Annotated in this window: 206 protein-coding genes and 10 pseudogenes (2 of these 216 cut by a window edge); 138 read left to right on the plus strand and 78 right to left on the minus strand. The window is 51.8% G+C overall.

What is annotated here, in order from left to right; genetic code table 11:
• The 5 genes from ALFI_RS02485 to ALFI_RS02505 form a co-directional block, all read left to right on the plus strand.
• A protein-coding gene (locus tag ALFI_RS02485) for an ABC transporter permease (protein WP_014774651.1) crosses the window boundary here: on the plus strand, positions 1-573 show its 3' end. 684 nt of this gene lie to the left of the window's left edge; the window shows 573 of its 1,257 coding nt (coding positions 685-1,257); the start codon falls outside the window, past its left edge; the stop codon is at positions 571-573.
• A 6-nt stretch (positions 574-579) separates the two neighbouring features.
• A complete protein-coding gene (locus tag ALFI_RS02490) occupies positions 580-1,839 on the plus strand; it encodes an ABC transporter permease (RefSeq protein ID WP_009597828.1) in 1,260 nt (419 codons plus the stop codon).
• Positions 1,840-1,864: 25 nt separating this feature from the next.
• Positions 1,865-2,974: an efflux RND transporter periplasmic adaptor subunit gene (locus tag ALFI_RS02495; protein ID WP_014774652.1), complete on the plus strand. Its 1,110-nt coding sequence runs from the start codon at positions 1,865-1,867 to the stop codon at positions 2,972-2,974.
• A gap of 6 nt (positions 2,975-2,980) precedes the next feature.
• Entirely contained in the window at positions 2,981-4,366 is a 1,386-nt protein-coding gene (locus tag ALFI_RS02500; protein ID WP_009597809.1) for a TolC family protein, read from the plus strand.
• A 385-nt stretch (positions 4,367-4,751) separates the two neighbouring features.
• Positions 4,752-6,413 (plus strand): putative transporter, encoded by a 1,662-nt coding sequence (locus ALFI_RS02505; protein ID WP_014774653.1) that lies wholly within the window; start codon positions 4,752-4,754, stop codon positions 6,411-6,413.
• Between the two features lie 31 nt (positions 6,414-6,444).
• Here ALFI_RS02505 and ALFI_RS02510 read toward each other — a convergent pair whose 3' ends face one another.
• From ALFI_RS02510 to ALFI_RS02545, 7 genes are all read right to left on the minus strand, one after another.
• Positions 6,445-7,875, minus strand: coding sequence for a mechanosensitive ion channel domain-containing protein (locus ALFI_RS02510; RefSeq protein WP_014774654.1), 1,431 nt, complete (start codon positions 7,873-7,875; stop codon positions 6,445-6,447).
• A gap of 265 nt (positions 7,876-8,140) precedes the next feature.
• On the minus strand, positions 8,141-8,641 hold the full coding sequence (locus ALFI_RS02520; RefSeq protein WP_014774655.1) for an NUDIX hydrolase: 501 nt from the start codon (positions 8,639-8,641) through the stop codon (positions 8,141-8,143).
• Positions 8,628-9,785, minus strand: coding sequence for an MFS transporter AraJ (araJ, locus tag ALFI_RS02525; RefSeq protein WP_009597892.1), 1,158 nt, complete (start codon positions 9,783-9,785; stop codon positions 8,628-8,630). The genes ALFI_RS02520 and araJ overlap by 14 nt, the downstream gene beginning before the upstream one ends.
• A gap of 228 nt (positions 9,786-10,013) precedes the next feature.
• Positions 10,014-12,524, minus strand: coding sequence for an OstA-like protein (locus ALFI_RS02530; protein ID WP_014774656.1), 2,511 nt, complete (start codon positions 12,522-12,524; stop codon positions 10,014-10,016).
• 4 nt (positions 12,525-12,528) lie between these two features.
• Positions 12,529-13,935: a peptidylprolyl isomerase gene (locus ALFI_RS02535; RefSeq protein WP_009597835.1), complete on the minus strand. Its 1,407-nt coding sequence runs from the start codon at positions 13,933-13,935 to the stop codon at positions 12,529-12,531.
• Between the two features lie 4 nt (positions 13,936-13,939).
• The gene (locus ALFI_RS02540; protein ID WP_014774658.1) at positions 13,940-14,818 is read right to left on the minus strand and encodes a hypothetical protein; all 879 of its coding nucleotides are present in this window, start codon (positions 14,816-14,818) and stop codon (positions 13,940-13,942) included.
• A 59-nt stretch (positions 14,819-14,877) separates the two neighbouring features.
• The gene (locus ALFI_RS02545) at positions 14,878-15,792 is read right to left on the minus strand and encodes a CPBP family intramembrane glutamic endopeptidase (protein WP_081488068.1); all 915 of its coding nucleotides are present in this window, start codon (positions 15,790-15,792) and stop codon (positions 14,878-14,880) included.
• 113 nt (positions 15,793-15,905) lie between these two features.
• Here ALFI_RS02545 and ALFI_RS02550 point away from each other — a divergent pair, with 113 nt between their 5' ends.
• The 6 genes from ALFI_RS02550 to ALFI_RS02575 all read left to right on the plus strand — a co-directional run bounded on the left by ALFI_RS02550 (position 15,906) and on the right by ALFI_RS02575 (position 22,903).
• Positions 15,906-16,676 carry a ParA family protein gene (locus ALFI_RS02550; RefSeq protein ID WP_014774660.1) on the plus strand — a complete coding sequence of 257 codons (771 nt, stop codon included), beginning with the start codon at positions 15,906-15,908 and terminating at the stop codon, positions 16,674-16,676.
• Between the two features lie 12 nt (positions 16,677-16,688).
• Positions 16,689-17,564 (plus strand): ParB/RepB/Spo0J family partition protein, encoded by an 876-nt coding sequence (locus ALFI_RS02555; protein WP_009597738.1) that lies wholly within the window; start codon positions 16,689-16,691, stop codon positions 17,562-17,564.
• Between the two features lie 3 nt (positions 17,565-17,567).
• Positions 17,568-18,728: a DUF5683 domain-containing protein gene (locus ALFI_RS02560; protein ID WP_009597816.1), complete on the plus strand. Its 1,161-nt coding sequence runs from the start codon at positions 17,568-17,570 to the stop codon at positions 18,726-18,728.
• A gap of 3 nt (positions 18,729-18,731) precedes the next feature.
• Entirely contained in the window at positions 18,732-20,114 is a 1,383-nt protein-coding gene (locus ALFI_RS02565) for a lytic transglycosylase domain-containing protein (protein ID WP_009597751.1), read from the plus strand.
• A gap of 1 nt (position 20,115) precedes the next feature.
• On the plus strand, positions 20,116-21,546 hold the full coding sequence (mnmE, locus tag ALFI_RS02570) for a tRNA uridine-5-carboxymethylaminomethyl(34) synthesis GTPase MnmE (protein WP_009597764.1): 1,431 nt from the start codon (positions 20,116-20,118) through the stop codon (positions 21,544-21,546).
• A gap of 217 nt (positions 21,547-21,763) precedes the next feature.
• The gene (locus tag ALFI_RS02575) at positions 21,764-22,903 is read left to right on the plus strand and encodes a site-specific integrase (RefSeq protein ID WP_004328754.1); all 1,140 of its coding nucleotides are present in this window, start codon (positions 21,764-21,766) and stop codon (positions 22,901-22,903) included.
• A 31-nt stretch (positions 22,904-22,934) separates the two neighbouring features.
• Here the strand turns inward: ALFI_RS02575 and ALFI_RS02580 are convergent, their stop codons facing one another.
• From ALFI_RS02580 to ALFI_RS02590, 3 genes are read right to left on the minus strand one after another with little or no spacing between them, the layout of a single operon-like run.
• Positions 22,935-23,162, minus strand: coding sequence for a hypothetical protein (locus ALFI_RS02580; protein WP_244264998.1), 228 nt, complete (start codon positions 23,160-23,162; stop codon positions 22,935-22,937).
• A gap of 38 nt (positions 23,163-23,200) precedes the next feature.
• Positions 23,201-24,031 (minus strand): DNA damage-inducible protein D, encoded by an 831-nt coding sequence (dinD, locus tag ALFI_RS02585; RefSeq protein WP_004328752.1) that lies wholly within the window; start codon positions 24,029-24,031, stop codon positions 23,201-23,203.
• Between the two features lie 11 nt (positions 24,032-24,042).
• A complete protein-coding gene (locus ALFI_RS02590; protein ID WP_004328751.1) occupies positions 24,043-24,384 on the minus strand; it encodes a hypothetical protein in 342 nt (113 codons plus the stop codon).
• A gap of 218 nt (positions 24,385-24,602) precedes the next feature.
• On the opposite strand from ALFI_RS02590, the gene ALFI_RS02595 reads away from it, so the two are divergent.
• From ALFI_RS02595 to ALFI_RS02705, 23 genes are all read left to right on the plus strand, one after another.
• Positions 24,603-24,848 (plus strand): hypothetical protein, encoded by a 246-nt coding sequence (locus ALFI_RS02595; protein ID WP_004328749.1) that lies wholly within the window; start codon positions 24,603-24,605, stop codon positions 24,846-24,848.
• A complete protein-coding gene (locus ALFI_RS02600) occupies positions 24,845-25,093 on the plus strand; it encodes a hypothetical protein (RefSeq protein WP_004328748.1) in 249 nt (82 codons plus the stop codon). The genes ALFI_RS02595 and ALFI_RS02600 overlap by 4 nt, the downstream gene beginning before the upstream one ends.
• Positions 25,084-25,356 (plus strand): helix-turn-helix domain-containing protein, encoded by a 273-nt coding sequence (locus ALFI_RS02605; protein WP_004328747.1) that lies wholly within the window; start codon positions 25,084-25,086, stop codon positions 25,354-25,356. The genes ALFI_RS02600 and ALFI_RS02605 overlap by 10 nt, the downstream gene beginning before the upstream one ends.
• 7 nt (positions 25,357-25,363) lie before the next feature.
• Positions 25,364-25,603: a helix-turn-helix domain-containing protein gene (locus tag ALFI_RS02610; protein ID WP_004328746.1), complete on the plus strand. Its 240-nt coding sequence runs from the start codon at positions 25,364-25,366 to the stop codon at positions 25,601-25,603.
• Between the two features lie 18 nt (positions 25,604-25,621).
• The gene (locus ALFI_RS02615; protein ID WP_004328745.1) at positions 25,622-27,607 is read left to right on the plus strand and encodes an AAA family ATPase; all 1,986 of its coding nucleotides are present in this window, start codon (positions 25,622-25,624) and stop codon (positions 27,605-27,607) included.
• Between the two features lie 29 nt (positions 27,608-27,636).
• On the plus strand, positions 27,637-27,921 hold the full coding sequence (locus ALFI_RS02620) for a hypothetical protein (RefSeq protein ID WP_004328744.1): 285 nt from the start codon (positions 27,637-27,639) through the stop codon (positions 27,919-27,921).
• Positions 27,922-27,929: 8 nt separating this feature from the next.
• Entirely contained in the window at positions 27,930-28,871 is a 942-nt protein-coding gene (locus ALFI_RS02625; protein ID WP_276324466.1) for a recombinase RecT, read from the plus strand.
• A gap of 17 nt (positions 28,872-28,888) precedes the next feature.
• Positions 28,889-29,626 carry an MBL fold metallo-hydrolase gene (locus ALFI_RS02630; protein WP_004328741.1) on the plus strand — a complete coding sequence of 246 codons (738 nt, stop codon included), beginning with the start codon at positions 28,889-28,891 and terminating at the stop codon, positions 29,624-29,626.
• 390 nt (positions 29,627-30,016) lie between these two features.
• Positions 30,017-30,739 carry an SWIB-MDM2 domain-containing protein gene (locus ALFI_RS16155; protein ID WP_014774663.1) on the plus strand — a complete coding sequence of 241 codons (723 nt, stop codon included), beginning with the start codon at positions 30,017-30,019 and terminating at the stop codon, positions 30,737-30,739.
• A gap of 43 nt (positions 30,740-30,782) precedes the next feature.
• Positions 30,783-31,130, plus strand: a complete 348-nt coding sequence (locus tag ALFI_RS02640; RefSeq protein ID WP_004328673.1) for a hypothetical protein — start codon at positions 30,783-30,785, stop codon at positions 31,128-31,130.
• A 281-nt stretch (positions 31,131-31,411) separates the two neighbouring features.
• Entirely contained in the window at positions 31,412-32,449 is a 1,038-nt protein-coding gene (locus ALFI_RS02645) for an RNA-directed DNA polymerase (protein WP_014774664.1), read from the plus strand.
• A complete protein-coding gene (locus ALFI_RS02650; RefSeq protein WP_004328671.1) occupies positions 32,415-32,831 on the plus strand; it encodes a hypothetical protein in 417 nt (138 codons plus the stop codon). Before ALFI_RS02645 ends, ALFI_RS02650 begins: the two co-directional genes overlap by 35 nt.
• 9 nt (positions 32,832-32,840) lie before the next feature.
• Positions 32,841-35,807 (plus strand): hypothetical protein, encoded by a 2,967-nt coding sequence (locus tag ALFI_RS02655; RefSeq protein WP_004328670.1) that lies wholly within the window; start codon positions 32,841-32,843, stop codon positions 35,805-35,807.
• Between the two features lie 68 nt (positions 35,808-35,875).
• A complete protein-coding gene (locus ALFI_RS02660) occupies positions 35,876-36,550 on the plus strand; it encodes a hypothetical protein (protein WP_004328669.1) in 675 nt (224 codons plus the stop codon).
• A gap of 12 nt (positions 36,551-36,562) precedes the next feature.
• The gene (locus ALFI_RS02665; RefSeq protein ID WP_004328668.1) at positions 36,563-36,835 is read left to right on the plus strand and encodes a YfiM family lipoprotein; all 273 of its coding nucleotides are present in this window, start codon (positions 36,563-36,565) and stop codon (positions 36,833-36,835) included.
• Complete coding sequence (locus tag ALFI_RS02670) at positions 36,832-37,290, plus strand: DUF5675 family protein (RefSeq protein ID WP_014774665.1); 459 nt, start codon at positions 36,832-36,834, stop codon at positions 37,288-37,290. Before ALFI_RS02665 ends, ALFI_RS02670 begins: the two co-directional genes overlap by 4 nt.
• On the plus strand, positions 37,287-37,775 hold the full coding sequence (locus ALFI_RS02675) for a hypothetical protein (RefSeq protein WP_004328666.1): 489 nt from the start codon (positions 37,287-37,289) through the stop codon (positions 37,773-37,775). Before ALFI_RS02670 ends, ALFI_RS02675 begins: the two co-directional genes overlap by 4 nt.
• Positions 37,776-38,065: 290 nt before the next feature.
• Positions 38,066-38,923, plus strand: coding sequence for a restriction endonuclease (locus ALFI_RS02680; RefSeq protein ID WP_004328665.1), 858 nt, complete (start codon positions 38,066-38,068; stop codon positions 38,921-38,923).
• 13 nt (positions 38,924-38,936) lie between these two features.
• Entirely contained in the window at positions 38,937-39,434 is a 498-nt protein-coding gene (locus tag ALFI_RS02685) for a hypothetical protein (protein ID WP_004328664.1), read from the plus strand.
• A 504-nt stretch (positions 39,435-39,938) separates the two neighbouring features.
• Positions 39,939-40,817 carry a helix-turn-helix domain-containing protein gene (locus tag ALFI_RS02690; RefSeq protein WP_014774666.1) on the plus strand — a complete coding sequence of 293 codons (879 nt, stop codon included), beginning with the start codon at positions 39,939-39,941 and terminating at the stop codon, positions 40,815-40,817.
• 117 nt (positions 40,818-40,934) lie between these two features.
• Positions 40,935-42,050 carry a tyrosine-type recombinase/integrase gene (locus ALFI_RS02695; protein ID WP_014774667.1) on the plus strand — a complete coding sequence of 372 codons (1,116 nt, stop codon included), beginning with the start codon at positions 40,935-40,937 and terminating at the stop codon, positions 42,048-42,050.
• 652 nt (positions 42,051-42,702) lie between these two features.
• On the plus strand, positions 42,703-43,938 hold the full coding sequence (locus ALFI_RS02700; protein ID WP_008653387.1) for a site-specific integrase: 1,236 nt from the start codon (positions 42,703-42,705) through the stop codon (positions 43,936-43,938).
• A 12-nt stretch (positions 43,939-43,950) separates the two neighbouring features.
• Positions 43,951-44,313, plus strand: coding sequence for a hypothetical protein (locus ALFI_RS02705; protein WP_008653382.1), 363 nt, complete (start codon positions 43,951-43,953; stop codon positions 44,311-44,313).
• 82 nt (positions 44,314-44,395) lie between these two features.
• Here the strand turns inward: ALFI_RS02705 and ALFI_RS02710 are convergent, their stop codons facing one another.
• Together ALFI_RS02710 and ALFI_RS02715 are read right to left on the minus strand one after the other, a co-directional pair.
• Entirely contained in the window at positions 44,396-44,701 is a 306-nt protein-coding gene (locus ALFI_RS02710) for a helix-turn-helix domain-containing protein (protein WP_008653380.1), read from the minus strand.
• Between the two features lie 30 nt (positions 44,702-44,731).
• A complete protein-coding gene (locus ALFI_RS02715; protein ID WP_458773653.1) occupies positions 44,732-45,031 on the minus strand; it encodes a helix-turn-helix domain-containing protein in 300 nt (99 codons plus the stop codon).
• A gap of 201 nt (positions 45,032-45,232) precedes the next feature.
• Between ALFI_RS02715 and ALFI_RS02720 the strand changes: the two genes are divergently transcribed.
• The 8 genes and pseudogenes from ALFI_RS02720 to ALFI_RS02755 all read left to right on the plus strand — a co-directional run.
• Positions 45,233-45,592 carry a helix-turn-helix domain-containing protein gene (locus tag ALFI_RS02720; protein ID WP_014774668.1) on the plus strand — a complete coding sequence of 120 codons (360 nt, stop codon included), beginning with the start codon at positions 45,233-45,235 and terminating at the stop codon, positions 45,590-45,592.
• A 3-nt stretch (positions 45,593-45,595) separates the two neighbouring features.
• Positions 45,596-45,946, plus strand: a complete 351-nt coding sequence (locus ALFI_RS02725) for a helix-turn-helix domain-containing protein (protein WP_014774669.1) — start codon at positions 45,596-45,598, stop codon at positions 45,944-45,946.
• A 20-nt stretch (positions 45,947-45,966) separates the two neighbouring features.
• Positions 45,967-47,568: a DUF3945 domain-containing protein gene (locus tag ALFI_RS02730; protein WP_014774670.1), complete on the plus strand. Its 1,602-nt coding sequence runs from the start codon at positions 45,967-45,969 to the stop codon at positions 47,566-47,568.
• Positions 47,569-47,630: 62 nt separating this feature from the next.
• Positions 47,631-49,721 (plus strand): type IA DNA topoisomerase, encoded by a 2,091-nt coding sequence (locus tag ALFI_RS02735; RefSeq protein ID WP_008141550.1) that lies wholly within the window; start codon positions 47,631-47,633, stop codon positions 49,719-49,721.
• A 167-nt stretch (positions 49,722-49,888) separates the two neighbouring features.
• Positions 49,889-50,341 carry a DUF1896 domain-containing protein gene (locus ALFI_RS02740; RefSeq protein ID WP_008141546.1) on the plus strand — a complete coding sequence of 151 codons (453 nt, stop codon included), beginning with the start codon at positions 49,889-49,891 and terminating at the stop codon, positions 50,339-50,341.
• Positions 50,331-56,183 carry an N-6 DNA methylase gene (locus ALFI_RS02745; protein ID WP_014774671.1) on the plus strand — a complete coding sequence of 1,951 codons (5,853 nt, stop codon included), beginning with the start codon at positions 50,331-50,333 and terminating at the stop codon, positions 56,181-56,183. The genes ALFI_RS02740 and ALFI_RS02745 overlap by 11 nt, the downstream gene beginning before the upstream one ends.
• Positions 56,184-56,840: 657 nt before the next feature.
• Positions 56,841-58,766, plus strand: coding sequence for a tetracycline resistance ribosomal protection protein Tet(Q) (gene tet(Q), locus ALFI_RS02750; RefSeq protein ID WP_004291466.1), 1,926 nt, complete (start codon positions 56,841-56,843; stop codon positions 58,764-58,766).
• Positions 58,766-61,018 (plus strand): annotated as a pseudogene (locus ALFI_RS02755) (ATP-binding response regulator); the annotation flags it as partial. The gene tet(Q) and the pseudogene ALFI_RS02755, both read left to right, overlap by 1 nt.
• Here ALFI_RS02755 and ALFI_RS16345 read toward each other — a convergent pair.
• The 7 genes and pseudogenes from ALFI_RS16345 to ALFI_RS02785 form a co-directional block, all read right to left on the minus strand.
• Positions 61,009-61,233 (minus strand): annotated as a pseudogene (locus ALFI_RS16345) (DUF6956 domain-containing protein); the annotation flags it as partial. The pseudogenes ALFI_RS02755 and ALFI_RS16345 overlap by 10 nt on opposite strands.
• Complete coding sequence (locus ALFI_RS02760; RefSeq protein WP_008653296.1) at positions 61,173-61,403, minus strand: DUF3873 domain-containing protein; 231 nt, start codon at positions 61,401-61,403, stop codon at positions 61,173-61,175. The gene ALFI_RS02760 and the pseudogene ALFI_RS16345, both read right to left, overlap by 61 nt.
• A 20-nt stretch (positions 61,404-61,423) precedes the next feature.
• Complete coding sequence (locus tag ALFI_RS02765) at positions 61,424-61,681, minus strand: hypothetical protein (protein WP_008653294.1); 258 nt, start codon at positions 61,679-61,681, stop codon at positions 61,424-61,426.
• A gap of 24 nt (positions 61,682-61,705) precedes the next feature.
• The gene (locus ALFI_RS02770) at positions 61,706-62,989 is read right to left on the minus strand and encodes a PcfJ domain-containing protein (RefSeq protein WP_008653292.1); all 1,284 of its coding nucleotides are present in this window, start codon (positions 62,987-62,989) and stop codon (positions 61,706-61,708) included.
• The gene (locus ALFI_RS02775; protein ID WP_008653290.1) at positions 62,986-63,414 is read right to left on the minus strand and encodes a PcfK-like family protein; all 429 of its coding nucleotides are present in this window, start codon (positions 63,412-63,414) and stop codon (positions 62,986-62,988) included. The genes ALFI_RS02770 and ALFI_RS02775 overlap by 4 nt, the downstream gene beginning before the upstream one ends.
• A 16-nt stretch (positions 63,415-63,430) precedes the next feature.
• On the minus strand, positions 63,431-63,646 hold the full coding sequence (locus tag ALFI_RS02780; RefSeq protein WP_008653288.1) for a hypothetical protein: 216 nt from the start codon (positions 63,644-63,646) through the stop codon (positions 63,431-63,433).
• 7 nt (positions 63,647-63,653) lie between these two features.
• The gene (locus ALFI_RS02785; RefSeq protein ID WP_008653285.1) at positions 63,654-63,989 is read right to left on the minus strand and encodes a hypothetical protein; all 336 of its coding nucleotides are present in this window, start codon (positions 63,987-63,989) and stop codon (positions 63,654-63,656) included.
• Between the two features lie 1,008 nt (positions 63,990-64,997).
• Here ALFI_RS02785 and ALFI_RS02795 point away from each other — a divergent pair.
• From ALFI_RS02795 to ALFI_RS02820, 6 genes and pseudogenes are all read left to right on the plus strand, one after another.
• Positions 64,998-65,690, plus strand: a pseudogene (locus ALFI_RS02795) (hypothetical protein); the annotation flags it as partial.
• Between the two features lie 99 nt (positions 65,691-65,789).
• Entirely contained in the window at positions 65,790-66,164 is a 375-nt protein-coding gene (locus ALFI_RS02800; protein WP_014774676.1) for a helix-turn-helix domain-containing protein, read from the plus strand.
• 2 nt (positions 66,165-66,166) lie between these two features.
• A complete protein-coding gene (locus ALFI_RS02805; RefSeq protein WP_014774677.1) occupies positions 66,167-67,237 on the plus strand; it encodes an AAA family ATPase in 1,071 nt (356 codons plus the stop codon).
• A gap of 314 nt (positions 67,238-67,551) precedes the next feature.
• The gene (locus tag ALFI_RS02810; RefSeq protein ID WP_014774678.1) at positions 67,552-67,971 is read left to right on the plus strand and encodes a plasmid mobilization protein; all 420 of its coding nucleotides are present in this window, start codon (positions 67,552-67,554) and stop codon (positions 67,969-67,971) included.
• Positions 67,968-69,179: a relaxase/mobilization nuclease domain-containing protein gene (locus ALFI_RS02815; RefSeq protein WP_014774679.1), complete on the plus strand. Its 1,212-nt coding sequence runs from the start codon at positions 67,968-67,970 to the stop codon at positions 69,177-69,179. The genes ALFI_RS02810 and ALFI_RS02815 overlap by 4 nt, the downstream gene beginning before the upstream one ends.
• A gap of 4 nt (positions 69,180-69,183) precedes the next feature.
• The gene (locus tag ALFI_RS02820) at positions 69,184-69,711 is read left to right on the plus strand and encodes a hypothetical protein (protein WP_014774680.1); all 528 of its coding nucleotides are present in this window, start codon (positions 69,184-69,186) and stop codon (positions 69,709-69,711) included.
• A gap of 60 nt (positions 69,712-69,771) precedes the next feature.
• On the opposite strand, the gene ALFI_RS02825 is transcribed toward ALFI_RS02820, so the two are convergent.
• Both ALFI_RS02825 and ALFI_RS02830 read right to left on the minus strand, forming a co-directional pair.
• Positions 69,772-70,158, minus strand: coding sequence for a hypothetical protein (locus ALFI_RS02825; RefSeq protein ID WP_032531602.1), 387 nt, complete (start codon positions 70,156-70,158; stop codon positions 69,772-69,774).
• Positions 70,159-70,263: 105 nt separating this feature from the next.
• On the minus strand, positions 70,264-71,190 hold the full coding sequence (locus tag ALFI_RS02830) for a tyrosine-type recombinase/integrase (RefSeq protein ID WP_014774681.1): 927 nt from the start codon (positions 71,188-71,190) through the stop codon (positions 70,264-70,266).
• A 58-nt stretch (positions 71,191-71,248) separates the two neighbouring features.
• Here ALFI_RS02830 and ALFI_RS16360 point away from each other — a divergent pair, with 58 nt between their 5' ends.
• The gene (locus tag ALFI_RS16360; RefSeq protein WP_014774682.1) at positions 71,249-72,331 is read left to right on the plus strand and encodes a restriction endonuclease subunit S; all 1,083 of its coding nucleotides are present in this window, start codon (positions 71,249-71,251) and stop codon (positions 72,329-72,331) included.
• On the opposite strand, the gene ALFI_RS16365 is transcribed toward ALFI_RS16360, so the two are convergent.
• A complete protein-coding gene (locus ALFI_RS16365; RefSeq protein ID WP_225695358.1) occupies positions 72,324-72,896 on the minus strand; it encodes a restriction endonuclease subunit S in 573 nt (190 codons plus the stop codon). The genes ALFI_RS16360 and ALFI_RS16365 overlap by 8 nt on opposite strands.
• Positions 72,897-72,951: 55 nt before the next feature.
• On the opposite strand from ALFI_RS16365, the gene ALFI_RS02840 reads away from it, so the two are divergent.
• Positions 72,952-73,494: a restriction endonuclease subunit S gene (locus tag ALFI_RS02840; protein ID WP_014774684.1), complete on the plus strand. Its 543-nt coding sequence runs from the start codon at positions 72,952-72,954 to the stop codon at positions 73,492-73,494.
• Positions 73,495-73,593: 99 nt separating this feature from the next.
• On the opposite strand, the gene ALFI_RS02845 is transcribed toward ALFI_RS02840, so the two are convergent.
• The 10 genes from ALFI_RS02845 to ALFI_RS02890 form a co-directional block, all read right to left on the minus strand.
• Entirely contained in the window at positions 73,594-74,799 is a 1,206-nt protein-coding gene (locus tag ALFI_RS02845) for an IS256 family transposase (RefSeq protein WP_009316578.1), read from the minus strand.
• Between the two features lie 134 nt (positions 74,800-74,933).
• Positions 74,934-76,160: a restriction endonuclease subunit S gene (locus ALFI_RS17320; RefSeq protein ID WP_014774685.1), complete on the minus strand. Its 1,227-nt coding sequence runs from the start codon at positions 76,158-76,160 to the stop codon at positions 74,934-74,936.
• Between the two features lie 5 nt (positions 76,161-76,165).
• Positions 76,166-77,572 (minus strand): virulence RhuM family protein, encoded by a 1,407-nt coding sequence (locus tag ALFI_RS02855; RefSeq protein WP_014774686.1) that lies wholly within the window; start codon positions 77,570-77,572, stop codon positions 76,166-76,168.
• A gap of 7 nt (positions 77,573-77,579) precedes the next feature.
• Entirely contained in the window at positions 77,580-79,133 is a 1,554-nt protein-coding gene (locus ALFI_RS02860; protein WP_014774687.1) for a type I restriction-modification system subunit M, read from the minus strand.
• Between the two features lie 4 nt (positions 79,134-79,137).
• Positions 79,138-79,842 (minus strand): GIY-YIG nuclease family protein, encoded by a 705-nt coding sequence (locus ALFI_RS02865; protein ID WP_014774688.1) that lies wholly within the window; start codon positions 79,840-79,842, stop codon positions 79,138-79,140.
• A 13-nt stretch (positions 79,843-79,855) separates the two neighbouring features.
• Positions 79,856-82,684 (minus strand): type I restriction endonuclease subunit R, encoded by a 2,829-nt coding sequence (locus tag ALFI_RS02870; protein WP_014774689.1) that lies wholly within the window; start codon positions 82,682-82,684, stop codon positions 79,856-79,858.
• 23 nt (positions 82,685-82,707) lie between these two features.
• Positions 82,708-82,989, minus strand: coding sequence for a helix-turn-helix domain-containing protein (locus tag ALFI_RS02875; protein WP_080714326.1), 282 nt, complete (start codon positions 82,987-82,989; stop codon positions 82,708-82,710).
• 112 nt (positions 82,990-83,101) lie between these two features.
• The gene (locus ALFI_RS02880) at positions 83,102-84,163 is read right to left on the minus strand and encodes a DUF2971 domain-containing protein (protein WP_014774691.1); all 1,062 of its coding nucleotides are present in this window, start codon (positions 84,161-84,163) and stop codon (positions 83,102-83,104) included.
• Positions 84,164-84,189: 26 nt separating this feature from the next.
• Positions 84,190-85,563: an ATP-binding protein gene (locus ALFI_RS02885; protein ID WP_014774692.1), complete on the minus strand. Its 1,374-nt coding sequence runs from the start codon at positions 85,561-85,563 to the stop codon at positions 84,190-84,192.
• 119 nt (positions 85,564-85,682) lie between these two features.
• Complete coding sequence (locus tag ALFI_RS02890; protein ID WP_032581284.1) at positions 85,683-86,003, minus strand: helix-turn-helix domain-containing protein; 321 nt, start codon at positions 86,001-86,003, stop codon at positions 85,683-85,685.
• Positions 86,004-86,795: 792 nt separating this feature from the next.
• Here ALFI_RS02890 and ALFI_RS17230 point away from each other — a divergent pair.
• Together ALFI_RS17230 and ALFI_RS16380 are read left to right on the plus strand one after the other, a co-directional pair.
• Positions 86,796-90,626 carry a YecA family protein gene (locus ALFI_RS17230; protein WP_014774694.1) on the plus strand — a complete coding sequence of 1,277 codons (3,831 nt, stop codon included), beginning with the start codon at positions 86,796-86,798 and terminating at the stop codon, positions 90,624-90,626.
• 368 nt (positions 90,627-90,994) lie between these two features.
• Positions 90,995-91,720 carry a hypothetical protein gene (locus ALFI_RS16380; RefSeq protein ID WP_014774695.1) on the plus strand — a complete coding sequence of 242 codons (726 nt, stop codon included), beginning with the start codon at positions 90,995-90,997 and terminating at the stop codon, positions 91,718-91,720.
• 645 nt (positions 91,721-92,365) lie between these two features.
• Here ALFI_RS16380 and ALFI_RS02905 read toward each other — a convergent pair.
• Positions 92,366-92,806, minus strand: a complete 441-nt coding sequence (locus tag ALFI_RS02905; protein WP_014774696.1) for a DoxX family protein — start codon at positions 92,804-92,806, stop codon at positions 92,366-92,368.
• Between the two features lie 164 nt (positions 92,807-92,970).
• Here ALFI_RS02905 and ALFI_RS02910 point away from each other — a divergent pair, with 164 nt between their 5' ends.
• Together ALFI_RS02910 and ALFI_RS02915 are read left to right on the plus strand one after the other, a co-directional pair.
• Complete coding sequence (locus ALFI_RS02910) at positions 92,971-93,381, plus strand: secondary thiamine-phosphate synthase enzyme YjbQ (RefSeq protein WP_009597874.1); 411 nt, start codon at positions 92,971-92,973, stop codon at positions 93,379-93,381.
• Between the two features lie 84 nt (positions 93,382-93,465).
• The gene (locus tag ALFI_RS02915) at positions 93,466-93,726 is read left to right on the plus strand and encodes a DUF6582 domain-containing protein (RefSeq protein ID WP_009597790.1); all 261 of its coding nucleotides are present in this window, start codon (positions 93,466-93,468) and stop codon (positions 93,724-93,726) included.
• A 241-nt stretch (positions 93,727-93,967) separates the two neighbouring features.
• Here the strand turns inward: ALFI_RS02915 and ALFI_RS02920 are convergent, their stop codons facing one another.
• Positions 93,968-96,103 carry a GH92 family glycosyl hydrolase gene (locus ALFI_RS02920; protein WP_014774697.1) on the minus strand — a complete coding sequence of 712 codons (2,136 nt, stop codon included), beginning with the start codon at positions 96,101-96,103 and terminating at the stop codon, positions 93,968-93,970.
• A 125-nt stretch (positions 96,104-96,228) separates the two neighbouring features.
• On the opposite strand from ALFI_RS02920, the gene ALFI_RS02925 reads away from it, so the two are divergent.
• From ALFI_RS02925 to ALFI_RS02935, 3 genes are read left to right on the plus strand one after another with little or no spacing between them, the layout of a single operon-like run.
• The gene (locus ALFI_RS02925) at positions 96,229-96,687 is read left to right on the plus strand and encodes a YqaA family protein (RefSeq protein ID WP_009597736.1); all 459 of its coding nucleotides are present in this window, start codon (positions 96,229-96,231) and stop codon (positions 96,685-96,687) included.
• 11 nt (positions 96,688-96,698) lie between these two features.
• Positions 96,699-97,151 (plus strand): GNAT family N-acetyltransferase, encoded by a 453-nt coding sequence (locus tag ALFI_RS02930; RefSeq protein ID WP_014774698.1) that lies wholly within the window; start codon positions 96,699-96,701, stop codon positions 97,149-97,151.
• A gap of 6 nt (positions 97,152-97,157) precedes the next feature.
• The gene (locus tag ALFI_RS02935; protein WP_014774699.1) at positions 97,158-97,883 is read left to right on the plus strand and encodes a DUF5131 family protein; all 726 of its coding nucleotides are present in this window, start codon (positions 97,158-97,160) and stop codon (positions 97,881-97,883) included.
• 51 nt (positions 97,884-97,934) lie between these two features.
• Here ALFI_RS02935 and ALFI_RS02940 read toward each other — a convergent pair whose 3' ends face one another.
• The 9 genes from ALFI_RS02940 to ALFI_RS02975 form a co-directional block, all read right to left on the minus strand.
• A complete protein-coding gene (locus ALFI_RS02940; RefSeq protein WP_014774700.1) occupies positions 97,935-98,459 on the minus strand; it encodes a ferritin in 525 nt (174 codons plus the stop codon).
• A gap of 170 nt (positions 98,460-98,629) precedes the next feature.
• Entirely contained in the window at positions 98,630-99,472 is an 843-nt protein-coding gene (locus tag ALFI_RS02945) for a PepSY-like domain-containing protein (RefSeq protein ID WP_039940230.1), read from the minus strand.
• 25 nt (positions 99,473-99,497) lie between these two features.
• Positions 99,498-99,941 (minus strand): PepSY-like domain-containing protein, encoded by a 444-nt coding sequence (locus ALFI_RS02950; RefSeq protein ID WP_039940255.1) that lies wholly within the window; start codon positions 99,939-99,941, stop codon positions 99,498-99,500.
• Between the two features lie 110 nt (positions 99,942-100,051).
• Entirely contained in the window at positions 100,052-101,332 is a 1,281-nt protein-coding gene (locus tag ALFI_RS02955) for a sensor histidine kinase (protein ID WP_009597788.1), read from the minus strand.
• Positions 101,329-102,006, minus strand: coding sequence for a response regulator transcription factor (locus ALFI_RS02960; protein ID WP_009597895.1), 678 nt, complete (start codon positions 102,004-102,006; stop codon positions 101,329-101,331). Before ALFI_RS02960 ends, ALFI_RS02955 begins: the two co-directional genes overlap by 4 nt.
• 209 nt (positions 102,007-102,215) lie before the next feature.
• On the minus strand, positions 102,216-103,244 hold the full coding sequence (locus ALFI_RS02965; RefSeq protein WP_009597846.1) for a beta-ketoacyl-ACP synthase III: 1,029 nt from the start codon (positions 103,242-103,244) through the stop codon (positions 102,216-102,218).
• A gap of 25 nt (positions 103,245-103,269) precedes the next feature.
• Complete coding sequence (gene plsX / locus ALFI_RS02970) at positions 103,270-104,217, minus strand: phosphate acyltransferase PlsX (RefSeq protein ID WP_014774704.1); 948 nt, start codon at positions 104,215-104,217, stop codon at positions 103,270-103,272.
• A 151-nt stretch (positions 104,218-104,368) separates the two neighbouring features.
• The gene (rpmF, locus tag ALFI_RS16385; protein ID WP_014774705.1) at positions 104,369-104,554 is read right to left on the minus strand and encodes a 50S ribosomal protein L32; all 186 of its coding nucleotides are present in this window, start codon (positions 104,552-104,554) and stop codon (positions 104,369-104,371) included.
• Positions 104,555-104,611: 57 nt separating this feature from the next.
• Positions 104,612-105,196, minus strand: coding sequence for a YceD family protein (locus ALFI_RS02975; protein WP_014774706.1), 585 nt, complete (start codon positions 105,194-105,196; stop codon positions 104,612-104,614).
• A gap of 174 nt (positions 105,197-105,370) precedes the next feature.
• Here ALFI_RS02975 and ALFI_RS02980 point away from each other — a divergent pair, with 174 nt between their 5' ends.
• On the plus strand, positions 105,371-105,781 hold the full coding sequence (locus tag ALFI_RS02980; RefSeq protein WP_042493182.1) for a hypothetical protein: 411 nt from the start codon (positions 105,371-105,373) through the stop codon (positions 105,779-105,781).
• 66 nt (positions 105,782-105,847) lie between these two features.
• On the opposite strand, the gene gap is transcribed toward ALFI_RS02980, so the two are convergent.
• From gap to ALFI_RS03000, 4 genes are all read right to left on the minus strand, one after another.
• Positions 105,848-106,864, minus strand: coding sequence for a type I glyceraldehyde-3-phosphate dehydrogenase (gene gap / locus ALFI_RS02985; protein WP_009597885.1), 1,017 nt, complete (start codon positions 106,862-106,864; stop codon positions 105,848-105,850).
• A gap of 117 nt (positions 106,865-106,981) precedes the next feature.
• Positions 106,982-107,737, minus strand: a complete 756-nt coding sequence (locus ALFI_RS02990; protein WP_014774708.1) for an ABC transporter ATP-binding protein — start codon at positions 107,735-107,737, stop codon at positions 106,982-106,984.
• On the minus strand, positions 107,734-108,477 hold the full coding sequence (locus ALFI_RS02995) for an MlaE family ABC transporter permease (protein WP_014774709.1): 744 nt from the start codon (positions 108,475-108,477) through the stop codon (positions 107,734-107,736). The genes ALFI_RS02990 and ALFI_RS02995 overlap by 4 nt, the downstream gene beginning before the upstream one ends.
• A gap of 3 nt (positions 108,478-108,480) precedes the next feature.
• Positions 108,481-108,897, minus strand: a complete 417-nt coding sequence (locus tag ALFI_RS03000) for a DUF4834 family protein (RefSeq protein WP_014774710.1) — start codon at positions 108,895-108,897, stop codon at positions 108,481-108,483.
• A gap of 99 nt (positions 108,898-108,996) precedes the next feature.
• On the opposite strand from ALFI_RS03000, the gene purB reads away from it, so the two are divergent.
• From purB to ALFI_RS03055, 11 genes are all read left to right on the plus strand, one after another.
• Positions 108,997-110,343: an adenylosuccinate lyase gene (gene purB, locus ALFI_RS03005; RefSeq protein WP_014774711.1), complete on the plus strand. Its 1,347-nt coding sequence runs from the start codon at positions 108,997-108,999 to the stop codon at positions 110,341-110,343.
• A 409-nt stretch (positions 110,344-110,752) separates the two neighbouring features.
• On the plus strand, positions 110,753-112,666 hold the full coding sequence (locus ALFI_RS03010) for a hypothetical protein (RefSeq protein WP_014774712.1): 1,914 nt from the start codon (positions 110,753-110,755) through the stop codon (positions 112,664-112,666).
• 460 nt (positions 112,667-113,126) lie between these two features.
• Positions 113,127-114,593: an amino acid permease gene (locus ALFI_RS03015; RefSeq protein WP_014774713.1), complete on the plus strand. Its 1,467-nt coding sequence runs from the start codon at positions 113,127-113,129 to the stop codon at positions 114,591-114,593.
• A gap of 237 nt (positions 114,594-114,830) precedes the next feature.
• On the plus strand, positions 114,831-115,388 hold the full coding sequence (locus ALFI_RS03020) for an RNA polymerase sigma-70 factor (RefSeq protein WP_009597746.1): 558 nt from the start codon (positions 114,831-114,833) through the stop codon (positions 115,386-115,388).
• Positions 115,389-115,520: 132 nt separating this feature from the next.
• A complete protein-coding gene (locus ALFI_RS03025) occupies positions 115,521-116,522 on the plus strand; it encodes a FecR family protein (protein ID WP_014774714.1) in 1,002 nt (333 codons plus the stop codon).
• 151 nt (positions 116,523-116,673) lie between these two features.
• Positions 116,674-120,072 (plus strand): SusC/RagA family TonB-linked outer membrane protein, encoded by a 3,399-nt coding sequence (locus ALFI_RS03030; RefSeq protein ID WP_014774715.1) that lies wholly within the window; start codon positions 116,674-116,676, stop codon positions 120,070-120,072.
• An 18-nt stretch (positions 120,073-120,090) separates the two neighbouring features.
• Positions 120,091-121,587, plus strand: coding sequence for a RagB/SusD family nutrient uptake outer membrane protein (locus ALFI_RS03035; RefSeq protein ID WP_014774716.1), 1,497 nt, complete (start codon positions 120,091-120,093; stop codon positions 121,585-121,587).
• Positions 121,588-121,597: 10 nt separating this feature from the next.
• Entirely contained in the window at positions 121,598-124,036 is a 2,439-nt protein-coding gene (locus ALFI_RS03040; RefSeq protein ID WP_014774717.1) for a BACON domain-containing protein, read from the plus strand.
• Positions 124,037-124,055: 19 nt separating this feature from the next.
• Positions 124,056-126,371, plus strand: a complete 2,316-nt coding sequence (locus ALFI_RS03045) for a hypothetical protein (protein ID WP_014774718.1) — start codon at positions 124,056-124,058, stop codon at positions 126,369-126,371.
• 30 nt (positions 126,372-126,401) lie between these two features.
• Positions 126,402-127,310: an endonuclease/exonuclease/phosphatase family protein gene (locus ALFI_RS03050; RefSeq protein WP_009597866.1), complete on the plus strand. Its 909-nt coding sequence runs from the start codon at positions 126,402-126,404 to the stop codon at positions 127,308-127,310.
• 55 nt (positions 127,311-127,365) lie between these two features.
• Positions 127,366-128,214, plus strand: a complete 849-nt coding sequence (locus tag ALFI_RS03055) for an endonuclease/exonuclease/phosphatase family protein (RefSeq protein WP_014774719.1) — start codon at positions 127,366-127,368, stop codon at positions 128,212-128,214.
• Between the two features lie 295 nt (positions 128,215-128,509).
• Here ALFI_RS03055 and ALFI_RS03060 read toward each other — a convergent pair whose 3' ends face one another.
• Positions 128,510-130,903, minus strand: coding sequence for a TonB-dependent receptor (locus ALFI_RS03060; protein ID WP_014774720.1), 2,394 nt, complete (start codon positions 130,901-130,903; stop codon positions 128,510-128,512).
• Between the two features lie 133 nt (positions 130,904-131,036).
• Positions 131,037-131,408 (minus strand): hypothetical protein, encoded by a 372-nt coding sequence (locus tag ALFI_RS16835; protein ID WP_009599051.1) that lies wholly within the window; start codon positions 131,406-131,408, stop codon positions 131,037-131,039.
• A 63-nt stretch (positions 131,409-131,471) separates the two neighbouring features.
• Between ALFI_RS16835 and ALFI_RS03070 the strand changes: the two genes are divergently transcribed.
• Positions 131,472-131,744 carry a hypothetical protein gene (locus ALFI_RS03070; RefSeq protein WP_014774722.1) on the plus strand — a complete coding sequence of 91 codons (273 nt, stop codon included), beginning with the start codon at positions 131,472-131,474 and terminating at the stop codon, positions 131,742-131,744.
• A 116-nt stretch (positions 131,745-131,860) separates the two neighbouring features.
• Here ALFI_RS03070 and ALFI_RS03075 read toward each other — a convergent pair whose 3' ends face one another.
• The 3 genes from ALFI_RS03075 to ALFI_RS03085 are packed head-to-tail and all read right to left on the minus strand — an operon-like array spanning position 131,861 to position 137,316.
• Positions 131,861-133,183: a TolC family protein gene (locus ALFI_RS03075; RefSeq protein WP_014774723.1), complete on the minus strand. Its 1,323-nt coding sequence runs from the start codon at positions 133,181-133,183 to the stop codon at positions 131,861-131,863.
• Entirely contained in the window at positions 133,180-136,221 is a 3,042-nt protein-coding gene (locus ALFI_RS03080) for an efflux RND transporter permease subunit (protein ID WP_009599056.1), read from the minus strand. The genes ALFI_RS03075 and ALFI_RS03080 overlap by 4 nt, the downstream gene beginning before the upstream one ends.
• Before the next feature lie 12 nt (positions 136,222-136,233).
• Positions 136,234-137,316, minus strand: coding sequence for an efflux RND transporter periplasmic adaptor subunit (locus ALFI_RS03085; protein ID WP_009599037.1), 1,083 nt, complete (start codon positions 137,314-137,316; stop codon positions 136,234-136,236).
• Positions 137,317-137,853: 537 nt separating this feature from the next.
• On the opposite strand from ALFI_RS03085, the gene ALFI_RS03090 reads away from it, so the two are divergent.
• The 11 genes from ALFI_RS03090 (at position 137,854) to ALFI_RS03140 (ending at position 154,136) form a co-directional block, all read left to right on the plus strand.
• Positions 137,854-138,408 (plus strand): RNA polymerase sigma-70 factor, encoded by a 555-nt coding sequence (locus tag ALFI_RS03090; RefSeq protein WP_009599077.1) that lies wholly within the window; start codon positions 137,854-137,856, stop codon positions 138,406-138,408.
• Positions 138,409-138,549: 141 nt separating this feature from the next.
• Positions 138,550-139,533 carry a FecR family protein gene (locus ALFI_RS03095; RefSeq protein WP_009599036.1) on the plus strand — a complete coding sequence of 328 codons (984 nt, stop codon included), beginning with the start codon at positions 138,550-138,552 and terminating at the stop codon, positions 139,531-139,533.
• Positions 139,534-139,639: 106 nt separating this feature from the next.
• On the plus strand, positions 139,640-143,200 hold the full coding sequence (locus ALFI_RS03100) for a TonB-dependent receptor (RefSeq protein WP_009599080.1): 3,561 nt from the start codon (positions 139,640-139,642) through the stop codon (positions 143,198-143,200).
• A 13-nt stretch (positions 143,201-143,213) separates the two neighbouring features.
• The gene (locus tag ALFI_RS03105; protein ID WP_009599062.1) at positions 143,214-144,674 is read left to right on the plus strand and encodes a RagB/SusD family nutrient uptake outer membrane protein; all 1,461 of its coding nucleotides are present in this window, start codon (positions 143,214-143,216) and stop codon (positions 144,672-144,674) included.
• 12 nt (positions 144,675-144,686) lie between these two features.
• Positions 144,687-146,108: a glycerophosphodiester phosphodiesterase family protein gene (locus tag ALFI_RS03110; RefSeq protein ID WP_014774724.1), complete on the plus strand. Its 1,422-nt coding sequence runs from the start codon at positions 144,687-144,689 to the stop codon at positions 146,106-146,108.
• 28 nt (positions 146,109-146,136) lie between these two features.
• Positions 146,137-147,990: a PKD domain-containing protein gene (locus ALFI_RS03115; RefSeq protein WP_014774725.1), complete on the plus strand. Its 1,854-nt coding sequence runs from the start codon at positions 146,137-146,139 to the stop codon at positions 147,988-147,990.
• Positions 147,991-148,064: 74 nt separating this feature from the next.
• A complete protein-coding gene (locus tag ALFI_RS03120; RefSeq protein WP_042493188.1) occupies positions 148,065-150,086 on the plus strand; it encodes an endonuclease/exonuclease/phosphatase family protein in 2,022 nt (673 codons plus the stop codon).
• A gap of 51 nt (positions 150,087-150,137) precedes the next feature.
• The gene (locus tag ALFI_RS03125; RefSeq protein WP_014774727.1) at positions 150,138-151,052 is read left to right on the plus strand and encodes a glycerophosphodiester phosphodiesterase family protein; all 915 of its coding nucleotides are present in this window, start codon (positions 150,138-150,140) and stop codon (positions 151,050-151,052) included.
• A gap of 9 nt (positions 151,053-151,061) precedes the next feature.
• Entirely contained in the window at positions 151,062-151,946 is an 885-nt protein-coding gene (locus tag ALFI_RS03130) for an endonuclease/exonuclease/phosphatase family protein (protein WP_009599054.1), read from the plus strand.
• A 36-nt stretch (positions 151,947-151,982) separates the two neighbouring features.
• Positions 151,983-153,356, plus strand: coding sequence for an MFS transporter (locus ALFI_RS03135; RefSeq protein ID WP_014774728.1), 1,374 nt, complete (start codon positions 151,983-151,985; stop codon positions 153,354-153,356).
• A gap of 249 nt (positions 153,357-153,605) precedes the next feature.
• Complete coding sequence (locus tag ALFI_RS03140; RefSeq protein ID WP_014774729.1) at positions 153,606-154,136, plus strand: outer membrane beta-barrel protein; 531 nt, start codon at positions 153,606-153,608, stop codon at positions 154,134-154,136.
• 379 nt (positions 154,137-154,515) lie between these two features.
• Here the strand turns inward: ALFI_RS03140 and ALFI_RS17235 are convergent, their stop codons facing one another.
• The gene (locus ALFI_RS17235; RefSeq protein WP_193559105.1) at positions 154,516-154,920 is read right to left on the minus strand and encodes a helix-turn-helix domain-containing protein; all 405 of its coding nucleotides are present in this window, start codon (positions 154,918-154,920) and stop codon (positions 154,516-154,518) included.
• 107 nt (positions 154,921-155,027) lie between these two features.
• Here ALFI_RS17235 and ALFI_RS03150 point away from each other — a divergent pair, with 107 nt between their 5' ends.
• From ALFI_RS03150 to ALFI_RS03160, 3 genes are all read left to right on the plus strand, one after another.
• On the plus strand, positions 155,028-155,252 hold the full coding sequence (locus tag ALFI_RS03150; RefSeq protein ID WP_014774730.1) for a hypothetical protein: 225 nt from the start codon (positions 155,028-155,030) through the stop codon (positions 155,250-155,252).
• Between the two features lies 1 nt (position 155,253).
• On the plus strand, positions 155,254-155,622 hold the full coding sequence (locus ALFI_RS03155; RefSeq protein WP_022331882.1) for a MerR family transcriptional regulator: 369 nt from the start codon (positions 155,254-155,256) through the stop codon (positions 155,620-155,622).
• Between the two features lie 147 nt (positions 155,623-155,769).
• Positions 155,770-156,147, plus strand: a complete 378-nt coding sequence (locus tag ALFI_RS03160) for a hypothetical protein (protein ID WP_014774732.1) — start codon at positions 155,770-155,772, stop codon at positions 156,145-156,147.
• An 83-nt stretch (positions 156,148-156,230) separates the two neighbouring features.
• Here the strand turns inward: ALFI_RS03160 and ALFI_RS03165 are convergent.
• From ALFI_RS03165 to ALFI_RS03170, 3 genes and pseudogenes are all read right to left on the minus strand, one after another.
• Positions 156,231-156,764 (minus strand): annotated as a pseudogene (locus ALFI_RS03165) (IS3 family transposase); the annotation flags it as partial.
• Positions 156,688-157,008, minus strand: a complete 321-nt coding sequence (locus ALFI_RS17735; RefSeq protein ID WP_155835629.1) for an IS3 family transposase — start codon at positions 157,006-157,008, stop codon at positions 156,688-156,690. The gene ALFI_RS17735 and the pseudogene ALFI_RS03165, both read right to left, overlap by 77 nt.
• Positions 157,009-157,049: 41 nt before the next feature.
• Entirely contained in the window at positions 157,050-157,574 is a 525-nt protein-coding gene (locus tag ALFI_RS03170; protein ID WP_032558195.1) for a helix-turn-helix domain-containing protein, read from the minus strand.
• A 228-nt stretch (positions 157,575-157,802) separates the two neighbouring features.
• Between ALFI_RS03170 and ALFI_RS03175 the strand changes: the two genes are divergently transcribed.
• From ALFI_RS03175 to ALFI_RS16400, 17 genes and pseudogenes are all read left to right on the plus strand, one after another.
• Complete coding sequence (locus ALFI_RS03175; RefSeq protein WP_014774734.1) at positions 157,803-158,930, plus strand: replication initiation protein; 1,128 nt, start codon at positions 157,803-157,805, stop codon at positions 158,928-158,930.
• A 22-nt stretch (positions 158,931-158,952) separates the two neighbouring features.
• Positions 158,953-159,708: a ParA family protein gene (locus ALFI_RS03180; RefSeq protein ID WP_014774735.1), complete on the plus strand. Its 756-nt coding sequence runs from the start codon at positions 158,953-158,955 to the stop codon at positions 159,706-159,708.
• An 8-nt stretch (positions 159,709-159,716) separates the two neighbouring features.
• Positions 159,717-159,947 (plus strand): hypothetical protein, encoded by a 231-nt coding sequence (locus ALFI_RS03185; RefSeq protein ID WP_014774736.1) that lies wholly within the window; start codon positions 159,717-159,719, stop codon positions 159,945-159,947.
• Positions 159,948-159,949: 2 nt separating this feature from the next.
• Positions 159,950-160,222 (plus strand): hypothetical protein, encoded by a 273-nt coding sequence (locus ALFI_RS03190; protein WP_014774737.1) that lies wholly within the window; start codon positions 159,950-159,952, stop codon positions 160,220-160,222.
• The gene (locus tag ALFI_RS16395) at positions 160,219-160,977 is read left to right on the plus strand and encodes a M23 family metallopeptidase (protein WP_014774738.1); all 759 of its coding nucleotides are present in this window, start codon (positions 160,219-160,221) and stop codon (positions 160,975-160,977) included. Before ALFI_RS03190 ends, ALFI_RS16395 begins: the two co-directional genes overlap by 4 nt.
• Before the next feature lie 364 nt (positions 160,978-161,341).
• Entirely contained in the window at positions 161,342-161,884 is a 543-nt protein-coding gene (locus ALFI_RS03200) for a DUF3575 domain-containing protein (protein WP_014774739.1), read from the plus strand.
• Positions 161,885-161,896: 12 nt separating this feature from the next.
• On the plus strand, positions 161,897-162,190 hold the full coding sequence (locus tag ALFI_RS03205) for a zinc finger domain-containing protein (RefSeq protein ID WP_014774441.1): 294 nt from the start codon (positions 161,897-161,899) through the stop codon (positions 162,188-162,190).
• Complete coding sequence (locus tag ALFI_RS03210) at positions 162,187-163,980, plus strand: tetratricopeptide repeat protein (RefSeq protein ID WP_014774740.1); 1,794 nt, start codon at positions 162,187-162,189, stop codon at positions 163,978-163,980. Before ALFI_RS03205 ends, ALFI_RS03210 begins: the two co-directional genes overlap by 4 nt.
• Positions 163,970-164,341 (plus strand): hypothetical protein, encoded by a 372-nt coding sequence (locus ALFI_RS03215; RefSeq protein WP_014774741.1) that lies wholly within the window; start codon positions 163,970-163,972, stop codon positions 164,339-164,341. Before ALFI_RS03210 ends, ALFI_RS03215 begins: the two co-directional genes overlap by 11 nt.
• Position 164,342: 1 nt before the next feature.
• Positions 164,343-165,221 (plus strand): FimB/Mfa2 family fimbrial subunit, encoded by an 879-nt coding sequence (locus ALFI_RS03220; protein WP_014774742.1) that lies wholly within the window; start codon positions 164,343-164,345, stop codon positions 165,219-165,221.
• A gap of 62 nt (positions 165,222-165,283) precedes the next feature.
• Positions 165,284-166,339 (plus strand): DUF4906 domain-containing protein, encoded by a 1,056-nt coding sequence (locus ALFI_RS03225; protein WP_014774743.1) that lies wholly within the window; start codon positions 165,284-165,286, stop codon positions 166,337-166,339.
• A gap of 38 nt (positions 166,340-166,377) precedes the next feature.
• Positions 166,378-166,452: pseudogene (locus tag ALFI_RS03230) on the plus strand.
• Positions 166,453-166,576: 124 nt separating this feature from the next.
• Positions 166,577-167,803, plus strand: a complete 1,227-nt coding sequence (locus ALFI_RS03235; RefSeq protein ID WP_244264999.1) for a hypothetical protein — start codon at positions 166,577-166,579, stop codon at positions 167,801-167,803.
• Positions 167,804-167,837: 34 nt separating this feature from the next.
• Positions 167,838-168,554 carry a hypothetical protein gene (locus ALFI_RS03240; RefSeq protein WP_014774436.1) on the plus strand — a complete coding sequence of 239 codons (717 nt, stop codon included), beginning with the start codon at positions 167,838-167,840 and terminating at the stop codon, positions 168,552-168,554.
• Positions 168,555-168,561: 7 nt separating this feature from the next.
• A complete protein-coding gene (locus ALFI_RS03245) occupies positions 168,562-169,890 on the plus strand; it encodes a hypothetical protein (protein WP_014774745.1) in 1,329 nt (442 codons plus the stop codon).
• Between the two features lie 509 nt (positions 169,891-170,399).
• On the plus strand, positions 170,400-171,287 hold the full coding sequence (locus ALFI_RS03250; protein WP_237958792.1) for a DUF4906 domain-containing protein: 888 nt from the start codon (positions 170,400-170,402) through the stop codon (positions 171,285-171,287).
• Positions 171,230-171,634: pseudogene (locus ALFI_RS16400) on the plus strand (transposase); the annotation flags it as partial. The gene ALFI_RS03250 and the pseudogene ALFI_RS16400, both read left to right, overlap by 58 nt.
• Positions 171,635-171,833: 199 nt before the next feature.
• Here ALFI_RS16400 and ALFI_RS17115 read toward each other — a convergent pair.
• The 3 genes from ALFI_RS17115 to ALFI_RS03260 all read right to left on the minus strand — a co-directional run bounded on the left by ALFI_RS17115 (position 171,834) and on the right by ALFI_RS03260 (position 173,866).
• Entirely contained in the window at positions 171,834-171,992 is a 159-nt protein-coding gene (locus tag ALFI_RS17115; protein WP_009597155.1) for a hypothetical protein, read from the minus strand.
• The gene (locus ALFI_RS03255) at positions 171,979-172,557 is read right to left on the minus strand and encodes an ATPase (protein WP_042493909.1); all 579 of its coding nucleotides are present in this window, start codon (positions 172,555-172,557) and stop codon (positions 171,979-171,981) included. The genes ALFI_RS17115 and ALFI_RS03255 overlap by 14 nt, the downstream gene beginning before the upstream one ends.
• 157 nt (positions 172,558-172,714) lie before the next feature.
• Positions 172,715-173,866, minus strand: coding sequence for an AAA family ATPase (locus ALFI_RS03260; protein WP_014774748.1), 1,152 nt, complete (start codon positions 173,864-173,866; stop codon positions 172,715-172,717).
• Between the two features lie 445 nt (positions 173,867-174,311).
• Here ALFI_RS03260 and ALFI_RS03265 point away from each other — a divergent pair, with 445 nt between their 5' ends.
• From ALFI_RS03265 to ALFI_RS03320, 11 genes are all read left to right on the plus strand, one after another.
• A complete protein-coding gene (locus ALFI_RS03265) occupies positions 174,312-175,586 on the plus strand; it encodes a site-specific integrase (protein ID WP_014774749.1) in 1,275 nt (424 codons plus the stop codon).
• A gap of 692 nt (positions 175,587-176,278) precedes the next feature.
• A complete protein-coding gene (locus tag ALFI_RS03275) occupies positions 176,279-176,617 on the plus strand; it encodes a helix-turn-helix domain-containing protein (protein ID WP_009596689.1) in 339 nt (112 codons plus the stop codon).
• 2 nt (positions 176,618-176,619) lie between these two features.
• Positions 176,620-176,991, plus strand: coding sequence for a DUF6291 domain-containing protein (locus tag ALFI_RS03280; RefSeq protein WP_009596692.1), 372 nt, complete (start codon positions 176,620-176,622; stop codon positions 176,989-176,991).
• Between the two features lie 25 nt (positions 176,992-177,016).
• Positions 177,017-177,961 (plus strand): PriCT-2 domain-containing protein, encoded by a 945-nt coding sequence (locus ALFI_RS03285; protein ID WP_009596678.1) that lies wholly within the window; start codon positions 177,017-177,019, stop codon positions 177,959-177,961.
• Positions 177,962-178,427: 466 nt separating this feature from the next.
• Positions 178,428-178,721, plus strand: a complete 294-nt coding sequence (locus tag ALFI_RS03295; RefSeq protein WP_014774752.1) for a hypothetical protein — start codon at positions 178,428-178,430, stop codon at positions 178,719-178,721.
• Positions 178,722-178,733: 12 nt separating this feature from the next.
• Entirely contained in the window at positions 178,734-179,222 is a 489-nt protein-coding gene (locus ALFI_RS03300) for a hypothetical protein (RefSeq protein ID WP_014774753.1), read from the plus strand.
• Between the two features lie 37 nt (positions 179,223-179,259).
• On the plus strand, positions 179,260-179,595 hold the full coding sequence (locus ALFI_RS03305) for a hypothetical protein (RefSeq protein ID WP_014774754.1): 336 nt from the start codon (positions 179,260-179,262) through the stop codon (positions 179,593-179,595).
• 29 nt (positions 179,596-179,624) lie between these two features.
• Positions 179,625-180,212: a zinc ribbon domain-containing protein gene (locus ALFI_RS17665; RefSeq protein ID WP_014774755.1), complete on the plus strand. Its 588-nt coding sequence runs from the start codon at positions 179,625-179,627 to the stop codon at positions 180,210-180,212.
• 20 nt (positions 180,213-180,232) lie between these two features.
• Positions 180,233-180,514, plus strand: coding sequence for a hypothetical protein (locus ALFI_RS16840; RefSeq protein WP_147619860.1), 282 nt, complete (start codon positions 180,233-180,235; stop codon positions 180,512-180,514).
• A gap of 55 nt (positions 180,515-180,569) precedes the next feature.
• Positions 180,570-181,319: a hypothetical protein gene (locus ALFI_RS16160; protein WP_051087668.1), complete on the plus strand. Its 750-nt coding sequence runs from the start codon at positions 180,570-180,572 to the stop codon at positions 181,317-181,319.
• Positions 181,320-181,648: 329 nt separating this feature from the next.
• On the plus strand, positions 181,649-182,041 hold the full coding sequence (locus ALFI_RS03320; RefSeq protein WP_014774757.1) for a hypothetical protein: 393 nt from the start codon (positions 181,649-181,651) through the stop codon (positions 182,039-182,041).
• A gap of 557 nt (positions 182,042-182,598) precedes the next feature.
• On the opposite strand, the gene ALFI_RS03325 is transcribed toward ALFI_RS03320, so the two are convergent.
• On the minus strand, positions 182,599-183,489 hold the full coding sequence (locus ALFI_RS03325) for an IS3 family transposase (protein WP_014774758.1): 891 nt from the start codon (positions 183,487-183,489) through the stop codon (positions 182,599-182,601).
• The gene (locus tag ALFI_RS03330; RefSeq protein ID WP_014774759.1) at positions 183,486-183,989 is read right to left on the minus strand and encodes a hypothetical protein; all 504 of its coding nucleotides are present in this window, start codon (positions 183,987-183,989) and stop codon (positions 183,486-183,488) included. The genes ALFI_RS03325 and ALFI_RS03330 overlap by 4 nt, the downstream gene beginning before the upstream one ends.
• 244 nt (positions 183,990-184,233) lie before the next feature.
• Between ALFI_RS03330 and ALFI_RS03335 the strand changes: the two genes are divergently transcribed.
• The 21 genes and pseudogenes from ALFI_RS03335 to traN all read left to right on the plus strand — a co-directional run bounded on the left by ALFI_RS03335 (position 184,234) and on the right by traN (position 203,972).
• Positions 184,234-184,989 (plus strand): ParA family protein, encoded by a 756-nt coding sequence (locus ALFI_RS03335; protein ID WP_009596771.1) that lies wholly within the window; start codon positions 184,234-184,236, stop codon positions 184,987-184,989.
• Between the two features lie 2 nt (positions 184,990-184,991).
• Positions 184,992-185,462, plus strand: a complete 471-nt coding sequence (locus tag ALFI_RS03340; RefSeq protein ID WP_014774760.1) for a DUF3408 domain-containing protein — start codon at positions 184,992-184,994, stop codon at positions 185,460-185,462.
• Between the two features lie 23 nt (positions 185,463-185,485).
• Positions 185,486-186,082 carry a DUF3408 domain-containing protein gene (locus tag ALFI_RS03345; protein WP_014774761.1) on the plus strand — a complete coding sequence of 199 codons (597 nt, stop codon included), beginning with the start codon at positions 185,486-185,488 and terminating at the stop codon, positions 186,080-186,082.
• 12 nt (positions 186,083-186,094) lie between these two features.
• Complete coding sequence (locus ALFI_RS03350; protein WP_014774762.1) at positions 186,095-186,631, plus strand: hypothetical protein; 537 nt, start codon at positions 186,095-186,097, stop codon at positions 186,629-186,631.
• A 143-nt stretch (positions 186,632-186,774) separates the two neighbouring features.
• The gene (locus ALFI_RS03355; protein WP_014774763.1) at positions 186,775-187,071 is read left to right on the plus strand and encodes a DUF4134 domain-containing protein; all 297 of its coding nucleotides are present in this window, start codon (positions 186,775-186,777) and stop codon (positions 187,069-187,071) included.
• Positions 187,072-187,688: 617 nt separating this feature from the next.
• Positions 187,689-189,506, plus strand: coding sequence for a group II intron reverse transcriptase/maturase (gene ltrA / locus ALFI_RS03360; RefSeq protein ID WP_014774764.1), 1,818 nt, complete (start codon positions 187,689-187,691; stop codon positions 189,504-189,506).
• A gap of 2 nt (positions 189,507-189,508) precedes the next feature.
• A complete protein-coding gene (locus ALFI_RS03365) occupies positions 189,509-189,892 on the plus strand; it encodes a DUF4133 domain-containing protein (RefSeq protein WP_139022503.1) in 384 nt (127 codons plus the stop codon).
• A 4-nt stretch (positions 189,893-189,896) separates the two neighbouring features.
• Positions 189,897-190,823: pseudogene (locus ALFI_RS03370) on the plus strand (TraG family conjugative transposon ATPase); the annotation flags it as partial.
• A 601-nt stretch (positions 190,824-191,424) separates the two neighbouring features.
• Positions 191,425-193,086, plus strand: coding sequence for a group II intron reverse transcriptase/maturase (ltrA, locus tag ALFI_RS03375; protein ID WP_004319152.1), 1,662 nt, complete (start codon positions 191,425-191,427; stop codon positions 193,084-193,086).
• A 113-nt stretch (positions 193,087-193,199) separates the two neighbouring features.
• A pseudogene (locus ALFI_RS03380) lies at positions 193,200-194,363 on the plus strand (TraG family conjugative transposon ATPase); the annotation flags it as partial.
• Between the two features lie 555 nt (positions 194,364-194,918).
• The gene (locus ALFI_RS03385; protein WP_014774765.1) at positions 194,919-196,724 is read left to right on the plus strand and encodes a reverse transcriptase domain-containing protein; all 1,806 of its coding nucleotides are present in this window, start codon (positions 194,919-194,921) and stop codon (positions 196,722-196,724) included.
• A gap of 110 nt (positions 196,725-196,834) precedes the next feature.
• A pseudogene (locus ALFI_RS03390) lies at positions 196,835-197,275 on the plus strand (TraG/VirB4 family ATPase); the annotation flags it as partial.
• Between the two features lie 11 nt (positions 197,276-197,286).
• Positions 197,287-197,646, plus strand: coding sequence for a DUF3876 domain-containing protein (locus ALFI_RS03395; RefSeq protein ID WP_229111673.1), 360 nt, complete (start codon positions 197,287-197,289; stop codon positions 197,644-197,646).
• Positions 197,636-198,070 carry a hypothetical protein gene (locus tag ALFI_RS03400; RefSeq protein ID WP_009598935.1) on the plus strand — a complete coding sequence of 145 codons (435 nt, stop codon included), beginning with the start codon at positions 197,636-197,638 and terminating at the stop codon, positions 198,068-198,070. The genes ALFI_RS03395 and ALFI_RS03400 overlap by 11 nt, the downstream gene beginning before the upstream one ends.
• A 282-nt stretch (positions 198,071-198,352) precedes the next feature.
• Entirely contained in the window at positions 198,353-199,249 is an 897-nt protein-coding gene (locus ALFI_RS03405; protein WP_244265000.1) for a hypothetical protein, read from the plus strand.
• Positions 199,250-199,295: 46 nt separating this feature from the next.
• Complete coding sequence (locus ALFI_RS03410; protein WP_014774767.1) at positions 199,296-199,925, plus strand: DUF4141 domain-containing protein; 630 nt, start codon at positions 199,296-199,298, stop codon at positions 199,923-199,925.
• Between the two features lie 6 nt (positions 199,926-199,931).
• A complete protein-coding gene (gene traJ, locus ALFI_RS03415; protein ID WP_014774768.1) occupies positions 199,932-201,008 on the plus strand; it encodes a conjugative transposon protein TraJ in 1,077 nt (358 codons plus the stop codon).
• A 14-nt stretch (positions 201,009-201,022) separates the two neighbouring features.
• The gene (gene traK, locus ALFI_RS03420; protein WP_014774769.1) at positions 201,023-201,646 is read left to right on the plus strand and encodes a conjugative transposon protein TraK; all 624 of its coding nucleotides are present in this window, start codon (positions 201,023-201,025) and stop codon (positions 201,644-201,646) included.
• Positions 201,636-201,851: a hypothetical protein gene (locus ALFI_RS03425; protein WP_014774770.1), complete on the plus strand. Its 216-nt coding sequence runs from the start codon at positions 201,636-201,638 to the stop codon at positions 201,849-201,851. Before traK ends, ALFI_RS03425 begins: the two co-directional genes overlap by 11 nt.
• Before the next feature lie 5 nt (positions 201,852-201,856).
• On the plus strand, positions 201,857-203,065 hold the full coding sequence (traM, locus tag ALFI_RS03430; protein ID WP_014774771.1) for a conjugative transposon protein TraM: 1,209 nt from the start codon (positions 201,857-201,859) through the stop codon (positions 203,063-203,065).
• Position 203,066: 1 nt separating this feature from the next.
• Positions 203,067-203,972 carry a conjugative transposon protein TraN gene (traN, locus tag ALFI_RS03435; protein WP_014774772.1) on the plus strand — a complete coding sequence of 302 codons (906 nt, stop codon included), beginning with the start codon at positions 203,067-203,069 and terminating at the stop codon, positions 203,970-203,972.
• Positions 203,973-204,420: 448 nt separating this feature from the next.
• Here the strand turns inward: traN and ALFI_RS03440 are convergent, their stop codons facing one another.
• From ALFI_RS03440 to ALFI_RS03450, 3 genes are all read right to left on the minus strand, one after another.
• Entirely contained in the window at positions 204,421-206,331 is a 1,911-nt protein-coding gene (locus tag ALFI_RS03440) for an ATP-binding cassette domain-containing protein (RefSeq protein ID WP_014774773.1), read from the minus strand.
• Positions 206,328-209,216, minus strand: coding sequence for a DUF262 domain-containing protein (locus ALFI_RS03445; RefSeq protein WP_014774774.1), 2,889 nt, complete (start codon positions 209,214-209,216; stop codon positions 206,328-206,330). Before ALFI_RS03445 ends, ALFI_RS03440 begins: the two co-directional genes overlap by 4 nt.
• Positions 209,217-209,869: 653 nt before the next feature.
• Entirely contained in the window at positions 209,870-210,787 is a 918-nt protein-coding gene (locus ALFI_RS03450; RefSeq protein WP_014774775.1) for a hypothetical protein, read from the minus strand.
• A 392-nt stretch (positions 210,788-211,179) separates the two neighbouring features.
• Between ALFI_RS03450 and ALFI_RS03455 the strand changes: the two genes are divergently transcribed.
• Entirely contained in the window at positions 211,180-211,383 is a 204-nt protein-coding gene (locus ALFI_RS03455; protein WP_014774776.1) for a helix-turn-helix domain-containing protein, read from the plus strand.
• A 63-nt stretch (positions 211,384-211,446) separates the two neighbouring features.
• On the opposite strand, the gene ALFI_RS03460 is transcribed toward ALFI_RS03455, so the two are convergent.
• Positions 211,447-212,415, minus strand: coding sequence for an IS110 family RNA-guided transposase (locus ALFI_RS03460; protein WP_014774638.1), 969 nt, complete (start codon positions 212,413-212,415; stop codon positions 211,447-211,449).
• Between the two features lie 214 nt (positions 212,416-212,629).
• Here ALFI_RS03460 and ALFI_RS03465 point away from each other — a divergent pair, with 214 nt between their 5' ends.
• Genes ALFI_RS03465 through ALFI_RS03475 form a run of 3 tightly spaced genes read left to right on the plus strand, consistent with a single transcriptional unit; the run spans position 212,630 to position 219,293 of the window.
• Entirely contained in the window at positions 212,630-214,639 is a 2,010-nt protein-coding gene (locus tag ALFI_RS03465) for an HsdM family class I SAM-dependent methyltransferase (RefSeq protein WP_014774777.1), read from the plus strand.
• On the plus strand, positions 214,636-215,952 hold the full coding sequence (locus ALFI_RS16165; protein ID WP_014774778.1) for a restriction endonuclease subunit S: 1,317 nt from the start codon (positions 214,636-214,638) through the stop codon (positions 215,950-215,952). Before ALFI_RS03465 ends, ALFI_RS16165 begins: the two co-directional genes overlap by 4 nt.
• Before the next feature lie 14 nt (positions 215,953-215,966).
• Positions 215,967-219,293, plus strand: coding sequence for a DEAD/DEAH box helicase family protein (locus tag ALFI_RS03475; protein ID WP_014774779.1), 3,327 nt, complete (start codon positions 215,967-215,969; stop codon positions 219,291-219,293).
• Positions 219,294-219,386: 93 nt separating this feature from the next.
• Here the strand turns inward: ALFI_RS03475 and mobV are convergent, their stop codons facing one another.
• The 7 genes and pseudogenes from mobV to ALFI_RS03510 all read right to left on the minus strand — a co-directional run bounded on the left by mobV (position 219,387) and on the right by ALFI_RS03510 (position 226,811).
• Positions 219,387-220,934 carry a MobV family relaxase gene (gene mobV / locus ALFI_RS03480; RefSeq protein ID WP_014774780.1) on the minus strand — a complete coding sequence of 516 codons (1,548 nt, stop codon included), beginning with the start codon at positions 220,932-220,934 and terminating at the stop codon, positions 219,387-219,389.
• A gap of 150 nt (positions 220,935-221,084) precedes the next feature.
• A complete protein-coding gene (locus ALFI_RS03485) occupies positions 221,085-222,113 on the minus strand; it encodes a DUF6371 domain-containing protein (RefSeq protein ID WP_014774781.1) in 1,029 nt (342 codons plus the stop codon).
• Positions 222,106-223,605 (minus strand): YfjI family protein, encoded by a 1,500-nt coding sequence (locus ALFI_RS03490; RefSeq protein ID WP_014774782.1) that lies wholly within the window; start codon positions 223,603-223,605, stop codon positions 222,106-222,108. The genes ALFI_RS03485 and ALFI_RS03490 overlap by 8 nt, the downstream gene beginning before the upstream one ends.
• Positions 223,598-223,927, minus strand: coding sequence for a MerR family transcriptional regulator (locus tag ALFI_RS03495; RefSeq protein ID WP_014774783.1), 330 nt, complete (start codon positions 223,925-223,927; stop codon positions 223,598-223,600). Before ALFI_RS03495 ends, ALFI_RS03490 begins: the two co-directional genes overlap by 8 nt.
• 340 nt (positions 223,928-224,267) lie before the next feature.
• Positions 224,268-224,939: a hypothetical protein gene (locus ALFI_RS03500; RefSeq protein WP_014774784.1), complete on the minus strand. Its 672-nt coding sequence runs from the start codon at positions 224,937-224,939 to the stop codon at positions 224,268-224,270.
• Between the two features lie 57 nt (positions 224,940-224,996).
• Positions 224,997-226,357: pseudogene (locus ALFI_RS03505) on the minus strand (tyrosine-type recombinase/integrase).
• A 232-nt stretch (positions 226,358-226,589) separates the two neighbouring features.
• On the minus strand, positions 226,590-226,811 hold the full coding sequence (locus tag ALFI_RS03510; RefSeq protein ID WP_009597992.1) for a DUF2795 domain-containing protein: 222 nt from the start codon (positions 226,809-226,811) through the stop codon (positions 226,590-226,592).
• 434 nt (positions 226,812-227,245) lie between these two features.
• Here ALFI_RS03510 and fsa point away from each other — a divergent pair, with 434 nt between their 5' ends.
• On the plus strand, positions 227,246-227,902 hold the full coding sequence (gene fsa, locus ALFI_RS03515; RefSeq protein ID WP_014774785.1) for a fructose-6-phosphate aldolase: 657 nt from the start codon (positions 227,246-227,248) through the stop codon (positions 227,900-227,902).
• A gap of 67 nt (positions 227,903-227,969) precedes the next feature.
• Here fsa and ALFI_RS03520 read toward each other — a convergent pair whose 3' ends face one another.
• The 6 genes from ALFI_RS03520 to ALFI_RS03545 all read right to left on the minus strand — a co-directional run.
• Positions 227,970-228,248 (minus strand): HU family DNA-binding protein, encoded by a 279-nt coding sequence (locus ALFI_RS03520; protein WP_009596283.1) that lies wholly within the window; start codon positions 228,246-228,248, stop codon positions 227,970-227,972.
• 167 nt (positions 228,249-228,415) lie between these two features.
• Positions 228,416-229,123 carry a nucleotidyl transferase AbiEii/AbiGii toxin family protein gene (locus ALFI_RS03525; protein ID WP_009596285.1) on the minus strand — a complete coding sequence of 236 codons (708 nt, stop codon included), beginning with the start codon at positions 229,121-229,123 and terminating at the stop codon, positions 228,416-228,418.
• A complete protein-coding gene (locus ALFI_RS03530) occupies positions 229,078-229,404 on the minus strand; it encodes a DUF6922 domain-containing protein (protein WP_014774786.1) in 327 nt (108 codons plus the stop codon). Before ALFI_RS03530 ends, ALFI_RS03525 begins: the two co-directional genes overlap by 46 nt.
• A 320-nt stretch (positions 229,405-229,724) precedes the next feature.
• Complete coding sequence (locus ALFI_RS16410) at positions 229,725-230,015, minus strand: DUF4120 domain-containing protein (protein WP_009596277.1); 291 nt, start codon at positions 230,013-230,015, stop codon at positions 229,725-229,727.
• 18 nt (positions 230,016-230,033) lie between these two features.
• Entirely contained in the window at positions 230,034-230,393 is a 360-nt protein-coding gene (locus ALFI_RS03540; RefSeq protein WP_009596280.1) for a hypothetical protein, read from the minus strand.
• A 114-nt stretch (positions 230,394-230,507) separates the two neighbouring features.
• Positions 230,508-230,686, minus strand: partial view of a hypothetical protein gene (locus ALFI_RS03545; protein WP_009596284.1) — the final stretch only. The gene runs 187 nt beyond the window's last position; the window shows 179 of its 366 coding nt (coding positions 188-366); its start codon lies off the right edge, out of view; it ends in the stop codon at positions 230,508-230,510.

Below are 230,686 nucleotides of genomic sequence, written 5' to 3' on the forward strand. Positions count from 1 at the left end.
ACCGACGCGCAGATGGAGGCGTTCGAACAGCGCATCCGCAAACGGCTGGCCGCCGAACACCACTACGATCCCGAAGACCAGAGCGCCCTGTGGATACGCAACACGATGGAGCAGTACAAGAGCATGATGATCGTCTTCGGCGGCATCAACCTCTTCGTATGGATCATCGGTCTGGGCACCCTGCTGGCGGGCATCGTCGGCGTGAGCAACATCATGCTGGTGACCGTCACGGAGCGCACCTCCGAATTCGGCATCCGCAAGGCGCTGGGCGCCAAACCCGTGTCGATCATCCGCCTGATCCTGACCGAATCGGTGATGATAACGGCCATGTTCGGCTATATCGGCATGGTGCTGGGCGTTGCCGTCATGGAGGCGGTCAACTATGTCATCAACCAGACGCCGGCCCAGACCGGAAACTTCGGCGGCAGCATCTTCCTCAATCCGACGCTCGATCTGGGCGTGGCCGTCAGCGCCACGGTCGTACTGGTCATTGCGGGCCTGATCGCAGGATACGTCCCCGCCTACCGGGCCGCACAACTGAAAACGATCGACGCCCTGCGTTATAATAAATAAGGAGCCATGAGATTTTTCGATACGGACCGCTGGAACGAAATCTGGCAGACAATCAGCCGGAACCGCAAGCGCAGCATCATGACGGCGCTGGGCGTATTCTGGGGTATCTTCATGCTCATCGTACTGCTGGGAGCCGGCATGGGGCTGGGACGCCTGTTCCGCGCCCAGCTGGGCGGCATGTCCACCAACACGGTGCTGCTGCAAAGCAGCCGCACCTCGGTCCCCTACAAGGGCATGCCCACGGGACGCTGGTGGAGAATGGACAACGACGATCTGGAAGCCGTCAGCAAACTCGAAGAGGTGGAGTACACCTCAGGCGTCATCTGGGGCAACGAACTCCACTGCAGCTACAAAGAGCGCAAGGGCGACTATCAGATGATGGGATACACGCCCGACTACCAGAAGATCAACCCGCAGAAGATCATCGCAGGCCGTTACATCAACGAGGTAGACATGGTGCACAAGCGCAAGGTCTGCGTCATCGGCACGCAGGTGCAGAAAGACCTCTTTCCGGGCGAACCCGACCCGACGGGCAAAGTCATCAAGGTCGGAGGAAGCTACTTCACCATCATCGGCGTCATGCGCCGCGAATCGTCGGCCATGTCGTTCAGCGACGTCGAACGCACGGTTGTCGTCCCGATCTCGCTGGCGCAGCAGATGTTCGGCTACGGCCGCACGATACACCTGCTGGCGCTGGCCGGCTACAAGGACGTTCCGAGCAAACAGGTCGAGAAAGCGGCCCGCGAAGCCGTCTTCGCCCGGCACATGATCTCGCCGGACGACGAAAAGGCCGCTTGGACCATGTCCGCCGGAGAGATGTTCGACAAGGTGATGAGCCTGTTCTGGGGCATCGGCCTGCTGACGTGGATCGTGGGACTGGGCACGCTGCTGGCAGGTATCGTCGGCGTGAGCAACATCATGCTGGTGCTCGTGAAGGAGCGCACGCAGGAGATCGGCATCCGCCGCGCGCTGGGCGCCCCGCCTACGGCCATCATCTCGCAGATACTTTCCGAGAGCTTCATCCTCACCTTCATCGCCGGAATACTGGGGCTCACGGCCGCCGTCGGCGTGCTGTCGGTCGTGGATTCGGTCTACTATCAGGCGGTCACCGTGGCGCAGGAAGGATTCGAAGTGTCGTGGCAGATCTCCTTCGGGACGGGCATGCTGGCCCTCTTCATCCTGATCGCAGGCAGCCTGCTGGCGGGCGTCATCCCCGCATACCGGGCCTTGAGCATCAAGGCGGTGGATGCAATACGCGAAGAATAAACGATTAAACAAACAGATTACGGCTATGAAAAAATTTCTGAAAATCTTTCTGGGAGTGCTCTTTGCGGCGCTGCTTCTCGGAACGTTCTGGTTCCTGTGGCAGAAGACCCGCCCCGTAAAGGTCGTCTACACGATCGTGCAGCCCAAACTCGACACGCTCAAACAGTACGTGGTCGCCACGGGCAAGGTCGAGCCGCGCGACGAGGTGCTCATCAAGCCCCAGATTTCGGGCATCGTCTCCGACGTCTACAAGGAGGCCGGGCAGATGGTCCGCAAGGGCGAGGTGATCGCCACGGTGAAGGTCGTCCCCGAAATGGGTCAGCTGTCGAGCGCCGAATCGCGCGTCTCGGTGGCCGAAATATCGCTGGACCAGACCCGCCGCGAATTCGACCGCACGGAAGCCCTGCACAAGAAGGGCGTGGTGTCGGACGAGGAGTACGAGCAGGGCCGCACCGCGCTTCGGAAAGCGCAGGAGGAGCTGCAGAACGCCAAGGAGAACATGGAGATCGTCAAGAACGGCATCACCAGCCGTTACAAGGAGCTGAGCAACACCCAGATCCGTTCGACGATCGACGGCATGATCCTCGACGTCCCGGTCAAGGTCGGAAACTCGGTGATCCAGTCCAACACCTTCAACGACGGCACGACCATCGCCACGGTTGCCGACATGTCGAACATGCTCTTCCGGGGCAACGTCGACGAGACCGACGTGGGCAAGCTCCACGAGACGATGCCCGTCAAGCTGACCATCGGCGCCCTGCAGAACGTCGAGCTGGACGCCCTGCTGGAGTACGTTTCACCCAAAGCGACCGAAGACAACGGCGTCATCATGTTCGAAGTGAAGGCGGCCGTGAAGATTCCCGAAAACGTCTTCGTGCGCGCCGGATACAGCGCCAACGCCAGCATCGTGATCCAGAGCCGCGAAGGGGTGCTGACCCTGCCGGAAAGCACCGTCGAATTCGAGGGCGACAAAACCTACGTCTACCTGCTCACCAGCGCCGACGGGGCCGAGGAGCAGACCTTCGACAAGCACGAGGTCAAGATCGGGCTGTCGGACGGTATCAACATCGAACTGACCGAGGGCGTGACCGCCGAGAGCAAAGTCCGCGGCGCACGGGAAGAGAAGAAGAAATAACCACAAATGCATCGCAGCATGAAAACCAGCACCCTATTCGCCGCCCTCAGCGCGGCTGCCATGACGCTCTGTACGGCTGCCGCCGCGGCTCAGACGGTACAGGCCGCGCCGCAGGCCGCAACGCCGGCGCCCGGCACGCCGTGGTCGCTCGACGACTGCATCGGGTATGCCCTGCACAACAACGTCGGCGTACAGCAGCAGGCCCTGCAGGTGGAGCAGACCGACGTGAAACTGTCTACCTCCAAATACAGCCGGCTGCCCGACCTGAGCGCATCGGTGGGCTACAACGCCACCTTCGGGCGCGGCACCTCCGACGACAACATCCGCAAGACGGGAACCATCCAGAGCGGCTCGTTCGACGTCGGGGCCAGCATGCCCCTCTTCGACGGATTCCGCATCAACCGCGAAATCAAGGGCGGCAAGCTCGACCTCGCCGCCGCCATGCAGGATTTGGAACGCGCACGCGAAGACCTGTCAATCAACGTCATGACGCTGTACCTGCAGGTTCTCTACAACAAGGAGCTGACCCAGATCGCCGAACGCCAGCTCGAACTGAGCACCCAGCAGGCCGTCCGCAGCCGCGAGCTGGTCGCCGCGGGCAAACAGCCCGAATCGGCACGCTACGAAAGCGAAGCCCTGCAGGCCAACGACGAACTGAATCTGACGCAGGCCCGCAACGACCTGCGGCTGGCGCTGCTCAACCTGAGTCAGGCCCTCAACCGCGAGAGCGCGGCGGGATTCGACATCGTGGCGCCGCAATTCGACAGCGTGGCGCTCGCATCGCTGCACATGCTCGGCACGGCCGACGACGTCTATGCCTATGCGACGGAGAACCGCCCCCACATCAAGGCGGAACGCCTGCGGCTCGAAAGCGCCGAAAATGCCGTCCGGATCGCCAAATCCGCGCTCTACCCCTCGCTTTCGCTGCGCGGAGGCTACGGCACGGGCATCTACAGCACGCAGGAGGCCGCCTTCGGCACCCAGTTCCGCAAGAACAGCAGCGAGTTCGTCGGCGTGTCGATGAGCGTTCCGATCTTCAACCGCCGCGCCACGCACAACAGCATCCTCTCGGCCCGGATAGCCATGCGCAAACAACAGCTGGCCGTGACCGACGCCGAGCAATCGCTGCGCAAGGAGATCGAGCAGGCGTGGTACAACGCCGACGCCGCCTACGGGAAATACCGTTCGGCGGACGCCGCCCTCACCTCGGCACGGGTGGCCTTCGCCTACGAACAGCAGAAGGCCGACGCAGGCCGTTCGACGGTCTTCGACTTCAACGACGCCAAAACACGTATGGAAAAGGCCGAGTCGGAACTCGTGCAGGCGAAATACGAATTCGTATTCCGGTCGAAAATCCTCGACTTCTACCGCGGCCGGCCGCTCGAACTATGACAAACAGCCGTAAACAAGCTCGCACCGAATAAACAAATTAGGGCGGTCGAAATTCGACCGCCCTATTGCTGTCCGGAATACCAATCCCTCAAGTATTCCGACAGCTGCCGGGAGAGGCTTTCAGGCTCCTACCCGGCGCAGAAGCCCTTTTGCGTCACTAATACCCTCTTCGTCCCCTGTGCGAAGCAGGATGAAACAAAGATATGAAAATATTCCGAAGCTGTACACCCCGTGAGCGTTTTTGCCATAACTTACGGCTGAAATGATTCACACGAATGGACGAAAATGTTGCATACAGTCTCTTTCAGCCAACAAAACGTTCGGCAAAGAAATGGCTATCTGAAAAATTTGCCCTACTTTTGCAACTGAATTACAAACGGTAAAGATGGAGTGGCTAAAAAGTTTATTCGTCGAACATTCGGCGCTGCAGGCCGTCGTGGTGATCTCGCTCATCTCGACGATCGGCATCGGACTCGGTAAAATCCGCTTTTTCGGCATATCGCTGGGCGTGGCGTTCATCTTCTTCGCCGGCATTCTGGCCGGGCATTTCGGACTCACGATCGACCCGCAGATGCTGACCTATGCCGAAAGTTTCGGACTCGTCGTCTTCGTCTACGCCCTCGGTCTGCAGGTCGGCCCCGGTTTCTTCAACTCGCTGCGCGCCGACGGACTGCGCCTGTTGTCGCCGGCGGTCGCCGTAGTGCTGATCGGCACCGCGCTCGCCATAGGCATGAGCTTCACGCTGAACGTCTCCATGCCCGACGCGGCCGGCATCCTCTGCGGAGCCACGACCAACACCCCGGCGCTCGGCGCCGCGCAGCAGACGCTGCAGCAAATGGGCATCGACCCCAACGGCGCCGCCCTGAGCTGCGCCGTGACCTATCCGCTGGGCGTCGTAGGAGTCATTCTGGCCATCGTCTTCATCCGCAAGGTCTTCGTCCGGCCTTCGGACATGCCCGAACCGGACGCCGAGCACCGCAAGAACGTCTTCATCGCCAGCTACCACCTGACCAACCCCGCCGTCTTCGGCAAGAGCGTCCACGAGATCGCCTCGCAAAGCCACCACCACTTCGTCATTTCGCGCATCTGGCGCAACGGGCGGGTGTCGATCCCCACCTCGGACAAGACGCTGCAGAAGGACGACATCATCCTCGTCATCACCGCCCCGTCGGAAGCCGACGGCCTGCGGCTGATCTTCGGCGAGCAGGAACTGAAGGACTGGAACGCGGAAAACATAGACTGGAACGCCGTGGACAGCCAGCTGATCTCCCAGCGCATTCTGGTCACGCGGCCCGAAATCAACGGCAGGAAACTCTCCTCACTGCGCCTGCGCAACAACTACGGCATCAACATCAGCCGCGTCTACCGTTCGGGCGTGCAGCTGCTCGCAACGCCCGATCTGCGGCTCCAGATGGGCGACCGCCTGACGGTCGTCGGCGAAGCCGCGGCGATCCAGAACGTCGAGAAGATTCTCGGCAACGCCGTCAAGAACCTCGACGAACCCAACCTCGTGGCGGTCTTCGTCGGACTGATTCTGGGACTGGTGCTGGGGAGCATCCCCGTCAGCATTCCGGGCATCAGCCTGCCCGTAAAGCTGGGTCTGGCGGGCGGCCCGATCGTCATCGGCATCCTGATCGGCACGTTCGGTCCGCGTCTGCATATGATTACCTACACCACCTACAGCGCCAACCTGATGCTGCGCGCATTGGGGCTGTCGATGTATCTCGCCTGTCTGGGGCTGGAAGCCGGCGCGCACTTCTTCGAAACGGTCATGCGCCCCGAAGGGGCGTTGTGGCTCCTGCTGGGATTCCTGCTGACGTTCGTTCCCGTCGTATTGCTGGGCGTCTTCGCGCTGCGCGTCCTACGCATCGATTTCGGTTCGGTATCGGGCATGCTGTGCGGCAGCATGGCCAACCCGATGGCGCTGACTTACGCCAACGACACGATCGAAGGCGACAATCCGTCGGTCTCCTACGCCACGGTCTATCCCCTCTGCATGTTTTTGCGAGTGGTCATCATTCAGGTGATGCTGATGATTTTCCTGTAGATTGCGGCCCTGCGGCCTGCTCCGGGTTCGGCTACGGCGTCGGCTCCGGCTTCCGCCCCGACTCCGGCTCTTGCTTCGGCATCGGTTCCTGCGTAGGCATCGGTTCCGGTTTTTGCTTCGGCTTCGGTTCCAGCTTCGGTTCCGGCGCCCGGCCTTGCCCCCTTCTCTGCTCCATTTTCCGCCCCATTCCCGGCTCCGGCTTCAGATAACGCAGGGCCGCAATGTCGCTGCCCGACGGATTCTGGAATACCCGCAGGTCGAATTCGGGAATCACGGCCAGCACGTGGTCGAAAACATCGGACTGTATCCGCTCGTAATCCACCCATATCACCGTATCGGTAAAGAAGTAGAGTTCCATCGGAAGTCCCGTCTCGGTAGGCTGCAGCTGACGCACCATCAGCGTCATCCCTGCGTTCACGGGCACTTCGTTGCGCAGATAACGTTCGAGATAGGCCCGGAAGACGCCGAGATTGGTCTGATGCAGGCCGTTGATCCTGCGTTCGCCGGGTTTGATGCCGTGCGTGGCATTGTACTCCTCGACGCGGCGTTCGGTATCGTCGATATATTCGCGGATCAGGTCGATACTGCGGTATTTATTCAGCATCTCAGGCGTACAGAACCGCACGCTGGTCATGTCGATACTCACCGAGCGCTTCACGCGGCGGCCTCCCGACGCCTGCATGCCGCGCCAGTTCTGGAACGAATCGCTCACCAGCAGGTAGGGCGGCAGCGTAACGATCGTATTGTCGAAATTGCGGACTTTCACCGTCGTGAGCGACACCTCGATCACCGAGCCGTCGGCCCCGTATTTGGGAACCGAAATCCAGTCCCCCACCTTGAGCATGTCGTTGGCCGAAAGCTGGATGCCGGAGACGAATCCCAGAATGCTGTCGCGGAAAATCAGCATGATGATCGCCGCCGACGCTCCCAGACCGGCCAACAGACTGGCGGGCGACTTATCGATCAGGATCGAAACGATCAGTATGCCGCAGATCAGCGCCGCAATGCCCTGCCCGGTCTGCCTGAGCCCCTTGATCGGCTTGTTCTGCCATGCGGGACGCGCCGAAGCGATTTGGAAAACCGCAAAGAGCACGGCATTGATAAAGCGGAATACCGCCACAACGATATAGACCTCGACCAGCCGCGTCACTATCGTCCGGGCTTCGGACTGCTCTTCGAAAACCACCGGCAGAACGATCCCCAGCACGACGGCGCTGACGACGTTGCACAAACGGCTCAGCACATCGGGGTTGAACAGATCGTCGTCCCACGTGGCTTTGGTGCGCTTGACGATGCGCCGCATGCCGCGCACGAGGATCGTGCGGCACACGAAGTCGAAGAGCGCCACCGCCAGCAGTACCAGCGTAAAGGCCACCCAGCGGTCCCAGCCGCTGTCCTGCGCGGACGCGAGTCCCAGCCATTCGAGCAGGGCGTCGGCCCAATGTTTCAGGAGTGTCTGCATACGGCATTCCTATCAATTATCAGACCCGTTCGTGAAAAATGATTCCGAGGTCGTCGTTTTACAAAAAAAGATGTGCGATACGGCGGTGCCGCACCTATCCGGCATACGTTCCGCCGGCATCGGCCCGCCCCGGCGGCGCGGACACGGCGCGGATGCAACACGAATGCGGTACAATCGGGGCAAAACGCGGCACGAACCGGCCCCGCCACATTAAGCCGCTGCCTTACAGCCGCTTCCCCGTTTACAAAGATACGAAATAAAGCGGTTATTCAAAAATCAGTTTCACTTCACCTTCGAAATTCGGAGTGAACACCCCTTTGCCGAGGTTATCCAGCACCTCGGCCCGGCTCCAGAACCGCCCGCCGTCCAGTTCGTCGCTCGGCGCCACCGGCCCGTCGTACACCGCACGATGGACATAGACCAGTTCGCGCTCCCGCTCCGAGCGGAATACGTAGACCGCTACCCGTTCGGGCGTAAACTCGGTCACCCCCAGCTCCTCGCGCACCTCGCGCCGCAGAGCTTCATCCACCGTCTCGCCGTAATCGACATGGCCGCCCACGGCCGTATCCCAGCGTCCGGGCTGAATGTCTTTCCACTCCGGCCGCTTTTGCAGGTAAAGCTCGCCGCGGGAATTGAACAGATGCAGGTGCACCACCGGATGCAGCAGCATCGACCCGCCGTGGCATTCGCCGCGCGTAGCCGATCCCACGACAACGCCGGAGGGATCGACCACCGGAAAAAGTTCCGAACCGTTATCGCATCTCATGGCGGGGATATTTACGTATATAAATCACGACGGTCAGCAAACCGAGCAGGACGAATCCCATGCCCGCGAGAGCCGTATAACGATACCCCAGCCCGTGGTCGATCGGCAGGCCGCCGCAGTAGGCGCCCAGCGCATTGCCCAGATTGAATGCCACCTGCACCAAAGCCGCCCCCAGCATCTCGCCGCCGCGCGAATTCTCCAGAATAAGCAGCTGCTGGGGCGACGAAACACAGAACAGACATCCCGTGCAGAGCACCATCAGGGCGACGGAGAGGTAACGGACGTGCGCCCCGAAGTAAATCGCGAGGAGCGTCGCCGCGGCCGTGGCCAGCGTGAAACGCACGACCTTCTCAGGCGTAAAACGATCGGAAAAATGGCCTCCGATGATATTGCCCGCGAACATGCCGAACCCGGCGAGCATGATGATCAGCGTCAGGTCGTCCGCCGTGAATCCCGAAGCGTGAATCATCAGCGGGCTGACGTAACTGTACCAGCAGAAAATGCCGCCGTTGCCCAGCATCACCGACAACAGCACGAGCCACGGCGCGAGACTGCGCAGAAAACGGAACTGGCCTTTCAGCCCCGTATCGGGCAGCGGTTCCATGCGCGGCACCCACAACCGCACCAGCAGCAGCGCCACGACGCCCCACACGGCCACGATTCCGAACGTGGCGCGCCACGTCAGGACGTTGCTGATATAGGTTCCCAGCGGCACGCCGAACAGATTGGCGACGGTCATGCCGACGATCATGATCGACACGGCTTCCGTACGCTTCCCGGCGTCGGCGACCCGCTCGGCGACGATCGACCCCACACCGAAGAATGCGCCGTGGGGAAGTCCCGAAACGAAACGCAAGCCCAGCAGCGACCAGTAATCGGGAGCCAGCGAAGCGCAGAGATTACCCGCCGCGATCATCGCCGTAAGCGCCAGCAGTATCTGTTTCAGCGGACGTTTCCGGGCGACGAGCACCATAAGCGGCGCGCCGAAGCAGACGCCCAGCGCATAGGCGGAAATGAGGTGCCCCGCCTCCGGAATCGAGACGCCGAGACTGCGGGCGATATCGGGCAGAATGCCCATCATCACGAACTCCGACATTCCGAGCGCAAGCGTTCCGAACGCCAAGGCTATCAGACTCTTTTTCATAGAGGAACTACATTAACCGTAACCGGCTGCAAAAATAACACAAAAGGTGAAAAGTTATTCGCCTTTCACCTTTGCATTCTGTTGTTTTTATGGTCATCCCGGTCGGCCCGGCCAAACAATCGGGTCAAGCGGGCCGGTCAAACGCCCCGGCTGAACGATCGGGCCAAACAATCGGGCAGAACCGCAACCAACCGAACGATCCGGCAGAACCGAACCGGCTCCGCGCCGCTATTCCGCGGGCGCCTCCGTCTTGCGCGGCTGGCCCACTTCGTAGCCGAGGGAGTGCATCCACTCGACTGTCGCGGCATCGACCTGATCGTTGCGGTCGGTCCAGCGGCGCTGTTCGATCAGACGCTTCCTGTGCTCGTCGATGCGCTGCATGATGGGGAAATCGGGATGTTTCATCTCCGAACGCCGCTCGCGCTCCGAAGGACGTATCCGGCGGTCGAAGACCTCGGCCTGCGAAGGCCGCCGCGCCCCCTCCCACTTGAATCCCTTGAGACGGATATCCTGCGTCGGCGGAATCTTGTCCATCGGGTAGAAATTATAGACCGGATCGCCGCGGTAGGTGATCTGCACCACCTGCTTGTCTTCGATAAAGAACGATATTTCGCCGCTTTCGATGACGCCCATCATCGTGATCTCGACGGGTTCGCCGTCCTGCATGTAATAGATGGTCTGGGCATTGCCGTTCACATCGTTGCGGTAAATCTGGTTGTTGAAGAAGTAAGCCGTCATGGTCTTGCCCGCCACCTGATTGTAGTGCGTCGTATCGAGCTGGCTGACCATCATCGGACTGCCGATGAACTCGGCCCGCGTGAGCTGCTGGTTCTCGGTGAAAATGTCCATCACGTCGGAGGTGATCTGGTTGTTCTCGTTCCACAACACGGGATCGATGTAGAGGTGGATCGTCGAATCGGTACTGATCGCCGTCATCGAATCGCACACGGTCTGGAAATCCGAGCGGTAGATCTTCACGTTCCGGAACCCTTTCAGCAGACGGTATATGCTGTCGCGGGGCGCAGCCAGCGAGTCGATCGAATCGGCCGGAACCGCCATCGCCGCCGTGTCGGTCAGCAGCGAATCGACCAGCAGGTTCAGCAGCGAATCCTGCTCGGCCATGTTGAGCACGATCAGCGAATCAAGTTCGCGCAGGGCCGTCGAATCGATCTGAATCATCCGTCCTTTGCGCGTCGCACGCGCCTGACGGGCCTTGAGCTTCGATTCCGCCTTCAGGCGGCGCGCCGTGAGCCGGGCTTCCTCGCGCTCCTTCTGCTCCAGCAGCCGGGCCGTCATTTTCTCCTTGCGCCGGGCCGCTATCTCGTCCAGCTTCTTCTTTTTCTCCTTGGCGGCGGCCGCCTTTTCCTCGGCCTTGGCTCTCTTCGCCGCCTCTTTCAGCAACGCCTTGCGCTGGGCGACGGTCAGCGTATCCGCAGCATTGGCCAGCGAATCGGCAGGCGCCGCGCCGCCCAGAGAATCGGCGGGAGCGGGTCGGTCCGGCGCGTCGAGAGGCGACGGCGCGACATGCGGCGAATCCGCGTCTCCGCCGGCCGCCAATGAATCTGGTACGGAACCGGCGGTTGCCAACGAATCGGCGGCGTCTACGCCCTGCGGCCTGCGGCCGGAACGGGGACGCCCCAGCGAATCGGCCGGAACGTCGGCTCCTCCGGCAGCATGCGCCAGCGAATCGGCCCCCGGCAGCGCCAGCGAGTCGGCCGAACGGGCGAGCGAATCGGCAGCTGCAGCCTCCGCGGCCCGGCGTTCGGCGTTTTCGTTGATCGTAAACAGGAACATCGAATCGGCGCGCATGAAAAGCGAATCGCCCTGCGAGAGGTCGTAGCTCACGATCGACGGGCGGCGCGTGAGAAATGCGTTTCCAGGCTCCTTCCAGTATTCGCCGTAATCGCCGAAGGCGAGCACCTTGTGCTCGGTATCGTCGATCTGAATGTCGCGCCATAAAATTATATGGTCTTCGGCCCGGTAGAAATCGATGCTGTCGCTCCACATCTCCTGCTTGTCGGTCAGCACGTACCCGTTGCTGGTCACCTTGTAAAGCGAGTCGGCTTTGCGGTAAGCGCCGCGGTCGGCATACAGATAGTCGCCCTCCTTGTTCCAGATATTGGTGTGTTTAAAGAAAAAGGCGTTGTCGGTAGCCATGTTGTAGACCACCGAGTCGCCCTTCAGTTCGTATTCGTCGTTGCGCATTTCGACCCGGTCGACGCAGACCAGCTCCTTGCTGTTGGCGTAGTAGTAACCGCGCACCGACTCCAGCCGGCTGTCACGGTTGACAAGCACGCCGCCCCCGCCGAATTCGCCGACGTTCTCCTTCGTGTTGAAAAGGAACTCGTAGGTGTAGAGCGTGGCGTCCTCGTCGACCACCTTGACGATATCCGAAAATACGCGGGCTTCGTTCACCTCGCCGTTGTATTCGGCCCGGTCGCCGTAAATATAGGTCGTATTCTTGTTGATCAGGACATTGCCGAAGAATTCGATGCGCATGTCCGAATAGCGGACGGCGCTGTCACACGTAATGACGGCGCCGTTGTGCTGCGCGGCGAAGTTGCCCACCAGAAAGATCACCGAATCGCCCGGAGCCACGGGACCCATGTTGTCCGACTTGAGGTCGATGAGTTTCTTCTCGGCCGGCTGCTCCGCCTCAGGCGCCTGCATCCCGCCGCGGGCGAAAATCACACTGCCGGCGGCCAATGCGACGACCGCTATGGAAAGGAGCCTGCGCACGGTTTTACTTCACCCAATGTTTGTTCTCGAACGCTCCGTCGCGGAATTCGGGATCGATATAGACATACATGGCGTCGATCTTCTTCGACAACCAGTCCTTGAAGACCTTTTCCTGCTTGGCGTTGAGCGCCATCTCCTCCAGCCGGAGGTAGTCCTCGTTGAGCGACGCCACGTGCGTCGGAATGATCTCCACCAGCTTGACGACCTTGGCCAGCTGGTTGCCCATGATGTCCTCGGTCAGGAAAGCTTCCGACACCTCGCCGGGCTTCAGCCGCACCAGCGCGTTGTAATCGTTGAGCGCGTTGAAGTGGGCGAAATCCTCGCGCAGGAACTTCGTCACGGTCAGCTTGGCGTCGAAAGCGCTGAAACGCTCCAGAATGTCGTGGTTCGAGACGATACCGCCGTTCATCTTCGACGTCGCATCGTCGGAATAGAGCAGCGCGGCCTTCTCGAAGGTGATCGAATCCTTGCGGATCAGATTGGCGATGCTGTCCAGAAAATGCGTGCCCTCCGTAAGCTCGTCGATCGTATAGACCGGACGCAGCAGGATATGGCGGAAATGGTAGAGACTCCCCCGCTTGTCGAGCATCTGAATGATGTGGAATCCGAACTGCGATTCGACGACCTCCGAAATCTGTCCGGGCTTCATGTTTTCGAGCGCCGCGGCGAACGAAGAGTCGAGACTGGCGAGCGGCGCAGGGTCCATCTCGCCGCCGCGCATCATCGTTCCGGGGTCCTGCGAATACATGCGGGCCAGATTCTCGAACTTGGCCTTGCCCGTGATGACGCGTTCGCGCATGTCCAGCAGACGCTCGCGCGTACGCTGCTTGGCCTGCGTGATCGACTTGGGGAAACGGGTGATCTGCGCATAGACATACTGCTCGGCGATGGTCGGCAGGCTGTCCTTGTCGATCGACTTGTAGAAACGCTCGACCTCGCCCGGAATGACCGCGACCTTGCTCACGACCTCGTTCTGCATGGAGCTGGCGTAGGACTGCTCCTCGTAGCGCTGACGCATGTTCTCGCGGATGTTGAAAATGGCCATGTGGTGCTTGGCTTCGAGCCGGGGAATCGATCCCTCGGCCTCGATCATGTTCTGCACCTGCTCCTCGACGTGCGAAGCGATGTCGCCGGCATTGATCTTCACCGAGTCGATCTGCGCCTGATTGAAGAGCAGTTTCTGGGTCATCAGCGCTTCGAGCGCCTCGTTCATCGGATCGCGGTCGGAGGTGTACCCCTCCGCGCGGCGCTGCGCCGTGAGCTGGCGCGCGTGATCCGCCACCTCGGAATAGAGAATCGAGGAAGAACCCACGACGGCGACCACCTTGTCGAGCATCACCTGCTGTTTCTGGGCGAAGGCCCCCGCAGCGAGCACGGCGAGAGCCGCCGCCATTATACCTTTTTTCAACATTGCGTTATACTTTATCGTTTGTATTTTCAAAAATCTTCGCCTCCCCGTTCTCCACGGCGCGGTTGTACAGCTCCTCCTCGTGGCTGCGGATGATCTCGCCCTGCCGCTGGTTGAAGAGGATGCGGCGGATCGTACTCCGCAGGCGTTCGAGGGGAATAGGCTCGCCCTCGCGCCGCACGGCGTCGATCTGGAAATAATAGTACGAATGGCTGTCTCGCATCGCCTGCACGGCGTTCGACGACAGCACCGAATCGTAATTCTGCGACCTGAGGGTCGGCAGGAAACTCAGAAACTCCGGAAAATCGACCCACTGTTCCCGGAAATCGGTCACCGTGAAGTCGTTTTTCTCGCAGATATCCCGGAAATCCTGCTGCTGGGCGGCGGATTTGGCCCCCATCAGCTCCTTCAGCTTCCGGGCCTGACGATAGCCTTCGCCGAACTGCACGATCCGCCCCTTGACCAATGTACGGTCCAACCGGAAATCGGCCTTGTGCGCATTGTAATAGGCCGTAATCTCGTCGTCGGTGAACGTCGTGTCGATGCTCCGGTCCACATACAGCTGGTTCAGCTTGCGGATCAGCAGCGCCTGACGGTACTCCTCGACCATCTTGTCGATATCGTCGCCCGAAGCCGAAAACAGCGTCTCGGCCTCCTTGAGCTTGAGCTGCTTGCGCACCCACCGGTCCACGTATACCTTCATGAACGCCGCGCTGTCTTCGCCCGTGACTCCCTTGGGAACCACCGACTCCACATCGCGCAGCTGCAGCTGCTTGCCGCCGGCGCGCGCCAGCGTGGTATCGCTGGCGAAATAGCCCGGCATCTCCCGGCAGCCCGCCAGAAAAACCGAAGCCGCCACGACTGCTATTTTCGCTCGCAAATTCATAATCCGGAGGACAAAGATACAGTTTTTACTCGTAACTAACGCAGCCCCGGCCCAGATTATTACGCCGCCGCCCGATTTTTATCCTCGGCTTTCAGGCGCCGCAGCGCGAGGAGCATCATGTAACCCGAAACGGCGAAGACAGCCAGCGCACCGATATAAATCAGCACATAGAGCGTCCTGCTGCCGACCAAGTCGATCAGCATGGCGTTGCCGTGCCCGGTGACCAGCGCCAGATAGGCGATTCCGTTATTGACGGCATGGAGTATGATCGTAGACCAGAGCGAGTCGGTCCGCATGTAGACGAATCCGAGCACCAGACCGATGGCGAAGGCGTTCACCGCGACGGTCGGATGCACGTGCACGATGCCGAATACGGCCGATGAAACCAGCCATGCGGCCATCACGCCGTATTTTGCGCGCGTCGATTCGAGCAGCACGCCGCGGAAAATCACCTCTTCGAACAGCGGCGCCATCACCACGACCGTAACGATCGCCCACGCGCCGCGTCCGTAGGCGTTGGGCACTTCGGGCAGCAGGCTCAGCAGCGGTTCGAGCACCACCGACGTGGCGAGCATGAAAACCACGCCCCAGAGCAGCAGGACGGGATTCAGTCCGCGGGAGGAGAAATGCGCGATGATTTTCGGACCCCGGCGCCGGCTGCGGTAAAAGAGAAATCCCACGAGCGTAAGGGTCATGGCGACAAAATAGGATACGGCGTTGAAATGCCCTACGAGCACCTGTTCGGCGGTGCTCACCGTTTCGTCGGCGCTCGCCAGCAGCGCCTGATCGGGCCACTTGCAACCCACCAGCAGCGCCGTTACGGCGCCCACGACCTGCGCCAGCAGGAAAATGCCGAAAAAGACCAGATAATCGGCCAGTGCGGGAAATTTCCCCTGCAGTTTCCAGATTTTACCGACGGCCTCAGGAGCCGGCGCCGGCTCCTGCACGGGAGCCTCTGTTTTTTTTTCTGTCATATAGCGTGTAACTATCAATCCGTTCCGAGTTCAAAGATAAGCAATTTTCGGTTACGGTTATGGATTTCCATTTAAAATCATTAAATTTGCCCGATTATAAACCCGATCGAAACATGGCAAAGGTTATCGCATTAGCGAATCAGAAAGGCGGCGTGGGCAAGACCACGACGGCCATCAACTTGGCGGCCTCGCTGGCCCTGCTGGGCAAGAAGGTGCTGCTGCTCGACGCCGATCCGCAGGCCAACGCCACCTCCGGCTTGGGCTTCGACATCAATCTGGAGGGCGTCTACGAATGTATCGCAGGACTCAAAAAGCCCGAAGAGGTGCTCCTCCAAAGCCCCGACGTGAAGAATCTATGGGTGCTGCCCTCGTCGATCGATCTGGTGGCCGCCGACACCGAACTGCCGAAAATGGAGGATGCGCACCACGTGATGAAACGCATCGTAGACTCCGTCCGCGACCGCTTCGACTACATCTTCATCGACTGCTCCCCCTCGCTGGGCTATACGACCGTCAATATCCTCACGGCCGCCGACACGGTGCTTATTCCCGTGCAGTGCGAGTACCTCGCCCTCGAAGGGCTTTCGAAACTGCTCAACACCATCCGCAAGGTCAAAAGCGGCCTGAACCCCGCACTGGACATCGAGGGCTTCCTGCTGACGATGTATATGCGCAACAGGCTCAACAACCAAGTCGTGAACGAGGTGCGCGAACATTTCGGTCAGCTGGCCTACGACACAATAATTCAGCGCAATATCCGTTTGGGAGAAGCCCCCTCGCACGGAAAGCCCGTCATGCTGTACGATGCCGGGGCCGTGGGTTCGGAGAACTACCTCACCTTGGCGCGGGAGTTCCTCAAACGCAACCGTAAACGAAGCAAATAACAGAACGCAGCTATGAAACAACCGAAGGGATTAGGGCGCGGACTCGACGCCATATTCGGCACCGACGCCGTAGACGCCAAGCTCAAGCCGATGAGCCAGATGACCGAAATCGACATTGCGGAAATCATTCCCAACCCCACGCAGCCGCGTACGCAATTCGACGAAGAGGCCCTCGACGAGCTGGCCGACTCGATCCGCCAGCTGGGCATCATCCAGCCCATTACGGTCAAGAAATCGGGCGACGGCAAATATATCATCATCAGCGGCGAACGCCGCTGGCGGGCGGCGCAGCGCGCCGACCTGAAGAGCCTTCCGGCCTATGTCCGCGAGGTGGACGACGAAAACCTGCACGCCATGGCCCTCGTGGAGAATATCCAGCGGCAGGACCTCAACGCGATCGAAATCGCGCTGGGCATGCAGCGTCTGATCGAGGAGTGCAACCTCACGCAGGACGCGCTCTCCGAAAAGGTCGGCAAGAAACGTTCGACCGTCTCGAACTACATGCGTCTCTTGAAACTGCCCGACGAGGTGCAGCTGGCCCTCAAGGAGGGGCTGATTTCGATGGGACACGCCAAGGCCATCGCCGGCGCCCCGCAGGAGCTGCAGCTCCGCACGCTGAAGAAGATCCTCAAGAAGAGCCTTTCGGTCCGTCAGGCCGAGGAGCTGGTGCGCACGCTCACCGAGCAGCCCGCCGAAGCGGCACAAAACATGGAGGACGAAGAGTATCCCGAAAGCTATTCGCGGCTGGTGGAACAGCTCGAAAAGTTCTTCTCGCAGGAAATCAGCATCAAACGCTCGAAAAACGGCGGCGGACGGATCGTCATCGGCTTCGACGACGACAAGGACATCGAACAATTCATCGAACGGTTCTCCGGCCGCCTCAAATAAAATATGGTAAGAATCCGGTTCAGACACCTGCTGCCGATACTCGCGGCACTCACGTTGTGGCTTCCCGCCCAAGCGCAGCTCCACCGCGGGGCGCGCACCATCGTGCGCGGGGGCATGCTCGTGCAGCGGGATTCGCTCGCCTCGAAAACCGACTCGCTGGCCGACCTCTCGCTGGTCCGCGAACTGGATTCGCTGATGACGGGACTCTTCGCGGCCGACTCGGCCGCCGTCGCGGAGCTGCGCACCGACGACATAAGCAAAGCCGACTCGCTCTACCGGCTCAAAATGGCCGGCATAAAGATCGAATCGGACACCACCAAGCATAAACGCGGCTGGCTGATGAGCGATTCGATGTCGCTCTCGAAAGTGTGCTGGATCTCGACCGTACTGCCCGGTTACGGACAGATTTACAACAAACAATACTGGAAACTGCCCGTTCTCTACGGCACCTTGGGCGCGGGTCTGGCCCTCTATCTCCACGAAAACAAGACCTACAAGCCCCTCAAGCGCGAATACGAAGCCTACACGAACAAAAACCTCTCGCGCACGCCCGAACTGGACGCGCTGCAAAGCAGGATGATCCGCAGCAACACCCGCCGGCAGGTCTATCTGGGCCTTACGGTGGCCTCGTACATCTACTTCATCGGCGACGCCGCCGTGAACTACTCGACCAACGAGGTATCGGACGTCAAGAAAGCCACCACGCTGGCCTGCATCTTCCCCGGCGCGGGACAGATTTACAACAAAAGCTATTGGAAAGTCCCCTTCGTCGTGGGCGGTTTCGCCGCGATGATCTACTGTATCGACTGGAACAACCGCGGCTACCAGCGTTTCAAAAAGGCATACCGGCTGCTGAGCGACTACGAAAAGAATCCGGACGCCTACCCCGACGGCCCGACCGACGAATTCCACGGCCGCTACTCGGCGGACTTCATCCGCAACCTGCGCAACAACTACCGCCGCAACCGCGACCTCTGCATCATCATCTCGGCCGGACTGTACGTCCTTCAGATCGTGGACGCCCATGTGGACGCCCACCTGAAAGACTACGACGTCTCCGACGACCTGTCGATGAATCTCGAACCGCTGGTCGATTATACATACGTTCCCTCCGCCGGCGGCAACCGTGCGGTATTCGGGTTCAACCTGAGTTTCAAATTCTAACCGATGAGAATCCTCCTGACCATAGTGCTGCTGATGGCCGTCGCTGCGCCCGCATCGGGCCTCGACCGCAAACCCCGCAAGAAAGAGAAGAAAAAAGCCCGGACCGAAGCCGTCGCCGAACCCGCACCGGCCCCCGCTCCTCCGGCCGCAAAGCCCGCACACACCGAGCGCAAAACCGAACCTGCCGCGCCGGCACCCGCACCGCTCCCGGATAACGACATGACGCTGGGACTGACGGCCGCGCAGGCCGATTCGCTGGTCGCCGTATGGCGCGAAAGGCAGTGCTGCGACTCGTTCAGGGAGTTCTTCGACAACTATATTCTGGTGGACAGCACACAGACCGGCGCTGTTCCCGACTCGGTCTATACCCGGCGTCTGCGCGACCTCGCATCGCCCATCCAGCTCCCCTACAACAGCATCGTCCGGGGCTACATCAACCGTTACACCGACTCCCGCTACGGCACGATCAGCCGGATTCTGGGCATGTCGCAGTACTATTTCCCGCTGATCGAGGACGAGCTGCTCAAAGAGGGGCTTCCCATCGAGCTGCGGGCCCTGCCGATCATCGAATCGGCGCTCTCCGTCACGGCCGTATCGCCCATGGGCGCCGTAGGACTGTGGCAGTTCATGCCCTCGACGGGCAAAAGCTACGGACTTGAGGTCAATTCGCTGGTCGACGAACGCCGCGACCCGGTCCGTTCGACGCAGGCCGCCTGCCGTTACCTCAAAGACCTTTACGCCATCTACAAAGACTGGTCGCTGGCCATCGCCGCCTACAACTGCGGTCCGGGCAACGTCAATAAGGCGCTGGCCCGCGCAGGCGAGAAGAGCCGCACCTTCTGGGACATCTACGACTACCTGCCCCGCGAAACGCGCGGCTACGTCCCCGCCTTCATCGGTGCGTCGTATGCCTACGCCTACCACCGCCAGCACGGCATCGAACTCACCGAAGCCCCGATTCCGCTGGCCACCGACACCGTCCGCATCGACCGGATCATGCACCTCCAGCAGATCGCCTCGACAATCGACGTGCCGATCGAAACCCTGCGCCAGCTCAACCCGCAGTACAAACTCGACATCATCCCGGCCACGACCAAACCCTATACGCTGGTGCTTCCGCAGCGCAGCCTGACGCAGTACGTCGCCAACGAGCCTGCTATTCTGGCCAAAGACTCGCTGTACCTCAAGGAATACATCAACCCGGCGAACCTCGACAAAAAGCGTCAGGAACGTTCCGGAACAGTCTATACCGTCAAGAAGGGCGACACGCTGGGCGCCATCGCCCGCCGCTACCGGGTGACCACGGCGCAGCTCATGCGCTGGAACAACATCAAGAGCGCCCACAAACTCCGCATCGGACAACGGCTCCGCATCGAAGGAAGGTAAGATGATCTGCGACCACGATACCATTGCAGCTCCGGCCACCGCCGCAGGAGGGGCGCTCGCCGTCATCCGCGTAAGCGGCGGCAACGCGCTGACGATCTGCGACCGCATTTTCCGGGGAAGCGCGCCGCTGGCCGATGCCGGGGGCTATACGGTTCATTACGGCCATATCATGGCCGACGGGCGAACGCTCGACGACGTGCTGGTCACGGTATTCCGGGCGCCCCGTTCCTATACGGGCGAAGACGCCGCCGAAATCTCGTGCCACGGTTCGCAGTACATCGTCACCGAAACGCTGCGCCTGCTGACCGCCGCCGGCGCACGCATGGCCCAACCGGGCGAATTCACCATCCGGGCCTATCTTGCGGGCAAACTCGACCTCTCGCAGGCCGAAGCCGTGGCCGACATCATCGCCTCGTCCTCGCGGGCGTCGCACGCGCTCGCCGCCAACCAGATGCGCGGGGGTTATTCCGCAGCGTTCGACACCCTGCGCGAAAAACTGCTGCACCTCACCTCGCTGCTGGAACTCGAACTCGACTTCTCGGAAGAGGAGGTCGAATTCGCCGACCGCACCCAGCTGCGTGACACCATGCGGCAGATCAAGGAGCGGATCGACGCCCTGCGTAGCTCGTTTTCGCTCGGCAACGCCATCAAGGAGGGAGTCGCCGTAGCCATCGTCGGAGCGCCAAACGTCGGAAAAAGCACCTTGCTCAACCGCCTGCTCAACGAAGAACGGGCCATGGTCTCGGACATCGCCGGCACGACGCGCGACATCATCGAAGAGCGCGCCAACATCGACGGGATCGTTTTCCGGTTCCTCGACACGGCCGGCATCCGCAGCACGAACGACACCCTCGAACAAATGGGAATCGCCCGCACCATGTCAAGCATCGAACGGGCGCAGATCATCATCCGCCTGATCGACGCATCGCAGCCCGCCGTACCCGTATCCGGCGGAAGCCCTTCATCCGGACAAACGGGCCGGAAATCCGCCCCTGCGGTTCCGAGCGCCGATTCGGCCGCCGACACCCAAAGCCCGGACTTTCCGCTCCGTCCCGACCAAACGCTGCTGACGGTATACAACAAAATCGACAAAACACCCGGTCTCGCACTTCCCGAAGGCGCCGTCGGCATCTCGGCACGCAACGGCGACGGCATCGACGACCTGCGCCGGATCCTGCGCGACGCGGTCGATACGGAAGCGCTCTACCACGGCGGCACGGTCATCTCCAACAGCCGCCATTACGAAGCCCTGACGTCGGCGTCCGAAGCCCTGAGCGCCGCCCTCGACGGTCTGCGCGACAACCTTCCGACCGACCTGCTGAGCGAAGAGATCCGTCAGGTCATCCGCCATCTGAGCGGCGTCACCGGGCAGGACATCGTCCCGGAAGAGGTCCTCAAAACCATATTCTCGAAGTTCTGCATCGGAAAATAGGTCGTCATTTTTCCAATTAACCAAAACGCCATTTCGCCAGCACATCATCGGCATATAAACAGCAATAACAAAGCTATTTACAGTTTTATCTGCCAAACAAAATTTTCTCATCTCTTTGCTGTACGGATGCAAATAATTTGTTACTTTTGTGTTGCTATTCTGTTACTCGGCCAAAATGAGTAACAGAAGTAACAAAAATCATTCAACGCAAAAGGATATGGCGGAGATCAAAGAACCGATCCGGATCAGGCGCAAGAAGCTGACGAACGGGAACGTCAGCCTCTACCTCGACATCTACCTGAACGGAAAGCGGGAATACGAATTTCTGAAACTGTACCTCATTCCCGAAAAGACAAAAGCCGACAGGGAGGCGAACCGGCAAACCCTCCAACTCGCCAACTCGATCAAGGCACGGCGCATCGTCGAGGTGCAGAACGGCGAGCATGGCTTCAAGTCGGCATACGCCTCCGACACCCTCTTCTTCGACTACTACCGTGCGATGTGCGCCCGGCGGCTCGGAGCGGAGAGTACCGGAAATTGGGGGAATTGGAAATCATGCCTGAAACACCTCCAAAAATACGAGCCGAACGAGCGGATCAGGTTCTCGCAGATCACGCAGGAATGGGTGCAGGGATTTCGGGACTATTTAGAGAAAGATGCGTGCGCGTGGAGCTGCGACGAGCGGGATCGCATCAAGGATCATCCGCTGTCTCGCAATTCACGGGTCAGCTACTTCAATAAACTGCGGGCCTGCCTGAATCAAGCATACGAGGATCGCATCATACCTATCAACCCCATGAGGGGCGTCGAGGGTTTCAAGGCCGAAGAGGGAACACGCATGTACCTGACCATCGAAGAGGTGCAGCGGCTCGCTCAAACAGAATGCGAATATCCGGCCATCAAGCGGGCGTTCCTGTTCTCCTGCCTGACGGGACTGCGCCGCTCCGACGTGATCCGTCTGACATGGGGCGATGTGCATCAGCAGGGAGAGTTCACTCGGATTATCTTCAAACAGAAGAAGACCAGCGGACAGGAATATCTCGACATCCCGCCGCAGGCCGCCGAACTCATGGGCGAGCGCGGCAAGGACGCCGAGCATATCTTCCCCAACATCCACTCTCCGAGTTGCACCAACGAAACGATCAAAAGGTGGGTATTGCGGGCCGGAATCCATAAGGATATAACCTTCCATTGCGGCCGCCACACGTTCGCGGTGATGATGCTCGACCTCGGAACCGATATTTATACGGTCAGCAAGCTACTCGGACATCGGGAGCTATCGACCACGCAGATTTACGCAAAGGTGCTCGACAAGAACAAGCAGGCAGCGGTCGCCAAGATACCCGACATATTCTAACGAAGAAAGGCATCGGTTTCGATGCCTTTTTCTATTGCTGGAACATCATGCCCCGTCCGGTCAGGAGCCATGTCGCGGATATGCCGCAATCCCGAACCAGCGGAACGAGCCATCCGACCTCGAAATAGCCACGATTGCGGTCTTTACGCTGCGTATAGAAATGAGGCGGAGCTATCGAATTATCCCGGCAATATTCGGCGATACTCTTTATCAGCCGATTCTGTACGGCAATGTCGAACGCCGTGAAAAACCGCTCCATAATAGCCAACGTATTGTCGCTGTAAACCCGTCTGCGGCTCATTTCTTCTTCCCCTTGATTAGCGTCTTTTCCTCCGATTTAAGCCGTCGTTCGACTTTCTTCACATCTTCGCCCGCAGGGAGCTGTTCGGGGACGATACCCCGGCTCAAAAGCATATTGCGGACGGCGACGTTGTTATCGACATGCTCCTTTTCTATCGCCATCTGTCCGTGCAAATTCTTCTGCTCGGCATTTACAGAGGTCATTTCGGCGGCAAAATCTTTCGCTTTGATACCGATCGTCGGCAGAAAGTCGGCCAGCGGACGGGAATCGGGTGCACCGAGTTTGCGCTTTACCAATGCTGTATCAAGATGGAACAAAGCCCTATCCCCTTTCGACCGGATAATCGCAAAACCCCGGCTATCGACGCCGCGCTCATACAGGACGCCTGACAGTCGTTTTTCGGTTTCTGCCAGCTTCGCGCGAGCCTGCACCCGTTCGTAATCGAGGATTCTCTGCTGCACCAACTCCGCTCTACGGGTCTGCACAGCGAAATAGTTTTGTGCAAATGCGATCTGCGGCTTGCGGGGATCGCCGTTCTGCGCAATCAGGTAGCAGGCATAGCGGGTCAGCATATAATCATCAATCTCGCGCTGCGCACCTTTGGCAAGTTCGATCATTTTCCCGACGCGGGGAAAATGATCCTCGACATGCTCTCCTGCGTTTACACACGCATCCCGCGCCTTTTCGATTACATTGTAGAATTTTTCCCACTTCGAATAGCCGAGAAGCCCGCAAAGTTCTCGCGCACTCCAACATTCGATCCCCTCATACTCATTGGCGATAGATTCGAACTGCTCGAACAACTCCTTTATCTCTTCTGTTTTCATATATCCGACCTCTATTTATTATTCTTTTCTATAATCCCGATGAGCCGATCCATCTGCTCGTCCTTTTTTTCGAGCAGGGCGATGAATTTCTCCGACAGCGCATTGATCTGATTCGAATCACCCGATACCGCGATACCGTGATCCGTCGCTACCGTATTCCCGCTACCCTCATAGAAATAACAAACACTTTTGTTGGTAACACGGGCAATATCCTCGATCAACCCACTTTTGACATCCTCGGATTTCAGGGCACTATGCAGACGTTGATCCCCATTATGTCCGAGCATCCGCGCAACATCCGCAATTGTGATGCCCTCCGAGCGAAGTATGTCCTTTATCTTCTGTCCTGTCATATATGTTTGTATATCACAATGTTATTCTTATTCAAACGCAAATCCCAATCTATGCCAAATATTTTTCTTTGCAGAAAACAAAGAAATATGTTGGTTATCCAAACAAAAGTATTTATCTTTGCCCTTGCAATACGGGAAGATATTGACGCATCAATAAAATCCGTCGGGTGCAAATATATAAAAATAGTACCTAACAAGTGAATAATTATCGACGAAATATGAGCAGAACAGAGAAAAAATCATTTTTCGACCTCTATGCGGAGCAGAAAAAGAAGCCGACGCCCGCGCAGAATTTCATCGCCGAGATCGCTGCGCTCACGCATCGTTCCGAGAATACGGTCAAGATGTGGCTCTGCGGTCGGCAAGTCCCCGACGAGCTGACGCAGAGTATCATAGCCCGTCGCTACAACCTGAATATAAACGGCCTCTTCCCAAAATCGGAGGTGCAATCCAATGAAATATGAAAGCTCTGCTGAATTGGCGATACTACGTTCTGATGGTCGTCGGTATGATCGCCGTTATCGGGACATTCTCCGTCCCCATAGACGACCAACCGCTCGGAGCATGGCTGCTCGCCCTGATAATCCCGAAGATCATCGGATTCGGGGCTTGGTATCTCATCTTTCGGATGTGCGACTATTGGGACGCTCGCGGGCTGATTCCCGAAATGTCGAAAACGATGCAGGAGGAGGACGACACATGGGAGTAGAGGAAAGATTGGAACGTATCGAGCGGCTTCTACTTCTCGGTTCGAAAGAGGTGCTCAATACCTCGGAGATCGCCCTGTTGCTCGGCATATCCGAAAGCCGCGTGCGGCATTTGACGAGTGCAAAGAAGATTCCGCACTACAAGCAGGGCAACAAAATCTATTTCAGGAAAAAGGAGATCGAAGCATGGCAGCTTCAATCCCGCGTCCCGACCGACGATGAAATCCGCAGCAGGGGCACGACCTACGCCGTAACGCATAAATAGCAGAGATATGAACGACAACCCTAATATTCAGGAATCCGAAAGCCAATGCAAGCGCATACTCGCCTACTTGCTGAACGGCAGCCGGATCACGAGCCTCGAAGCATTGCGGCTCTTCGGGTGCATGAGGCTCGCATCGCGCATCAGCGACCTGCGGAAAAGCCATCCCGAAATCAAATTCAAAGCGACGAGGGTTGAGACGACGACGGGGAAAAGGGTCGCTCAATATTACATCGAGAGTATTCAGTAAACATTCAATTCAACGCAAATGAAAACGGTAATCATTAAAGAAATCAGGCTCCTCAATTTCAAGGGACTGCGTAATCTGACGGTCGAGTTCGACCCCGCGCTCACGGAGATTTACGGGCGCAACGGCATCGGCAAAACTTCGATCTTCGACGGGTTCACATGGCTCCTGTTCGGCAAGAACAGCGAGGACAGAAAACAGTTCGGCATCAAGACCTACGACGAGGCCGGAAACATCATCCCGAAACTCCCGCACGAGGTATCGGCCGTCCTGCTGGTCGATGGCGAGGTCGTAACCCTCTGCCGTCGGTTCAATGAAAAATGGACGAAGAAACGCGGCTCGGCGGTCGAGGAGTTCGTCGGACATGAAGAGGAACGCCTCTACAACAACGTACCCTGCTCGGTCAAGGAGTGGAACGAGAAGATCGCCGCCATCTGTCCCGAACAGGTATTCAAGTTCATCACCAATCCCCTCTACTTCACATCGCAGTCGGTAGATACGCAGCGGTCGATGCTCTTCCGTATGGCCGGAGGTATCACCGACGAGGAGATAGCCGCCGGAAATGCCGATTTTGCGGCCCTCCTTGCCTCGCTCACGGGTAAGACGATGGAGGAATACAAGAAAGAGATCGCCGCGAAAAAACGCCGTCTGAAAACCGAAATCGAGGCCATCCCCGAACGTATCGACGAACGCCGCCGCGATGTGCCGGAGGCGGAGGATTGGGCGGCCCTCGAAGAAGAACTCCGCCAAAAACAAGAGGCACTCGCAAAGGTCGAGGAACAGATTAACGACGCATCGAAAGCCTATGCCGCCGCGAATGAGGAACGGCTTGCAACGGTGCGCAAAATCAGCGACCTGAAAAACGAACGGCTGGCCCTCGAACTCAAAATCAAGGACGAAGTACAGGCCCTCTACCGTTCCGACAAGGCCAAGCAGCGGGCCGCTGCCGAGGATTTGGAGCGGGCGAAGCGCGACAAAGCCGCCGCCGAGCGCGACCTCGCCAATGCCCGCCGAGAGGTAGAGGTATGCACCGATCGCCGCGCCGAGCTTATCAAGCAATGGCAATCAATCAATGCCCGCAAGCTCGTATTCGATGAGAACGAGTTTATTTGCCCGACCTGCAAGCGCCGTTTCGAGATCGAGGAGATCGAGAGCCGCCAGCAGGAGATTACCGAGAACTTCAATCGCCGGAATGCCGCCGACCTCGAAGAGAACAATCGTCGCGGCAAGGAGAACAAACTCCGCATGGAGGAGGTGAATCAATATATCAGCGAAATCGAGGAAAAGATCGCCGAGCAGGTATCTATCATCTCCGAAATCGAAATGAGCGGCATCCTCACGGCAAAACTCATCGAACCCGACGCCACCCCGACCATCGCGGCCAACACCGAGTATATAGCACTCGGAGAACAGATCGCAGAACTCGAAAAGGAAGTTTCGCAGCCCATAGCCGCCACAGAGGATGATTTTTTACGCGAGGGACGCGATTCTCTTACCGTCGGAATCGACGCGCTCAAATCGCGGCTGATGAAGCGCGAACAGATCGAGAAGAATAACCAGCGCATCGCCGAACTCGAAAAGTCTCTCCGGATGCAGTCGGAAGAACTCGCGCAGTTGGAGGGTATCGAGTTCACGATGGCAGCTTTCTCGAAAGCCCGCACGGAGGCCATCGAAAGCAAGATCAACGGGCTGTTCGACTTCGTGAAGTTCCGCCTCTTCGAGACACAGATCAACGGAGGTGAAGTGGAAACGTGCGAAGCAATGGTGAACGGCGTGCCGTTCTCCGATGCCAATACCGCAGGGCAATTCAACGCGGGTATCGACATCATCAACGCGATATGCCGTTTCGAGGGCATTTCCGCCCCGATTTTCGCCGATGGTTCGGAAAGCGTCAATACCCTGCATCCGACACAATCGCAGGTTATCCGCCTGTTCGTATCGCTCGACGACAAGCTCGTCATCAAGCACAACGGAAATCCGGCTCAACCGAAGAGCCTTTTCGACTAATAATCATTCACTTAAAATTCAACGCAATTATGAAAACCGAAGAACAGAAAAGCGCATTTATCCTCCGCGTGGAGGAGATGGTAAAAGAGATCGAAACGCTGATGCAGGAGGGGGGGGGCAATGAGAGGTCTTGCATCCTCCTCGTAAACGAGAAGCCGCAAGACAGCGACATGACGGCCCAATGTATAGCGATCATGGGAAGCGGCAAAAGGCTAATCGAAAGCATGGCCGCATTCATCGAACGGCCCAACATGGCAGAAGTCGTGTCTCTCAGTGCAAAACTCGCCGCTCTTAAAAAACTCGCAGAAAATTAACATTCAAAATCAACCTTACAATGAATCAAGCAATCGCAAAGCAGGATCGCCCCGTCGATCTGCTCAAAGCAACAATCAATGCTCCGTCAATACAGGAGCAGTTCAAGAACGCCCTCGGCGAGCACAAGGATACGTTCGTCGCATCGCTCATCGACCTCTATACGGGCGACAAATCCTTGCAGACCTGCAAGCCCTCGGCAATCATCATCGAAGCACTCCGCGCGGCAACCCTCCGCCTACCTCTGAACAAGGCCCTCGGTTTCGCCTACATCGTGGTTTACAACAACTCGGTAAAAGTAACCAACGAGCAGACCGGACGCGAGGAATGGATCAAAGTTCCGACGCCGACGTTCATCCCCGGCTACAAGGGCTATATCCAGCTCGCCATGCGAACGGGGCAGTACCGGACGATCAATGCCGATGTAGTCTATGAGGGCGAAGTCCTCAAGGTGAACAAGCTCACGGGAGAGATCGCTTTCGACGGCGAAAAGACCTCCGACAAGATCATCGGCTACTTCTGCTATTTCGAGCTGCTCAACGGCTTTTCCAAGACGCTCTATGTAACCGTCGAGGATATGGCCGCCTACGCCAAGCGGTATTCTCCCTCCGTGAAGAAAGAAACGACCGTCGCGCAGCTCATCGCCAAAGCCAACGACGGCATCATCGGCAAGAAAGTCGGATGGGAGGGCAACTTCAACGACATGGCTCTGAAAACGGTGATTCGCCGCCTGCTGTCGAAATACGGCTATCTCTCCGTCGAGATGCAGAACGCGATGGCTCACGATGTCGAGGATGAGGCCATGTCGAACCGCAACGACACGCTCGATAATGCCGCAGCGCAGACGGTCGATCTCTCGGCAACGGAATACGAGGAGGTCGATACGGAAACGGGGGAAGTCAAGGAAACCGGATCGGAGCAGGCCGCACCCGCTCCTGCACCTGAATACTGATCTGACGGCACGAGAGTATGATCTTGAAATGTTTGGGGAGTTCATCACGGGGCAACTGCTACATCCTCGAAGCGGCCGATGAAACTTTGATCGTCGAGGCGGGAATACCGATGCGCGACATCAAAAAGGGTCTCGGCTGGCAGCTCGGCAAGGTGGTAGGATGCCTCGTATCTCACCGACACGAAGATCATGCAAGGTCGTTGAACGACTTTCTCACCTGCGGCATCCGCGTACTGGCTCTCGCCGATGTATTCGACGCCGCCAATCCGAGAAATCGCGTATTCTGCAAGATAATCGAACCGATGCACGGCTACAAAGTGGGAGGCTTCAAGGTCTTCGTACTGCCGGTCGTCCACGATGTGCCGTGCGTCGGGTTCGTCATCGAGCATCAGGAGATGGGACGCCTGCTTTTCATCACCGATACGATGATGCTGGAATACCGGCTGCCGAACCTGAATCACATCATGATCGAGGCGAACTACTCCGATGCAATCTTGCAGCGCAATATCGACAGTGGGCGGATGCCTCCCGCCATGCGGGGACGGCTGCTGGGTTCGCACATGGAATTGCAGACGACGAAAGAGATTTTGCGGACGACCGACCTATCGGCGGCAAATGAGGTGATTTTACTGCATCTCTCCGACGGCAACAGCAATGCCAAAGGATTCGCCGAAGAAGTTCGGCAAATCGCCGGAAAACCGGCATATATCGCCCGTGCAGGATTGGAGGTCAATCTCGATAAAATGCCCTACTGATATGCGACCCGTGCCGAACGATATAGTTTCAACGCTGATCCGCTACCTGCCGCAGATACTCGAAAACGTGCAGATAGACAGCGGAAATACGCGGCTCATCAATGCCGTAAGACTGACAAAAAGGATTATTCCACGATTAAAGAAAATTGAGAATGAAAAAAATACCAAACCCTAACGGAAACAAATTCGTCTTGCCAAAGGGATATACTGACCTCGGATGGCAACTCGATTTTAATGCTTCCGAACTAAAAAAATGTAGGGAAGCCGGGCATATCCGGCGGAAGTTCGATAATTCCAAATACCTGTATCGGTGTAACGATGTGGTATATATCTGCGATCAATGCAAGAATGTACACCATGTCGATATGAGTGATTAAAAAATCGAATGCAATGCTGATAGTAAAGCAGGACAAGACCCGCAAGGAGGAAGAGGGACAGATATTCGTCGAACTCACGATTTACCGTGATGTCAGGAATATCGCAGACTGCAACCGCCTCGGATATTGGTGCGACAAAGCGCATCTGTCGCACTTCATCATGGAATGCGCGAAATGTTTTACGCAAGACGAATTAAAAAACATACTGAAAATGAACGGAAACAATATTTACATCGAGAAAAACAACCTGCTCGATGCCTACAAGAAAGGCAATGCCGATAACAAGAAGATGCTCGAAAATCTCTTCGGCAAGGAGATGTTCCGCCCGAAAAACATCATGGAGCGCATCAAGACCTTTGATGACGCATTCAAGGAACTCGGCGAGCACCATCCGCTCGTAAAAGAATACCACAAACGGCATCTGTTCCTCGAAGACGATTCGGATATTAGCTCCGATCTCGTAGCCTACCTCAAACTCCGCATCATTACCGCCGCTCTCAACGAGGGTTGGACACCGCAGTTCACCGAGGACGAATACCGCTACTTCCCGTGGTTTTGGCTCTACACCAAGGAGGAGATCGCCAAGATGGACAAGGAGGAGCGCAAGAAAGTTGTCCTGTTCGGCGGTGCTGCGCATTACGGCTCGTCTGCCGGTTTTGCGTATGCGAATTCGTCTAACGCGCCCTCGGATACGGTTGCGTTTATCTGGTCTCGCCTTTGCTTTATCCCCGCATAACGCCACAGAAAACACGCTCGGCCAATAATTAAACGCTACGACAATGGAGAATAACCACAATCCGATGGAGGATGACGGCTCGCTGGATTTCCTGAAAATCCCCGCCGATGAAACCAACAAGCATTTCAACTGCCCCGAAACGACGCAGCAGAAGTTGATAAACCTCACCTTTTGGGTCTGCGACTACATCGAGGGAGTGAAAACGAAGTTCGGAGAGAATCGGACGCTCGTCAAGATCAAGATGAATCGGGACGATCACGACCGCGATGCACGCAAGTTCTTCACCAATTCGCGGGAAATCAAATATGTCCTCGCCAAGATTCGGGAAATGGACAAATTCCCGCGACGGGTAACGATGCGGGCATCGGGAACACGGTACTATTTGGAGTAATGGATGTATAAAGGTTGGTTGCTCTTGCGGTGTCCTGTTCAGCGGTAATGCGAATAACAGCTCGAATGCCGGTTTTGCGTATGCGAATTCGAATAACACGCCCTCGAATACGAATGCGAATATCAGGTCTCGCCAATGATTTTCAGAAAGGTAAAAACATAAATTTTGAGAGCAACGACCCTGCCTCTCGGCAAAAAATATCACCTCAAAAAGGAGTTAGTAGGCGGTTTCGGGCATCCCGAACTGCCGAACGCCCCGAATATGAAAAGCAAAGCGTCGAAATGAAGCGTATAGGAAACTTATACGAAAAGATCATATCGCTGGATAACCTCCGCCTCGCCGATGAAAAGGCAAGGCGCGGGAAACTCCGCTCGTATGGCGTCTTGCTTCACGACAAAAACCGTGAAGCGAATATCCTTGCCCTGCATGAAACGCTGAAAAATCATACATTCAAGAACTCCGAATACAGCACGTTCACGATCTATGAGCCGAAAGAGAGGATCATATTTCGATTGCCGTATTACCCCGACCGCATTCTGCACCATGCAATCATGAATATCCTCGAACCGATATGGGTTTCGGTCTTCACAAAAGACACATATAGCTGCATCAAGGGCCGCGGGATTCACGGAGCGATGCGGAATGTCAAGCGGGCCATCAAAGACCGGGAAAACGCCCGATATTGCCTCAAAATCGACATCCGGAAGTTCTACCCGTCGATAGACCACGACGTATTGAAAACCATCATCCGCCGCAAAATCAAATGCAAGGATACGCTCGCCCTGCTCGATACGATCATCGACAGCACCGACGGCGTGCCTATCGGCAACTATTTGAGCCAATACTTCGCAAACCTGATGCTCGCCTACTTCGATCATTGGATCAAGGAGGAGAAGCGGGTGCGGAACTATTTCAGATATGCCGACGACATGGTATTTCTCGCCTCCACGAAAGAGGAGCTGCACATCCTGCTGGCCGACATCAAGAAGTATCTCGCGGCCTTGAAATTGACACTGAAAGGCAATGAGCAGATATTTCCGATTGCCGAGAACCGGGCGGACAAGCACGGGCGCGGCCTCGATTTCGTCGGATTCGTATTCTACCACAACCAAACGCTCATGCGCAAATCCATCAAGCAGAATTTCTGCCGCATGGCCGCGCGTCTGAATAAGAAACTCAATATCAGCGCGAGAGACTACAAACAGAAGCTATGCAGTTGGTACGGATGGGCGAAAGTCTCCAATTCAAAACATTTGTTAAAAACCATCATTAAATCGCAATTCTATGACACGTTCGTATTACGATGCAAGGCCGTCTAAATTCGAGGCCGTAGGCAACGGAAGCTACATCTACCGTTGGGATATTCAGGAAGAGGCCGCACCGCAGCAGATCATGGCAGAGGGCGAAGATCAGCCCGCCGCCGAAAGTTCGCGCACGCAGTATTCCTGCTATGAGGTAATCGTATGGGCTTCCGTATCGAGCAACAAGATCACGGAGGCCGTCATCCGTGCAATGTGGGATGCCAACTACGAGCAGAAGCTCATCAACGAGTACAACGCCGCCAATCTCGGCGTATATGGCGGCTCCAAGTCGAGCGACGAGGCAAAGGCGAAGATCGCCTCGTACAAGGACTTTCTCGCAGCGAGAGCCGCGTTGAAAGCCCAAATCGACGCAGACTGCGCCGAGCTGAACATCGAATAAAATCAGATCATGCTGACCCTGCATTTCAACAACACGACATTGGACGTACAGGAGAGCGATAGCAGCTACCGCTATCGCTCCCTCATGTCCAAGCCGCAACTCGTCCTGAAATTCTCCCTATCGGAATTTGTCGAAATTCCCGTCGGGGCATGGTGCGAGTATCAAGGCGTGAAATACAAACTCGGATCGCCGGAAAACATCAAGAAGAACGGAACCCGCAATATCGAATACACTCTTACCCTCGGAACATTGGAGGACAACATGAGCCTGTATAAGATGCGTAATCCCGTCGATAAACGCCTCAAATGGTCGATGTGCGCCAAGCCCCACGAACTCGTCGAAGCTATCGTTTGGAATCTCAACCAGCGCGACGGAGCCGGAGTTTGGAAAGTCGGCGAATGCCTCGATGCGGCGGAGCAGACGGTCGAGTTCAACCACACCTACGTCGATGCTGCATTGCAGGATGTCGCAAACAAATTCGAGACCGAGTGGGAAATCAACGACTATACGATTTCATTGCATAAAGTCGAGTATTTCAAGGATGATCCCCTGCCGCTCGCATACGGCAAGGGTAACGGCTTCGAGCCGGGTGTCGGGCGCACCACGCAGAGCGATGAATTGCCGATCAAACGGCTCTATGTTCAGGGCGGAGATCGTAATATCGACCGCTCAAAATACGGCTCAGCGGAATTGTTGTTGCCGAAGTCGCAGACGCTCGTTTATGAGGGCCGCATCTATCAATCCGACGCAGAGGGATATTCCATCGAGCGCATCGACAAAGTTTCCGATGCAGTCAAGGAGGACAGCCTCGATTGCTCCGAGATATACCCCTCGCGCGTGGGAACAGTATCGGCGGTCGAGTGCATCGACGCAGGAAAGAATTTCTACGACATCATCGACAATTCCATCCCCGCAGAGCTGAATTTCAACGATTATGTCATCGAGGGCGAGACGGCGACGATCATCTTCCAAAAGGGGATGCTCGCGGGCGACGACAAGCAGTTCGAGTTCAAATACAATCACTCGGAACGCCGCTTTGAACTCGTGCCGCAGGAAATCGACGGGGTTACGATGCCGAACGAAACATTCAGTCCCGCCGTCGGCGACACCTACGCCATTTTCGGTATCATGCTGCCGGATTCCTATATCTGTAACAATACGGATAAGACTGGGGCATCATGGGATATGTTCCGCGAAGCGGCCCGCAAACTCTATGAGAACGAAGATCAGAAATTCACCTTTACCGGCACTCTGCAAGGGCTGTGGGCGAAAAAGAATTGGCTCCGTGTCGGCGGGCGGCTGAAAGTCGGCGGATATGTTCTGTTCACCGATGAGCAGTTCGCCCCCGACGGCATTCCGATCCGCATCACGGGTATCAAGGAATTTCTCACCTCGCCGTATGCTCCCGTCCTCGAAATCTCGAACTCGGTTTCAGGCAAGAGCGTATCGTCGCAACTTCGGGAGATCGGCCAAAACGAGGTGGCGACAGATAACAGCATCCGCAACGCCGTAAGCTATACCAAGCGTCGGTTCCGCGATGTCAAGGAAACGATGGCGATGTTGGAAGATTCGATGCTCGACAACTTCACGAACTCTATCAATCCGCTGACCGTGCAGACGATGATGATGCTCGTCGGGGATGAGAGCCTGCAATTCCGGTTCGTCGCCAGCAAGACCGACCTCACAGCGGTAGGCGACGGTATCACCTACGACAACACGGCGAAGCAGTTGCATATCCCGCACGGATTCATCCAGCACATGACGCTCGGCATCGGCACGATCTCGTCCTCTCATGCCGATTCGGAGTACAAGGTTTGGGAGATGAACGAATACCTTTCGCCGTACCTCGACAACGGAGCAAAGAAATATTATCTCTATGCCAAAGTCAGCCGCACGGACACCACCGTAAAGGGCGATTTTCTCCTATCTGACAGGGCGATCAAGATGACCGATGTCGCAGGGTATTATCATCTGCTGGTCGGCATTCTGAACAGCGAATACGACGGCGAACGAAGCTATGTTTCGCTCTACGGGTTCTCGGAGATTCTGCCCGGTCGGATTACGACGGATAAGATCGTATCGTCCGACGGCAAAACATATTTCGACCTGCTGCTGGGAGAAATCGGAGGCAATATCAAATTCATCGCCTCGGATGGAAGCCTGAAAGATGTTGCCGACCTCGAACGGACAGATTTGGATTATCTCAAAGAGGCTTTCAAAGATGCAACGACCGAAATAGACGGAGGTGTTGCCCTTTCGGGATTCGTGGGAGTGAGAGACGCATTGAAAAACGTAATAGCGGCTCTTTGCGGTTATAATCCGACCTCCGAGGATGACTACCCGTTGATATTCGCAGGAGCACAGCAAGGGAATGTAGAGTATTACGGATGGACAAGCAATAGCTATACCCATATCTACACCCAAAGCGCGACGCCGAGCAATGGGGATAATTGTTTCGACAATAAAGGCTCTGTCGTAGGAACTGTAACGAATATCGTAGGGGCGCAAATTTTCGCATTATCCACAACGGGCGAAACCTATCAACGCAATACCGGAATCGACTTTACCGCGAAAACGCCCTCTGCAATGGAGGGCAACCGAGCCAAGTTCCGAGTATATAAGGACGGACGATGCGTTTCCAATTACTTTGAAACGAGCGGGTCATACAAGACGATATACGTGCCGACATATTGTCCGCCATTGGTCTTTACAACCGTTTTGGAGGTTTCGGAAAATTGCTACATGGACTTGACCTCCGGAGCGCAATTCGGTGTTTTGATGGAGACGAATGACGACTATGACGGCTATAACTGCTCGCTGTATAATTCCAGCAGATACCCTTGCACGGTGGTTAAAGGGACGAAAAGCTCCTATACGCAAGTCGGGGCATTGTCCCCCGGCGAAATGATGGATTTTGTCAATATCAAAGGAGGATGGGTATTAAAGAATTTCACCAGATATTCAACGAAAGAGTAAAATTATTTTCGCCCATATAGTACCTATTAGGTATTATTCACTACTTTTGTCATAAATCTAAACCTATTATGGAACAGAAAATCGAAAAGGGAATCGGGTGGCTCGAAAAGCTGCTCAAAATGGAGGAAAAATACGGGTTCTTCCGCTTTCTGCGAGTGCTTTTGCTTTTACTCCTCACGGGGTTTGTCATCCTTACTATCACCAATCCGCACTATGTGCTGGATAAAGTCGAATCAATCCAAGCAGAGCAACATGATGAATCGGTAGCCAAGCGCATTCAGGTAGATGCGGATATTCGTCTGATGCTGCGCAAACTCTTATATGCGCTCGATGCCGACCGTACATGGCTCATAGAGCTGCATAATGGGAGCAAAAACCTATCATCAGGATTACCGTTCCTATACGGCGATATGCGAATCGAAGAGGTCGCTGACGGCATCAATAACGTCGATGATGAATATACTGATTTTCAGCTATCGAAATACCCTTTTATCGGGAAAGTCTTTGACGACGGATTTTATTGGGGAGCTATCGAAACGATCAAGGAGATCGACGAACGAATGTATTTCAAGTTCAAGTCGAATAACGTGAACGAGGTCGCCATTCTCGCCCTATATGCAGGAGAAAAGCCGCTCGGAGCAATCGGCATATCATTTTGCGGACAAAAACAGATGGACGCCTCCGCTGTCGGCAAGGCTATTCGCAAGTGCGGTATTCAGGTAGCAACCCTATTATCCAACTAACATCACAACATCATGGAAACTATCAAAAATATTCTGACCGCCATCTTGAAATGGCTGGGGAGTATTCCATCCGACAAACTCCTGCACCTCATTGCAGGTGCGGTAATCGCAGCCTTTTTCGCCCTTGTCATTCCCTATACGGCTGAAATATGCGTCTTATTCGCCGCCATCGCAGGGGTGGCAAAAGAGGCTTTCGACCAATACCGCTACAAAGGATGGGATTGGCTTGACTTGGCCTATACAATGGCCGGAGGTTTCATCATTCAAATTTTCGCGTGGCTATGAAACTACTTTTGAAACGCATCGCATTGAAGCCGACCTATACCATCGGCTGGCTCTACATCGACGGGCAAAAGGTCTGCGACACCATCGAAGATGCCGTGCGAGACCTGAACAAAAACGGGCGGTTCGACAATGGCGAAAAGAAAGTGTATGCCGCAACCGCTATCCCCTACGGGACATACGACATCACGCTGAAAGTCCAATCCCCGAAGTATAAGGATCGGGCGCAGTACAAATTCTGCGACGGCTACCTGCCTCGGCTGCTCAATGTGCCGGAGTTCGACGGCATCCTGATCCATATCGGCAATACCGCCGAGGATAGCGCGGGGTGCATATTGGTCGGCGAAAACAAGGAGGTCGGCAAGGTGCTGAACTCGACGGCGACATTCCGACGGGTCTATGACATGCTCAAAACGGCCTCCGACCGGGGCGAACCAATCCAAATCGAAATCGTATGAGAACGCTGATTTTGTGCCTTATCATCGGTTTGCTGTCGGCCTGCTGCCCGTGCAAACATCTGACGACCTCGACCGGGACGCGGGACAGCCTGCATGTCGAGATCAGGCATCGCACAATATGGATTCCCGACACGGTACGGGTGCAACTGCCGGCCGAGCGAACCGAGCAGACCGTCCGCCAAGATTCGAGCCACCTCGAAACCTCGGCAGCGGTATCGGACGCAAGGATCAACCCCGACGGGTCGCTATCCCACTCGCTCGAAAACAAGACGGACGATCGGGAAATACCGACGCAGCGGCCGATAGAATATCGGGACAGCATCGTTTATCGGGATCGGGAGGTCGAGGTTGAAAAGATCGTCGAGGTAGAGCGCAAATTGACATGGTGGCAACAGACGCAAATACGCGGTTTTTGGGTGACAATTATCATCATTCTCGTACTGCTCCGTAAAAAGATTTTTCCCTTGATTCGGAGGTTTATTTGAGGGCGCAAAGGCGAACAATACAGCCGATTATAATAATAGCTCCAAATTTCAGAAACTTTTTGTACCTTTGAAAAAGTTTTGATATTATAGCGTTTGCTATTGTTTTTAAGGTTTAGGAAATCGCCAATTTCACAACGGACTTAAAAAACAATGGTAAATGCCTGCGTTATGCGTGGGCATTTCCTTGTTAGTCCGTAGGTGTTTGGCGATACCTCTAAACCGACAGGAACGCCCACGCTTTTCTGTGTGCATATCCGGAAACAGCAGCGAATGTTTGATTTACGGATAGCATGAGCGAAAAGAAACCAACAAGGCAGGCGGAGATCGTATTTGCCGCCATGAAAGCAATCGAGGCCAACGGCGGCGAAATGAGGATTTCGGATATATACGAAACCCTCGCATCATCGTTCCCGCTGACCGATTATGAGAAAGAGGAAACCAAGAGCGGTGTCATCCGCTGGAAAGCGTATCTCAACTTCTATTCGATAGAGGTAGGCAAGGTCGGGTATCTCGTCAAAAAGAGCGGGATTTGGCATCTGACGGAAGAGGGTGCGAAAGCTCTTGCCGCCGGAGCCGGAGAGTTCTTCGCCGATTTTCACGGCAAGTTTTCCAAGATACAGAAAGAGCACGCGGTATCGGTCATCGAGGAGAATGCGGATCAGCCCGATGATTTGGATATGTTGCAAGGTCAGGCATCGAAAGGCATTCGGGAGTATATCATCAAAAAGAACCCCTACGAGTTTCAGGATTTGGTCGCCGCCCTGTTGCGGGCAATGGGTTACTACACGCCGTTCATCGCCCCGAAAGGCAAGGATGGCGGCGTCGATATTATCGCCTACCGAGACCCGCTCGGCACGACCGCCCCGCAGTTGAAAGTACAGGTCAAGCATTATCCGACCTCTGCAATCTCCGTCGATGTCGTCCGCAGTCTGCTGGGGGTTCTCGTGAAAGAGGGTGAGGTCGGCCTGCTGGTTACATCGGGGACATTCACCAGCGAATCCAAGAAAGAGGCCCGCAACGGGCATCGTTGCCTGCGTCTGATCGACATCGACGAGTTCATCGACCTATGGATTCGCTATTACGACCGCATGAGCGAGGAGGACAAAGCCCTGCTCCCGATTATTCCCGTTTATTTTCTGAAAGCATAAAACCATCATACTTATGAAAAAACTCTTATCTATTCTATTCCTATCCCTTTGCATCGCAGCTTGCTCCAAAGACGATACCCCAAAGCCGGAGATGAACGAAACCGTCAAACAGATTTGGCAGACTTTGAACGGCAGATATATCGGGTTCCATGAGGATAAGTTATCATCCGCCGGTTCCTATACGGAAACCATCGTCTTTCAGCCCTATTCCGAGCCGGAAGAGATCAAGCCGACGGTAATCCTTTTCCCGGATTTTACAGCATACGGAACCGCCGTCATAACCGACACCCGATTTGAAGAGATCAGCGGCTCATCGACCTGCTATTACTCAATCGACGTAAAATATGAGGGAGCAATCCCGACGATCTCATTCTTTGAATACGGAACGGACGGCGAAGTAGTAAACAGCGAAGATCAGCGCAACATCAAGGTCATCGACGCCTCCTCTTTCAAAATGTGGGATTATGGCTTGACCGAGGCCGAGAATGCGATAATCTACACCAAGCAATAGAAATCCAAATAATTCAATATCTTTGCGGTACTGATAGCCCCGTATCAGTTGCGTTGAATACCCCTCTCGACAGACCGATAGATCGGGCGTTGAGAGGGTTTTTCATTCGATTCTGTTACCCGTCTGTTACCCGGCCTCCGAAGTGGCGTTTATTGGTTACAAATAAGCCAATATATCATAGTGAGTTACAACCTATTTTAGAAAGAAGTAATAGATTTTGCATCGGCAAGTGATGGCTTGTAAACAGCCGTAACCAACTATAATTATTTAGAATAAAGTCGCTGTATATCAGCGACTTTTCTATTTTAACACTTTCCAGTCCGTATTTGGAAGTAACGGTTTTTATCCATATTTTTCTATCATATTTCTACCGCGACAGAAATTCACGGTTAGCCCGAATGTCACAGTGACGCATTAGTTGACGTGTGTTGACAGTGGTTTACATGTGTTGACAAAAATCGGGAGAAATAAGGCGAAATTACCACCAATGTAAACAAGGAAAATATGGAAGTAAGAAAGATTTGCCAATGGTGTGGAAAACCATTCATCGCTCAAAAGACAACGACTTGTTATTGTAGCCACCAATGTTCCAATCTTGGCTACAAGGAACGCATTCGGGAACGTAAGCGACAGTTGAAACGGTCGCAAGAATTATTGCAACCTCGGCAAGCCGCCGAGGGACAGGATTTCTTCTCTTTTGCCCAAGCAGCAAAGTTAATGGGCGTAACCAGACAGTACATATATAAATTGGTAAAGGAATCCAAACTTCGTGCTTCACGCATCAGTGGTAAGAAGTCGCTCATCCGCCGTGCTGACATTGAACTGATGATGAAAACCAAACCTTACGAGCGTGTCGTGCCCAAAGAGGACTTCAACATCTCCGAGTATTACACAGCCGAAGAGATTGCAGACAAATACAAAGTCAACGCTAAATGGGTGTGGACTTACACACGGCAACATAAAGTGCCGAAAGTGAGAATACGCCAGTTCAACTATTACAGCAAGAAACATATCGATGCCGCCTTTGCCAAATACGAGGTAGATTCCGACCTTACCGAATGGTACACACCAGAAGAAATTCAGGAGAAGTACGGCATGACACGTGTCGCCATCCGTTCACAAGTGTATAGGAACAACATTCCCTCCAAGAAGGAGCATGGGCAGATATTCTACTCCAAGCTCCACTTCGACCTCTCAAAGAGTTCCGAACAGGAGAGCAAGGCGGAATACTACACCGTCAAGGAGGCGATGGAGAAATTCAAACTCTCTCGTGATTCGGTTTACGGTATTTTGCAATTCCACCAGATCAACCGGGAGAAGAATGGAAGGTTCGTTCGGTTTCTGAAAGTGGAATTTGACCGGGTAATGGGTGTCCGCAAATAGTCTAATTTATGGCTATCCGTAAATTATTCAAAAATTAATCCCTGCTGTAGGTAATCTGCATGATTACATTATAGAGTTTCGCCGACGAATTAATAATAACCATAAAAATATAACATTATGCATGAATGCAAGACCGTGACATTAAGGACACGTCCGCTAAAAGGCAGGATGATGTCTTTCTATCTGGATTATTATCCGGGGTATCGAGACAAAGAGACAATGAAAGTTATCCGTCATGAATCGCTTGGTATTTATATCTATGCCAATCCGAGAAACAAACGTGAACAGAATTTCAACGAGGTAATGACCGAGAAAGCCGAAGCCATCCGTTGCCGCAGGTTCGAGTCGGTAGTCAATGAACGGTATGACTTCTTTGACAAGTACAAACTCAAGGCAGACTTTCTGGAGTATTATCGCAAGCAGCTCCGTAAGCATGACCAGAAATGGGAGTTTGTCTATCTGCATTTCAGTAACTTCGTACATGGTAAATGCACCTTTGAAGAGATTGACATCGACCTCTGTAACAAGTTTCGGGAATATCTGCTGAGTGCCAAGAAGCTAAGGCGTAACGGACGTATCACACGGAACTCCGCATCAGGATACTGGTCTACTTTCAGAGGTTTCCTGAAAATACTCTATCGTAATGGGATGATAAAGACCAATGTCAATGATTTCTTGGAAAAGATAGAGACAGAAGATGTAATGAAAGAGGCCCTGTCAGTTGAGGAATTGTACAAATTGGCTGAGACACCTTGCAAGAAACCTATTCTGAAAACGGCATCGCTGTTTTCCTGTATGACCAGCTTGCGCATCAGTGACATTCTCTCGCTATGTTGGGAAGACATCGTGGACTATTCTGCCGGTGGGAAATGCGTACACATCATTACGCAAAAGAACAAGGCGGAAGACATCATTCCCATCAGTGAAGAAGCTTTGGGATTGATTGGCTATAATTCTGAAAAGAAAGGTTTGGTATTCAAGGGGCTTATGCGCAGTTGGACGCAAATACCGATGAAAGAATGGATTCGTTCTGCCGGAATTACCAAGAACATAACATTTCACTCGTATCGTAGAACATTTGCGACGCTACAAGCAGCTGCCGGGACGGACATCCGCACCATACAGAGCATCATGGCACACAAGAGTATCACCACCACTCAAAGGTATATCAAAGTCGTGGATGCCAACAAACGTGAAGCCAGCAAGAAAATCACCCTGACACGGCAAGACTGACAGCTGCTTTGTCCTCGATTTCTGCAGTCAGAGTATGATTTTTCACCCAAAATCATACTCTAACCGTTATTTTTTACAAATATTGAGCGATTCGTCATCACTAATTATATATATATCTGGAATATAGCACATAACTTTGCCATATAACCATTTCAAATACTTGCAGCAGATGACAAATAATACTCAAATTCGGACCAAGAGGATAAGTTTTATTCTTGCATTATTGGTAATTGCCTATGTGGCAGTAGACACTTACCTATTCACTTATCACCAAATCAATACCACAACAATAACAACTCCAGTTATAATAGGCCTTGTGGTTACAAAGTTACTACAAAAAAGTGGAATACGGAAGAATGAAGTAATAGAATTGATTTACAGAGGTTTCATTTAAGCTGCCGATTCTCTCCAACGCCACCACAATCCTTGCAAAAGCCAAATCAAGACGTCGCTACGTTACTTGTTCGTAACCACACCATATAAGTGACGAAATGGGTAAGAATGGTAAAACAAGACATTGTGATATAGTGAGTTACTGACAACTCACGCAATAAATCCGGTTACGGAAAAAGATTGCGCCGTTCCTCCGTGTTTTGCGTACCGACGAAGGATTCTTCACCGACTAATTTTGAACCTAAAAAAATTAAGGACGATGAAGAGTACATTTTCAGTTATCTACTACCTCAAACGTCAGGTAGTGAAAAAGGACGGGACAGTACCCGTCATGGGACGTATCACGGTGGACGGAAGCCAAACACAGTTCAGCTGCAAACTGACCGTCGATCCCAAGCTGTGGGACACCAAAGGAGGACGTGTCACGGGCAGAAGCACGGCTGCACTCGAAACGAACCGTATGCTCGACAAGATGCGCGTACGCATCAACAAGCACTATCAGGAAATCATGGAGCGTGACAACTTCGTCACTGCGGAAAAGGTGAAAAACGCCTTTCTCGGACTGGAACACCGCTACCACACGCTGTTGCAGGTGTTCCGGCAACACAACGAGGACTATGCCAAGCAGGTGGAGGCAGGCATGAAAGCCAAAGGCACGTTTAACAAGTACAAGATCGTTTACAAGCACCTGCAAGAGTTTCTCACCATCCGCTACCATGTGAAGGACATTGCCCTGAAAGAGCTTACACCCGCTTTCATTTCCGATTTTGAAATGTTCCTGCGCACGGACAAACACTGCTGCACCAATACCGTGTGGCTGTATGTCTGCCCGCTTCGGACGATGGTGTTCATCGCCATCAACAATGAGTGGCTCACGCGCGACCCGTTCCGTGAGTATGAAATCAAGAAGGAGGAAACGACCCGCAGCTTTCTGACGAAAGATGAAATCCGCCTGCTGATGGAAGGCAAGCTGAAGAATGCGAAGCAAGAACTGTATCGTGATTTATACCTATTCTGCGCCTTCACGGGCTTGTCGTTCGCCGATATGCGCAACCTGACGGAAGAGAATATCCGCACCTACTTTGATGAACACGAGTGGATAAACATCAACCGCCAGAAGACGGGTGTGGTGTCCAACATCCGTATGCTCGACATAGCGAAGCGCATCATCGACAAATACCGTGGGCTGTGCGGGGACGGCAGGATATTCCCCGTACCCCACTATAACACGTGCCTTGCCGGAATCCGGACCGTCGCCAAGCGTTGCGGTATCACCAAGCATATTACATGGCATCAAAGCCGCCATACGGCCGCCACGACGGTGTTCCTCTCCAACGGCGTACCTATCGAAACGGTCAGTTCCATGCTGGGACACAAGAGCATAAAGACAACGCAGATATACGCGAAAATAACCAAAGAGAAGCTCAATCAAGACATGGAGAACCTTGCCGCGAGATTGAACCAAATCGAGGAATTTGCAGGTTGTACCATCTAAAACAGAGAAGCCATGAAACGTGACATAATCATCATTGAGGACAAGGCGGTCAGCGTAACCGGTAACGATGTATGGATGACCGCCGGAGAAATCGCCGGACTGTTCCACACAGGTGTCCCGGCAGTGAACGCCGCCATTAAAGCCATCCTCAAAGCGGACGTGTTGAGTGACTACGAGGTATGCCGCTACATTCAACTTGAAAACGGTCTGTATGCGGATGTTTACTCGCTTGAGATCATCATCCCCGTCGCTTTCAGATTGAACACCTACTGCACGCACGTGTTCCGCACGTGGCTGGTGTGTAAAGCTCTCTCGAAAGAAAAGCGACAGGCATACGTGATGTTCATACAGAACGGGAAAGCCGGGTATTGCTGAACACGCATACGTGCCAACAAAAAGGAAACGGACAGCCTAATTTGAGTTGTCCGTTTCCTTTTTGTTCGTTTTCATGCTTCCTTTATTCTATTGGCTTGCGGTAATTCGCCTCCAGCAGTTCACGCAATCCCGATTCGGGGTAAAGCACTTTTCCTCCTAAAAGGATGAAGGGCAACACCCTGTTGTTGCGGTATTCCTGCAAGGTACGGCGGCTCACACGGAGCAACTCCGCCACCTCCCTGTCCGTCAGGTAACGTTCCCCGTCCAGCGGCGGACGGTAGTTTTCCAAAAATGCGGAGAGCCATTTAGAGCCTTTGCGCATATTCTGCACCACGGTGGCAAGCGGCTCGTCCTCCAGTGTAAAAACATTGTTGTTCTCGTTCATCATGACTTTGGATTCAGTGGGTGAATAACAAGATTATCTGCCGCCGGGATAGAGCGTACCGATAAGCGGAATCAGCCTCTTGACTTCTTCCTGCTTGTAATAGAACCTGCGGTTTATCTGCGAGTAGCCGATAAGCCGTTTGTCGCGTAACGTCTGCAACGTGCGCGGGCTGATTCTCAACTGCCCGCAGACTTCCTCGCCCGTGAGCCATCTTTCCAGCCGCCCTCCGTCGTTCTTGCGCTTCAGGGCGGCAACCTTCTCCGAGAGGGCATTGAAGGACGCCAACATCATCTCGAAGGTCTTTTTCTCGATAGATACAATTTCCATATTCAAAACATTTCTGGTTTGCCGCAAAGGTAACGCCATCCTCATGAACGCATATCGTTTCCCACTGAAAGGCTGTATGTTGCGCCATCTGTCCGGGTTACGGAGCCATTTCCGATAAAAATCTTACGTGAGACACGTAGTGAGCTGTTAAAGCCCCTTTTGTTTATTGCCGAATTTTGCCGCAGAAACCAAAAGAAAGGACTGAATATGAAAGTAATAACGATGGAAAGTTCCGTCTTCACCGCATTGACGGAACAGATAGCCGAGATAGCGGCACACGTGCGTGCCGTTTCCGGCGAAAGAAAGGAAAAATCCGCAGACAGGTTGCTCACCACCCGTGAGGCGGCGCACCTGCTGAATGTGAGTACCCGCACCCTCCAGCGTATGCGCAGCGAGCATCGCATCGGCTATGTGGTGCTGCGCGGCAAGTGCCGCTACCGCCAGTCTGAAATCGACCGCCTGCTTGCGGACTGCACCGTCATGGAAGACGCGGCGACACCGACGGAAATGAAACGCAACCATACGCTGCGCACGGGAGGCGGCAAACCCAAAGGAAGGAGGACGTGACGTATGGAACTGCTTACCCGAAACAATTTCGAGAGCTGGATGCAGAAACTGGTTGAACGGCTCGACCGTCAGGACGAACTGCTGCTCTCCTTGCAACCGTCCGGCAAAACCCCAAACCCGATGGAACGTATCAGGATGTTCGACAACCAAGACCTCTGTATGCTGCTCCAGATCAGCAAGCGCACCCTACAACGCTACCGCAGCATCGGCGCGTTGCCGTATAAGACGCTCGGCAAAAAGACCTATTACAGCGAGGAGGACGTGCTGACGTTCCTTTCCGGACACGTAAAGGACTTCAAAAAAGAAGATATAGCCTTCTACAAGGCTCGTATCCATAATTTCTTTCAAAAATAACCCATTAAAACATTTTTCAAATGGCAAAGAAAAAAAGTGAAAAGGACGTGCTGATAGTCCGTGACGAGAAGACGGGCGAAATCAGCGTGGTAGCCGGGCTGGATGCCGACGGTTCCCCCAAGCGTACCCCCGCGAAAGCGGAGAACGCGCAGAGTTTCCTGCAATTCGACCGCCACGGCGATGTGCTGGACAACTTCTTCAAAAACTTCTTCCGGCAGTGCAAGGAACCCAGCCGCTTCGGTTTCTACCGTGTCGCGGCAGACCAAGCCGACAAACTGATGGAGGTGATGAAAGACCTGCTGAAAGACCCCGAAGCCAACAAGGAACTGCTTGCGCCCCACAAGGTGGACACTTCCGGCTACGAAAAGCAGGTGAAGGAAGAACAGACCGCCGAAAAGACGGAGCAGACGGAACAAAAGCAGGAAGAGCAGCCCAAAGAAAAACAAGAACAGGAAGAAATGGAAAAGAAGCAGGAACAGAATCAGGAAAGCCCGCAACAACAGGCACAGGGCAGACGGGGCTACCAGCCCATCGACGAGAGCAAAATCAACTGGCAGGAGTTGGAAGAGAAATGGGGCGTGAAACGTGACGACCTTGAAAAGTCCGGTGACCTTCAGAAGATGCTCAACTACGGCAAATCCGACTTGGTAAAGGTGTCGCCCAAGTTTGGCGGCGAGGCTTTTGAACTGGACGCCCGCCTTTCCTTTAAGAAAGACGGTGAAGGCAATGTCAGCCTCGTGCCGCACTTCATCCGCAAGGAGCAGAAACTCGACGAGTACAAGGAACACAAGTTTTCGGACGAAGACCGTAAGAACCTGCGCGAAACGGGCAATCTCGGCAGGGTCGTGGACATCGTGGACAAGGAAACGGGTGAAATCATCCCCTCGTTCATCAGCATAGACCGCAAGACAAATGAAATCACGGACATACCAGCAAACAAAGTGCGCATACCGGAGCGCATCGGAAAGACGGAAATCACCAAACAGGAACAGGATATGCTGCGTGCCGGGCTGCCCGTGCGCGACAAACTTATTGAGCGCAACGACGGCAGGAAATTCGTCACCACTCTTCAAGTGAATGTAGAGCAGCGAGGCGTGGAGTTCGTACCGGGAACCGGCAGGTCGCCGCGTACTGCCCAGACGCAGGAAGCCAAGAACAATCTCACACAAGGACAGGCTCAGGGCATGGAAAATTCCGCAGCCCCACAGAAAGAGCAACGCCGCAACACGTGGACGAACGCCGACGGCAGCATCCGCCCCATCAGCAAATGGAGCGGCATGAACTTCACCGACCAGCAGAAAGCCGATTATGCAGCGGGTAAGGCGATAAAGCTGGAGAACGTGACAGACAAACAGGGTTTCCATGCCACGATGTATATCAAGTTCAACCCGGAGAAGGGTCGTCCTTATCGCTACGACACCAATCCTGACAACGCACAGAAGGTAGCCCCCTCCAACGAAAGCCGCACACAGGTGGCGGTGAACAGCGAGGGCAAGACCAACGAGGCGACCAAGAACCTGAAAGAGCCGTTGCAGAAGGGACAGACCGCTCCGAAGGACGACAAACAGCAACAGCAGCAGGAGAAACCACAGAAGAAAAACAACAAGGGCATGAAGATGTAATCTCCCGTGTCCACCACTAAATCCAAAATAGAATCCAAAGTATCACTAAAAAGTAAGAAAACATGAAGACAATCATTGCAGAAAAGCCATCCGTGGCACGTGAAATCGCCCGCATCGTGGGCGCGACAAAAAGAGAGGAAGGATATTTCGAGGGAGGCGGCTATGCCGTGACATGGGCATTCGGACACCTCGTCCAGCTTGCCATGCCCGACGGCTACGGCATACGTGGTTTCGTCCGTGGTAACCTGCCCGTCATCCCCGGAACCTTCACGCTCATTCCCCGTCAGGAAAAGACAGAGAAAGGCTACAAGTCCGACAGCGGCGTGGTGTCGCAGATAAAAATCATCGCCCGTCTTTTCAAGGAAAGCGAGCAGATCATCGTGGCGACCGATGCCGGACGCGAAGGTGAGCTTATCTTCCGCTACCTCTACCACTATATCGGATGTACCACTCCTTTCGTGCGCCTTTGGATAAGCTCGCTTACCGACAAGGCTATCCGTGAGGGACTGCGCAACCTCGAAGCGGGCGACAAATACGACAACCTCTACCTTGCCGCCAAAGCACGGAGCGAATCCGACTGGCTTGTGGGCATCAACGGCACGCAGGCACTCTCCATCGCCGCTGGACACGGCACATATTCCGTCGGACGGGTACAGACACCTACGCTGGCGATGGTATGCGCACGTTACTGGGAGAACCGCCGTTTCACGGTAGAACCGTTCTGGCAGCTCCATATCGCCGCAGACGGAGGCAACGGTGATACCGTGAAATTCTCGTCCTCCGAGAAATGGAAAGAGAAAGAGCCTGCGACGGAATTATATAATAAAGTAAAGGAAGCAGGCACAGCCACCGTCACGAAAGCGGAGCGCAAGGAGAAGATAGAGGACACTCCGCTCCTGTACGACCTGACCACGCTCCAGAAGGAGGCCAACGCCAAACACGGCTTCACAGCGGAGCAGACACTCGAAATCGCGCAGAAGCTCTACGAGAAGAAACTTATCACCTATCCGAGAACCGGAAGCCGCTACATCCCCGAAGACGTGTTCGTGGAAATTCCCAAGTTGCTCGCCTTCATCGGCAACCTGCCCGAATGGAAAGACAAAGTCAATCCGAAGGCAGTGCCGACACGCCGCAGCGTGGACGGCGGCAAGGTAACAGACCACCATGCCCTACTCGTCACGGGCGAGAAACCGCTGTTCCTCTCCAAAGAAGATAATACCGTCTATCAGATGATTGCCGGACGCATGATTGAGGCTTTCTCTGAAAAATGCGTCAAAGACACCGCTACTGTTACGGCGGAGTGTGCCGGAGCGGAGTTCGTGGTGAAAGGCAGTGTTATCAGGCAAGTCGGGTGGCGTGCAGTCTATGGCGAGGAAGAGAAAGAGGAGACCATCATACCCGGCTGGCAGGAAGACGATAGGCTGGCACTGAAAGCCGCCTCCATCACGGAAGGTAAGACCAAGCCTAAGCCGCTGCATACCGAAGCCTCCCTGCTGTCCGCAATGGAAACGGCTGGCAAGGAGATAGAGGACGACGCGCTGCGTCAGGCATTGAAGGATTGCGGCATCGGCACGCCTGCCACCCGTGCAGCCATCATCGAAACGCTTTTCAAACGCGGTTACATGGAACGTTGCAAGAAGTCGCTTGTACCCACCGAAAAAGGGCTTGCCCTCTACTCGGTCGTGAAGACGATGCTCATCGCCGACGTCGCCATGACGGGTGAATGGGAGAAGGAACTGGCACGCATCGAGCGCGGGGAACTGCTCGCCGATACCTTCCGCAAGGAGATAGAGGCGTACACAAAGGAGATTACCTCCGAACTGCTCTCGTGCGACAAACTGTTCGCCCGCAGGGATTCCGGCTGCAAGTGTCCCAAGTGCGGGACGGGCAGTATGCAGTTCTACGGCAAGGTCGTCCGCTGCGACAACGCGGAGTGCGGGCTGCCCGTGTTCCGCCTGAAGGCAAACCGTACCCTCACCGATGACGAAATCAAAGACCTGCTCACCGACGGACACACGAAACTGCTCAAAGGTTTCAAGAGCAAGCAGGGCAAGAGTTTCGATGCCGTGGTTGCCTTTGACGGGGACTACAACACGACTTTCGTGTTCCCCGAAAGGAAAAGTAAGGCAACCTCTGCGAGAAGAAGAAAATAATGAGTAACTTTGCCACTGATTCAGAGTAATGAACTGTTCTTCGATACCGGATTACACTCATGCTTTGGATTTAGTGGTGGCACTCGGAGGGATACCGAGTGCCTTTTCTTTCTCCTTTCAGACAATTATCCCGGTCATGATTTACCAATCCACTAAATTCCAAAGTAATGAACAACAAGAAGAAAAACGAGGGGCAGACCGACTTTTCCTACTACGGTCTGTACCTGCTAGACTATCTCCGAACAAACAGATTTGAACAGGCGACCGACGAAGCCTTCATCCGTGAACGCGCCGACCGTGCCGCCGGAACGTATGAACGGGCAATGCTCGAAGGCTATCCCGCCGCAGGTGCGCAGGAATTGGCTATGCGCACGCTGACGGAGGGGCTTCGCTACTCCAAGTACGCCATCCTGCGCGAAGTCGTAGAGAACGAGTTTGCCGACGACGTGCCGGAAGCGGAGCGTGAATCCTTTACCCGAAAACTGCTGCCGCTTGTCGGAAACGTATTCTCCATTTATGACCTTTCGGATGACAATTTCGCCCTGTCGCCCGATTATGACCTGCTCTACACGGAGCTGACGGGGGCTGTCGTCCTTTATATAGAGGAATATGGCGTTTAACCGCAAACAAAGGTTGCGGGACAACATCGAGGCGATACGGACGGCATTCGTCCTTGACAGGGAACAACGCACCCCCACCGCACGCGAAAGGCTCTTGTTGGAGCGTTATTGCGGTTTCGGTGGACTGAAGTGCATACTGAACCCAGCAAAGGAACTGACGGATGCCGTCCATTGGGCGAAATCCGACCTCGAACTGTTTGCCCCTACCGTGGAACTGCACAAGTTACTACGGGAGAATACAAAAGACGATACGGAGTATAAGCGGTACATGGATGCTATGAAGCAATCCGTTCTGACCGCTTTCTATACTCCGCCGGAGATAACAGGCACTATTGCGGACGTGCTGCATGAACACGGCATACGCCCCGACCGGGTACTGGAACCATCGGCAGGCGTTGGCGCATTTGTGGATGCCGTATTAGAGAACAAGCCGGACGCGGACATCATGGCTTTTGAGAAAGACCTGATGACGGGCAAGATATTGAAACACCTGCATCCCGACCAGAAAGTAAGGATACAGGGGTACGAGAAAATTGAAAAGCCGTTCATGAACCATTTTGATCTGGCTATATCCAATATCCCCTTTGGTGATGTGGCGGTGTTCGACCCGGAATTTACCAACAGTCATGACATGGCAAGACGGTCGGCATCCAAGACGATACACAACTATTTCTTTCTGAAAAGCCTTGATGCGGTGCGTGAAGGCGGAATCGTGGCGTTCATTACCTCGCAGGGGGTGTTGGATGCCCCGACCAATGCGCCCATACGCGAGTATATGATGAACCACGCCAATCTGGTGGGTGTTGCCCGTCTGCCGAACAACCTCTTTACGGAAAATGCGGGTACGGAGGTGGGCAGTGATTTGATTATTCTGCAAAAGAACAGCGGAAAGAACGGGAAACTGTATTATAATGAGAAACTTTTTGTGCAAACAGAACAGACCCCTATCGGCACTTCCGTAAATGGGTATGTATGGAGCATCGGTTCGCTTTCCCACACGGATTTAACCAAAAGTACCGACCCTTACGGAAAGCCTGCCTATAAGCTCATGCACAGAGGCGATACCGTACAATTGGCGGAAGACTTACGGGAACATCTGAAAATAGAACTGCACCAACTCAACAGGGAACTCTACGAAAGACATAGCCTGCATCCGACGCAAACGGAAAGTACGGATAAAAGTATGAATGTGGAAGTACAGCCGTCTCCGAAAGTAGAAGCGGTGACTTCTACCGCTAATGTTTTTATCACAGAAGCGGAGAAACCGAAAGTTCAACCCATAGACGAGAAGCCGGAGATTGAGCCACGCCAGACGAATCATTCAAATGCCGTTCAGCTCACTCTGCTTGACCTTTGGGGTATGCCCATAGAAGAACCTGCCAAAAAGAAAAAGGCAACCAAAAAGGAAAACAAGGCAAAGCGTGCTATTCCTAAACCGAAACCGCCGATTATGGCAGTTCCTCCTGTTGAATCCGTCAAGCCTGCAACCGAAAGCAAGAAGGCAAAGCCGGAAAGTGCAGGGAAGCAAAGCGACCCTGAAGATATTTATGCCACTTTGGACTGGGACACCAATCCACCCATCAACGGCTTCTATGAAACGATGATGAGCCTGACACCGGAACGGCGCAAGGCTCTACGGCTTGAAGCGGAACGGCACAGACAGGAACAACTGAAAAAGTCGGGTATCAAGGACACGATGAATCCTGCCTTTGTGCCTTCGTCGGATAACAAACCGGAGCAAAAGGAAGCAGCAAAACAACCCGAAGCACAGCCGGAGGCAACTCCCGTTCCTATTACGGACAATAGCCCAAGTGAGAAAGCAACCGCTTCACTATTCCCGGAATTTGAAACGGAAAAGCCGAAGGAGGAAGCCCCCGACCTTACGCCGCGTCCCTATCACCGCACACCGGAAATGCACCTGCGTGAAGGGTCGCTGGTGGCTGACAGGTCACGCCGTACCGTCGGCTACCTGAAGGACATCACGCCTTACGGTGCGACATTCCAACCGCTTGATTTGAAAGGCTACCAGAAGGAAAAGGCGTTGCTGTATGTGTCGCTGCGTGACGCATACGAGCGACTATACCGCTATGAATCGAACAGTCACGAGGAAAATGTACCGTGGCGTGAGCATCTGAACACCTGCTATGACGAGTTCGTCATGCGATACGGCAACCTCAACGCCAAGCAGAATGTGAAACTGGTGATGATGGACGCAGGCGGGCGTGACATACTCTCGCTGGAACGGGCGGAGAACGGGAAGTTTGTCAAGGCGGACATCTTCGATCGTCCCGTTTCATTCTCGGTGGAGAGCCATGTCAACGTCGGCACTCCCGAAGAAGCCCTGTCCGCATCGCTCAACAAGTTCGGCACGGTCAATCTCGACTACATGAAGACGATAACCGACGGCACGGAAGAGGAATTGCTCACTGCCTTGCAAGGGCGCATCTACTACAATCCGCTCGTGACCGGTTACGAGATCAAAGACCGCTTCATCGCCGGGAACGTGATAGAGAAGGCGGAACGCATAGAGGCATGGATGGGTGAAAATCCCGAAAGCGGATGTATGCCGGAGGTGAAGCAGGCGTTGGATGCACTGAAAGACGCCGAACCGCCCCGCATCGCCTTTGAAGACCTTGATTTCAACTTCGGGGAACGCTGGATTCCTACGGGTGTCTATTCCGCCTACATGAGCCATTTCTACAGCACGGACGTGAAAATTGCTTACTCTCCGACTTTGGATGAGTTCTCGGTGGCTTGCAGTCACAAGAATTTCAAGATATGGGACGAGTTTTGCGTGAAGGGCTATTACCGCAGTTACGACGGCATGAGCCTTTTGAAACACGCCCTGCACAACACCTGCCCCGACATGATGAAGTCCATCGGCAAGGATGAGCATGGCAACGACATCAAGGTGCGCGACAGCGAGGGCATACAGCTTGCCAACGCCAAGATTGACGAGATACGAAACGGCTTCACCGAATGGCTCGAAGAGCAGTCGCCGCAGTTCAAGGAACGGCTGACGACGATGTATAACCGCAAGTTCAACTGTTTCGTGCGCCCGAAGTATGACGGCTCACACCAGACTTTCCCCGACCTCAACCTGAAGGGGCTGGCAAGCCGGGGCATCAAGAGCATCTATCCCTCACAAATGGATTGTGTCTGGATGCTGAAACAGAATGGCGGTGGAATTTGTGACCACGAGGTCGGAACCGGTAAAACGCTGATAATGTGTATCGCTGCGCATGAGATGAAGCGTCTGAACTTGGCGCACAAGCCGATGATTATCGGGCTGAAAGCCAATGTAGCGGAGATCGCAGCTACCTATCAGGCGGCATATCCCAACGCCCGTATTCTCTACGCTTCGGAAAAGGACTTCTCGACCGTCAACCGTGTGCGGTTCTTCAACAACATCCGAAACAATGACTATGATTGCGTCATCATGTCGCACGACCAGTTCGGCAAGATACCGCAGTCGCCGGAGTTGCAGCAGCGCATCCTGCAAGCAGAGCTTGACACGGTGGAGGAAAACCTCGAAGTGTTGCGGCAGCAGGGAAAGAACGTGTCGCGGGCGATGCTGAAAGGGCTGGAGAAGCGCAAGTTCAACCTTGTGGCGAAGCTGGAGAAGGTGGAACACGCCATCCAATCGCGCACTGACGATGTGGTGGACTTCAAGCAGATGGGCATCGACCACATCTTCATCGACGAGAGCCACCAGTTCAAGAACCTAACGTTCAACACGCGCCACGACCGTGTGGCGGGCTTGGGAAACTCGGAGGGAAGCCAGAAGGCTCTCAATATGCTTTTCGCCATCCGCACCATACAGGAGCGCACGGGCAGGGACTTGGGAGCCACCTTCCTCTCCGGCACGACCATCAGCAACTCGCTGACGGAGCTGTACCTCCTGTTCAAGTACCTGCGTCCGAAGGAGCTGGAGCGGCAGGACATCCGTTGTTTCGATGCGTGGGCGGCAATTTTTGCCAAGAAGACCACCGACTTCGAGTTCAACGTGACGAATAACGTGGTGCAGAAAGAGCGTTTCCGCTACTTCATCAAAGTGCCGGAACTTGCCGCCTTCTACAACGAGATAACGGACTACCGCACGGCGGAGGATGTGGGCGTGGACCGTCCGCACAAGAACGAGATACTGCACCACATACCGCCTACGCCTGACCAAGAGTATTTCATCAAGCAACTGATGGAATTTGCCAAGACAGGCGACGCCACCCTGCTGGGCAGGCTGCCGCTTTCGGAAACGGAGGAAAAAGCGAAGATGCTCATCGCCACGGACTATGCCCGCAAGATGGCTCTGGATATGCGCATGATAGACCCGCACTATGAAGACCACCCCGACAACAAGGCGAGCCACTGCGCCAAGATGATCGCGGAGTATTACCAAAAGTACGACGCGCAGAAAGGCACGCAGTTCGTCTTCTCGGACTTGGGTACTTACCAGCCGGGCGACGGGTGGAACGTCTATTCGGAAATCAAGCGCAAGCTGACGGAGGACTACGGCATACCGCCCGGCGAGGTGCGCTTCATTCAGGAGTGCAAGACCGACAAGGCGCGGAAGGCGGTGATAGATGCCATGAACGCCGGGACGGTGCGTGTGCTGTTCGGTTCCACCTCCATGCTCGGCACGGGCGTGAACGCTCAGAAACGGTGTGTGGCAATCCATCATCTCGATACACCGTGGCGACCGTCCGACCTGCAACAGCGTGACGGACGCGGAGTTAGAGCGGGTAACGAGATAGCCAAGCATTTTGCAGGTAATAACGTGGATGTAATAATCTATGCGGTGGAGAAGTCGCTGGACAGCTACAAGTTCAACCTCCTGCACTGCAAGCAGACTTTCATCAGCCAGCTCAAAAGCGGTGCGATGGGTGCGCGTACCATCGACGAGGGGGCTATGGACGAGAAGTCGGGCATGAACTTCTCGGAGTACATGGCGTTGCTCTCCGGCAACACCGACCTGCTGGACAAGGCGAAACTTGAAAAGCGCATCGCCTCGCTCGAAGGGGAACGCAAGTCGTTCAACAAGGGCAGGCGTGATTCGGAGTTCAAGCTGGAGTCAAAGACGGGCGAACTGCGTAACAATACGGCAATGGTGAATGCCATGACGGAGGACTGGAACCGCTTCCTGTCGGTGGTGCAGACCGACAAGGAGGGCAACCGCCTTAATATAATAAAGGTGGACGGAGTGGATTCCGCCGATGAGAAGGTCATCGGAAAGCGTTTGCAGGAGATAGCCAAGAATGCCACGACCGGAGGGTTGTACACGCAGGTCGGTGAACTTTACGGTTTTCCGATAAAGGTGGTGAGCGAAAGGATACTCAAAGAGGGATTGGAGTTCACCGACAACCGCTTCGTGGTCGAGGGGAACTACAAGTACACCTACAACAACGGGCATCTGGCGATGGCTGACCCGTTGGCCGCCGCCCGCAACTTCCTCAACGCGATGGAGAGGATACCCTCCATCATCGACCAGTACAAGGCGAAGAACGAGGTGCTGGAGATGGAGATACCGCAGTTACAGGAGATAGCGGGTAAGGTGTGGAAGAAGGAGGACGAGCTGAAGCAGTTGAAGTCCGAACTTGCCGCCCTTGACCGAAAAATTCAGCTGGAGCTTGCGCCACCCACGCCCGAAGTCGCAGAAAAGGAGAATGAAGGGCAACAGCTCAAGCCGGAAGCGGAAGATGTGAGGAACAGGCAGGCGCAATATCCCGAAAATGCACCGCCGCAGATACGCAGTCCGGCGGATAGTATCGTTGCCAACCATGTCATAATCGGGCGTCCGGGACTGTATGCCAAGGAGGAAACCCGGTCCAAAGGATTGAAAATATAACCTAAGGAATTTTATCTGAAGTATTAATAAGGGCTATCCCAAAAGGTCTAAAAGTAAATTTTATCCTTTCTGCAAGTATCTATAGGATGGCAACTGCATTTTTTTCTTTTTGGGCAGCCCTTATTAAAATTTATTCTTATTTTAGGTTATATACATTCATGTCCATTTATGTAAAAAATTCCTGCTGACCTTGTTTATGTCTTGTCAGTCACCATTTGCAAAACCATATTTGACCCTCAAAGAGGCTGAATTTGATAAGTAACTTGCTACATACTCATAATAAGGAGCTAAATAGAACACGAATGGGAAATACACAAATGCTAAACTAAAGAAGATATTGGCCAAAATAAACGCTATACCGAGAGAGAAACTTGATTTTTCAACTTCCTAAAACGGTGTTGTTCAAACATTTCTACTTATTTGTACTTGCCAGTTGAACCTACGCTTCCCTAATAAAATGTCTATGGTAAAAAGTTAAAAAATCCTCCCACTTTTGTTAGATATATTTTTTTGTGTAATTTTGTAATCGTTATGCGGCAGTAATAATATACATATTAATACGAGTTAGTAATCCTGTAGTTCTCATATGCTACGAGGAGGTATTAAAAGGTGCGTTTCGACAATGCATCTACTGTAGTATATTATTGCTTAATCCAAATGAATATTATAAATTTAGGAATTCTTGCTCACATTGATGCAGGAAAAACTTCCGTAACCGAGAATCTGCTGTTTGCCAGTGGAGCAACGGAAAAGTGCGGCCGTGTGGATAATGGTGACACCATAACGGACTCTATGGATATAGAGAAACGTAGAGGAATTACTGTCCGGGCTTCTACGACATCTATTATCTGGAATGGAGTGAAATGCAATATCATTGACACTCCGGGACACATGGATTTTATTGCGGAAGTGGAGCGGACATTCAAAATGCTTGATGGAGCAGTCCTCATCTTATCCGCAAAGGAAGGCATACAAGCGCAGACAAAGTTGCTGTTCAGTACTTTACAAAAGCTGCAAATCCCGACAATTATATTTATCAATAAGATTGACCGTGCCGGTGTGAATTTGGAGCGTTTGTATATGGATATAAAAACAAATCTGTCGCAAGATGTCCTGTTTATGCAAACTGTTGTCGATGGATCGGTTTATCCGGTTTGCTCCCAAACATATATAAAGGAAGAATACAAAGAATTTGTATGCAACCATGACGACGATATATTAGAACGATATTTGGCGGATAGCGAAATTTCACCGGCTGATTATTGGAATACGATAATCGCTCTTGTGGCAAAAGCCAAAGTCTATCCGGTGCTACATGGATCAGCAATGTTCAATATCGGTATCAATGAGTTGTTGGACGCCATTTCTTCTTTTATACTTCCTCCGGCATCAGTCTCAAACAGACTTTCAGCTTATCTCTATAAGATAGAGCATGACCCCAAAGGGCATAAAAGAAGTTTTCTTAAAATAATTGACGGAAGTCTGAGACTTCGAGACGTTGTAAGAATCAACGATTCGGAAAAATTCATCAAGATTAAAAATCTAAAGACTATTTATCAGGGCAGAGAGATAAATGTTGATGAAGTGGGTGCCAATGATATCGCGATTGTAGAAGATATAGAAGATTTTCGAATCGGAGATTATTTAGGTGCTAAACCTTGTTTGATTCAAGGATTATCTCATCAGCATCCCGCTCTCAAATCCTCCGTCCGGCCAAATAAGCCCGAAGAGAGAAGCAAGGTGATATCCGCTCTGAATACATTGTGGATTGAAGACCCGTCTTTGTCCTTTTCCATAAACTCATATAGTGATGAATTGGAAATCTCGTTATATGGTTTGACCCAAAAGGAAATCATACAGACATTGCTGGAAGAACGATTTTCCGTAAAGGTCCATTTTGATGAGATCAAGACTATCTACAAAGAACGACCTATAAAAAAGGTCAATAAGATTATTCAGATCGAAGTACCACCCAACCCTTACTGGGCCACAATAGGGCTGACTCTTGAACCCTTACCGTTAGGGGCAGGGTTGCAAATCGAAAGTGACATCTCCTATGGTTATCTGAACCATTCTTTTCAAAATGCCGTTTTTGAAGGGATTCGTATGTCTTGCCAATCTGGTTTACATGGATGGGAAGTGACAGATCTGAAAGTAACTTTTACTCAAGCCGAGTATTATAGCCCGGTAAGTACACCTGCTGATTTCAGACAGCTGACCCCTTATGTCTTCAGGCTGGCTTTGCAACAGTCAGGTGTGGACATTCTCGAACCGATGCTCTGTTTTGAGTTGCAGATACCCCAAGTAGCGAGTTCCAAAGCTATTACAGATTTGCAAAAACTGATGTCTGAGATTGAAGACATCAGTTGTAATAATGAGTGGTGTCATATTAAAGGGAAAGTTCCATTAAATACAAGTAAAGACTATGCCTCAGAAGTAAGTTCGTACACTAAGGGCTTAGGCATTTTTATGGTTAAGCCATGTGGGTATCAAATAACAAAAGACGGTTATTCTGATAATATCCGCATGAACGAAAAAGATAAACTTTTATTCATGTTCCAAAAATCAATGTCATTAAAATAATGGAGCGGTCAGGAAATTTCTATAAGGCAATACGGTTGGGATATATACTTATCTCCATTCTTATCGGATGTATGGCATATAATAGCCTCTATGAATGGCAGGAGATAGAAGCATTAGAACTTGGCAATAAAAAAATAGACGAGCTCCGAAAAGAAATAAACAATATCAATATTCAAATGATAAAATTTTCTCTATTGGGTGAAACAATACTGGAATGGAACGATAAAGATATCGAGCATTACCATGCACGGCGTATGGCAATGGACAGTATGCTCTGCCGTTTCAAGGCCACCTATCCAGCAGAGCGCATCGATAGTGTGCGCAGTCTTTTAGAGGATAAGGAACGACAGATGTTCCAGATAGTCCGGTTAATGGATGAACAACAATCTATTAACAAGAAGATAGCCAATCAAATTCCGGTTATTGTACAGAAAAGTGTGCAGGAACAGTCCAAAAAGCCAAAACGAAAAGGTTTCTTAGGCATATTCGGCAAAAAAAAGGAAGTAACTCCAGCAGTATCAACCACTATCCTTCATTCGGTCAATAGAAACGTAATCAGCGAACAGAAAGTGCAGGATCGCCAATTGTCGGAACAAGCCGACAGCCTTGCAGCTCGTAATGCAGAACTTAACAGACAACTGCAAGAATTGATTTGCCAAATAGAAGAAAAGGTACAAACCGAACTGCAAAGCCGGGAAAACGAAATAGTTGCCATGCGTGAAAAGTCATTTATGCAAGTAGGCGGTTTAATGGGATTCGTTCTTCTATTGTTGTTAATTTCCTACATCATCATACATCGTGATGCAAAAAGCATTAAACAATACAAGCACAAGACAACTGATTTGATAAGGCAACTGGAACAATCCGTACAACGGAACGAGGCACTGATAACGTCAAGGAAGAAGGCGGTACATACTATCACCCATGAACTGCGCACACCGCTGACAGCAATAACAGGCTATGCCGGACTGATACGGAAAGAACAGTGTGAGGATAAGTCCGGGCAGTATATCCAAAACATACTGCAATCCTCCGACCGTATGCGGGATATGCTTAACACTTTGCTTGACTTCTTCCGCCTGGACAACGGCAAGGAACAGCCCCGTCTGTCACCCTGCCGGATTTCAGCAATCACGCACACACTTGAAACGGAGTTCATGCCTGTTGCCGTGAACAAAGGGCTGTCCTTGTCCGTGAAGACTGGACACGATGCCATTGTATTGACCGACAAAGAGCGAATAATACAAATCGGGAATAACCTGCTGTCAAACGCTGTCAAGTTCACAGAAGAAGGCGGTGTTTCTTTGATTACTGAATATGATAATGGAGTTCTGACACTGGTCGTTGAAGATACAGGTACAGGCATGACAGAAGAGGAACAGAAACAAGCGTTCGGTGCGTTTGAACGTCTATCAAATGCCGCCGCAAAGGAGGGTTTCGGGCTTGGGCTTGCCATAATGCGTAATATTGTGTCGATGCTTGGCGGAACAATCCGTTTAGACAGCAAGAAAGGGAAAGGCAGTCGTTTCACAGTTGAAATTTCTATGCAGGAAGCTGAAGAACAGCTTGGATATACAAGCAATACACCTGTTTATCATAACAATAAATTCCATGATGTTGTCGCCATTGACAATGATGAGGTATTACTTCTGATGCTGAAAGAGATGTATTCCCAAGAAGGAATACACTGCGACACTTGCACCGATGCTGCGGCACTGATGGAAATGATACGCCAGAAAGAATACAGCCTGTTGCTGACAGACTTGAATATGCCCGATATAAACGGTTTCGAATTGCTGGAACTGTTGCGTTCGTCCAACGTGGGCAATTCACCAACAATCCCGGTGGTTGTGGCAACCGCTTCGGGCAGTTGTAACAAAGGGGAACTATTGGCAAAAGGCTTTGCCGGATGCCTGTTCAAACCGTTCTCCATATCGGAACTGATGGAGGTTTCCGACAGGTGTGCCATAAAAGCGACACCGGACGGGAAACCGGACTTTTCCGCCTTATTGTCCTATGGCAATGAAGCCGTCATGCTGGAAAAGTTGATAACTGAAACAGAAAAGGAAATGCAGGCGGTACGGGATGCAGCAAAAGAAAAAGACCTGCAAAAGCTGGATTCCCTGATCCACCACCTGCGCAGTTCGTGGGAGGTGCTCCGTGCCGACCAACCGCTGAATGTACTTTACGGATTGCTTCGTGGCGATGCTCTCCCGGATGGTGAAGCGTTAAGCCATGCCGTGACTGCCGTATGGCTGTCAATGGCGGTGAAACGGCTGCTTTCATAGCTGTCTATCCACCCCTTCAGGGTATCAACTCCCCACGCTTCCGCATCGTCAAAGATGCCGTCCAATGCCTTGATAGGCTCGCTGAATCTGACGATCAGTGTTTGGTAGCCTGCCACGTTCATCGCTTGCCCTCCTTTCCTTCCTTTGCCGTCAGCCACTTGTCCCGTGCGGTTCGGCACTCGTCCAACGTGGGTTTGACACAAGAGAACAACTCTCCGTCCGTGTGGCGGTAATCGTATTGCACAAGTGTTCGCCTGCGTCTGCCAATACCCATTTGAAATTTCTCGTATTTCTCCGTACCTGCTTCCGTGCAGGTACTTACTCCGTTGATTGTCATTCGTGTACTCATAATCGTTGTTTTTTAGATGGTTAGAAATGTACTGACAACACTCTGTTCTGCATCACCATATCGGGATTGCTTGTGTAGCGTTGGTGCAGGTAGAAATGGTGTGAGCCGAAGCCGTAAAGAAAGAACTTGTCAAGTTCGTGCTTCTCGGAAAAGTCTTTTACGCTTGCTCTTAACTGCTCCTCACTCTGACAAAGAGTGAGGAGGTTTATAAATTCAAGGAACATCGAGGGGATTTTATCGTCCCACAAACAAATCATACTTTCAATTCTTACTTCCATGCTGTTATGTATTATAAGTTGATATTATGCTGCGTTCATACGCTGACGGATAAGTCCGGCATTGTCCTCCACAAGTCGGATGATGCGGTCGTGGTACTCGGTATTGGAATTGCATACCCCTCTGCTCTGTACCACTTTCAGCGTTTTCAAACTGACTTCTATCGTTTCAATCCGTTTGCCTTCAATGGTGGCGGATAGGATGAGAGAGTTTGCCTTGTTGTGATAACCGCCCACGCAATGGTGCATCAGCCGTCCTTCCTCAATCATTTCCTCCACGCTTTCAATGACTTTGACAAGAATAAGGTTGTCGGAAAATACAAGCCCGAAGAACATTCCTTTGTCTTTCAGATAGTTCTTCTCGTCCTCAATCGCCTTTTGCCGTTGCTGTTCCGTCCGCTCACGCTCCCTTTGCAGGTTGCGCTTTGCCACCAACTTGTCGTGTTCCGCTTTGAGGTCGGCAGGGCAGACGTATTTCGGGCTGTTCGTGTCCTTGCCAAAATGACGCAGGAGGTCTATGGTGTCGCACCATACGGAGCCGTCTGAAATGGTGTAACCATTGCGGATGCAAATCTTGACGGATGCCCAATATTGCTCCATGTCAAAGGAACTGCGAATATAGTGGCTCAACATGGCGTATTGCCCTGCCTTCAAGAGTGTTTCGGCTTGGCTGTCGGAAAGGATAGCCGTGAAAAGGTCATACGGCAGTGTGTTGTGATAGTCCCCGTTGAAACCGTTGCGTTTCAGTTCGGGGATGAAACGCTGTCGGGGATAGGTACACACAGGTGCTATATCGTATGCGTGAAGTCCGTTGTTCTTGCGCACCTCCATGTCGCTGTATTCCGCCCATTGGTCGTAATACAACATTGACATACCACGAAGTCGGGCAACGGTGGTGGTTGTGCCTTTGGGCGAAATCCACCTCTGCACCACTTCATAAATGGAATACTCGGCTGCTTGCCCTGCCTTGTATCGGGACTTGACGAAGAAGAAGCGTATCACTTGATACTGCTTGCTGGTGGTGACAATGGAGAAGTATTCATTCTCGCTGAAAACGCTCTTTCGGGTGCGCAACGCTTCCAACTGCATACCGCAATGGGGGCAGATACATCCGCAAAGGGTGTCTGCAAGGTCGTGGTCGCTCTTCCACGAATGTCCGCACTCGGTACAGATGTTCGTGCCGTCCGCTCTCTTGATTGCGTAGTGCTTGAAGCAATGACGGAAAGCGTATGCCTTTTGCGTGGCGGTCAATCTCGGTAGTCGCTTGCTCAGATGTGCGACTTCCTGCTGTATGTGTGTTCTCGGTTTCATAAGCCTAAATCAAATAATGAGGGTTGTTGTATTTCTTGGATGGTCGCTTTGGTGGCGGTTCTCGGCTTGTTGCGGTTCTGCAACTTGCGGAGTTCCTCGTCTTGGTATTGTCGGATAGCGTTCTGACGTGCTTCCGCCTTTTCCTCTGCGGTGAGTTCCACCACATGGTTCACGGCTACTTGGCATTGGATAGGCTTGCCCACCTCTATCTCGTTCTCGTCATAGTAATGTACGGCTTGTCCGTATATCTCCCCGTCCGTGAAGCCGTTGCAACCGCTTTTCTGCACATAGTTCAGAATGTAGGTCACGCAATCGTCTATGTTCTTGGCAGGGTTACGGTATTTCTTGGCAAAGAGCGCATCTTCCGCTGCACGTTGCTCCAAATACATCTGTATCGTTCTCTTGAAATGGTCTGTCGTTTTCATATCGTTATCGGTAAGATTAAAGGGTGAATAACCAAAGGATGAAGCCGAAGAAGGCGATTGCGGAAAGGATAGCCACGATTATGCCTATCGCCACTCGGAACACTCCGTTTACTATCTCTCTGACGATGCCCCAAAGGATGCCGAACACCCAAAGGGCGGTGCGCATGATTAGGGCGCATATCGCAAGCCCTATGTATTGCGCCACTTGTCTGAAGTCTGCCGTTGCTGTCATATCCTCGCTATTTTTCAAGTTCTACAATGTTGTCTATCCTGCCGTATAGGTATCTGCGAAGTCCGGTCTTGTCCGTTGCCTTGTATTCCGTCCAACGTCCGTATTGGCACACGAGAAACGTGCGGAGTACATCGGAGAAGTCAAACCTCCAGCCTTGCAGGGGGACTGCGCTCTTGAAATAGGTGTTGCTATTCACCTTTTCGGTGAGCCAATCTTTTTCCTCTCGGTTCATCTGTCCTCCGTTGTTCAGTTTTTCACGAAGGATGTAAACCTTACTGCCTTTCAGTGCTTCCAATGTCGGCACTTCCCAAGCCACGAATTTTGTTGCCATTGTTGTTCCCATATCTGTTCTGTTTTTGATTTTTATTTTTTATGCGGATTCAAGAGCTGAGGGAGTTGAGTTTCAAACTATCTTATCTGCCTCTCGTTTATCCGACATTTTTTTTAATGCGTCTTTCTGTCGCATCGGTCGTTTTCGTTTCGGGTGCTTAAAAAGGTAGGGATTAGGGAATGCAAGGTTTTTTCGGGAAAAATACTACCCGCAGGGCTGGAGATTTTTCCCGAAAACAGGAGGCTTGACCTTGCTTTCCCGTCAAATCCCGGAGTTACCTTTGCGCCCAGAACGGAAATGACTGCCTGATGCGGCTTACTGAAAGGCGCGAAAATGGAGGTAAACGGAAGTAGAGGCAGATTATACAGGAAACTTCAAAAGAGAAATCCGTGAAAAAAGGAAGTCCCCAACAAAAAAAAGACATAGCCGGTAGCGTGAAACCGGGCAAACCACCTGCAAGGAAGTATGGTTTTATCTGTCCGGCCGGACGTGTCGGGGCGGGCAGATAAAATCATTCTTCCCGGTTTGCCTGCTGTGGGTGACGGCTTGTTCCATTTATGGGCAAGCGGTCATACACGGCTTTCCGCTTCCGGCTCAAAGGAACAGCGAAAAAGAAAAATTATCTGAAAAGCCGTAAAAACACCTCTTTGGCATAAGCACAAAAGAAATGGGCTTTGCCTCATCAGTCTAAACTGTTGCTTAGGCGTGAGGCAAAGCCCTTTTCTCCGCTTATGCAGTAGTCGGCACACGTTCGTTCAAAATCCTTTTGGGCGATGGTGTGCCGACGAATAAAGCCGCTTTTACGGAAAAATTTGTATGAGATAGAAAAAATCAGGGAGATTCATATCAAAATCTCCCGTTTTATTGTTACTTTTGCATATGAAGAGTTCTTTGAAGGTTACGCAACGCGCAGAGGAATAATGCAGCAGATAACTAACTAAATCGTAACCTATTACTATCATGAGCATCTAACCTACGCTCATTTCCAATAAATTACACTCTTTTCGTAACTTCGAAAGTACAATTATATTGTGCGGTCTCCTGCAACGATTTTTCTACACTTGGCTAACGAAGAATCCTATCAACTTCTCTTTGGGCGAGCTATTTACGCCTATTGTAGAATCAGAGAACGCCATAGAATCTATGGATGCTACTGAAATACTGCCCATCGAGCAACCGATGGGTTTGGCTGAACAGGAGTGTCCTCCGTCCCAACAGTCAAATCAAAATACTGTAAACTCTGATTGTCCGCAAGATTCTCATTTGAATAAATATGATTCCATATTAGTGGAACTCAAAAAGAAAGAGATTGAAAGGCAAGCGGAAATCATGGATGCGATTCGGGAATATGTAACCGTCAAGACTGCCCCCTATCTCTCCAAAGAGGATATTGCCACCCTCATTTCCAATATAGAGTATATGGCTTACGATCAACCTGAGTCATATAAACCGATTCGTTCCAATATAGACAATCCGCTGAGGTCGCCTGGACTTCGCCATTTGGCATGGAATGTCGGTGAACGCTTGGGAGTACCCTTGGCGAAAAGAGCCGTTTTTATCAAAGAATCATTTCCATACGAACTCGTAAACGCGACCCTTGAATATCTTAAACTTAATTTACGGGATAATGTTCCAAGCCAGATTCCCATTGATGTACCAGATAAAGGCGACTATCGCTTCCATTTAGATGTAGATAATGATGACTCGCAATAAAAAAAGTATGCAGACGAAATAATTAATCCGGTCTGTATTGTTCTGCAAGGTTTCATTGAGTTGGTTCGCAGCATGTTAAACGATTAAAATAGTCATAATATGGAAAAAGACCAACTGACATTCAACGACCTGCCGAATGTGGTAGGCGAACTATGCGACAGAATCGCAAGTATGGAAAACCTGCTTACGGAGAAACTTTCCAAGCAGTACGAAACCAAAGAGAACACGCACGTCCCCATGACCGTACAGGAGGCTTGCAACTATCTTAAAATGCCGTTGTCGACCTTTTATTACAAGGTCAAGAAAGACGATATTCCGGTTATAAAACAGGGAAAGCATCTCTACATCTATCGTGACGAACTGGATAGATGGCTGGAATCTTCCCGGAAGAATCCGGCTCCGCAAAGTTTCGAGGACGAGAATGAGTCTTTGCTCGCCTCCCATCGCCGTAAACCGAACCCTAAAAACTGGTAGCGATGGAAAAGACAGACACTATTATTCTTTCTCCTGAAGAATTGGCCGCTTACATGGCGGAGTCTACAATAAGCGTAACGAGTACATACGAACACTCCCCGGTGGTTCTGATGGTGGACGATACCATTATCGGAACATTGGGAAACTTCAGTGCTTCCATCGGAAAAGCCAAAAGCAAGAAAACTTTCAACGTTTCAGCCATTGTCGCATCGGCATTGAATAACAGCACCGTACTTCATTACCGGTCTACATTTCCCGAAAATAAGCGGAAAATTCTATACATAGACACAGAGCAGGGGCGGTATCATTGCCAACAGGTATTGAAACGCATATTACGTTTGGCCGACTTGCCGGAATACAAGAATCCGGATAATCTGATTATGCTGGCTCTGCGCAAGTTTTCCCCTAAACTACGTCTGGCGATAGTCGAACAGGCCATTGGCATAATACCGGATTTGGGATTGGTCATCATAGATGGCATTCGTGATTTCCTTTACGACATCAATTCCTCCAGCGAATCCACCGACATCATCTCCAAATTCATGCAGTGGACGGATGACAGGCAAATCCATATCCATACCGTCTTGCATCAGAACAAGAATGATGAACATGCCCGTGGTCACATCGGCACGGAACTAAACAATAAAGCGGAAACCATCATGCAGGTCGAAGTGGACAAAGAGGACAAAGCTGTAAGCGTGGTCGAAGCCGTCCATATCCGTGACCGTGAGTTTGAGCCTTTCGCCTTCCGCATAAACGAGGAAGCCATGCCCGAACCGGTAGAGTCCTATCTGCCCAAAGAGAAGAAGACCGGACGACCAACCAAAGGACCGTTCGATCCGGACAAGGAGATTCCAAAGAATGTACATCGTCCAGCATTGGATACCGTTTTTGCCAATGGCAACATCAGCAATTACGATGATTATATAGAACGCTTGAAAGAGGGTTACGGATTGCAGGGTATAAAACTCGGTTATAACAAGGCGGTAAAGGTCGCAACATTGCTCAGCGACGAACGAATGGTTATAAAAGAAGGGAAAGATTATGCCTTCAATCCAGAATACCATTATTGAGTTCAACTTTACTTTATTGTCGGGGCGTATACATAAGAATAAAGTAAAGTCGGCAGGAAGACATCATGTGAGATATTCATATTCTCCCCTCTTTTAGAGGCTCATTTCATTCTATGTTTCCTATCCGAGTGCCAGTTCACTATACGCATCCGATATGGCTTGCCGTGAAGCATCAACAGGTAACTGTTGCGAGATATGCCAAGGTATAACCTCACTGCGTTACGGTTGTACATTGGCGCTCTCGCCTGCTCAGTTCCCTCGCCGGTGCGGTACTCGCAAGCTCGCACCTATTCAACCATTATAAAACGATTCAAATGAAAGAAGATATTGAAAATACATCGGACTCCTCGAAAGAAACCAGAAGTGTCTTTATCGGAGCTAAAGTCACTCCTACTCAGAAGGAGCATATAAAATCACTGGCCGGGCAATGCAGCATGACCGTAAGTGACTACATATTATCACGTGCGTATAACTTCAAGCCCAAAGCAAGGCTTACGAAAGAAGAAGCTGCTCTGTTGCAGAATCTGGACGATTGTCGGTCAGACCTCATAAAATACACATCCGCCCTACACGGAATGTCCACAAAGCAGCGCATGGCAATGTTCAATCAGATTCCGTTCATGGTCGGCTGGCTCAAGGAACTTGGCAATGTGGCCGAAAATGTCTGCCAGTTCCTGAATGCAGTAAAAGAGAAGAATAAAATTCCGTCTAACCCAAAATCCGAAGAAGAATGATTGCGAAAGCCAAAGCCATATCGCACGGTATAAACGACATCCGTTACATTACCGGCGAATCACAGCACAAAAAACATCCGGAGAAGATTTATCGGGTATTGGACAACCTATTGCCCTCAGAACCGGACGCTATGGGGATATGGAACTCCATGCAATTGACCCTATCCCAGCATCGACCGATAAAGAACTCCGTTATCAGAATCGAGCTGAGTCCTTCGCCCGAACATACCCAGTTCTATGACATAGAGGACTGGCAAAAGCTCTGGCACGACTTTGCTGAGGAGTTCGACAAACAAGTGATTATCGGCAAGGACGGAAAAGTCCGTTCTTGCCAAACCAATTTGGCTAATAGCAAATACTCGGTTTGGCTGCATACGGAATCTAAAGGCGAAGTCCCCCATCTCCACGCTGCGATTTGCCGTTTGGATGAAAATGGCAATATCAACAATGACCACAACATTCATCTTCGAGCACAACGTGCAGCCGAGCGAGTGGCAAAGAAACGTGGCTGGACGACTGCAGCACAAATCCGAAATCTCAACATTCCACAAGTAAATCGGGACTGCATGGAGGTGCTGAAAGCAATGCCATTGTGGTCATGGGATGACTACAAGAATGCTCTTATACGGAAAGGTTATACCGTCCATGAAAGGGAGGACAAGAAAGGTCTTCTCCGTGGATATGCTCTCATGAATGGAAACACCAAATACAAGGCTTCAGAATTGGGAATCGGCAGGAACCTGATGGTCTCGAAACTTCCTGCAACATGGAAGAGACTGCACCATCAGCCAACTTCCGTCATTAGAAATAATACTTCCCAAACCGTTCAACAGGTAGCGACACATAAGGTTGCCCCTATTGACTATACCCAATATCTCACATATAGTCAGGATATGATTTCCTATGTCCTCAGTCATGAAGGCAAGGATTACAAATTCTATATCCCAGAAAAAGTACTTGACTGTTTCAATGACGAATTTGATTACAGGTTTATTGCCAACTGTCAGGAACTTACCGATATGGCTGTAGCTATATTTGTCGGACTGATAAATCCCCCCAATGTAACAACCGGTGGAGGTGGTGAAGGTTCGCAAAGCGAGCTTCCGTGGAGAGACAAGGACGAAGACGATTTGCAATGGGCTCGCAGATGCGCTCGTGCTGCCAGCCGTTCGTTAGGGAAGAAACCGAAAACAGGACTAAAACGCTAAGCCCATGAAAAAGAAATTTGATTTTTCCGCAGAAATGAGTGAAGTGGAATCCATAAAAACCACTCCCAAGAATGAATATCTGGAAGAAGAAAAACGACTACTCGATGTAAATGCCAAGGAACTTGCCAGCCTGAATGACAATGTATATAAGCTGAGAATAGAAGTTGAAAATCTGTCCGGCTCTATACGAAAGTGCAAACCTATCATTTCTGAAGAAATGCAAAAGTTGGCAATTGAATTTGGAGCAACACTTCTCTGCAATTTTCTTGGTCAGATTGAAAGCAAATGCAAGGAAGCCGAGCGGAGAATAAAAAAAGCCGACAATGCTATCCATATCCCGGCTACCGCATTCTACATTTTGATTATCATTGTAGTCGCTCTGTCTTCTTTTTTCGTGTGCATGATAGTGGCTAATGCAGAGATTTTGCATTCCGGATTGATTTGGAAAGCAGTTATCTGCTGTATTCTCATTGCCGTTTTAGGAATTGGTATAGCGTTAATAGTACAGAAGTTTTTAGATAGAGGTAAATAAACGAAAAGTCTCAATCGGATAGAGATTGCTACCAGTTGAGACTTTTATAATATGCCTATGTTATTGAAATTTTATTACAGGAACTACTTTTTCACCAAGTTTGGTCTCATAACGAAATGTTCCTATTTGCATAGCCTTTTTACCTTTAGGTACTTCAATTACCTGATCATCATAAAACAGATTCTGGCCATCTGTCACAATATAGACGACCGGCCCAGTAAAAAATGAAGTTGAATGCCCTTTCTCCTCACAATTGGCCAAAGCACCATCCCCAAGAACCTGAAAAACTTCAAATTTTGTTGCGGTAGTAAATACCGTCTGTTGCTCGGCAATCGTAATATCCGATTCGTTAGCATTTGAATTGGTAATACCTATAACAAAAAGTACTGCAATTGTTAATACACACCCAGTAACAATTCCCAAGAAGAATATCAAACCCTTTCTCATAAGTAATATTTTTAATAACATTCAAATATACAACATAATTCTGAATCACAAAACAATTGTGAGCGAAGAAATTACAGCATTAATTCCCTCGCTCTATACATAACTTTATTTACCCAGTGACTTGAAAACCTTGGTAATGCAACGCTTTTTCTGCTCCATATTGGGATGAACATATAAATCCAAAGTAGTTGAAATGTTGGAATGCCCTAATAATACGCTGACTGTTTTATAGTCACAACCGACTTCTATACAGCGAGTCGCGAAACTGTGACGGAGTCCATGATACTTCAGCTTGGGAATATCAAGTTTCTCCATAAGCCTTTTATAGTAGTTGCGATATGTGCGTGGCTCTGTCGGACGCTCATCATTAGTAAGAATGTAATAATCGTCATTAATTACTTTTTTCAAAGGCTTTAACATAGTAAGCAATTCTTTGTTTATCGGGATTTCACGGCAAGAGTTTTTTGTCTTTGGCGTGTTGATGACCAGCTCTGTATGTTTTCTCTCTCCTTCTATGATATAGATGCGTTCTATCGTCCGGTTAACGGTTAGAATCCCGTCATATACATTGATGTCGCTCCATTTCAAAGCACAGATCTCCCCTATACGCAGACCGGTACTAAGGCTGATATAGATACCAAGTCCCGGAAAGGAAAAGTGGCTCTGAATATAGTTCAGAATCTTTTTATGATTTGCCACGGACAAGACCTCCAACTTTTTACCAGCAACGTCTGTTGGGTACTTAATATCCCATTCGTAATAGTTCATCCATTCGTTTTTCACCCCGAATTTCATAACCATCTTTAGGACAATAAGAATGTCCTTAACAGATTTCACGCTCAATCCGCCTTCCAACTTTTCAAGCACAAAGCCTTGTACATCATTTTCATGAAGTTCGTTACTCTCACCAAACTTTGGCAAAATGTGATTTTCAAGAATCAACATGTAGGCTGCCAATGTCGATTGTTTCACATACGGTCGCTTGTTCTCTCGCCATGCGTCCGAAATTTCTCTAATTGTCTTCTGAATCATAATTTTGAATTTAATTGGTTCTAATAATTAGAGAAATATAATAGGTAATGTTCCCCATTTGAGATTTCCGGAGTTTAGTGGAGAGTGGAACAAGTACACCATAAATGATTTAGCAACAGTGGTTGGAGGTGGCACACCTGATACTACAGTGAAATCATATTGGGGTGGAGATATACAATGGTTTACTCCAAGTGAAATCGGTAAAAATAAATATGTAGACTTTAGCAAAAGAACTATTACAAGAGATGGTTTAGATAATTCAAGTGCAAAGCTATTACCATTACACACTATATTATTAAGTTCTCGTGCCACGGTAGGAGAATGTTCTATTGCATCAAATGAATGTACTACAAATCAAGGTTTTCAATCTCTTATTGCGAAACAATGTAATATTGATTTTCTATACTACTTGATTCAAACTAAGAAAAAAGATTTGATTAGAAATGCTTGTGGATCAACATTCTTAGAAATCTCAGCAAATGAAATTCGCAAGATTAAAGTTGCTGTTCCTGTACAAAACGAACAGGAACAAATTGCGAAGCTCTTATCTTTAATTGATGAGCGTATCGCTACCCAAAACAAAATCATTGAGAAACTTCAATCCTTAATCAAAGGACTTGCAGCACAACTTACACAGTCAGGAACTCCCAATATACGCTTGTGTGATTGCCTTGAATGCCATTCATCCACATTGCAAGAAAATTGCGTATCTGTGACTGGCTCATATCCTGTATATGGTGCAACTGGACTTATTGGCTATACCAACAACTATGCTTATAATGGCGAATCAATTTTAATAGTCAAAGATGGTTCCGGTGTTGGTTCTTTGTCGTATGTTAATGACCATTTTTCTGTAATTGGAACACTCAACTATCTAACAGCCAAAGAAAACTACTCAATTCTTTACCTGTATTATGCACTTATGGCGTTCAATTTCACTCCATATATAACAGGAATGGCTATCCCTCACATCTACTTCAAAGATTATGGGAAGGCAAAATTATTCTATCCATCCATTGAAAAGCGAATAAGGATTGCATCATTGCTACATAACATCGAGCAAAAGTTAGTTGTGGAACAAAACCTTGTTATATCACTAAGCGCACAAAAATCTTACCTGCTGCGTATGTTGTTTATATAAATATCATGTGCAATAGATATTGTTTCTGTAAATTCAAGAACCTTAAAAGTTCCTGTTCTATAGACAGTTTTTCCTCTATTGAGGATGTTAAGTTTGTTATATTCTTTTGTTGTGCCATAGATGGTAAAGGACATTTGATATGATTGATGTCCTTAAGATATGCAGTTTTCATTGTTCCCTCTGTAATAATTCTGCTTATTTCTTTTGAGAAGTAAGAAGAAGACATCAGCAAATACAAATACTCTACATTGATATTTGTGTTCGGAACAATGCCCAATATACCTTGCTTGGTACAAACTGGATATTCATTTATAGATATTGCACCTATGGTAGCACCATTGGAGTATATAACAGACTTTGATGGAATAAGCCATGCTGATGATTTTTGCATACCCAGTTCTGTTATAAAGTCTTTATTATTTGTCAGATATTTACAAGACAAGTCTTCAATCTTAATAAATGGAATTGTGCCTTCTGTATAATATTCAACTACCGATGTCGTCGGAGTGCCACCTTCACCAGCTTTAATATAGAAAGAAGAAAACGGATAAAGTTTTCCTTTCAAAAGAACTGTCATCAATTCGTCAACAAGTCCTTTGATTAAGGATTGAATAACGGAAATGTCTGCGATTAGTAAACAGGCATTTGCTCAAAAGCCTAATGGATGGAATAGATTAGACACTTTGTTCTCAAAAGGTAAGGCTGGCGGCACTCCAACTTCTACAAATAAAGAATACTATAATGGAGAAATACCATTCTTGAGTATTAACGATATAACAAAGCAAGGTAAGTATGTCCGATACACGGAAAATCATTTGAGCCGAAGTGGATTAGAGAACTCTTCGGCATGGGTGGTTCCAGAGTATAGTTTAATAATATCAATGTACGCATCGGTTGGCTTGGTAACTATAAATGAAGTACCTATTACTACAAGCCAGGCAATGTTTGCGATGCAGCTCAGAGACAAAGATTTATTGGATTATCTGTACTACTACTTGTCATATTTTAAGTATCGCCACATCCACAAATATCTTGAAACTGGTACACAAAGTAATATTAACGCTGATATTGTTCGCGGAATAATGATTCCAACTTATGGACATAGTCGCAATATGAAAATTGCGTCAACACTGCAAGGCATTGATGCGAAAATGGTAGTGTAAACTGAACTGTGTCACGGCTCTGTTTTTTATTCTTTCCCTCTTATTTGTGTGCAGATTTCACATCTGCATACAAATAAGAGGAGCCTTTCACAGGCAAAGTTACATAATCTTGAACCTATCACCAAATTTTATGGCAAGTTGCTGTGATATCAGTGCCCAATTAGACAGTGGCATAGTCCATTTCCCACTAATGTCTCGATAGGCAAGATACACAAGCTTTTCAAGTGCGGTGTCTGACGGGAACACACCTTTGTTCTTCGTTACTTTACGCACCTGACGATGATAGCCCTCAACCGTATTGGTTGTGTAGATAAGTTTGCGGATTGCAGGAGTATACTGAAAATATTCCGTAAGACGCTCCCAGTTGTCGCGCCAGGATTTGATTACTATGGGGTACATCTCACCCCATTTTTCATCAACCATGTCAAGCTGTGCTAATGCAGAATCCTTGCTTACAGCACCATATACGGTCTTGAGATCCTTCAGAAACTCTTTCTGATGCTTGCTTCCTACATACTTGATTGAGTTACGGATTTGGTGGACTACACATAGCTGAACGGAGGTTTCCGGGAATACACTTTGGATGGCATCAGGGAATCCCTTAAGACCGTCTACGCAACAAATCAGAATATCACGTACACCACGGTTCTGAAGGTCGGTCATAACATCAAGCCAGAAGTTAGCACCCTCACTCTCAGATATATACATACCAAGAAGATCCTTGTGACCAGACTTGTTTACACCTAGGACATTGTATATTGCACGAGTGACTGCACGACCCTTATCGTCTTTTACCTTGTAGTGAATGGCGTCAAGCCAGCAAATGGCATAGACGGGGTCAAGCATACGGGACTTCCAGGCTGTTATTTCGGGAATAACTCGGTCGGTTATAGCACTGATGGTTTCTGCTGAAAGGGTTGTGTTAAACTCACGCTCAAAGTACTTGCTTATATCACGAGTGCTTGTACCAAGAGCATACATGTTGATGATTTGATCTGCCATACCTTCAGCAAGAATTGTCTCACGTTTCTTAACTGTCTCCGGTTTAAAAGAACCGTCACGGTCACGAGGGGTTTCGACTATCACCTCTCCATACTTTGTCTGTACGGTCTTGCTCATCTTGCCGTTACGACGATTGCCAGAACTGCAGTCAACGCTATTAAGGTGAGCATCCATCTCACCTTCTAAGGCTGCGTTTAGGATACGTTCTAGCATAGGAGCCAAAGCTCCGTCTTTACCGAAGAGTGCTTCACCGCTACGCAGCTGCTGGGCTGCTTTCTTGTAGTCTATTTCCAAATTGGCCATATTATAAAAACTGTGTTAAACTATTATTATTATAGCCTGACACAGTTTATTTTACACTCTCGCGAAAATCGACAATGAGTTATCAGTTCTTAAACTATTCAATAGGCAAAAGAACTATCTTTTGTCCCAGATGTTTATATGAACATCTGGGTAAGGAGATATTGCTTCTGCATGGTTAACAAGGTTAGTCTTCGCAGCTCATTAATGATGCACTCATCGTATGAATGTAGTATTTTTGCAGCAAAAAGAATGTTATTGCCATTTGAGGAATACGGTAACACATAGTTTTCTACATCCCCTTTACCAATATTCATTTGGGCAGCACCTTGACCACAAGCTATCATACTATTCTCAAATCTTTGAGAAGATAGAATTTGATATAGGAACTCTTGATTTACATTTTTCGCAAGTTGTAACAAACCAACTCGTTGGTTGAGTAAATAGTTCCCATTCTTACAAAGAGAAACACGCCCAACATTACCCGTAAGAGATATTAAAATATCTCCTTCTTTTAATACTTGGTGGTCTTGTATATCGTTCGGCAAGTTGATTATGCAATTGCAATCTTCATCGTTTATATATCGCTCGCCAGGCACATTTGTTATTGTGAGGATTTTCCATTTGCCCAGTGCATTATACTTGCCACTCTGGAATGCGTAACCATTTTTCAATGTCGCAATATTCGACAAGCATATAGTAGTTTCTAACAAATCTTTTCGTGCGAACAAATATTTACTAATCGCAGACTTTAGTTTTTTCAAATCCTCAATGATTTTGTTTTGGGTTGCTATTCGTTCGTCAATGAGAGATAGAAATTCAGCTATTTTTCTCTGTTCCTCAATTGATGGAAAATATAATGATATTTTGGATAATCCTTCCTGCCCAATATTGAAATGTTGTGCTCCTGCTCCCATTCTGCAAGTTCTTTTGCGCGCTAATGGCGTAGCAAGCAAATACTTAAAGAACAAAGGATCATAATTGCCGATTTTACGACCACGAATAACAAAGCCTCCATAAATGGCGGTACGATTATCCATGTACACATTAGCTCGTCCAACATCCTCCAATGTTTCTGAGCTACGTTGGAATAGCAAATCTCCGTCTTTCACTCCGAAACATTCTATTTCTTTTTCAGTAGCATTGACCTTGCCACGAATATTGTCATAATTGATAACTCCTTCTGAAAGAATATCCATCACCGAAATGAATGGTAGTCCACTTCCAATACGTTTAGCGTCTGGATTAAGACCATTCTTGAACTCCAAATATTCAGAAAGCGTATGCTCTTCCCACTCTCCACTAAACTCCGGAAATCTCAAATGGGGAACATTGAGGACTTTATTTTCGTTATTATCTGCCATAATCATTATTCTTTATCGGGATTGATATCAAACGGCAACAATTTGTCACCATCATTAAACCGGTCGAAATCGGAGATAAACGAACGGTCTTGAATCACTTTATATTTTTCATACTCACCATACGCCTTCTCTCGTGCCTCTTCTTGAGAAACTTTACCGGCCGAATCTTGTGCTTGATAGTCCATTGTAGCAAGAAACTGTTCAAGACGCTGCTTCCAGTCTGCCATCGTTGTAATGATATGGCGTTGAGCACGCTGTTCTGCAAATTCAAGAAATGCGTTAGTTACGCCGTTGAGTTCTGAAACCTCTTTGTCAGACAAGTAGTTCTTTGCTACAATCGTATCAGATTTCTGTACTCTGCCATTGGGAGCTTTTTTCCAAGTAGTCAGTCCCATGTGCGGCATTTCCGAGTCGGCACGTTCATATACTATTTCGGCAGCAGTACGATGAGTTACAGCCAAGTGCATCATGTTTTGCACCATCTTGAAGAACAATTTGGTACAATCCGACTTCGGGTCGTAATCCGCACTGCATTCGGCATAGATGTCTGTTATCTTTTGGTAGTATCTGCGCTCTGAGGTACGTATCTCACGAATACGCTCCAGTAAATCGTCAAAATAATCTTTGCCAAAATGTTTTCCCTGCTTCAAACGTTCATCATCAAGCGCATATCCTTTAATAATAAACTCCTTCAATACAGATGTAGCCCAGATACGGAACTGGGTGGCTTGATAGCTATTGACACGATAACCTACCGCAATAATAGCATCCAAATTATAGAACAGAGGTGTACGTTCCACATCCCTTTTTCCCTCTGATTGAACTATCCCAATTTTTCGGATAGTTGCCTCTTTTGTAAGCTCGCCTGTTTCGTAAATCTGACCAAGATGATAGTTGACAGTCCGTACATCCACCCCGAACAAATCGGCCATACGCTTTTGTGACATCCAAAATGTTTCACTGTTGAATATCACTTCTATTCGTGCCTCGCCTTGCGCCGTTTTATACAGCAAAATGTTAGAACTCAACGAATTTTGCATCAATTCGTTTATCGAAATTGTTCGAGTAAAATAATCGCGAGCTTGTTGTACCAACACTTTTTTGACATTGGCATTTTCGGCAACAATCATACATGCCATACGAGACAGACGGAAGATATTGACCTTACGGAATGAACCGCTTCCAATCCTTACCATATCAACCGCTTGGTTGAAATGGTCGTCTACATTCATTCCTTTTTCACCTGCCACCTTGATAGCCTTGTCTATGACTCTTTGGAATTTCCAATAAGCCGAATAGCCCATAGCAGCGCACAGGTCGCGAGAACTCCAGTATTCGTTTCCGCCCTCATCCTGACGGCGTATATTGTCGAATGATGGACGCATTTCGGGGATGTTGTCTATCTCTGCCATAGTGTAATTATTCAACCAGTCCCAATTCTTTCAAATAGCCTTCTATCTCCTTATCCAGTTCGGCTCGCTTGGCTTCCAATTCCTTTATTTCAGCCATGACTGCTTTGATGTCAATAGGCTCTTCTTCCTCAAAAGTATCGACATAACGAGGAATATTCAGATTATAGTCATTTTCGGCAACCTCCTGTAACGTAGCGAGGTGACTGTACTTTTCAATTTCCTTGCGGTCACGGTAGGTTTCTACAATCTTCTGTATATGCTGAGGGCGGAGTTTGTTTTGGGTCTTGACCTTTTCAAACTCTTTGCTGGCATCAATGAACAAGATATTATCGTCTTCCTTACGGCATTTCTTCAATACGAGAATACAGGTCGGAATGCTTGTACCATAGAAAATATTGGCAGGCAGCCCGATAATGGCATCAATATAGTTTTTCTTCTCTATCAGGAAACGGCGTATAACGCCCTCTGCATTCCCTCGGAACAGAACTCCGTGCGGAGCAACGCAAGCCATCGTACCACCTTCATTGAGGTGATGAACCATATGCAGAATAAAAGCATAGTCGGCTGTTTTCTTAGGTGCAAGTCGTCCTGCTTTACTGAAACGGTCGTCGTTGTTGAATTTGTCGGCAGCACTCCATTCGGCAGAGAACGGAGGATTTGCAACCACTGCATCGAACTGCATATCATCGAATGCGTCCCATTCAAGCGTATCGCCATTCTCTATTTTGAAGCTGCTGAATCGGATACCGTGCAGCAACATATTCATTCGGGCAAGGTTGTAAGTAGTCGGATTTTTCTCCTGTCCATAGATATATGCCGCCTTACCGATACTTGCTGCACGGAGCAATAGTGAACCACTACCGCAAGTAGGGTCGTAAACATTACGCAAACGGTTATGCCCAAGAGTAACAATCTCCGCCAATATGCGGCTGACCTCTTGCGGAGTATAGAACTCACCGGCTTTCTTGCCTGCACCGGCAGCAAACTGACTGATCATATACTCATAAGCATCGCCCAAAATATCAATCTCCTGAGAGGCCTCCACTCCGAATTTTATATCATCAAGTGCAAGCAGAACATTGCTTATAAGCGTATTCTTGTCATCGGTTGTCTTTCCGAGCTTAGGGGAAGCAAGGTCAATATCCGAAAACAGACCACCAAAATCCTCTTCGCTGTCACGTCCGAGCGTACTATCCTCAATGCGTTTCAATGAGCGTTCCAGCATCGGAAGGATATTTTCTTTCCGCTTGATAGTTTCGATTACAGACGAAAACAAGAATTTCGGTTCAATGAAATAGCCTATATTTTCCAAGCATTGGTTCTTGACCTCTTCCTGCAATTCCGCAGCATCCGAATCGGTCATTTCCCATAATTCCTTGAATGTAACTTCATCATCCTCCAATGCACTGTTGGCGTATGTTTCTATCTTCTCCGACAGGTATTTATAGAAAATGAATCCCAAAGTAAAATACATAAAATCGCTTGCCGACATATTGCCGCGCAAACGGTTTGCGACCGCCCAAAGCTGGTCACGGAGTTTCTGTTGCAGTTCTTCACTCATATCCTTATTGCTCTATATTATTCTGTATTACATCACTTTCCGGCAATGGTATATTGCTTTCAATTATACTTCTCAGGTCATCCAGCACTTTCCCTTTATATGAGAAATATTTTGCCCCTTGATATGCACCTGATGTATTCCGTTTCTCTTCCGGCATAAACGTACCGACAAAAGGGGACAATTTATAAATACGACCTTGATATTCAACGGAATCATCGCTTGCCACCTTGACTTCTGTATTCGTAGGCATGAAGGTAACACATTCCCCTATTTTAATACCGACCATGCTGAATTTGAAACGCCCTCGCTTTACGGTTCGCTTCTGCACGACAGGCAATGAATCTTTTTCGTTATGGCAAACCGGTTTATTATCTACATAGACCGTAACAACCGCATCATCAATCATCTTGGCTATGTCATTGAATATATCCAAAGCTATTTGCGGCGGCACATTGAAAAACTCCCGATTCTGACGAATACGCAAATCCGTCAACCGATCAATAGTCTTGTGTACATGCTTTTCAACATCGTTATATTTGACCGTCTGAATGGTTGCATAAATCTCAAAAGGCAACGGAACAGCCGTGTTGTCAAGTTCCTTGGAACGTATATCTACAGGCCGCGCACTTTTACCGATTTTGACCCAATCCTCACGAAAACTTGGATTAGTCAAGATATACACATATCCGGGTTCATTTGTCTTTACCATATCAGTATTTCTTTTAATCCCAACTGAAAGTGCGTATGATATTACGCAATCTGTCTAAAATCCTCGTCAACGCCTTTCTCGTCTTTATCAATCCGAGATGCTTCTCTTTCAATGCCTTTTGTATGATTTCTGGCTGCTCTTTTTGCAGATAATCATATTCTTTAAGGAAATGATTCAATACTGATGACGATATTTTCTCTTCCTCAGCCAATGAGTTGACGGCATTTTCTCGTTCAACAGCAATATAGCGGTTCAACCGTTCTTCCAAATCGCTTGTACCGTCAGCCTTGCCTCGCTGCATCATGAAATTTTCCTTATCGTCATCCACATTCTTTTGAATGAAGCCATCAATAAGTTTTGCCTTGCTGCGCATTTCAGCATCCTTAATCATCGTGTCAATGATATTCTGGCGGCGTTCCGCGTAATCGGCACTATATGGGTCAAGTTCTGCAATGAGTTCAAGGATATATGCCACATTGATAATGTCGCTATGTAGGAGTTCAAGGCAGAAATCCACATCACCGAGGTCTCCGTCATCCGGAACATCTGTATCATCATCCGGTTTGGGTGACGGTGCTGGAACAACGAGTGCAAAAGTATCATGGATATCAAGATACTTACTTCTGAAATCCATAAATTGCTGTTCCGTCATGCCGAGATCATCAGACTCTTCATTATAATCCTCGTATATCTGTATTTCAGCATGTTTACGGATAATATCACGGAACGCCAAAACAAACTCTTTCTTAGCTTTTTCACTCTGCAAAAGGTCTATACAATTTGTGTCCGGATATTTCTTCAAAAAATTGGTAGCAAGCTCCTTGTATTCCTGTTTGACTTCTTCAAACGGAGGTCGCACTATTTCTTCCGGATTGTTACTGTTGCTGAACAATTTGATAGCGGTATCAACATTGCTTTTCAAATCACGGAAACACACAATCTTTCCGAAGCGTTTCTTTTCATTCAGCACACGGTTTGTCCGGCTGAATGCCTGCAACAAGCCGTGGTATTCCATATTCTTGTCTACATAAAGCGTATTGAGTTTCTTGCTGTCAAAACCGGTAAGGAACATTCCGACGACCAGACAAAGATCAAGCGGCCTCATATCAACTCGCTTCTTTTTCATACGCAGGTTGATGTCATCGTAATATGCACGGAAGTTCTCTGTCGTAAACGATGTCCCGAACATTTCATTGTAGTCATCCATGATGGCTTGCAGTTCATCAACCTCACCGGCACTGTCATTCAGATAAGAACCTGTACCCATTCCTGTCAGATCATCATCTTGACTTCCATTGGCTGCATAAGTAAAAACTGCACCTATACGAATCTTGGGATTCAGTTCCTTGAATATCTTGTAATAACGGATAAGCATCGGTACGGACTGTACAGCAAACAATGCATCGAACTCTCCGTCAAATGTTGACTTATTGAAATTATTAAGGATGAATTTAGCGATTTCCGTCATGCGATTAGTACTGCCGTTCTGCACTTCCTCACTGCCATGATAATACTCTACAAGGAAACCGAGAACATTTTCATCGGCAATGGCATCTTTAATCAGATAGCGATGCAGGCAGTTGCCGAATACCTCTTTGGTCGTATGCCCATCAACTGCATTTTCTGTAAAAATAGGAGTTCCGGTAAAACCGAATATCTGGGCATTATCGAAGAATTGCATAATCTTCTTATGACTCTCCCCGAAGTGACTGCGGTGGCACTCATCAAATATCATCACGATACGGGAGTGGCATATCGAATCTATCTTGCTGCTGTACCATATCTTACTTACGGCAGCATTGAGTTTCTGAATAGTGGTAATGATAATCTTGGAGTTACTATGCAGCCGTTTTACCAGTTCATCCGTATTGTCCGTACCGTCAACAGCTCCCGGTTCAAAGGCTTCATATTCCGACTGCGTTTGTGTGTCAAGGTCATGACGGTCAACAACGAACATTACCTTATCTACATCATCCAACTCCGAAACAAGCTGTGCTGTTTTGAATGAAGTCAAGGTTTTTCCTGCGCCTGTAGTATGCCAGATATAACCGTTATCGTTGGAGTTCTGTACCCGATCCAATATCTTTTCTACAGCATAAAACTGGTATGGGCGAAGTACCATCAAGCATTTATCCCCTTCATGCAATACGATATATTTTCCGATAATCTTACCGAGCGTACACTTTTCCAAGAAAAATACAGCAAACTTATCCAGTTCATTGAATGGCAGATTTGCCGCATCCGTCCAGTTGAACGTGAATTTATATCCACCATTGGGATTATTGGCGAAATAACGAGTATTTACGCCATTGGAGATAACAAATAGCTGAATATAGTCGAACAGCCCATGAAAGGATGTCTTATGATAGCGTTGTATCTGATTGTATGCCTGCTTGAGTTCTACACCCCGACGCTTCAATTCAATCTGAACCAGAGGGAGGCCATTGATAAGAATCGTCACATCATAGCGACACTTCTTTCGTCCCTCCACCGTAATCTGATTCGACACCTGAAACTCGTTCTGACACCATTGTGTACGATTAAGGAATTCCACCCAAATACGCTGCCCGTTCATCGTGTCAAGAGGATATAGGTCACGAAGTTTCTTAGCCTTTTCAAAGCGAGTACCACCTTCCAGATATATCAATATCTTCTCAAACTCTTCATCCGTAAATGAGTTACGACCAACTTCCGCCAGCTGTTTCTTGTTGTGAATTTCCAACTGCCGCTTGAAGTTGGCATAAAGATTATCTTCTTCGGTAATCTGGACATACTCGTAGTCCATTTGCCGAAGTGTGGCTATAAGTCCGGCTTCCAATGCCGCTTCGCTCTGTATTGACATATTCTTTCCCTACTATGGTGTTATTACTTATTTATTCCAGCTTGTAGTATTTTGATACCTAATGCATTTTCTATTTTGCACAAAGTTTCCAATGACAGATTCTCGCGACCTTTCAACACCTTGGATACATATTGCTGGGTGCAGTTCATTTTCTCAGCCAACGCTCGTTGTGTCATGCCAAGTTCCTCCATTCGGTTTGACATGGTTGCAGCTATAGCCTGCGAATGGCAAACCCAATCTTCGCTTTTGCATTCCACTGTTTCCTCTTTTACTTCCAGTGCGTTGTCTATCTTATCTTCTGCCATTGTATGCATCAAAAATACCTTTGCCTTATTTGGTAAGCAAAGGTACTATAAATAATTGAGATGACACAACTTTCAGGTTGTTAATCGGTTCTTTTTTGCGCTAAGAATATTCTTATTTAATTGCTGTTACTCTTAAATCATATCTACGGCTACCCGTGTCAAGATCGACATCATACTCTTTCAGTCCTTTTTCAACTGCAATCTGATGTAATTCTTGCTTATCCTTTTGTGATATATCTGGACCATAATATATTGCTTTCAAGCATCCAACATCCGGTATTGCAACATAATCATTCTCATCTTCTAAATTATAGTAAATCATTCTCCATTCATGTTCGTACTCGTATTCTTTTCTGTCTTTATAAAGATAAACTCGATACCAATATAATTGATTAACAGATATTATAGACGACAAAAAGCTTAACCAATTTTTATCTCCAATCTGCTTGAAATATTCGTAAGTATGAATATTTCCCTCATCTAATGTAACATCCGGTCTTAAATCTGTATAAATCACAGGAAAGAGATTAACACTCATTCCCAATGAATTATATTTAAAAATGCATCGTCTGAGATCATATTCTAATGCAAACCCCTTATATCCATCTGCATATCTATCCCACATATACTTAGACTGCACACTTTCTGTAAAACAGGCAATTTTTGCACTATTTCTTGGATTTCTAAAACGCGATTCTTGTTTTTTTATCGCAGCCCCTATATTATTGCAAAAATCAACATAATCATCTGTCAATATTTTATCTATAATTTGTTCATCCGTATATCCGCACTCTCTATAATAACATATTTTCGTTGCTTTTTCCGCCCTTATTTCAGGGGATTTCTGTGTTATATGCGACAATGTTATGCGCAACGCATCTTTCAATGCATTTTTTAGATCTTTGTGAATCTTATCTTGATCTATATATAAATACGAATCATATTTATCTGGAAACATTCCCGCATGGCATAATGAAATAGTTTTAGATTTAAATGATTCAATTGTATAGCCCTTATCGTCTATTCTACGATACCTAAAAAGTTTTTCCGGTATATTAGGAAGTACTAACTTATAAATATTACTCCATACGTCAGAAGTCGCAGTTTTATCTATATTGAAAGGGATATAAGATTGTTCTATAATCTCTTGGAATTGTTTTCTAAAATCCAACATCTGCAAATCACGAATTTGTTATTTCTTTATTTCATTAACTCGACAATATTTTCTGGCAACACGGCGTTTCTTATACCATCTTTCGGAGCATTCTTAAGGAACAGCATTGGAACGACGGTGTAGCACTTGGCAAACGGTAGCAGATTAGCTTTGCGGAGAAGTTCGGCAGTCAGTTGTTTGCCATTCTCTTGAGTAGTCCATTTGCATTCTCCGACCAACAAATACTTTTTGTCAAGCGATTCGGCCATAACATCAAACTCGACTTGTTCCGGCTTCTTATCCTCATTGAGCACAGAACCCCACCAGCGTTTTGCCTTGCCATAAACCACTCCATTGACAAGATTTCCTGTTACGGCATCCCGACATAATTTTTCCCATTGCATACTCACATACTCCGATAAATGAGCAGTCAAAGCCTGTTCTATTGGCAAACGACGACCAAGCTCGATGAACGAACGATTAGGTACGACAAACTGATAATAAAATGCCATAAACGGATCGGCTATCTTGTAAAGACTCTTTTTCGCATTCTTTTCATCAATCCCAAACGGAACATCTTTCTCCAAAAATCCGAGATCAATAAGTTTCTTCAATGGACGCGACAGGTTGGTTGCAGGCTCATTGCATCTTGCGGCAATCTCAGAAAGCCGATTTGCGCCAGTACCGATATAAGACATTATCGTCGAAGTCTTAACAATATCCTTTACATCGTCCTGAAACAATTTTATCGGTTCTTCGTAAAGAGTTCCATTTACAGAAAGGATATTGTGCCACAAAGCATCATTAAGTGAATTTTGGTTTTCCCTTAGTTCCCAATAACGCGGTACACCTCCCCAAACAGCATATTCTTCAATGGCATTCATCGCATCAAGGCTCAAAGCCTCTTGAATATATGGCAAACGTATCGGTGCAAGTTTCATGATCTCATCAGCACGACCATAGAGAGGTGCAGTAGAATCAAGAAACAATCCATACATCATATTTTGTGACGAACCGCAAAGCACAAGATTATACTTCAACAGCTTTTCATCAACCAGTTTTTGTAGCACAGACGGCAGTTCAGAAGATTGCTCTACAAGATACGGAAACTCATCCAAACATAAAGTAAAACGCTTGTCTGTTCGATAATTGACCGCACGAAACATAGATTCCCAATCCGGATATGTCAGTTTGTCGAAATCCGGGAACACTTGTGCTATTACTTTTGCAAGCAATACTCTCTGATGTTGCCCTTCAGAACGGTCAGCAAGGAAGTAAACATCCGTATCCGACAACACCCTTTTGATAAGCGTTGACTTACCCAACCGTCTGCGACCGTACATCACGACTAACGAGGACTTCTCTCTTGCAAGAGCATCCTTTAATCGTGCAGCTTCATCTATTCTATCAACGAATTTCATATATCTTATTTATTATGCAGCGCAAACATAATGCTTTTATTGCATAACACAAATTTTTGAGCCATATTTTTTTATTCCCAAAGAGCAAATTGCAACTTATGTATAGGAGAACATGTGCTCTATTCCTTTTTTGAAGCTCTTTTCCTTGTTTTCAAACTCAAATCTTGCAAAGCTTTTCCCAACTTGTCTTCTTTGGCCAGCCATAGAATATCATCGTCAAGCTGTAAAGCATACAGCACTCGCAAATAGATTCCGATTGCTACTGTCGGTGTGCCTTTTTCTATTCGGGACACAGTCAACGGAGAACAAGTGGCACGTTCTGCCACCTGAGCCACACTCAGATTCCTGCGCAAGCGAGCCAGTTTAATCTGCTCTCCCACAATTGACATCTTCTGCACCAATTTTCGGGGCAGCTTAGTCCCCATTGTATTCTTTGCCATATTCAACACATCATATAATATGTAAATTTATAACTTTTCATCTATTTAATGATGTATTACAGGTAAAAAATCACAAGATTAGAAGAAACGCTTGACCAAGTACAATATAACGGTTATACACTTTTTCAAGCGAATAAATCAGATTCGTTATACTTTTTCAAACGAATTCTATGTTTATAAAAGTTGCAGCAGCTTCCGACAACCATCTTGGGGAAAGTGTGTAAAACAAGATAATTTTGCTTTGGAGAAATATAAACGCTATTATATTGTTTATAAGCGCCAATATATCCACACAACAAACAATATGTTATTTGTTGCGTAAACACATACGATTCCTCCACACAACATATATTCAAGATTAGTTGGCTATTCAAATGAAAAACAACTTTACTTTATCCCCGTATTTATATATACGTGCATTAAAGTAAAGCTAACAGAGGGAGAAAAAGAAATGACTTCGCCAAAGCCGAACCGAACTATATCTGCCGACTTTTTTGGAGACTGCAAAATAATCACATAATTTGCCAAATCCCTTTGACCATTATGTCTCATTTTTGAGTCGAAAACAGTTCATTTTAGAAATTCCATCGTTTATCATTAAATGTTATCGACTAAAATCAGTACCTTTGTATAAGAAATCACTTAGAGTATAAATGTGGTAAGAATTTGATTATCACTCATTTCATCTCTAACCCATAATACATTCTTCGTCTCGCACTGTAAATGATTAATAGTTCTTGGCTGAGCTAAGTGATTAAAGTTTAGATAGATGTTACTAGTAGTTCAAATATAATGTCAAAGAAGATAGGTCGTAATGAGCCTTGCCCTTGTGGCAGCGGCAAGAAATATAAGCATTGTTGTATGCAAAAGGAACAGGCAATAGGAATATTGCCAGTAGCAAATCATGCTTTGTGGCCATCTTCTTGGCTTGATGTACCAAAAACGATAGCGTATTTAAGTAATCATGCAGTCCCTCCCATATTGGACTATTTGATAGCAATGCAACTTAATCCACAAAATCGAGGGAAGAATATCCGAATTGAGCACCTTTTGCAAATAGCAGTTGCGAATCTCGGAAAGAGTAGCCAGATTCCTGACATCAGTGAGTTCAAGAGTATAATTGACCAAGAGTTCTCATTTGATCTTATGGAAGACATGCCGATTAACATGTTTGCCGAACCTGTAGTGTTTTATGGAGGCAATTACACATTCTTTCCTGGCATCTCGACACATGCGACAGAAATTTTCCGTTCAATGACAGAAGCCATATTCAATAAAAGAAATATATTTACGGAAGCTTTCCGTAATGAAATTTATGATGGAGTACTCTTCATGCTTGAACTGAGCAAGCTTTTGTCAACCCAAGCAGGGATAAGTGGCTTAGTACGCGGAAATGAGACCCCTCGCGAGACGCTTAACGAACCAAAAACTAGCCAATCTTTTGTTATTAATTTGCCGACAATGACAGAACTCATTCATCGGAATAGGCTGAATCCAAATGTTTTGAAATCATTTTTGTTAGAAGTTAATGCTACTGATATACTAACCCAAGATGCAGAAAAGAATCCGTTGTTATACAGACCAATCGTTGAGTTTGACAATAACTTCTACTTTGCCGGAATTTCCAGTCAAGGCTGTGCCATTAACAACTTTATCTTAAAAACAGCTCTAAAACATCGTTGTCTTGAAGAACTAGTAAAACAGACCCATTATGGTGTCTGGATGCGCATCGGGCGTTCCTGTATAGAACAGCTGCGCTGGGTACAAAATTCAATGGATGAAATACTTGCTCCTGTTGAAGGCTATTACGAAGATGTATTCCGCATTGATGTCAACTGGCTTGCATACGTGTGCTATGCTCATGATTTAGCCCGTAATGTAGCCATAGATGGCAATGAGAGTTTCAACAATCGAGATCTCAGCCAACATTTACAAAAACGTATTGATACCATCAGAAATGATAAAAGGTCGAAAGATGACCATATCCTGACGCTTGTTCTGTATTCTACAATGGGGGAGACATACAGATTTGCCATGAAAAAGCAAAATGGAACTGACTATTTTCTTCAATTCTCTGCTTATGATTTCTTACAACTGATACAGACTGAGAAATGGGACAGCTTGAGTCTTGTTCGTTATGCTCGGTCCAAAGAGAACGTATCATCTCTCGAGACTCCTCTGAATCAATCTCTCGATGTATATGCTATATATAAGCATTATGGTGAAAGTTTCTATATGACAGACAACACACCATCAGACATGCTTTATATTGAGCCAAATGATGGATGTGATCTCATATTCAAAAGTAAAGATCAACTGTATTTCCACGGAACGCTGAAGAGATTAAATGGACAGTATGCTTATATACCAGTGATACGTGATCTCGACTATGCGGCAATTTTTAAGCCTGTCCATTCAGGTTTCAATGCCAAGAGTTGTGAATCTTATAGTATTCCTGTGTGGGTAAGTTGTTATCAAGAAGAAAAACAGGGAATAAATCCATCCTCTATTTCCGATACTGTAATAACAGCTGTTGCATACTGGATGGATACTTTACAACCAGCCATAGCCGATATGATCAGCCAACGCTATGAGCACTCCGTAGAAATAGAACTTGTCTTCAGTGAAAAGGTCTTGGCCGATAAAGGGATACACTATGATGACGACATAAAGCCTACGCAAGGAGGAAATCTTAACGTATCCAAGACAGAAGGCGGAGTTTCCGTTACATTTGATGATGATTATATCCATTCTTTTATGGGAGCTGGCAATGAGAGTGAGCGCAACATGATGCGTTGTATCATAAAAAAACTCCTGGAAATAGACGAAGAGACTGCATGCCAAATTATTGATACTCGCATCCCCTTTGGTCAAGCAAAGATGATTCTGATGATGGAGCAGTCACTCAACCCCCTGTCAATACCCTTGTGGCTTTATACTCCTATCTATATTCATGCCGCCACCAGCCAACTACTACAAGACAAATTCCCACAGTGGATGAAGGAGAAAGGTCATGATATAGCAGGTAAACTCAATACAAAAACTGAAAAAGAAGACTTCCTCCACAAAGGAGTAGATGTGCTCCTTAATGAACTTGATAAACGCCTATCATCATTTGATACATTGTGGTTGCTGCGTATGCTCATGCAGAATCACGAGACATTGGTTTATCAGCGAGAGCATAACAGAGTCTTACAACCCGCACAGATTCTTTGTTTTGGAGAAAATGAGTCAAAACGTAAAGAATTCTTCGATACAGAAAGACGACTTGCTGATGCTGGAATATCTACCCGTGCTATGATAGAATATATAGCTGCGACACAGTATCGTGGCGGTGGTGTTAAACCAGGCAATGATGATGTAGAAAGCCTGTTAGCTATCATGAACGAAGTGATATCCATTGGTGGTATATGTGACGCCATACATTTAGATGTAGCTAATCATACCATTGAGAAATTAGGCTCTGGACGTTATGGTATCTACGATGATGTTTTTTCCGACAATGTAGGAGAGTTTGCAGCAACGCGCACTATTGAGAGTGTAAATGGGCAAATCGAAGATTTCGAGAGTAAGATGGCCAGGATGGCAGTACGTCCAGATACAAAAGAAAAAAACAAGGATGCAGAACTCGAGGAGATAGATGTGGCATTCTTAGAGGATTGGGGAGTATCATATTCTAACATCTTGCAGTTCCTTTATGTTTGTTACATCATAGCTATGAAGCAGCAGAAGTCTGTTATTGAGATGGAAGAGTCTCAACTCATCAAAGCTATGCAGGAGCATTGTACAGAACTAACTGAAGATTTAGCAAAGAAATGTATCATTCGCCTTTCTTTGGATAAACGGGAAAACTACCTCACTCCGCCAGTAGGATTAGCGGGCAAGGATATCTTCCCTTGGTCATACAATAGGGAATTAAGTTATCTGCGTCGCCCAGTGATTCGTTATCAATATGATGATGGCACAGTTATGTGCATGTTTGGGTTCCGCTCCTGTATTCAAGCCGGCATTCAGCTATCTGACTTGCTTTATTCTGGTCGCTTACGTTATGTGGGAAGGAAGATAGAAACCTTGCTTGGAAAATTTGAGGCTATAAAAGGGGCTGCGTTCAATGACGAGGTACGCTCTTTTTTGGCAAAGATACCAATAATGCGAGTATGGGAACATGATGTCACTATCAAATCTGGAGGTTATTTTGCGGCAGATAAAGATTATGGCGATATTGATGTGATGGCTTATGATACATCACGTGATATACTCTACTTGATAGAATGTAAGAATACCAATCCAGCCAAGAATATTAAGGAAATGAAAACCGAGATGGATGAATATCTTGGTCGTGGTGATAATCCCGAGAGAGACAAGAAGAGAGCTCTTGTTCTTAAACATTTGCGTCGTCATCGCTGGGTAACGGAGCATATTAATGAAGTTGCGAAACACATTGGTGTAGCAGTTACACCCCGAGTAAAGTCAATGATGCTGACAGCTACAGTAATACCAACATCCTATCTCAAAAGAGAGAAAATACCAATGTCAATTCTGAATTACCCTGAATTAAAGATAAAGGGCGTGAATTTACTAGATTCGTGCAAAGAACCAGATTTAAGCGTACTTGATATATGAGACTTTTAGAGGTGCTGATGCATCACGCCTTCTAATTTTTACCTACTCCTAAAGGTAGTATGGAGCAATCGCTGACGGTTTATCATCTCTGCAATCTGTTCAGTTCGCATTCCCCTATTCTGGCTTGCCAAACAGTAGAGTATAGCCTCTTCAATCTTCATATTTTCAATAATTTAAAGTGTGCAAATTTTGCACAAGTTGTTACAAAAGTACGGAAAAATACGGCAACGGAGGCTCTCTGAAAAAGAATCATATCTGAAAACTTTCTCTTTTGACTGCAAAAGAATACGAAATCCCGACTAACAAGCCTGACAAAATTTCATATATGAACTTTTATACATATTTTCGTCCCCCAAAGAAACAAAATTATGGAAACATCAAAAACATACAATAGAACAATTAATTTATTAGATAAGTACACAAAGTTTATCAAGTCTATTGACACCGAGGATATTGGCAACAATCTTACACTAGATAAATTAATAGAACTAAAATCAATACTGTCCGATATTAATAACATAATGACATTAATATCGACTCGTTCTATTGCAACAAAGTTATCAGATATATTATCATTTAAAAATGAAGATAGAGAACGGATATTTAATGATATTGATAAACAAAAGCCAAACACAAATGGATTCGACATAAGAATTGACTCTCCTGTAAAAATATTAGTAGAAGTCAAATGCAATTCTCTAATCCGCAACAAAAAATTTGGTGCTGCACAAATCAATGCAATTCTTGAAGATGCTAGAAAATTACGGTTAGAATCATCTCGACATATAAAGGCAAGTAAAAGTATTCAAGACACAAAAGATTATATTAAGATAATTGCTATTGTCAATTTTGGCAATAGGTCTGACAAAGATTTAACGTCTCAACTACTGAGAGAAACCAAGTGTAAAGAATCCACTAATTCTGCAAGAAAAGAACGAATGAAAGTGAAAAAGTTTTTAAGACCATTATATTCACTATCGCAAATACATGAAATAACAGATCTAGAAAATGTTTATCTAACAATTTTACATATAAATGATTTAAAAAATGAGTTAGAGCGAATACGATGTGAGTACAGTTTATCACTCAAGTAAAAATACAACATAGCTTTACTTTATCCCTGTATTCATATATACGTGCATTAAAGTAAAGCTAACAGAGGGAGAAAAAGAGATGGCTGCGCCAGAACCAAGCCGAACCATAACTGCTGACTTTCTCTTTTGGCTGCAAAAGACACAGAAATCCTGCTCACAAAACAAACATGATTCGAGCCCTTGTCAAGCCACCAAAAGCCCATCCGAAAATCCGTAAAATTACCCTCTATTTTACAGCCACAATCGGCGAAATAATCACCGATATGCCTTATCTTTGCGAAACGGAGATTTAAGAGCAAAAGAGAGCCATTATTCTCTTTTCCCCTTCGTTTGAAGACAAACTAAGGTTAAAAACGTTAAATCTTCGATTTTCGGCGAAAAAACAAGTAAATTTTTGAGCAGTCTATCTTTTAAGCCGTAAATTATTGATAATCAATTAGCATAATATGCTGCATCGGCAAATAGCCAAAAACAAACCGGGACCGACATCCGATCAGAAGATGCCGGTCCCGCTGCTTTATCGAGCGGACAAGGAATTGGCCTGACGCGCCCTAGGCATTCTGCCTGCGAAAATGCGACACACGTCCATCGCCTCTTCCGGAAGAGAGGGTATCGGGGCGGAATCCGGATAAGGGTGCGGCGCGACTACCGCCGCGGCTTCGGAAGACGCCGAGCAATCAGCGTATCGGCCGCATAGAGACCGGGACCTGCGGCGTACATCAGCACGTAAACCGACAGATAGGCCAGCGCCAGTTCGCGCGCCGCGAACGGATCGCCGCCGTGTACGGCGAAGAAAGCCACGCACATCGTGAAAATCATCGGGATAAGAGCCAGCCGGTAGAACAACCCCGCGATAAACCCGACAGAACAGACGACTTCGCCGAAGATCGCCAGCGCGAGCGAAACACCGCTGCCGACACCCAGCGGATCGGGAAACGCGGCGGAAAGCGCATCGAAGTTCTGCCACTTGGCGATGCCGTGCGACATCAGCAGTCCTCCGAAAATAATGCGGGCCGCGAGCAGCAGCCACGAATTGCCGGCGGTATAGGGTTTGTCCGGAAACAGAAATCTCAGTATTGCATACATAATCTTGGAAATTTATGCTCTAATATCACAATAAATGCCGGAATTTCCAACACTCCGCCACACAATTTCGGACATCCGCATGCGATATGCCCCGGACCGCGCAACGGCAAAGGGAGCATGCTCCGATTTTTCGTATCTTTACCGCAGCAATTTACAACATCGCCATGATCCAGCAGACCGAATTCACACTACGCCCCCGCACCCGCGGGTTTCACCTCGTCACGGACGAAATCACGGCCAACCTGCCGCCGCTGCCCGACGCCGGGCTGGTGCATCTCTTCATCAAACACACCTCCGCAGGTCTTTCGATCAACGAAAACGCCGATCCCGACGTCCGCACGGACCTCTCGGCCATCTTCGACCGGCTGGTCCGCGAGCGCGAATCCTACTACGTCCACACGCTCGAAGGCGACGACGACATGCCGGCGCATGCCAAATCGACGCTCACGGGCGTCGAGCTGACGATACCCGTCACACAGGGCCGGCTCAACCTCGGCACATGGCAGGGCATCTACCTCTGCGAATTCCGCAACCGCGCTTCGGGCCGCCGCATCGTCGCCACCCTAATCGGATAGTCCGGCCGCAATTCAGAAGACAAGCGGACGCGCTGGCCGAAAAATTGCACCTTCCCGAAACGGATCACCAAACAAGGGAAAGCAATGACGACAGCGACAAAACACAAGACCGCGGACCGGCTCACCGCCGAAGAGCGGCACGAACTGCCCGACTCGGCATTCGGGATTCCCGAAACGCGCGAATTCCCGCTCGTGGACGCCGAGCACGTACGGGCCGCCGAAGCCTACTTCCGCTATGCGCCCGACAACAAAAAGGCGGCTCTGGCCCGGCGTATCCTCGCCAAGGCGGCCGCATACGGCGTAAACGTACAGAGTCAGGTCATCCGCAGCTGGGCCGAGGAGTAACGCCGCGCGGAACGCCGGAACGCGCGAAGGCCGGAGCACGAACGCCCCGGCCTTCGCTTTCCGCGACCGCCCCCGATCCGGATTCCGGTCCGCATACCCCGAACCGACGAACCGCATCGAGCGTTTCCGGCACAAAAAACGGCGGCGGAAACCGATTCCGCCGCCGCTGTCGTCCGGACAATCCCGGCCGGTTACTGAGCATGCCCGCGCGTCGTATTATCCGCAGGGCGTCCGCAACCGTCTATTTATCCGAGGTCGCAATCACCAGCTCGCCTTTGCCCAGCGCATCGTGGGACACGAACCAACCCCCGACCGGATTTCCGCCGCACGTGATGCCCGTAATGCGGCGGCCCGTTCCCTCGCGGCGGATCGACCAGCGGGAACCGTCACCCAGCGACACTGCGACCTTGTCGAACAACGGCACGGTGACGATATATTCGGGATCGGCCGGGGAATAGGTGTAAAGCCCGATTGCGTTGAAGACATACCACGACGACATCTCGCCGGCGTCGTCCATGCCCGACAACGCCAGTCCTTCGGGTCCCATGCCGTAGAATCGGTCCAGAATGTGGTCGAGCAGCTCCTGCGAACGCTCCTGACGGCCGATGAAGTAATACAGGTAGGGGAAACTGTGGTCGGGCTGATTGCCGTGGCAGTACTGCCCGATAAAACCCGAAAGGTTGTCCACCTCGTAGCCTTTCCACGGAATCGAGAAGAGCTTGTCCAACTGCGCTCCGAACGCCTCGCGACTGGGATAGAGACCGATCAGCCCCTCGGTGTCGTGCGGCGCGAAGAACGCCTGCTGCCAGGCGTTGGCTTCGCGGTACATATATTCGTAATAGGGATACTGGTCGTCGAAGGGCGTGATCCACGAGCCGTCGTCGAGCCGTCCGCGCATCAGGCCCGTCGAGGGATCGAAGAGGTTTTTGTAATTGGACGTGCGCTTCATCAGCATGTCGCGGTTCGCCCGGTCTCCCAGCGCATCGGCCAGCAGCGCCACGGCATAGTCGTCGTAGGCGTATTCGAGCGTTTTCGTAACCGCGGCTTTGCATACGGTCTGCGTCACGGGATTCTCGACATCCATTTCGGGGATATAGCCGCGGGCGACATACTCGTCGAGCCACGGGCGGCTCGGCCCCTGCACGGTGGCGTTGCGCAGGACCAGCTCGTAGGCGCGCCGCACGTCGAAACCGCGGATGCCGCGCAGGTACACTCCGGCCACGAACGCCGAAGCGTGGTCGCCGTGGAAGAAGGTCGGCATGAATCCGCCCTGTTTTTCACCCCGGTCGGTGTCCGAGCTGATGACGTCGGCCGCGACATCGGGAGCCAGCAGGCCGAGCAGAATCAGCTTGTTGCGGTAATCGTCCCAATACGAAGGCCCGGTGTAATAACGGAACCCGGTATTGACGACCTCGCCGTCCGCATCGGTAAACTCGCCGTTCACATCGCTGCGCAGCGCGGGCCAGAGGAACGAGCGGTAAAGGCATGAATAGAACAATCCTTTTTCGCGCTCCGTACCTCCTTCGACACGGATCCGCCCCAGCAGATCGTTCCATACAGCGGTCGCTTCGGAGCGCACGGCGGCGAAACTCCTGCCGAGCATCTCGGCTTCGAGATTCTTCCGGGCGTTCTCCTCGCTCACGAACGAGAACCCGATCCGCAGTTCGACCGGACCGTCGCCGTCGCCGAAGCGGACGATGCGGATTTCACGGTCTCCCTCCGCAACCGGCTCGATCCCGGTCACGGGACGGTCGGCCACGGCATAGAAATACATCTTCTCGCCCGTCTGCTGCCATCCGGCGAAGGCGTTGTCGCCCTCCTTACGGATATCCCATGCGCGAACATGTTCGTTCGAACGCTGCAGGTCGGCCAGCAGAGCCGCCTGCGCCCCGGCGGGATAGGTGTATTTATGGAACGCGCAGCGCAGCGTCGAGGTCAGCTCGGCATCGACGCCGTAGCGGTCGAGAAAAACCCGGTAGTAACCCGGAGCGGCCGATTCGCGCGCATGGCTGTAGGGCGAACAATAGTCTCCGGGAAGCGGCGTGCCCGTGACGGGCAGCAGCGGAATATGGCAGAGGTTCCAATGCCCCTTGTTGGTGTGGGTAAAGCCGTAAATCACGCTATCCTCATACTGGTAGCCCGCCCCGCTGTGGAATTTGGTGACGGGGCTGACCTGCACCATGGCGTTGGGAAGCGACGAGCCGGGGAAGACTTCGGCGCCCCACGTACGTTTGGTGGGCTTGAAGCCCAGATCGACGCTGTCCCAGAGCGTCGCGGTTCCCAGCAGGGGATTCACATAGTCGGTAAGGGGTTTCTGCTTCGGCGCGCACCCGGCGGCCAAGGCGAACAATACGATACAAAGTCCGGTTTTCAACATAAGCGGTGAGAATTCGTTTCAGACAAAATTAGCGCTTTTCATCCGGCACGTGCAACCCCTTTCGGGCAAAAAAACTATCTTTGTCCCGCAGGCGGACTACTCTTGCACAAAACCGGACACGACACATGGAGACACTCACGCAATTTCTGATCGACTGGGGCTACTGGGGCCTTTTCTTCTCGGCGCTGATCGCCGGAAGCGTCGTGCCGTTCAGCTCCGAGGCCGTGATGCTCGTACTGGTGCACATGGGGCTGGACCCCGTGCTGTGCGTCGTCTCCGCGGCATCGGGCAATACACTGGGCGGCATGAGCTGTTACTGGATCGGCACGCTCGGCAAGAGCGAATGGATCACGCGGCTGGGCGTAAAGGAGAAACAGCTGGACAAGGCCCGCCGGTTTCTCGCAGGGCGCGGGGCGATGATGGCCTTCTTCTCGTTCCTGCCCACCATCGGCGAAGCCATCGCCATCGTCCTCGGCCTGATGCGCAGCAACGTCTGGCTCACGGGCGGCTCGATGCTCGCCGGCAAGACACTGCGTTATATCGTCGTGCTGGCGACTTTCCAAGGCGCCGCATCGCTTCTCTAAATCCTCAACGCATGGAATTCGAAATCGTAAAAACCGACACTCCGGACCGCAGCCTGCTGTTGCTGGCCGACGAATCGGAAGAGTCCGTGGCCGACTACGCCGGCCGCGGCACGACCTATGCCGCATGCCGGAGCGGGCAAATCCTCGGCCAGTACGTATTGCTGCATACGCGGCCCTTCACGGCCGAAGTGGTCAACATCGCCGTCGCGCCCGAATACCAGCGCCGCGGCATCGCCACGGCGTTATTGCAGCATGCCGTACGAACGGCCCGCGATGCGGGGTTCCGACTGCTCGAAATCGGCACGGGAGACATCGGCGCGGGACAGATCGCCCTGTACGAACGGTGCGGTTTCGTCCGCTGCGGCATCGACGAAGACTACTTCCGGAAGCACTACCCCGCTCCGATTTTCGAAAACGGCGTAGAGTGCCGCCACATGGTGCGCCTGCGCATGGAGCTGAGATAACGGATCATGTCGGTCGGATGGAACCCGTGGCACGGATGCCGCAAGATCAGCGAAGGCTGCCGCCACTGCTACGTATACCGGCAGGACGAACGGCACGACAAGGACAGCAGCGAGGTGCGTAAAACCTCGGCGTTCAACCTGCCCGTGCGCCGGAGCCGCGACGGACGGTTCAAGGTTCCTGCCGGAGAGATGGTCTACACCTGCTTCACGTCGGATTTTCTGGTCGAAGAGGCCGACGCATGGCGCGCCGAGGCGTGGGAGATGATCCGCACGCGCAGCGACCTGCGCTTCTTCTTCATCACCAAACGCATAGACCGCCTGATGCAGGTCCTGCCGCCCGACTGGGGCGACGGCTACGAGAATCTGATCGTGGGCTGCACAGTCGAGAATCAGGCGGCGGCCGACCGCCGGCTTCCGCTGTTGCTGGAAGCGCCCCTGCGCCACAAGCTGATCGTCTGCGCACCGCTGCTCGGACCGCTCGACATCGCGCAATACCTCACCTCCGAGATCGAGGAGGTCTCCGCGGGCGGCGAATCGGGCAACGATGCCCGTCCGTGCGACTTCGACTGGGTGCTTTCGATCCGCCGGCAGTGTCTCGATGCGGACATTCCCTTCTGCTACCACCAGACGGGCGCACGGCTCGTCAAAGACGGCCGGCTGTACCGCATCCGCCGCCGGTTCCAGCACGCGCAGGCCCGCAAGGCGGGAATAGACTACAAGGTAAAACGATAGCCGCCCCGGTTTCCCGGAGCGGCTTGCTCAATACTACGGCATGTGATGCGGTCAGGCGTTGTTCGCGGCCAGCGGCGAAGCCTGCTGGTATACGCGCGCGGCCAGCTCCTTGTCGAGCGTATAAAGCCCGAACTTGTTGCCTTCGACGGCCTCGCATGCGGTGATCATGTCGCGGGCCGACTCCTCCTCCTCGACCTGCTCGTCCACGAACCATACGAGCATGTTGGCCGAAGCGAAATCCTTGTCTTCGGCGGCGATCGACGCAAGGTTGTTGATCATCGAAGTCACCACCTTCTCATGCTCCAGCGTATCCTTGAACATGTCCAGCGGCGAAGTCCACTCGGTGCGCACTTCGGCGATCGGCTTCAGCTCGACTTTGGCGTCGCGCGAATTGATGTAGTTCATCAGGATGCGGGCGTGGTCCTGCTCCTCCTGAAACTGTACGAAGAACCAGTTGGCGACACCCTTCAGCCCCTTGGCCTCGGCGTCCATCGACATCGAAAGATAGAGATAGGCCGACCAAAGCTCGGCATTGATCTGCTCGTTCAGAGCGTCATGTAATTTCTTGCTTAACATAGCTGTATTGTTTTAAGTTTGTGTTATTCTTTCCTGATACAAATATACAATAGTTTTCGCCGATTTGTACGGAAATCCCATCACATTATTTTATAACACAATAGTCCCCGGTTATAACAAAAAAGACGGAACCTTCGCCGTGAAGATTCCGTCCCTGCCGGGGTATGCCGTCAGAAAATCGTGCCGTCGGCCTGAATGCGCAGTTCCGCTTCGCGGTCCGACTGCGGGTCCTCCAGTTCGAAGAGATACCACTGGCGTTCAGGGCTGTCGTAATGGTCTATGTCGTCGATCTCCCAGCCCGCGTACTGCGATGTCTGAAACGCCTGCATCACCGCTGCGGGGACCTCGCTCCTGCGCACTTCGGTTTTGGTCCGGAGCCAAGCGTCGCCGGCGCCGAAATAAACCTCGCGCGGCGTACGGCCGTCGATAATTTCGACTTCGAGTCCGCCTTTTTCACGCTCCGCATCGACGATGCGGGCGCCCGGATATTTCCGTCCGATAAAATCCTTCACAGCCTGCGGAAGCTCCTGCGGAAGCATATCCCCGTGGTCGCGGTCACCGTCCGCATCGGGCACGGCGCGCAGCAACACGCCGTCTTCCGAATAGACAAGCTCATACTCAGCGTCGCGCTGCTCGACTTCGAGCACATAGACCGTCTCCAATCCTTCGCGCGTCAGCTTATCCGCGTCGTCCACATGCCATGCGGCGTACTCGCCGCTTTCGAAAGCGGTGCGCACCGCCTGCGGCAGCAGGGCGTAAGGTACGTCCTCTTCGGTCATGTACCATTTGCCCGCGGCGTCGAACCACGCCTGCATGTCGGTTCCGCCTTCACGGAATTCGGCGACCAGATAGCCCTGCTTCCCCGCCCATTCGACATGTCCCGCACCGGGGAACATCCGTCCGAACGTATCCTGCACTGCGGCCGGAACCTTCACCGAATCGTCGTCGTCATCGCAGCCCGTCATCGCACCCAGCGACGCGAGGGCCAGCATCAACACTGCGAACTTTTTCATAATACCTCGCATAAAGGGCTGTCCACTAATTGTCGATATCGATCAGACGGAACTTGAGGTCGAACTTCAGGTCGAGTCCGTTGTCCAGCTCCACCTCGTAATCGCGGCGGTCGCGGTCGATGGCGACGATCTTGTTTTTGGGGTAATTCTTGGTCACATAATCGCGGATCTGCTGCGGAACGATTGCCGCCGGCACCTCGCCGTATTTGCATTCGACGTCCTTCCACTCGCCGTTCTTGGCGAATTCGACTTTGGCGCCGTTTACGAATACGACCTTGTAATCCTTGTCGAAAAGCTCCTCGTCCACCTTCGAGAAGGAGACTTCGACGCCTGCGAAGTGGGTTTTGATAAACTCCTGCGACACGGCCGGAAGTTCGCCGACGGCGATCGGACGGTCGTTGCCTGCGAAGGCGGGAGCGGAAGTTGCGAGCAGGGCTGCGCCTGCGAGAATCATCATGAGCTTTTTCATAATCGTTTTGCTATTTTGGTTCAACATTGCTTATCGTTTACAATGCAAAGTTGCGACCTAAAGTTGAAACGAATTTGAAATAAACGCCCCGATACGCTTTTTTTTGATTTTTATTTCGGAAAATGCACCGTGAAACAGTGGCACCTATTTATATACGCATATTCGGTCCGCAAACCGTAAAGACGGCACACGGCATCGACGATCGAAAGGCCCAGCCCCGTCGAACCCTCCTTTTTGGCCCCCTGATAAAAGCGTTCGAAGATATGGTCCGCATCGAGCGCACCGCCCGCACCGCTGTTGCAGACGCTCAGACGATCCCCGGAAACGGTCACCGTCACTTCGCCGCCCGCATCTCCGTGGACATAGGCGTTTTTCAGCAGGTTCGTGACCAAACTGGCCCCCAGCGACGAATTCATGCGGGCCGCAAGCCGGCCCTCTTCGCGCAGGGAGAGGCGCATGCCCCGCCCGGCGTAAATCTCAGACATATCTTCGGCCGTACGCCTGACCAGCGCATTGAAATCGACCTGCTCCGTTTCGGGGAACTGGCCGTTCTCGATCTTCGACAGCAACAACAGCGAACGGTTGAGCCGCACCAGATAATCGAGCGTCCGCTGCACCTTCATAATCTCGCCCAACTGCTCCTCGCTCAACGCCGAGCCGTCGCCTACGAGCATCTCCAGCCGGTTGCGGCAAACCGCCAGCGGCGTCTGCATTTCGTGCGACGCATTGCCGATGAACTGCTTCTGGCGGTCGAACAGCACTTCGGCCCGCTCGGCATTGCGGATCGCCGCCTCGTTCAGCCGCCGGAATTCGGCGATCTTCGTATCGTTGGCCAGCGGAGCGTTCTTTCCGCCTACCCTGTAGCCGTCGAGCCACCTCAGCAGGGCATACAGGGGCCGCAGGGTGCGGTGGAGCACCAGTATGTTGATCAGCAGAATGGTCAGCAGCAGGAAAAGATACAGATAGACGATCCACCAGAGAATCGCCTCCTGCAAATCGTCCTTCTCGATGGTCGGCGTCATCACGGTAAGCTCCTTATAGCTTCCCTCCCGGTCGCGGAAGATCATCCGCAGCACGCGCGCCGGCTCCTCCTCGTCCTTCTCCGGAATGAAAATCTCCTCGTCGCTGTAAACCATATGGGGCCGTGCGGCGGCGTATTCAGCCGAGACGTCGTGCAGGAAATAGCCGTTGTTGCTGCCCGAAAACGCCGCAGGAAGCTCACGGCCCGCAAGATTGCGTTTCACAAGCACCTCGGCATAGTTTTCGAGCGAATCGTCGACTTCGTCGTTGATCTCGTCGATCATCGTGAAATAGAAAAGCACCGCCCACGCCGCCAGCAGCAGCGAGAGCGCCCAAGACATATGGAGCAGGATACGGTAAACGAGTTTCATGGCGTAACGAGTTTATAGCCGAAGCCGTAAACGGCGCGGATTTCGATGTCCGCTTGCGCGTCGTGCAGCCGGCGGCGCAGGTTTTTCATCTGGGCGTAGACGAAATCGAAATTGTCGGCTTGGTCGATGTGGTCGCCCCACACGGCTTCGGCCAGCGTCGTCTTGTCGATCATATGGTTCGGGCGGCTCATGAAATAATAGAGTATATCGTACTCCTTGCGCAGCAGTTCGACCTCCCGGCCCGCGATTTCCACCCGGCGGCTGTCGGGAAACAGCCGCACGTTTCCGGCATCGAGACTCTCCTGACCGCCGCGCTGGTGGCGGCGCACGACGCTCCGGATACGGGCGCTCAGTTCCGCGAGGTGGAAGGGTTTGGGCAGGTAGTCGTCGGCCCCCAGTTCGAGGCCCTCGATCTTGTCGTCGAGCGAGTCGCGGGCCGAAATGATGATGATTCCCGCCTGCCTGCGCTGCCGCTTCAGCTCTTCGAGCAGTTGCAGGCCGCTCCCGTCGGGCAGCATGATGTCCAGCAGGATGCAGTCGTAATCGTATCCGGCGATCTTGTCGAGCGCCGACGCATAATCGGCGGCCTGCTCGACCACATACTGTTCCCGGCGCAGGGTCTGCACCATGATCTCCCGCAGGGAGGGTTCGTCTTCGACAATCAGAATTTTCATAACCGCATTTTTTCCGGATGCAAAACTAATGCGCGAATCCGAAAAGAAACTGAAACCGCACATGTTCCGCGAAAGCCAAATATACGAAAATTCCCGGTTCCCCGAAACGCAAGGCGCCCCGGAATATGCAGAAAAGAGACGGAAACCATCACTGGTTTCCGTCTCTCTGTAGTCTATTTCTTCGGCGGGCATCCGCCCGCACCGGAAAACTATTTCTCCGAAGAATCGATCTGGCAGGCTTTCGAACCGTCGTAAGCCCACTTCACATAGATCGCGCCCCACGTATAACCGCCGCCGAAAGCCGACAGAATCAGGTTGTCGCCCTTGCGCAGCTCTTTCTCGTAATCGTAAAGACACGAAGGAATCGTCGCGGCGGTCGTGTTGCCGTTGCGGTCGATGTTGATCATGCACTTCTCATGTTCGAGTCCCATGCGGCGCGCCGTGGCGTCGATGATGCGCAGGTTGGCCTGATGGGGCACCAGATAACGCACATCCGCAGAGGTAAGTCCGTTGCGCTCCATGATCTCGACCGACACGTCGGCCATCTTCGAAACGGCGGCCTTGAACACGGCGTGTCCGTCCCACATGATCGTATGCCAATTGTTCTGCACGGTCTCGACCGAAGCCGGATAGCGCGAACCGCCCGCCTTCATGTAGAGCTGCAGCTCGCCCGAACCGTCCGAACGGAGAATCTCGTCCAGAACGCCGTATCCCTCTTCATTGGGTTCCAGCAGTACGGCGGCGGCGCCGTCGCCGAAGATCGGACAGGTGGAACGGTCGGTGTAGTCCACGATCGACGACATCTTGTCGGCGCCGACGACCACGACCTTCTTGCACGAACCCGACTCGATGAATTTCGCACCCGTCGTAAGGGCGAAAAGGAAGCCGCTGCACGCCGCCGAAACGTCGTATGCAAAGGCGTTCTTGCATCCCGCCTGATCGGCGATCAGGTTGCCCGTCGAGGGGAAAAACATATCGGGAGTCACCGTAGCGCAAATCACCAGATCGATCTCCATCGGGTCCACCCCCGCTTTGTCTAGAAGGTTGATGACCGCGCGGGCGCCCATGTAGGAGGAACCTACGCCCTCACCCTTGAGGATATGGCGCGTCTTGACGCCGATATGCGACATGATCCATTCGTCGGACGTATCGACCATGGTGCTCAACTCTTCATTCGTAAGGATGTAATCCGGCAGATACTCACCTACACCCGTTATCGCTGCTGTTATTTTACCCATTAACTTTCTCTCCTAAATTGTGTGATTAATTTTTGAAAGCATGCTGCAGTTTGACGGTAAGGTCCGCCTTGATGCACTGCTCCGTCGAAAGGATCATGCTTTTGATCGCGCGGGCCGACGAGATGCCGTGGCCGATGATTACGGGCGCATTGACGCCGAGCACGGGCGTACCGCCCACGTTTTCGTAATTCATCGCGTCCCAGAACGCATTGCCGCCGCCCAGCTTCTTGTTGATGCGGTAAAGCCCCTCGGCCATCTTCAGCACCGTATTGCCCACGAAACCGTCGCAGACGATCACGTCGGCGACTTGGCCCGTAAAGATGTACGAACCTTCGACATTGCCCACGAAATTGATGCGTCCGTCCTCCTTCAGCAGTTCGTAGGTCGCCTTGGTCTGGGCGTTGCCCTTGGTCTCCTCCTCGCCGATGTTGAGTACGGCGACGCGGGGTTTCCCGATTCCGAGCACGGCTTCGGCGTAGATCGAACCTATCAGTCCGTACTGCGCCAGCACTTCGGGCTTGCAGTCCACGTTCAGCCCCACGTCCAGCAGAAGCGCGGGACGCCCCGCAATCGTGGGAACGATGGACGAGATCGCGGGACGGATGACCCCTTCGATCGGTTTTACCGCATACATCGAGCCGACCATCATGGCGCCCGTACTGCCGGCGCTGGCAAAACCGTCGATGGCGCCTTTGGCCAGATAGCCGAAACCTACCGTAATGCTCGAATCGGCCTTGGCCTGAAAGGCCTTGGCGGGATGGTCTCCCATCTCGATGACCTCCGTGGTCGCAACGATGTCGAAGCGCTCCGCGGAGCAGCCCTCGGCTTCGAGTACGGCTTTGATTTTCGCTTCGTCGCCGAACAATACGATGCGGCTGTCCGGCCCGATCGCTTCAAGTGCCAATACGGCGCCCTGAACCGCCGCCTCAGGAGCGAAATCGCCGCCCATGGCATCTACACCAATCTTTAACATAATCGTGCGATTTGGTTTAACTTCATATCCCGCTCTGTACCCGTCGGCAGGCCCGCATCACGGACCGTCCGGCCGTACGCGGCGAAGACAGGGAGCTTCTGTAAACTAAAAAGAGAGCAGCCTCGCGGATGCACTCTTCTTGCCGTCTGATTTATTCAGCAGCTTTTTTCTCGATCGCCAGCTTTCCGCGATAGAAACCGCACTCAGGGCATACACGGTGGTACAGCGTGGCTGCGCCGCAGTTCGAGCAGGTAACTACCGTCGGAACGACAGCCTTGTAGTGGGTTCTTCTCTTATCGCGTCGCGTCGACGAGACTTTGTGTTTAGGATGTGCCATTTTACAATATAAATTATAAGTTTAACGTATTATCGATTCTCCTTATTGCCGCCGGCGCTATTTTTCCGGCGTTCGGTCCTCTTCCTGCGGCTCTTGGGCCTCCATCCGCTCCTTGAGCGCGGCCAGCTTGGCCCATTCGCCGCCGTCGTGCTCCTGCGCTCCGGCCCGCGCCTCGACGGCCGCGAGTTCCGAGTCGGATACGATGCGGAAGCGTTCGAGCATCTCCGGATTGCACTCCCCTTCGGGATGCACCCGCTGGTAAGGCAGCGACAGCACGATGCTCTCGTAAATGTACTGCTTCAGGTCGATTTCGTCTTCCATGGGCAGCAACCACATCACCTCGCCGTCGTATTCGTGCACCTCGTCGGAGAACTTCACCAGCAGCCGTCCCTGATAATGCACGGGAATCCGGCACTCTTCCAGACAGCGGTCGCACTCCACGACGACGCTTCCGTCCACCGTAACGTCGAGCGTAAGCATCGCTTCGCCGCGCTCCAAGGCGACCGTCACTTCGCATGCTCCGTCCTTGATCTCCGGACTTTCGAACTCCTCGAACAGCGAGCCGTCGACCTCGAAACGAAAGTCATGCAAACCGGGTTTCAGCCCTTTGTAAGCAATCGTATACCTTTTAGTTACCCCCATACGAGCGCATTTAGGGCACAAAGTTACGAAAAAATAAGACATTTGCAAAGAAATCGCTCAGTTTTAGCACCCCGCGCTCCAGACGCCCGTCCGGCAAACCGTCTGCGGCGGGGCGGAGCGATTTTCCCGGCACGAAATTCGCCGAAGAGCGAAAAATCGCTATATTTGCACCGTATGGCAGCAACTGAAGGATTCTCGATCGAAATATCAAGCCGTTACGACGGCTGGTGGCGTTACAACGCAGCGCTGATGTGCGGCTGCTTCGACGCCGGCGACGAACGCATCGGATTCGCCTCGGCCGAATCGCACGTCGCGGACGTCGGCGCGAACCTGACGGCAAAACCCGCGGACATGACGGGCGACCGCAGCCTGCGGCTCGAAACCGCTGCGTGCGACCACCTGCTGCTCTATATTTATATTGTACCCCACACGCTGCCCGCAGGCAACGACATCGCCGACACGCAGCCGTTCGAAATCACCCTCCGCATCGCATACGGCGGCAAAGTGCTCCGCAGCGAAAAACGCCTTATCAACCAGTGGTCGGGCGCATCGGTCGAGATGCGGGTGGATCGTCAGGACAAATAACAATAAACGACAAAAAAAGAGGGATCCGGTTTCCCGAATCCCTCCGCTTTATGCGTCGGCTTACGACTATTTGTTGTTGTAAGCGGCCATCTTTTGGATCAGCATGACTACCTTGTTCGAGTAGCCCCACTCGTTGTCGTACCAAGCCACGAGCTTCACGAAGTTCGGGTTCAGCGCGATACCGGCCTTAGCGTCGAAGATCGAAGTGTTGGCGTCGCCCGTGAAGTCGGTCGAAACCACGTCGTCCTCGGTGTACTCGATGATGCCTTTGAACTCGTTCTCCGAAGCCTTCTTCATGGCAGCCTTGATCTCGTCGTACGAAGCGCCCTTCTCCAGACGGCAGGTCAGGTCTACGACCGAAACGTCGAGCGTCGGAACGCGGAATGCCATACCGGTCAGTTTGCCGTTCAGGGCGGGGATCACCTTGCCTACGGCCTTTGCAGCGCCGGTCGACGAGGGGATGATGTTGCCGCCGGCAGCACGGCCGCCGCGCCAGTCTTTCATCGAGGGACCGTCTACGGTCTTCTGCGTTGCGGTGGTAGCGTGTACGGTGGTCATGAGACCCTCGACGATACCGAAGTTGTCGTTGATGACCTTAGCCAGCGGAGCGAGGCAGTTCGTGGTGCACGATGCGTTCGAAACGATCTGCTGACCTGCGTAAGTATCGGTGTTCACGCCGCATACGAACATCGGGGTGTCGTCCTTCGAGGGAGCCGACATAACGACGTATTTGGCACCGGCTGCGATGTGGGCCTCAGCCTTCTCCTTGGTGAGGAACAGACCGGTAGACTCGACGATGTACTCGGCGCCTACTTCGTTCCACTTCAGGTTTGCGGGATCCTTCTCGGCGGTTACGCGGATGACGTTGCCGTTGACGATGAGCTGGCCCTTCTCCACGTTGTAGTCGATCGTACCGTTGAAACGGCCGTGTACCGAGTCGTACTTGAGCATGTAAGCCATGTAGTCTACCGGAACGAGGTCGTTGATACCTACCACCTCAATGTCTGCATTGTTGCACGCAGCACGGAATACCAGACGGCCGATACGACCGAAACCGTTGATACCTACTTTGATCTTTGACATAATGTTATGATTTATTTGTTAATAAAAAATGCGTTATTTTTTCACTGCACAAAAGTACATACTTTATGTATATTACGCAAGTAAAAAATTAAATTTTTTTAGTAATCCGATTCCTGCCTACTTCGCCGCCCTCTTGGCCCGTTTGGCCATCGCCGAAGCGAAGACGAAGTCGTTGAGTTCGGGGTTGTCGGCGTGCAGGATATCGTCTTTGGTGCCCTCCCACCATTTGCGACCTTCGTGTATGTATACAATTTTCTCGCCGATTTCCATCACCGAGTTCATATCGTGCGTATTGATGATGGTGGTGATATTGTATTCGCACGTGATTTCGTGAATCAGGTTGTCGATGACGATCGAAGTCTGCGGGTCGAGTCCCGAATTGGGTTCGTCGCAGAAGAGGTAGCGCGGATTGAGCACGATGGCGCGGGCGATGGCCACGCGCTTGATCATGCCACCCGACAGTTCGGCCGGATAGAGGTGGTTGGCCTCTTCCAGCCGCACCCGCTGAAGGCAGAAACTCACACGCTCCATCTTCTCCTTCTCGCTCTGCGAGGTGAAGAGGTCCAGCGGCAGTTTGACGTTCTCCTCGACGGTCGAGGAGTCCAGCAGCGCCCCGCCCTGAAAGATCATGCCGATATCCTTGCGGATGGCGCGCCGCTGCTTGAAATCCAGCTGCGTGAAGTTGGTGTCGTCGTACCAGACGTCGCCCGAATCGGGTTCATGGAGTCCCACCAGCGTCTTCAGCAGCACGGTCTTGCCCGAACCGCTGCGGCCGATGATCAGGTTGGTCCGTCCGGTCTCGAATTCGATCGAAATATCGTCGAGCACCACGCGACCGTCGAACGATTTGGTGATATGTTCGGCGCGTATCATATGAGCAGGACTTGCGTCAGTATAAGGTTAAAGATCATGATCACTACGGAGCTGACCACCACGGCGCGCGTCGAGGCGGCGCCCACTTCGAGCGAATTGCCCTTGGCGTAATAGCCGTAGAAGGCCGAAATCGAGGTGATGATATAGGCGAAGACGGCGGTCTTGATCAGCGAATAGACGATCGAATAGGGCTTGAAATCCATCAGCAGGCCGTCGATGTAGTCGGCCGGGATCATGATGCCGGTCAGGTAGGCGATCGCCCAGCCGCCCATAATGCCGATCGCGATGCTCAGGATGGTCAGAAACGGGAAGAAAACCACCGCGGCGACGATCTTCGGCAGGATCAGGTACGACGCGGAGTTGACGCCCATGATCTCCAGCGCGTCGATCTGTTCGGTGATGCGCATGGTGCCGATCTCCGAGGCGATGCTCGACCCGACCTTGCCGGCCAGAATCAGCGCCACGACCGTCGATGAAAATTCGAGGATCATCGTCTCGCGCGTGGCGTAGCCCACCAGCGAGCGGGGGATGAAGGGCGAATCGAGGTTGATGCACATCTGCAGGGTGATGACCGCGCCGATGAATACCGAGATGATCGCGGTCAGGCCGATCGAGTCGATGCCCAGCGACTCCATTTCGTAAACGATGCGGCGGCGGTAGATGGCGGCCTTCTCCGGACGGGAAAAGACTTTCCCCATCAGGATGAAATAGCGGCCTATCAGCTCGAATATCTTCAGCATACGCTACTCTTGTTTCGGCTCTTTCGTCTCTTCGAACTCGACGTAGTCGCCGACGTCTTTCGACACCCGTTTTTCGGGCGCCCCGGAGGTTTTGCGCACCTTCACTTCGCCTTCGCGGCCCTTGCGGGACTCGCCGGCAAAGGGCGAGCCGAAACCCTGTCCGCCGAAATTGCGCGGATCGAAGCCTTCGCCGAACTGCTCCTCCATCTGGCGGCGGACCTTGTTCATCCGCCAGCGGAACACCAGTATCAGCGCCACGGCCAATATCAGAATACTCATAACGACATACAGAAAAAACAGTGCGACGCCCTTCAGCAGCGCCGGAGCGGCGATGGCGAGGATGAGAATGACCAAAACCGTCAGCGGATTGCGCTGCACGAATCCCACCAGAGCGTTTATGATTGCGGTCAGAAAATTCATTGCAATTTAAAGTTTACAACCTTACAAAGGTAGGGAAAAATATGCGGATTTCAATTAATTGTCGTAAATTTGGTGCCGGAAAACAAATCACAACACAATATGCTCAACAAACTTACAGCCATTTCGCCCGTAGACGGCCGCTACCGTAATACAACGGAAACGCTCGCCGATTATTTTTCGGAACAGGCCCTCATCCGCTACCGCATCCGCGTCGAAGTGGAATACTTCATCGCGCTCTGCGAGATTCCCCTGCCCCAGCTGGCCGGCATCGATCGTACCAAATTCGCCGCCCTGCGCGCCCTATACCTCGATTTCTCGCCCGCCGACGCCGAGCGCGTCAAGCAGATCGAGTCGGTCACCAACCACGACGTCAAAGCCATCGAGTACATCATCAAGGAAAAAATGGACACGCTCGGACTGGAAGCCTACAAGGAATTCGTTCACTTCGGGCTTACCTCGCAGGACATCAACAACACGGCCATTCCGCTCTCGCTGAAGGAGGCGATGGCGGGTTTCTACTACCCCGCCGTCGAAGAGGTGCGCGACAAACTGGCGGCTTTTGCCGACGAGTGGCATGACGTGCCGATGCTGGCGCGCACGCACGGCCAGCCCGCATCTCCCACGACGCTGGGCAAGGAGTTCATGGTTTTCGTCGAGCGCATCGAGAAGCAGCTGGCCATGCTGCACGACATCGCCGTTCCGGCCAAGTTCGGCGGCGCGACCGGCAACTTCAACGCACACCGTGCGGCCTATCCGCAGTACGACTGGGTGGCTTTCGCCAACAGGTTCGTCGGCGAGACGCTGGGGCTCTGCCGCTCGCAGTACACCACGCAGATCGAACATTACGACAACTTGGCCGCGATCTTCGACAACATGAAGCGCATCGACACCATCCTCATCGACCTCTGCCGCGACATGTGGACCTATATTTCGATGGAGTACTTCAAACAGCAGATCAAGGCCGGCGAGGTCGGATCGAGCGCCATGCCGCACAAAGTCAATCCGATCGACTTCGAGAACGCCGAGGGCAACTTCGGCATCGCCAACGCCCTTTTCGAACACCTCTCGTCGAAGCTCCCCGTCTCGCGCCTCCAGCGCGACCTCACCGACTCGACCGTGCTGCGCAACATCGGCGTTCCGGTGGCCCACGCCGCCATTGCGCTGCGATCGCTGATGAAGGGACTCAACAAGGTGATCCTCAACCGCGAAGCGCTCGACCGCGATCTGGAAAACAACTGGGCCGTGGTGGCCGAAGGCATCCAGACCATTCTGCGCCGCGAGGGCTACCCCAAGCCCTACGAGGCGCTCAAGGCCCTGACCCGCACCAACGCCCACATCACCCACGAGTCGATCGCCGCATTCATCGAGACGCTCGACGTGGCCGAAACGGTCAAGGAGGAGCTGCGCGCACTCGCCCCCTCGACCTACACGGGCGTATTCCGCTAAGACGGAAGGATACTCCATACGGCAGACAAGTCCCGGTCGTGGGGACCGGGACTTGTTTTTGGCACGGGCTTTGCGATTCAGACAATCAACTGCGGAACAGCAACCGCAGTGAGGTTTCTTCATTTATTTAAGTTTGGGTTAGTAGTTTTAGGAGGGCAATCCTCCGCAGGCAGCAGGCAATCGTGAGATTCCCTGCTGTTTTGTCATATATTGCGCCCGGTTCCGCTCCGACCCGTTCATTTTGCCGTTTTATCCGGCCCTGCGGCGACTTAAGCGGAAAAATATTTGGATTTATTTGCAGGAAACCTTACTTTTAGCCCGTCACTTGCCGCAGAACGGATCTTCCCGCAGGTCCCGACTGCACCCGAACAAAAACTGTTATTAATCACTAATCCCAAAAATCACATCTATGATTAAATCGATTCTTTCGTGGAGCACTGCGCTGCTGGTGCTATGCTCCGGTCTTCTGGCCTCGTGCGACGACAAAGACGAGGGGGGGGGAAATCCTCCTGCTCCGGCCGTCACGCTGGCTGTCGGTGACGCCGCCTCCAACACGCTGAAATTCACGCTCACCCTGAGCGACGCGGACAAATGCACCTATGTCTGCACCAAATCCTCCGAAGCCGTTCCCTCGGCCGAGAAAATTCTCGCCGACGGCAAATCCGTAACCGCATCGGGTCTCATCACGATCGGCGACCTCGAACCCAGCACCACTTACCGCCTTTCGGCAGTCGCCTCCAACGGCAAGGTCAACGGCAAGGTCGAAACCATCGAACACACCACCTCCGCCCCCGACGTACACCCGGCCGTCGTTCTGACGCCCGGCACGCCCACTTCGACGACCCTTTCGTTCACCGCGGCCCTGACCGACCCCGAAACGGCCGCATACGTCTGTCTCGAAAAGACCGAAGGGACGACCGTTCCCACGGCCGAAGAGATTCTCCGCGACGGCACCGCCATCGCCCAGACGGGTGAGCTCCTCGTCGAGAACCTGAAACCCGCCACCGTCTACCTCATCGCGGCGGCAGTCGCCAACACCGGCGTCTATTCGGAGGTCGAAACCCTCGAAATGGAGACCGTCGCCCGGACGCCCGTCGTCACGGTCATCGCAGGCACTCCGACCGAAACGACCCTCTCGTTCCATTTCAAACTGACCGATGCGGAGAAAGCCGCATACGTCTGCATCGAGGAAACCGACAACCCGACGATTCCTTCGGCCGAGGAGATTCTCCGCGACGGCACCGACCTGCCCGTATCGGCAGATGCAGCGGAGATCCGGGAGCTGAAACCCGGCACGACCTATATCGTCGCCGTCGCCGCGTCGAATAAAACAGTATACTCCGACGTCAAGACGGTCGAGATGACCACCGACCAAGCCGTCGAAGGCCCGATCGTGTTCGACCGGCAGGCTGCAGGCGGATACTATCCCACCGAGAGCAGCTACATCGGTGAATTCCTCTTGGTGCTCGCCGACGGCGAAACCACCGAATCCGGGGGCGTCTACGCCACCACCGGCGCAGGCCGTGCCATGAGCATCGACCTCTACCAGATGGCGGTAAGCAATCCCAATACGACGATCACCCTGCCGGCCCGCGACTACAGGTACGCCACCAACAAGGGCCTGACGACGTTCGACCCCGTGAAAACCTACTGTATGGTCAACGACGGCAAAGGCAATATCACCCGAACCGACTTCAAGGCAGGTACGATCTCCGTCAAGAAGGCCGGCTCGACCTATACGATCACCGCGACGCTGACCACGACCGACGACGAGGAGTTCACGACCAGCTACGAGGGTCCGCTGACGATCGAAAACAAGACCTCCACCGAAATCCCCGATCTCCCCACTCTCGACAAGGACGTAACGAATCTCTCCTTCATCCGCGCGCTGGGCAAATATTACAGCGATTCCGACACGGCAGACCAATGTATCGTAAATCTTTACGACGTCGAGCCGACAATCTCCTACGGTTCCGATTACCTCGGACAGGCAGGACATCTGGTATCGCTCGATCTCTCGACCGCCGTTTCGACGGAAATGCAGTTGCAGGAGGGAACCTACAACGTCTCCGCATCGGGCACGCCGGGTTCTTACGAAGCCGGCCGCCAAACGGAGTTCATGGATACGAAACTCCCCGTAGGCACCTACTGCGAAGAGCGTAACGACAATTTCCAGTCGTTCTACGGATTCGTCGCGTCCGGTACCGTAACGATCACCAAATCGGGCAGCGGTTACCGCTTCGTACTCGACTTCACCACCGACAAGGGGCACAAGGTCAGCGGCACCTACGAAGGCAACGTGGAGATGACCGACAAACGATGATGATAAGGCCCGGCATTCGGGCCATGCCGAAAACGGAAACGGGCAGGATGTCTTCGCGGGCATCCTGCCCCTCGTTTGTGCCCGTCCCGTTCGCAGGTCTGTCAGTTTGCAGCCCGGCCAATTCATGTCCCGGCCCGCAGGCGTCACACGACCCGCCCCCGCGAACCGCATAGGCGCCCTTCCGGCACGGCGGTCCGGCACGGGTTTTGCAATATACCCTGTCAACTGCGGCACAGCAACCGCAGTGAGGTTTCTTCATTTATTTAAGTTTGGGTTAGTAGTTTCAGGAGGGCAATCCTCCGGAAGGCAGCAGGCAATCGTGAGATTCCCTGCTGTTTTTGTGTGTTTTCGCCTGCAAAACGCCCGCACGAATCACGCACCCGTCCGAAACGACATTCCGCCCGTCTGGTTACGGCACGGAAACTGATTGGCCGTCAGGTGTAAACCACAATTCCACATTATGGCAAAAAACAGAAACATCACAACAACGCAGCTCGCGCTGATGACCGCGGCGGCTGTCATCAGTCTGCGCGGGCTTCCGATGATGGCGCAGGAGGAACTTACCATGTTCTTCTACATCTTCTTCGCCACCTTCCTGTTCCTGATCCCGGCGGCGCTGGTAGGCGCCGAGCTGGGCAGCGCCTTCGCCTCGAAAGGCGGCGGCGTCTACACATGGGTCAAAGAGGCCTTCAACAAACACATGGGCTTCACGGCCATCTTCCTGCAATGGATACAGAACGTCGTCTGGTATCCCACCGTACTCGGCTTCGCCGCGGCGTCGATCGCCTACATGATCGGCATGCCCGACCTCGCCCAGAACGGACTTTTCGTCGGGCTGTTTTCGATCGCCATGTACTGGTGCGCCACGCTTGTCACCCTGCGCGGCACCTCGGCCATATCGGGCATCACGAGCAAGGGATTCCTCATCGGCACGGTGTTACCCGGCATCGTCGTGATCGTCATGGCGGTCGTCTGGATGATCGGCGGCAACTCCGTCGCGCTGGAGCATATTCCGGACACCGTCAGTCAGGTCGTCAATATCGACGCCGCGCACCACGTCCATCCGCGGCTGTTCCCCCACATTACGGGCATGAGCGACATCGCCTTCCTCGCGGGCATCCTGCTGCTGTTCGCCGGCGTCGAGGTGCACGCCGTGCACGCCCCCGAACTCAAAAAGCCGCAGACGCAGTTTCCGCGCGCCATGTTTCTCGCGGCGCTCATCTCGTTCGGGCTTTTCACGCTGGGCGCGCTGGCCGTGGCGATCATCACGCCCTATGACCAGATCAACCTCCAGTCGGGACTGTTCACCACGTTCCAGATCGTCTTCGAACACTACCATGTGGGCTGGCTCACGAACGTCATGGGACTGCTCGTAGCGTTCGGCGCACTGGCCGGAGTCATGTCGTGGATTTCAGGCCCCAGCCGCGGCCTGCTATGGACGGCGCAGGAGGGCGTGCTGCCCTGCTTCCTGCAGAAGACCAACAAGAACGGCGTGCAGATCAACATTCTCATCATCCAAGGCTGCATCGTCACCCTGCTGTCGTCGCTCTATATCGTCATGAACGACGTGAGCGTGGCGTTCTTCCTGCTGAGCGCCCTGACCGTGGGTCTCTATCTGCTGATGTATATGATGATGTACGCCGCGGGCATCCGCCTGCGCTACACGCAGCCCGACCTGATACGCAGCTACCGCATACCGGGCGGCAATGCGGGCATGTGGCTGGTCGGCGGCATCGGATTCCTCGCGGTGCTCTTCTCGTTCATCGTCACCTTCTTCCCGCCCTCGCAGCTGCCCGTCGGCAGTCCCGCCATGTATACGTGGCTGGTAGTCGTCGGCACGGCGGTCTTCCTCTCCATCCCGTTCGTCATCAGTTTCGTCATGGACCGCAGGGCCGCCGGCGCCGCGAACAAGCCCTCCGGCCGATAACCGCAGCGGAACCGCCGGAACCGGCACGTCTGTCGAAAATCCACCTTACGCTTCTTCTCCCGTCCCGCCGAATATGCCGCGGACGGGAGAAGAAGCTATTTGCATGCCGCAGAAGGCGGTCGGACACCGTGCGGACCGCAACGAAGCCCCCGCAAAGGTAGTTTTTCACCGGCTCGGCACATTCTTCCGGAATATAATATTTTTTTATTCCGTTTTTTTTTAATTTTGTGTGAGACTATGACTCCGGAAAAAGAAAAAGAACTGCTGACCGCTCTGTCCAAAGGGAACCAATCCGCATTCGATTCCCTCTACCTGTTTTATGCTCCCAAGGTCAGGGAATTCGTGTTCCGGCTGCTTAAAAACCCCGGCGAAGCGGAAGACGTCACGCAAAACATCTTCCTGCGCGTCTGGGAGAAGCGCCGCGAACTGGGCGGCACACGCTCGCTGCGGAGCTACCTCTACACGATGGCCCGCAACGCCGTATTCGACATCTTTTCCCACTCGATCGTAGAAGACAAATACATGCAGGAGCATATCAACTCGGCCGCCGAGCGGCGCGACGCTCCGCTCAGCGAGAAAATCGAGACCGAGGAGCTGGCGCTGCTCATCGCCGTCGCCGTGGACCGCATGCCCGAACAGCGCCGCCGGGTTTTCAGCCTGAGCCGTTACGAAGAGCTTTCCAACAAGGAGATCGCCGAGCGGCTCAACCTCAGCGTCAAAACCGTCGAACGCCACATGACCGCCGCCCTGAGCCAGCTCCGCCGGCTGCTGACGCTCCTCGCCCTCTTCGTCTGAAAACGCGCCCCGAAAACGCCCGTCCGAAGGCGCCTTCCGAAAAAATACGAAAAAAATCGCTGCCGGGTGGGGGTTGCGCCCCGCCATGCCGTCTTATTTATAAAAGCATATCCCGGATAAAGACCGCATACGATGGAGAGACGACAAATAAGAGAGCTCATCGGCAGATTCCTGCACAACGACGTCCCCGGCGAACTCCAGACGCAATTCCGCCGCTGGATGCTCCAGCCCGGCGACGGCGACGAAAAAGAAGCCGCGCTGCGCGAGGAGTGGACCGCCGTCGTGGAAAGCCCTGCGGCGGCCGACCGCAGTGAAGAGCTGCAGCGGCTCCGTCACACCATCCGCATGCGTGAAGCGCAGCAGCGGCGCAGCCGCATTTTCCGCCGCATACGCTACGCCGCGGCCGCAGCCGCCGTGCTGCTGTTTGCCGTCGGCGAATATTACTACGTACGCTCGGCGTCGGCCGTTCCGGCCGAAATCCGCCTGCTGACGGCGCGCGGGAGCAAAGGCGAATTCCAGCTGCCCGACGGCACGAAGGTATGGCTCAACGCATCGAGCCGCCTGACCTATCCCGAAACATTCGACCGCAGGGAACGCCGCGTGACGCTCGAAGGCGAAGCCTATTTCGAAGTGGCGCGCAACACGTCGCACCCCTTCGTCGTCGATATGAACCGCATGGAGATCGAAGTGCTCGGCACCACGTTCGACGCCCGCTACGAGCGCACCAGCGGCATCGCCGAAACGACGCTCAACAGCGGCTCTATCTGCGTCCGCACGTCGCGCTCCCGGCAGGCCGTGCGGCTCCGGCCCGACGAACGGCTGGTCTTCAACGAGACCACCGGAAGCATGATCATCGAACAGGTGAACGCCTCGAACTACAACAGCTGGATACAGCCCACCCTGACCTTCTTCGACATGACGCTCGAAGACATCATCACCAACCTCGAACGCTGGTTCAACGTTCCGATCGGCACCGACGCCTCGGTGGACCGCACCATCTGTCTGTCGTTCCACGTACGCCACGAATCGCTCGAAGAGACCCTGCAGGTCATCTCGCTCATCACGGGACTGCAATACACGCTCGACGGCGAGTCGGCCACGTTCCACACCGCACGAACCACCAGATCAAGATAACCTGAAAAAACCGAAAAGCCTATGGGAATTCCTCCTCCGTGATCCACGAAAAAAAGCGGATGCTGCAACATCCGCTCCGACTTAAAACCCCGACGTGCTTCGTAATGTAACCGAATTACGAAATGACAGAACCTTAAATCGTTACAAAATTATGAAAAAATCCGGAAAATCCGGCGGAAAAGGGATTATTCCACTTCCGCCCGGAAGATTCTTTTTGCTGACGCTGTTATTCACGCTGCTGGCCGCAGCCAGCGTCCGGGCCCAGAACCCGCCCGTGAGCATCAACGCAAAGGCAATCACAATCAACGAATTATTCACCCGCATCGAGAAACAGGGCGTCTATACCTTCGCCTACAACAATGCCGACATCGACCTCAAGCGCGTCGTGACCGTGCACGCCAAGGAACGTCCCATCGAATCCATCGTCCGCGAATGCCTGCCCGAAGTCAACGTGCAGGTTTCCAACAACAAGGTGATCCTGACGGCCCGCCGCAGCGACCAGAGTTCGATGCCAATGCACAAGCTGACGGGCACCGTGACCGACGAAAACGGCGCGCCGGTGACGGGCGCCACGGTGATCGTCGTCGGCACGCAGCGCGGCACGACCACCTCGGCGACGGGCGCCTATACGCTGCAGGTCCGCAACGGCGAAATCCTCGAATTCCAGTATCTCGGCTATGAAAAGCAGGCCGTCTCGGTCGGCGGGCAGACCACGCTCGACGTCACGCTCCAGCCTTCGAAGGCGATGGCCGTGGACGAAGTGGTCGTCATCGGCTACGGAACGGTGAAGAAGGGCGACGCCACGGGTTCGGTGGCCAACATCAAAATCTCCGACGTAAAGGACCTCCCGGTGCTGTCCGTCGACCAAGCGCTGCAGGGCCGCGTCGCCGGCGCCGACATCATGTCCACCACGGGCGAACCGGGCGCCACGACTTCGATCCGCATCCGCGGTACGCGCTCGATTTCGGCCTCGAACGAGCCGCTGATCGTGGTGGACGGCGTGATGGACGCCGTCAGCGACCTCAACGACCTGAACATGGCCGACATCGAATCGGTCACGATCCTCAAGGACGCCTCCTCGACGGCGATCTACGGATCACGCGGCTCCAACGGCGTAATCATCGTGACCACCAAGGGGGGGGGTAACCAGACCAACACCAAACCTTCGATCACGCTCAAGGCCGACATCGGATTCTCGCAGCTGCCCCGCAAGCTCGACGTGATGAACGCCACGGAATTCGCACTCTACCGCAACGACTTCGCCTACTTCAGCACCCAGAGCGGCTACGAGGACATCGGCGAGGGCACGCCCCAGTCGAAATATCCCTTCAAAGACCCCTTCTCGCTGGGCAAAGGCACCGACTGGATCGACGAAATCACCCGCACGGCGCCCTACCAGAACTATTCGCTCTCGATTTCGGGCCGCTCGAAAAAGAGCAGCTACTACGCCTCGCTGGGTTACAACGATTCGCAGGGTATCATCGACAACAGCGGTCTGCAGCGCATCACGGGGCGTCTGAATCTCGACCACCAGCTGTTCAAATGGCTGAAGGTCGGCTACCGCGGCAGCTACACATGGCGCGACAACGCCCAGAACCTCGCCGAAATCGGCGGCACGGCCTACTACCGCGCAGCCATGTATCTTTCGCCCCACATCGACCCGCAGGAGAACTACAACCCGCTTTGGGGCAACGGCCAGCGTATCAATACGCCGCGTGCGACGATCGACCAGAACACCTACTCCATCGAGCGGACCTCGCTCAACCACACGGCCTATCTCGAAGTGGCGCTGGCCAAAGGCCTGAAGCTGCGCAGCCAGAACTCCTACTATTCGTTCCAGCGCCACACCTACCGCTACTATCCGGGATCGCTTCCCGCCAAGAACGAGGGTGAAGGCGGTCAGGCCTACCGCGCCGAATTCCACGAATTCAGCCTTTCGAGCGAAAACACCCTCAGCTACAAGCTCGAAACCAAAAGCGGCCACAACATCGACGCGCTGGCCGGTTTCACCGCCTACCGCTACAAGAGCGACAACTTCACGCTGAGCGGACAGGGCTACATGGACGACGACGTGCTGTGGAACAACATGAACGCCGTGACCGACAAGGAGACCTATTCGGCCGCCACGGGCCTGACCAAGCGGACGAAAATGTCGCTGCTGGCCCGCTTCAACTACAACTACAAACAGCGCTACTACCTCACCGTAACGGGGCGTTACGACGGTTCGTCGAACTTCGCCGCCAACAACAAGTGGGGCTTCTTCCCCTCGGTGGCCCTCAAATGGAACGCCGCCAAGGAGAATTTCCTGAAGGACGTACGCTGGATCGACGAGCTGTCGCTCCGCCTGAGCGCCGGACGCACGGGTAACGACGCCATCTCGGCCTACCGTTCGCTGGCGGCCATGTCCAGCACCACGAGCGGCTATCTGTTCGACGGCATGCAGCCGGGCGCCTACTACCGCAGCCGTCTGGCCAGCCCCAACCTGACGTGGGAGAAGACCGACCTCTACAACGCGGCGCTCGATCTGGCGTTCTTCAACAACCGCCTGATGATTACGGCCGAAGGCTATATCTCCAAGACGCGCGACCTGCTGCTCACGGTGCAGACCGCTTCGGCGACGGGCTACACCAGCCGTTACGCCAACATCGGCAAAACCTCGAACAAAGGCGTCGAGCTGAGCATCGAGAGCCGCAATATCGTCCGTCCCAAATTCTCGTGGACGACCAACCTCACCATCGCCCACAACAAACAGAACGTGGACGACATCGGCAGCGAGGATTTCGTCACGGCGCTCTCGTCGCCCGGCAACAACCCCTACATGATGTACGGTTACGTCAAAGGCTACCCGCTCAACGCGCTTTGGGGATTCAAGTACGGCGGCACGTGGAAGAGCGTCGAGGAGTTCGAGCGCAACAGCGTGACGAACACCTACGTTTCGGCGCTGGCGATCAACAGCGACGCCGCGTCGCGCAAGGCCTCGCTGGGCATGCCCCGCTACTACGACATCAACAACGACGGCTCGCTCAACAACGACGACCTCGTCTATCAGGGCAATGCCGACCCCGACCTGTACGGCGGTCTGCAGAACAACTTCCGCTTCGGCAGGCTCAACGTCGGCATCTACTTCACCTATTCGCTCGGCGGCAAGATCTACAACTACTCGGAGCTTTACATGGCCGGCAGTTCGATGTCGAACCAGTACCGCTACATGCTCGAAGCGTGGCATCCCGTGCGCAACCCGCAGTCGAACCTGCCGCGCGCCGGTGCGGTGGACGCGCACGTGCCGAGCGACCTGATGATCTACGACGCATCGTACATCCGCCTGAAAAACATCACGGTGGGTTACACGTTCGACCTGAGCAAGCGTTCGAAGTTCATCCGCGACATCACGCTGAACCTGAGCGCCGAAAACCTCCACATCTGGAAAAAGTACAACGGCTTCGACCCCGACGTCTCGACCGACAGCAGCGATTCGGCGCTGCGGCGCGTCGATCTGGGCGCATACCCCAAGCCGCGCACCATCGTGTTCAGCATCCAGCTGCGTTATTAACCGTAATCCGAGAACATTATGAAAACAAAATACATCTTGCTGATTCTCACGGCGTGGCTCACGGCGTCGTGCTCACTGCAGGAGGACACCGAAGGGTTCTCGACCCCCGGCGACTTCTATAAGACCAAGACCCAGTGTCAGTCGGCGGTGAACTCGTGTTATATACCCCTGAAAAATCTCTACACCTACAAAATGATGATCGCCACCGAAGGCGTCACCGACCTGATGTATATCGCATCGGGAACGCAGGACGCGCAGCTCGACATCTCGCCGTCGCAGCCCCGCTTCGGCGCCGACATGTGGACCTACGGCTACCGCGGCGTCATGTACTGCAACATGGCCGTGACGGGCATCGAGAATTCGACGATCGACGAAAAGGACCGCCACAGCCTCGTGGCCGAAGCCAAGGTGCTGCGCGCGTTCTACTACTACCTGCTGACGAGCTTCTTCGGCGACGTGCCCTTCTACACGGACGACGTCTCCGACCACGAAGTGCTCGACCGCGTGGCCAAACTGCCGCGCATGTCGGCCGAGGCGACCCGCACCGCGCTGATCGAGGACCTCGAATCGTGTCTGGGCGCACTGCCCCTCATCCGCACGAGCGAGGCTGCGGGCAACCGCGCCGGAGCCGCCATGGGCCACATGCTCATCGCCAAACTCGCCATGTGGAACAAGGATTACGACAAGGCGCTCGAAGCCATCGCCGTGCTGGAACAGATCTACGGCGACGACCTCTCGGTCTACCCGGTTTCGGACATTCCGTTCCGGATGAAGAACACGCCCGAATCGATCTTCGAGGTGCAGCACACCTATACCGCCGGCGGCCTGATCTACACCTCCAACGTCGCCAGCATATGCATGCCCTATCCGCGCAACAGCGACAACGTCTACTCGAACGTGGTGATCGAGGAGCTGGGCGACGCCGCCACGACATGGTCGCCGCTGCGCCCCAACAGCTTCTTCTACGGCAACCTCATGCCCGAAGGCGGCGAAGACCTGCGGCGCGACATGCAGATAATCACCGAGTGGAACGGCGTGAAGTTCACTTCGGGCGACGCGATCGTCACCCGGCCGTTCATGGGTCCCAAATTCTGGTGCCCCGACCTTCAGGCCGCCTACGACTCGAACAACTACAAGGTCTTCCGCTATGCCGACGCCGTGCTGATGGCCGCCGAATGCTACTGCGCCCTGCTCGACAAGGACAAGGCCATGGAGTACCTCAACAAGGTCAAACGCCGCGCGGGCATCGCCGAATACACGCGGTTCCGCACCTATCCGCTGCTGCTCAACGAGATCCAGAACGAACGCGGCCGCGAGCTGCTGGGCGAATTCCAGCGCAAGTTCGACATGGTGCGCTGGGGCATCTGGTACGAACGCACGGCGGCGCTTTCGGACTATGCGAAGGTCAAGACCTCGATCCAGCCCTGCCACGAATACTACCCCATCCCCGACACGGAGGTGATCTATTCGGGCGGCGCTTTGGACAACAACGAATACAAGAAGTACGGATTCTAAATCAACCGACATGAAACCGAAAAACAAAATATATCCCCTGCTGCGCATGCTGGCCGTCGCGCTGACCGCCGCACTGCTCGGTCCGGGCTGTCAGAAGGACTTCAAATGGAACGAGCCGCTGGCCGTCACCCAAAACGGACTCAACCTCACCTCCGCGGCCGGTTCGACGCGCGTCACGGTCTACTCCACGGGGCGCTGGAAAGCCGAAATGGCCGAAGGCGCATGGGGCGAAGTGAGCGAGGTGTCGGGCAACGGCATCGGCGACTTCCTCTTTACGTACGAAGCCAACAACGGCGTATCGCGCCGCGCGCGCATCCTCGTCAGCGGCGAGGGCGAAGAGCAGGAGATCGTCCTCACGCAGGCCGGCGCGGTCACCGAACCGACGCTGGCGCTCGCCGAAACCGAATTCGAGTTCGTGCGTCTGCCGCGCGAACGCGTCCAGATCGGCGTTACGACCAACATGACGCAGGCGCTCGAATGTATCCTCATCACGGCAACCGACGTCACCGACGCGGAGAATCCCGCCGAAGCCGGCTGGCTGAAGGAGATCCGGCTCGAAAAAGACGCCGAGGAGAACATCGTGCTGGTCTTCGGAATCGACCGCAACGACGGCAGCAGCGACCGCAAGGCGGCGATCCGGCTCGAAATCCCCGATGCCGACGGCAAGATCCTCGCCCAAGCCGAAGCCTCCGTCGTCCAGACCACCGACAATGCGACGGTCGTTTTCAAGGACGAAGAGACGACCGTATCCGTTCCGGGCGACCAGCACAACCGCAGCGCACTGCTGACGGCCAACTTCGACGTCGATCCGGCGCACTTCTCCTTCGACATCGCGTACGACCCCGCAGGCACGCAGTGGATCACGGACGTGACCTTCAGCGAATCGGCCGTATCGTTCATCGTTGCCGAGAACACGGGCGACCAGCCCCGTTCGGCCAGTCTGAAGATCACCTACAAGGACACCGACGTGGAGTGCAGCTCGACGCTCCGGCTGACGCAGGAGGTCAAGCAGCTCTCGATCGCCGACCTGCGCGCCATGATCCCCGGAGCGGAAGGCGAAGTGGAGCTGACGGGCGAGAAGATGCTCTCGGCCGTAGTCATCAGCGACGCCGGCAACTACAACATGGAGACCAACCCCAACCTGACGGACACCTCGATCGACTTCTCGGTCAACGAGAAGACCGCCTACATCGAGAGCCTCGACGGTCAGTACGGCCTGCGCATCGTCACCAAACTTCCGGCCGACAACATCCTGAAACGCTACAGCTCGGTACAGCTCTCGATCAATGGGCTGAAGCTGGTCAAGGAGTCGAACCCCGAACGCTATACGCTCACGGGTTTCACCAAAGAACATGTCCTCAACCAGAACGCCGGAACGGCCGCCGACCTCCCGAAGAAGGAGAAGCACATTTCGGAGCTTACCGATGCCGACATCTACACCTATGTGACGCTCAAGGAGTGCGAATTCATGCTCAACGGCGGCGCCTACATCAATGTTCACGACGGCTACTGCTACAAGACCGACCTCAACACGCAGGGCGTGCTTGATCCGCGCTTCGACTGCGCCGTCCGCGGCGTGATCGACAGCCGCGGCGAGAAGATCAACATGGTGCTCAACACGCAGGTGCGCTGGCGCCGCAAGGGCGACGGCGTTCCGGCCGGCTCCGGCCCCATAAGCGGCATCATCGTCCACACCAAACTGCCGCGCTACGGCGTGAAGGGCGACGTGGGCACCTACCAGATCCGCCCGGTCGAGGAGGCCGACATCGCCTTCTCGCGCGAAGAAAGCACCCGCAACTACTCGACGCTCGTACGCTGGGCATGGCCCGGCATGACCACCAACGCCGGCATCAAGCAGCACGCGGACGGCAGCATTGTTCCCTATCTGGGCGAAGGCCGCATGTTCTCGTCGGTGAGCAACAAACTCAACACGTCGGCATCGGTGGCAGGCGTCTCCTGCACGCTCGACTACAACAATCTGGTCTATGCCAAGGGCATCAGCGCTCCGGCCGTGCGTTACAACGGTATCTGGTGGAACTCGTCGCGCAACGAGGGCGAATGGGTGGCCTTCAACTTCTCGACCGAGGGCGTCAGCGGCTCGTGCATGAAGATGATCCTCTCGGCCGCACTGGGCAACCTGAGCGCCGCCACGATCGTCGCTCCGCTCTACTGGGACGTCTCCTACTCGCTCGACGGCAGCACCTTCACCCGGTTCGACACCGTACCCATCCGCACGCTCGTCTATTGGGCCGGCCCGCAGTGGTACGTTCCGGGGCTTTACGAAGTTGACTTCGACCTGCCGTCGGCCTGCTTCGGACAGAAGGACGTCACCATCCGGCTGCAGGCCGCCAGCAAGGTGTGCGGCAGCACCACGGGCGAGGACAACGGCACGACGACGAAGACCTACGTCTATTTCCGCTTCGGCGACGTTTCGGTCAAATATTTCTAACCACGTAAAAAACGCAATCATGAAATACGCAAAGAGATACATGGCAAAGATCGGCTCGGCGGGCATCCTGCTCACGGCGCTGGCCGCGACGGCCTGCATGGACCACGGCGACGATATTCCGCTGATCGAGCTGGGTGCGGTCGAGAATTCGTTCACCGTCAACGCCACGGCGGGCCACGTCGACATACAGGTCTACTCCAACCAGCCGGCCGTGCTGTCGTTCCTCGACGACGGGGCCTCGTGGGCCGACCTGAGCGACACGCGCCTGCCGCTCGACGGAAAATTCTACATCGACTACGCCGACAACACGGGCTTTCCGCGCATGACGCGCGTACTGATACAGAGCGCCGACGCAGTACGGTCCGACACGGTCGTACTGCGCCAGCGGGGCGCCCGTATCCCCGCAATGGCGTTCGAGGGCGGCACCTCGACCAACGTACCGGGCAGTTCGGGCGGCAAGGCGTCCGTACGGTTCGGCACCAACATCGCCCCCGACGAGCTGACCTTCACCACGCAGTACGACGCCGGGGAGGAACCAGCCGAAGAGTGGCTTTCGGAAATCGCGCTCCAACCCGCCGGGGAGGAGGAATACACGTTCAATTTCGACTACGCCGGCAACGACACGGACGAACTCCGCACGGCTACGGTCACCGTCTCCTACGTCAACGGCTGGGAAGAGACCGAACAGCTGACGCTCAACGTCATCCAGCGCACGAAGAACGACATGCTGGGACACGACATTTCGTTCGCCGAACTGCGCGAGAAAGCGCTCACGGTCTCGAAAGTCGATGAGTACTGGCTGCTGGAAGGCTACGTTGTCAGCGACCGGGATTCGAAGAACGCCGGCAACAACCCGATGCCGACCGACATGAGCGTCGATTACAGCGGATGCGAGAAGACCGTCTACCTCGAATCGCCCGACGGCCGTTACGGCTTCTGCGTCGAAACGGCCACTCCGGAGGACAACGCCTTCACCCGTTACGACAAGGTGAAAATCCTGCTCAAAGACGCCGAGCTGGTCTTCGAACCCGATCCGGACCGCTACATGATCAAAGGCATCCGCTCGTCGATGATCGTCGAGCGCGTGACGGGCAACGACGCCTCGGTGCTTCCGGTCAAGCAGAAATACATCTCGGAGCTGACCGACGAAGACATCTACACCTTCGTGACGCTCCGCGACTGCGAATTCGCCGTCCGCAAGGGCTCGCTCACCCCCGTGCACGAGGGCTACACGCTGGCCGACGCGCAGGGACGTCTCAACATGTACCCGCGGCTGATACGCGACAACAAGGGCAGCCTGATTCACCTGCTGACCAACACCACTTGCCCCTACCGCCGCAACGGCACCCGCCTGCCCTACGGTTCCGGCGAACTGGCGGGCGTGATCGTCCACGAGCGTTTCCCGCAGTACGAGTACGTCGATACGGCGGACGATCTGGCCAACGGCATCATCGGCTCCTACCAGATCCGCCACATGTCCTTCGCCGACATCCGCTTCGCCGAAGACCGCTCGCAGAGCTTCTCGGAGACGCTGACCGAATACAGTTACGTCAAGGGCAAGGCCGCGGCCGCCGACGGCTACGCCTACTGGTATCCGACGTGGGGCACCAACGGACGCTTCACGCAGACCGCCTCCAAGTCAGCATACCCCAACGGCGTCTACAATGCGGCCTGCTGGCACTACTTGGGCTGGTGCGGCACGGCGCGCGGCACGGCTCCGTTCCGCAGCCACATCGGCAACGACGGCTATTCGGGTTTCGGCGTCATCCTCGAAGACGGCACCAATTACGCCGTGAAAAGCACGGCAGTCAATACCGACGGCAAAGGCACCGACCAAGCCAACTGGCTGGCGTGGGTGACGACCTACTGGTGGAACGCTTCGACCGACCGGCCCTATGCGTGGGTCGTGGAGTTCTCGACCGCCGGGATTTCGTCCGACCGGGTATCGCTGATCATGAGCGTGCAGAGCGGCCGCGCGACACTCAACGCAGGTCCCTACTTCTGGAAAGTGCAGTGGTCCGCAACGGGCGATTACGAGAGCGACGAGGGGTGGTTCGACGTCGAAGCGGCGCAGACCGCGCCCGACGGCAGCGCCTACACCTTCACGCAGCCCGACTTCCCGGTATTCGCCACGCAGCGCAGCTGGCAGCTCCCGGCCTATAAACAGGTCGAAATCCCGCTGCCCGCCGAGATCATGGGCCGCGAAAAGGTCTGGCTCCGCATCCAGCCCGCCAGCCGGCTCTCGTCGGGACTCGGTTTCCTCGACGGCACGATCCCGATGGGCTACAACGCCGCCGGAGCGATGGACTACTTGGCCGTACGCTACAACAGATAACCCGAACTCCAAGATCTAAAAACCAAAACAATGAAACGATTCCTATTTTCGATAGCTCTGTTATTCACCGCTTTGGCCGGATGCTCCAACCACGAAGGCGAATCCACAGCCCCCAAAAGCGAACTCAACGTCATGAGCTACAACATCCGCTACGCCAATGCGAGCGACAAGGGCGACGCGGCGTGGGACGCCCGCAAGGAGGCTTCCGTCGCGATGATCCGCGACGTCAAGCCCGACGTGATCGGCATGCAGGAGCCTCGCTTCTCGCAGGCGCAGTATCTGATCGGCGAATTGACCGAGTACGAGCACTACTATCTGGCCCCCGATGACAAGGACTCGCAGCACCGCAATGCGGTCTGGTGGCGCAAAGACCGCTTCGAGATGCTCGCCCAAGGGTATTTCTTCCTCAACGAAAAGGACATCACCCAGCCGATCAAGGGCTGGGGGCACAACCAGTTCCGCACGGCGTTGTGGGTCAAACTGCGCGAGCGCAGCACCGGCAAGGAGTTTTTCTTCTTCAACACCCACCTCGCGCACCGCGCGTCGCCCGTCGAGGGCGGCGATATCGATCAGGTGGCGCGCACCGAGTCGGTGAAACTCATCGTCGAACAGATGAAGCAGATCGCGGGACGCTACGCTCCGATCTTCGTCACCGGCGACATGAACGCCTCCTACGCCGCGGGCGACGGCCGCCGCACCTGCCTCGACGGCTTCTTCGAATTCATGTGGTCGGCGCGCGAAACGGCGCCCGACGGCGAAGCCGACGACGTTTACAGCTACAACAACTTCGGCGAAGGCACTCCGCGCTTTACGTGGAACATCGACCACATCTTCTACCGCAAGGTGACGCCCGTCCGGTTCCGCACCATCAACAACGACGGCTACGGCGTTCCCTACATCTCGGACCACTTCCCGATTCTCTTCACGTCGGAATTCTGATGAACACTGCATGCGGGGCGGCTCCGGCCGTCCCGCACGCATAAAATCCCGCAACATGAAAAAACTGCTGTTTACGCTTCTGTTCTGCGCCGCGGCTGCCGCCGCAGCGGGCAGCGAACCCGCGGAGCTGAAACTGCTCTCCTACAACATCCGCTACATCGGCGCGCCGGGCGACGAAGGCGACTTCGCGTGGGACGCCCGCAAGGAGGCTTCGATCCGCATGATCCGCGACGTGCGGCCGGATGTCATCGGCTTTCAGGAACCCCGCCGCCAACAGGTCGCCTACCTCGTCGAACAGCTGCCCGAATACGGCCACATCGAAATGGGACGCGACTTCGGCGCCAAGGACGATCCCGGCGAGCATCTGATGATCATGTATCTCAGGGAGCGATACGAACTCCTCGACCACGGCCACTACTGGCTGAGCGAAACGCCGGACGAAGTGTCGCAGGGCTGGGACGGCCGCTGCCGCCGCGTGACGGTGTGGGCGCGCCTGCGCGACCGCGCCACGGGGCGCGAATTCTGCCTTTTCGATACGCACCTCGACCACATCGGCAAAACGGCCCGGCTCGAAGGCGCCCGGCTCAACGTCGAACGGATGCGAAGCATCGCCGGCAAACGCACGCCGCAGTTCATCGTCGGCGACATGAACGCCACGGCGGGCACGCCGGGCGGCGTATGTCTCGAACCCTATTTCAAATGGCTGAAATCGGCCTGCGAAGAGGCTCCCCTGACCGATCCCCGGCCGACCTATCACGGCTTCGGCAAGGCCAAACCGCTCCACATCGACCACATCTTCTACCGCTGCGCCGAACCGCTGCGCTACCAGCTGCTCGACAGCACGGGATACGGCGTGCAGTACCTCTCGGACCACTACCCGATCGTCTGCACGTTCCGCTTCTGACCGGGCGGCAGTGTATACACGACAAAAACCGCAGAAACCGTTTTGTCCGGTTTCTGCGGTTTTTCATTCCGGACAACGCCCGAAGAAAATTGGGCCGCTCCGTCCAATATCGCCGCGCGGCAAACACGCACGCGCTCCGGATAATCCGCCGCCCGCCGTTCCAGCCAACCCGCCGACCGACTAACCAACCAGCTAACCGACCGACCGGCCAACCGGCCAACCGGCCGCAATTCCGATCAAGGGCGGTCGAAGGCGGCCGAAACCGGTCGGCACGACGCCGTTCGCGCCCCGCCGCTTAAAATTCGACGGTGATTCCCAGCGTCGGGATCAGCGTCCCGCTCTCCTGCCTGATGTATTTCATGCGGTAACGCTGTTCGGCGGCGGGCGCTTCGGGATTCTCCACCACGCCCGTGGACATCAGCACGTCGGGCTGGCGCAGCTTGCTGCCCGTTACGTTCTGCAGGTCGATATAAAGCCCCAGCATGCAGTGCCGGAAATAGAAGGTCTTGTCGATGCGCAGGTCCAGCTGGGCGAAGGCGTCCAGCCGCCCGTCGTTATAGCGCGCATAGTCGTAATAAGGCCGCCCCTGCGCGTCCCATGCCTCGACCAGCGACGATTTTCCGACATCGTAAGGCGTATAGGGCGTTCCGCCCACGGCGCTCAGGCGCGCCCCGACGCTCCAGCTGCGCGGCAGGTCGTAGGTGCCGCTGAGGTTCACGACGAAACGGCTGTCCCACGCCGAAACGATATAGGGAGCCGCTGAATCGCGGCGGTATTCGCTGCGGAACAGCGTGACCGAACCCACGAGATTGACCTTGCCGGGAATCTGCCAGCGGGCCATCGCCTCGACGCCGTAGGAGCGTCCCTCGGCCGACGAGCGCAGCTCTTCGTTGCCCACCACGCCGTAATCGTTGCCCTTGCAGGAGAGCGGAATCCCGTCCGCGACCGAAAGCGGAATATCCCCGTACAATTTGTAAAAACCCTCGACCGACACGATCAGCCGGTCGCGCAGCCGCCATCCGACACCTGCGCTGAAAGCCCCGACGCGCATATAGTGCAGGGATTTGTTCACCCACGCATCCGCCTCCTTGAATCCGAGCGCCGTATAGGGCGGCAGCTGGTAATAAAGCCCCGCGCTTCCGCTCAGCGACCAGCCCCTGCCGAGCCGATAGCCGACCGAAGCCCGCGGCGAAAGCTGGTGCCAGAGCCGGGCCATGCGCGGCGAGTAGTCGTTCCCGTCGGCGCGCAGGCCGAGCGAAGCCGTGAAACGCTTGTCCTGCGAAGCGTAATCCGCCCCGGCGAAAAGCCCCCAGCCGACGATTCCCAGCCGGGTCCGGTAATCGGACAGCAGCGTCTCGTCGGTGAAAAGCCGCTGGAACGTGCGGTTCGTATAACTCGAATAACTCAGCTCCGCGCCTTCGCGCACCGTCCAGCGACCCAGATAGCTGCGGTTTTCAGCCCGCAGCGTGGTTTTCTGCTCCACGGAGCGCAGCCGCAGGGTGAGGTTCTCCTCCGAAGAGTCGTCGTTGTCGCGGTATTTGAGGTTGCGGTTGTTCAGGTAAGTGTGGCTCAGCGTGACGGTCTGCACGTGACGGCCCGCATAGTGCCGCCACGACGTGCCGACGGTAAAGGTCTCCTGCCGAATCCGGGGCAGGTAGCTCAGCAGGTATTCGGCATCCTCGCCCTCCTCGTCGAGGTTGAGTTTCATGTTGTCGAAGCCCGCCAGCCCCAGCACCGTCAGTTCGTCGCGCTCCGAAAAACGCGTCTTGACCTTGAACTGTCCGTCGATATAGTTGGGCAGGAACGGCAGGCCGATCATCTTGAAGAGCAATTGCAGGTAGGACTGCCGCAGCGAAAAGAGATAGGAGGTTTTCCCGCCGATATGTCCGCTGCCGCTCAGCCCGACTTCCGACGCTCCCAGCGTCGCCTTGAAGGTCTGCTTTTCGGGATTCCCGTCCCGCAGCCGGAAATCCAGCACGGAACTCAGCGCCCCGGAACGGTCGGCCGGGAAAGCCCCGGTATAGAAGCTGATCTCGCGGATCAGGTCGGCATTGACGATGCTCACCGGACCGCCCGTGGCTCCCTGCGTGGCGAAATGGTTGATATTAGGGATCTCGATGCCGTCCATGTAGAATTTGTTCTCCGAGGGACCTCCGCCGCGCACGATCAGGTCGTTGCGATAGCCCACGGGCGAGAACGACACGCCGGGATAGGAGCGCACGATGCGCGATACGTCGCGGTTGGCGCCGGGACTCTTTTCGATCTCCCGCAGGCCGATCACCTGCAATCCGACGGGACTTTCGGCCGTGGCCCGGAACGGCGAAGGCACAACGGTCACGGCTTCGAGCTGCGTGGCGTCCTCCTCCAGCTCGATCTCGATAAAGGGCGTGGCCGCCGACACGATGTATTCCGGCGTAACGACGCTTTTGTAGCCCACCGACGAAGCCGACAGGCGGTGAATGCCGGGCCGTACGCGCCGGAGCGTAAAGTGTCCGGCGGAGTCGGTCGAGACGCCCTGCTGCTCCTGCCCGACCGGCACGACCGCCGCATAGGCCACGGGGCGCCGCGTCAGACGGTCGATGACGCGGCCGTTTACGGGATAGCCGCTCTCCGGCGTTCCGGCCGCCGCCCGCGTGCAGGCAAGCAGGGCAGCGAAGGCACATATGATTCGTAATCCGAGAGACATCATATGGCAAAAGTACAAAAAAAGTACAAAACCGTTCCGGTTTTCCAGCGGCTTCGCCCGGCAAATTCCCCGGCCGGTCCGCGAAGACTCCGCGGACCGGTTCCGCACGGCGCTCGCTCCAATAAAAAAGCCGTTTTTACCAACCGGAGGTTTCGAACATTATTAATTCGATAAGCGAACAAACCGCAGCCAAGAAAAAAATCGGCGGTTTTCTTGGCCGCTCCGCAAAACGTATTATTATATTTATATATAATAATAAAACCGCCTGCAACTTTTTCCGCCGGAAAAACACCTTGAAAAATTTCACAAAAAGCTTGTATTTCAGCATATTATCTTTTACCTTTGCAAAACCATTACGACAGTGCCCGTCACTGCCGCGCCGTGCAGCCCCGTTCTTTTCGGAGGGTGTACCGGTTTTTCGACGCAACACCAGACAGACCACATTCCGAACCGGACAAACCGGTGAAATTGCAGCGCACGACACACGCTGTCCTCCGGTCGGTTCCATATATTTTCGGAGGTCTGTGGCCGAAAATGTCTCACCAGTCGATTTATATAAAAATAAAAAGTTATGAGAAAGCAACATTACACAGCCGAAATTCCAGTTTCCAATCCCTACAACATCGCCGCGTTCGAGGATCTGGTATCCAATATCCAAGCGGGATACAACGAAGAAAAACGACTGAAGAACGCGGCTTTCGAATTCATGATCGACCGGGGGATTTATCTGGAATTTCACGAATGGCTGCACGCTCCCGAACACAAGGAGCACGGCAGCGACGTCATGGGGCGCCTGCGCATGTACATGACGGGCAACAGGCTGACGAAAATTTTCAGCCGGTAACGACCGTAAGACCGGATTCCGATACGACGCAACCGAGGCTCCGGCTCACACAGGACGAAAAAACCACTCCCAGACAGGGAGTGGTTTTTTCAAATCGGAAGGACGACCGCTTCCGGTCACTGCAGATAGACCCCGATGTTTCCGCTGATCTGCTGCAGCGATATTTCGCAGAGCTTGGTATTGTACTGCGCCGTGAGGATGCGCTCCTCGGCGTCGAGCAGGCTCTTCTGCGCCTCGCGCATCTCGATGCCGGGCAGATCGCCCAGCAGGTAACGCTCCATGGCGATTTCGTAGTTCTCGCGGGCGGCGATCAGGTTCTCGGTTTCGAGCTGGATCACTTCGAGGTTGTTGCGGTAGGCCTGCCAGAAATTAGACAGATTCGCCATGAGCGACTGCTCCAGCTGCTGACGGGTCAATTCGGTGTTTTCGATCGTGATCCGGGCGTTGCGCTGCTCGCGGCGGCGGTTGCCGTCGAAGATCGTGAATCCCAGCTTCACCCCGGCGTTCAGCCCCAGCGTACCGCGCGACTGAGTGGCGCCGTTGCCGAACCGGTTGTAGGTATATCCGTACCCGGCGGTCAGGTTCAGATAAGGGTAGAAGCGCGAACGGATGCTTTTCAGGTCCAGTTCGGCCAGCGTGTTGTCGTGCCCGGCCAGCAGCAGCGAAGCGTTCGCAGCGCGCGTTTCAGCCTCCAGACGATCCCATTCGAGTGTGCTGTTCACCTCGATCAGCGAATCGCAGATCGAAAGCCTGCCGTTGAGATCGTCGTTGGCCAGCAGTTCGTTGATGCGGATGCGCGATGCGGTCACCAGCTCGTGCTGGGACATGTATTTCGAACTGTCGGCATTGAAATCCACACGCGCCTGCAACAGGTCGAGACGCGAGAAGCTGCCGATCTTGAACCGCTCTTCGGTAATTCGCAGCCGCTCGCGCGAGAGCTGCACCGCATAACGGAAATTGCTCAGACGCAGGGTCTGCTGCACATAATTGTAATACTCGGCCGTAAGCGTGGCGACAAAATCCTCGATCGTGATGCGGGTTCTGAGCGCCCCCATCTGCTGCAACTCCTGCAGCCGCTTGTAGTTGGTGCGGATGCGGAATCCGTCGAAAAGCGTCCAGTTCACCGCAACGCCGGCGTCGAAGGTCTGATCGTAAATGCCGTTTTCGATCACGGCGTCCCCCTCGCGCGGGGTCGTGCGCTCGTTGTCCAGCGCCCCGCTGTAGCCGGCCGTCAGATCGACGCTCGGCAGCATCCCGGCGTTGGCCGCCGTCGCGTCGTTGTCGCTAATGCGCTGCTCGTTGCGTATGATGCGGACGTCGTAATTCTGCTCCAGTCCGAGCTCCAGACACCGCTGCAGGGTCATCGGCTCGCCGCACTCCTGCGCCGCGGCCGCTCCGACAGCCCCCGCGGCCAGAACCGTTAAAATCAGTCGTTTCATTTCGCGTTCTTTTTCGTTTTTCGGATCCGGTCGGTCGATACGTAACTGTAAATCGCCGGCACGATATAAAGGGTCAGCAGCGTCGAAACCACCATGCCGCCCACCACGGCGACACCCATGGCGATACGTCCCTGCGCCCCCTCGCCCGAAGCCATCGTCAGCGGCAGCAGGCCCAGAATGGTCGAAGCGCTGGTCATCAGAATCGGGCGCAGGCGCTGCAGCGAAGCCTGCTCGATGGCCTCCCGCTTGTTCAGCCCCGCATCCTGCTTCTGGTTGGCGAATTCGACGATCAGGATACCGTTCTTGGCGACCAGACCGATCAGCATGATGATGCCGATCTGGCTGAATATGTTCATCGTCTGCCCGTTGGCCGCCATGAACACCAGCGCGCCGGCAATGGCCAGCGGCACGGTCAGCATGATGACCAGCGGGTCCTTGAAACTCTCGAACTGCGCCGCCAGAATCAGATATATCAGCACGATAGCCAGCAGGAAGGCGAATATCAGGCTCGAAGAACTCTCGCGGAACTCCTTCGAATCGCCGGCCAGCGCCGTACGGAAGTCGTCGCCGAGCGTCTGCTCGGCGATACGGTCCATTTCGTCAAGCCCCTGCCCGATGGTCTTCCCCTTCGCCAGTCCGGCCGAAACCGTAGCCGACAGAAAACGGTTGTAGTGATAGAGCTGGGGCGGCGCGACGTTCTCTTCGAGCGTGATGAGGTTGTCGAGCTGGATCATCTCGCCCTTGTCGCTGCGCACATAGATCGACTTCAGGTCGGCGGGCTTGTTGCGCTGCTGGCGGTTGATCTCGGCCAGTATCTCGTACTGCTTGCCGTTCATGTAGAAGTAGCCCAGACGCTGGCCGCTGAGTCCGTACTGGAGCGTCTGCGCGATATTGCGCGTGCTGACGCCCAGCAGGTTGGCCTTGTCGCGGTTGATCGCGATGCGGGCTTCGGGCTTGCTGAATTTCAGGTCCACGTCGGCCATCTGGAATACGGGGCTTTCGTAGACTTTCCGCATGAATTCCGGCAGCACCTCCTGCAGCCGTTCGATATTGGTCGCCTGCAGCACGTACTGCACCGGCATGCTGCCGCGCCGTCCGCCGAAGGTGCTCTGCTGCTGCACGAACGCGCGCGCCTTGGTCCTCGTGCGCACGGCGGCCGACACCTCCTCGGCGATCTCCATCTGCGTACGCTCGCGGGTCGCGATGTCCTTCAGGGCGATCTGCACGTTGCCGCGGCCGCTGGAGACGCGCGCCGTCACGGCACGGGCTTCGGGCACGAGCGAATCGACGAGCCGGTTGATGCCCTCGGTATAGTCGCGCAGGTATTCGTAGGTCGCGCCCTCCGATCCGCGGGTGTTGATCGTAATCTGCGAACGGTCCTCCAGCGGCGCCATCTCGGCCGGGATGCTCCCCCACAGCCACCCGATCAGGCCGATCATCAGCGCCACGAGCGGCAGGGCTATCCAGCGCCGCCGCAGGAACCCGGCCAGCGTGCGGCTGTAGAAATTATTGAGCCAGACGAAAAACGGCTCGGTCTTGTTGTAGAACCAGCTCTGCTTCTCCTGCCGCACGAGCAGTTTGGTAGCCAGCATCGGAGTGATGGTCAGCGCCGCGAAGGTCGAGATGACCACGGCGCCCGAAATCACCAGACTGAACTCGCGGAACAGACGCCCGGTCATGCCCTCCATGAAGACGATCGGGAAGAAGACCGCGATCAGCGTGATGGAGGTCGAAATGACCGCGAAGAAGATCTCCTTCGCCCCCTCGATACCCGCTTCCTTGGGCGACATGCCGCGCTCGATGCGGATGTAGATGTTCTCGGTCATCACGATGGCGTCGTCCACCACCAGTCCCACCGAGAGCACCACGGCCAGCATCGACAGCACGTTGATCGAGAATCCGGCCACATACATCAGGAAGAAGGTGCCGATCAGCGACACCGGAATCACGATACACGGGATCAGCGTCACGCGCCAGTTGCGCAGGAACAGGAAAATAATGATGATCACCAGCAGGAACGCCTCGTAGACGGTCTGTTTCACCTCGTCGATCGAAGCGCGTATGAAGCGCGTATTGTCGAATCCGTAATCGGTCACCACATCTTCCGGCAGGTCCTTTTTCATCGACTCCATGCGTCTGTAGACCTCGTCCGCGATCTCAATGTGGTTGGCTCCCGGCTGCGGCACCACCACGATGCCGACCATCGGAATGCCGTTCATCTTCATATAGCTGCGCGTATCCTGCGGTCCCAGCTCCGCGCGGCCCACGTCGCTCAGACGGATGATGCGGTCGGCGTCCTCGCGCACCACCAGATCGTTGAACTCCTGCGAGGTGTGCATCAGTCCCAGCGTGCGGATGGTCAGCTCGGTGGTGTTGCCCTCGATGCTTCCCGACGGCAGCTCGACGTTCTCCCGGTCGAGCGCGCTCTTGACGTCCGCCGGCGTGATGCCGTATCCGGCCATCTTGGCCGGATCGAGCCACAGTCGCATCGAATAACGCTTCTCGCCCCATATCTGCACGCCGCTCACGTCGCTGATCGTCTGCAACTGCTCCTTGACCGTCAGGTCGGCGATCTCGCTCAGCTCCAGCAGCGAACGCTTGTCGCTCTGAATAGTCACCATCAGGATCGGCGTAGCGTCGGCGTCGGCCTTGGTCACCGTCGGCGGGTCGCAGTCGCGGGGCAGGTAACGCTGCGCGCGCGACACCTTGTCGCGCACGTCGTTGGCAGCCGTTTCGAGGTCTACCGAAAGTTCGAATTCGACCGTGATGCGGCTCTGGCCCTGACTGCTGACGCTCGACATCGACCGGATGCCGGGAATGCCGTTGATATTCTGTTCGAGGGGTTCGGTGATCTGGTTCTCGATCACATCGGCGTTGGCGCCCGGATAGGAGCACGTCACCGAGATGATCGGATTGTCCACGCTCGGAAACTCCCGCACGCCCAGATAGCTGTATCCGATAAAGCCGAATAGCAGGATGATGATCGTCAGTACCGTGGACAATACGGGACGCCGGATGCTGAGTTCGGAAATATTCATACGGCGGCGGGATTATTCGACGACGTCGAGTTTGACGGGCAGATCGGTCCGCAGCTGCAGCGTGCCGGAGGTAATCAGCGTGTCGCCCACGTTCAGCCCCTCGATAATCTGAATGCTGGACTCGGTCCGCAGGCCGGTCTTCACCTCGACGGCCTGCGCCTTTCCGCCTTTGTAGAGATATACCTTGTCCACGCCCATCTCCGGCACGATGGCTTCGGTCGGCACGGCTATGGCGTCGGGAATGTCGTGCAGGCGGATTTTAACGGTCACGAAACGTCCCGGCAGCAGCGTTCCCCGCGTATTGGGATAGAGCGCCCGCACGGCCAGCGTGCGCGTGGCGATATCCACCTTCGATTCCTGCGCGTAGACCTCCGCCCGGAAGGTCTCGTTCCGGCCTTCGACCGTAAACGAAAGCGGCGTTCCCGGCCTGATCTGGCTGGCATAACGCTCCGGCACGAAGAGGTCGATCTTGAGCGGCGAAATCTTCGTCAGCTTGGCCACCACCACGCTGGGCGAGGCGTAGGCGCCCTCGCTGACGTTTCGCAGACCGATAATTCCGTCGAACGGCGCACGCAGCTCCGTCAGCGCGATATTGGCCTTGACGATGTCGATATCGGCGTTGAGCATCGCCAGCTCCGTACTGGCCTGCTCATAGGCCTCCTGACTGACGGCGTCCTTTTCGAGCAGCGCGCTCTGGCGGTAAACCCGGTCCTCGGCCAGCTTGAGCTGCGCTTCGTAGCGCGACAGCTGCGCCAGCAGCGGTTTGTCGTTGACCTTGGCCAGCAGTTCGCCCTTGCGGACGATCGACCCTTCCTTGAAATTGATCTCGACGATCTTGCCTGAAGTCTCGAACGAGAGGTCCACCTCTTCGTCCGGCAGCAGGTTGCCGACCATCGTAATGCCGTCGGCGAGGGACTGCGGACGCACGACGAGTCCGTTCACGTTCAGGACGCTCTTCTTCCGGGGCGCGCTCACCGCGGCCGGATCGGCGTCCGAAGCGGAGGAGCCGGGGCCGAAGTGTCTGTAAACGCCCAGCACGGCACAAAATACGACGAGGATAACGGCCGTAACGATCCATTTCTTTCTTTTATTCATTGCAGCAAGTAAGGTTTGATTTCGGAGTCAGGGCAAAGATACGAAAAAAGCGCATGCAACTGCTATTCCCGACCGGCCCGATTGCGCTCCCTGCGGATAAAATCCGCAGCTTCCGGCCATCCGGCAGACATCGCAGAGGGCCAAACGGCAAAAATCGGGGGTGAAACGCCGCCGGCATTCCGCAAAACCGGGCATGCGCGCAGCCGGAAGCCGTACCATTCCGGTGCGAAAAATCACGACGCTCCGGACGCCCGAAATAGGAAATACGCACCGCACCGCCGCCCTGCGGCAGCCGAAAGGCACAGAATTTGAACGACGAACCGCAAACAGAACACCGTGCCGCAAAGTTTTGCAAGAATCGAATCATTTCATTAGAAGCCAAGACTTTCCGGACACGGACGTCGGTCCCGGAAAACATCCGATATTAAAAATTTAACGTATCGCAATCCCGTTTCCTGAAAAATTTATGTACTTTAGCCCCTGTTTGCAATTTACACACCCGGATAACACCCGGATTTTCGACCACACGACGAAAGAATGGACAAGCAACCGGACGAATTGATCTTGCAGAGCCTCCGGCAGGGCAGTTACGATGCATTCGATGCGTTGTACATGCGTTACGCCCCGCATGTGGAGGCGTTTGCCTTCTGCATGCTGAAAAACCGGAGCGAAGCCGAGGATCTGGCGCACGATATCTTTCTGAAAATCTGGGAAACCCGCGAGTCGATCGGCCGCATCAAATCGTTCCGCAGCTATCTGTTCCGGATGACCAAGAACGCCGTTTTCGACATCTTCGAACACAAGAGCGTGCAAACCCGTTACGAACAGCGGCTCCTGCACGTCGAGGACCTTCTGACGGACGACATTTCGACGAAGGTCGCCACCGAGGACCTGCTGATGATTATCGACATGGCCGTGGAGCAGATGCCTGAGCAGCGGCAGCGGGTCTTCCGCCTGAGCCGCTACGAAGGGCTTTCCCATCAGCAAATCGCACAAAAACTGGGCGTAACCCCCAAAACCGTCGAGTATCACATCCGCACGGCGCTCGCCGAACTGAAAAAAATCATCGGCGTCATCGCCTTCTTCTTCTGATTCTTCCGCCTCACGCCTCCCGGCAGACAAAGACGACACGAAAATTGTTGTCTTTTTTTATTTGCAAAAAAATTCAGATCCCGACTAGGGACGCCCCTCTTTTTCCCGTCATACTATTACAAACGCACAGAAAGAACGGACATGATAAAAAAGATAATACACACGTTCCTGCACAATCCGATGCCGGAACAGGTACAGCAGCAGTTTCGGACATGGTGCCTGAACAAGGAGCGCGCGGGCGAAAAGACCGACGCCTTATGGAAGGAATGGGAGCGGCTCGACCCGGCGTCCGTCCTTCCGGCGGACGAAAAGGCCTACCGCCGCAAGCTCGACCGGCTGCACCGCGAAATGACGCCTCCGGCCGCCCCGAAACGGGGGCTGTTCAGCATCACCCGCCGCACGGCCGCCGCTGCGGCCGCAATCGTCCTGCTGGCGATGTCCGTCGAATTCTTCGTCGTGAAACGTCTCTCGGCCGACACCACGACATGGCTGGTGACCGCCGAAAACAGCAAAGGCCGCTTCACGCTGCCCGACGGCTCGGTGGTATGGCTCAACGCCGACTCCCGGCTGGCCTACTCCGACCGCTTCACGGCTTCGGGCAGCCGCGCGGTCCGGCTCGAAGGCGAAGCCTTCTTCGACGTGAAACGCGACACGCTGCGCCCCTTCGAGGTGGAGATGGGCAAACTCCGGGTCAAGGTTCTCGGCACGCGCTTCACGGCCAGCCATATGCCGGCGTTCAACACGGAGGAGGTGACGCTCCTTTCGGGCAAAGTCGAGGTGTCGGGCTACCGCGCCGACCAGTCGGTCGTCCTCACCCCGGACCAGAGCTGCTCCTACGACGCCGGTTCGGGCGCGGTCGCCGTGCGCAACGTCGCGGCCAGCAACTATTGCAGCTGGACGGGCAACTCGATCATCTTCGACAACATGACGCTGGCCGACATCGCCGTCAATCTGGAGCACTGGTACAACATCCGCTTCCGGATCGACGAACGCATCGACACCTCCATACGCATTTCGTTCACCCTGCGGCCCGAAACCCTCGAAGAGACGCTCAAGATCATCGAAACGCTGACGCACCTCCGCTGCCGCCAGATAGACAAACACTACGTAATAATACACAAATAACCAAGAAAACCGACCATGGAACGCAACACATGAACGCCGGGAGACCTCCCCGGATCTTCTTTCAAAGAAACTCAAGAAACTATCAATCAAAACTTAAAACTCAGTCATGAAAAAAGATGAACGCCTGAATTTTTCCGACCGGACACCCTCCGTGCGGAGACTTGTCGTGTCGCTTGTCCTGATGCTGCTGGCCGCCCTGCCGGCAGCGGCGCAGAACAAGAAAATCACCGTCGATCTGGACAACGTCCCGGTCCGGGAATTTATCAAAACCGTGGAATCGCAGAGCGGTTATACATTCGCGTATAACAACTCCGAAATCGACCTCACGCGCCGCGTGAGCGTCAAGGCGGCCGACGAAAACGTCGTAGACGTCGTCATCCGCGCGCTCAGCGCCCAGAACCTGACCGCCCGCATGGAGGGCAGCCGCATCGTCGTCAGCCGCAAACCGGCCGCCGCACGCGTACAGACGGCGCAACCCGTAAGGGGGGGGGTAGTGACCGGAACGGTCAAAACGATTTCGGGCGAGCCCGTCATCGGCGCCAGCGTAATCGTCTTGGAGACCAACCGGGGCAACGTCACCGGTCTTGAGGGCGACTTCTCGGTCGAGGCCACGCCGGGCCAGACGCTCTCCGTCTCCTTCCTCGGCTACAACACGCAGCAGATAAAGGTCGGCAGCCAGACGTCGTTCGACATCACGCTGACCGAGGACAGCAAGCAGATCTCCGAAGTGCTGGTCGTCGGCTACACTCCGATGCGCAAGAGCGACTTTACGGGATCGATCGCCAGCGTCAAAGCCAGCGAACTCTCCGCCACCACGCCCACCGTGGGCCAGTCGTTAGTCGGTAAGGTCGCCGGCGTCGAAGTCCACCAGACCAGCGGTGCGCCGGGCGACGGCGTAACCATCCGTGTGCGCGGCGTCAATTCGCTCTCGGCGAGCAGCGCGCCCCTTTACGTCATCGACGGCTATCCCGCTTCGGAGGACGTATTCATCAACCCCAACGACATCGAAAGCATCGACATCCTGAAGGACGCCGCTTCGGCCGCCATCTACGGTTCGCGCGGTGCGTCGGGCGTCGTGCTCATCACCACCAAGCGCGGCAAGGACGGCGAAGCCGCCAAAGTCAGCTACGACTTCTCGTACGGCATCCAGCAGCTCGACCACAAGGTGGACCTGCTGAACTCGACGCAGTTCCGCGACCTGCTGATCGACGCCCGCAACAACTCCTACCGCCTGCGCGCCACGGCCGCCGGCGTGTCGTGGAGTCCCTACGACGACAACACGATCCGCGCCGCCAAAGGCTTCTCGCTGGCCGAAGTGGGCATCCACCCGATGTTCTACGACTTCACGACCCGCACCCCCGTAACGCCGCAGTACGACACCGACTGGCAGGACGAACTCTTCTCCAACGCCGGCATCATGCGCCACAACGTATCGGTCATCGGCGGCACGAAGGCCATCAAGTACATGGCCAGCGTCGGTTACATGGATCAGGACGGTATCATCGCACCGTCGAACCACAACCGCATCAACGCCCGCATCAACCTCGACGCCCAGATCACCAAGCGCCTGACGGCGAGCATCAGCTACTCGATGTACGACGCCAAGAACACCGTCGTACAGGCCGAGGGCCGCATGATCAACGACGGCGTGATCCAGAGCGCGCTGATGTACCTGCCCAACCTGCCGGCCTACGAGGAAAACGGCGATTACGCCCGCAGCGCCATGATCCGCATGAAGACGGACTGGGGCATGAACTTCCCCGAAAACCCGCTGGCGATCGCCAACGAGCTGGACATCAACGAGAAGATGTCGCGCCACAACCTCAATCTCAATCTGGTTTACGAGTTTCTCCCCGACCTCAAGCTCTCGGCCCGGCTCGGCCAGCAGTGGTACAACTACCGCTATTTCTATTACCGCCCGATGAGCATCGGCCGCGATGCCGCCCCCGCCTACAGCGAGGAGCTGCGCTCGTCGAACATCGCCCGCACGACCTCGACCTACGACGTGGACCGTCTGGGCGAGTTCACGCTCAGCTATAAGAAGAAGATCGGCCGCCACCACATCGACGCGCTGGCCGGCTACACCCTCCAGAAGAAGACCTACGACCGTCTGGGCGTCGAAGCCACGGGCTTCGCCGACGACCGCATCCACGAGGTTACGGGCCACGGCTCGAACGCCTCGGACATTTCGCTCTACAGCACCCGCAAGGCCGCATGGGCCATGATGTCGTTCCTGACCCGCGTCAACTACTCGTTCGACGACCGCTACACGCTGACCGGCTCGTTCCGCGCCGACGGTTCCTCGCGTTTCGGCATCGACAGCCGCTGGGGTTACTTCCCCTCGGTATCGGCCGGCTGGACGCTCTCGAACGAACCCTTCCTCAAGGATGCGCTCAAGGACGTGGCTTCGATCCGTCTGCGCGCCAGCTGGGGTAAGAGCGGCAACAACGACATCGGCAACTACGCCAGCCTCGCCGGCATCTCGTCGGGCAGCTACGCCTTCGGCCAGACTCCCGTATCGACGACTTACGAAGGCTCCTTCACCGACGCCGCGCTGGGCTGGGAAACCACCCGCCAGACTAACGTCGGTATAGATCTGGGCTTCTTCAACGGCCGCCTGAACGTGATCGGCAACTGGTACAACTCCATTTCGACGGACATCCTCTACAAATACCCGATCTCCTCGATCTCAGGCGCGACCTCGACGACGACCAACATGAGCGGCGCCAAGATCCGCAACCGCGGTTTCGACGTCCAGCTCGACGCACGCCTCTTGACAGGCAAGGTAAACTGGAACTTCAGCACCAACATTTCGGTCAACCGCAACAAGGTCGTCAGCATGGGCGGTCTGGACGACATCATCTCCACCACCGAACGCTCCGTAGGCTCCCACATCACCAAAGAGGGCAAGCCCATCGGCTCGTTCTACGGCTATCAGGCCGTAGGCATCATGTCGAAGGCCGACTATGCCAACGCCCTGCTCGACCGCGACGTCTACATCAAGAACGGCAACAAATTCCCTGAAGGCTACCAGCTCAAGGGTCCGGCCGTGGCTTCGTACGCCCTCGACAACCTCTCCTACGGCAATGCCATCTGGAAGGACGCCAACGGCGACGGCGTCATCACCACCGACGACAAGACGATCATCGGCGACGCCTACCCCGACTTCACGGGCGGCTTCTCGACCAGCCTGTCGTGGAACGGACTCGATTTCAGCGCCAGCTTCGCCTATTCGTACGGCGGCGAGGTCATCAACTTCCAAGACTACTACCTCTACAACATGGAGGGATCGGGCAACCAGTATTCGATCGTCGCCGACCGCTACATCTCGGACGCACAGCCGGGCCGCAACAACGTGCCCATCGCGTCGCGCATCTCGACGACCAACACCTCGCTCAAACTCTCTTCGTATTACGTGGAGGACGCTTCGTTCTTCCGCTGCGCGAACATCACGCTCGGCTACACGCTGCCCAAACGCTGGACCAGCAAGCTGCACATCACCTCGTGCCGCGTCTACGTCAGCGGCGACAACCTCTTCACCATTACCCCCTACCGCGGTTACAACCCTGAGGTGTCGTATAAAAGCAGCAACATGATGCCGGGCTTCGACTGGGGATGCTACCCCCTCTCGCGCATCTATTCGGTCGGTTTAAACTTAACTTTCTAAATCTTGTACGAATATGAAGATCAAACATATGTTCATCCTGCTCGCCGCCTCGGTCTCGACGGCGTCCTGCGGATTCCTCGACGAATACGACCCCAACGCCACGACGGTCGGCAACTTCTACAAGTCCGAAGCCGACATCGTCACCTCGCTCAACGGCGTCTATGCGTCGCTCACGCAGAGCTACTACTACACGAACAACCACTACTTCACCGACGTCCGCTCGCATGACACGGCCGTGACGGACAGCGGCGCCAACAGCGGCATTCCCTACCAATTCTACAACTATACGCTTACCGAGGAGAACTCCTACGTATACAACCGCTACACGCAGCTCTTCAAGACCATTTCGCGGGCCAACACGCTGCTCGCGCATCTGGACGACGTGAGCTATTCCAACGGCGACGCGCGCAACACCTACGAAGCCGAAATCCGCTTCCTGCGCGCGCTGACCTATTTCCATCTGGTGACCGAGTGGGGCGACGTGCCCCTGATCCTGACCGAACTCAAGACCAAGGACGAGGTGCAGGCCAACAACTACCGCCGTCCGAAGAGCGAGGTCTACAAGGCGGTCTTCGCCGACCTCGACTACGTACTCGGCAGCCCGCTGGCCGACATGCAGCCCGCATCGGAGTGCGGCCGTGCAAGCAAGGCTGCCGCATGGACGCTCTACGGCAAGGCCAAACTGCAATACGCCTGCGACGAGGATTTCGCCTCCGAGAAGTCGGCGTCGCTCACTTCGGCCATCGAAAAGCTCACCGCCGCATGGAACCTGCGGTCGTTCGGCGAACTGTCCGACATCCCCTACAACGCGATCTGGGACCTCTCCACGCAGAAGTCCTGCGCCGAGAACATTTTCCAGATCAACTACATCCAGAACAACGCCGACCTCGGCTCCACTTGGAACTACCTCTTCGGTCCCAGCAAAACCGGCATCACCTCGAACAAGGTGGGCCTGATGCAAAACATGACCACCAAAAGCGTCTACGACGCCTTCGCCAAGGAGGACGTGCGCAAGAACTACCTGCGCGAGACGACCGTTGCGGGCGTGACCTACTACCACACCATGAAGTACGCCGATCTGGAGTGCGGTGCGAACGGCTACGGCGGCAACAACTGGATCGTCATGCGTTACGCCGACGTGGCGCTGATGCTGGCCGAAGCCTACTACTGGCAGGGCACGGAGCCGACGGCCAAGAGTTTCCTGAACATGGTCCGCAAACGCGCCGGACTGGGCGACTGGTCGGGCACCGACCTGCGTCAGGGCATCTACGACGAGCGCCGCAACGAGTTCATCCAAGAGGGACTCCGCTGGCAGGACCTGCTGCGCATGTACTCCAAGCAGGAGATGATCGAACATTTCAACGCGATCAACCCCAACTTCGGGCTGAAGGACCTGCTGCTTCCGATCCCCTACAACGAACGCATCCTCAACACCGAGGGACTTTACCAGAATCCGGGCTACGGCGTAAAATAAACCGACGACGTCATGCGATTCACAAACAGAATCATATTGATCCTCTGGGCGATCGCGTGCGGGCCGCTCGCTGCCTGCTCCGACGGCGGCACGGAGGCCCCCGGACCGGAAAACGGGACTCAGACCATCGTCTGGACGCCCGCAGTTCCGGTCAGGGACGCCGCAGTCGTCTTCTCGCTCGAAGGCAGTCCGGATAACGTCCGCAGCGTGCTGTGGATGTTCGGCGACGGCGCGACCGCGACTTCGGGCGCAGACGAATCGGCCGAACACACCTACCGGACGGCCGGCACCTACACGGTCAGGGCGACCGTCACCCGGCTGCATGGCCCGATGACCGAACTCTCGGCCACGGTCGCCGTCGCCGATACGGAGGCCGCGATCGTCGTCAGCAACGACCATCCGGCCCGGATGGAGCAGGTCGCCTTCGCGCTCAGCCGCATCCCCGGCGTGTCGAGCGTCGTCTGGAATTTCGGCGACGGCAGCGCGGCGCAGCGCGTGACCGACCCGACGCAGCGGGTGGAACACCGGTATGAAGCCGACGGACAGTACAGGGCCGGCGCCGCCATCTCCTACACGGACGGCACGACGCAGACCCTGACGCAGACCGTCACGGTCGAAGGAGCTTCCCTGAGCCGCTCGTGCCTGAATTTCGACACCGGCAAAATGTGGATCATGGCCCACCGCGGCAACTTCAACAACGGCTACGATCTGGCCCCCAACTCTATGGCGGCGTTCCGCAAGTGCGTCGAACTGGGATGCGTGGACTTCATCGAAACCGACGTCCAGATCACCAAGGACGGGCAGGTCATCTGTCTGCACGACAACTACCTCAAGCGGTTCACCGACTACAGCTCCTATGCCGGCGACGAAGGCTACGTCATCAACTTCACGCGCGAGGAGCTGCGGAAATTCCGGCTGAAAACCACCGACGGCAAGGTGACCGGCGAACAGATTCCGACGCTGGAGGAGGTCCTCACGGAGCTGCGCGGCAAGGTCTGGTTCAACCTCGACAAATGCGGCAGCGACGACGTGGACATCGCCAAGGTCTACGAGGTCGTCAAACGCTGCGGCTGTCTGGACCGGGTGCAGTTCTATGTCGGAACCAACAGCGACAGAGCCGCTTGGCTGGCCCGTCAGGAGCAGCCGGGAATCATCGCCCCGCACGCCAACAACGCCTCGGCGCTGGCCGCCATGTCGGCATTCGCCCCCGTCTACATGATCCAGACCTCGACGGGCTATGTCAACAGCGCATGGATTTCGTCGCTCAATGCCAAAGGGCTTTCGGTCTCGAACCTGCTCGACGACGAGGGCGCGGCCTTCCGCAACGGCAACACCGTCACGATGGACGGCTTCGTCGCCGCGGGCCTGCGCATGATCCAGTGCGACTACCCCGCCCTGATGGACGAATACCTGAGAGACAAAGGGAAACGCTAAACCTTAAAATTTCAAAAAATCAATTTCAATGAAAAGAATACTATCATATCTGAGTATCGTGTTGCTCTCCGCATCGGTCGCATGTTCGGACAGCAGCGAGATGGACAAGGCCTACAACTCGGTCATCACTCCCGGCTTCACGTTCGGCGAAGAGGAGATCATCGCGGGCATCACTCCGGTCACCTTCACCAATACGACCACGGCGGAAGGGACGACCGTTTCCGAATACTTCTGGCACTTCGGCTTCGCCGGAGAGGGCAACTGGTCCGAGGAGGCCGCTCCCGACCCGATCGTCTACAACCGTCCGGGCGACTACACGGTCACCCTCACGGCATGGGGCGCCGACGGCAACCGCGCCACGACGACCAGAACAATCACCGTCCTTGCGGACAACGTGCTGCCGACGGCCGACTTCAGCTACTCGCCCCAGATGATCAGCATCGGCACGACCGTGACCTTTACGGACAAATCGACCGATTCCGACGGCGAAATCGTGTCGCGCGAATGGCTCTTCCCCGACGGCACGACCTCGACGGACATCAACGCGACCTACACGTTCGAACAAATGGGCATGTTCAACGTCCAGCTGACCGTGACCGATGACCGCGGCGGCTCGAACAGCACCTCCAAGGCCATCAACGTCCGCGCAGGCGACGTCAACGCCTTCACGCTGCTCTGGTCCACTGCGGTAGCCTCCGCCGATGCGCTCTGCGCGGCGAGCGTCGTGGCCGCGAGCGACATGGGCTATATCTATTCGGTATCGGGCGACGGCAAAATGGTCGCGCTCAACACCGACGGCGCCAAGGTATGGGAATACGACGCCATGGCAAAAGACGGCGTATACCTCAAGAGCGAAATCTCCTATCCTTCGGTGGACACCGACGGCACGGTTTACTGGGTGGCGCACGGATACGGCGGCTCCTCGTCGGCATCGCTCGTCTATGCGTTCGACGGCGCGACGGGTTCGGTGCTCTGGAAGAACACGACGGCCTACGCCCCGGCGGCGCGCATCGCCTTCTCGACGCCCTGCATCAGTCCGAGCATGGTCATCGTCGGCAGCCGCGGCACCAACGGCGCGATCCGCGGATTCGAGAAGGGCACCGGCAAGAACACCGCTACGGCCACCCCGGCCAACGGCGGCGGCACCTCCGGCACGATCGCGCTCAAGAACGGCGTGGTGATCTTCACCAACACCGCCCAGTACGGCTACGGCATCATGGTTCCCGACGCATCGTTCGTCTGGTCGCCGGTTCCGACCTCCGACACGTTCGCTCCCAACAAGATTCTCTCGGCCGGCCGCTGCCAGCCCTGCGTCGATGCCGACAACTGCGTCTACCTTCCCGGCATCGCCGAAGGATCGGGCACTTGGAACCTCGCGAGCTTCGACTGCACGAACCTCACCGCATCGTCGAAGAAGACCCCGAAATGGAGCGTGAACCTGCCCGACGGATTCCAGCAGACGGGCGCATCGCTCAGCGCCGACGGCACGACGCTCTACATCGTCGCCGACAAGGCCACCCCCTCGGTGGTCTACGCGCTGAACACCTCGAACGGTTCGACCCGCTGGTCGTACACGCTCGACGCGGCAAGCAACAGCATCCCGGCCGTCGATAATCTCGGCCAGATCCACCTCTGCACCAAGACGGGCGATTACGTCGTGCTGAGCGCCGAGGGCGAACTCCGCTACAAGGAGCATCTGGCCGACTCGGTGGACGGCTCGCCGACGATCTCCGAATGGGGCTACTCCTACTTCCTCGGCAAGGACTCGGCGGCAGGTGCGCTCAAGGTTTACTCCGTAGCGCTGCCCGGCGTCACTTCGCCCGCAGCTTCGGCGTGGTCGCAGTACGGACAGAACGCACGTCACAGCAACTACCAGAAATAACCGAATGTAGAATTCCGGAGGGGCGGCGGTCCGCAGGGCCGCCCCGCCTTCCGGGAAATATAAGGAACCTGAACATGAAAAAAACAATAATTCTCGCGATGTTCGCGGCGCTCTGCACCCTGACAGCCGGATGCGCCGACGATTTCAAAACGGTACTCAACGACAAGTACTACGAGGACGACACGCCCTCCCGCGAACCCGACATCACCGAGCAGACGCTCACGCTCGGCAGCTACAACCTCTGGATTTCGAGCAAGGGCACGGGCGACTACCTGTGGACCAACCGCCGCACGGTGCTGGCGCAGTCGATCGTCAAAAACAAATGGGACATCTTCGGCTTCCAAGAGGCCAACGGAACGATCCAGAACGAGCTGCCGACGCTCGTCGGGCAGCAAGGCGGCAAATACGAATGGTGGTTCGTGGGCCGCGACTCGCAGGACGGCGTCAGCGGCGAAGCGCTGGGCATCGCCTACAACCCCGAACGTTTCGAGCTGACCGACAAGCACTTCTTCTGGATTTCGCCCACGCCCGACGAAATGAGCTACGGCTGGGACGAGCTGGGCTATCACCGCATCGCCGCCTGCGCCATGGTGACCGACAAACTGTATAACAAGCAGTTCTTTATGATGGTCACCCACGCCCCGCTGGGCGCCACGGCGCGCGCCGAGGGCGCCAAACTGCTGATCGAGCGCGAAAAGATGTATAACCCCGACGGCATCCCCTCGATTCTGGTCGGCGACATGAACGCCGCCATGGACGACGCCTCGTCGAAGACGCTCCGCACCCATTGGAACGACTCGTTCCTCACGGTGGAATCGGATTTCATCAGCGGTCCCGTCGGCACCTTCAACGGCCACAAAATCACAGCCGACCTCACGCAGGCCACGGCGCGCATCGACTACATCTACTCGCGCGGCGACGTGGAGCTAAAATCCTACAAGGTGGACAACACCGTTTACGGCAACATCTACCCTTCGGACCACTGCCCCCTGACGATTCAGTTCGACACCGACTACGAGAAACCCGCACCCGACGTGGTCGAGGGTTCCGGAACGGCCGCGGACCCGTGGCAGCTCAACTCCGTGAGCGACTGGAACACGGTCGCCGCGTCGATCAACCGGCAGGCCGAAGACGCCGTCTACACATCGGCGGCCTACTACCGTCTCACGGCCGACATCGACTTCGACAACAAGAACCTCACGCCGATCTCCTTCACGGCCGACAACACGATCTACTTCGAGGGCGAATTCGATGGTGCGGGACATAAGCTCCTCAATGTGAAGATCGTCGCTCCGGGCAAATCCTGCGGCGTATTCGGCGCCAACAAGGGCACGATCCGCGATCTGGCCGTCGAAGGTGCGCTTTCGACCGAATTCGAGATCGCGGGCGGCATCGTCGGCATAAACGCCGGCGTCATCGACGGGGCGACCTTCAAGGGCGACATCACGGGCGGCACCGGAGCCAAGACCATCGGCGGCATCGCGGGCCAGAACAAGGGTACGCTGGTCAACTGCGCCAACCTCGGCGGCACGATGAAGACCGACGCCCCGAAAGACCCCAACATGGGCGGCATCGTCGGCCAGATCGCCAAAGGCGACGACGGCTTGGGCCGCTATGTCATCAACTGCTACAGCCGGGTGGACCAACTCGAAGCGAAACACAACGACGTCGGCGGCATCGCCGGCATCGTCAGCGACGACAGCTTCGTCATCAACTGCTACTCGACCGTGGAAAAGATCACAGCCAACAGCTCCTACGCATCGGTGGTGGGTTACAGCAAGAAAGGCAACCTGCAGAACATCTACGGCAACTCGGCATGTCCGTCCAAGTCTGCGGCGAACTCCGCCGTCGGCAGCGACAAGGCGGCCGGAACGGTCTGGAAAAAGACGACCTTCGCCCTGCTCTCGCTCGACGAGATGAAGTCGGGCGCCGTCACCGTACCTTCGAGCGGCGAGTCGTGCGCAAACTTCGCCGCAGCGCTCAACGCCGGCGCAACGCTCTTCAACGACACCCCGGCGGCAACGCTGCCGGGCAAGCCCGACGTCGTCCTGCGCAAGTGGACGGCATCGGAGAGCTATCCCGTACTGGAAAAATAACTCTTCAGGAGAACCGGAACTTTCCGGTTCTCCCTTTTTAAACCGAACGAAATGAAACGTTACCTACTCATCCTCTGCGCAACAGCCGGTCTGTACGCCTGTTCGCAGCCGGCGGCCGAAACGACGGACAAAGCCCGGTTCGTCCGCGCGGAACTCCACAACCCCTCGTCACGGTACGTCGTGGTGGTCTCGCACCGCGGAGACTGGCGCAACTGGCCCGAAAACTCCATCCCAGCGATTGAATCGGTGATCGGCATGGGGGTAGACATCATGGAGCTGGACCTCAAGCTCACCAAGGACAGCGTGCTGGTCCTGTGCCACGACAAGACGATCGACCGCACGACCAACGGCCGCGGCCGCGTGTGCGACATCACCTACGACTCGATCCGGCGCTGCGTGCTGAAAACCGGCCACGGCGTGAAGACCTCGCTCAAAATGCCGACCCTGCGCGAAGCGCTCGCCGTCTGCAAGGACCGCATCGCGGTGAATATCGACCAAGGCTACGAATATTACGACCTCGCGCTCGCCATCACCGAGGAGCTGGGCGTCACGGATCAGGTGCTCATCAAAGGCAAACGTCCGGTGGAGACCGTCTCTGCAAAATTCGCGGAATACGGACACAACATGATGTACATGCCGATCATCGACATCCTCAAGCCGCAGGGCAGGGAGCTTTTCGAGGAATATGCCTCGAAGGGCGTCGTCCCGCTGGCTTACGAAGTGTGCTGGGACGACTATACGCCCCAAGTCGAAGCCTGCATGCGGCAGGTCGTCGCAGGCGGTTCGAAACTGTGGGTCAATTCGCTCTGGGACTCGCTCTGCGGCGGTCTGAGCGACGACAAGGCCTTCACAGAATCGCCGGACGAGGTGTACGGCCGCCTGCTGGACATGGGCGCTTCGATCATCCAGACCGACCGGCCCGAACTGCTGATCCGCTACCTCGAAGCGCAGGGACGGCGCAAATAACCGAGCGACATGAACAAATTACTGATCTGCATGGCCGTCGCATGCGTGACGGCCTTCAACGCCGCGGCGCAGAGTTTCTCGGCCGCGACCTACAACATCCGCCAGCTCAACGCCAAGGACACGGCCGAGGGCAACGGCTGGGAGCGGCGTCTCCCGGTGATCTCGTCGCTGATCCGGTTCCACGACTTCGACATCTTCGGGGCGCAGGAGGTCTTCCACAGCCAGCTGCAGGGCATGCTCGCGGCGCTGCCCGGCTACGATTACGTCGGCGTCGGACGCGACGACGGGGCCGCAGGCGGCGAATACTCCGCGATCTTCTACAAGCGCGGCCGCTTCCGACTGCTCGATTCGGGCCATTTCTGGCTCTCTGAAGACCCCTCGAAGCCCGGCAAGGGCTGGGACGCCAAATACGTCCGCATCTGCACATGGGGCCGGTTCTATGACAGACAGAGCCGTCAGCGGTTCTGGTTCTTCACGACCCACACCGACCACCGCGGCGAACAGGCTCAGGCCGAGAGCTGCCGCCTGATACTGGCGAAGATCGAAGAGTTGTGCCGCGGCGAGCGGGTCATCCTCACGGGCGACTTCAACGTGGGCGAAACGAGCCGGAGCTACGCGATCCTGCGCGACTCCGGCATCCTGTCCGACACCTACGACACGGCCGAAATCCGCTATGCCGAAACAGGCACCGAAAACTGGTTCGACCCCGACATCAAGACCTTCCGCCGCATCGACTACCTCTTCGTAACGCCGGGCTTCCGGGTGCTCCGCTACGGAATCCTGACCGACACCTACCGTTCGGAAAACCCGGACGGCGGGGAGCGGAAATTCCGGGCCCGGACTCCATCGGACCACTTCCCCGTGCAGGTCGAACTGGAATTCACGAAGCGGTAAGACTCCGATTAACCTGATAACGCAACCAACCTGCTTATGTCAATACTCTCATTTTTCAGAAAAAGCGCACCGGCGCCGCGTCTGCCGAAGGACGACGACGCCATGATGCGTCTCTACAAAAAACTCCGCTGGCAGAGCTTCATCGCCGGCACCGTCGGCTACAGTCTCTATTACGTCTGCCGCACGAGTCTCAACGTGGTGAAAAAGCCCATCCTCGAAAGCGGGGCGCTGGACGCCACGCAGCTGGGCGTCATCGGTTCGGCGCTGCTGTTCGCCTACGCCATCGGCAAATTCGTCAACGGATTCCTCTCCGACCACAGCAACATCAAACGCTTCATGGCCGCGGGTCTTGCGGTATCGGCGGTCGCCAACCTGCTGGTCGGCATCCTCGGCTTGGCCAACGGAGGCGGCATCGTCGGCAACATGGTGCTGTTCGTCGCCTTCGCCGTCATGTGGGGCGTCAACGGCTGGAGCCAGTCGATGGGCGCGCCCCCGGCCATCATCGCCCTCTCGCGGTGGTACCCGCTCAGCAAGCGGGGCACCTACTACGGATTCTTCAGCGCCAGCCACAACCTCGGCGAATTCCTGTCGTTCCTGTTCGTCGGCGCGGTCGTCGGCTTCTTCGGCTGGCAATGGGGATTCGTAGGCTCGTCGGTCGCCGGCGTGCTCGGCGTACTGACGATCGTACTGCTGATGCACGACACCCCCGAATCGAAAGGGCTGCCCCCGATCGAGGAGCTGACCGGCGAAGAGACTCCCGGCACGCCCCGCGACCACGGCAAAACTTCCGACCTGCAACGCTCCGTGATCCGCAATCCGCTGGTCTGGGTGCTGGCGCTCTCCAGCGCGTTCATGTATATCAGCCGCTATGCGATCAACGGCTGGGGCGTGCTTTTCCTGCAGGAGATCAAAGGCTATACGCTGGCCGCGGCCACGCAGGTCATTTCGGTCAATGCGCTCTGCGGCATCGTGGGCACGGTCTTTTCGGGCTGGCTCTCCGACGCCTTCTTCTACGGGCGGCGCAACGTGCTGGCCTTCGGCTTCGGCGTGCTGAACACCGTCGCGCTCTGCCTGTTCCTCTACTCCGGCGACGGGCTGGTCGTCAATATCCTCAGCATGATTCTGTTCGGCGTGGCGATCGGCGTGCTGATCTGTTTTCTGGGCGGCCTGATGGCCATCGACATCGTACCGCGCGAAGCGACGGGCGCAGCGCTGGGAATCGTCGGCATGGCGAGCTACGTCGGCGCCGGCCTGCAGGATATCGTCAGCGGCTGGCTCATCAACTCCGGCAAAACGGAGCTGGACGGCGTGACGAGCTACAATTTCGACGCGGCGATCGTCTTCTGGATCGCCGCGTCGGCCGTATCGTTCATTCTGGCGCTCTTCGTCGCCAAACGCTCGCACCGGTAAGCCGCACACAACTCATCCTCCGAATCAGGCTGCAAGAGATCCCTTGCAGCCTGATTTTTTACCCCGCGGTCCCCTTTTCCGCACTTTCGCCGGCATAGGCCGATCGTTCAATTTATAAATTCTATGCGTTGATTTTTAGAAACATCCGGTTCGTTGAATTTATTTGCACGTAAGAAATCCGCGCTGTTTCTTTGCTTTCGGAACAGAAAAACAGCTCCATTTTTCAGTCAAACTAAAAACGCAACAAAGATGAAGAAAATCATTATCGTACTGCTTGCAGCAGCTGCAAGCTTTACGGCGGCCGACAAAGCTTCGGCGCAGGAGAAAGGTTTGTGGATCGGCGGCAAGCTGGGCTACTGGCACGACAAGACGGAAGGCGTCAAAACCGATTCGTTCTCGATCGCTCCCGAAGCGGGCTACGATTTCAACAAGAGATGGTCGGTGGGCGTGGCGCTCGGTTACGAGTACCTGAAAGTAAAGGACGGCGGCAGCGCCAACGTCTTCACGGCGTCGCCCTATGCCCGTTACAAATATTATAACAAGGGGATTCTGTCGCTCTTCCTCGACGGCGGCGTAGGCTTCGCCTGCTGCGATCACGAGGGCTTTCAGGCCGGTATTACACCGGGACTGAGCGTGAAGATCAACGAGCACTTCAGCTTCCTGACGCAGGTCGGCTTCCTCGGCTACCGCAAGGACTACTTCAACGGCGGCAGCGGCGAGGCCTTCGGCCTGAAACTCTCCTCGTCCGATCTGAAATTCGGATTCTACTACAAATTCTAACCGACAACGAGGATATTCACGCCGCGCCGGTCCCGCTGGCGCGGCGTTTTTTTGACAACACAAATCCGCTGCACATACGCGCATGCCCATCGGACCTCGGCCGTCGGTTCACCGTGCAGTCTACCCGTTCCACGCAAACCTCATGGGAAGCCCCTCCGCCGAGGGCATGAAAAAAGACAGCCGCACTCCTGCAACTGTCTGATTTTCATTGGTGGGAACAAGCGGATTTGAACCGCAGACCTCCTGCTTGTAAGGCAAATTGCCTAAACCACCTAATCAATTAGCGGGCTTTATGTTAGCTAATGTATGTAACTTTTTTGCAAAACCGGTAATAAAAAATTAGTATAATATCAACAATTAAAAAAAACGCCACAAACACCTACATATCAGCTAATTGCGCGCCTATTGCGTGGGGGGGGGTGTTATTCAGACCTAATTTTCGCTCCAATTCTTCTACATGAATTTTTAACCGTTCATTTTCTCGAATCAGCTGTTCATCACGATGAAGAATCATCCCCACAGTAGTATCAGTTGCAACATTATCTACGACCTCTTTATCAACTTTCATTCTTCCCTTGCCCTGCATCAACCATTCAATCGACACGTCAGGGAATGTTGCAATAAATTTCGCCAATACATCTTCAGTAATACCCGTCTTTGATTCCAGTGTACCACGAGACACGCCTATTTTCGCATAAAATTCGCGTTTGCTAATATTAAGATTATCAGCAAATTGCAAAATTCTTTGTTTGATCGGCGAAATCTTTTGCTCTTTTTCTTGCATTTTGGCGAAATCTTTTGCAACTTTGCATTGTGATACATGCGTACTACATTCAAGTACCACAATAAACTGGGTAAAGATATAATAAAAACCACTGAAAGCCAAGCGAAATGGGCAAAAAAATATCATTCTGCGAAATACCAAGCACAGCTGGCTGGGAAAAATACCTGAAAAATCTGGAAGTTGATGCCTCCCTGAGTTTTCAAAACATTGACAATACTGCAGCCAACGCCCGCCAAGCGATCAAGAGATTTCTCAAAAAATGGCCCGGAAGAAAATTTTCAACTAAAACGTGTAAAGAAGATCATTCTTTCACGATAGTAAGGGTAAAATAGCATGGCACAGGAAACTATCAAACGACGTAAACGCAAACGCGGAAGCGAAATGTCCATGAAGGAACTCCAGCAGCTCGAATTCCTAAATGGCGTACAGGCTGCGCGATACTGTGGAATATCGCCCAGAACATTCTACTACTACCTCAAGCAAATCGACATACAGAAGTACACCCGCACAACCATGTCAAACGGGGAGAAAATACTCTACCGTCGAAATGAGCTGGATGAAAAATTGCGACCCAAATCTTTGATACAGACAGTTCAATTTATACATATTCAGGAGCAAAATCAATCTCTGACCGCAAAAAAGAGAAAAGCTCTTGGCCCTCAAGGTAACGCCGTGACGGTCTTACAGAGGGCAGCGAAGTAGATGGTCACAATTCGCGCATTGGTCGTAAGTACAGGTTCTCACGAGCGATGTATGACAAGGCCAACAAACAAAACGTCTACTTCGGACAGCAAGGGCGCATTGCAGAAAGTTATCTCAGCGCCCTTGCTTTATAAAAATTATTCAACTATGCCCGGAAATAAACCACTGACACGCGAAGAGTTCCGAGCCTACATGAAGGAGCGGGATCGCAAACTCAAAGCCTATGACACTGCCGAAAGGACAGTGAAGGTCATGTATAAAAGTCTGTGCCCGGCTTGCGAATACAACGCAACCCATGGTAAGAAAATCATCTATAATTGCCCAAATTGCAAAGTCAGATATTGGAATAATTGCAGTAAGAATCAGGTTAAGAACGGCGGGATATTATCCGCCCTTCAAAGCAAGTATGGAAATATCGAATGGGTCAAAGCCTACAACCCAGATGGCACGCTTTACTATGAGTGGAAACGCCACGAGCGTAGGTACGAGCAAGATATTGATGGAAGATGGGTTCCAAAAGATTAATAAAAAATATTGCGTTATGGCTGCTAAAACTTGCGTCACACAGAATGAAGTGCACCCCAAATATTGGACGGATTAGTATTTGTTTAGATGGCATGAGTTCGGTATTGTACCGGGCTCATGTTGTTTAAGTATTTCTTTATCCGCTTGTTATTGTAGTAGTCGATATATTCTTCCAATTCTTTTCGGAAATGGTCTATGGATGAGAATTTTTGCAAATATAATAATTCGGACTTCAATAATCCAAAGAAACTTTCCATAGCAGCGTTATCCAGACAGTTACCCTTGCGCGACATGCTCTGTGTAATACCTTTCTGTCTTAAACGGAGCTGATACTGCTTCATCTGATACTGCCAGCCCTGGTCGGAATGCAAGACAATACCCGGAGAATCCGGTATTCTGGCAAACGCATCGTCCAGCATCTTCATGATCTGCATAAAGTTAGGGCGTTCAGCTATTTTATAGCTAATAATCTCCCGGTTATATAAGTCCATAATCGGCGATAGATATAACTTTACGCCGCAAACCGAAAATTCCGTAAGGTCAGTAACCCACTTCTGATTCGGTTTTTCGGCTGCAAAGTCGCGTTGCAGAAGATTGGGCGCTATCCGTCCGATCTGTCCTTTTGTATGAACAGTATTTACGGAGCCTGACCTGACTTTTTATCCCGCAAATATTCATCAGCTTAAGTACGGTTTTGTGATTTATCGCATATCCGATCTTATTCATTTCAACGGTAATGCGCCGATAACCATAACGCCCCTTATGTTCGTGATATAACCTTATAATACTCTCTTTTTCGCGAGCATATTTATCGGGTTGTTTTGATTTTCTGAAGTGATAATAAAATGTGCTTCGCGCCATCCCTGCGGCTTTGAGCAATACTGAAAGCCGGCACTGCGGCCTTAGTCCTTCGATGGCTTGGGCTCTTTCCCGCTCTCGCGGACAATGCGCTCCTCGACTAAGGCCTGCAATTTTTTTAAGTAAGCATTCTCGGCACGAAGATACTCCAGTTCCTTAAGCAACTCTTCGTGCGGAGTCGTTTTGAGTTTGACTTTTTTAGTCTTCGATTTACTCATGGCCGGCCTCCTTCTTTGCGGTTTACGCCGCAGGCCTTCAGCACCTTGGTTTTGATAGAGCCGCTCCCATTGACGAATAACAAAAGGGCCCGGAATGCCGAAATGCACTGCTGTCTCCAGCAAAGATAGATGATTTTGGTGCATATGCTTCAAAACTGACAACTTAAATTCTGCACTGTAGCTACCGTGGCGCAGCTTAAGGCCGGCAAGGCCATGGCGCTCGAATAATGTTACCCACAAGTGAACTTGCGAGCGGCCACAGCCCAAGTGACATCCGGCTTCCCTAACCGAAAGTCCGCCTTCGAGTACCAGTTTTACGGCCTTTAAACGAATCTCATAATTATATTTCATAAAAAACACCCCAAAAGTGTCCAACTTTTGGGGTGCAGTACAGAACAAGGTCACAATAACCTTCAGCACCCCAGAGGAGATAGCAACTCTCAATCTTATCAAGGGAATAACTTTCTCCCGATCATACAAAAAGGCAATCATGCAGATGGTCGAGACATACGATGCGCTCTCGAAGGAGTGCTCTAACCTGAAAGCAGCGTCTCATAAATAACCGCTATTGACGAAGCCGTGAATCACAAGATAAAGACAGACATCGGGTATTGTGTGGTCAGCGACGATTGTGCGCTCGACGAAGAAGAACTGAAAACATTGGCTGCCGACATCAAAAAGCAACCGAAGCTCACACAACCGAATTTCTTTATCGACATGCGTTACGACTATAAATTCATCCAGTTGCAGGCATTGTTGAAAATCACGGAACTACTCCAACCGGTAATCCAAGGTAATATTAAGAACAAAACATCGGGAATCGCCAATATGGACTGCGTAAGCGTATACCAAGAACGAAACGAGGTGGAAATCGTACTTCCCCTCGCCTCTTTCGGCGTATTGCGACATTATTACGAAGAATTACGGGCCGCTTTGATTGCCATGCCTACTATCCAAGTCGATTACCCCAAATGGTCACATCAGTTCCGTAAAACACTACATGGCAAGGGGCCGCTCTGCACGTATGTAGCCATAAGTCGGGACGAGAAGAACAAACGCCGGGAATTGGTACATTTTTTCTTCCCGATCGAGGTAGCTGCATGCATGGTCACTCCCCAGTTCGGCTTTACAAGATTGCTTCAGCGCTCCCTCGAAAAATTCAAGAATATCTATACAACCAAAATCTATTTGCAGATTTGCAGATCGGCAGATGCAGGCAAATGGGTCGTAAGTTATTCTACCCTCCGGAAGATCTTATGTGTCGGCAATAAATTCCGGCGCTACTACGACTTTCGGAACCGCATTCTCAAAGAGGCCGAAAACGCACTCCGAGGGAACTCTAATCATTGGTTCGGTCTGGCTGAATGTTTCAAGAAAGGCGAGCAAGATCCTTACCTTTTGATCTTCAATATCTATTCGGCAAACAACCGACAAAACAGTTACGACGAATATAACCGACTCCGGGATAAGATGCTCTCGACAATGGTTGATTCCATGCATATTACGAGAGCTACGGCGCTGGCGCTTACGCGGAAAGTCAATATCCGCAATTACAATTACGTCTGGCGCAAGCATAACCTGCTAATAGCCAACATCGCCGGCAATGACGAAGTCCTCGACAAAAAGGCATACTATGTCAGCACCATGGAGCGCATCATCGAAACGGAGAAATACAGCAAACTCGCAGTACAACAAGATCTTTTTTAATAACCTTCAAAAACCGCTTACTATGAAAACGATCACGATCACAAATCTGAAAGGCGGGGTTGGCAAGACCACAACCGCGATCAACCTGGCGCACCGCCTCGCATCCGAGGACAAGCGAGTTCTCCTGCTCGACACGGATCACCAGGCCAACCTGTCCCGTTTCTTCAACGCCCAGTCCGAAAGAAACATCTACCAACTGTTCATCGGTAAGGCTGCTCCCCAACCCTACGCAATCTCCGACAACCTGCATATTATTTCTTCCGACATGGAAACCGCCACAATCAATTTCAGGTTGATAGGCCAAATGGCCTGGCACTCTGTTCTGAGAAATAAACTCGTGTCCAGTGGCTTTACAGCACTATACGACTACTGTATAATCGACTGCCCGCCGGCCCTCGATATGATAGTAACGAATGCACTGACGGCGGCAGATTACGTTTTGATTCCGCTTACATCCGGGCAGTTTGCGTACGATGGCCTCCGGAACATCATAGACCGCATCGACGAGATCAAGGAGAGCGCCAACCCACATATTGAAATTCTGGGAATTCTGCTGACGATGGTGTCCGAACGCACCAGAGCAGTAAAAACGGTGAAGGATATGCTCAAAAAGCATGGTCTGGACATCAAGACCTGCGAAGCTCGTATCCGTCAATGCGAGGCCTTCAAGCAGGCCGAACTCAAGCATATCTCAATATTCGATTACGACCCCAAATCCAACGGGGCCTGCGACATGGAGACATTTTTCCAAGAAATACGCCCGCGTATTGAAAAATAAAGAGCGATATGAAATCAGACAGCATTTTCAAGTCATTAGACGCTATTGCCACGGAAGGTATTTCCCGCAAAAAAAGAACGCTCTTTGCGAAAAAGGTCACGATCGACCTCGACGAGCAACACCTAATCATCCTGGACAAACGCCTGAAGATGGCCGGCTACCATGGATGTATGCGGGGCGTAATCTGGGAAGCCCTGGAACTCCTTGCAGATAAATACAACTTACAAAATAACGATTAACCATGACTGATAGCGAATATCTGAGCCAGAGAAAAGAACTGGAGAATCGTATTGCGCAGCTCGATGCCGCGCACCTCAATGACCGCGAATATATGGACGGCGATCATGTCCATATCGACATAGGCTGGAAAAGTGTACGCGGGGTGATTTGCGGCTGCTACATCGAAAAGGCTGACGGAAGTATACACTACTACTATCACCCGCTGAAAAAGGATGGTACTCCGGGGAAAGCTGTCAGATCGACATTTGTGGGTTGCAAACTTACGAAGCTATGAATATCGTGTATCTCTGCATAATCACCTTGTTCGCAGGGCTTACTCCCTCCGGACAAGCAAAAATCGACAAGTTGCTGAATATGGCTTCGAACTATCAACAGGTCGAAAAAACCATCATGCTCCTCATGCAGCCGAATAAGGTAATCACCCGGATACCTTGCATCTCGCCGTTGCAGGCCGAGGATCTTCGCCATATCCCGGTAAGTTCAGCATACGGCCAGCGGCTTCATCCGATCCTGAACGAATACAAACATCATTCAGGCGTAGACCTTCCGGGAATACTGGGCGAACGAGTATATGCTACGGCCGACGGCACAGTGGCGGAAGTCGGAGAAAATAAAGTAATCGGAAAATTCGTCAAGCTAACACATGCCTACGGATTCACGACGGTTTACGGACATTTAAGCCAAATTAAGGTCACTGACAATGGAACTGTCCATATCGGTCAGGTAATCGGGTTGGTCGGCAACACCGGCCGCAGCACCGGCCCGCACCTTCACTATGGAGTAAAGAAAAACGGCAAGGAACAGAATCCCCTGCCGTATTGCTATCTGTACCTACACTGGCTGAAAATGTTGAATTGTGAAGGGAAGAATTCCGCTACTTTAGATCACGCCTCTTCCGCTCGATCGTTGCCATCCGTTTCTTCACAGTGCGCCGACCTTTCTCCACGTAGTTCTTATACACGGCATCAGGAATCTCCACGATTTCGTCTTTGTGAGCTGCAATATATTCCTCAAGCAGCTTACTCATAATCTCACTATTCGAAACGGTTATGTTACCCTGACGAATAAAAGTATATTTCAACGTAAAAAATTTTCTGTGCTCTTCTTCCGAAACCGGGAAAGTCATTTGTATCATATTTCCAGCGTTTTGTGCAAAAGTAGAAAAAAATAACAGAAAAGTACCGGTTCTGCCCACATTATTATCATTCAAGATAATAAGTTGATTACACATCAAAATAAATAAATGCCAAAATTAGAATATATCACATTACATACTTGTATTTTATACATAATTTATGGTTATAACGTATTTTATTTATTTAACATATTATACATAAATATACGTTAATAAATTGATTTTCTATATATTTGTCGCATAAAACAGTTGATTATAATGAAACGTTTTCTACTCTTTTTCATCCTAATATCAGCATACTCAACGACATACGCCCAGTTCTCGTCCGTATCAACCAACATCGTCGGATGGGCTGCCGGGAACATAAACGCGGCCGTCGATCTGAACGTGAACTTGCACAATACGATCAACATTCCGGTATCAGCCAATCCGCTCAAGTTCGGGGATACCCAATGGAGCCATGTCGTCCTGCAACCGGGATGGCGACACTGGTTCGTCGAGCGATACATCGGACAGTTCGTCTCCCCCTCGCTGTTTTATGCCAACTACACCATAGGCTACGACAAACGCACCTTCAAAGGCAACGCCTACGGCATCGGCTGCTCATGGGGCTACTCGAAGCTCCTGAGTACGCGCTGGAACTTCATCGTCGAGATCGGGGCCGGTATCATCTATACCCCCTACACCGAGAAGCTGCGGCCGAAATATATCGGAGAGTTCGACGATGAGTACACCTACCATCACCGACGATTCCTGCTCGTCCCGATCAAATGCAACCTGTCATTTTCCTATTTGTTCTAATTCACAGATCCCATGACAACAACTTTTGAAAATTCCAAAGGATACAAAGTACTGCCATTGTCTGCCGACGAAATCAAGGTATGGCCACGTGCCAAGACCTGCGACCGCTGTGGCCGGAAAATCAGTTCAAACGGGTTCTACGTAGGAGCCGTCAATCTCATGTATTGTCCCGACTGCTATGAGGAGTGGCATGCCACGGCACCGGAGAAGCAGGAACTTCAATGTCCGCGGGAGAACTCGCATCTGGCAAAGGCAAACGAATATATCGCCGAAGGATTATCGGACATCAAATCAACTAAGAAATGAAACCGTATAGAACACTCGTTTACATAGTTCTGACCGTCCTGATGCTCTCTTGCGCCATGACGCACTCCTTGCAGCGCAGCACCCCGACGGCCGACATCCATCTGCCCAGCAATGGCCCCGTGGAGACACCCGAAGTAGAAGACGTTGAACGGGCTGTCACGCAAATGCGAAAAATCTCGATGAACGGCGGCCGTGACAGCGCCTATCTGGCCGAGGTCGAACGCGACTCCACGGGAGAAGTCACCATCAAAGGCGAGAACATTCAGACGGTCTACATCGTTGCCAAGTCGAAAACCGTAGCTGAACGCAACGGGGAGATTGCGATCGACTTCATCGTAGGCATACCCGCTGCTCTCCAGAGCAGCACGTGGGGGTTGTCGCTCACCCCGATCATAGAGAACAATGGGATGGAAGAGGCGCTGCAACCGCTCTCTATCCGGGGTGAGCTTTTTTCCGACATCCAGAAGCGCCAGTACTGGCAGATGAACAAGTACCTGAACCGCATGCTCGGCGACTCGACGGAGCTTACGTCCACCACCGGCCTGGCCGCGAAGTACTACGAAGCCTACAACCGCTACATCGCCGGCGGCCAGAAGCGCCGGGCCGACAAACTGGAGTCCACCTACAAACAAACGATCTCGTTCCCCTATTTATCCGATCCGCGGCTCGACTCCGTGCTGATCCGCAAAGGGGAGATCCGGTATTACTACACCCAGACCTACCGGCCGACGAAGGATACCAAGCGCCTGCACCTCTTTTTCCGCGGCCGCGTCGACGCCATCGACCGCAGCCGCTACGACCTCTCGAACAGCGACACGCTTACCTACACCGTGACATCCATGCTCTCGCTCCTGGACAACGAGCCGCGCTACATGCTCAAGATCATCGACAAGTACGTCGAGGTACGCGACCGCAACTACATCACCTTCCCGGTCGGCCGTGCCAATGTAATCGACACGATGGGCCAGAACCATGTGCAGCTTGACAAAATCGAGCGGCTGATGGACACGCTTATCAACCAGTACGAATTCTTCGTCGATTCTATCACCATTACCGCTTCATCCTCTCCCGACGGTTCGATGGCGACCAACAACCGTATTGCCGGCGAGCGTGCCCGCTCGATCAAGGAGCGCTTGGTGCGCAAGTTCGGCCACGAGGTCGATACGCTGATCCGAACCCGCTCCATCGGCGAGGACTGGACGCTGCTCAAGCGCCTGATCCGACACAACAGCGACGTGCCCAACTGGGAAAAGATTACGGACATGATCGACCGGAGCAGAAACCTCGACGTGACGGAGCAGCAGATCCGCCAGCAGTTCCCCGGAGACTACGCCTTCATGAAGGAGATCCTCTATCCCCAGTTGCGGGCCGTGGACTTCCGCTACAACCTCCGCCGCGTCGATATGGTCAAGGATACCGTCGTGCTGACCGTACTCGACACGACCTACATGCGCGGGGTGCAGCAACTCCGCGACCGGGATTATGTCGGGGCGCTGCGCACCCTGAACGACTACAAGTGCCAGAACCTTGCGATCGTGCTGCTCTCGCTGAGTTACGACGAGGCGGCTTTCGAGATTCTGGAGCAACTGCCGCCGGCCGAGAAGAACCCAAAAACCGATTACCTCTCGGCCATAGCACTATCGCGCATGAATCGACCGCGCGAAGGACTGGAGTATTACCTCAAGGCGATTCAGGCAGACCCGGTGCTGAAGTTCCGCGGCAACCTCGACCCCGAAATCCAGATACTCTATAAGCAGAACAACGTAAAATCTACGGCGTATGACAATTGAGTTAGGTGTATTCGACATCGTGCTTTATACGCTTCTGCTATGTACAGGCACCATATTATGCTACATGCTACCGCACTCGGTCTCCTTTCGTCGAAAAAGCTACGAGGCGATGGCTCTCGACCTTTTGGAGCAGGGAAAGATCAAGGACGCAGCAGACATCATGGATTGCCTGCATTGGTGGCATTTCACAAAAGAGACACACGCACTGGCCGCCTTGGTATACTACAAGGCCGGGCGGATCGACGAGGCAAAGGAACACTTGGCCATGATCTGTAAACCCCGAAATATGCTCTTCCTGTATTTGGCATCCAACGCGAAGCTCAAGACGCTATTCGACGAACTCAAGAAACACAACGAATAATATGAAATACCTCTGCTACATACTCACGGGGCTTTGGCTCGCAAGCCTTCTCCCCGGCTGCGAGATCCACGACGACATCGACGTCGATGTGAAGCGCAAGGCCATCGTATACCTGCGCTACAACTACAACGACGGGGAGCACGACACCATGGACGAGGTGCAGACCCTGCGCCTGTTCTTCTTCGACCTGAAGACCGGCAGGCAGTACCGCGACACGACGCTTACGCGGGACGAATTCCTGACCGATACCGGAGCCATGCAGACCTACATTTCCAATGGAGAATATGGGATTGTGACGCTTGCCAATGTAGGGCATGGCTCCTCGGTGTCGGCAGACAACATCCGGGACGCTGCGATCACCTTCCCGGGTACGGGTGCCGACCCGCTTTTCTTCAACCGCATCCAGACGCCGATCCAAAAGGGCGACTCGCTGCGCTTCGACATCGACCTGTTCAAGTCCGTTTACAAGGTCAACGTCCGTGTCGAAGGGATGCAGAACATCAACAACCCCGAAGATTTCTATTTCGGGCTGAACAACTACGCCGCTCTGAGTTTTGACAACAAGCCCTGCGGCGGCTTCAGAATGTATCGTCCCCAACTGGCCCGCGACCCGGCGGCCGGCACCATGTCGGGATCGTTTTACACGCCCTACTTTCCTTCGGACTCGCCAATCTCAATCGGCATCTATACCGATGATCCCGCCTCGATTTACGGGCATGAACTCTTTGTGGCCACGATACAACGCTACATGGAAATCGCCCCTAATCCGGGACACGACGTCGAGATAGACATCCGCATTCTCCTGAACAGAGCCAATGTGACGGTGATTATCTCCGACTGGGAAGGAACAGTCATTCAAGAAGAACATTTCGGAGCATAGGCTCGAAAATAACTTATTTTCTCACTTAATTTTTTAATCATCCCTCTATGAAAAAATTTTTTATGAAACTGACCGCAATCGCGGTAATGCCGATGCTGCTTGCAGCCTGCACGAAAGACGAAGTTAATCCTACACCGACCAACGGTGGAAAGGAAGGCGAAATCGAACTTATCCTGAAAAATGAAAGTGTAGCTGACGGAACCCGCGCCTTTGGCTCCGGCACTACCGAAAGTTGGGAGAAGTCGATCTCCTCCGCCGTACTTATCGTCTACAACACCTCGGGCACGCAAATCCTGCGCCGCGTACTGACCGCCGCCGAAGTGAACGGCTCGACCACGACGCCGATCAAGTTCGTACTTCCGGGCGTGAGCGCCGATGCCTCGTGTGATTTCTATGTCGTTATTAACCGTAACATAGCGGATAACATCACCACCAAGGCCAAGCTGCTCGAAGAGTTGGAAAGCGACATCGCCTCCTACAACGGCACCTACGCAAACGTCACGACAAAGGCCATGCGCTCCGGAGGATTCGCAATGACAGGAACCGTGACGGCAAAGATCGTATCCGGCACCACGGCCGTAACCGTGACCGTAAAGCGTGTCGTGGCAAAAGTCGAGATTCAGACCTCCATGACCGACTCGTTCCGTACCAAGTACGGCAACGGCTGCGTCGAGGTCAAGAAAATTACATTGAGCAGAGGAGCCGAGAAATCTTATCTGATTGACCAGACGGCGAGCAAATATGCAACCGTAAGTTCTTCCTTCACCTCGGCACAGGACGCCTACTGCGACAAGACCGGAGCGTCGAAAACGAACGCATACAAGTACAACAACCTTTTCTACATCAACGAGAAGGCCGCAGCCGCTACGGGATCGCGAATAAAAGTAGTCCTCGATGCTATCTATGATGCTGACGGCAACCTCTCGACTACGACCGACCAAGTACCGTTATCCTATGAAACCGAACTAACAGGCACCACCGACGGAAAGATGCTTCGCAACGGTTCATATAAACTCAATGTAAACCTCGACGGACTTACCGGTAAAGACATGACGCTGTCAATCGCCATAGCCAATTGGGAAGCACTTTCAACGCAGAACGTGAATGTAGGAAAGTAATCTATTTCATCATCCCCGCATTGTCGGGGATGATTCTGGCCACCGTAGCTCAATTGAAAGAGCACACCTCCCATCGGGAGCTGAGGTTGTGGGTTTGAGTCCCACCGGCGGCACTTTCACCAAATACATTGTGCCATGAAAATACGAATTATTCTATCCTTACTGCTTGTTATTACCATCGCATGCAGCAAAGACTCCACAGAACCGGAGACTCTCAGCCCGGAATCTACGATCAGCATGGCACTCGATTACCAGAGCCGAGAATACGAGTTAGGCGAAGTAATCGAGGCAACACTGACAATCACCGAAAAGAATCCGGCAGCAGACTATTTCCTGTTGAACACCTCCTGCAACGGAGGTAAGGCCGTGGCAACAGTAGACGGCCATGAACTGCAATGGCAAGCAGAACAGCAGATTCCCTACGAAATTGTCAATGACGAATTCTCCTCGAAAGTGCTGCACCTGAAGATAACGCCCCAAGCCGGGACAACAGCCAAACAGCCGTTCAACTTCGGGATCTATGCAATCTCGGACGGCGGGACAAAGGTCGAAAAAAGAATTTATGCAGTGAGTGTCAATACTGCGGAAATCATAACGAATGTCGAATGTATCACCCCGACAATCAATTTGGAACAGCAGTGCAAATTTATTTTAACAGCAACCAAAGAGAATTATGCCGGTGACTTTTTCGTACAACTGTCAACTGAAGGCAACGGATTTTTCATACTCGAAGACGGCAGTGCCGGAAATCGGTTCTACTGCCCTGCAGACTCCCATAATATGCTCTCATACCAGCCCCATGAAACCGGCTTACACAAAATCCACTGCATAGTAAAGGACGACATCAGTGTTTCCGAAGTGGACATCGAAGTCGAAGTCAAGGGGATTAACGGAAGCCTCACGAATCCCGAGCCCGGCGTATATATTTACTGCAATTCACTCTACTACCCAAGTTCGGCATGGCACCAAGAATGGAAAGAACAAGCTGAAGGTGTCGCAATCATCACGGAGGAATGCAGGTTTCTGATGGCCCCGGATCCCGTTATCGGAGATTGGGGCGGTGGTGAGTTCACGAGTGTTTCTGACCTCACGGTCATGCAGGACTGGAGAGAAGCCAAATTCGATTATAACGGCCGAAAAAACACAGAGGCATTACTCAATGCCAAAGACGTTATGCGGAAAATCGAGTTCACCGAAAAATGTTACAACTACAATAAAGATAATCCGGGCAAGTGGTACCAGCCTGCTGCGGGACAAATGTATCTGATCCGTCAAAATCTGGACGAAGTACAACGATGTCTGAGCTTGATAGGTGGCCGAAAACTAAAAGCCAACGAGCATTACATATCCTCCACTGCCGCAGATGGATTGCACCTTTGGGCAATCAGTCTCACACAATTCGAACGAATATATTTTTTCCTCTACGAACCCGACAACCGGACATATCCCGTCCGCGACTTGTAGACGGAAGAGCTGTGATAATTCAAACGACTACCCTATGAAACTTTTCAGAACGACACTCCTATACCTCTGGGCCATGGCAGCCTTCGGTTGCGGAAAATCCGAATATCGGATCACCGAGCCTCGGCCGACGCTCGAAGTGACGGCCTTGCAGGACGTCTACATCATCAACCAGCCGGCGTATCTCCAGCTCAAGGTCTCGCAGCAGGGGTACGACGGGGAATTTCAGCTCTCGGCCGTACTCAGCGAAGGGGCCTGCGAGCTCTCGATGCAGGGCAGCGACCTCCCGACCGACGGCACATGGGCGTCGATGTCCAACACTACGGAGATCCTGACGCTCACGCCGACGCTGGCCGGGCCGCTGCGCATATCCTTCGAGGTCAAAACCAAAGAGGGCGAGCAGTCCGGCCGCAGCTTCATAAACTTCAACGTTCAGAAGAGTCCCGCACTCGCACTGGAAGTCGAATACCCCGAAACGGCATCCGTCACCGAGCGGATCGAGCTGACGATGCTCCTCACAAAATCCGGATGGACAGGGGCGATCCCCGTAACCTACACGCAACTGGCAGGCAGCGGCACGCTCCAGTACGGAGCCGTGGCCGTCACCCCGGCCGAAGCGTTCTCCGTGCCGGCCAATAGCGAACAGCCGCTCTACTACACTGCCGCCGAGCGGGGCATGCACCGTCTCCAGTTCTCGGCAACGGACGGATATACCACCCAATTCAAGACTCTTGAGATCATCGTAACAAACTGACGACACCATGAGAACGACCTTATTTTACGCATTGGCGCTGTTCGTATCGGCCGGATGCTCCCCGTCGAAATACCGGATCGTCGAGCCGAAGCCGCAATTATCCCTGTCTACCGTCGCAACGGTCTGTGAACTGGGACAGGCCGTAAGCCTCTCGCTGGCCGTCTCTCAGGAAGGCGTAGATGGCAACTTCTCCCTCTCAGCGTTTATCCGCCAGGGGCAGGCCGCAATCACGCTCGACGGAAGCGACATGGACACATCGGGACAATGGGTGCAGCTCTCGGACAGGAATGCGCGCCTCGTGATTACACCGGCCCAAACGGGAGATCTGCTCGTAAGTTTTCAGGCCAAGTCACCTGATGGCGAAGTCAGCGAACAGCAAGACCTGAAGGTCACGGTAACAGCGCCATCAGAAATCGCGGCCGAAGCTGTCTGCGAAGCGAAGATCGTAAACCCCGCGGCCGATGCCCGGATTCCGGTGCAGCTCCACATTCAAGGTGTTCCGGGCGCAGACGGGAAATTCATCGTAACCCCGACCGTCAGTCTGGGCAAAGGCAAGATATTCCTGAACGGAAACGCCGTGAACGGCCAGGCTTGTCCCGTAGATGCCGACGTGACGTTCGAGTATGCACCCGAAGAGATCGGCGAGCAGATTCTCGAATTCGAGATCGCGGCAGGGAAGGCGTCGGCAAAAGCACGCGCATACATGGACGTCGTGAAAAACATCGTCGTGACAAGCGTCGTCGAGGGCTGCTTCACCATCGACGGGGCCGGGGAGCACAACGTTGAAGGCGAGACGGTGACGCTCGCCCTCGTAAACGAAGACCTCTTCAACTTCGAGGTCGAGGGCTGGTACGACCCATCCGGGCAGCTCCTGTCCGGCGAGGCGACCTATGCGCTCACACTCGCGCGCGACTGCATCACCGACATCCAGCTCAGGCTCAAGCCCCGGACTGTGACCATAACCCGGCAGGGAATTGCCCGGATAGAATTTCAATATCTCGTCATGGAAGGCGGACGTCCCGTACCGAAGGTAGCCTACGATTACCGCACGCAGTATTCGGCCGACTACAAGGCATCCGAGCCGGTGAAGTTCTACTACGAGGAGTACAGGCTCGACACATCGAAGATCCCGCCCGTAGGCCAGAAGTCCGCCGGGATGCCGACGATACCCAAAGGGGCGACGAAATCGACATTCCTCTGGCGCTGCGACGAAAAATTCTCCGTCTCGATACGCCCGGCCGACAACCCGGGCTTCAAGTTCAATTACAACGACAGATCCGTCGAGTCGCAAACGACGAAATACTACCTGCCCTCAGACATAACAATGACCAGATAACCTCAAATCGGCGTAGTTCAAAAAACAGAACGGCGCGTTCACTCCAGGACAGGGACGCAACTATGGGATTGTGCGGTACGGATGCGCAATGCGGGTGAAAGGCCCGCCGCCGATAATTTTTAAATTTCAGAACCATGAAACATATTGCAAAAATCATTCTCACAGTGCTCCTGCTGCCCGGGCTCTCAGGATGCGAGCAGCCTTCGACATCCGACCCCAAGGAAGGGAACGAGGTATCCGTCATGCTCGAAGTGCTGTCCGAGCAACTACACACTACCAGGGCGATTGCCGAAAGCGACATCGACGACGTGAACATCTTCATATACTCCGACACCGGAGGGCTGAAGCAGCACATATACGCCTCGGGAGCTTCGCACAAAATAGACATCGCACCGGGGCGATACAGCATATACGTAGCAGCGAACATACATCAGGATATGGGGGATTTATCCCTCACGAGGCTCCAGTCATATGCCATAACCGCCCCGACGGACGAAGGGACGCTGACAATGATCGGGTCGGACACCTTCACCATCGACGGATCGGGACAGGTATTGCCGATCTCCCTGAAGCGCCATGCCGCGAAGATCGCCTACAACATCGCGGTAGACCCGGCCGCCGGAGACATCGAGATCTCGTCCGTACAGTTATGCTCCATACCCGACAGGGAGTACCTGATAACGGATCTCACGGCACCGACAGAACCCGCATCCGGATTCCACGACTCCGAGATCCGCAAATTCCCCGACGGGAGCCAGCGCGCAAACGGGATATTCTATATGCTCACAAACCGTCAGGGCGACGTATCTTCCATAGCCTCGCAGGATCAGAAGAACCCCGACAAAGCTCCGAAGTACGCATCCTATCTCTGCATCCGCGGCCGAAGCGGAGAGAACAAGGTCGTGGACTTCGTAGTTTACCTTGGGAGCAACATGACCACGAATTTCGACGTGCTGCCCAACGAGGCGCACACCTACAACATCACGATCCTCAGCGACAGCGAAACAGACACCCGCATCACAAGCTACCTCTTCGAGTTTTACAGCTCATGGCCCCGGAGTCCCTATTGCATACCGGGTGACTACGGAGAATTCTCCGTGCGCAACGGAAACAGAAGCGACCACACCTTTACCGGGCAGCTCGAAGTGACGCAAGGCGACGCGGCGAGTTTCCGCTACGGCGACGGCGGAGCCTGGCACGAGGGAGCCCTGCACGACGTATACATCCCGGCAAAGAGCGACGCCAGGGGCGACATGGAATACACCCCCGCACTGATAAAAAAGGGCGTAAACCAGACGCTCGCATACAGGCTGACGATTACAGACGAGCAGGGGGGGGGAAGCAATACGGTTCGAAACTGGCCGATATCGCATCATCCGAGTTTGACAAGCAACTAAAAGCCCTGACATCTATCAGAGGGATCGGAATCACGCTCGCTACGGCACTGATCCTTACAACCGGAGGATTTACCTTCTTCGACAATGCAAAGCAACTGTCACGCTTCATCGGAATATGTCCCACCTATCAACAATCCGGAACATCCGTAAATATCAAAGGACATATAAACCGAAATGGCGATGAACACTTGCGATCCTTGCTCTATGTCGCCTCGTGGACTGCCTTGCGTTACAATGCGGCTTGTCGGGAATGCTATATCCGATTAAAGGCCAACGGAAAACCGTCCAAAGTCGCCCTGATCGCTGTGGCTAACAAACCCCTCAGAATTAAATTTTACTTTTTCTAATAAATTTAACAAACTATATTCCAGCGGATTTTACACATGTTCAAAGAGTTGCAACTTGCCATTATCGAGAGTTATTGCGATTTCGCGTGTTCCACCTGTGTTCCACGCGCCGTCCGCCTACCCAATCAAAATTGAAAAGTGAATCCCCGACATTTGCGGATGTCGGGGATTATTCATTCGGACAACCGACCCAAAATTTCTATTTCAGATCACGGGCCTTGATGCGCACGACCTTTCCGTCGCGCACGACGACCAGTTCTCCGTCCTCCTTCTTGGTCTTTTCAATCAGACGCTTTTGGGCAAGCAAAATGCCTGCATCGATTTTCTCCTGCATTTGCTTAATCTCAATCTCGCTCATAGCCTACGATCTTTTGATAAGATAACGGATCGACAATCTCTTTTATTTCATCCTTGACACCCCAAGCAACCTTGTGAATACCATCGGCAACACTATTATCATAGATTATCCAATAGTCACAAATCGGGGTATAGAGGGTCGTTAAATTCTTGATGCCGTTCGCATAACGCCGCCGAATCACATCCGACGGAATATTGTGCCCGCCCTCGCTTACTCGTGTTGCAACACGCTCGATAGCCTGTTCGGGTGTCGGCAACCAAAAGTATAGCAATGTCACAAAATAGCCTTTCGCCTGCGCCCGCTCCACGAATTTCACATAGGAACGGGTCGCCAACGTCGTTTCAAACGCAAAATCCTCGCCTTCGGACAAAAGATCATCCATTCGTTGCAGCATCAACCGTCCTGCCTCGATCGCAACGCTTTCGGGATTGAACGGCGACAGTCCCTTTGCTATTTCGTCGGCATTGACGAACTCCCGGCATCCCAACATTTCAGGCAACACGGTATAGGATGCAGTCGTTTTCCCTGCACCGTTGCAACCCGCTATGATATAGAGTTTCGGCATACTTCGTAACAAAGGTACGAACAAGCCGCGCACAAAAGCAAATTTTATTTGCGTTTTGTCGGGGCGGAGTACCTTCGACAAAGTCAAAGGCAACTATTTCAGATGACTTACGACCAAATACCAGTCTATAAAAATCACATTATACCGAGCAGCGACATTAAAAATCCGGATTTTTCCCATATAATTTATTTATCCACATGGCAAATAATCGGTCGGTTACAGAAAAAACCTTGTTAATTTCGGTGATAAGATCCTTTTCGAGTAGTTTCTTTGCGGCCGACTGTACCGAACTGGCCGAAGTAAGACTGTGCCGTTTGATGAAATCGGCAGATGTAATACGCTCGGCTTCGCCCTCCTTGGCGATGGCATAAAGCAACTCCTTCTGCTTTTCAGGAACGTTCGACAAAATCTCCCGGAAAATCGTATCGTTCGAAGCAATCATATTATCGATGGCAGCCCGGATCGTCTCCAACGTACATTCGTCGCCTTCGGGCGTATCGGCAAACGATTCGTTGAAGGTCTTTTGGATATAGTAGGTGTGCCCCTGAAAAAGTGCATAAACCTTTTCCACATCGATGGCGGCTATCGAACGGTTGCGCCGCTCGAAATGCCCGACGATAAACGGAATGTAAATCTCCGCAGGAATGGCTTTCAGCTCCAACATGTCGGCACTATGGTAGAACGGCCGGGCGGCTGATGCAAACATCTCCTGCATCATGTGGCGTTCGCTCCCGGCAAAGATAAAATGGCTGTTCTCCGACCTTTGGATGTGAGTCCGCAACAAAGCCTCTATGTTCTTCTCCGGATATTTGGCAATTTGCTGGAACTCATCGATCGCTACGATGCAAGGCTTGTCCGCATGAGACAAATATTGGAAAATCTCATCGAGCGTATATTCGGGCCGCTCGATATCTCCCAACTCCACATTGAAAGTGGGAAGATTGGTGATGGGGTCGAACCCGAATTTCCCGCTGATGGACTTAATCGTCTGAATGAAAAGAGTCGCCATTTTACGACTGCGAGGCAGGAGTGTTTCGTAAATCTCCCGGCCGAGCAGATAGGTAAATTCGCGGAGGCTCGACGTATGCAGAATATCGATGAAAAAAGTATAGTACTCCTTACCGATTCCCGGTTTGTCGTAACAGAACTGAATCAGTCCTGTTTTACCCATACGGCGCGGTGAAATGACAACCAAATTATTGCCGTTGGTAATCGACTTGACAAGCCGGGCTGACTCGCTTACCCGATCGCAAAAATACTCCGGAGCGATCTTTCCGGTCACGATGAATGGATTTATAATCTTCGCCATAGGAATATCATTTTTTGCAAAAATAATTATTTTATTCAAATTATGCAAATCGAATAATTATTTAAGCGCCCCCTCGCCGACATAAAAGCCAATTTTATCCACAAATTGCAATTATTTTCATCCAAAATCAAAATTGACACATCCGAATCATTCAGATTCAACGGCAAATTCAGAACACATAACTATCTGTATCTATTGTGATTAAGCGATATCTAATTTCAAAATTCAAGATACAAAATTTTAAAATACTTGGAATCCCTTAATTGCCGTTCTATTTTTGCAATGCCACGTGCGAGTTATTCTGTAATCGTATAATTGGAATCGATAATCCCGCGTATACGGTTAGTGCTGAGATAGTTGTTGCCATTCTATTGCAAGTAACTCATAACTCGTAACGCAATGTCGGTGGCGCAATCATCTTTTTATTAACACGAATGCAGATAGAATGGCACATTCCATCCGATTTCCCCGTCGTCACGACAAAGCCGACCGCAACGGACGTTACGCCGTCAGGCTGTGTATCACCAAAAACAAGCGGCGCAAATACATCGCGCTCGATCTCTACGCCGATCCCGCATATTGGGACGAGGCCGGTGAGCAATTCATCATCCTGCGCAACCTGAAAGGAGCCGAGCAGAAGGCCGAGAATAAACAACGCGAAGCCGACAATGCGCTGCTGGCGAAGTACAAGGTTCGCGCCCGCGAGATCGTCGAACGTTTCGAAATAGAGGGTATCGACTGGACGCTGAACCAGTTCGAGGACGCCTTTCTGAATACCTCCAAACAGGGAAAGTTCAACGCCTATTTCACCGACCGTATCGCGGAACTGCACGCGACGGGACATATCGGCAATTCCCAAACCTATAAGCAGACGCAGGACATGTTGAGAAGCTATGACCGGAAGCTGGATCAACGGCTCTTTTCCGACATCGACCTGCGTTATGTCCGGGGATTCGATATGTTTCTTCAAAAGCGGGGCTGTTGCGGCAACACGCGCAAATTCTATTTCAAGGCGTTACGGGCCATTCTGAACCGGGCCAATGCGGAGGGCGTCGGCTCGGTGGCAACCTATCCGTTCGGACGGGGCGGATTCGAGGTCTCCAAACTCGAAGAGGCGACCGCCAAACGCTACCTGCCTGCCGCCAAGTTATCGAAACTCAAAAGCAGCACGGCCAGCAATCCGCAATGCGAATACGCCCGCAAGCTGTTTCTATTCTCCTATTATTGTTACGGCATTTCGTTCATCGACATGGCGATGCTCACGGCCGCCCATATTAAACAAATGGAGGACGGCGACTATATCGTTTACAAGCGGCAAAAGATCAAACGGCAGAAAGGTGTCAAACCGATTTCGATCAAGATCACGCCTGCGATCCGGCAACTGATCGGAAGCCTGCAAGCGGCCTCGCCGACCGTGGACGATTTTCTGCTGCCGATCGTCACCCGCTCCGGCTATACGGGCGAGCGGCTCTACATGCACATTCGAACCCGTTACAGCAAGTATCAGAAATACCTGCGCCTGCTCGCCGAGGAGCTCGGAATTGATTTCCACCTGACGAGCTACGTCTCCCGCCATACGGCGGCCATGACCTTGCAGCGCAACAACATCCCACGCGAGGTGATTTCACAGATGCTCGGCCATGCCGATCTGGAAACCACGAACATATACCTCGACAGCTTCGACAACAGAGTGATCAACGAGGCGGCGAAAGTTCTCTAACGGCCATCACGGTTTAATTCTGCTCGCCTTTTTACGCTATTAGCACAAATATACGATTTAAAATCAACCGAATATGTATTTTTTCCAATCATCGCCTGTCAGTTATAAAAGGTTCATCAAACGGTTCCCCACCGAAAATAGTCTTATAAAACTGTACGCCAAGACTTGTGTTGATTTTGATATTGAATCAAAGCCCAAAAAGCGACGATGCCCGCATTGCGGCAGCTGTCAAAACGGCCCTTTCAGAAAGAATAATGAAAAATTACGCTTATGTAAAAGATGCGGAAGGACTTTCTCTATATTCAGAAATAGCATCTTCGACAAATCCAAGGCCGATTTCCGAATTTGGATGTATATAGGCTATTGTATGTTCTACTACCACCACGTCTATTTTAATGTGGACAAAATTTCTCGAACACAAATAATCCGAGAAACTCATGCACCCTCAAACGCTACGATCTATCATATATACGATGTCCTGTACAAATTATTCAAGAGCCAAAACAAGGTCGATATGCTACTAATATTCAACATATTCCTGCCATTTATGAAGATTTTCCACAACATGAACCCATATAGGAAAAAAGAACATTAGATAATCCGCTGTTAAACAGCGGATTATTTCTATTAAGAGCTATTAAATAGTTCGGCCGGTAAATTAGGTTGTAAACTTTTAAATTATTTACAAGAATATGAATAACATTACCGACGACACTCCGATCGCCATGCTGACGGTGGGACAATTGAAAGAGATCTTATCAATCGACAAAATTATGGGGCATCTAACTCCGAGCCGCGCTCCGGACAAAGAGGTGCTGACAGCCGCCGACGTTGCCCGGCTTACAGGGTACAGTATCTCTACGGTCTATAAGCTCACAAGTGAACGAAAGATACCGTTCCACAAACCGGAGCATAAAGGCCGCAAACTTTACTTTAACCGTGAGGAGATTCTCGACTGGTTGCAGAGCGAATCACACCCGACGATCGAACAGGAAAACATCCGGAAAATAAAACAATTAAAAAAACATTAGTCATGAAAAATGAAAAAACAACGACCAAGCCCGCATTCGACCCGGAGGTTCCGCCCCGTGAAGGGTTCATCTTCTACCGTACCTTTTATGAAGCGCTGGCCTCGATGAAGAACAGGGCAAGATTACATCTCTATGATGTGATTATGAGATACGCCCTCTATGGCGAGGAACCGACGGATCTCAACGGGGAGCAGATGCGAACCTTCATACTGATCCGTCCCCAGCTGGATGCCAACGAACGGAAACGGCAAGCAAAGTACAAAAAGAAGGCAATCAAAAAGAATAACGACGAAGAACTCAACGAATTTTTCACAAAAACCGAAGACGAAGAAAATGACAATCTACGAATACTCAACGATATACAATATGAATAGGTCGCTCCTAAAAGATAATTCTAACATGAAAGAAAACGAATATGACAATGGGTACATAGAAAGGCAAACAGTCAGTTCGAATCCCCCGGAACTCCCTCAGATCAGGGTCTCCGTGTTCGAGAACTACTTCGCACAGAAACCACTCGGCGATGTTGACCTGATAAAGTGGTGTAAGACTGCCAAATTCAAGGAGCAGGTTATCGCGTTCCGCACGACCTCCAACGAGAAGGTTCGCCAACGAATTAAACGCAACCTGCCGTGCATCACTCCCAGCGGGATATTCAAGACTCGGAGCCGTGACGGGCTGGTTCAGCACACCGGGTTCATATGCATCGACATCGACCACAAGGACAACGGCGTATTCGGGCCGGAGTGGTTCGATAAGAAGAGACTCGTCGCCAAGACCTTCGACAGCTTGTTGTGTGCAAGTATGTCGATCAGCGGGAATGGCTTGTACCTGATTTTCCGCATCGCTCACCCGGACATGCACCTGGCACAGTTCGACGCTCTGGTTCGGGAGATCTACGAGAAAACGGGACTCGTCGCCGACCAAGGGTGTTGCGATGTCTGCCGCTTGCGGGGAGCCAGTTACGATGCCTATCCATACATCAATCCGCACGCGAAGCCTTATCGGGGCGTGCTGAAAGAAAGAACCGCAAGGGCCAAAGTCCGGACGGCCCGGGAAAAGAAGCTGCTCGATGAAAAGGTCTATAAATTAATCCAGAAAATCCGTGAAGAGAAGAAGGATATCACCGACGACTATCACGACTGGTATTGCATCGGATGCGCCTTGGCACACGAATACGGCAAGGAGGAGGGGCTGCGGCTATTTCATCTGGTCAGCATGCACTCCAAGAAGTATTACCCGACCGACTGCGACGAGCAGTTCGCCAAATGTCTGCGGAGCCGGAAAATCGGGATCGAGACCTTCTTATGGATTTGCAAGAAACACGGGGTGACGTTCAAGTAGCCCGCCGTCCCGCACGCCGAGCCGGAACCTTTTCGAGGGGTTTCGGCTTTTTTTTATGATGGCCTCGGAACGTAGAGACTCCCGAGGCCGATTCCACCGAAATTTATACGGCGATACCCCATCGAGTGTTGTTCGAGCGAAAATAATTTCTAACTTTGTCACTGCCGATGTCCGCAAGGACTGCGGCAGACATACTGGAAGTGTTTTTCGCACGCCTTTCAAAGAAAATGTGGCAATTTTCAATAGCAAAGGACGACGAACAGCACTCATTCTTGTTTAGATCATGGCAGGGCGCATTCGGTGCGCCCATATCCCATATCTATTCGAGCGTGGGATATTGCCTCGTTTATTCTTACATGGGTTCTGCTACAACCTTCCGTTAGATAGACGAAATCGACTCCACGCTTTCTTTTTGCTACTAACCCAGCCATACAGGAGCCGGATGGCAACATAAAAACTTGTTGCTATGACCTATTACAAGGACACCTTACAGGCATTCTTGGATAATCACATCCACGAAATCCTCGGAAAGCTCGGCCGCGAGTTCGATTCCAACGATTTTATTACAGCATTCAGGCTGTTATTCCCCAATGAATATGCAACCGTGCTACGAAGAAGCGGCTCTTATCGAGCTATCCATACTTGGGTTGCCCGATGGTATCTTTCCGGCCGAACCGATCTACTTCAAAAAGGCGATATTCGGCAGAGGCAGAGCGACAACCGCAATCCAACAAAAAATCGCATGTGGATCAAACTTTAACATTTCAACAATATGGGCAGAAAATTCATAATAGAGGAGGTCGAGGAAGAATCTAAGTTCGGCTGCGGTAGTATCGTAGCGACGATAATTATTGCTCTTGTCATCGGACTGTGCGGCGGATTCAAATCATGTAAGGAAGACAAAAAACCGAAAGCCGTCGAGAGCCGGACGGAACAACCGCAACGTTTGGACGAAGTAAAAGTCCAATCACCGCCCTATGTCCCGAAAAGTTCGCATCCGAGTGTTTCCGCACCGACTTCAACCACCGCATCCAAGCCGCAGAAAGAAGCCTCAGTCGAACCCATAACGGAAACATCCTTCGATGATGATATTGAGGTGGAAGAGCCGCTTGTTTCCACGCCCCCGACCCAACAAGATAATAGCATCGTCACGGAGACCTATTCCGAAACGCCCGCTTTGACGGAAAAGGAACGCCGCAAAGCCGAACGTCAGGCCAAACGAGAGGCCCGACGTAGAGAGAAAGCGCAGAAAAACAATTAAAATTATCCTCAAGATTGATAAATAAACGGTTATTACCATGACAAGAATTACTGCTTATGTGATCCTCAAAGAATTAGGTAACGATGCGCTGCACAAGTACATTTACGAGAACATTGCCGAACCTACCTTTGACTCGCACCGGATCACCAATCCTTTTCCGCAGGATTTCAGAGACTATTACGAACGTATGCTGATCGCACATGCGGACGAAGGCGACATCCGGAATCGTAATGTAATCATCGCAAACCGTATAGGCATCTATCTCGGTCACAACAGCAGGGATTTGCAGATTGAAAAGATCGGAGAAGTTACGTCTACAAACATGAACGGAGAAGAAACCCCGACTTCGCTTTGGAGAAAAACAACCATGTAACACTACCTTTACTATCTAATAATAAAACTATGGAAGAATTTTACTCACCTGTATGGCAGGAATACCTCGGTGGAGTGAGCGGCATTGTATTTACAATCATCATCATTCTTTTATTCGTTTTCACGTTTCGATACTTGCGTAAAAAGCCTATTTCGCCCACTGCTCCGTCCCAAGTTCCGCAGGCACCGGATGAATTGCCGACAGTCGAAACCTCACAACCAGAACCGCTATTGATTCATTGCCCGGCCTGCGGGACGGAAATATCCCGTTACGCCCCGTCGTGCCTAAAATGCGGGCATCCAATCTGCCCGACCACGAATCCGAGAACCACATCACCGACAGATCATAACCAGACGATCATCATTCAGCAGCCCGTTCGTCAATCTAACGGGACAGGAACCGCCGGATTCGTTTTATCTCTTATCGCCCTGATTCTACCATGGTTCCCGGGAGTAGGCTGGGTGGTTTGGTTTCTGGGATTCATACTGTCTTTCATCGGCATATTCAAAAGCCCGCGAGGCTTAGCGATTACGGGCTTTATCATTTCAATAATCGACCTGATTATTTTAGTTGCACTGGTCGGAACCCTTGCCGGTATAGCCTCAATTTTATTGTAATATATAAAAAAATTAACTATATGCAAAGAATCACAAACAATATTTCAGCAAATTTAACATCAACCCAAGCGACAGAAAAAGCAATGTATAACATGGGTAAATTAGGATTTATACTATCTCTTTTTTCAATTCTTGGAAGTGGTGTCATATCGCCAGCATCCCTTATTATTTCCTGCATTGGAGCAACTTATCGTCAAACGAAACTAACAACGGCAGGAATAATTATTTCATCAGTCATGTTGTTACTATTCTTAATCGGCTCTTGTTTTGTCTATTATTACCTCTCTCATGAAGAATATTAATAGCACCTTTAGTGTATGCCGCAGCGTTCTTACGTTCAACTTATAATCTTTTCCCATGAATACAACTATTAGCTCAGACAATAATGAACAGACTCAAATACAAAATAATCGCATTGGAACAGCCGGACTTGTATTAGTCCTTATGTCGTTCATATTATTTTCTTTCGAAGGGTACATCATAAATTCATTAAACGATAAGAGTCTGTTTTTCACACTTATTTTACCAGTCTTAATAGGGAATTTATGGTTATTGGGACTAATATTTTCTATTATAGGCCTCCGCATTAACCCCAAGGGCAGAGCAATAGCAGGATTAATCATCTCTCTATTGCCGATTCTATTTGCTGCAATAAGTACTATGAGTCCCCAAATATCAACACCTATCCATTTTGAAAACGAATTAAAAGAACGCAAAGCACAGGTCATCGAACGCATCAAGGATGTCCGCACCGCTCAGCGTGCGTTCAGAGCCGAATATCAGCGTTATGCCGAAGATTTCGACGAATTGGAGAGATTTCTTCATGCAAATCCAACCGAATTAAGATGCGACATCGAGCAACTCCGTTACATTCCCAATTCCGACAACGAGTTTATCTTGGAAACCGGATTTACCAAGACATCCTCTAATCGTACCGGCCCTTTCATAGAAGTTCGTGCCCCCTACAAACTCTTCCTCGATACGATTAAATACCGGCAGGAAATAATCAATCTAATTGATGAAGAAGTAAATGTTTTCGACCGTTATCCCGGCATCAAATTCGGCTCGACAGATGAAGCCGATAATGATATTGGTAATTGGGAATAAAATTAATTTCTCGTATATAATTCCGGTCGAGGATAAAGCACATAGTTATAAGTTGTTATCCACATCCTTTCTGAGTCTTTATCCCGACCGTTCTTAGTTGTCCCGACCTGCCGCAACCCGGCAGGTCGCTTTGTTAAATCCCGACAGAAGATACTGCGATGCGATTACGGCTCATGTAGCCGGAAACTCGATAAAATTCATTAACCGCCTGTTTCAAGCCTGTGTATAGGGCTTAAATAAGCAAGCCGCAACGGCGATCTACCAGTACATATCGGCAGAAACGACCTGCGTATTCACAGCCGGAATGTATTACCCAAAAACAAAATCACATGAAAACCAAAGAAGAAATCAGGCACTATCTTGACACCCGATTCAGCCCGTCGGAAGACGACATGGTGCAAATCGTCCGGAACGATTTCGACCGTATTTTGAATAGCGCGGCATCTTGTGCCCTAATTACGGTCGAGGGTGCAATGCCCGTCTTGGCGGAACAACTCCGCACCGAATTGGAAGCCCTGCACATCGGAGCTGACCTCGACATGGTTATAAAAGTAAGCTATCATCCCGCATCGGAAATTAGTTTCGACGACCTATGTAGCCTCTTAACCGTCATCCACGAATTTGCCCCGCAGGTAAATATCGTCTGGGGTTGCGGCACAGATGCAAAACTGGCGGAAACCGACTATTCGATTCTGTTGCTGATCGGGACATCCGCAGAGTAAAATTTGCAAGGCCTGCCAAAACATATTGACAGGTCGTTTTGTTTCGTCGGAACAGAAGATACTGCGACGCGATTACAGCTCATATAGCCGCGAACCCGATAAAATTCATTATCTGCCTGTTCGGAGCGACTGCATAGACCCAAATACAGCAACCGCCCAACAACCAAATACTTAACGACTGAGATTGAAATTTTCGGATGGCGACCATTTATGTACCACTTGTGTACCACCGCTACTTTTCCGGCTATACATCACAAAAGAAAAACCCTCGATATTCGATTGAAGTTCCGGGGATTTACAAAACAATGCTGTAACCTAATAAGTTACGGCGTTGTTTTTTTATGAGGTAATGATTTAGAAACGCAAGTCTTGAATAAACTTACATCGAGGTTCATCCTGTCAAACAACTCTATACAAATATAGTGAATATCTGATAAAAAAGCAAATAGAATTTTTATCTCTCTATTTTCCGATTTATGGCGTACATCAGCGTCACCGCCGTGTCCCGTCCTGAAAAAGGTTTACAGTGATTGATAATTAAAGATAAACATTTTGGTTCAAAAAATATTGTCCTGATATAAGTTTACATATGCCTTCCGAACAACCGTCTTTCGGCCCCAATGATGTTTGAGTTTCCCGGTTCTAAGTTCCGCTTCCAAGGGCGTAAGCCAATCGCAGCTGGCATGAGGTCTGAGTGAATTGTAAAGGATAACGATCTGGTCGATGCGTTCTTTTGCTGCCTGAAAACTTTCAAAACATTCCTCGTCGATCCATTCGCTCTTCAGAATACCGTTCACCCGTTCGGCAACGGCATTCTCATACGGATCGCCCTTTTCAGTCATGCTGATGCGAATCCCATTATCGGTCAGCAATTTCACATATTCTTTCGAACAATATTGGCATCCTCTGTCCGAATGATGGATTAACCCTTGCCGTTTTTGCTGCGGAGTCTGGTCTATGGCCATCCTCAGTGCACGGAGCGCTCCGTCCCGTTCCAATGTCGTATTCAGATCATAGCCTACGATCCGTTTGGAATAGGCATCCGTTATCAAAGCCAGATATGCAAATCCTTCTTTCAAAGAAATGTACGTAATATCTCCGACCCATAAACGATGCGGCCGCTCGAGGTCGAAACCCCGGATCAGATTCGGATATTTACGCATCCAGTGCCGCGAGCAGGTCGTAACGCTGTATTTCTTCCGACGTTTGACCAGAAGATTGTTTTCCGAAAGCAGCGTAAATAACCGATCCCGACTGACCGGAAATCCGTCTTGTTGCAGCAAATGCCACAGTTTACGACCGCCGAGCCTGGGCATCAGTTTCCGGTAGTAACCCACCCGCTCCAAAAGAAGGGTGTCGGACAAAGATCCTTCCCTATTACGCCGTAAATGTTTATAATAGGCCTGACGGGTATAGCCGAACAACCCGCACAGAAACGACAGGCTCATTGCTGTGTGTCTTTCTTTGAGACGCTGGACTGTCCGGCTGCGGATTTTTTTAGCAGGTCGATACCGTATTCTTCTTGGAGGATATCTCCCATGATCTCATAGCCTTCCAGACGTAATAAAGCCTCTTCCAAGCGCCGCCGAAGGGCTTTGTTCTCGGATAATAATTCACTGGCTTCTTCACTCGTAACGCGGGACATGATCGGATAAGGATTAGGGGTACTCACAAAGCTACAACTATTTTTCGCTTTCCACCGCTGACCCATCTTATGAATCGTAGACATGGGAATACCATGTTCTTCGGAGAGTTGGCGAGCCGTCTTGACTCCGCTCAAATACTCCTGTAAAATCAGATGACGCAACTGACGCGATAAATAATGACGTGATAAGTCTGAATTCGTTTTTTGCTGCATAAGATTTACTCTTTTCTGTAAACCTTTTTCAGGACGGGACAGGGCAAAAAAAAGCCATCGGTGCGGACTGGAGCGGACTGGAGCGGACATCGGAACCGAAGCGTTTTACCCTGTTGTATATTGCGGCAGGATTGATTATTCGGGCAACTGCGCGAATCGCAAAATAAGTATCGGTTCAGACGGATACCCGAATCTTTAACCGAGTATCTGCGCAAAGGAACGAAAGGGCGGCAGACCGAATAATCATCCAATTATTCGTCCAAATATAAGGTAGTATATATAAATGATTTGACAGACGCATAGTTACCCAAACAACCATTTAAACACACAAGCAATGAAACAAGCAAGCATTTCGATCTGCAATCAAAAAGGGGGCATCGGGAAATCGACATTTACGATGTTACTCGCCAGTCATCTGCACTACACATTAGGCTATGACGTGCTGGTCGTAGACTGCGACTATCCCCAATGGTCCGTTCAGGCGCAACGTGAGCGGGAACTGTCGCTCATCGAGCATGACGATTACCACAAGCTGTTGCTGGTACGTCAATTCAAAGCGACGGGCCGCAAGCTCTGGCCTGTGCTGAAATGTATGCCGCCTGAAGCCCCCGAAGAAGTCGAGCGGCTGCTGCAAAGCGGCTACCATCCCCGTATCATTCTCTACGACTTGCCGGGAACGGTCAATGCCGAAGGTGTCATTCGGCTGCTCGCGTCGCTGGACGCTGTCTTTGTGCCCATGAAAGCCGACAAGGTCGTCATGGAAAGTACGCTCTCCTTTGCCCGGAGTCTCACCACTAACCTTGCCCAAGATCCGACCCTTACTTTACAAAGCGTCTATCTTTTCTGGACGATGATAGACCGTCGTGAACGAACGCCGCTTTACGATCGATACGAGGCCGTTATCCGCAAGCTCGGGTTGTCGCTTATGACAACTCACATTCCTTACCGCTCGAAGTTCAACAAGGAGCTGCTTGCGGACAATACAGGAGTCGGCCGCTCGACACTTCTGGCTCCGGCGCGAACCTTTGCGTGTGAGGCGCAACTCGAAATCCTCACAGAAGAAATTCTTACACTCCTCAAAATCCGATAACAATGGCCAAGAAACCCAAAATCGAAGTAGACGAAAGTCTTGTAAAACAGGTGATCGCAGGACAGTTACCTATCACTACAAAGGTCACACGGGTAATTCCGGAACAGATCCCATCCGGAACCGCTACGGACGCAATTCCCGCCGAACCGCCCTCTGTTCCGGAGATCGACACAGAAAAGATTCCGGATGAAACCCCGTCTGTGCCCGCAGCACAAGAGCCACGCCGTCGGAGAACACCACCCTTGTCCGATTATGAACGAATGTTTCTCACTCCTGTGGAATACGGCATCCGAGCCACACTTTATGTCAATGCATCGACGAAGCGTAAGATTCTGGAGATACTTAAAAGAATCGGAGGTGAACGATTATCCGCGACATCATATGTGGATAATATTCTACAGCACCACATCGAAACTTTCCGTGACGATATAAACCGGCTCGATCGTAAGCGGAATTTTGAAAAACTTGTTTAACAATGACTTAAAAATTTCTAATTATGCTTTACAGCTTTTTATCCGAGTCCGGTGTCCTCGACATTTCATTACTCGCTCTTGGCACAGGCATTATCGTTTTGTCAATCTTAGGGCTGCTGCACCTCGGGAAGCGACGAGGTCATAATAAAGCCGGACACTTTTCGGAGCAACCTGACGATTGTGCAATGCCTGCCGTGCAAACGGAAAATAGCGATGGATGGCCCTCGATGGAACAACCTCAGACAACTGAACTTGTATCCGTTGTCGCTGCACCTGAAGATTCTTCAAATCCCGATTCTCCGCCTTCCGAAACGGTCGTATCCGAAAAGCAGGATGTGAAGCCGGAGTGTGTTCCCGTACCGGACATACGATGGCGACGTTCGATGACATTGCCCGACTACAAAAAAACATTTCTTGTCCGGGTGGATTACGACCTCCGCGCCTCGCTTTATGTCAGTGCCCCTACGAAACGGAAAATCCTTGAAGTCCTGAAAAAAATCGGCGGCGAGCGACTGACCGCAACATCTTATGTAGATAATATCCTACGGCACCATCTCGAAATGTTCCGCGACGAGATCAACTGCATACATCAAGAACAGAATTACCATAACATCGTCTAAATTCTTTCTGCCATGAACAGCATAATTCTTATTGCCGCCTGCGCCGTATGTCTGGATCAGTTGTTTTTCCGGGGGCGGCTCGCGTCATATGTCGTCGACAATCTGAAAGGTCCGAAGAAAAAACACACCGGGCATAACGCTGCCCCTCACACGCCGAATGCCGGTACTGCACCCCGTCAAACTCCTGAAATTCTCGTGTCAAAATCCTATCGGTGCGGACTGGAGCGGACTGGAGCGGACATCGGCACCGCCCCGGCAGGCGGAGATGCTATATTTGCCCCGGCTTCGGAAGAGAAGTCCGCGATGCAGGGGTGGAACACCCTTGTCGTGCGGCCCTCGATCGGCGAAGACGGCGAACTTGCGGAGCCCAAAGCGCCCGCCGGCGCCCGATTCCCGCTTCCGGCTCTCCCCGCCAGAGCAGAACTCCGTGACGCGGAGGTTCATGCGATGCTCGGAGAGCTGGACTTCGGAGAGAGCGCCGTCATGGGCGATGCCACGGCCGAGGAGCGGCAGGCCATTGCCAACTTCGACATCCGGGCCTATGCTTAATTAAAAACGACCTACGACATGAAATGGAATAACGAATACGGCTGACGCCTTTTCCGCAGCAGGAAATACGATGTATCCGGTCGCAGAATGCTCCCAAAGCAGGCTGCGGCCTTTTTCACACCCTTAACCAAACTACTTGAACGATGAAAAAAAGAGCAATTTTCATGATTTTCTCCCTGTGCTCCGCACTCGCCTGCTTTGCACAGGGCAACGGCATGGCCGGCATCAGCGAGGCCACGAACATGGTAACGTCCTATTTCGACCCGCTAACGAAACTGATCTTCGCCGTCGCGGCAATCCTCGGACTGGTCGGCGGCGTGCGCGTCTACTCGAAATTCTCGTCGGGTGACCCGGACGCTTCGAAATCCGCCACGGCGCTGTTTCTCTCATGCGTCTTTCTGGTGATCGTCGGTACGGTCTTACGTTCGTTCTTCCTCTAAACGATGGCGGAATACCAAGTGAACAAGGGAGTCGGCCGTCAAGTCGAGTTTCAGGGCGCGCACGTAATGGTTCTTTGGCAAATGCGTCGATAGCAAGACGTTAGGCAAGTGTTCGATAGCCTATCATCGATCGGCTTATCCGAAAGGGAAACCGGACGGGGAGTATAGCCTGCCGATAAACTGATAAGTCATACAGTTACCAAGTATGCGACTGAATCAGGAGATGAAAGATAGATACGAGGATAAAGTCTGGATTGATTGAACGATAGTCCAAGTGGCACAACTCGAAACTGTGGCGGAAGGTAACTACAGACGCCATACTGTAACACACTCGATTCGACCTTGGAGGGTTGGGTGCAGAACAGGTTACAGCACAACTGCGATAAGCAGAAACGGATGAAAGTCGTATCCGACAATCTATCAAAGCTATGTTGCCGAAGAATTAAACGTGGATTGCCTAACCCGGAATGCCGAAAGGCTATTAGGTTTCAGACCTATGAAAATCCGGTATGGCAACGGAGCCACCGTAGTAGTCCGAGCGAGGGAAAGCCTCGTACATGGCGAAGGGTGGCAGCTAACATTTTTAATACAAATTAACGGATAATGTGTGAGACATTATGAGAAATCCAGAGAGAGTATTAAACAGTCTGTCAGAGCACAGCAAAGTTTCGAGCTACAAGTTTGAACGGCTCTACAGGGTTCTATTCAATTCGGAGATGTTTCTCCTCGCCTACCATAATATACAAGGTAGGCAGGGAAATATGACGGAAGGTTCCGACGGTAAAACTATCGACGGAATGAGCCTGAAACGGATTGAAAATTTGATTGATGCGCTCAAAGATGAGTCGTACCAACCAAAACCGGCAAGAAGGACGTACATCCCGAAGAAAAACGGGAACATGCGACCTCTCGGCATACCGTCTATCGACGACAAATTAGTGCAGGAGGTATTGCGAATGCTGTTGGAAGCAATTTATGAAGGTAGTTTTGAGAACACCTCGCACGGTTTCCGACCCAAACGCAGCTGCCACACCGCACTGATACAGGTGCAGAAGAATTTTACTGCGGCCAAGTGGTTTATCGAGGGCGACATTGAAGGATTCTTCGATAACATCAACCATGATGTACTTATCGGAATCTTGAAAGAACGTATCGCAGACGACCGCTTTATCCGGCTAATGTGGAAATTTTTGAAAGCTGGCTACATCGAAGATTGGACATTTCATAGAACATACAGCGGAACACCGCAAGGTGGCATCATTAGCCCGATACTGGCTAATATCTATCTCGACAAGCTGGATAAGTACATGAAAGAGTATGCCTGTCAATTCGATAGAGGCGACAGACGGGCAATGAACCTTGAGTACAAACGGTATTCCAGGAAAATTTGGTGGCTCGGCACAAAGCTGAAGCAAACCAAGGATAAAGATACTCGGAAGGAACTGATTGACGCGATTAAGCAACATCAGAAAAACAGGATGCACTTACCCTCTGTCGATGAAATGGACGAGGGATATAGACGGATTAAGTATGTGAGGTATGCCGATGATTTTATTATCGGAGTGATTGGCAGTAAATCGGACTGTGAGGCCATCAAAGAGGATATTAAGAATTTCCTCGGCGAGAAACTGAAATTGACGCTCTCCGAAGAAAAGACCTTAATCACGCACGGCAATAGAAAGGCAAAATTCCTCGGCTATGAAATCTATGTCCGACCATTCACGGATAAGACGTTAAGAGGCGAGAAATCGGGAGTACTTATTAAGGCTTACGGCAAAAAGGTAGTGTTGGAAGTGCCAATGTCCACAATGCGGGATAAACTTCTCTACTACGAGGCGATGGAAATTCATCAATTCGAGGGTAAAGCGAAATGGAAACCCACAAGCCGGACAAAGTTGCTACATCTGGACGACCTCGAAATACTGGATGCCTATAACAGAGAAATCCGAGGTTTTGCAAACTATTTTTCTATCGCAAATAACAGTTCACACCTGAATTCTTTCAAGTACATCATGCAATACAGTCTGTATAAGACTTTTGCACGAAAGTACAGTACGACAGCCCGAAAGATTATCGCAAAGTATCGACATCACAAAGATTTTGCGGTTTTCTATGAGGACAAGAAAGGAGGAAAGAAGATGCGGGTATTCTTCAACGGGAGCTTTAAGCGTAAAACAACCGCGATGGACGCGAGTTGTGATTATGTAGCCAACACGATTTTCAATACCACTGTATCAAGCCTTATACAAAGGTTAAAAGCGGGTAAGTGTGAATTGTGTGGCGCAACGGAAAACATTGAAATACACCACGTCAAAAGACTCAAAGACTTAAAAGGCAAAGAGCCATGGAAAATCCAAATGATTGGACGTCAGAGAAAGACGTTAGCTGTATGTATTCCCTGTCACAACAAGATACATCACGGGATAATAGACTGAATATGTTAGTGGAGAGCCGTGTGCGCCGAGAGGTGCAAGCACGGTTCGGAGGCGAGTTCTTGGAAACCTACCGTAGAAATACGGCAAGGCACCGGGTTCTTAGCCTACGACTCACGGCGCAGTACCTCGTGCTGTTCGTCGCGGGGCTTCTGGGCGTCTTCGTCTGCTTCGCCGGAATGTACATGAGCGGCGTCCCGCAGGGCCTGTGCATCCTCTTCGCCCTCACGGCCGGCCTTGCCGTCACGGGCGGCACCTTCTACCTGAACCGCCGTTTCGGCCCCCACGGGCTTCAGAAGCTCATGGCCTCGCGCCGGCATCCGCGGCGCATCGTTCACCGCCGGGCCGTCGGGCGGCTGTTGCGTTTTCGTCGAACCGTAAAACTGTAATCCTATGCGCGGAACCCTGAAAACCTCGACCTTGGAATCGAAATTTCCACTTCTGAGAGTCGAGAACAACTGCATCATCTCCAAGTTCGCCGACATCACTGCGGCCTACCGCGTCACACTGCCCGAACTCTTCACCCTCACGGCCGAGGAATACGAAGCACTGCACGGCGCATGGCTCAAAGCCCTGAAAGTGCTGCCGGATTACACCGTCGTCCACAAACAGGACTTCTTTATCGAAGAACGATACACGGCTCCGGAGGAGGGTTCCGAGCGGAGCTTTCTCGCCCGCTCTTACGAACGTCATTTCAACGAGCGGCCCTACCTGCGCCATACGTGCTACCTGTTCGTTACGAAGACCACGCCCGAACGGATGCGGCAGACCAGCGCCTCGTCCGTGCTGTGCCGGGGCTTCATCGTCCCGCGGGAGATGCGCGACACGGATGCCGTGACGCGCTTTCTGGAGGCCGCGGAGCAGATGGAACGCATCCTGAACGATTCGGGCCTCGTGCGCGTCGAGCGGCTTACGGAAGCAGAGATCGTCGGCACGGCGGACGACGCCGGGCTGCTGGCCCGTTACTTCGCCCTCTCGGACGAACAGCGTCCGGTCGTCAACGAGGATATCCGTCTCGACCCGGACGTGATGCGTATCGGGGACAAATACCTCTCGATGCACACGCTCTCCGATCTGGACATGCTGCCGCAGAGCGTGGCGACGGATTTCCGCTACGAACGCCTCTCGACCGACCGCTCGGACTGCCGCCTCTCCTTCGCGGCGCCCGTGGGGCTGCTGCTCTCCTGCAACCATGTCTACAATCAGGTGATCTTCCTCGACGACCACGACGAAACGCTCAAGCGGCTCGAAGCCTCGGCCCGGAACATGAACTCGCTGGCGGCCTATTCGCGCTCGAACGCCATCAACCGGGAGTGGGTGCGATACGTCGCTGTGTAAGTAATTGTTAAACTTAGATTTAACCCGTTGTTTCGTCAACGGTAGCCTATGGACAGATGCACCAATAGTAATATACTGTATCAAAGCTGTCCAGACAAGGTAGCCCTTCCGAAAGGAGCAGTCAGAACCGTGAGGGAAAGACAATGGCTGTTAGTATCATACAGTCAGGGAGCTTGGCTTGGGTGGTATGGTTAGCGTAAGCGAACTGTCGTCTAAACGTCGTAAGGTTGAAGAAGCCAAAGATACTGATAGGCTTCAGCCCAAAAGGGAAGCAGTCGGTTATTCCTCTCCATTCTGGGAATACACGAACAGAGTACTGCCGGTGTAATAGACAGAACCTAACCCACTTATAAGTTACTTGCACGGAACGTAGTAAGCCCGTATTTCTCCTGCCAATGACAGGTAAGCAGACCGTAAGGAATGCCGAATGGAGTGCGGGTATAGGATTGCAGAAAAAGCGAATGCCACCCTGTAATGGGGTGAATAGGGATTGAAACATCATCCCGCTGCGAAAGCAGGCTGACTTCTGCGGTAGGTGATTCTTTACAAGAAACTTTTAGAACTTTTAAAAGGAGAAAAGCAAATGAACGAAATTAAAAAATCGTGTGCATCGACTGACCAAACGCAGAGCAAATGGGACAGTATAAATTGGCTCAAATGCGAAGCTGCGGTTCAAAAGCTACAAGCGCGTATTGTAAAGGCTCAAAAAGAGGGTCGCCACAACAAGGTCAAAGCCTTGCAGTGGACACTGACCCACTCGTTTTACGCTAAAGCATTAGCGGTAAGACGTGTAACTTCCAATAATGGGAGTAAAACGGCTGGCGTCGATATGGTAACATGGAAAACGCCAGATGCTAAAGTGTGTGCAATAACCGAACTGAAAAGGAGAGGTTATACACCCCAACCTCTGAGACGAGTACATATCAGAAAGAGTAACGGGAAATTAAGACCATTGGGTATACCAACTATGAAAGACCGGGCTATGCAGGCATTGTATCTGATGGCACTGGCTCCCGTAGCTGAAACAACGGCTGATGCCAATTCTTATGGTTTCAGAAAAGAAAGGAGCACGGCAGATGCCGTTCAACAATGCTTCAATGACCTGGCAAGGACGACATCCCCACAATGGATCTTAGAAGGTGATATCAAAGGTTGTTTCGACCATATCAGTCATGAATGGTTGCTTGACAATATCCCTATGGATAAAGTTTTGCTCCGTAAATGGTTGAAAAGTGGATTTATTTTCAACAAGCAACTTTTTCCGACAGAGGAGGGAACTCCTCAAGGCGGCATCATCTCCCCAACTCTTGCAAATATGACTTTGGACGGACTGGAAAAACTGCTTGCCGATAGCTTTCCGATAAACCGCTCGAAGAAAAATTACTATACTCCTATGATAAATCTTGTTCGCTACGCGGATGATTTTATTATCACAGGAGAGAGTAAGGAGTTGTTGGAGAACCATGTTAAACCATTAGTCATTGAGTTTCTTCAAGCAAGAGGGCTTACCTTATCAGAAGAAAAGACTAAGATAACTCATATAGAAGAAGGGTTTGATTTTCTTGGGTTCAATATCAGAAAATATAAAGGCAAGTTTATCACAAAACCATCCAAGAAGAGTCGAAAGAGATTTTTAGATAAGGTTCGTGAAATAGTGGACAAGAACAAGTCTTCTAAGCAACAATCTTTGATACGATTGCTAAACCCAGTCATTAGAGGATGGGCGAACTACTACAAGGGGTGTTCTGCATCGGAAACTTTCCGTAAAACAGATGCACAAATTTTCAACAAACTATGGCGATGGTCTCGCAGAAGACATCCCAAAAAAGGTAAACGATGGATTGCCAACAAGTATTATCACACTGTAAGAGGTAGAAGCTGGACTTTTGCCGTACCGCTTGAAAACAGGAAAGTGGATAAATACCACACTCTTGTGAGATTGTCGGATACGAAAATAAAGCGACATATCAAAATCCGCAGTGAGGCCAACCCATATGATGCCGATTGGAAAGATTTCTTCGATCAATACAAGACCCGAAGAATGCTTGCACACTTAGACGGCAAGCAATATATCTATCGCCTGTGGAATCAGCAAATGCAATGTTGCCCTGTGTGTGGCAAGCACATCACACGGGAAACTCCCTGGAAAATTACTGAAATGACAGGGAGCAGTAGAAAGGCGAAAGTCCTAATACATGATCATTGCAGCCGAATTACTAACAGAAATAAATGGAAGTTACTATGAGCCGGCTTTTAGTTACAAATAAAAGTTTTGAATTGCTTGAGCCGTATGAGGGGAAACTCTCACGTACGGTTCTTAGAGGGGAAAGCTCCCGTAAGGGGGCTGACCTACTCGACATCGAAATGTACCTCAATGAGGCGCATTCGCAGGGGCTGCGCTCCGTAAGGTGCCACTGCAACGTCATGGCATGGGCCGAGAACGAAGCGGAGCTGAAGCGCATCCGCAACGACGTGGGCTCGCAGCTCGCGCTGATGGGATGCACGCCGCATCACAACACGGTGGACGTGCCGGTGCTGTTCTGGGCGGCGATTCCCGGCAACGAGGCCGACTTCCCTGCCGAGGAGAGTTTCTACACCTTTCTCGATCAGGCCCTCTGTCTTTTCAACGGGGAGACCAACTACCGCTCGTCGCTCTCGCCCTTCGGAATCAAGATGTCCGACCGCCTGTCGGGCATTCCGATTCATCTGGATATCTCGGATCTTCCGATGAAGCGCGGCGTCATCACGAATCGGAATAAATTTATCCTCGGACCGTCGGGCTCGGGCAAGAGTTATCTGACGAACCATCTGGTTCGTCAGTACTGGGAGCAGGGTTCGCATATCCTGCTGGTCGACACGGGCAACTCCTACCAAGGGCTCTGCTCGCTGATTCACGCCAAGACCAAGGGCCGCGACGGGGTGTATTTCACCTACACCGAGGAGGCGCCCATCGCCTTCAATCCCTTCTATGTCGAGGACGGAGTGTACGACGTGGAGAAGCGCGAGTCGCTCAAGACGCTGCTGCTGACCCTTTGGAAACGCGAATCCGAGGAGCCGACGCGCTCGGAGGAGGTGGCGCTCTCGAACGCCGTGAACCTCTACCTCTCGAAGCTCCGCACCGACCGCTCCATCGTCCCCTCGTTCGATACCTTTTACGAGTTCGTCGAAACCGACTACCGGCGGCTTCTGGAGCAGAAGCGCGTGCGCGAGAAGGATTTCGACCTCGAAAATTTCCTGAACGTGCTGGAACCTTACTATAAGGGCGGCGAATACGACTACCTGCTGAACTCCGACAAACAGCTTGATTTGCTGGACAAGCGTTTCATCGTCTTCGAGCTGGACAACATCTCCTCGAACCGGACGCTGCTGCCGGTGGTGACGCTCATCATCATGGAGACCTTCATTTCGAAGATGCGGCGGCTGAAAGGCGTCCGCAAGATGATTCTCATCGAGGAGTGCTGGAAGGCCCTCACCTCGGCCAATATGTCGTCCTACATACGCTACCTTTGTGCGCCCGTACAAGCTGCTTAGTAAATATCCCACTGGCAAGGGATTAGGTAAGTGTTCTTTGAAAAACCTATCATCACCCGACTTATCCGAAAGGGAAACCGGACGGGGAGTGTAGCATGTCGGGAACGTCGTAAGTCAGTCAGTTACCAGACTGCCACTGAACGGCAAGGTGAAACGATGGATATGAGGATGAAAACCGAATTGTTTGAACGACAGTCCGAGCTGCTCTACTTGAAGGCTATGACGTAAGGTAACTGAAATCGTCATACTGCGGTACTGCTCCGGTGTATAGGTACGGACGCAAGCAAGAACTTGCCGCAGAGCAACCATGATAAATGGTAAAGGACGGAAATCGCATCCGACAATCCATCATGCCAACAGTTACTAAGTAAGTAAACGGGGATTACCTAAACCGGAACGCCGTAAGGCTATGAGGTGCAGACCTCTGAATATCCGGCACGGTAACGGAGCCTCCGTAGTAGTCCGGGCAGGGTAACGCCCTGCACATGGCGAAGGGAGGCAGCTAATTTTCTTTAATACAATTTAATGGATAATGTGAGAGACATTATGAGAAGTCCGGAAAGAGTATTAAACAGTCTGAACGAACACAGTAAGGATTCGAGCTACAAGTTCGAACGCCTTTACCGGATTCTGTTCAACGAAGAGTTGTTCTATGTTGCCTACCAAAAGATCGCATCGAACGGAGGCAGTACGACCAAAGGCTCCGACGGTCGCAGTATCGACGAGATGAGCCTTGCCCGGATCGAAACGCTGATAGCCTCGTTGAAAGACGAAAGTTATCAGCCTCACCCGTCGCGGAGGGTGCATATCCCGAAGAAAAACGGGAAAACGCGCCCTCTGGGAATACCGGCTTTTGAAGACAAGCTGGTGCAGGAGGTAGTCCGCATGATTCTGGAAGCCATTTACGAGGGACATTTTGAGACCACCTCGCACGGTTTCCGACCTAAACGGAGCTGTCACACAGCATTACTTCATATTCAAAAGACGTTCAGCGGGGCGAAATGGTTTATCGAGGGCGACATCAAAGGGTTCTTCGACAACATTGACCATGATGTACTTGTCGGAATCCTGCGGGAGCGCATTTCAGATGACCGTTTTATCCGTCTGATACGGAAATTCCTGAAAGCGGGATACGTCGAGGATTGGACGTTTCACAACACTTACAGCGGAATGCCGCAGGGAGGTATCGTCAGCCCGATTCTGGCGAATATATACCTCGATAAATTAGACAAGTACGTGAAAGAGTATATCCGACATTTCGACATGGGAACCAAACGCAGGCCGGGCAAAGAGAGCAACGATTTGGCCAATGAACGAAAACGGACTGTGCGGAAACTGAAAAAGGTAAAAGACGGGACTGAGAAGGCGGCTTTGGTCGCAAGACTCAAAGCCATCGAACAGGAACGTGCAGCATTTCCAAGCGGAGATGAAATGGACGGAAGTTACCGCAGGCTCAAATACATCCGTTACGCCGACGATTTTATTCTGGGTGTAATCGGCAGCAAAGAGGATGCACTGCGGATAAAGGAGGATATTAAATCATTCCTATCCGAAAGCCTCGCCCTCGAACTGTCCGAAGAAAAGACGCTGATAACCCATACGGGTAAATCGGCGAAATTTCTCGGATATGAGATTACGGTAACACGGAACAATCATCAACGACGGGATGTGCAAGGACGTCTGCGACGCACCTACGGCAAGCGTGTCCGGCTGAATGTCAGCATGGCAACGCTGCGGGACAAACTTCTGGAATACGGAGCTATGGAAATCAAGCTCCGCAACGGGAAAGAGATTTGGAAACCCAAATGCCGTTCAGGATTGATATTCAACGACGATCTTGAAATCCTCGACCGATACAATCGGGAAACAGTGGGATTTTGCAACTATTACCTGATCGCCAACAACTGCGTCGTACTGCACAACTTCAGATATATCATGGAGTACAGCATGTATAAAACATTTGCGGGCAAATATAGGAGCACGGTACGAAAAATCAACAAAAAGTACCGTCTCAACAAACTGTTCACCGTAAAGTACGAGCAGAAAGGGGTAATCAAGTCCCGAACCTTTTACAAGACAAGTTTCAAACGCCGGACAACGGCGTTCAACGGAAGCTGCGACATCGAACCGTACTCTATTGCAGACGTGAGCCGAACCAATTTGACGGACAGGCTCAAAGCGGAAAAATGCGAATTGTGTGGGGCAACGGGCAAGCTGATTATGCACCATGTCCGCAACCTCAAAGACCTGAAAGGGAAAGAGAGTTGGAAACGGCTCATGTCAGCCCGAAAACGCAAGACCATTGCGTTGTGTCCGAGTTGCCACAGGCTGCGGCATCTGGGAAAAGTTTAGACTGAAAAAAATTAGTGGAGAGCCGGATACGCCGAGAGGTGTAAGTCCGGTTCGGGGGCGAGTTCTTGGAAACCTGCCGTAGAAATACGGTAAGGCGCCGGGTGCTTAGCCTACATAAAACCGTTCGCAAGTATTTCGGCGAGGCGGTCGTGGTGACGCAGGAGGTGGACGACATCATCTCGTCGCCCATCGTCAAGGAGTCGATCATCAACAACGCCGACTGCAAAATCCTTTTGGACCAGCGCAAATACCTCTCGAAATTCGACGGCATACAACGTCTGCTGGGACTGACGGACAAGGAGCGGGCGCAGATTCTCTCTATCAACCTCTCGAACGATCCTAAACGCCGCTATAAGGAAGTGTGGATTGGGCTCGGAGGCGTGCAGTCGGCAGTTTATGCCACGGAAACCTCGGTCGAAGAATATTTGACCTATACCACTGAGGAATCGGAAAAGATGCAGGTCATGGAGCTTGCCGAAAAGCTCGGCGGCGACATCGAAGCCGCCATCCAGCAGTTGGCATGCAAGCGCGAAACGAAAACCGAATCTTAATGCCCGCTGCCATGAAACAGTTGCTTTGGATATGCGCCGGCATCCTGCTGACGTTTACGGCCGTGCTCGGAGCGTTTCACCTCTTCTACGATTACGAATACCGCAAAATCCGTCCCCTGTGCGGAGCATGGCATTCGACGCTCGACGACACGCGGCTGGTGATCGAGCCGTGCGGTGATAAATTCCGCATCACCATCACGCGCCGCGGCACGTCCGAAACACATGCTCTGCACTACAAGGATTGCGTCTATTATACGGCCTACGGCGGACGCCGGATCGATCTCTTTTACACGCCCCCGGCCGATGCACTGCTCCTCGTGCCGGGCGACGCTTTCAAACGAACCTCAAAACTCAAAAACAATGAACAGTAACCAATCGACGCCTGCGTCGGCCGTAGCGGCCCTTCAGCAGGAGATCAGAACCCGCACCGAAGTCATCCGCACTTTGGCAGACCTTCGGGAACAACTCGACGCCGACCGTATCTGCGGAGCGTGGCTCTCGGCGGAAAACAACCTCTCGGCCTCGATACGCCGCATCGGCGAGGGCATGTGGCGCATCCTCGTTTTCGACCACGCGCTCTGCTACAAACGCCTCGTACAGGACGGCATCATCGCGCTGCGCCGCCACCGTCTTTGGCTCGGCGCCGACGACGGCAACCGCGTGATCTACGATGCTTCCACCGAGACACTCACCATCGGCTGTTACGGACGTTTCGTTCCGGAGGACTGCATCCGGCGGCAGGAAGACGACGCAATCAGTGCCGAAGCGTGCGACTTCAACGAACCGGCCGAATAATGGAGCGTCATTCGGTATTTCCGGGCTGCCCCTGCTTGCTGGGGCAGCCCTTCGGCAGACGCTGCCCGCAGTCACACATTTCTAAATCCGACGGCTATGGAATGGAAAGATAGGATTGCACGGCTATTCCGCCGCAAGCCGGACTGGGAAAGGGAGCATCGAAGTACCCTCATTGCCCGTCATGCAGAGAACCTGCTCCGGGAACGGGATATAAGCAATGTTACAGATCTTGTACGACGGCACCGGAAATCGGATCTGACCATTGCCGGAATCGGGCTGACAATGAATACAGCAACATCCCGCTTTCTCAGGACGCCCGAAGATGCGGCCGGAGAAGATGTACTGGCGCTGATGGAGGCCCTGCGCGGAACGCCGTTTGCGAAAAAGATCGGGTGCCGCCTCGCGGACGTTCCGGCAAACACCGCCCACTCCCTGCACGGCCTGCTGGCCATGCACACCTTTCTCTTGGATGCTTATTTGGAGCAGCATCCCGACAGTGGGCTCCGGCAGCCTCCGATGGACGAGTTGCAGGCCGCAGCGCATATCATCGACCGGCAGTTCCGCGCCGAGACATTCCGCGAGCTGCGCCATCTGGCAGAAACGAGAGGACGTTATATGCCCTCCTGTTACGTCGTACGCCTCTACGACTGGGACGCCGACATGGGCCGGTTGCAGAAGATGCGCGGGCGGCTGGACGGCCCGGCATGTGCGGACAATCCGCAGCAGGTGCAGCAGCTCCGGGAGCGAATCTGGAAGGCCGAGAACCGCATGGTGCGGGAAGCCGAGAGGATATTAGAGAGTGATCCGGAAATTTCCCTGCGGCAAACCTACATTGAAAAACTCGATGCCGAGTTGCAGACATTGGGATGGCTTGCACGCTTCCCGGAGCGAATCGACGACAGCCGTATTAACCGGCAGCTGCTCGACAAATACGGTATCGAGCCGGGCATCTCCCGCGAAGAACAATCCCGGCAGGTCGAGAAAGCCTTCCGCGAGCTGGATGCACGCCTTGTCCGCATGACCGGGCGGCAGTCCTACGCCGACGATCTGTTCGAATCCCTGCGGCAGAAAGGCCCGAAGCCGGAGAAACATATTTCCGGGGTGCGGCAGAAAGAGATCAATTCTGCAAGGAAAGAGCAAACCGGACAACCGGCTTCGGGTCGGCGGATAAAGCGGTGATGCCCGTCTTCGGGTGAATATCCTCAATAACACAATCAATTCAAGCATGAAACAGAAAATCATCCTGCTGTGTCTGTGCCTTGTCTGCACGGGCCTCAGCACATACGCCCAGTGGGTCGTCTCAGACCCTACGAACCTCGCGCAGGGGATCGTCAACTCCACCAAGCAGGTCGTCGAAGCCGCCAAGAACGGCTCCACCATGCTGCAAAGCTTTCAGGAAACCGTGAAGATTTATGAGCAGGGGAAGCGATACTACGACGCCCTGAAATCCGTCAGCAACCTCGTCCGCTCGGCCCGCAAGGTGCAGCAGTGCATCCTGCTCGTGGGCGAAATCTCGGACATCTACGTCGACGGTTATCGCCGCATGGTCGGCGACGAGAACTTCACGCCCGCGGAGCTCGCGGCCATCGCCGCAGGCTACGCCCGCATCATCGAGGAATCGGCCGGGGAATTGAAGGAGCTGCAGGACATCGTGAACCCTACGGATATGTCCCTGACGGACAAGGACCGGATCGACGTGGTGCAGCGCGTCTACGGCGTTCTGCGGCGCCATCGAGACCTGGCACGCTACTACACGCGCAAGAACATCTCCATATCCCTGCTGCGGGCCGCCCGGAAGCGGGACATGGAGGGTGTGCTCTCATTGTACGGAACCGACGAACAACGTTACTGGTAGCCGACGATGGTACACATGCTTTCCCTTACGGACAATCTGCATACGATTCTCCGGGTGCTTTACGACGACATGATGGCGCTGTGCTATCCGATGTCGCAGGTCGCAATGGCCATCGCAGGGATCGGGGCGCTGCTTCACATCGCCTACCGCGTCTGGCAGTCGATGGCCCAAGCCGAACCGATCGACCTCTTTCCCCTTATGCGGCCCTTCGCCATCGGCATCTGCATCCTGTTCTTCCCGACGCTCGTGCTGGGAAGCCTGAACGGCATACTTTCACCCCTGGTAAAGGCGACGCATTCGCTGATGGTCGGGCAAACACTCGACATGGAACAATGGCAGGAGCGGCGTGAGCGGCTCGAACTCGAAAGCCGCGAGCAGATGCCCCCGGACAGCTACTATGCCGAAGACGAGGAGATGGAACGCGAACTGAATGAACTGGGACTCGACGACCAGACGCAGCAGGCCCTCGATCGTATGAATGAACAGCGTTCCTCATGGTCGGTCAAAGGGATCATCTTCAAATGTCTGGCGTGGGTACTCGAACTGCTCTTCGCCGCGGCGAGCGTCATACTCGACGTGCTGAGGACTTTTTATCTGGTCGTATTGAGCCTGCTGGGGCCGATCGCCTTTGCCATCTCCGTGTTCGACGGATTTCAGTCCACGCTGACGCAATGGCTCACGAAGTATGTCTCGATCTACCTGTGGCTGCCGATCTCGGATCTTTTCTCGGCGATCATCGCACGTCTGCAAAGTCTCGCCATGCGACACGATGCCGAACTGATGGCCGGAGGCTACAACTGGTATGTGGACTGGTCGAACAGTCTGAATCTGATCTTCATGCTCGTAGCCGTCTGCGGATACCTCTGCATCCCCTCGATCGCCTCGTGGGTCGTGCAGGCGAACGGATTCGCCGCCTATAACAAGACCGTCTCGAAAATGACCTCGCTCGTAAGCGCCGGAGCCGGATGGACGGCCGGCAAAGCATGGGCCGGGGCCAAAGGCGCCGGCTCGGCGGCATTATCGGGCGGTAAGGCCGTGGGACGCGGCATCATGAACGGCGCCCGGCTTATTTTCAGAAAATAAAATAACCCGTTATTATGGAATTCAAGTGTTTAACGAACATCGAAACATCGTTTCGGCAGCTGCGCATGTACGCGCTCGTCTTCGCCGGAGTCTGCGCCGTCGTTACCGTGGCGGCGGTCTGGATGTCCTACTCCTTCGCCGAACGGCAGCGGCAGAAGATCTACGTGCTGGACAACGGACGCTCGCTGATGGTGGCGCTCTCGCAGGACCTCGCACAGAACCGTCCCGTAGAGGCCCGCGAGCATGTGCGGCGCTTCCACGAGCTCTTCTTCACCCTCTCGCCCGACAAGGCAGCCATCGAGTCCAATGTCGGACGCGCCTTGCAGATGGCCGACAAAAGCGCCTTATCCTACTACAAGGTTCTGCAGGAAAAGGGCTTCTTCAACCGCCTGATCGCGGGCAATGTTTCGCAGATGGTCAAAGTGGACAGCATCCGCTGCAATTTCGACCGCTATCCCTACGAGGTTACGACCTTTGCCCGGCAGCGCATCCTGCGCGAAAGCACCGTCACGGAGCGGTCGCTCGTCACGACGTGCCGTCTGGTGAACGTTTCCCGCTCGGACAACAACCCGCAGGGCTTCATGGTCGAGGCGCTGAACATCGTCGAAAACAAAGACCTCGCGACCTATGACCGCTAAACCGCACTCCCTGCGCTGCCGCATCCGCTGGATGCGGCGGTCGCTGCGACGCCGGCATGACGCGCTCGCACCCCGCATCCGGGAGCGGATCGTACTCGCGGCGCTCGTCCTGCTGCTGCTCCTTTACCTTTGGCTCCTGTTCGCTATGGACATGGTACCGGAGCTGGAGATCGGGCATCCCGAATTATTACATCCAAAACCGTAAACGTTATGACAGAAAACAAGAATCCGGGAAACGACCCCTCGGCGGAGTTCGAACGGCTGCGCAAGCGCAAGGTGCTGCTCTTCGCGGCGATCCTCGGATGCATCTTCCTCGTCGCGATGTGGCTTATATTCCGACCTGCGCCCGTCAAGCCTCAAGAAGGGGCCGCGGGGATCAACACGTCGGTTCCGGACGGCAAGGCGCAGGCCACCGTCAGCGACAAACGCAAAGCCGCGGAACAGCTCCGCAGCGAGGAGCAGCAGCAGAGACGCATGATGACACTCGGCGACAACTCGTTCTCGCTGCTGGACGACGGGCTCAAACCTGCCGAGGAGCCTGCACCGGCGGACAACCCCGCACTGCGGGCCTCCGAGGCCAACCGGGCCATGCAGCGGCAGGTGCAGGGCTTCTACGCCGCTCCGCAGCGCAATGCCGAGGTCGAAGCCCTGAAAGAGCAGGTCGCAGCCCTGCAATCCCAGCTCGACGCCGAGCGGCAGCAGCCCGATCCGCTGGAACTGGCCGAGGAGCAGTACAAGCTCGCCCGGAAGTATCTCGGCGGCGGAGTGGCCGTAGATGAAGAAGCTGTTGAGCAGGCAAAGCAGCGGAAGGATTCGCGCCTGTCGGTCATGCGGCCCGTGCGGGAGGGTGAGGTCGAAGCATCGACGCTCGACACACGGGCGGATTTCACCGTCGAACGCAACTTGGGATTTCTCACGGCGGCAGGTGGCGTCGCGCATGCCGATACTCCGACCGTCAGAGCCTGCGTCGCCTCGACGCAGGTCATACGTGCCGGAAGCACCGTGCAACTGCGGTTGCTGGAAGCCGTGCGTATCGACGGAGTGACCATCCCCCGGAATACGCCGCTATACAGTCTTGCGACGATCTCCGGAATGCGGCTGCAGGTCGTGGTGTCGTCCGTCGAATACGGCGGACGGATCTTCGCCGTCGAAGCCGTAGCTTACGACATGGACGGCCAGCCGGGGCTCAACGTCCCGAACTCCCGCGAGCGGACGGCCCTCAAAGAGGCGCTGGCATCCGTCGGGCAGACTGCCGGCACGAGCGTAAACGTCACCCGTTCGGCCGGACAGCAGATGTTGTCCGAACTGGCGCGCGGAGGATTGCAGGCTTCGTCGCAGTATGTCGCCGGGAAGCTCCGCGAGGTGAAGATAACCCTCAAAGCCAACCATCAGCTATTATTGATTTCAAAACAGCAGTAAAATGAAAAGAGACCTTATTTATCTGGCCCTGATCGTCGCCGCAATCACGGCGGTAAAGGTTACGGCACGAACGACACCGGAAACGCCGGCGGAGATCCGGCCCCTGCGTATCGAAGCGGGATTCACCAAGACTGTACACATCCTCTTCCCGTCGCCCGTCACGTATATCGACATCGGCTCGATGGACATCATAGCAGGCAAGGCCGACGGGGCCGAAAACGTCGTGCGGGTGAAGGCGGCCGTGCGGAATTTCGCAGCAGAAACAAACCTGACGGTCATCACCGAAGACGGCGGATTTTTCACGTTCGATGTCCACTATGCCGAGAACCCGGTTGTCTCGACCCTCAATCTTACAGTGCAGGAACCGCAGACGGAAGGTGTGAAGAAACCGGCTGCCGCGGGCTATCCGCAGCCGACGGCCCCAGCATCCGAAGGCCGGGTGCTGCTGCGCGAGGTAGGCCGAGAGAAGCCCGCGACCATAAAACGCATGTTGAGCGACATATACCGGCAGAACCGTACGGACGTAAAGGGCATTCGCACGAAGAAGTACGGCATCGGGGTCGAGGTGCTGGGAATTTACGTCTCCAACGATGTCGTTTACATACATACTTGTATGTATAACGACACGAATATCTCTTTCGAAGTGGATGCACGACAGTTTATCGTAGCCGACAAGAAGCTCGCAAAGCGTACGGCACAGCAGCAGACACCGCTCGAAATCCTGCGCGTATGCAACGATCCGGCCGTTGTAAGGGGACATCAGCGTCAGCGGACGGTATTCGCGCTGCCCAAACTGACGATCTCCGACGACAAAGTGCTTTTGCTGGAAATCGTCGAGAAAAACGGAGCCCGCCATCAGACAGTGGAGATACCCGCAGGGGAATTGTTGGATGCGAAACTCCTGTAAAGAGACAGGCGGTCGAACCCGATGCGGAAGTTTTTATGCAGCAGTGGGAATGTTTCGAATCCGTGCGGCGATCTTACAGGAGCACTTTGCAAGAGGATATTCAGACGTGGTTCCGCACGCTGCGGCTCTGAAAGGCTGTTCGTTTCCGAACAATCAGACACCCCGGTACGGTTTTCAGACCGTACCGGGGTGTCTTTCATGCAGCTTGAGGAAACTCAATATTCATCTTCGTTGAAGAAATTTATCCGTATTGATTATCAATATATTATATCATAACCAATGAAATTTGCGCAAACAAACCGCACCGTCTGAGACGGTCTGAGGCGATGGGAGGAAAGACGGAACACACAAATTGTGTAGATAAATTAATAGCAAGGTCTGATAAAATAGTAATAATGTTAATTACCATTAAGTAATTATCGATGCATAACACTTCAAAATGCTATCATCACATTGACGCTAATATTTCATTTCGCTTTTGTACAAAAGGTTCGTAGAAATTTTTTCCTAGTAGTCTAAACACAATATCATAATCGTTATGTGCGGTCACAGCGTGTTTTTTGGTATTTACTTCAAAGTCATATATTTTCTGTAATGCCTCGTCCAATGACGCATAATAAAAATTATTATAGTTTTGCATTCTCTTATTGGGTTTGAATGGGGGGAGAATATTTCCATTTAGTTTACCTTCCATAAGCACGCACTTGCAATTGCACTTTGTCAAATGGGCTGCTCCATTTTTATCCTTATACACCCAAATATTATCATCCAATTGAATTTGATACTTCGCGAAATACGACTTGTCTGCCGTTTCGTAACGTATTTCAACTATATTATTTCGTCCTATCAGAATACGGCATCTCTTATTAAGATTTTCTATCTGACTATATAAGCCTTTAATCGCCTCTTCAACAGCAACGAGTTCATTACGATACACTTGAGCCTCTTCTTCATAATGAGACAATGGGTGTATTAATGGATGCAGGTACGACTTTATAGTCATAATTTTGACCATATCTTCACCTGTTTTAACAAACAAATCAATCAATGCCCCAATGTGTTTCGTTAGCTTATAACCAGGAATTAGTGAATAGTCATCACTCATAAATAATTCTTTTGGTAAATACTTCTCGCTAATCAATTCCTCTAACGCTTTTCTGAAATAATTGGCGGCAGCAGGTAAATCAACGGGGCGTTGACCATGCAGATATTCTTTAGCTCTATTGTATGCAGATGTTCCCACTGTCATAATAGGGACAAAAAATGATAGGCCATTATCAGTTTTTGGTAGAGAATATAGGTTAATAAATTTCCATCTGTTCCCATGGTGATTAGTAAGGAAATTCCTAGCTAGGCAATACCATGACCGATCATACGTTGCCATAATAATCTGGAAATCCTTAAACTCATGTTCCAATATATCCAATATGGCCCATCTATTCGATGAGTCAATACCTATAAAAATATCATCCAAGAACATCAAATGCAATTCCTTGCCAGGATTTGCCTTCAGAGCTGCTAGATAAAGACAAATAGCGATTGCAGATAGTCTTGCTTCGTTCAGCCCTTCCGTAAAACCTTTGATTGAAGAACTTCCAATTGAAATTTTTAATCTTAGGTCTTGTTCTATTTTCCATGCACCTTTCCCTTTAGTCCCGTAATCAAAAGACATAGATTTTAAGTCATAATCTATATGTAGCGCAAAATTGTTAAAATAATGTACCAAATAATTGTTTACCTCTTTAAACAAACTATCCAAGACAGACCTTAAGACCTTTTCAAATTTAACAAGTTTTTGGAGTCCTCGTTGATGTCTTACTTCATTGCGATTATATACATTGAATATATCTTGCTTGATTTGTTTCCATTCCAACGCTAAAGAACTATTTAATCCTTGGGCTGAGGCAACATGATCTTTTAATAGATGTTCAATAAAGAAATTAAACAGATTAGGGTTGTCATCTTCATACAAGTATACTTTCAGTAGGTCTTTGTAATTTAGAAAACCTTTTGTCAATGCTAATGACTTCAGAAATGCAGTACCTGCCACACTTGTATTGTCAACACCTTCTGCGTATCTATATTTCACAATATTATCAACTTCTCCCGTTATATCATTGTAATCACCTATGGTTAGAATTACTTCACCGGCAACTCCAGCAGGTTTATAACGGTTGGTAGTATAACTTACATGTGAATAGAAACTCTGAATAAAATCATTCAACGACTTATATAATGACGTCTTTCCACTACCATTTTCACCATACAATAGTACATTCTCTCCTTTCTCCATTGAGAATGTCAATCGGTCATAGTAAGCTCGTGAATTTTCTATCTCAATTTTTGTAATCTTTTTCATTTTTCTTCAAGAGAACCTTTTACACCTTTAGCTGCTATCAACTCTTCCATCAAACCACCACGTTCATGTATAATATGATTATATGACTTTGAAATGAATTCTTCCTTGTTTTGGTCGGGTACATCTTCTAATGCCATAGCACTATTTATCAGCCTAACATTCTGATAATTAAATAACTTCTGATTGATAACTTCCTCGACCATATAGTCTAGCACATTTACAAAAAAGCTACTCTGAATGTATTCAGGTGTTTTTGTATAATTCATCATTTTATCAAATACTTTCTGGATAGATAGAGGCACATATGGTATCATGATATCCTTTAGGCTCACCACAGAAACATTCCGACTACGAAAATCATATTCCCTATATACATAGCTACTTTGCAACATAGCAGCTATATAACTCTGACAAAATCCTAAACGGTTAATATGACAACCATAATATGCTTCAACATTTTCAGGACGTTCATACCTTATTTGAATCTGATCTTTGATCTTATTATCACGTTTTACATAAAAATCCACTTCCGCTGAATTCTTGAGACTATCTCCGTCAAAAGCAATAAAATCCATAATATCACCAAGACGAATTTTTACGACCTCTAAATCTTCGTTATTCTTATATTGCGTACGGAAATCATCCACCATCTTGATAAAATCTGTCCTCTTAATATCAGACGACATTGCCTTGAAAAGTTCTTTTGTTTTTACTATTATCTCCTTTTGTTTCTTGCAAAAATTTTCCCGGTCTAGTCCATTAAAAAAATACCACAGTGCATAAAAACTTTGTTGGGTACGTCTATTGTTCTCTATTCCCAACAACATGTCGAGATTTTTGCTTAGTGTTTTTTCAGAACTATCACCTTCATCCGACAACAGCAATTTCAAATTACGAACAAAAGTAAATTCCAAATCATTTACAGCAGCAACAAATGCATCTTTCTTTTTAGTATTTTCTAGAACTTTTGATATGTCTCCTTTTGAACGCAGGCGAATAGCAATACGTCCCCCTATCTTATAAATATCAAGCGGTCCATTTTCCGTTAGATCACATCCGTTCTGCTTAAGATAGTTAAAGTATGAAAGCACCGAATAATTGTTTTCATTCTCCATGCGCGTACTTGTTTTACGCATAAAAAACCAACTTGCGTTATTTCGATACGACGACTTAATTGTATTAATCAAGTCTCTATCCAAGTACGAGTTCCACATTTCAAATGTATCGTCCTTAATCGGATATGGCTTGTTATTCAGACGAATAAATAAGTCTAAAGGTTCGAAATCGGGATTATTCTTTTCGTTTATTTCTATCACCCATAGGTCAAAGCTGGTAATTTTATCTTGTAAATCTTCATCTAATTGAGCAAAACATTTACCATTCAGATCTGTTAAAATACTGTCTTTCAACAATAGGGCAAAGCCATCTTTATTCGATTTTACCATCTGCCCTTCTTCGTTTAGATATTTCCTGCCCAAAAAGGCCAAAATACTCAGAATTCGCTGTTGGCCGTCTATAACCTCGCTTATGCCATCCTTGCTTTTAAATATAAAAATGGGGGGCAGTTTTATGCCTAATAATAGACTTTCAATAATTTCGGATGATTTTTTCCTATTGATTACCTCCTCTCGCTGGTAAGGAGGACGTACAAGAAAACGACTGCGAGCCATAAGCCGGCAGATGTCATCGATAGTATATGTAGTAGGTTCAGGTTTATTGATACGAAGCTCCTGATAGTTAGTTGTTCCACCGTGTTTAACCTGATTTAGTTCATAGTTCTTATGTTTAAATTGTTCATTGGTTTCAATATATAGATTTTTATTGATGCCATAAACCTTTTCAATATAACAGGCCATTACGTTATATCTGTCAATAATCTGCTGTGAGAATGAACTTCTCACCATCGCAAAAGCACGTAAGTTATTTAAAATGTGCTTGGAAAACTCTGTTAATTCAGTTGAGTTCTTTTTAGGTAATTGTATGGCATTGTCTTCCAATATGGAAAATGCCCAAAATAGAACTTCAGACATAAGTCTATTATATGGCATTTCCTTATTGTCTACGGCCATTCGTATCTCATCAAGAATATCAAGTTTCTTCTTGAATGAAACGAACAAGTCTTCAAACTGATCAGATCTTATCTGCGAGGACAATAAATCATAGTACTTATCGGTAATCTTTTGCTTGGCCTTTGAATAGTATTTGATAGGTATCTTATGGATAACGAGTAACTGACGTATCTTCTGAAGTAACACCTCCACTTTTTTGTCTTCATACTTAAAGAGCCTGTCAAATTGTTCGTGCAATTTCAGATCCTTTAACTTCTCCTTAAAGAAGAGATTCAGATCATCATCAAAATAAATAGCTTTATCTATCTCAAGATTTTTTAATGGAGTAATACCTGAATTGTAACGTTTAAATATCTCTTGTTTAACGGAATCTTCATCCAATTGTGTCAACCCATCATACGAGGCAAAACTGAACTCAATCACACGCAACTTAGTATCAAGAAAATCGTTCTTGAGCTGCTCTGGCAATGAACCGAACGTCTTCTTGTCAATATTCAACACGTCTAGCTTCTTTAGACCAGCTTTACTTAAACGGAGTTCGCCATTTAAGAATTTTAAAATGGTTTCGTAGCGTTGTCTTCCATCTATGATTTCTGCACCTTTTTTATTGCGAAAGAAAATGAGTGGCGGAATCTCTGTACCGATCAGAATACTTTCCAAAAAGTATGTAGCCTTCTCTCCATCCCACACATAATTACGCTGGTAAGGTGGAGCATACTGCGTTTTTTTTACTTTATCTTCATTGAATAGACTATCTATCGTAACTACTTTAGAGTCTTTTGCCAGCCTGTTTACAAATATTTCCGTTAAGTTCATATTCTCTTTTTCTATAAATTAATACGTCTAGTAAATGCAAAAACAGTAGTTAAACCCCTGATTGTTACTCAATATAATATGCATTTACTTAATCTATTATTTTCGGTTCAGGATCCCAATAGGACAAAGATATTCATATGCTTCGTGCCACTTGGCTATTTCTAGAATGCTCAAACTTAACGAGATGCATTTGGGACGGATTGATCTCGTTCCTAATATGCTATCAATAGCGCTCCAAAGAAAATAACGTACCTTTCGTCCCATACTGAAAAAATGTTTAAAATTTAACAACAGGGGTCCTATACTCACGAACTCTTGTAAAGGTATGAAATTTGTCGAAACAAATCCTGGTTTCCTTAAAAAAATATTTTTGAGATCTAACCCTCGATTTTGAGAAAAAAACGTAATTTATCCAAACAAACCGCAACATCTGAAGCGGACTGGGCAATGGAAGGCAATAGTGGATAAACAAATACTTTTGTATTCAATTAGGCAATTATAGTATATATTAGAAGTCTCATATAATTCTAGGCTATATTTAATATAACTTTTGGGCTGAGTAGTACTCTATATTTCTGTAATTATCAGTATATAAAATAGCAATGGCAATATGACACAATAAAGTTCTCGCAAAAATTAAATATCACATAATATTAAATATTCAGAGTAGGTACCAAATATTGAGGATAATCATTTAAATGAGACTTCCAACAGCAAATAGTTTTTTGATTCTGTTGATGGGCTAATTGCGACAAAAATGATTTAACTGCTCTCTCTTGATTCCGAGTAACCCATGGGTCTAGAACTATTTCATCAATCAAATCATACCAATTGTCTATTTTTCTTCCAATTATATTATCTTGATGCCTAGAACAAAATTCGCTATCAACTTGCATAATAAGTCGAACTTCTTGTTCTTGTTGATATGGCATCCTTTTTTGCAAAAGAAACAAAACCTGTTGTAAACCGGTTTGGTCCATTAACTGAGTAGGATTTGTTATCGTAAACTTTTCAATAGCTTCACTATCAAGATATTCTACTTTACCGATAAAGTATGTCATTATATTGAATGTGTTTTCCACAAGATTGTTTAAAGAATAAAACATTGCCCCCAAAAGTTTCCGTGGTGTAGATCTCACTTTCACCCAAATCTCGCCATTGTCATCATCGTTTATATTGTCATAGCAGCTGTTGGTATGTTGTTTATTAACTTGCCATTGTAATGACGATTCTTCGATAATAGTCCAGCATTGGGCATAATATTGATCCGCAAGGTTTGATATTTCAATATCCATGTCACTTTTTATACTATGGACTCTATCACACTTAAAGATGAATTGCTCAAACTTATCTTGCCATAAACATGGACGTACCAATATCCATTCATGCATAGGTTCGGAATAAAACTGTTGTAAATATTCCCATTTCATATAACGATATATAGGAGTATCTATATCAATATTAATAGAGTTAACCCATATCTCCTTCTCTTTTCCATCGGCAGAAGATACAGGATTGCCACCTGATTCTATAATATATCTATGTCTTTCGTTTGCATCAAATGGATTCATGTTTTTTATTCTCCAATATTGAATTAATGTTCTTATTATCAATAATATAATGACGAGACTTCATGAATTGACATCGTAGAGTTCCCGTAAAATTATGGAAACTTGATTGTCTTTATTACAATCTAAGATTCTTTAATACAGGAAAGGATGTAGCTATTCGAAATAATAGAACATTCTTTTAATTTAATTTCATTTCTCTTCGCATCTGCTTCACGTTCATCACCGGTATACAACTTATTTGACAGTTGTGAAAATTCTGTGTTATATTGTGGATTTGCAAGGATTTCCTCTTGTATATTATTGTATAAGTTTATTAGATTACAAAGATAGTGAAACCAATCGGCACATCGAATATAATTCGCTATATTTGCGCTATTCAATCAAGGCATAATATGAAATTAAATAGGATAAAAGCCGTTCTGGCAGAGAAAGGTATCTCTCAGACATGGCTGGCAAAGCAGCTTAACAAGAGTTTCAGTATGGTTAATGCCTATGCCTGCAATAGGATCCAACCAAACCTTGAGACCCTTCAGCAAATAGCTGTCATCCTGCAAGTTGACTTGAAAGACCTAATCACAGACAAAGAAGAACGATAGTAGAATTACGAACTATATTAAAAAATGCGGAAAAAGAGTAATAATATCGGAGAATGGTTCCTACTAAGGTCTGTTGGAGACGAATCCGTCGATATACTCTTTATCGTGCGCGACAACAGCAAAAGCCTGCCTGATGAGCTTGTTTGCGACAGCGATCATAGCGAGTTTTCCCGATTTTCCGTTTTGCCTGAGCCTCGTATAGGTCTCTTTGCATTGGGCATTGAACCTACTGGCAGGCCAAGCGGCGATATAGAGAAGTCCTCTAGTGTATGCGTCTCCGTTTCGGTTGATATGCCCTTTGATGTTTACCGAAGTTCCGGACTGTTCGTAAGTGGGACAAATTCCGAGATACCGGGACACCTGCTTGGCATTTTGGAAGTAGGTAAAGCCTCCAGTAGTGATGATGAGCGCCGTGGCAAGCGTTATGCCTATCCCTTTGATGGTCGTCAGCAGCGCGAGTTGTCGGCTGAACTCCACTTCGACAAGATCCGTGAGTTCCGCCTGGAGCCTGTCACGCTTCTTTTCAAGGAACTTGATAGTTTCGTCTACGGTATGAGTTGCACCTTTGTCCGGGACAGGCAGACATGCAAGAGAGCCACGAAGGTTCGACATGGCGGTAATCTGCTTAGTAAGTTGGCGAATGACGGTTCTTTTCTGTCGGAGCCGCAGGATGGCCTCTCCCTGTACCTTGAAAGGACGCGGGTTCATCTTCTCTCCGTACAAGGTAATGAGTCGTGCATCGCTCTTATCGGTCTTGACCGTAGAGAGCAAGGCTTTGGCGAAGTTCTTTACCTTCAGCGGATTCTCCATGCTGACAGTAATTCCGGCGACATTGAGCATATACAGCAGCAAGGCGCTGTAATTCCCTGTCGCCTCCATAACACAGTGGATACTGCCGTCTTTGGGGAGAGTCCCGATAAACTGTCTGATACCAGCGGTCGTGTTGTTAAAAGTACGGATCTCCCCGCCTTTGTCGGAGGAGTAAGCTACCACGAATGTAGCCTTGCTCACGTCGATTCCAATGTACCTCATGGCCGTTCATTTTTTGGTTTTAACGACATCGCTTACATCTTGGTCCTTCATTGCGAATACGGGCTCAGACACCTTACGAACTATCCGGATTCTGATGTAAAGAGTATGGGGTCAGAACATAATTCCCGGTTTAGAAAACCAATGAGAGATCGGACTTATTCCATACTCTGATGTCTTAACTATTCAAATTTAATTAACTAATTACAAATATACAATGAAAGATATATTATCATACGAATCCGACATTTGGTCGTGCGCCGATTTACTCATATCATCGGGAATCAAGCAAAGCAAATTTCCTGATTACATGATGCCATTCTTCGCTCTCATCATGCTCGAAGGGCGTATGCGAAATGAAATGGCAGATATTGAAGCCTCCGAGGGCCTGACCCGTGAGAACAACCTGCAGGAATTTATCGAAGCGTTCCGAGACCGTGAGTGTGGATATAACGACTACATTGTTCGCGAAGGTAAAACACTGTCCACCATTTGCAATAATGACAAGACATTTGAACAGGATTTCCGAAGTTATCTGGCAGGCTTTGATGGGACGCTCAAAGAATTGCTCGGTATCGAGCGTGGTACCGACGACAGCAAATACCTCAATCTGGACGGCATGGTTGCCGAGTTGCGGAAGAAAGGTATTCTGATGCAGTATATCACCCAATGGTCTCAAATAGATCTTTCTCACTACAACAACTCGGAAATAACCACTCTCGAGGAGCATATCAAACGCAAATGGGCCGACATATCGGCAGAAACGGCCGGAGAGCAGTACACCCCGGAAGATATTATTTCGCTGATTGCCGAAATCGTTGCAGCGAAGATCGATATCTCCACCGATGACTTTGTACATATCTACGACCCGACGTGCGGTGGAGCCAACCTGCTGTTCGGCGTTGTGGACCGTTTGCGCGATAAAGCCGGCTACAAATATATAGCTGCTCACGGTTGCGACTGGAACGATGCACTATACGCATTGGCGAAGATCGAATCGTTGTTCCGCGAGAATACCGAAATCAAATATGGCAATACCCTAACCTCTCTGCCGTTCAAGGGCAAAGAGTTTGACGTCGTTGTAGCCAACCCTCCCTACGGAATTCCGTGGAAAGGTTATGAGAAAGAGATTCGGAACGACCAAACCGGACAGTTTTCATTCCTGCCTACGGTGAGCGACGGGCAATTGCTCTTCTTGCAGCATAACGCTTGGCATCTGCACGAAGATAAAGGTATTGTCGTAGAAGTAAACAACGGCTCGTCGCTGTTCAGCGGTGATGCCGGCAGCGGCGAGAGCAATATCCGCAAATATCTTTTCGACAACGATTGGGTCGAGGCCATTATCCAAATGCCGTCTGACGAGTTCTTCAATACGGGTATCGTCACCTATTTGTGGATTCTCAACAAGAATAAACCGGCAGAACGAAAAGATAAGGTAATCCTTATCAACGCAGCCGATCTTTGGCAGCCGTTGAAGAAAAACAAGGGTTCGAAACGCAAGGAGATGAACCCCGAGCATCGTGCAGCCATTGTCCGTGCATTGGTTGAATTCAAGGATTGCGCTATTGCCAAAGTTTACGACAAATGGCATTTCTATTTCAACAAGCAGTCTGTCGTTCTTACCGAGACCGACAGCGAAGGACGCTATGTTAGTAAGACACTCAATACAGACGGAAAGCCCTATAATATCAAGAACATTACGTCTTACTGTCAGGATGGGACTTGGATATGGCCGCAGGATAATGACGCCGAATCATTAAAACTTCGAAACTCTGTACTTCACCATTTCGGGATCAATGCCTGGTCTGTCGTGATTTGTTCCGATGCGATTTATTGGGTAGATAAAGAAAACCACGAAATCATGCGCACCACATACGCCGGAGAGCATGAGTGTCTGGGTAATGGTGCTATCAACGTACAGTTCGGCTATAATAAACGCCGGGAAGAGCATACCATATCTGCCAAAATTGTTGATTGTACGACCAAGGACTCGGAGATTATTCCGTTCGACCCCAATCCCGAAGTCAATGAACAAGGCATCAAGGATTTTCTCCAACGCTATATCTACAAGCCCTATACGATTGGTGAGAATGTCGTGGGTGTCGAGGTGAATTTCAACAAGGAATTCTATGTTCCCGAGACCGTTGAACCGGTAGATTCCATCCTTGCCGAAATCTCGGATATTGACAAGGCAATCGCAAATCTTGAAAAGGAATTAGGGTTATGATCTCTATTTTTACTGTATATTCGGATATATGCAAAAAATCGGCGCCTGCTCATTGGCAGATCCGTCGATTCAAAGACATCATAACCTCATCTCGAAGTGGAATATGGGGTGATGAAGAAAAGGGAGATGCCAATGATATAGTATGTTATCGTGTTGCAGATTTCGATTATTCTAATCTATGTCTTAAGTTCGACAATATTACATATCGCAATGTATTGCCGGAACAAGCTAATGAGAAATTGCTGTCTGAAGGCGATTTATTGTTAGAGAAATCAGGTGGTGGAGAAAAGATGCCTGTCGGACGTGTCGTGCTTGTTAATTCCCCGCAAAGGGCTGTATGTTCTAATTTTATTCAAGCTCTATCGGTGAATAAAAAGCAATCTGCGCGGTTTGTTCTATATTTATTTCATTCAATATATTCCAACCGAATAAATACGTTATTCTTCAACCAAACCACTGGTATCCAAAATCTAAAAACAGCTCATTACCTTGCCCAAGAGATTTTTTTACCACCTTATTCGGAGCAGGAGGCAATTGCGGCATATTTGGATAAGGAGTGTGAGAAGATTGGTCGAAAAATAGAACTGTTGGAGCGCAAAGCCGATGCTTACAGCCGACTTCGTCGCTCCCTGATCAACCGCGCCGTCACCCGTGGATTGGATCCCAATGTTTCATTAAAACCATCTAATATTGAGTGGGTCGGAGATATTCCTGTACATTGGACAATATCGCGATTTGCATATTTTTTTGCGGAACATAATATCTCAAACAAAGGGGTGAATCATCAAAACCTTCTCTCCTTGAGTTTTGGGAAAATTATTCGTAAAAATATAGACTCCTGCGATGGACTTTTGCCAGCAACATTTGAGACTTATCAAATCGTAGAACCGGGTAATATAATTTTTCGTTTTACTGATTTACAAAACGATCATAAAAGCCTGAGAGTCGGTTTAGTTAATGAAGAAGGGATCATTACATCAGCCTATACTTGTGTACAAGGGAATAAAGAGACATTACCAAAATTCGCGTTCTACATGCTACACTCGTATGATATAAAAAAGGTTTTTTACAAACTTGGTGGAGGAATGCGCCAATCTTTAAATTATAGGACAATAAAAGACATGAAAGTTGTCTTTCCTCCAATTGATGAGCAAAAAGAGATTGCCGTATATCTGGATGAGAAGTGCGCAAAGATTGATGCCATCCTTGAAAAGATAAATACCGAAGTAGAGCGTCTGAAGGAGCTGAAACGCTCCCTGATAAATGAAGTAGTAACCGGCCAGCGAGCCATCGAGACAGAATCGCGCTCCTAAAACTACATTGGATTATGACCGAACTTGAGTTGCAAAGTGAATATGTAATGGACTTTTTCTGCCGTCGTGCAGATGGTCTTGGTTTTCGTGAAATAAAGAATAATGCCGTTTCGCCCGATTTGTTTATTCCGGCCAATCTGTATGAGTTCCTGAAAGAGAATTCGCGCAAGGCATGGAACAACCTGCTCAAAAAGAGCGAATACAATGGCGACGAGCAAAAATTGCTTCGGGCCATTATGGATATGATTCGCGAGAAGATTGAGGCGAGTGCCAACGTGGCAATCTTCCTGAATAAAAACCGAACCATTACATTCGAAGGCGAAACTCTGCAACTTATTTATGTCAGTGGTTCGGAATTGCGCGGCGATGAGGACTTCAACAAAAACATCTTTGCGGCTGTCGAGGAGATGAGTTATTCATTCCACCACGACGCCAAAAAGATATTCGCATTTCGCCCCGACCTGTCGTTCTTTGTCAACGGCATTTTTCTCGGCTACGCCGAATTGAAGAGCAACTTCACCAATCAGACGGCTAAAACGAACGGCAGGAACAAAATCATTACCGACTACCTCGAAGCCGTGTGGGAATATACCAAGATTGCCAATGGCAATGATGTATCGCAAACGCTTCGTCGTCGCATGCTCCGGCCGTTTGAGAAATCGATTCACCTCGTAACCACGGACATCACGGACACATACATACTGCGGGATCCGGGACAGTTCTTTGATGAAGCAAAGCGAGGTTTTCAAGATAATACCATCTCGATCTCTTCTTTCCGTCCGGTGGTGGAGAAGGTATTCAAACCCCTCCCCATAAAGCAGGTGGAGGCAACCGATCCGCGCGTTCGCTTCGAAGAGGCAATGCGTTCGCTCTACTCCAAGAAGATGATCGAGAAAGAGATCCTCTACTACAACTTCATGGCCTACACCTATAAGACCGTAACGTCTGTTGTGAATGGCCATAAAGTACAGAAGAAGGAGTATAAGGACAAAACAGGTCGTCTGATATGTCCGCGTCCGAAGCAGAAATTCGGCTGCGACCGGATCATGGAGCGTGTTCAGGAATTTCTGGACCACGAAAATGAACCCTTGTATTTTATCAACCGACTGCGGGCCGAACTGCAAGCACTCAATGCGCCACAGGACCTGATAGACCGCGTAGTGGCCGAGAGAGACAGTTATTGCAACAACAAATATGTCTATTCACTCTTGTTGCAATATGCTGCAGGATTCGGCAAGAGCAACATAATAGGTTGGACAGCGCTGCAACTCAAAGATCTGCGTTATAAAGGCGAATGGGTCTATAACAAGATTCTGCTCGTTGTCGATCGTTTGCAATTGCGCGACCAGCTCGACTCGATGATGCTCAACATGAACATCGACAAGGCCATGTTCGTAGAGGCGACCGACCAGGACACCTTTGTGAAGGCGTTGAGCGACAAACGCCGTATCATCGTCGTGAACATTCAGAAATTCTGGGAACTCAAGAAAGCCATCGAAAAAGCCGGCAAGGATTTCAAGAATATGCGCGTGGCTTTTCTTATTGATGAGGTACACCGCTCAAACACCGATGATGTTCATCAGGAGATGTATTCGGCGTTCGATGAACTGCAGGACATTTTTGATGAGGACGGAGGGTTTATCACAAAAGGTTCTACAAAGAAGAATCTGATTGTCGGTTTCACGGCAACTCCTAGCGACCGAGTATTGGCTCGTTTTGGCGAATTTCACAGAAGTACCAACTTTATTAATCAGCTATGGAAGCCATTCGATTCATACACCATGAAGGAGGCCATAGCAGACAGTTACATTCTTGATCCGACGAAACATATTATTCCCGTACCTGCAAAAATGTATTTTGAACTCCCCAATGGCGTTATGCAGGCTATAACGGCAGCCATGAATTCGGGACAGGAGGAACGGGTATCATTCGCCAAAAAGCAAATATACGAGAACCCGGACCGAATGAAAGCAATTGCCGAGTTCGTGGTCAATCGGCTGCTTTCATTGGTTTACGGGAAAATTCGTGGCACGGGAAAAGCCATGCTTGCGGTTAGCTCTATTCCGATTGCTATTCAGTACTGTAAAATCATTCGTCGGTTGATGGCGGAGAAGACTGCATCGGGAACTTTTGCCAAATATTCCGATGCACCTGTCGCTATCGTCTACTCCGATAATCAAAAGTACGAGAAATGTTCGTCGATGAATGGCGGTGTGACAGAGGATAAGGTGATAGACAACTTCAAGACGGCAAAAAACGGGCTTATCATTGTTGTTGATAAGCTGCAAACGGGGTTTGACGAGCCCAAGCTACACACGCTGTTTCTCGATAAGGAGATTCGCGACATTAATGCCATTCAGACAATCTCGCGCGTAAATCGCAAGGCCAAGTACAAAGAAGAGTGCCATATTATAGACTTCTCATTTGGCAACGTCAACGAAAAGAATATTCGGGATGCTTTTGCCAAGTTCTGTGGTATGGTTATCACGGACTTTGATCCGCTTCGTGAGAAGGCGATTATTCAGGAGCTGTATCGAGAATTATTGGCACAACCAATCTATATCAAGTGGTTCGAGCGATATAAATCGTCTGTCAATAATGCAGAGGCCAATGCCCAGCTATGTCTCGATATGGACGCTGACATTCGGGCGTGGATCAAGAATGTAATGGAGGCGCATGCACAATACACGCAGGATCTTAAAACGCATAGCGAGGAAACGGCCTCCACAAGCGACGATGATCCAGCAAAAGCACTACGCAAAACCATCGGCCGGTACAACTCTCTGCTGGTTCTCTTGCAAGGTGTAATCGAATTGGATGCTCAATTTAAAGATGCCGTATTTATTGACTTCTGGCAGCGATACTGCAATATTTATCGCTCTATATTTGAGCAGAAAGATTCTATTGGCTCAATACACACCACCTTCGACGGAGAAATCGGGTTGCTCGTGAGTGATGAGGTTGAGATTGAAGAGCCTCAGGAACAAGACGACGCTCCCGAAAACTCCAGAAGCAAGAAAAATACGGGAGAGAACCGAGGTGGATTAGCCTCGATATTCGATACCCTTGCCCGACTAAACGCAACTGAGCAAGAACGAGAACAAGAGATACAATTCTACTTTACAAAGACAAACGAATTTTATGAGTTTCTAAAGTCCGACGGACGGTTTATGGCAATGTTACGCAGTCCGAATTTTTCGCGTGATGAAATAGAAAAAGAGTACAACAAACTGATTCGTCGCTTTCTTCGCCAGGCTGAAGATGTTAAGATAAAGAAACTTATTGACGAGAATAAGGAGATGTTTCTTGAGGACTTCAAGAACAAGATAGTCAATGAATGAGACTGTAAACTTGGGGTATTTAGTAAAGAATTTCATAACTTTATAAACACGCTTTAGTTTACAGTCCCCTTTTATTCATCTCGAATAGACGTCTTATCTGCGTATAGACTTCTTGGACGTGTTGTTGACTATTCGGATAGCATAAAGTAGACACCTCCTCCGATACGCCTCTTCCTCCTCATCCGGCCTTCTTCCGTCCCAGCGAAGGTCTGAGTCGGCGTTGCCACCGCCTCCGCTGGATGCAACAGCGACAGGTTGTCCGCCAATCAAAGCATCAGCGATAGAAAAGATTCGTTCCCGCACAGAAGGCTCAGCCAGTTGGTCAAGAAACGTCTGCATCTGTTCTGTCTGATTATTGTTGAGATCCGTCAGTCGTGCATACTCCTGTTGTAGCCATTTAAACTCCCGATAGTCCAGCAACGCATTATTCTGCACCGCCTGTATTTGCTGTTCGGCATCTTTCCGATACAGTTCTTCAATCTGACGGACAATCTTCACGAATCGTCTGGCGATAGACCGGTTCTGCTCCTCAATCCATTTGTCGACCCCGAATATCGGAGGTTTACCAGTGATTCGTGGCGGCTCAAAATCTATCTTGTGATTGCGGAAAGGTTGCACCACTCTACCGACACGGTCTATATTCTTTGTCATCTTCTCCAGTTCCTGCTCCTTTTCTTGAAGCTTACATGCCTTGTCTTCAAGTTTGGCCTGATACTCGGCAATGAGTTTCAGTATGTCGGTTTTCTGTACTTCATACCTATTGAGAGTTATCTTGCCGGACGCCAGTTCCTGCTCCGCCTTTGCAAGTTGTTGGTTATAACTGAAAATCTTTGCTTCCAATCTCCGTATCATAGTTTGCAGCCCCTTGACTGCTTTCTCCGCCTGTTTCGCATCTTTGGCCAGTTTCCGGATATAATCGCGTTTACTAAGATGGTTGACGTTCCGGCCTTCAATACTGTCACCACGTTCCAACCCGTACTTGCTCCCTACCTCTTCATATAGTGAGGTGTGCATTTCCCGAAGAATATGGCCATACTCATAACGGCTCTTCCCGAACTTAGCCGACCACATGACGCATTCGCGTCCGCTTTTGGCTCGTTGTCCGACAGGAACAATCAAGGCATGGATATGTGGACTGCTCTCATCAAGGTGAACCTGGAATCCTATGATGTTTTTCTGTCCGTACCGTTTGGCGCACCAGTCATAGACATCTTTTGCCCATTGTTCGATTTCCGGACATCGTTGGAGATGGCTGTTGTCTGCGCCCTTGTCCAGATTTACGGTTTGGGGGCCAAATGCCATCTCAAGCGTACGGTCATGATTACCTCCGAAGATAAATTTCGCACAACAGTTTGGTTGAATTTTGCTGTCCGGCTTGAAAGGTTTCCAGCCCAGTTCAGTCAACCGTTCCTGCAAACGTACTTCAAGCGATTTCTCTTGATAGCCTAACGGATGAACTTTCCCATCGGGCCCAATCTCGAAATTCAGTTTCATTCGGGTCTTGTCATAGTGATTGGTCGGATCCTGATTCTTTCTGTCAATCTTGTCGTCATTCCAATGCCTTTCGTTTTCATTCGCCTCTGATGTGCCGAATGACTTCCCGGCTTCAACATGCATGGCCTGTTTAATATCTGTATTCATATAGGGTATTCTTTTGATAAATGATTAATATTTGAGCTTGCTCTTGTGCCAGTCCGCTCTGCGGGACAATGACCGGATTTTATTGCCGTCAGGTAAAAAGTCCTTATTGGGTTAAGGACTTTCTATAAATCCTCGGAACAAGTTCCTTTACTATTCAATAAGTTCCAAATCCAGTTCATCAATGAGCAACTGCAATGTTGGATTACGTTGTATCATCTGATGGAGTATCTGTCTCTTTGATGGTGAATACAGGAAGAAGTCTGCAATGTCCAATCCTTGGCTGCGTTGCTCTTCATCGGATGTACATTCCAAAACATTGGACACAACAACCCGTTTGCATATTCCAGACAACAAAGCAGACTTTTCTTTCCATTGTTCGGTTGCTCCTAAATCAGGGATGAGAGTAACCTCTCTGCCTTTGAGGACCTGCATGGCTTCACTATTGAAACAACCGTTCTTACCACCTGTTGCCAGCCATATATAATCGGGGATAAAATGGCTCATTACAACAGCGGTCTTTTCACTTTCCACCAGCATTACCGGAGACGATGAATTTTTCAGAAGATGTTCTCCAAACAGACATTGCTTCAAATGGAAATCCTGCAACTTCAACTCGGAATGTGCCCAGCTGACAAAAGCCTGAGGCTCTTTAACCCGATGGCCTGTCTCGGCATTATAGCACATTACCTTGCCGGTTCTTACCTGTCCATTTATATCTGTCTGCCAGAAAACCGTTGCACCTCCCCATTTTGAAGATGTCCCTATGCGATACATTTCAAACAATCTGCTTGCCTCATTTTCGCCAAATACATGACAGAAATACTGATATAAGGGGTTGATTGAATAATGTAACAGACTCCTTAACACATAAGATGAAGGAATATACGAAGGGGCAATACAAGACGGAATTTTATCTGCCGTCTTATAAGGGGCAGAAAAAAGTGACTTGCCGCGTCCCTCATCCATTTCTAATACATCAGGATTATCCTTGAAGTATTCCTTAGGTGTATAGTGGTAGCCACAACTGTTTTCATGATCACACTTGCCGACATTACCGGGAAAGCTAATGCTGCCTTGTTCATCAATATACCTGACAAAACATCGGCTTTTACCACAGTTCGGACAAGTAGTCTTGCTTCCAGGGCGGTATTTCTGCAAATGGAATCTGTATTCACTCATGGTCTTCTGATTTTAGTGTGGTTGCACTCTGCACTTTTGCACTTTGAGAAGATTGCACGGTATCCTGGCAAGATGAAAGTGCAATAGTGCAAGGTGCATCAGTATTTTCTGTCATAAGTTTGCGATAGACTCCATGCTGAAGCTTTTCTATAAGAGGGTGTTTAAGCCGGCATAATTGGTCAAGCGCATAATAGACGGTACGTCGGGACATATCAACTTTTCTACCGGCAATAACAGCATCCCCGGAAGTGAACCGATCTTCCAACAGAGAAAGCCAGGCTTCTTTCGTTTCGCCGATACTGTTTATGACAATGGTTTCCTGAATCCTCCTGTATGTTTCCTCATAATAATCAATCATACGGATCGCCGATTCTACGGAATCCCGCTCAATATATTGCATATCTCCACTATCAGTAGCCCATTTCATTACCTGAAACAACAGGGCAAGACGTGCTACATGGCCGTTGAGTTTCATCTTGCGGCTTTCAACATCCGCATCATCCTCAATGGCATTTACAGCATCAATAATTCCATTGTACCATTCATAAAAGTGTTCTTCCGCATCATCAGACATTGTAATGATACGAGGATTGACCGTAGTACCCTTGTCATCAAGAATACAGGGGATGCTTAAGATTCTGTTGATTATTGTCCTCCATTGATTCATGATGTCAGGACGGGCCGTATTCCGTTCTTCCCGTCTCCATCCGGATATCTTCCTGTTTTTGGGATAGACAAACAAAAAACGGTCAAGCAATCCGTTGGCAAGGAACTCTGCACGGAAGACTTCCTGCAGCATATTCGTCTGTACTGAACCGATGACATTTATACATGGATTCTTGATTAGAACAGGACGTGATTCTGATTTGCGGATAATCTTTAACGGCTGTCCGCTATAAGCTGTCAGCAGATCTTCAATGAGGTTGTTCTTGCTGTTGTACCTTTTGACGGAATTGAACAAAGCCAGGATTTCATCGACGACCAATGTTATCCCACGCTGATTATGCTGATGAATATTCATCATCGCCTCCGGGGTGGAATCATAAATGACCGTCGTTACAAAATTCGGTTTCTTGAGCAGTTGTTCTTCCCCGTCACTTCCGTGCTTGCCTGCAGACATGGCTCTTTCATATTCGTCATATTCCTCGTTGTATTTCTCATGCAGCCGGTCATCATACTCATTAATCGGCTTATAGATAAAACCGAGGGGAGGAGTCTTTCCGAGCCCGGGACGTCCGACCAGCATCATATAAAGGGATGGGCAAGTTTTCCACTCGCCCTTTATACGGATATGACAAGAGTTGCCTATTGCAGTAGCAACAGCAGAAAGAACAATAGACGCAGTATATTCCACATTGAAATTTTCGTATCTGGCAAGATTGAGGATAATCTCCTGTATCTTGTCCGGGAAGGCATCCAACGGAAGACCTGTTTCCGGAACGCCTTCCACTTCCGAACGAAGCATGTTGGTCAAATGAATGGTGTCAAACATAGCCACCTCCTTGCTGTTTTGGAAGTTCATCACCAATAGCGAAAGCTTCATAATGGAAACGACGCAGAAAGCGGTCTACGTCTTCCTGCGTGTACCAGTATTTATCACCTTCACGCGAGTAGCCGAGATAGCCGTTGTCTCGCAACTTTTTCAGATACTTTTCTTTGATGTTCAATTTCTCCATCAAAGACTTGTTGTCATATAGACGGTGTCCGCCTTCATGAGCCGGAGGCGGCAGTTTCTCTTGTCTCTCCACTATGCTGAGAATCTTTTCAAGCAATTCCCGGTCGCATAGCTTCTCTACATTCGTTTCCTTAGCCATACTTAAAAACAATTATGGCCGATTGCCCTGATGCACACTCAGACCTTCAGCCTGGTTATACGATATGGTACGATTGTGCACATCGCACCAGAATCACGGCACGAATGTATGAAATAGCTGAGGACTAATAAGTTACAATAAATTATCCAATGTTAGGACAGGTGTTATGGAAAGTTATGATTCTGCCACAACTTTGTATGTAACCAGTTGATTACCAGTAATAAAAAAGAGAAAAATAAAATTGAAAAAATCGAAGATTGCCAGATGAAGCAAAACAAAATGCATAACAAGCCCGAAGCTAAGATCTGCCAAGAACAAAGATAATACTCTTCGTTTTTTGTTACTTCTGAAAAAACTTATCGATTTCTCCGGCATTGTTAGGGACGGGCATATCCCTCCTGTTCTGTCGGGACTGTCCGATACCGGTCTGCTCAAATAGTGCGTTAAGCTCTACATCGGGAAAGAGTCCGTTGCCGAATTCCCAAAAAGTCTTCTGTTCGTATTTGGAATATTCAGGATAATCGCCGCAATATATTCGACCACACATATAGGCAAGAAGAGCCTTTGTCCCTTTCCAGCTATAATGGGACCCTACCTCTTCAATATATCCGGCTTCTATTGCTTTCGCAAAAATTGTACGGGCAAGTGAAGTATCAAGCCTTCCCGACAATACAACCCCTTTGGGGGAATCAGAACATTCTGACTGATTATCTATGGTTTGAACGGTTTGCTGGTTCTTTTCCCTAAGTTTGATACGCAGTTTTTCTGCTCCGTATGCAAATAGCCCCGATAAGACAAGGGCGGTAAAGATGCCTGTTATTACTACAGGATCAGGACGATTGTCCTTTATAGGATCAATTATCCCAAGTCCTATAAGGAGCAGAGTTCCTATAAAAAATACTATTGCGGCTGACCACATAATTATCCTATGGTACTTATTAAAGATGGTAGAAAGCAGCAATACCAGAACAAATGCGCACACCAGCAATAGAAATATTTTCGTAATAGTCATATCAAATCAATTTTAGGTGTAAAATTAATGATTGTTTATAATAGCCATCTACAATTATCAGAGAATTTCGAGATAAGCAAAATCCTCTTTCAGACGTGCCACTTCCGCCGACAGCGTTTCGGGCAGGAATTTGGCATAAACTTTTTCGGTGACATCCGTACTTCCATGACCGAGCAAACGACTGACAACCGACATGGAAAGTCCCTTGTTCAGTGCAAAGACCGCAAATGAATGCCGGGCGACATGCATTGAAAGGGTAAACGGAAGCCCTATCTGTTCTCCGACAACCGCCAGCGACTGATTGATACATTTCGTTGCATTGTTACGGGCTTTGTACAGAGCTTCTGCATCATCAAGATCCAGATCGTCCTTTACTAAGTTGAATACATACCGGCATCCGGCACGTTTCTCCTGCCACCGGTGAAGAATATTCAAGGCAGGTTCCGTAAGAGGAATTACATGGCGCTTATTCGTCTTGATCATGATTTTTCTCAGTTCCTTCTTCTCAAAATTGACATGGCCCCACTGCAATGTCATAACATCGACAACACGGAGTCCACAGGCATGGAAGGCAAAGAAGAACATTTCCAAAAATTCCTTACGGCGCGGTTCTGTGAACAGGTATTGTAATATTCCAACAGCGCAGACATCTGTTCCTTTGAAAGGTACTTGCCGTCAAACTCGTTGTCTTCATCCGCGAGAGATATCTTTGAGGCGATACGCATATCCTGAATCCTCGCATTGACGGCATGGTCTATCATCTTCATTTCTGAAGCATAGGCACATGCCTTCAGAATCGGAGTCAAAGCATGGTTGATCGTTGCATCGCTGTTCTGTTTTATCTCGCGGCGCCATCTGATGTATTCGTCAATCAGTTCAACCGATATTTCACCTAAATAGATACTGTCCGGTTTATAGGTACCGTTCTTTGTTGCACGGAGAAAGATACGGAAAATATTCATGCCGCTCTTGCCGTTTTCATAGCGGCTGCGTCCGATTCGGTTTCTCGAATAATCTGATTCAAGCCTTTCCTGAACAAACTCGATAAAATCCTTTCCTTTGTCCTCCCGTGTGAGCGGTTTGTCGGCCAGAAAGTCGGCGATCACCTGTGCCGTAATCTGATTGGGATGTTTTTCCTGATATTCGGCTAGCAATCCGTCGATCTTGTCCGCACGGGCAAGCAGCAGGCTGTTGATCCGGTTGGCCTCCGGACCATAACTTGCCCTCACACCTCCGCGTCCCTTGTTGGCTTTCTCATTCCAGTCGCCCAGCCGGACAAAGATGTTCATACCCTTGCGTATCACCTGTCGGTTCCAGGTGTATTCAAGCTGGACAAGATACTGTTTAGCTGGATCGATCTCACCCCGGATATGCAGGCGATAGCGTCCCAAAGGATATAGTCGTTTCGGTCGTCCCATACTGGAGATGTTTGAAATTAAAAAAACAGAGGTTGCGGTAATACTCACAAACCTCTGTAAAGGTAATGAATTTTGTCCAAACAAATCCCGATTTTCCCTCCGAAAAACGTATTTTATCCAAACAAACCGCGCCATTTGAGGCGGGGAAACACCGTTGTCCAAACAAATTAAATCCCTGCCAATCTTATTGATTGACAGGGATTTAATAGCTGTTTTTGTGCTTAAAATCGCACTAATATTCCTCCTCGTTGAAGAAGAAATCGTCCTTGGAGGGGTAGTCGGGCCAGATGTCTTCGATAGATTCGTAGATTTCACCCTCGTCTTCTATCTCCTGCAGGTTTTCGAGCACTTCGAGCGGCGCACCCGAACGTACTGCATAGTCGATGAGTTCATCTTTCGTTGCGGGCCAGGGGGCATCTTCGAGTTTCGATGCCAGTTCAAGTGTCCAATACATGATTCGGTAAAGTTTTATCTCTCTGAATTTTCCGGAAAAACAAGGCTTTTCCTTACAGGGATGCAAAGGTAAAGCAAAAAAACGATGCCCGCAAACGGAACGATCCCCACGGCCTACATTCCGGACGTTCGAATGTCCTAACATCCGATTTCTACGGATGTGTCCGGCGTATAGGACTATGCGGTATCCCGGGGAGAAGAACCGAAAATCGCAACGAGAATTCCGATCCCCGCAAAGGTTCGTGAATCCGAACCGGAGATATGTCGCCGCCCGAGGTATCCGGGAAGACAGCATGCCGCCGTACAGCCGCCGACGGACTTTTTCCAGACACTGACAGCGTCGTAAAGAATTTCCGCAATGTAAAATCGGATATTATCCGGTATAACCTATATGGAATTTTCGTATCTTTATGGAAACCTAAAACCTATCGAACCATGAAATTCTTCATCGACACAGCCAATTTGGAGCAGATTCGCAAGGCGCATGAACTGGGCGTTCTGGACGGCGTAACGACCAATCCTTCTCTGATGGCCAAAGAGAACATCCGGGGTACGGAGAACTGCAACCGTCATTACGTTGAAATCTGCAACATCGTCGAAGGGGACGTGAGCGCCGAGGTCATAGCCACCGACTTCGAAGGAATGGTGCGAGAGGGTGAGGCGCTGGCGGCACTGCATCCCCGCATCGTCGTGAAACTGCCCTGCACGGCCGCAGGAATACGGGCCGTAAAATACTTCGCGGCGAAGAATATCCGGACGAACTGCACGCTGGTATTCTCCGTGGGGCAGGCGCTGTTGGCGGCAAAGGCCGGAGCGACCTATGTATCTCCGTTCGTGGGACGTCTCGACGACATCTCCGAAGACGGCGTGGCATTGGTAGCCCACATCGTGAAGGTCTACCGCACCTATGGTTACAAAACGCAGGTGCTGGCCGCTTCGATCCGTCATACGCAGCATATTATCCAGTGTCTCGATGCGGGTGCCGATGTGGCGACATGCCCCCTTGCGGCAATCGAAGGGCTGCTCAGACATCCGCTGACGGACAGCGGGCTGGAGAAGTTCCTCGCAGACCATGCACGCCTGAATGCCTGACGGGTCACCGGCAGCGATAAAACGGCAACGCCCCGATTCGAACATCCGAATCGGGGCGTTGTGGCAATCATTTCTTTTCCAAAAGCCGCTGGAAGGCGGGAGAAGGCTTAAATGCAGGAATGTCGTGTGCCGGAATTTTGATCGTCGTATTCTTCGTAATGTTACGCGCCGTCTTTTCTTTGCGATGCTTAATCAGGAACGTACCAAAACCGCGGAGGAAAACGTTTTCCTTGCGGATCTGTGCGGCTCGCACCTCTTCCATGAAACCTTCCACGACGGCTAAAACGGTCACGGCTTCGACGCCCGTTTCCTGGGCGAGTTGCTTTACGATATCTGCTTTGGTCATTTTTGTAAGTTTTTGTCCGACAAAGATAAACAAACTTCCGAACTGAAAAAAGCCCATCGACAATCCGATGATTATACCAACAGGTTTATTGTATTGCCGCAGAACGGCGCATCGTGATATTAGAAAATAAAAATCCGGGTTCGGACATTTTTAACATGGATACGGATTCATCTCTTCCGACCCCGTTTCATAGAGGTCATATCCTTGTCCTCCGCTACGGGACGTTTCTGTTCTTTTAACGGCCACTGCGAAAAAATATGCTCTTGGCGGACTGTCATCTCTTTCAGTCGTCGGGCGATCTGTTTCCAGTCGTATTCGAAATTCAGCATGACGATATCCTCACCGAAATCGATGTCATCGAAATATGTGAGTGCCTTGAACGGGCGGATGACATTTGCCTGCGGAAATTTTCGTTCGTAGCATTTGAGCATCTCATAAAACGGGATGCGGGTGGACAGACAGGCGATATCCACGAAATCTTTGAGCCGCGAACCGTCGTCGGCTATCGCAGACAGCTTCATGGCGACGATATCCTCGATGCTGTATAAACGGATTCCGGATTCCGCATAGGGCTGCCGGAGATATGCATATTTGTGAGCTATGCAGTCGATCTTAACGCCGTCGATCATGCCTTTCAGCGTGTCGGGGCGCCTGAAGGCCGTTTGGAATCCGTATCGCTGCGAAAGAAACGCTTCGAGTTCCCCGGCGTCGAACGACTCCGGAGTGAACAGATCCAGATCGACACTCACACGATGCCCCAGATATAAGGCCAAAGCCGTACCTCCGGCCAGATTGAACGCCGCAAGCCGGGGCTCGGCCTCCAACTGTTTCAACAACCCAAGTGTCTGCGGCGCAACTGTCTGCGTGTGTAACATCTCAATTCCTCTTTTTTAAGGCCGAAAGCCGTACATACGAAATTCATATCCTGCGCCGAGAGTGTCGGAACCTCTTTGATAATTTCCCGGAAGCCTTCGATGCCTCCGTAGAGGTCGAACGCCGCGAAGTAGTCCCGGAGCCATCCCCGTTCTATGATGCGCTGCACGACGACCTTACGCGAACGCTGCCAGTCGAACTGCGTCAAGTCATAGTCCCAAAGTAATGTCTTTGAGACCTTGCAGCAGCCTTTATTTCGGATATAGTCATCGAATATGGTCATGAGCCGGAGTTCGTTTCGTTTTACAAAGATACGGATAAGCCGAGAGTAAACCAAAACTTGTTTTGAGTTTACCGAGGCGGAGTATCTTCGGCGAAGCCAAATATACGAATTATCCTGATGATATGCAATTTCCGTGCTTTGTCCGGCATACGCCTTCAAGAGTTGTGTCTTATCGCTCGTCATTCGCCGCAGCAAACATGGGACAAATCGGATATACACTCCCCGACGAAGGTCGGATACGGTGGTACGGACATCTCCGAACCGATTGTCCCTGTCTGCAGCATAGCGCAAAATTTTCATACGCATAAATAACCGGTTTTTCAGGTGTGGGTCGCCCAGCCGTGAAAGGGACGGTCGATAAAACAGCACGACCGATCCGGACATCCATGATAAACCAATCCGCCGACAACGCCCAGACTCCCGTCGGGATAGCGTTCCTTGAAGAGGAACGAATAGGGCGCGAAGTCCCTGTAAAGTTCGATCTGGCACGGATGATGGGGATTTTGCTCACGGCGTTCGAGGCGCTCCAAACATTCCCGAAGCGTGCTGTCGCCGATGCTTTCGGCGTATTGCACTACCTTATCGTAGTGCTCCTGACACATGATTTTCATAAGGCTTGATTTTTAGGTCTATTTCCCCATTCCGGGGTGTTGTTCCAGAAAGAGCATCCGCTGCCGGATATAATGCAGCAGCGGTTCTCCGTCGCCGACAGATTCCATAATGTTGTTCGTTCCGCCAATATCCTTCAGCACTTTCAATGAGAAAGAGTTGTGTATCTGCCCCGAATCGAACTGCAAATCGTGTCCGGACTCGGTAAAGGTGATGCAGACAGGTCTTCCCCGCTTTGTTCTGCCGAAAACCGTGATAGCACCACGCAGGTCTATCGGATAAAACTCGTCGTTATTCTCCCAGTCGATCTCAGGAGTCAGGCGGACGATCTCCGCCATGACCGGACGGAGCAGCCCTTCCGTCCAATGCGGATCATTCAACCGCTCCCGTTCTTGCTTCAGATGTTCAATCTCCCGATCGATCTCCTTGCGGCGCTTGTCGCACTGCGTTTTATGCAGGCGGTAGCGCGTAATGATATTCTCAATAGCATTATATTATGCATACCAACTGCACCGCAGGGGCTGCCCGTCCCATTTCCACGCAGTACGGTATGAGTCGATGCGGATATAATTTTTCGACAGACGGTGCGTATGGGTCTTGCCCTTGAAAACATCGGGCAGCGGGACGGTCGTTCCGCACATATAGCCGTCTTCGGTAGTTCGCTGGTCGAGCT

The sequence above is a fragment of the Alistipes finegoldii DSM 17242 genome, assembly GCF_000265365.1.
Taxonomy (GTDB): domain Bacteria; phylum Bacteroidota; class Bacteroidia; order Bacteroidales; family Rikenellaceae; genus Alistipes; species Alistipes finegoldii.

Coding starts and splice junctions, on each gene's coding strand:
- ALFI_RS03125 (WP_014774727.1), top strand. CDS start 150,138: ATGAAACGTTACCTACTCATCCTCTGCGCAACAGCCGGTCTGTACGCC.
- ALFI_RS03090 (WP_009599077.1), top strand. CDS start 137,854: ATGGACAAGCAACCGGACGAATTGATCTTGCAGAGCCTCCGGCAGGGC.
- ALFI_RS03105 (WP_009599062.1), top strand. CDS start 143,214: ATGAAGATCAAACATATGTTCATCCTGCTCGCCGCCTCGGTCTCGACG.
- ALFI_RS03025 (WP_014774714.1), top strand. CDS start 115,521: ATGGAGAGACGACAAATAAGAGAGCTCATCGGCAGATTCCTGCACAAC.
- ALFI_RS02710 (WP_008653380.1), bottom strand. CDS start 44,701: ATGATGAACGAGAACAACAATGTTTTTACACTGGAGGACGAGCCGCTT.
- ALFI_RS03235 (WP_244264999.1), top strand. CDS start 166,577: ATGGCACTCGATTACCAGAGCCGAGAATACGAGTTAGGCGAAGTAATC.
- ALFI_RS16840 (WP_147619860.1), top strand. CDS start 180,233: ATGCAAAGAATCACAAACAATATTTCAGCAAATTTAACATCAACCCAA.
- ALFI_RS02975 (WP_014774706.1), bottom strand. CDS start 105,196: ATGGGGGTAACTAAAAGGTATACGATTGCTTACAAAGGGCTGAAACCC.
- ALFI_RS03510 (WP_009597992.1), bottom strand. CDS start 226,811: ATGTATTGGACACTTGAACTGGCATCGAAACTCGAAGATGCCCCCTGG.
- ALFI_RS17230 (WP_014774694.1), top strand. CDS start 86,796: ATGTCAAAGAAGATAGGTCGTAATGAGCCTTGCCCTTGTGGCAGCGGC.
- ALFI_RS02880 (WP_014774691.1), bottom strand. CDS start 84,163: ATGTTGGATTTTAGAAAACAATTCCAAGAGATTATAGAACAATCTTAT.
- ALFI_RS03185 (WP_014774736.1), top strand. CDS start 159,717: ATGAAATCAGACAGCATTTTCAAGTCATTAGACGCTATTGCCACGGAA.
- ALFI_RS02630 (WP_004328741.1), top strand. CDS start 28,889: ATGATCTTGAAATGTTTGGGGAGTTCATCACGGGGCAACTGCTACATC.
- ALFI_RS02945 (WP_039940230.1), bottom strand. CDS start 99,472: ATGAAAAAGTTCGCAGTGTTGATGCTGGCCCTCGCGTCGCTGGGTGCG.
- ALFI_RS02870 (WP_014774689.1), bottom strand. CDS start 82,684: ATGTCAATACAGAGCGAAGCGGCATTGGAAGCCGGACTTATAGCCACA.
- ALFI_RS02520 (WP_014774655.1), bottom strand. CDS start 8,641: ATGAGATGCGATAACGGTTCGGAACTTTTTCCGGTGGTCGATCCCTCC.
- ALFI_RS03295 (WP_014774752.1), top strand. CDS start 178,428: ATGACCTATTACAAGGACACCTTACAGGCATTCTTGGATAATCACATC.
- ALFI_RS02915 (WP_009597790.1), top strand. CDS start 93,466: ATGACGACAGCGACAAAACACAAGACCGCGGACCGGCTCACCGCCGAA.
- ALFI_RS03485 (WP_014774781.1), bottom strand. CDS start 222,113: ATGAGTGAATACAGATTCCATTTGCAGAAATACCGCCCTGGAAGCAAG.
- ALFI_RS02845 (WP_009316578.1), bottom strand. CDS start 74,799: ATGGCCAATTTGGAAATAGACTACAAGAAAGCAGCCCAGCAGCTGCGT.
- ALFI_RS02600 (WP_004328748.1), top strand. CDS start 24,845: ATGAAAGCTCTGCTGAATTGGCGATACTACGTTCTGATGGTCGTCGGT.
- ALFI_RS03460 (WP_014774638.1), bottom strand. CDS start 212,415: ATGAGGTACATTGGAATCGACGTGAGCAAGGCTACATTCGTGGTAGCT.
- ALFI_RS02865 (WP_014774688.1), bottom strand. CDS start 79,842: ATGGTAAAGACAAATGAACCCGGATATGTGTATATCTTGACTAATCCA.
- ALFI_RS02505 (WP_014774653.1), top strand. CDS start 4,752: ATGGAGTGGCTAAAAAGTTTATTCGTCGAACATTCGGCGCTGCAGGCC.
- ALFI_RS02875 (WP_080714326.1), bottom strand. CDS start 82,989: ATGGCAGAAGATAAGATAGACAACGCACTGGAAGTAAAAGAGGAAACA.
- ALFI_RS16155 (WP_014774663.1), top strand. CDS start 30,017: ATGCTGATAGTAAAGCAGGACAAGACCCGCAAGGAGGAAGAGGGACAG.
- ALFI_RS02735 (WP_008141550.1), top strand. CDS start 47,631: ATGAAGACAATCATTGCAGAAAAGCCATCCGTGGCACGTGAAATCGCC.
- ALFI_RS16165 (WP_014774778.1), top strand. CDS start 214,636: ATGATCTCTATTTTTACTGTATATTCGGATATATGCAAAAAATCGGCG.
- ALFI_RS03450 (WP_014774775.1), bottom strand. CDS start 210,787: ATGAATCCATTTGATGCAAACGAAAGACATAGATATATTATAGAATCA.
- ALFI_RS02545 (WP_081488068.1), bottom strand. CDS start 15,792: ATGACAGAAAAAAAAACAGAGGCTCCCGTGCAGGAGCCGGCGCCGGCT.
- ALFI_RS03320 (WP_014774757.1), top strand. CDS start 181,649: ATGAAAACCAAAGAAGAAATCAGGCACTATCTTGACACCCGATTCAGC.
- ALFI_RS03340 (WP_014774760.1), top strand. CDS start 184,992: ATGGCCAAGAAACCCAAAATCGAAGTAGACGAAAGTCTTGTAAAACAG.
- ALFI_RS03050 (WP_009597866.1), top strand. CDS start 126,402: ATGAAACGATTCCTATTTTCGATAGCTCTGTTATTCACCGCTTTGGCC.
- ALFI_RS03365 (WP_139022503.1), top strand. CDS start 189,509: ATGTTAGTGGAGAGCCGTGTGCGCCGAGAGGTGCAAGCACGGTTCGGA.
- ALFI_RS03220 (WP_014774742.1), top strand. CDS start 164,343: ATGAAATACCTCTGCTACATACTCACGGGGCTTTGGCTCGCAAGCCTT.
- ALFI_RS03180 (WP_014774735.1), top strand. CDS start 158,953: ATGAAAACGATCACGATCACAAATCTGAAAGGCGGGGTTGGCAAGACC.
- ALFI_RS03255 (WP_042493909.1), bottom strand. CDS start 172,557: ATGCCGAAACTCTATATCATAGCGGGTTGCAACGGTGCAGGGAAAACG.
- ALFI_RS02500 (WP_009597809.1), top strand. CDS start 2,981: ATGCATCGCAGCATGAAAACCAGCACCCTATTCGCCGCCCTCAGCGCG.
- ALFI_RS03240 (WP_014774436.1), top strand. CDS start 167,838: ATGAAACTTTTCAGAACGACACTCCTATACCTCTGGGCCATGGCAGCC.
- ALFI_RS02910 (WP_009597874.1), top strand. CDS start 92,971: ATGATCCAGCAGACCGAATTCACACTACGCCCCCGCACCCGCGGGTTT.
- ALFI_RS02720 (WP_014774668.1), top strand. CDS start 45,233: ATGAAAGTAATAACGATGGAAAGTTCCGTCTTCACCGCATTGACGGAA.
- ALFI_RS03010 (WP_014774712.1), top strand. CDS start 110,753: ATGATTAAATCGATTCTTTCGTGGAGCACTGCGCTGCTGGTGCTATGC.
- ALFI_RS02965 (WP_009597846.1), bottom strand. CDS start 103,244: ATGGGTAAAATAACAGCAGCGATAACGGGTGTAGGTGAGTATCTGCCG.
- ALFI_RS02725 (WP_014774669.1), top strand. CDS start 45,596: ATGGAACTGCTTACCCGAAACAATTTCGAGAGCTGGATGCAGAAACTG.
- ALFI_RS02940 (WP_014774700.1), bottom strand. CDS start 98,459: ATGTTAAGCAAGAAATTACATGACGCTCTGAACGAGCAGATCAATGCC.
- mobV (WP_014774780.1), bottom strand. CDS start 220,934: ATGAATACAGATATTAAACAGGCCATGCATGTTGAAGCCGGGAAGTCA.
- ALFI_RS16410 (WP_009596277.1), bottom strand. CDS start 230,015: ATGAAAATCATGTGTCAGGAGCACTACGATAAGGTAGTGCAATACGCC.
- plsX (WP_014774704.1), bottom strand. CDS start 104,217: ATGTTAAAGATTGGTGTAGATGCCATGGGCGGCGATTTCGCTCCTGAG.
- ALFI_RS02680 (WP_004328665.1), top strand. CDS start 38,066: ATGAGCGAAAAGAAACCAACAAGGCAGGCGGAGATCGTATTTGCCGCC.
- ALFI_RS02950 (WP_039940255.1), bottom strand. CDS start 99,941: ATGAAAAAGCTCATGATGATTCTCGCAGGCGCAGCCCTGCTCGCAACT.
- ALFI_RS03465 (WP_014774777.1), top strand. CDS start 212,630: ATGAAAGATATATTATCATACGAATCCGACATTTGGTCGTGCGCCGAT.
- ALFI_RS02575 (WP_004328754.1), top strand. CDS start 21,764: ATGGCGGAGATCAAAGAACCGATCCGGATCAGGCGCAAGAAGCTGACG.
- ALFI_RS02760 (WP_008653296.1), bottom strand. CDS start 61,403: ATGAGTACACGAATGACAATCAACGGAGTAAGTACCTGCACGGAAGCA.
- traN (WP_014774772.1), top strand. CDS start 203,067: ATGAAAAGAGACCTTATTTATCTGGCCCTGATCGTCGCCGCAATCACG.
- ALFI_RS03070 (WP_014774722.1), top strand. CDS start 131,472: ATGAGAAAGCAACATTACACAGCCGAAATTCCAGTTTCCAATCCCTAC.
- ALFI_RS03155 (WP_022331882.1), top strand. CDS start 155,254: ATGGCACAGGAAACTATCAAACGACGTAAACGCAAACGCGGAAGCGAA.
- ALFI_RS02860 (WP_014774687.1), bottom strand. CDS start 79,133: ATGAGTGAAGAACTGCAACAGAAACTCCGTGACCAGCTTTGGGCGGTC.
- ALFI_RS03080 (WP_009599056.1), bottom strand. CDS start 136,221: ATGAATATTTCCGAACTCAGCATCCGGCGTCCCGTATTGTCCACGGTA.
- ALFI_RS02595 (WP_004328749.1), top strand. CDS start 24,603: ATGAGCAGAACAGAGAAAAAATCATTTTTCGACCTCTATGCGGAGCAG.
- ALFI_RS03300 (WP_014774753.1), top strand. CDS start 178,734: ATGGGCAGAAAATTCATAATAGAGGAGGTCGAGGAAGAATCTAAGTTC.
- ALFI_RS02610 (WP_004328746.1), top strand. CDS start 25,364: ATGAACGACAACCCTAATATTCAGGAATCCGAAAGCCAATGCAAGCGC.
- ALFI_RS02740 (WP_008141546.1), top strand. CDS start 49,889: ATGAACAACAAGAAGAAAAACGAGGGGCAGACCGACTTTTCCTACTAC.
- ALFI_RS03385 (WP_014774765.1), top strand. CDS start 194,919: ATGAGAAGTCCGGAAAGAGTATTAAACAGTCTGAACGAACACAGTAAG.
- ALFI_RS02820 (WP_014774680.1), top strand. CDS start 69,184: ATGAAAAAGAAATTTGATTTTTCCGCAGAAATGAGTGAAGTGGAATCC.
- traM (WP_014774771.1), top strand. CDS start 201,857: ATGACAGAAAACAAGAATCCGGGAAACGACCCCTCGGCGGAGTTCGAA.
- ALFI_RS03495 (WP_014774783.1), bottom strand. CDS start 223,927: ATGGCTAAGGAAACGAATGTAGAGAAGCTATGCGACCGGGAATTGCTT.
- ALFI_RS02695 (WP_014774667.1), top strand. CDS start 40,935: ATGCATGAATGCAAGACCGTGACATTAAGGACACGTCCGCTAAAAGGC.
- ALFI_RS02775 (WP_008653290.1), bottom strand. CDS start 63,414: ATGAAAACGACAGACCATTTCAAGAGAACGATACAGATGTATTTGGAG.
- ALFI_RS03030 (WP_014774715.1), top strand. CDS start 116,674: ATGAAAAAATCCGGAAAATCCGGCGGAAAAGGGATTATTCCACTTCCG.
- ALFI_RS03100 (WP_009599080.1), top strand. CDS start 139,640: ATGAAAAAAGATGAACGCCTGAATTTTTCCGACCGGACACCCTCCGTG.
- ALFI_RS03455 (WP_014774776.1), top strand. CDS start 211,180: ATGAAATTAAATAGGATAAAAGCCGTTCTGGCAGAGAAAGGTATCTCT.
- ALFI_RS03500 (WP_014774784.1), bottom strand. CDS start 224,939: ATGACTATTACGAAAATATTTCTATTGCTGGTGTGCGCATTTGTTCTG.
- ALFI_RS02855 (WP_014774686.1), bottom strand. CDS start 77,572: ATGGCAGAGATAGACAACATCCCCGAAATGCGTCCATCATTCGACAAT.
- ALFI_RS02590 (WP_004328751.1), bottom strand. CDS start 24,384: ATGACAGGACAGAAGATAAAGGACATACTTCGCTCGGAGGGCATCACA.
- ALFI_RS02705 (WP_008653382.1), top strand. CDS start 43,951: ATGAAACGTGACATAATCATCATTGAGGACAAGGCGGTCAGCGTAACC.
- ALFI_RS02660 (WP_004328669.1), top strand. CDS start 35,876: ATGGAACAGAAAATCGAAAAGGGAATCGGGTGGCTCGAAAAGCTGCTC.
- ALFI_RS02805 (WP_014774677.1), top strand. CDS start 66,167: ATGGAAAAGACAGACACTATTATTCTTTCTCCTGAAGAATTGGCCGCT.
- ALFI_RS03205 (WP_014774441.1), top strand. CDS start 161,897: ATGACAACAACTTTTGAAAATTCCAAAGGATACAAAGTACTGCCATTG.
- ALFI_RS02765 (WP_008653294.1), bottom strand. CDS start 61,681: ATGGAAGTAAGAATTGAAAGTATGATTTGTTTGTGGGACGATAAAATC.
- ALFI_RS02490 (WP_009597828.1), top strand. CDS start 580: ATGAGATTTTTCGATACGGACCGCTGGAACGAAATCTGGCAGACAATC.
- purB (WP_014774711.1), top strand. CDS start 108,997: ATGCTCAACAAACTTACAGCCATTTCGCCCGTAGACGGCCGCTACCGT.
- ALFI_RS03330 (WP_014774759.1), bottom strand. CDS start 183,989: ATGTCCGCTCCAGTCCGCTCCAGTCCGCACCGATGGCTTTTTTTTGCC.
- ALFI_RS02925 (WP_009597736.1), top strand. CDS start 96,229: ATGGAGACACTCACGCAATTTCTGATCGACTGGGGCTACTGGGGCCTT.
- ALFI_RS02840 (WP_014774684.1), top strand. CDS start 72,952: ATGTCTGCGATTAGTAAACAGGCATTTGCTCAAAAGCCTAATGGATGG.
- ALFI_RS17665 (WP_014774755.1), top strand. CDS start 179,625: ATGGAAGAATTTTACTCACCTGTATGGCAGGAATACCTCGGTGGAGTG.
- ALFI_RS03260 (WP_014774748.1), bottom strand. CDS start 173,866: ATGGCGAAGATTATAAATCCATTCATCGTGACCGGAAAGATCGCTCCG.
- ALFI_RS02645 (WP_014774664.1), top strand. CDS start 31,412: ATGAAGCGTATAGGAAACTTATACGAAAAGATCATATCGCTGGATAAC.
- ALFI_RS03475 (WP_014774779.1), top strand. CDS start 215,967: ATGACCGAACTTGAGTTGCAAAGTGAATATGTAATGGACTTTTTCTGC.
- ALFI_RS03000 (WP_014774710.1), bottom strand. CDS start 108,897: ATGAATTTTCTGACCGCAATCATAAACGCTCTGGTGGGATTCGTGCAG.
- ALFI_RS03215 (WP_014774741.1), top strand. CDS start 163,970: ATGACAATTGAGTTAGGTGTATTCGACATCGTGCTTTATACGCTTCTG.
- ltrA (WP_004319152.1), top strand. CDS start 191,425: ATGAACGAAATTAAAAAATCGTGTGCATCGACTGACCAAACGCAGAGC.
- ALFI_RS02810 (WP_014774678.1), top strand. CDS start 67,552: ATGAAAGAAGATATTGAAAATACATCGGACTCCTCGAAAGAAACCAGA.
- ALFI_RS03400 (WP_009598935.1), top strand. CDS start 197,636: ATGAACAGTAACCAATCGACGCCTGCGTCGGCCGTAGCGGCCCTTCAG.
- ALFI_RS03525 (WP_009596285.1), bottom strand. CDS start 229,123: ATGTTACACACGCAGACAGTTGCGCCGCAGACACTTGGGTTGTTGAAA.
- ALFI_RS02580 (WP_244264998.1), bottom strand. CDS start 23,162: ATGGAGCGGTTTTTCACGGCGTTCGACATTGCCGTACAGAATCGGCTG.
- ALFI_RS02565 (WP_009597751.1), top strand. CDS start 18,732: ATGAGAATCCTCCTGACCATAGTGCTGCTGATGGCCGTCGCTGCGCCC.
- ALFI_RS03035 (WP_014774716.1), top strand. CDS start 120,091: ATGAAAACAAAATACATCTTGCTGATTCTCACGGCGTGGCTCACGGCG.
- ALFI_RS03055 (WP_014774719.1), top strand. CDS start 127,366: ATGAAAAAACTGCTGTTTACGCTTCTGTTCTGCGCCGCGGCTGCCGCC.
- ALFI_RS02815 (WP_014774679.1), top strand. CDS start 67,968: ATGATTGCGAAAGCCAAAGCCATATCGCACGGTATAAACGACATCCGT.
- ALFI_RS17735 (WP_155835629.1), bottom strand. CDS start 157,008: ATGGCGCGAAGCACATTTTATTATCACTTCAGAAAATCAAAACAACCC.
- ALFI_RS03150 (WP_014774730.1), top strand. CDS start 155,028: ATGGGCAAAAAAATATCATTCTGCGAAATACCAAGCACAGCTGGCTGG.
- traK (WP_014774769.1), top strand. CDS start 201,023: ATGGAATTCAAGTGTTTAACGAACATCGAAACATCGTTTCGGCAGCTG.
- ALFI_RS02785 (WP_008653285.1), bottom strand. CDS start 63,989: ATGGGAACAACAATGGCAACAAAATTCGTGGCTTGGGAAGTGCCGACA.
- ALFI_RS03520 (WP_009596283.1), bottom strand. CDS start 228,248: ATGACCAAAGCAGATATCGTAAAGCAACTCGCCCAGGAAACGGGCGTC.
- ALFI_RS03325 (WP_014774758.1), bottom strand. CDS start 183,489: ATGAGCCTGTCGTTTCTGTGCGGGTTGTTCGGCTATACCCGTCAGGCC.
- ALFI_RS03040 (WP_014774717.1), top strand. CDS start 121,598: ATGAAACCGAAAAACAAAATATATCCCCTGCTGCGCATGCTGGCCGTC.
- ALFI_RS03115 (WP_014774725.1), top strand. CDS start 146,137: ATGAAAAGAATACTATCATATCTGAGTATCGTGTTGCTCTCCGCATCG.
- ALFI_RS02670 (WP_014774665.1), top strand. CDS start 36,832: ATGAAACTACTTTTGAAACGCATCGCATTGAAGCCGACCTATACCATC.
- ALFI_RS03425 (WP_014774770.1), top strand. CDS start 201,636: ATGACCGCTAAACCGCACTCCCTGCGCTGCCGCATCCGCTGGATGCGG.
- ALFI_RS03140 (WP_014774729.1), top strand. CDS start 153,606: ATGAAGAAAATCATTATCGTACTGCTTGCAGCAGCTGCAAGCTTTACG.
- ALFI_RS02825 (WP_032531602.1), bottom strand. CDS start 70,158: ATGAGAAAGGGTTTGATATTCTTCTTGGGAATTGTTACTGGGTGTGTA.
- ALFI_RS03075 (WP_014774723.1), bottom strand. CDS start 133,183: ATGAAACGACTGATTTTAACGGTTCTGGCCGCGGGGGCTGTCGGAGCG.
- ALFI_RS17320 (WP_014774685.1), bottom strand. CDS start 76,160: ATGGCAGATAATAACGAAAATAAAGTCCTCAATGTTCCCCATTTGAGA.
- ALFI_RS02560 (WP_009597816.1), top strand. CDS start 17,568: ATGGTAAGAATCCGGTTCAGACACCTGCTGCCGATACTCGCGGCACTC.
- ALFI_RS17115 (WP_009597155.1), bottom strand. CDS start 171,992: ATGAGCGAGATTGAGATTAAGCAAATGCAGGAGAAAATCGATGCAGGC.
- ALFI_RS02700 (WP_008653387.1), top strand. CDS start 42,703: ATGAAGAGTACATTTTCAGTTATCTACTACCTCAAACGTCAGGTAGTG.
- ALFI_RS03085 (WP_009599037.1), bottom strand. CDS start 137,316: ATGAATAAAAGAAAGAAATGGATCGTTACGGCCGTTATCCTCGTCGTA.
- ALFI_RS16835 (WP_009599051.1), bottom strand. CDS start 131,408: ATGGAACCGACCGGAGGACAGCGTGTGTCGTGCGCTGCAATTTCACCG.
- ALFI_RS03445 (WP_014774774.1), bottom strand. CDS start 209,216: ATGAACTTAACGGAAATATTTGTAAACAGGCTGGCAAAAGACTCTAAA.
- ALFI_RS02770 (WP_008653292.1), bottom strand. CDS start 62,989: ATGAAACCGAGAACACACATACAGCAGGAAGTCGCACATCTGAGCAAG.
- ALFI_RS02510 (WP_014774654.1), bottom strand. CDS start 7,875: ATGCAGACACTCCTGAAACATTGGGCCGACGCCCTGCTCGAATGGCTG.
- ALFI_RS02550 (WP_014774660.1), top strand. CDS start 15,906: ATGGCAAAGGTTATCGCATTAGCGAATCAGAAAGGCGGCGTGGGCAAG.
- ALFI_RS02675 (WP_004328666.1), top strand. CDS start 37,287: ATGAGAACGCTGATTTTGTGCCTTATCATCGGTTTGCTGTCGGCCTGC.
- traJ (WP_014774768.1), top strand. CDS start 199,932: ATGGTACACATGCTTTCCCTTACGGACAATCTGCATACGATTCTCCGG.
- ALFI_RS03135 (WP_014774728.1), top strand. CDS start 151,983: ATGTCAATACTCTCATTTTTCAGAAAAAGCGCACCGGCGCCGCGTCTG.
- ALFI_RS03110 (WP_014774724.1), top strand. CDS start 144,687: ATGCGATTCACAAACAGAATCATATTGATCCTCTGGGCGATCGCGTGC.
- ALFI_RS03355 (WP_014774763.1), top strand. CDS start 186,775: ATGAAAAAAAGAGCAATTTTCATGATTTTCTCCCTGTGCTCCGCACTC.
- ALFI_RS03285 (WP_009596678.1), top strand. CDS start 177,017: ATGAAAGAAAACGAATATGACAATGGGTACATAGAAAGGCAAACAGTC.
- ALFI_RS02650 (WP_004328671.1), top strand. CDS start 32,415: ATGACACGTTCGTATTACGATGCAAGGCCGTCTAAATTCGAGGCCGTA.
- ALFI_RS03440 (WP_014774773.1), bottom strand. CDS start 206,331: ATGAAAAAGATTACAAAAATTGAGATAGAAAATTCACGAGCTTACTAT.
- ALFI_RS03280 (WP_009596692.1), top strand. CDS start 176,620: ATGAAAAATGAAAAAACAACGACCAAGCCCGCATTCGACCCGGAGGTT.
- ALFI_RS03170 (WP_032558195.1), bottom strand. CDS start 157,574: ATGAAATATAATTATGAGATTCGTTTAAAGGCCGTAAAACTGGTACTC.
- ALFI_RS03210 (WP_014774740.1), top strand. CDS start 162,187: ATGAAACCGTATAGAACACTCGTTTACATAGTTCTGACCGTCCTGATG.
- fsa (WP_014774785.1), top strand. CDS start 227,246: ATGAAATTCTTCATCGACACAGCCAATTTGGAGCAGATTCGCAAGGCG.
- ALFI_RS03265 (WP_014774749.1), top strand. CDS start 174,312: ATGGCACATTCCATCCGATTTCCCCGTCGTCACGACAAAGCCGACCGC.
- ALFI_RS02745 (WP_014774671.1), top strand. CDS start 50,331: ATGGCGTTTAACCGCAAACAAAGGTTGCGGGACAACATCGAGGCGATA.
- ALFI_RS02685 (WP_004328664.1), top strand. CDS start 38,937: ATGAAAAAACTCTTATCTATTCTATTCCTATCCCTTTGCATCGCAGCT.
- gap (WP_009597885.1), bottom strand. CDS start 106,864: ATGTCAAAGATCAAAGTAGGTATCAACGGTTTCGGTCGTATCGGCCGT.
- ALFI_RS02540 (WP_014774658.1), bottom strand. CDS start 14,818: ATGAATTTGCGAGCGAAAATAGCAGTCGTGGCGGCTTCGGTTTTTCTG.
- ALFI_RS02780 (WP_008653288.1), bottom strand. CDS start 63,646: ATGACAGCAACGGCAGACTTCAGACAAGTGGCGCAATACATAGGGCTT.
- ALFI_RS03275 (WP_009596689.1), top strand. CDS start 176,279: ATGAATAACATTACCGACGACACTCCGATCGCCATGCTGACGGTGGGA.
- ALFI_RS03120 (WP_042493188.1), top strand. CDS start 148,065: ATGAAAAAAACAATAATTCTCGCGATGTTCGCGGCGCTCTGCACCCTG.
- ALFI_RS03395 (WP_229111673.1), top strand. CDS start 197,287: ATGAAACAGTTGCTTTGGATATGCGCCGGCATCCTGCTGACGTTTACG.
- ALFI_RS02495 (WP_014774652.1), top strand. CDS start 1,865: ATGAAAAAATTTCTGAAAATCTTTCTGGGAGTGCTCTTTGCGGCGCTG.
- ALFI_RS03350 (WP_014774762.1), top strand. CDS start 186,095: ATGAACAGCATAATTCTTATTGCCGCCTGCGCCGTATGTCTGGATCAG.
- ALFI_RS03405 (WP_244265000.1), top strand. CDS start 198,353: ATGAATACAGCAACATCCCGCTTTCTCAGGACGCCCGAAGATGCGGCC.
- ALFI_RS02830 (WP_014774681.1), bottom strand. CDS start 71,190: ATGATTCAGAAGACAATTAGAGAAATTTCGGACGCATGGCGAGAGAAC.
- ALFI_RS03160 (WP_014774732.1), top strand. CDS start 155,770: ATGCCCGGAAATAAACCACTGACACGCGAAGAGTTCCGAGCCTACATG.
- araJ (WP_009597892.1), bottom strand. CDS start 9,785: ATGAAAAAGAGTCTGATAGCCTTGGCGTTCGGAACGCTTGCGCTCGGA.
- ALFI_RS02655 (WP_004328670.1), top strand. CDS start 32,841: ATGCTGACCCTGCATTTCAACAACACGACATTGGACGTACAGGAGAGC.
- ALFI_RS02905 (WP_014774696.1), bottom strand. CDS start 92,806: ATGTATGCAATACTGAGATTTCTGTTTCCGGACAAACCCTATACCGCC.
- ALFI_RS02960 (WP_009597895.1), bottom strand. CDS start 102,006: ATGAAAATTCTGATTGTCGAAGACGAACCCTCCCTGCGGGAGATCATG.
- ALFI_RS02730 (WP_014774670.1), top strand. CDS start 45,967: ATGGCAAAGAAAAAAAGTGAAAAGGACGTGCTGATAGTCCGTGACGAG.
- ALFI_RS03245 (WP_014774745.1), top strand. CDS start 168,562: ATGAGAACGACCTTATTTTACGCATTGGCGCTGTTCGTATCGGCCGGA.
- mnmE (WP_009597764.1), top strand. CDS start 20,116: ATGATCTGCGACCACGATACCATTGCAGCTCCGGCCACCGCCGCAGGA.
- ALFI_RS03200 (WP_014774739.1), top strand. CDS start 161,342: ATGAAACGTTTTCTACTCTTTTTCATCCTAATATCAGCATACTCAACG.
- ALFI_RS17235 (WP_193559105.1), bottom strand. CDS start 154,920: ATGCAAGAAAAAGAGCAAAAGATTTCGCCGATCAAACAAAGAATTTTG.
- ALFI_RS02665 (WP_004328668.1), top strand. CDS start 36,563: ATGGAAACTATCAAAAATATTCTGACCGCCATCTTGAAATGGCTGGGG.
- ALFI_RS03015 (WP_014774713.1), top strand. CDS start 113,127: ATGGCAAAAAACAGAAACATCACAACAACGCAGCTCGCGCTGATGACC.
- ALFI_RS03345 (WP_014774761.1), top strand. CDS start 185,486: ATGCTTTACAGCTTTTTATCCGAGTCCGGTGTCCTCGACATTTCATTA.
- ALFI_RS03095 (WP_009599036.1), top strand. CDS start 138,550: ATGATAAAAAAGATAATACACACGTTCCTGCACAATCCGATGCCGGAA.
- ALFI_RS16395 (WP_014774738.1), top strand. CDS start 160,219: ATGAATATCGTGTATCTCTGCATAATCACCTTGTTCGCAGGGCTTACT.
- ALFI_RS02605 (WP_004328747.1), top strand. CDS start 25,084: ATGGGAGTAGAGGAAAGATTGGAACGTATCGAGCGGCTTCTACTTCTC.
- dinD (WP_004328752.1), bottom strand. CDS start 24,031: ATGAAAACAGAAGAGATAAAGGAGTTGTTCGAGCAGTTCGAATCTATC.
- ALFI_RS03530 (WP_014774786.1), bottom strand. CDS start 229,404: ATGACCATATTCGATGACTATATCCGAAATAAAGGCTGCTGCAAGGTC.
- ALFI_RS02690 (WP_014774666.1), top strand. CDS start 39,939: ATGGAAGTAAGAAAGATTTGCCAATGGTGTGGAAAACCATTCATCGCT.
- ALFI_RS02890 (WP_032581284.1), bottom strand. CDS start 86,003: ATGGCAAAGAATACAATGGGGACTAAGCTGCCCCGAAAATTGGTGCAG.
- ALFI_RS02885 (WP_014774692.1), bottom strand. CDS start 85,563: ATGAAATTCGTTGATAGAATAGATGAAGCTGCACGATTAAAGGATGCT.
- ALFI_RS03410 (WP_014774767.1), top strand. CDS start 199,296: ATGAAACAGAAAATCATCCTGCTGTGTCTGTGCCTTGTCTGCACGGGC.
- ALFI_RS03250 (WP_237958792.1), top strand. CDS start 170,400: ATGATCGGGTCGGACACCTTCACCATCGACGGATCGGGACAGGTATTG.
- ALFI_RS03020 (WP_009597746.1), top strand. CDS start 114,831: ATGACTCCGGAAAAAGAAAAAGAACTGCTGACCGCTCTGTCCAAAGGG.
- ALFI_RS02620 (WP_004328744.1), top strand. CDS start 27,637: ATGAAAACCGAAGAACAGAAAAGCGCATTTATCCTCCGCGTGGAGGAG.
- ALFI_RS02980 (WP_042493182.1), top strand. CDS start 105,371: ATGGCAGCAACTGAAGGATTCTCGATCGAAATATCAAGCCGTTACGAC.
- ALFI_RS02800 (WP_014774676.1), top strand. CDS start 65,790: ATGGAAAAAGACCAACTGACATTCAACGACCTGCCGAATGTGGTAGGC.
- ALFI_RS02615 (WP_004328745.1), top strand. CDS start 25,622: ATGAAAACGGTAATCATTAAAGAAATCAGGCTCCTCAATTTCAAGGGA.
- ALFI_RS03490 (WP_014774782.1), bottom strand. CDS start 223,605: ATGTTTGACACCATTCATTTGACCAACATGCTTCGTTCGGAAGTGGAA.
- ALFI_RS03305 (WP_014774754.1), top strand. CDS start 179,260: ATGACAAGAATTACTGCTTATGTGATCCTCAAAGAATTAGGTAACGAT.
- rpmF (WP_014774705.1), bottom strand. CDS start 104,554: ATGGCACATCCTAAACACAAAGTCTCGTCGACGCGACGCGATAAGAGA.
- ALFI_RS02995 (WP_014774709.1), bottom strand. CDS start 108,477: ATGCTGAAGATATTCGAGCTGATAGGCCGCTATTTCATCCTGATGGGG.
- ALFI_RS02555 (WP_009597738.1), top strand. CDS start 16,689: ATGAAACAACCGAAGGGATTAGGGCGCGGACTCGACGCCATATTCGGC.
- ALFI_RS02990 (WP_014774708.1), bottom strand. CDS start 107,737: ATGATACGCGCCGAACATATCACCAAATCGTTCGACGGTCGCGTGGTG.
- ALFI_RS02955 (WP_009597788.1), bottom strand. CDS start 101,332: ATGAAACTCGTTTACCGTATCCTGCTCCATATGTCTTGGGCGCTCTCG.
- ALFI_RS16160 (WP_051087668.1), top strand. CDS start 180,570: ATGAATACAACTATTAGCTCAGACAATAATGAACAGACTCAAATACAA.
- ALFI_RS02535 (WP_009597835.1), bottom strand. CDS start 13,935: ATGTTGAAAAAAGGTATAATGGCGGCGGCTCTCGCCGTGCTCGCTGCG.
- ALFI_RS03335 (WP_009596771.1), top strand. CDS start 184,234: ATGAAACAAGCAAGCATTTCGATCTGCAATCAAAAAGGGGGCATCGGG.
- ALFI_RS03045 (WP_014774718.1), top strand. CDS start 124,056: ATGAAATACGCAAAGAGATACATGGCAAAGATCGGCTCGGCGGGCATC.
- ALFI_RS03130 (WP_009599054.1), top strand. CDS start 151,062: ATGAACAAATTACTGATCTGCATGGCCGTCGCATGCGTGACGGCCTTC.
- ltrA (WP_014774764.1), top strand. CDS start 187,689: ATGAGAAATCCAGAGAGAGTATTAAACAGTCTGTCAGAGCACAGCAAA.
- ALFI_RS16380 (WP_014774695.1), top strand. CDS start 90,995: ATGGAAACATCAAAAACATACAATAGAACAATTAATTTATTAGATAAG.
- ALFI_RS02640 (WP_004328673.1), top strand. CDS start 30,783: ATGGAGAATAACCACAATCCGATGGAGGATGACGGCTCGCTGGATTTC.
- ALFI_RS02935 (WP_014774699.1), top strand. CDS start 97,158: ATGTCGGTCGGATGGAACCCGTGGCACGGATGCCGCAAGATCAGCGAA.
- ALFI_RS02920 (WP_014774697.1), bottom strand. CDS start 96,103: ATGTTGAAAACCGGACTTTGTATCGTATTGTTCGCCTTGGCCGCCGGG.
- ALFI_RS03225 (WP_014774743.1), top strand. CDS start 165,284: ATGAAACTGACCGCAATCGCGGTAATGCCGATGCTGCTTGCAGCCTGC.
- ALFI_RS03060 (WP_014774720.1), bottom strand. CDS start 130,903: ATGATGTCTCTCGGATTACGAATCATATGTGCCTTCGCTGCCCTGCTT.
- ALFI_RS03190 (WP_014774737.1), top strand. CDS start 159,950: ATGACTGATAGCGAATATCTGAGCCAGAGAAAAGAACTGGAGAATCGT.
- ALFI_RS02930 (WP_014774698.1), top strand. CDS start 96,699: ATGGAATTCGAAATCGTAAAAACCGACACTCCGGACCGCAGCCTGCTG.